The 220,059-nt window shown below is 60.0% G+C and carries 213 protein-coding genes, 1 tRNA gene and 1 pseudogene (1 of these 215 running past the window's edge); 123 read left to right on the top strand and 92 right to left on the bottom strand.

Features of this window, described 5'->3' with window-relative positions:
• Both DA915_RS12205 and DA915_RS12200 read right to left on the bottom strand, forming a co-directional pair.
• A partial coding sequence (locus DA915_RS12205; RefSeq protein WP_107675911.1) for a hypothetical protein occupies positions 1-839 on the bottom strand: 839 nt, incomplete at its 3' end.
• 143 nt (positions 840-982) lie between these two features.
• Positions 983-1,579 (bottom strand): DUF1134 domain-containing protein, encoded by a 597-nt coding sequence (locus DA915_RS12200; RefSeq protein WP_020011624.1) that lies wholly within the window; start codon positions 1,577-1,579, stop codon positions 983-985.
• A gap of 252 nt (positions 1,580-1,831) precedes the next feature.
• Here DA915_RS12200 and chpT point away from each other — a divergent pair, with 252 nt between their 5' ends.
• The 3 genes from chpT (at position 1,832) to DA915_RS12185 (ending at position 4,277) form a co-directional block, all read left to right on the top strand.
• Positions 1,832-2,479, top strand: coding sequence for a histidine phosphotransferase ChpT (gene chpT / locus DA915_RS12195; RefSeq protein WP_004430002.1), 648 nt, complete (start codon positions 1,832-1,834; stop codon positions 2,477-2,479).
• A gap of 86 nt (positions 2,480-2,565) precedes the next feature.
• Entirely contained in the window at positions 2,566-3,093 is a 528-nt protein-coding gene (locus tag DA915_RS12190) for a GNAT family N-acetyltransferase (protein WP_020812026.1), read from the top strand.
• Positions 3,094-3,230: 137 nt separating this feature from the next.
• A complete protein-coding gene (locus tag DA915_RS12185; RefSeq protein WP_192886475.1) occupies positions 3,231-4,277 on the top strand; it encodes an alpha/beta fold hydrolase in 1,047 nt (348 codons plus the stop codon).
• Positions 4,278-4,329: 52 nt separating this feature from the next.
• Here the strand turns inward: DA915_RS12185 and DA915_RS12180 are convergent, their stop codons facing one another.
• Positions 4,330-4,845, bottom strand: coding sequence for a GNAT family N-acetyltransferase (locus DA915_RS12180; RefSeq protein WP_107675910.1), 516 nt, complete (start codon positions 4,843-4,845; stop codon positions 4,330-4,332).
• Between the two features lie 223 nt (positions 4,846-5,068).
• Complete coding sequence (gene ctrA / locus DA915_RS12175) at positions 5,069-5,773, bottom strand: response regulator transcription factor CtrA (protein ID WP_003522926.1); 705 nt, start codon at positions 5,771-5,773, stop codon at positions 5,069-5,071.
• A gap of 480 nt (positions 5,774-6,253) precedes the next feature.
• Between ctrA and DA915_RS12170 the strand changes: the two genes are divergently transcribed.
• Together DA915_RS12170 and DA915_RS12165 are read left to right on the top strand one after the other, a co-directional pair.
• Positions 6,254-6,604 (top strand): flagellar export protein FliJ, encoded by a 351-nt coding sequence (locus tag DA915_RS12170; RefSeq protein WP_003491821.1) that lies wholly within the window; start codon positions 6,254-6,256, stop codon positions 6,602-6,604.
• Positions 6,605-6,891: 287 nt separating this feature from the next.
• Entirely contained in the window at positions 6,892-7,095 is a 204-nt protein-coding gene (locus DA915_RS12165) for a DUF1059 domain-containing protein (protein WP_004430026.1), read from the top strand.
• A 211-nt stretch (positions 7,096-7,306) separates the two neighbouring features.
• Here the strand turns inward: DA915_RS12165 and DA915_RS12160 are convergent, their stop codons facing one another.
• The 4 genes from DA915_RS12160 to cysQ form a co-directional block, all read right to left on the bottom strand.
• Positions 7,307-7,588 (bottom strand): GNAT family N-acetyltransferase, encoded by a 282-nt coding sequence (locus DA915_RS12160; RefSeq protein WP_020812199.1) that lies wholly within the window; start codon positions 7,586-7,588, stop codon positions 7,307-7,309.
• Between the two features lie 222 nt (positions 7,589-7,810).
• Positions 7,811-8,086, bottom strand: a complete 276-nt coding sequence (locus tag DA915_RS12155) for a DUF1153 domain-containing protein (RefSeq protein WP_004430042.1) — start codon at positions 8,084-8,086, stop codon at positions 7,811-7,813.
• Positions 8,087-8,277: 191 nt separating this feature from the next.
• A complete protein-coding gene (locus DA915_RS12150) occupies positions 8,278-9,297 on the bottom strand; it encodes a DUF2793 domain-containing protein (RefSeq protein WP_107675909.1) in 1,020 nt (339 codons plus the stop codon).
• Positions 9,298-9,629: 332 nt separating this feature from the next.
• Positions 9,630-10,418 (bottom strand): 3'(2'),5'-bisphosphate nucleotidase CysQ, encoded by a 789-nt coding sequence (gene cysQ, locus DA915_RS12140; RefSeq protein ID WP_107675907.1) that lies wholly within the window; start codon positions 10,416-10,418, stop codon positions 9,630-9,632.
• A 335-nt stretch (positions 10,419-10,753) separates the two neighbouring features.
• Between cysQ and DA915_RS12135 the strand changes: the two genes are divergently transcribed.
• The 7 genes from DA915_RS12135 (at position 10,754) to DA915_RS12105 (ending at position 17,276) form a co-directional block, all read left to right on the top strand.
• Positions 10,754-11,656 carry a branched-chain amino acid ABC transporter permease gene (locus tag DA915_RS12135; RefSeq protein ID WP_004430050.1) on the top strand — a complete coding sequence of 301 codons (903 nt, stop codon included), beginning with the start codon at positions 10,754-10,756 and terminating at the stop codon, positions 11,654-11,656.
• Between the two features lie 4 nt (positions 11,657-11,660).
• Positions 11,661-13,058 (top strand): high-affinity branched-chain amino acid ABC transporter permease LivM, encoded by a 1,398-nt coding sequence (livM, locus tag DA915_RS12130; protein ID WP_107675906.1) that lies wholly within the window; start codon positions 11,661-11,663, stop codon positions 13,056-13,058.
• Positions 13,058-13,936 carry an ABC transporter ATP-binding protein gene (locus DA915_RS12125; RefSeq protein ID WP_004430053.1) on the top strand — a complete coding sequence of 293 codons (879 nt, stop codon included), beginning with the start codon at positions 13,058-13,060 and terminating at the stop codon, positions 13,934-13,936. The genes livM and DA915_RS12125 overlap by 1 nt, the downstream gene beginning before the upstream one ends.
• Positions 13,936-14,664, top strand: coding sequence for an ABC transporter ATP-binding protein (locus tag DA915_RS12120; RefSeq protein WP_004430059.1), 729 nt, complete (start codon positions 13,936-13,938; stop codon positions 14,662-14,664). Before DA915_RS12125 ends, DA915_RS12120 begins: the two co-directional genes overlap by 1 nt.
• 181 nt (positions 14,665-14,845) lie before the next feature.
• Positions 14,846-15,199: a DUF6867 family protein gene (locus DA915_RS12115; RefSeq protein WP_004430061.1), complete on the top strand. Its 354-nt coding sequence runs from the start codon at positions 14,846-14,848 to the stop codon at positions 15,197-15,199.
• Between the two features lie 119 nt (positions 15,200-15,318).
• Positions 15,319-16,437 carry a branched-chain amino acid ABC transporter substrate-binding protein gene (locus DA915_RS12110; protein ID WP_004430064.1) on the top strand — a complete coding sequence of 373 codons (1,119 nt, stop codon included), beginning with the start codon at positions 15,319-15,321 and terminating at the stop codon, positions 16,435-16,437.
• A gap of 131 nt (positions 16,438-16,568) precedes the next feature.
• Positions 16,569-17,276: a polysaccharide deacetylase family protein gene (locus tag DA915_RS12105; RefSeq protein WP_004430067.1), complete on the top strand. Its 708-nt coding sequence runs from the start codon at positions 16,569-16,571 to the stop codon at positions 17,274-17,276.
• Between the two features lie 26 nt (positions 17,277-17,302).
• Here DA915_RS12105 and DA915_RS12100 read toward each other — a convergent pair whose 3' ends face one another.
• From DA915_RS12100 to DA915_RS12080, 5 genes are all read right to left on the bottom strand, one after another.
• Entirely contained in the window at positions 17,303-17,827 is a 525-nt protein-coding gene (locus DA915_RS12100) for an AAA family ATPase (protein WP_107675905.1), read from the bottom strand.
• Positions 17,828-18,108: 281 nt separating this feature from the next.
• Positions 18,109-19,038 (bottom strand): response regulator, encoded by a 930-nt coding sequence (locus DA915_RS12095; protein ID WP_107675904.1) that lies wholly within the window; start codon positions 19,036-19,038, stop codon positions 18,109-18,111.
• The gene (locus DA915_RS12090) at positions 19,035-22,430 is read right to left on the bottom strand and encodes an ATP-binding protein (RefSeq protein ID WP_107675903.1); all 3,396 of its coding nucleotides are present in this window, start codon (positions 22,428-22,430) and stop codon (positions 19,035-19,037) included. Before DA915_RS12090 ends, DA915_RS12095 begins: the two co-directional genes overlap by 4 nt.
• Before the next feature lie 103 nt (positions 22,431-22,533).
• Complete coding sequence (locus tag DA915_RS12085) at positions 22,534-23,304, bottom strand: SDR family oxidoreductase (RefSeq protein WP_080866400.1); 771 nt, start codon at positions 23,302-23,304, stop codon at positions 22,534-22,536.
• 213 nt (positions 23,305-23,517) lie between these two features.
• Positions 23,518-24,552: a glutamine synthetase beta-grasp domain-containing protein gene (locus DA915_RS12080; RefSeq protein WP_045017676.1), complete on the bottom strand. Its 1,035-nt coding sequence runs from the start codon at positions 24,550-24,552 to the stop codon at positions 23,518-23,520.
• A 481-nt stretch (positions 24,553-25,033) separates the two neighbouring features.
• Here DA915_RS12080 and DA915_RS12075 point away from each other — a divergent pair, with 481 nt between their 5' ends.
• From DA915_RS12075 to DA915_RS11970, 21 genes are all read left to right on the top strand, one after another.
• The gene (locus tag DA915_RS12075; protein WP_003510163.1) at positions 25,034-25,240 is read left to right on the top strand and encodes a DUF2735 domain-containing protein; all 207 of its coding nucleotides are present in this window, start codon (positions 25,034-25,036) and stop codon (positions 25,238-25,240) included.
• A 360-nt stretch (positions 25,241-25,600) separates the two neighbouring features.
• Complete coding sequence (gene urtA / locus DA915_RS12070) at positions 25,601-26,890, top strand: urea ABC transporter substrate-binding protein (protein WP_003510158.1); 1,290 nt, start codon at positions 25,601-25,603, stop codon at positions 26,888-26,890.
• A 276-nt stretch (positions 26,891-27,166) separates the two neighbouring features.
• Entirely contained in the window at positions 27,167-28,780 is a 1,614-nt protein-coding gene (gene urtB, locus DA915_RS12065) for an urea ABC transporter permease subunit UrtB (protein WP_107675902.1), read from the top strand.
• Positions 28,777-29,949, top strand: coding sequence for an urea ABC transporter permease subunit UrtC (gene urtC / locus DA915_RS12060; protein ID WP_080866398.1), 1,173 nt, complete (start codon positions 28,777-28,779; stop codon positions 29,947-29,949). Before urtB ends, urtC begins: the two co-directional genes overlap by 4 nt.
• A 4-nt stretch (positions 29,950-29,953) precedes the next feature.
• Complete coding sequence (urtD, locus tag DA915_RS12055; protein ID WP_060725243.1) at positions 29,954-30,715, top strand: urea ABC transporter ATP-binding protein UrtD; 762 nt, start codon at positions 29,954-29,956, stop codon at positions 30,713-30,715.
• Between the two features lie 208 nt (positions 30,716-30,923).
• Positions 30,924-31,619 carry an urea ABC transporter ATP-binding subunit UrtE gene (urtE, locus tag DA915_RS12045; protein ID WP_003510152.1) on the top strand — a complete coding sequence of 232 codons (696 nt, stop codon included), beginning with the start codon at positions 30,924-30,926 and terminating at the stop codon, positions 31,617-31,619.
• Positions 31,620-31,861: 242 nt separating this feature from the next.
• Positions 31,862-33,115: a PHB depolymerase family esterase gene (locus tag DA915_RS12040; protein WP_060725241.1), complete on the top strand. Its 1,254-nt coding sequence runs from the start codon at positions 31,862-31,864 to the stop codon at positions 33,113-33,115.
• Positions 33,022-33,873 (top strand): urease accessory protein UreD, encoded by an 852-nt coding sequence (locus DA915_RS12035; protein ID WP_003510148.1) that lies wholly within the window; start codon positions 33,022-33,024, stop codon positions 33,871-33,873. The genes DA915_RS12040 and DA915_RS12035 overlap by 94 nt, the downstream gene beginning before the upstream one ends.
• Before the next feature lie 108 nt (positions 33,874-33,981).
• Positions 33,982-34,284 (top strand): urease subunit gamma, encoded by a 303-nt coding sequence (locus tag DA915_RS12030; protein ID WP_003510146.1) that lies wholly within the window; start codon positions 33,982-33,984, stop codon positions 34,282-34,284.
• Positions 34,285-34,293: 9 nt separating this feature from the next.
• A complete protein-coding gene (locus DA915_RS12025) occupies positions 34,294-34,548 on the top strand; it encodes a DUF1272 domain-containing protein (RefSeq protein ID WP_107675901.1) in 255 nt (84 codons plus the stop codon).
• Between the two features lie 19 nt (positions 34,549-34,567).
• Positions 34,568-34,873 (top strand): urease subunit beta, encoded by a 306-nt coding sequence (locus tag DA915_RS12020; protein WP_003510142.1) that lies wholly within the window; start codon positions 34,568-34,570, stop codon positions 34,871-34,873.
• A gap of 1 nt (position 34,874) precedes the next feature.
• A complete protein-coding gene (locus DA915_RS12015; protein ID WP_003510140.1) occupies positions 34,875-35,231 on the top strand; it encodes a GFA family protein in 357 nt (118 codons plus the stop codon).
• 3 nt (positions 35,232-35,234) lie between these two features.
• Positions 35,235-35,657 (top strand): lysozyme inhibitor LprI family protein, encoded by a 423-nt coding sequence (locus DA915_RS12010; protein WP_107675900.1) that lies wholly within the window; start codon positions 35,235-35,237, stop codon positions 35,655-35,657.
• Positions 35,658-35,661: 4 nt separating this feature from the next.
• Complete coding sequence (locus DA915_RS12005; RefSeq protein WP_107675899.1) at positions 35,662-36,306, top strand: Urease operon accessory protein; 645 nt, start codon at positions 35,662-35,664, stop codon at positions 36,304-36,306.
• Between the two features lie 4 nt (positions 36,307-36,310).
• On the top strand, positions 36,311-38,020 hold the full coding sequence (gene ureC / locus DA915_RS12000; RefSeq protein WP_107675898.1) for an urease subunit alpha: 1,710 nt from the start codon (positions 36,311-36,313) through the stop codon (positions 38,018-38,020).
• Between the two features lie 9 nt (positions 38,021-38,029).
• Positions 38,030-38,701: a TIGR02117 family protein gene (locus DA915_RS11995; RefSeq protein ID WP_192886474.1), complete on the top strand. Its 672-nt coding sequence runs from the start codon at positions 38,030-38,032 to the stop codon at positions 38,699-38,701.
• A gap of 143 nt (positions 38,702-38,844) precedes the next feature.
• Complete coding sequence (locus DA915_RS11990; RefSeq protein WP_003510133.1) at positions 38,845-39,381, top strand: peroxiredoxin; 537 nt, start codon at positions 38,845-38,847, stop codon at positions 39,379-39,381.
• 298 nt (positions 39,382-39,679) lie between these two features.
• Positions 39,680-40,165 carry an urease accessory protein UreE gene (gene ureE / locus DA915_RS11985; RefSeq protein ID WP_020011584.1) on the top strand — a complete coding sequence of 162 codons (486 nt, stop codon included), beginning with the start codon at positions 39,680-39,682 and terminating at the stop codon, positions 40,163-40,165.
• A gap of 3 nt (positions 40,166-40,168) precedes the next feature.
• The gene (locus DA915_RS11980) at positions 40,169-40,840 is read left to right on the top strand and encodes an urease accessory protein UreF (protein ID WP_192886473.1); all 672 of its coding nucleotides are present in this window, start codon (positions 40,169-40,171) and stop codon (positions 40,838-40,840) included.
• 148 nt (positions 40,841-40,988) lie between these two features.
• Entirely contained in the window at positions 40,989-41,600 is a 612-nt protein-coding gene (ureG, locus tag DA915_RS11975; RefSeq protein WP_107675897.1) for an urease accessory protein UreG, read from the top strand.
• Positions 41,601-41,603: 3 nt separating this feature from the next.
• Complete coding sequence (locus DA915_RS11970) at positions 41,604-42,428, top strand: MBL fold metallo-hydrolase (RefSeq protein ID WP_107675896.1); 825 nt, start codon at positions 41,604-41,606, stop codon at positions 42,426-42,428.
• A 72-nt stretch (positions 42,429-42,500) separates the two neighbouring features.
• Here DA915_RS11970 and DA915_RS11965 read toward each other — a convergent pair whose 3' ends face one another.
• The 10 genes from DA915_RS11965 to DA915_RS11910 all read right to left on the bottom strand — a co-directional run bounded on the left by DA915_RS11965 (position 42,501) and on the right by DA915_RS11910 (position 55,472).
• Positions 42,501-43,190, bottom strand: a complete 690-nt coding sequence (locus DA915_RS11965) for a Crp/Fnr family transcriptional regulator (RefSeq protein WP_003510124.1) — start codon at positions 43,188-43,190, stop codon at positions 42,501-42,503.
• A 479-nt stretch (positions 43,191-43,669) separates the two neighbouring features.
• Complete coding sequence (locus tag DA915_RS11955; protein ID WP_060725235.1) at positions 43,670-46,990, bottom strand: efflux RND transporter permease subunit; 3,321 nt, start codon at positions 46,988-46,990, stop codon at positions 43,670-43,672.
• 13 nt (positions 46,991-47,003) lie between these two features.
• Positions 47,004-48,197 carry an efflux RND transporter periplasmic adaptor subunit gene (locus DA915_RS11950; RefSeq protein ID WP_003510119.1) on the bottom strand — a complete coding sequence of 398 codons (1,194 nt, stop codon included), beginning with the start codon at positions 48,195-48,197 and terminating at the stop codon, positions 47,004-47,006.
• 361 nt (positions 48,198-48,558) lie between these two features.
• Positions 48,559-49,551, bottom strand: coding sequence for an ABC transporter substrate-binding protein (locus DA915_RS11945; protein WP_107675895.1), 993 nt, complete (start codon positions 49,549-49,551; stop codon positions 48,559-48,561).
• A gap of 21 nt (positions 49,552-49,572) precedes the next feature.
• Positions 49,573-50,445, bottom strand: coding sequence for an ABC transporter permease (locus DA915_RS11940; protein ID WP_107675894.1), 873 nt, complete (start codon positions 50,443-50,445; stop codon positions 49,573-49,575).
• Entirely contained in the window at positions 50,442-51,317 is an 876-nt protein-coding gene (locus DA915_RS11935) for an ABC transporter permease (protein ID WP_107675893.1), read from the bottom strand. Before DA915_RS11935 ends, DA915_RS11940 begins: the two co-directional genes overlap by 4 nt.
• Positions 51,318-51,539: 222 nt before the next feature.
• Positions 51,540-52,334, bottom strand: coding sequence for an ABC transporter ATP-binding protein (locus tag DA915_RS11925; protein WP_020011573.1), 795 nt, complete (start codon positions 52,332-52,334; stop codon positions 51,540-51,542).
• Positions 52,331-52,774, bottom strand: coding sequence for an NUDIX domain-containing protein (locus DA915_RS11920; protein ID WP_060725233.1), 444 nt, complete (start codon positions 52,772-52,774; stop codon positions 52,331-52,333). Before DA915_RS11920 ends, DA915_RS11925 begins: the two co-directional genes overlap by 4 nt.
• On the bottom strand, positions 52,771-54,228 hold the full coding sequence (hydA, locus tag DA915_RS11915; protein WP_060725232.1) for a dihydropyrimidinase: 1,458 nt from the start codon (positions 54,226-54,228) through the stop codon (positions 52,771-52,773). The genes DA915_RS11920 and hydA overlap by 4 nt, the downstream gene beginning before the upstream one ends.
• A complete protein-coding gene (locus DA915_RS11910) occupies positions 54,225-55,472 on the bottom strand; it encodes a Zn-dependent hydrolase (protein ID WP_060725231.1) in 1,248 nt (415 codons plus the stop codon). The genes hydA and DA915_RS11910 overlap by 4 nt, the downstream gene beginning before the upstream one ends.
• A gap of 260 nt (positions 55,473-55,732) precedes the next feature.
• On the opposite strand from DA915_RS11910, the gene rutR reads away from it, so the two are divergent.
• The 3 genes and pseudogenes from rutR (at position 55,733) to DA915_RS11895 (ending at position 57,220) form a co-directional block, all read left to right on the top strand.
• Positions 55,733-56,374, top strand: a complete 642-nt coding sequence (gene rutR, locus DA915_RS11905; protein ID WP_003509395.1) for an HTH-type transcriptional regulator RutR — start codon at positions 55,733-55,735, stop codon at positions 56,372-56,374.
• A 254-nt stretch (positions 56,375-56,628) separates the two neighbouring features.
• A pseudogene (locus DA915_RS11900) lies at positions 56,629-56,952 on the top strand (DUF2325 domain-containing protein); the annotation flags it as partial.
• On the top strand, positions 56,933-57,220 hold the full coding sequence (locus tag DA915_RS11895; protein WP_003509399.1) for a hypothetical protein: 288 nt from the start codon (positions 56,933-56,935) through the stop codon (positions 57,218-57,220). The pseudogene DA915_RS11900 and the gene DA915_RS11895, both read left to right, overlap by 20 nt.
• 9 nt (positions 57,221-57,229) lie before the next feature.
• Here the strand turns inward: DA915_RS11895 and DA915_RS11890 are convergent, their stop codons facing one another.
• The 3 genes from DA915_RS11890 to uppO all read right to left on the bottom strand — a co-directional run bounded on the left by DA915_RS11890 (position 57,230) and on the right by uppO (position 59,572).
• Positions 57,230-57,625: a DUF423 domain-containing protein gene (locus tag DA915_RS11890; protein WP_060725228.1), complete on the bottom strand. Its 396-nt coding sequence runs from the start codon at positions 57,623-57,625 to the stop codon at positions 57,230-57,232.
• Positions 57,622-58,023 (bottom strand): group II truncated hemoglobin, encoded by a 402-nt coding sequence (locus DA915_RS11885; protein ID WP_060725227.1) that lies wholly within the window; start codon positions 58,021-58,023, stop codon positions 57,622-57,624. The genes DA915_RS11890 and DA915_RS11885 overlap by 4 nt, the downstream gene beginning before the upstream one ends.
• Before the next feature lie 133 nt (positions 58,024-58,156).
• Positions 58,157-59,572: a polysaccharide biosynthesis phosphomannomutase UppO gene (gene uppO, locus DA915_RS11880; RefSeq protein WP_107675892.1), complete on the bottom strand. Its 1,416-nt coding sequence runs from the start codon at positions 59,570-59,572 to the stop codon at positions 58,157-58,159.
• A gap of 260 nt (positions 59,573-59,832) precedes the next feature.
• Here uppO and uppM point away from each other — a divergent pair, with 260 nt between their 5' ends.
• Positions 59,833-61,455: a polysaccharide biosynthesis protein UppM gene (gene uppM, locus DA915_RS11870; protein WP_031233873.1), complete on the top strand. Its 1,623-nt coding sequence runs from the start codon at positions 59,833-59,835 to the stop codon at positions 61,453-61,455.
• Between the two features lie 23 nt (positions 61,456-61,478).
• On the opposite strand, the gene DA915_RS28885 is transcribed toward uppM, so the two are convergent.
• Complete coding sequence (locus DA915_RS28885) at positions 61,479-61,688, bottom strand: hypothetical protein (protein WP_003509414.1); 210 nt, start codon at positions 61,686-61,688, stop codon at positions 61,479-61,481.
• A 245-nt stretch (positions 61,689-61,933) separates the two neighbouring features.
• On the opposite strand from DA915_RS28885, the gene uppL reads away from it, so the two are divergent.
• On the top strand, positions 61,934-62,734 hold the full coding sequence (uppL, locus tag DA915_RS11860; RefSeq protein ID WP_031233874.1) for a polysaccharide biosynthesis UDP-hexose transferase UppL: 801 nt from the start codon (positions 61,934-61,936) through the stop codon (positions 62,732-62,734).
• 154 nt (positions 62,735-62,888) lie between these two features.
• Complete coding sequence (locus DA915_RS11855; protein WP_020810238.1) at positions 62,889-63,137, top strand: hypothetical protein; 249 nt, start codon at positions 62,889-62,891, stop codon at positions 63,135-63,137.
• A 22-nt stretch (positions 63,138-63,159) separates the two neighbouring features.
• Here the strand turns inward: DA915_RS11855 and uppJ are convergent, their stop codons facing one another.
• Together uppJ and uppH are read right to left on the bottom strand one after the other, a co-directional pair.
• On the bottom strand, positions 63,160-64,104 hold the full coding sequence (uppJ, locus tag DA915_RS11850) for a polysaccharide biosynthesis UDP-hexose transferase UppJ (protein WP_107675891.1): 945 nt from the start codon (positions 64,102-64,104) through the stop codon (positions 63,160-63,162).
• An 8-nt stretch (positions 64,105-64,112) separates the two neighbouring features.
• Complete coding sequence (gene uppH, locus DA915_RS11845) at positions 64,113-65,024, bottom strand: polysaccharide biosynthesis endo-1,4-beta-xylanase UppH (protein ID WP_305765029.1); 912 nt, start codon at positions 65,022-65,024, stop codon at positions 64,113-64,115.
• 212 nt (positions 65,025-65,236) lie between these two features.
• Between uppH and uppI the strand changes: the two genes are divergently transcribed.
• A complete protein-coding gene (uppI, locus tag DA915_RS11840; protein WP_003509427.1) occupies positions 65,237-66,307 on the top strand; it encodes a polysaccharide biosynthesis UDP-hexose transferase UppI in 1,071 nt (356 codons plus the stop codon).
• 2 nt (positions 66,308-66,309) lie between these two features.
• A complete protein-coding gene (gene uppG / locus DA915_RS11835; RefSeq protein ID WP_060725221.1) occupies positions 66,310-67,383 on the top strand; it encodes a polysaccharide biosynthesis glycosyltransferase UppG in 1,074 nt (357 codons plus the stop codon).
• Between the two features lie 48 nt (positions 67,384-67,431).
• Here the strand turns inward: uppG and DA915_RS11830 are convergent, their stop codons facing one another.
• Positions 67,432-68,502: a hypothetical protein gene (locus DA915_RS11830; RefSeq protein ID WP_060725220.1), complete on the bottom strand. Its 1,071-nt coding sequence runs from the start codon at positions 68,500-68,502 to the stop codon at positions 67,432-67,434.
• A gap of 544 nt (positions 68,503-69,046) precedes the next feature.
• Between DA915_RS11830 and uppW the strand changes: the two genes are divergently transcribed.
• From uppW to DA915_RS11775, 10 genes are all read left to right on the top strand, one after another.
• A complete protein-coding gene (gene uppW, locus DA915_RS11820) occupies positions 69,047-70,405 on the top strand; it encodes a Wzy-type polysaccharide biosynthesis protein UppW (protein WP_003509433.1) in 1,359 nt (452 codons plus the stop codon).
• 174 nt (positions 70,406-70,579) lie between these two features.
• Positions 70,580-71,359, top strand: coding sequence for an ABC transporter ATP-binding protein (locus tag DA915_RS11815; protein WP_060725219.1), 780 nt, complete (start codon positions 70,580-70,582; stop codon positions 71,357-71,359).
• Positions 71,360-71,399: 40 nt separating this feature from the next.
• Entirely contained in the window at positions 71,400-72,170 is a 771-nt protein-coding gene (locus tag DA915_RS11810; RefSeq protein WP_107675889.1) for a transporter substrate-binding domain-containing protein, read from the top strand.
• Positions 72,171-72,192: 22 nt separating this feature from the next.
• Positions 72,193-72,915, top strand: coding sequence for an ABC transporter permease (locus tag DA915_RS11805; RefSeq protein WP_107675888.1), 723 nt, complete (start codon positions 72,193-72,195; stop codon positions 72,913-72,915).
• A 12-nt stretch (positions 72,916-72,927) separates the two neighbouring features.
• A complete protein-coding gene (locus DA915_RS11800; RefSeq protein ID WP_003509452.1) occupies positions 72,928-73,617 on the top strand; it encodes an ABC transporter permease in 690 nt (229 codons plus the stop codon).
• 20 nt (positions 73,618-73,637) lie between these two features.
• Positions 73,638-74,549, top strand: a complete 912-nt coding sequence (locus DA915_RS11795; RefSeq protein ID WP_107675938.1) for a homocysteine S-methyltransferase family protein — start codon at positions 73,638-73,640, stop codon at positions 74,547-74,549.
• Positions 74,550-74,690: 141 nt separating this feature from the next.
• Entirely contained in the window at positions 74,691-75,263 is a 573-nt protein-coding gene (locus DA915_RS11790; protein ID WP_107675887.1) for an NADPH-dependent FMN reductase, read from the top strand.
• Positions 75,264-75,265: 2 nt separating this feature from the next.
• The gene (locus DA915_RS11785) at positions 75,266-76,468 is read left to right on the top strand and encodes an MFS transporter (RefSeq protein WP_107675886.1); all 1,203 of its coding nucleotides are present in this window, start codon (positions 75,266-75,268) and stop codon (positions 76,466-76,468) included.
• Positions 76,469-76,820: 352 nt separating this feature from the next.
• Positions 76,821-78,767, top strand: a complete 1,947-nt coding sequence (locus DA915_RS11780) for a methyl-accepting chemotaxis protein (RefSeq protein WP_107675937.1) — start codon at positions 76,821-76,823, stop codon at positions 78,765-78,767.
• A 205-nt stretch (positions 78,768-78,972) separates the two neighbouring features.
• Positions 78,973-80,025: a type I restriction endonuclease gene (locus DA915_RS11775; RefSeq protein WP_192886471.1), complete on the top strand. Its 1,053-nt coding sequence runs from the start codon at positions 78,973-78,975 to the stop codon at positions 80,023-80,025.
• Between the two features lie 227 nt (positions 80,026-80,252).
• Here the strand turns inward: DA915_RS11775 and DA915_RS11770 are convergent.
• A tRNA-Arg gene (locus DA915_RS11770) sits at positions 80,253-80,329 on the bottom strand.
• 520 nt (positions 80,330-80,849) lie between these two features.
• Between DA915_RS11770 and DA915_RS11765 the strand changes: the two genes are divergently transcribed.
• The gene (locus tag DA915_RS11765) at positions 80,850-81,356 is read left to right on the top strand and encodes a MarR family winged helix-turn-helix transcriptional regulator (protein ID WP_020809385.1); all 507 of its coding nucleotides are present in this window, start codon (positions 80,850-80,852) and stop codon (positions 81,354-81,356) included.
• Between the two features lie 253 nt (positions 81,357-81,609).
• Positions 81,610-81,873, top strand: coding sequence for a hypothetical protein (locus DA915_RS11760; protein WP_107675885.1), 264 nt, complete (start codon positions 81,610-81,612; stop codon positions 81,871-81,873).
• 55 nt (positions 81,874-81,928) lie between these two features.
• Here DA915_RS11760 and DA915_RS11755 read toward each other — a convergent pair whose 3' ends face one another.
• Both DA915_RS11755 and DA915_RS11750 read right to left on the bottom strand, forming a co-directional pair.
• The gene (locus DA915_RS11755; protein WP_107675884.1) at positions 81,929-82,405 is read right to left on the bottom strand and encodes a hypothetical protein; all 477 of its coding nucleotides are present in this window, start codon (positions 82,403-82,405) and stop codon (positions 81,929-81,931) included.
• Between the two features lie 71 nt (positions 82,406-82,476).
• Positions 82,477-83,481, bottom strand: a complete 1,005-nt coding sequence (locus DA915_RS11750; protein WP_107675883.1) for a LysR family transcriptional regulator — start codon at positions 83,479-83,481, stop codon at positions 82,477-82,479.
• A 255-nt stretch (positions 83,482-83,736) separates the two neighbouring features.
• Between DA915_RS11750 and chvE the strand changes: the two genes are divergently transcribed.
• The 4 genes from chvE (at position 83,737) to araD1 (ending at position 88,738) form a co-directional block, all read left to right on the top strand.
• The gene (gene chvE / locus DA915_RS11740; RefSeq protein ID WP_107675882.1) at positions 83,737-84,801 is read left to right on the top strand and encodes a sugar ABC transporter substrate-binding protein ChvE; all 1,065 of its coding nucleotides are present in this window, start codon (positions 83,737-83,739) and stop codon (positions 84,799-84,801) included.
• 90 nt (positions 84,802-84,891) lie between these two features.
• Positions 84,892-86,430, top strand: coding sequence for a sugar ABC transporter ATP-binding protein GguA (gguA, locus tag DA915_RS11735; protein WP_107675881.1), 1,539 nt, complete (start codon positions 84,892-84,894; stop codon positions 86,428-86,430).
• Positions 86,427-87,623: a sugar ABC transporter permease GguB gene (gene gguB, locus DA915_RS11730; RefSeq protein ID WP_020809403.1), complete on the top strand. Its 1,197-nt coding sequence runs from the start codon at positions 86,427-86,429 to the stop codon at positions 87,621-87,623. The genes gguA and gguB overlap by 4 nt, the downstream gene beginning before the upstream one ends.
• Positions 87,624-87,742: 119 nt before the next feature.
• Positions 87,743-88,738, top strand: a complete 996-nt coding sequence (gene araD1, locus DA915_RS11725) for a 2-keto-3-deoxy-L-arabinonate dehydratase AraD1 (RefSeq protein WP_192886470.1) — start codon at positions 87,743-87,745, stop codon at positions 88,736-88,738.
• Between the two features lie 178 nt (positions 88,739-88,916).
• On the opposite strand, the gene DA915_RS11720 is transcribed toward araD1, so the two are convergent.
• The 7 genes from DA915_RS11720 to DA915_RS11690 all read right to left on the bottom strand — a co-directional run bounded on the left by DA915_RS11720 (position 88,917) and on the right by DA915_RS11690 (position 94,431).
• The gene (locus tag DA915_RS11720; protein WP_080866367.1) at positions 88,917-89,570 is read right to left on the bottom strand and encodes a histidine phosphatase family protein; all 654 of its coding nucleotides are present in this window, start codon (positions 89,568-89,570) and stop codon (positions 88,917-88,919) included.
• A 27-nt stretch (positions 89,571-89,597) separates the two neighbouring features.
• Positions 89,598-90,008, bottom strand: a complete 411-nt coding sequence (locus DA915_RS11715) for a VOC family protein (protein ID WP_080866366.1) — start codon at positions 90,006-90,008, stop codon at positions 89,598-89,600.
• Between the two features lie 48 nt (positions 90,009-90,056).
• Positions 90,057-90,521 (bottom strand): GNAT family N-acetyltransferase, encoded by a 465-nt coding sequence (locus DA915_RS11710; RefSeq protein WP_020011468.1) that lies wholly within the window; start codon positions 90,519-90,521, stop codon positions 90,057-90,059.
• A gap of 117 nt (positions 90,522-90,638) precedes the next feature.
• The gene (locus DA915_RS11705) at positions 90,639-91,235 is read right to left on the bottom strand and encodes a bifunctional 2-polyprenyl-6-hydroxyphenol methylase/3-demethylubiquinol 3-O-methyltransferase UbiG (protein ID WP_107675935.1); all 597 of its coding nucleotides are present in this window, start codon (positions 91,233-91,235) and stop codon (positions 90,639-90,641) included.
• A gap of 4 nt (positions 91,236-91,239) precedes the next feature.
• Complete coding sequence (locus tag DA915_RS11700) at positions 91,240-92,055, bottom strand: transglutaminase family protein (RefSeq protein WP_107675879.1); 816 nt, start codon at positions 92,053-92,055, stop codon at positions 91,240-91,242.
• A 21-nt stretch (positions 92,056-92,076) separates the two neighbouring features.
• The gene (locus DA915_RS11695; protein WP_003509488.1) at positions 92,077-93,018 is read right to left on the bottom strand and encodes an alpha-E domain-containing protein; all 942 of its coding nucleotides are present in this window, start codon (positions 93,016-93,018) and stop codon (positions 92,077-92,079) included.
• 3 nt (positions 93,019-93,021) lie between these two features.
• Positions 93,022-94,431 carry a circularly permuted type 2 ATP-grasp protein gene (locus tag DA915_RS11690; protein ID WP_020809408.1) on the bottom strand — a complete coding sequence of 470 codons (1,410 nt, stop codon included), beginning with the start codon at positions 94,429-94,431 and terminating at the stop codon, positions 93,022-93,024.
• A gap of 430 nt (positions 94,432-94,861) precedes the next feature.
• Here DA915_RS11690 and DA915_RS11685 point away from each other — a divergent pair, with 430 nt between their 5' ends.
• From DA915_RS11685 to DA915_RS11670, 4 genes are all read left to right on the top strand, one after another.
• Positions 94,862-95,758 carry a DMT family transporter gene (locus tag DA915_RS11685; protein ID WP_107675878.1) on the top strand — a complete coding sequence of 299 codons (897 nt, stop codon included), beginning with the start codon at positions 94,862-94,864 and terminating at the stop codon, positions 95,756-95,758.
• Between the two features lie 78 nt (positions 95,759-95,836).
• Positions 95,837-96,454, top strand: coding sequence for a L,D-transpeptidase (locus tag DA915_RS11680; protein WP_003509494.1), 618 nt, complete (start codon positions 95,837-95,839; stop codon positions 96,452-96,454).
• Positions 96,455-96,695: 241 nt separating this feature from the next.
• Complete coding sequence (locus DA915_RS11675) at positions 96,696-97,085, top strand: DoxX family protein (protein WP_192886469.1); 390 nt, start codon at positions 96,696-96,698, stop codon at positions 97,083-97,085.
• A 163-nt stretch (positions 97,086-97,248) separates the two neighbouring features.
• Positions 97,249-98,157 carry a DMT family transporter gene (locus DA915_RS11670; protein WP_107675876.1) on the top strand — a complete coding sequence of 303 codons (909 nt, stop codon included), beginning with the start codon at positions 97,249-97,251 and terminating at the stop codon, positions 98,155-98,157.
• A 214-nt stretch (positions 98,158-98,371) separates the two neighbouring features.
• Here the strand turns inward: DA915_RS11670 and DA915_RS11660 are convergent, their stop codons facing one another.
• Entirely contained in the window at positions 98,372-99,844 is a 1,473-nt protein-coding gene (locus DA915_RS11660) for a DEAD/DEAH box helicase (RefSeq protein WP_020809411.1), read from the bottom strand.
• A 505-nt stretch (positions 99,845-100,349) separates the two neighbouring features.
• Between DA915_RS11660 and DA915_RS11650 the strand changes: the two genes are divergently transcribed.
• Positions 100,350-104,024 (top strand): response regulator, encoded by a 3,675-nt coding sequence (locus DA915_RS11650; protein WP_192886468.1) that lies wholly within the window; start codon positions 100,350-100,352, stop codon positions 104,022-104,024.
• Positions 104,025-104,055: 31 nt separating this feature from the next.
• Here DA915_RS11650 and mnmD read toward each other — a convergent pair whose 3' ends face one another.
• The gene (gene mnmD, locus DA915_RS11645) at positions 104,056-104,811 is read right to left on the bottom strand and encodes a tRNA (5-methylaminomethyl-2-thiouridine)(34)-methyltransferase MnmD (protein WP_107675873.1); all 756 of its coding nucleotides are present in this window, start codon (positions 104,809-104,811) and stop codon (positions 104,056-104,058) included.
• Between mnmD and DA915_RS11640 the strand changes: the two genes are divergently transcribed.
• The 9 genes from DA915_RS11640 (at position 104,810) to DA915_RS11600 (ending at position 110,758) form a co-directional block, all read left to right on the top strand.
• Positions 104,810-106,018: an FAD-binding oxidoreductase gene (locus DA915_RS11640; RefSeq protein WP_192886467.1), complete on the top strand. Its 1,209-nt coding sequence runs from the start codon at positions 104,810-104,812 to the stop codon at positions 106,016-106,018. The two genes, mnmD and DA915_RS11640, sit on opposite strands and share 2 nt — an antisense overlap.
• Positions 106,019-106,114: 96 nt before the next feature.
• Positions 106,115-106,822 (top strand): DUF1045 domain-containing protein, encoded by a 708-nt coding sequence (locus DA915_RS11635; RefSeq protein WP_080866361.1) that lies wholly within the window; start codon positions 106,115-106,117, stop codon positions 106,820-106,822.
• A gap of 203 nt (positions 106,823-107,025) precedes the next feature.
• Entirely contained in the window at positions 107,026-107,949 is a 924-nt protein-coding gene (gene puuE / locus DA915_RS11630) for an allantoinase PuuE (RefSeq protein WP_107675872.1), read from the top strand.
• Positions 107,949-108,446 carry a 2-oxo-4-hydroxy-4-carboxy-5-ureidoimidazoline decarboxylase gene (uraD, locus tag DA915_RS11625; protein ID WP_107675871.1) on the top strand — a complete coding sequence of 166 codons (498 nt, stop codon included), beginning with the start codon at positions 107,949-107,951 and terminating at the stop codon, positions 108,444-108,446. Before puuE ends, uraD begins: the two co-directional genes overlap by 1 nt.
• 53 nt (positions 108,447-108,499) lie before the next feature.
• Positions 108,500-108,793, top strand: coding sequence for a nucleotidyltransferase family protein (locus DA915_RS11620; RefSeq protein ID WP_099086215.1), 294 nt, complete (start codon positions 108,500-108,502; stop codon positions 108,791-108,793).
• The gene (locus tag DA915_RS11615) at positions 108,790-109,152 is read left to right on the top strand and encodes a DUF86 domain-containing protein (protein WP_099085988.1); all 363 of its coding nucleotides are present in this window, start codon (positions 108,790-108,792) and stop codon (positions 109,150-109,152) included. Before DA915_RS11620 ends, DA915_RS11615 begins: the two co-directional genes overlap by 4 nt.
• Before the next feature lie 3 nt (positions 109,153-109,155).
• On the top strand, positions 109,156-109,656 hold the full coding sequence (locus DA915_RS11610) for an ureidoglycolate lyase (protein ID WP_107675870.1): 501 nt from the start codon (positions 109,156-109,158) through the stop codon (positions 109,654-109,656).
• Positions 109,653-110,009, top strand: a complete 357-nt coding sequence (uraH, locus tag DA915_RS11605) for a hydroxyisourate hydrolase (protein ID WP_107675869.1) — start codon at positions 109,653-109,655, stop codon at positions 110,007-110,009. Before DA915_RS11610 ends, uraH begins: the two co-directional genes overlap by 4 nt.
• Positions 110,010-110,014: 5 nt before the next feature.
• Positions 110,015-110,758, top strand: a complete 744-nt coding sequence (locus DA915_RS11600) for a metallophosphoesterase (protein ID WP_107675868.1) — start codon at positions 110,015-110,017, stop codon at positions 110,756-110,758.
• Between the two features lie 3 nt (positions 110,759-110,761).
• Here DA915_RS11600 and DA915_RS11595 read toward each other — a convergent pair whose 3' ends face one another.
• Positions 110,762-112,030, bottom strand: a complete 1,269-nt coding sequence (locus DA915_RS11595; protein ID WP_192886476.1) for a D-alanyl-D-alanine carboxypeptidase — start codon at positions 112,028-112,030, stop codon at positions 110,762-110,764.
• A 190-nt stretch (positions 112,031-112,220) separates the two neighbouring features.
• On the opposite strand from DA915_RS11595, the gene DA915_RS11590 reads away from it, so the two are divergent.
• Both DA915_RS11590 and DA915_RS11585 read left to right on the top strand, forming a co-directional pair.
• Positions 112,221-112,805, top strand: a complete 585-nt coding sequence (locus tag DA915_RS11590) for a TetR/AcrR family transcriptional regulator (protein ID WP_107675866.1) — start codon at positions 112,221-112,223, stop codon at positions 112,803-112,805.
• On the top strand, positions 112,802-113,146 hold the full coding sequence (locus DA915_RS11585) for a multidrug efflux SMR transporter (protein WP_003509523.1): 345 nt from the start codon (positions 112,802-112,804) through the stop codon (positions 113,144-113,146). The genes DA915_RS11590 and DA915_RS11585 overlap by 4 nt, the downstream gene beginning before the upstream one ends.
• Positions 113,147-113,339: 193 nt before the next feature.
• Here the strand turns inward: DA915_RS11585 and DA915_RS11580 are convergent, their stop codons facing one another.
• The 4 genes from DA915_RS11580 to puuD all read right to left on the bottom strand — a co-directional run bounded on the left by DA915_RS11580 (position 113,340) and on the right by puuD (position 117,947).
• Entirely contained in the window at positions 113,340-114,473 is a 1,134-nt protein-coding gene (locus DA915_RS11580; RefSeq protein WP_162687087.1) for an alpha-hydroxy acid oxidase, read from the bottom strand.
• Between the two features lie 79 nt (positions 114,474-114,552).
• Complete coding sequence (locus DA915_RS11575; RefSeq protein WP_107675933.1) at positions 114,553-115,272, bottom strand: sulfite exporter TauE/SafE family protein; 720 nt, start codon at positions 115,270-115,272, stop codon at positions 114,553-114,555.
• 105 nt (positions 115,273-115,377) lie between these two features.
• Complete coding sequence (gene guaD / locus DA915_RS11570) at positions 115,378-116,688, bottom strand: guanine deaminase (RefSeq protein WP_107675864.1); 1,311 nt, start codon at positions 116,686-116,688, stop codon at positions 115,378-115,380.
• Complete coding sequence (puuD, locus tag DA915_RS11565; RefSeq protein ID WP_107675863.1) at positions 116,685-117,947, bottom strand: urate hydroxylase PuuD; 1,263 nt, start codon at positions 117,945-117,947, stop codon at positions 116,685-116,687. The genes guaD and puuD overlap by 4 nt, the downstream gene beginning before the upstream one ends.
• 503 nt (positions 117,948-118,450) lie before the next feature.
• Here puuD and DA915_RS11560 point away from each other — a divergent pair.
• A complete protein-coding gene (locus DA915_RS11560; protein ID WP_003510346.1) occupies positions 118,451-118,789 on the top strand; it encodes a hypothetical protein in 339 nt (112 codons plus the stop codon).
• Here the strand turns inward: DA915_RS11560 and DA915_RS11555 are convergent.
• The 5 genes from DA915_RS11555 to DA915_RS11535 all read right to left on the bottom strand — a co-directional run bounded on the left by DA915_RS11555 (position 118,765) and on the right by DA915_RS11535 (position 125,527).
• Positions 118,765-119,694 carry a LysR substrate-binding domain-containing protein gene (locus DA915_RS11555; protein WP_107675862.1) on the bottom strand — a complete coding sequence of 310 codons (930 nt, stop codon included), beginning with the start codon at positions 119,692-119,694 and terminating at the stop codon, positions 118,765-118,767. The two genes, DA915_RS11560 and DA915_RS11555, sit on opposite strands and share 25 nt — an antisense overlap.
• A 237-nt stretch (positions 119,695-119,931) precedes the next feature.
• Positions 119,932-120,786 carry a xanthine dehydrogenase accessory protein XdhC gene (gene xdhC, locus DA915_RS11550; protein ID WP_192886466.1) on the bottom strand — a complete coding sequence of 285 codons (855 nt, stop codon included), beginning with the start codon at positions 120,784-120,786 and terminating at the stop codon, positions 119,932-119,934.
• A gap of 14 nt (positions 120,787-120,800) precedes the next feature.
• Entirely contained in the window at positions 120,801-123,140 is a 2,340-nt protein-coding gene (gene xdhB, locus DA915_RS11545) for a xanthine dehydrogenase molybdopterin binding subunit (RefSeq protein WP_192886465.1), read from the bottom strand.
• Positions 123,141-123,143: 3 nt separating this feature from the next.
• Positions 123,144-124,613 carry a xanthine dehydrogenase small subunit gene (gene xdhA / locus DA915_RS11540; RefSeq protein WP_107675860.1) on the bottom strand — a complete coding sequence of 490 codons (1,470 nt, stop codon included), beginning with the start codon at positions 124,611-124,613 and terminating at the stop codon, positions 123,144-123,146.
• 137 nt (positions 124,614-124,750) lie between these two features.
• Positions 124,751-125,527 (bottom strand): 3-hydroxybutyrate dehydrogenase, encoded by a 777-nt coding sequence (locus tag DA915_RS11535; RefSeq protein WP_003510356.1) that lies wholly within the window; start codon positions 125,525-125,527, stop codon positions 124,751-124,753.
• 220 nt (positions 125,528-125,747) lie between these two features.
• On the opposite strand from DA915_RS11535, the gene DA915_RS11525 reads away from it, so the two are divergent.
• The 4 genes from DA915_RS11525 (at position 125,748) to sbmA (ending at position 130,517) form a co-directional block, all read left to right on the top strand.
• Positions 125,748-126,809 (top strand): LLM class flavin-dependent oxidoreductase, encoded by a 1,062-nt coding sequence (locus DA915_RS11525; RefSeq protein WP_003510358.1) that lies wholly within the window; start codon positions 125,748-125,750, stop codon positions 126,807-126,809.
• A gap of 53 nt (positions 126,810-126,862) precedes the next feature.
• On the top strand, positions 126,863-127,615 hold the full coding sequence (gene map / locus DA915_RS11520) for a type I methionyl aminopeptidase (RefSeq protein WP_003510360.1): 753 nt from the start codon (positions 126,863-126,865) through the stop codon (positions 127,613-127,615).
• 259 nt (positions 127,616-127,874) lie between these two features.
• Entirely contained in the window at positions 127,875-129,065 is a 1,191-nt protein-coding gene (locus tag DA915_RS11515; RefSeq protein WP_107675859.1) for an MFS transporter, read from the top strand.
• A gap of 183 nt (positions 129,066-129,248) precedes the next feature.
• Positions 129,249-130,517, top strand: coding sequence for a peptide antibiotic transporter SbmA (sbmA, locus tag DA915_RS11510; protein WP_060727457.1), 1,269 nt, complete (start codon positions 129,249-129,251; stop codon positions 130,515-130,517).
• 84 nt (positions 130,518-130,601) lie between these two features.
• Here the strand turns inward: sbmA and DA915_RS11505 are convergent, their stop codons facing one another.
• Positions 130,602-131,585 carry a polysaccharide deacetylase family protein gene (locus tag DA915_RS11505; protein WP_107675858.1) on the bottom strand — a complete coding sequence of 328 codons (984 nt, stop codon included), beginning with the start codon at positions 131,583-131,585 and terminating at the stop codon, positions 130,602-130,604.
• Positions 131,586-131,734: 149 nt separating this feature from the next.
• Between DA915_RS11505 and DA915_RS11500 the strand changes: the two genes are divergently transcribed.
• From DA915_RS11500 to DA915_RS11480, 5 genes are all read left to right on the top strand, one after another.
• Positions 131,735-132,319, top strand: coding sequence for an NnrU family protein (locus DA915_RS11500; protein ID WP_060725187.1), 585 nt, complete (start codon positions 131,735-131,737; stop codon positions 132,317-132,319).
• 155 nt (positions 132,320-132,474) lie between these two features.
• On the top strand, positions 132,475-133,146 hold the full coding sequence (locus tag DA915_RS11495; protein WP_003510369.1) for a tetratricopeptide repeat protein: 672 nt from the start codon (positions 132,475-132,477) through the stop codon (positions 133,144-133,146).
• A gap of 133 nt (positions 133,147-133,279) precedes the next feature.
• Positions 133,280-134,710: a ribosome biogenesis GTPase Der gene (gene der / locus DA915_RS11490; RefSeq protein WP_107675857.1), complete on the top strand. Its 1,431-nt coding sequence runs from the start codon at positions 133,280-133,282 to the stop codon at positions 134,708-134,710.
• Between the two features lie 202 nt (positions 134,711-134,912).
• Positions 134,913-135,521, top strand: a complete 609-nt coding sequence (locus DA915_RS11485; protein WP_107675856.1) for a DUF2026 family protein — start codon at positions 134,913-134,915, stop codon at positions 135,519-135,521.
• 120 nt (positions 135,522-135,641) lie between these two features.
• Positions 135,642-136,253, top strand: coding sequence for a hypothetical protein (locus DA915_RS11480; protein WP_162722784.1), 612 nt, complete (start codon positions 135,642-135,644; stop codon positions 136,251-136,253).
• A 192-nt stretch (positions 136,254-136,445) separates the two neighbouring features.
• Here DA915_RS11480 and DA915_RS11475 read toward each other — a convergent pair whose 3' ends face one another.
• On the bottom strand, positions 136,446-137,495 hold the full coding sequence (locus DA915_RS11475) for a bifunctional monoglucosyl/glucuronosyl diacylglycerol synthase (protein ID WP_107675930.1): 1,050 nt from the start codon (positions 137,493-137,495) through the stop codon (positions 136,446-136,448).
• Between the two features lie 197 nt (positions 137,496-137,692).
• Complete coding sequence (locus tag DA915_RS11470; protein ID WP_192886464.1) at positions 137,693-138,613, bottom strand: sugar kinase; 921 nt, start codon at positions 138,611-138,613, stop codon at positions 137,693-137,695.
• Positions 138,614-138,766: 153 nt separating this feature from the next.
• Here DA915_RS11470 and DA915_RS11465 point away from each other — a divergent pair, with 153 nt between their 5' ends.
• Together DA915_RS11465 and aac(6') are read left to right on the top strand one after the other, a co-directional pair.
• The gene (locus tag DA915_RS11465; RefSeq protein ID WP_107675855.1) at positions 138,767-140,431 is read left to right on the top strand and encodes an alpha-glucosidase family protein; all 1,665 of its coding nucleotides are present in this window, start codon (positions 138,767-138,769) and stop codon (positions 140,429-140,431) included.
• Complete coding sequence (gene aac(6') / locus DA915_RS11460; RefSeq protein WP_004430089.1) at positions 140,428-140,880, top strand: aminoglycoside 6'-N-acetyltransferase; 453 nt, start codon at positions 140,428-140,430, stop codon at positions 140,878-140,880. The genes DA915_RS11465 and aac(6') overlap by 4 nt, the downstream gene beginning before the upstream one ends.
• A 191-nt stretch (positions 140,881-141,071) precedes the next feature.
• Here the strand turns inward: aac(6') and ade are convergent, their stop codons facing one another.
• Complete coding sequence (gene ade / locus DA915_RS11455) at positions 141,072-142,766, bottom strand: adenine deaminase (protein WP_107675854.1); 1,695 nt, start codon at positions 142,764-142,766, stop codon at positions 141,072-141,074.
• A gap of 277 nt (positions 142,767-143,043) precedes the next feature.
• On the opposite strand from ade, the gene DA915_RS11450 reads away from it, so the two are divergent.
• Complete coding sequence (locus DA915_RS11450; RefSeq protein ID WP_107675853.1) at positions 143,044-143,988, top strand: HD-GYP domain-containing protein; 945 nt, start codon at positions 143,044-143,046, stop codon at positions 143,986-143,988.
• Here DA915_RS11450 and DA915_RS11445 read toward each other — a convergent pair.
• A complete protein-coding gene (locus DA915_RS11445; RefSeq protein WP_162695560.1) occupies positions 143,985-144,497 on the bottom strand; it encodes a GNAT family N-acetyltransferase in 513 nt (170 codons plus the stop codon). The genes DA915_RS11450 and DA915_RS11445 overlap by 4 nt on opposite strands.
• Positions 144,494-146,683, bottom strand: a complete 2,190-nt coding sequence (locus DA915_RS11440; protein WP_107675852.1) for an anthranilate synthase — start codon at positions 146,681-146,683, stop codon at positions 144,494-144,496. Before DA915_RS11440 ends, DA915_RS11445 begins: the two co-directional genes overlap by 4 nt.
• Before the next feature lie 282 nt (positions 146,684-146,965).
• Between DA915_RS11440 and DA915_RS11435 the strand changes: the two genes are divergently transcribed.
• Positions 146,966-147,910, top strand: coding sequence for an extensin family protein (locus DA915_RS11435; RefSeq protein ID WP_107675851.1), 945 nt, complete (start codon positions 146,966-146,968; stop codon positions 147,908-147,910).
• A gap of 56 nt (positions 147,911-147,966) precedes the next feature.
• Here the strand turns inward: DA915_RS11435 and DA915_RS11430 are convergent, their stop codons facing one another.
• Positions 147,967-150,207 (bottom strand): TonB-dependent hemoglobin/transferrin/lactoferrin family receptor, encoded by a 2,241-nt coding sequence (locus tag DA915_RS11430; protein WP_107675850.1) that lies wholly within the window; start codon positions 150,205-150,207, stop codon positions 147,967-147,969.
• Between the two features lie 342 nt (positions 150,208-150,549).
• Here DA915_RS11430 and DA915_RS11425 point away from each other — a divergent pair, with 342 nt between their 5' ends.
• Together DA915_RS11425 and DA915_RS11420 are read left to right on the top strand one after the other, a co-directional pair.
• On the top strand, positions 150,550-151,071 hold the full coding sequence (locus DA915_RS11425; protein WP_107675849.1) for a TIGR00645 family protein: 522 nt from the start codon (positions 150,550-150,552) through the stop codon (positions 151,069-151,071).
• A 100-nt stretch (positions 151,072-151,171) separates the two neighbouring features.
• Positions 151,172-151,888 carry a LuxR C-terminal-related transcriptional regulator gene (locus tag DA915_RS11420; RefSeq protein WP_107675848.1) on the top strand — a complete coding sequence of 239 codons (717 nt, stop codon included), beginning with the start codon at positions 151,172-151,174 and terminating at the stop codon, positions 151,886-151,888.
• Positions 151,889-151,919: 31 nt separating this feature from the next.
• Here DA915_RS11420 and DA915_RS11415 read toward each other — a convergent pair whose 3' ends face one another.
• The 4 genes from DA915_RS11415 to DA915_RS28880 all read right to left on the bottom strand — a co-directional run bounded on the left by DA915_RS11415 (position 151,920) and on the right by DA915_RS28880 (position 154,832).
• On the bottom strand, positions 151,920-153,077 hold the full coding sequence (locus DA915_RS11415) for a DUF2333 family protein (protein WP_004430117.1): 1,158 nt from the start codon (positions 153,075-153,077) through the stop codon (positions 151,920-151,922).
• Positions 153,078-153,315: 238 nt separating this feature from the next.
• Positions 153,316-153,768 (bottom strand): pseudoazurin, encoded by a 453-nt coding sequence (locus DA915_RS11410; RefSeq protein WP_004430118.1) that lies wholly within the window; start codon positions 153,766-153,768, stop codon positions 153,316-153,318.
• 113 nt (positions 153,769-153,881) lie between these two features.
• Complete coding sequence (locus tag DA915_RS11405) at positions 153,882-154,463, bottom strand: thymidine kinase (RefSeq protein ID WP_004430120.1); 582 nt, start codon at positions 154,461-154,463, stop codon at positions 153,882-153,884.
• 42 nt (positions 154,464-154,505) lie between these two features.
• Positions 154,506-154,832, bottom strand: coding sequence for a hypothetical protein (locus DA915_RS28880; protein ID WP_192886477.1), 327 nt, complete (start codon positions 154,830-154,832; stop codon positions 154,506-154,508).
• On the opposite strand from DA915_RS28880, the gene DA915_RS11400 reads away from it, so the two are divergent.
• The 4 genes from DA915_RS11400 to DA915_RS11380 all read left to right on the top strand — a co-directional run bounded on the left by DA915_RS11400 (position 154,780) and on the right by DA915_RS11380 (position 158,774).
• Entirely contained in the window at positions 154,780-155,733 is a 954-nt protein-coding gene (locus DA915_RS11400; RefSeq protein ID WP_004430127.1) for a choline ABC transporter substrate-binding protein, read from the top strand. The genes DA915_RS28880 and DA915_RS11400 overlap by 53 nt on opposite strands.
• A 285-nt stretch (positions 155,734-156,018) precedes the next feature.
• Positions 156,019-156,870, top strand: a complete 852-nt coding sequence (gene choW / locus DA915_RS11395; protein WP_060727470.1) for a choline ABC transporter permease subunit — start codon at positions 156,019-156,021, stop codon at positions 156,868-156,870.
• Positions 156,867-157,913, top strand: a complete 1,047-nt coding sequence (gene choV / locus DA915_RS11390; protein WP_004430131.1) for a choline ABC transporter ATP-binding protein — start codon at positions 156,867-156,869, stop codon at positions 157,911-157,913. Before choW ends, choV begins: the two co-directional genes overlap by 4 nt.
• A gap of 540 nt (positions 157,914-158,453) precedes the next feature.
• On the top strand, positions 158,454-158,774 hold the full coding sequence (locus tag DA915_RS11380; protein WP_003524068.1) for a helix-turn-helix transcriptional regulator: 321 nt from the start codon (positions 158,454-158,456) through the stop codon (positions 158,772-158,774).
• A 131-nt stretch (positions 158,775-158,905) separates the two neighbouring features.
• On the opposite strand, the gene DA915_RS11375 is transcribed toward DA915_RS11380, so the two are convergent.
• A complete protein-coding gene (locus DA915_RS11375) occupies positions 158,906-160,081 on the bottom strand; it encodes a DUF3095 domain-containing protein (RefSeq protein WP_107675847.1) in 1,176 nt (391 codons plus the stop codon).
• 283 nt (positions 160,082-160,364) lie between these two features.
• On the opposite strand from DA915_RS11375, the gene DA915_RS11370 reads away from it, so the two are divergent.
• The 4 genes from DA915_RS11370 (at position 160,365) to queF (ending at position 163,482) form a co-directional block, all read left to right on the top strand.
• Positions 160,365-161,471 carry a branched-chain amino acid ABC transporter substrate-binding protein gene (locus DA915_RS11370; RefSeq protein ID WP_004430140.1) on the top strand — a complete coding sequence of 369 codons (1,107 nt, stop codon included), beginning with the start codon at positions 160,365-160,367 and terminating at the stop codon, positions 161,469-161,471.
• A gap of 69 nt (positions 161,472-161,540) precedes the next feature.
• Positions 161,541-161,942, top strand: a complete 402-nt coding sequence (locus tag DA915_RS11365; RefSeq protein WP_107675846.1) for a glyoxalase superfamily protein — start codon at positions 161,541-161,543, stop codon at positions 161,940-161,942.
• A gap of 155 nt (positions 161,943-162,097) precedes the next feature.
• Positions 162,098-163,000: a cation diffusion facilitator family transporter gene (locus DA915_RS11360; protein ID WP_107675927.1), complete on the top strand. Its 903-nt coding sequence runs from the start codon at positions 162,098-162,100 to the stop codon at positions 162,998-163,000.
• A 17-nt stretch (positions 163,001-163,017) separates the two neighbouring features.
• Positions 163,018-163,482 carry a preQ(1) synthase gene (gene queF / locus DA915_RS11355; protein ID WP_004430149.1) on the top strand — a complete coding sequence of 155 codons (465 nt, stop codon included), beginning with the start codon at positions 163,018-163,020 and terminating at the stop codon, positions 163,480-163,482.
• Positions 163,483-163,507: 25 nt separating this feature from the next.
• On the opposite strand, the gene DA915_RS11350 is transcribed toward queF, so the two are convergent.
• Positions 163,508-164,254 (bottom strand): DUF2076 domain-containing protein, encoded by a 747-nt coding sequence (locus DA915_RS11350; RefSeq protein ID WP_107675845.1) that lies wholly within the window; start codon positions 164,252-164,254, stop codon positions 163,508-163,510.
• A 100-nt stretch (positions 164,255-164,354) separates the two neighbouring features.
• Positions 164,355-164,945, bottom strand: a complete 591-nt coding sequence (locus DA915_RS11345) for a HupE/UreJ family protein (protein ID WP_107675844.1) — start codon at positions 164,943-164,945, stop codon at positions 164,355-164,357.
• A gap of 235 nt (positions 164,946-165,180) precedes the next feature.
• Here DA915_RS11345 and DA915_RS11340 point away from each other — a divergent pair, with 235 nt between their 5' ends.
• Positions 165,181-165,762 (top strand): ATP-dependent Clp protease proteolytic subunit, encoded by a 582-nt coding sequence (locus DA915_RS11340; protein ID WP_003523060.1) that lies wholly within the window; start codon positions 165,181-165,183, stop codon positions 165,760-165,762.
• A gap of 71 nt (positions 165,763-165,833) precedes the next feature.
• Here the strand turns inward: DA915_RS11340 and DA915_RS11335 are convergent, their stop codons facing one another.
• On the bottom strand, positions 165,834-166,091 hold the full coding sequence (locus DA915_RS11335) for a pentapeptide MXKDX repeat protein (protein WP_107675843.1): 258 nt from the start codon (positions 166,089-166,091) through the stop codon (positions 165,834-165,836).
• Positions 166,092-166,309: 218 nt separating this feature from the next.
• Between DA915_RS11335 and DA915_RS11330 the strand changes: the two genes are divergently transcribed.
• Both DA915_RS11330 and DA915_RS11325 read left to right on the top strand, forming a co-directional pair.
• On the top strand, positions 166,310-166,825 hold the full coding sequence (locus DA915_RS11330; RefSeq protein ID WP_162687104.1) for a sigma-70 family RNA polymerase sigma factor: 516 nt from the start codon (positions 166,310-166,312) through the stop codon (positions 166,823-166,825).
• Positions 166,822-167,466: an NrsF family protein gene (locus DA915_RS11325; RefSeq protein WP_107675842.1), complete on the top strand. Its 645-nt coding sequence runs from the start codon at positions 166,822-166,824 to the stop codon at positions 167,464-167,466. The genes DA915_RS11330 and DA915_RS11325 overlap by 4 nt, the downstream gene beginning before the upstream one ends.
• A gap of 72 nt (positions 167,467-167,538) precedes the next feature.
• Here the strand turns inward: DA915_RS11325 and DA915_RS11320 are convergent, their stop codons facing one another.
• On the bottom strand, positions 167,539-168,621 hold the full coding sequence (locus DA915_RS11320; RefSeq protein WP_107675841.1) for an esterase-like activity of phytase family protein: 1,083 nt from the start codon (positions 168,619-168,621) through the stop codon (positions 167,539-167,541).
• 274 nt (positions 168,622-168,895) lie between these two features.
• Between DA915_RS11320 and DA915_RS11315 the strand changes: the two genes are divergently transcribed.
• Positions 168,896-170,074, top strand: coding sequence for a benzoate/H(+) symporter BenE family transporter (locus tag DA915_RS11315; RefSeq protein ID WP_004430167.1), 1,179 nt, complete (start codon positions 168,896-168,898; stop codon positions 170,072-170,074).
• Positions 170,075-170,428: 354 nt separating this feature from the next.
• Positions 170,429-172,138 (top strand): 2-isopropylmalate synthase, encoded by a 1,710-nt coding sequence (gene leuA, locus DA915_RS11310; protein WP_107675840.1) that lies wholly within the window; start codon positions 170,429-170,431, stop codon positions 172,136-172,138.
• A gap of 208 nt (positions 172,139-172,346) precedes the next feature.
• On the opposite strand, the gene DA915_RS11305 is transcribed toward leuA, so the two are convergent.
• Positions 172,347-173,297 (bottom strand): metallophosphoesterase, encoded by a 951-nt coding sequence (locus DA915_RS11305; RefSeq protein WP_004430171.1) that lies wholly within the window; start codon positions 173,295-173,297, stop codon positions 172,347-172,349.
• 66 nt (positions 173,298-173,363) lie between these two features.
• Between DA915_RS11305 and DA915_RS11300 the strand changes: the two genes are divergently transcribed.
• Positions 173,364-173,855, top strand: coding sequence for an NUDIX domain-containing protein (locus DA915_RS11300; protein WP_107675839.1), 492 nt, complete (start codon positions 173,364-173,366; stop codon positions 173,853-173,855).
• Positions 173,856-173,867: 12 nt separating this feature from the next.
• Here DA915_RS11300 and DA915_RS11295 read toward each other — a convergent pair whose 3' ends face one another.
• Positions 173,868-174,860, bottom strand: a complete 993-nt coding sequence (locus tag DA915_RS11295) for a glutathione S-transferase family protein (RefSeq protein WP_107675925.1) — start codon at positions 174,858-174,860, stop codon at positions 173,868-173,870.
• A gap of 296 nt (positions 174,861-175,156) precedes the next feature.
• Between DA915_RS11295 and DA915_RS11290 the strand changes: the two genes are divergently transcribed.
• Together DA915_RS11290 and DA915_RS11285 are read left to right on the top strand one after the other, a co-directional pair.
• Positions 175,157-175,726, top strand: coding sequence for a GNAT family N-acetyltransferase (locus DA915_RS11290; RefSeq protein ID WP_020808572.1), 570 nt, complete (start codon positions 175,157-175,159; stop codon positions 175,724-175,726).
• 304 nt (positions 175,727-176,030) lie between these two features.
• Positions 176,031-177,344, top strand: coding sequence for an MFS transporter (locus tag DA915_RS11285; protein ID WP_107675838.1), 1,314 nt, complete (start codon positions 176,031-176,033; stop codon positions 177,342-177,344).
• 58 nt (positions 177,345-177,402) lie between these two features.
• On the opposite strand, the gene DA915_RS11280 is transcribed toward DA915_RS11285, so the two are convergent.
• A complete protein-coding gene (locus tag DA915_RS11280; RefSeq protein ID WP_004430178.1) occupies positions 177,403-178,368 on the bottom strand; it encodes an MBL fold metallo-hydrolase in 966 nt (321 codons plus the stop codon).
• An 86-nt stretch (positions 178,369-178,454) separates the two neighbouring features.
• On the opposite strand from DA915_RS11280, the gene DA915_RS11275 reads away from it, so the two are divergent.
• Positions 178,455-179,408, top strand: coding sequence for a LysR substrate-binding domain-containing protein (locus DA915_RS11275; protein ID WP_020808569.1), 954 nt, complete (start codon positions 178,455-178,457; stop codon positions 179,406-179,408).
• Between the two features lie 14 nt (positions 179,409-179,422).
• On the opposite strand, the gene DA915_RS11270 is transcribed toward DA915_RS11275, so the two are convergent.
• From DA915_RS11270 to DA915_RS11250, 5 genes are all read right to left on the bottom strand, one after another.
• A complete protein-coding gene (locus DA915_RS11270; RefSeq protein ID WP_107675837.1) occupies positions 179,423-179,836 on the bottom strand; it encodes a GNAT family N-acetyltransferase in 414 nt (137 codons plus the stop codon).
• An 88-nt stretch (positions 179,837-179,924) separates the two neighbouring features.
• Positions 179,925-182,009, bottom strand: coding sequence for a hypothetical protein (locus DA915_RS11265; protein WP_060727440.1), 2,085 nt, complete (start codon positions 182,007-182,009; stop codon positions 179,925-179,927).
• A gap of 1 nt (position 182,010) precedes the next feature.
• The gene (locus DA915_RS11260) at positions 182,011-184,821 is read right to left on the bottom strand and encodes a DUF4159 domain-containing protein (RefSeq protein ID WP_107675836.1); all 2,811 of its coding nucleotides are present in this window, start codon (positions 184,819-184,821) and stop codon (positions 182,011-182,013) included.
• Positions 184,818-185,732 (bottom strand): DUF58 domain-containing protein, encoded by a 915-nt coding sequence (locus DA915_RS11255; protein WP_107675835.1) that lies wholly within the window; start codon positions 185,730-185,732, stop codon positions 184,818-184,820. The genes DA915_RS11260 and DA915_RS11255 overlap by 4 nt, the downstream gene beginning before the upstream one ends.
• Positions 185,733-185,757: 25 nt before the next feature.
• Positions 185,758-186,768, bottom strand: a complete 1,011-nt coding sequence (locus tag DA915_RS11250; protein WP_004430195.1) for a MoxR family ATPase — start codon at positions 186,766-186,768, stop codon at positions 185,758-185,760.
• 174 nt (positions 186,769-186,942) lie between these two features.
• Here DA915_RS11250 and DA915_RS11245 point away from each other — a divergent pair, with 174 nt between their 5' ends.
• Genes DA915_RS11245 through DA915_RS11235 form a run of 3 tightly spaced genes read left to right on the top strand, consistent with a single transcriptional unit; the run spans position 186,943 to position 189,460 of the window.
• Positions 186,943-187,572: a DUF1285 domain-containing protein gene (locus tag DA915_RS11245; RefSeq protein WP_099086010.1), complete on the top strand. Its 630-nt coding sequence runs from the start codon at positions 186,943-186,945 to the stop codon at positions 187,570-187,572.
• Positions 187,569-188,207 (top strand): CoA pyrophosphatase, encoded by a 639-nt coding sequence (locus tag DA915_RS11240; protein ID WP_004430201.1) that lies wholly within the window; start codon positions 187,569-187,571, stop codon positions 188,205-188,207. Before DA915_RS11245 ends, DA915_RS11240 begins: the two co-directional genes overlap by 4 nt.
• Complete coding sequence (locus DA915_RS11235) at positions 188,204-189,460, top strand: CCA tRNA nucleotidyltransferase (RefSeq protein WP_107675834.1); 1,257 nt, start codon at positions 188,204-188,206, stop codon at positions 189,458-189,460. Before DA915_RS11240 ends, DA915_RS11235 begins: the two co-directional genes overlap by 4 nt.
• A 26-nt stretch (positions 189,461-189,486) precedes the next feature.
• Here the strand turns inward: DA915_RS11235 and DA915_RS11230 are convergent, their stop codons facing one another.
• From DA915_RS11230 to hemF, 3 genes are all read right to left on the bottom strand, one after another.
• Positions 189,487-189,672, bottom strand: a complete 186-nt coding sequence (locus tag DA915_RS11230; RefSeq protein WP_003523091.1) for a DUF1059 domain-containing protein — start codon at positions 189,670-189,672, stop codon at positions 189,487-189,489.
• A gap of 132 nt (positions 189,673-189,804) precedes the next feature.
• Positions 189,805-190,074 (bottom strand): hypothetical protein, encoded by a 270-nt coding sequence (locus tag DA915_RS11225; protein ID WP_004430213.1) that lies wholly within the window; start codon positions 190,072-190,074, stop codon positions 189,805-189,807.
• A gap of 122 nt (positions 190,075-190,196) precedes the next feature.
• Entirely contained in the window at positions 190,197-191,108 is a 912-nt protein-coding gene (gene hemF, locus DA915_RS11220) for an oxygen-dependent coproporphyrinogen oxidase (protein WP_004430216.1), read from the bottom strand.
• A gap of 130 nt (positions 191,109-191,238) precedes the next feature.
• Here hemF and DA915_RS11215 point away from each other — a divergent pair, with 130 nt between their 5' ends.
• Complete coding sequence (locus DA915_RS11215; protein WP_004430221.1) at positions 191,239-191,514, top strand: hypothetical protein; 276 nt, start codon at positions 191,239-191,241, stop codon at positions 191,512-191,514.
• Position 191,515: 1 nt separating this feature from the next.
• On the opposite strand, the gene DA915_RS11210 is transcribed toward DA915_RS11215, so the two are convergent.
• Both DA915_RS11210 and DA915_RS11205 read right to left on the bottom strand, forming a co-directional pair.
• Positions 191,516-193,168 carry a Na/Pi cotransporter family protein gene (locus DA915_RS11210; protein ID WP_065695266.1) on the bottom strand — a complete coding sequence of 551 codons (1,653 nt, stop codon included), beginning with the start codon at positions 193,166-193,168 and terminating at the stop codon, positions 191,516-191,518.
• A gap of 172 nt (positions 193,169-193,340) precedes the next feature.
• Positions 193,341-193,802 carry a tRNA (cytidine(34)-2'-O)-methyltransferase gene (locus DA915_RS11205; protein WP_004430229.1) on the bottom strand — a complete coding sequence of 154 codons (462 nt, stop codon included), beginning with the start codon at positions 193,800-193,802 and terminating at the stop codon, positions 193,341-193,343.
• A gap of 235 nt (positions 193,803-194,037) precedes the next feature.
• On the opposite strand from DA915_RS11205, the gene DA915_RS11200 reads away from it, so the two are divergent.
• The 4 genes from DA915_RS11200 (at position 194,038) to DA915_RS11185 (ending at position 199,733) form a co-directional block, all read left to right on the top strand.
• Positions 194,038-194,913, top strand: a complete 876-nt coding sequence (locus DA915_RS11200) for a phosphodiesterase (protein WP_107675833.1) — start codon at positions 194,038-194,040, stop codon at positions 194,911-194,913.
• Positions 194,914-195,293: 380 nt separating this feature from the next.
• Complete coding sequence (locus DA915_RS11195; RefSeq protein ID WP_020808684.1) at positions 195,294-197,144, top strand: ABC transporter ATP-binding protein; 1,851 nt, start codon at positions 195,294-195,296, stop codon at positions 197,142-197,144.
• Positions 197,145-197,308: 164 nt separating this feature from the next.
• On the top strand, positions 197,309-197,740 hold the full coding sequence (locus tag DA915_RS11190; RefSeq protein WP_099086015.1) for a GNAT family N-acetyltransferase: 432 nt from the start codon (positions 197,309-197,311) through the stop codon (positions 197,738-197,740).
• Positions 197,741-197,789: 49 nt separating this feature from the next.
• On the top strand, positions 197,790-199,733 hold the full coding sequence (locus DA915_RS11185) for an ABC transporter ATP-binding protein (protein ID WP_371412711.1): 1,944 nt from the start codon (positions 197,790-197,792) through the stop codon (positions 199,731-199,733).
• A gap of 9 nt (positions 199,734-199,742) precedes the next feature.
• Here the strand turns inward: DA915_RS11185 and DA915_RS11180 are convergent, their stop codons facing one another.
• Entirely contained in the window at positions 199,743-200,675 is a 933-nt protein-coding gene (locus DA915_RS11180; protein ID WP_107675832.1) for an endonuclease/exonuclease/phosphatase family protein, read from the bottom strand.
• Between the two features lie 309 nt (positions 200,676-200,984).
• Between DA915_RS11180 and petA the strand changes: the two genes are divergently transcribed.
• The 5 genes from petA (at position 200,985) to DA915_RS11155 (ending at position 204,882) form a co-directional block, all read left to right on the top strand.
• Positions 200,985-201,563, top strand: a complete 579-nt coding sequence (gene petA / locus DA915_RS11175) for a ubiquinol-cytochrome c reductase iron-sulfur subunit (RefSeq protein ID WP_035212667.1) — start codon at positions 200,985-200,987, stop codon at positions 201,561-201,563.
• A gap of 14 nt (positions 201,564-201,577) precedes the next feature.
• Positions 201,578-202,861, top strand: coding sequence for a cytochrome b N-terminal domain-containing protein (locus DA915_RS11170; protein ID WP_004430245.1), 1,284 nt, complete (start codon positions 201,578-201,580; stop codon positions 202,859-202,861).
• 22 nt (positions 202,862-202,883) lie between these two features.
• A complete protein-coding gene (locus DA915_RS11165) occupies positions 202,884-203,771 on the top strand; it encodes a cytochrome c1 (protein WP_004430247.1) in 888 nt (295 codons plus the stop codon).
• An 83-nt stretch (positions 203,772-203,854) separates the two neighbouring features.
• Positions 203,855-204,247, top strand: coding sequence for a GFA family protein (locus DA915_RS11160; RefSeq protein ID WP_107675831.1), 393 nt, complete (start codon positions 203,855-203,857; stop codon positions 204,245-204,247).
• A 92-nt stretch (positions 204,248-204,339) separates the two neighbouring features.
• Entirely contained in the window at positions 204,340-204,882 is a 543-nt protein-coding gene (locus tag DA915_RS11155) for an adenine phosphoribosyltransferase (RefSeq protein WP_003494623.1), read from the top strand.
• Positions 204,883-204,923: 41 nt separating this feature from the next.
• Here the strand turns inward: DA915_RS11155 and DA915_RS11150 are convergent, their stop codons facing one another.
• The 4 genes from DA915_RS11150 to ychF all read right to left on the bottom strand — a co-directional run bounded on the left by DA915_RS11150 (position 204,924) and on the right by ychF (position 207,937).
• Positions 204,924-205,532, bottom strand: a complete 609-nt coding sequence (locus DA915_RS11150) for a bifunctional 2-polyprenyl-6-hydroxyphenol methylase/3-demethylubiquinol 3-O-methyltransferase UbiG (protein ID WP_107675830.1) — start codon at positions 205,530-205,532, stop codon at positions 204,924-204,926.
• A gap of 63 nt (positions 205,533-205,595) precedes the next feature.
• The gene (locus DA915_RS11145; protein WP_004430258.1) at positions 205,596-206,063 is read right to left on the bottom strand and encodes a MaoC family dehydratase; all 468 of its coding nucleotides are present in this window, start codon (positions 206,061-206,063) and stop codon (positions 205,596-205,598) included.
• Positions 206,060-206,533 carry a MaoC family dehydratase gene (locus DA915_RS11140; protein WP_004430261.1) on the bottom strand — a complete coding sequence of 158 codons (474 nt, stop codon included), beginning with the start codon at positions 206,531-206,533 and terminating at the stop codon, positions 206,060-206,062. The genes DA915_RS11145 and DA915_RS11140 overlap by 4 nt, the downstream gene beginning before the upstream one ends.
• 300 nt (positions 206,534-206,833) lie before the next feature.
• A complete protein-coding gene (ychF, locus tag DA915_RS11135) occupies positions 206,834-207,937 on the bottom strand; it encodes a redox-regulated ATPase YchF (RefSeq protein ID WP_004430264.1) in 1,104 nt (367 codons plus the stop codon).
• A 240-nt stretch (positions 207,938-208,177) separates the two neighbouring features.
• On the opposite strand from ychF, the gene clpS reads away from it, so the two are divergent.
• Positions 208,178-208,489: an ATP-dependent Clp protease adapter ClpS gene (gene clpS / locus DA915_RS11130; protein ID WP_026363868.1), complete on the top strand. Its 312-nt coding sequence runs from the start codon at positions 208,178-208,180 to the stop codon at positions 208,487-208,489.
• A 3-nt stretch (positions 208,490-208,492) separates the two neighbouring features.
• On the opposite strand, the gene DA915_RS11125 is transcribed toward clpS, so the two are convergent.
• The 5 genes from DA915_RS11125 to DA915_RS11105 form a co-directional block, all read right to left on the bottom strand.
• Positions 208,493-208,945, bottom strand: coding sequence for a GNAT family N-acetyltransferase (locus DA915_RS11125; protein ID WP_020809881.1), 453 nt, complete (start codon positions 208,943-208,945; stop codon positions 208,493-208,495).
• A 7-nt stretch (positions 208,946-208,952) separates the two neighbouring features.
• Positions 208,953-209,669, bottom strand: coding sequence for an aminoacyl-tRNA hydrolase (pth, locus tag DA915_RS11120; RefSeq protein ID WP_020011362.1), 717 nt, complete (start codon positions 209,667-209,669; stop codon positions 208,953-208,955).
• 105 nt (positions 209,670-209,774) lie between these two features.
• Positions 209,775-210,488 carry an ABC transporter substrate-binding protein gene (locus tag DA915_RS11115; RefSeq protein WP_004430279.1) on the bottom strand — a complete coding sequence of 238 codons (714 nt, stop codon included), beginning with the start codon at positions 210,486-210,488 and terminating at the stop codon, positions 209,775-209,777.
• A gap of 17 nt (positions 210,489-210,505) precedes the next feature.
• Positions 210,506-212,893 carry an EAL domain-containing protein gene (locus tag DA915_RS11110; protein ID WP_107675829.1) on the bottom strand — a complete coding sequence of 796 codons (2,388 nt, stop codon included), beginning with the start codon at positions 212,891-212,893 and terminating at the stop codon, positions 210,506-210,508.
• A 298-nt stretch (positions 212,894-213,191) separates the two neighbouring features.
• Positions 213,192-213,800, bottom strand: a complete 609-nt coding sequence (locus tag DA915_RS11105; protein ID WP_004430287.1) for a 50S ribosomal protein L25/general stress protein Ctc — start codon at positions 213,798-213,800, stop codon at positions 213,192-213,194.
• Between the two features lie 305 nt (positions 213,801-214,105).
• Here DA915_RS11105 and DA915_RS11100 point away from each other — a divergent pair, with 305 nt between their 5' ends.
• The 3 genes from DA915_RS11100 (at position 214,106) to adh (ending at position 218,946) form a co-directional block, all read left to right on the top strand.
• Positions 214,106-216,190, top strand: coding sequence for a bifunctional diguanylate cyclase/phosphodiesterase (locus DA915_RS11100; protein WP_107675828.1), 2,085 nt, complete (start codon positions 214,106-214,108; stop codon positions 216,188-216,190).
• A gap of 105 nt (positions 216,191-216,295) precedes the next feature.
• The gene (locus DA915_RS11095) at positions 216,296-217,255 is read left to right on the top strand and encodes a helix-turn-helix domain-containing protein (protein WP_060725261.1); all 960 of its coding nucleotides are present in this window, start codon (positions 216,296-216,298) and stop codon (positions 217,253-217,255) included.
• A gap of 173 nt (positions 217,256-217,428) precedes the next feature.
• Positions 217,429-218,946 carry an aldehyde dehydrogenase gene (gene adh / locus DA915_RS11090; RefSeq protein ID WP_060727437.1) on the top strand — a complete coding sequence of 506 codons (1,518 nt, stop codon included), beginning with the start codon at positions 217,429-217,431 and terminating at the stop codon, positions 218,944-218,946.
• Positions 218,947-219,086: 140 nt separating this feature from the next.
• Here the strand turns inward: adh and DA915_RS11085 are convergent, their stop codons facing one another.
• A protein-coding gene (locus DA915_RS11085) for a methyl-accepting chemotaxis protein (protein ID WP_060725150.1) crosses the window boundary here: on the bottom strand, positions 219,087-220,059 show its end. The gene runs 1,292 nt beyond the window's last position; only the last 973 of its 2,265 coding nucleotides appear in the window; its start codon lies beyond the right edge, outside the window — the gene reads right to left on this strand; the stop codon is at positions 219,087-219,089.

Raw genomic sequence — 220,059 nt, 5'->3', positions numbered from 1 at the left:
GGGTTTACCGCCGTTTCCACCGGCACGGCCGGGTTCGGCAGGCGGATGATCATATCGTTGGCGCGGCCGCCGGTTGCGGCAAGCTGTTCCTTGAGACGGGCGGCTTCCTGGTTGCGCAGCGTCAGCATCGTGTCGAGATCGGCGTTTTTCGCCATGAGCGTAGCGACCTGTTCCTCCAGCCGGGTGACCTTGCGGCTTTCGCGGGCAACCGCCGTCATGGCTTCCTTGTTACGGGCTGCCACGTCCTGCAGTTCACGGGTTGCCGTTTCGCCTTCCTTGCGGAAGCGCGTGGCGCTCTGCTTGGCCTGTTCTGCCTCCAGATCGCGGGTGGCGGCGAGGATTTTCGAGTCATCCAGTTCGCGCGTCAGATTGGTCAGGCGGGCGGTGAGATCGGACATCTGGCTGGCGCGCTCGTTGGCGGCCTGCTCATGTTGTGCGAGGTTCGCCTGTATGATGCCGGCGCGTTCTTCGCTGGCATCAAGCGCTGCGCGCAATTCGCCGATTTCCAGCGTCAGCTCCTCGATTTTCAGGGAGAAGCTGCGGTTCTGCTCGCCAAGGCGATAGGCATCGCTGGAAGCGGCTTCGTTGGCGAGGCGCAGCGAGGTGTTCTTTTCCCGTTCCGTATCCAGTTCCTGGCGGACCTTGGCGTTTTCGGCGGCGTAGAGCGCACGCGCCATGTCCTTCTGGGCGCGGACTTCCTGCGGGCTGATCGGCATCGTCGCGCGTATGCGGTTTTCCGTATAGGCGACGATGCGGCGATGGATCGCGGGTGCGATCAGCAGGGCCAGCAGGGTTGCGGTGAGAAAACCCAATCCGAAGAGAATGGCATATTCGATCACGCGGGACAGTCTCCGAAACTCAGATACGCGCGCATTCGGAAAGAGGGGCGCGAAAGCACGTTACGCTATTATTGCAACCGTGGGGAGGGGTGTCGCACCGTCAAAACCGGCCCGTTATTTCCTCCCGCCCCGGCTTTAGCGAATCAGAAGGGGTTCCAGGTCGGCTGCTGGGTGAGCTTCAGGTAGCCGACATTGATGCCGAGGCGCGCGCCGATGCCGGTGCGGATCGGCGCGAGGGTCACGTCGCTGCTCTTCAGATAGGTCATGCCGACGCCGGCGACGATGAAGGCGGAGCCGCTCACACCGCCATAGCGGCGGTAAAGCGCATCGACGGAGGGCAGGTTGTAGACCAGCATCATGGCGCGGGTGCCCTGGCCGCCGTAATCGAGGCCGAGCGACGGGCCCTGCCAGAAGACCGGGTGCTGGCCGGCATTCTTGGTGTAAAGCGTGCCTTCGCCATAGGTGAGGCCCGCGACGAAAGCGCCGGAGCCTTCCTGCCCGAGAATGTAACCGTTCGGAAGACCGTATTGCTGGAAGGCGCGCTCCACCACCTTGGCAAGGCCGCCGGTGGTTTCACCGAAGAATCCGTGGCCTGCATCCACGACTTCCTGGAACGAATATTGATCGCTGTTCTGGGCCGAGGCCGGTGCGACCCACATCAAGAGGCTCGCAAGGAGCGCGACAATCTTTCCCAGTCCGAGGCGTGCAATGGTGCGGGTTTTCGTAAGGCGCATCGTCATGTCCGTCCGTCTGTTTCGTTAGCGCATAAGCCCGAAAATCCGAATCGGTTTTCGAAAGGGCCGGTCGCGCAGAGTCAAAGTTCTACAGCATGTTTCGCGCATCCTTGCGGATACACGGGGCTCCAGTGTGGCCTGTTAAGGCATTTGGCATTTTGAAACCATCCTATTAACAATCGGTTTACCAAATATGGTGTCATTATGGCTTAACAATTTCCACACCGTCCGCGCCTCCCTTGCGCAGGAGAGAATTTTATGACCAGCAAACTCAATATCACGCTGTCCGGTCCCGATCTGGCGGCTCTTCTGTGCAGTCGTGTGTGCCATGACGTTATTTCTCCTGTCGGCGCCATCAATAACGGCCTCGAACTTCTGGACGAGGGCGGCACGGATGACGATGCGCTCGATCTCATCCGCACGTCAGCCCTTAACGCATCCGTGCGGCTGAAGTTCGCCCGCCTTGCTTTCGGTGCTTCCGGCTCCGCCGGCGCGTCGATCGACACCGGCGAGGCCGAAAAAGCCGCCCAGGATTTCGCCGCCGCCGAAAAGAAGGCGGAAGTGAGCTGGAACGGCCCGCGCGCCATCGTTGCGAAGAATCGTGTCAAACTTCTGCTCAACCTCTTCCTCGTGTCTTACGGCGCCATTCCGCGCGGAGGCAATGTGGATGTGCTGCTGGAAAGCCCTGACGGCGACGCCAGGTTCGAAATCACCGTCAAGGGCCGGATGATGCGCGTGCCGGCCAAGTTCGTGGAAATTTACGAAGGCAGGCTGGAAGAGGCGGTCGACGCCCATTCCGTCCAGCCCTATTACACGCTGCTTCTGGCCGAAGAGGCCAATATGGCGGTGGAATACAAGGTGCATGACGATCGCATCGTGTTTACGGCGAAGACGATTACGGAGTGATCGTTTCGATGCGACAGTGACGCCATCAGGGGTCGGGCCGGCTTTTGCCAGTGCCCGGCCTTTTTCTTTTCAGAGGAGGAGGTCTCATGATCCGTGTCGAAACCGCGCGTCTCCTGCTGCGGCCGCATGCCATCGAGGACGAAGCACGTTATTGCGCCTTCTGGAGCGCGGATGTTCATCCGATCCCGGGCGTGAGCTCGATCGCGCCGCTCGATCCCGAACTCGCTTTCGCGCGGCTTCTGCGTTTCATCGGCCACTGGTCCGTCTTCGGTTTCGGCCCCTTCGTTGTGGAGGAAACCGCCACGGGACGAATCGTCGGCGAGGTGGGGCTGGCCCATATGCGCCGTGGACATGGCGCGGATTTCGACACCGCGCCGGAGGCCATGTGGAAGATCGACAGGAATCTGACCGGCAAGGGTGTGGCCAGCGAAGCGGTACAGGCCGCCCTTGGCTGGTTTGATGCCAAGGGCATATCGAACCGGATCGTCTGCATGATCGATCCGCTGAATGCGCCGTCGCTCGCGATCGCCGCCCGTTTCGGCTTCTGTCCTTTCCGGGAAACGACCTTCCGCGACAGTCCCGTGCGGCTTTTCGAGCGGATCGCGGATATCTAGCGCTCGGCATAACAGGAAGCGTTTGCGAGCGAGTCGCTGTCTCGATTGCGTTTCAGGACGACCTGAAACCTGTTTGAGGTCTCGGCAGGCGGCGGTTTGAACCAAGGGTTGGTCCATATCAACTCCTGGAGCATCCCATGCGCTATTTCATTCTGGCGATACTCGTCATCTTTTCCACTGCTCAGGCCGCAAGGGCGGAAAGCGGTATCGGCTTTAAACAGATCGAATTGCCGGATGAGGGGGGCGCGAGAACGCTTGCCGTTTCATTATGGTACCCGGCCGCGCCCTCGGGCAAAAGCGAGATCGTCGGCGAAAATGCCGCCTTTTACGGTCTTGAGGTTCAACCGGATGCCTCTTTTCTTAAGGATTCTCGTCCGCTCGTGCTGCTGTCGCACGGTTTTGGCGGCAGCTGGCGCGATCTGAACTGGATTGCCGGCGAGCTTGTTCGGGAAGGTTATGTCGTGGCCGCTCCGGATCACGGCGGCGAATCATTTACCGAAGAAAATGCGACCGAGATCGTTCCATTGTGGGAACGGCCGCGCGATATCAGCAGAACGCTGACGGCCTTGCTTGGCGATGATCGATTCGCCGGCAGGATCGATGGGACGCGCATCGCGGTTATCGGCCATTCCCTCGGCGGCTGGACCGCGATGGAACTGGTTGGCGCGCGATACAGCGCCGATCTTGCCCTGAAGGATTGCAGCGCAGAGAAGCGCCCGCCGCAATGCAAGGCTCCCCGGCTGCTCGCCAAAGTCGGGGTTGTTGGTGACGGCAAGGCCGATCCGCGGCTTTCGATGGATTTGAAGGATACCCGCATCCGCGCCGCCATCGCGCTGGATCTCGGGCCGGCCGCCGGTTTCCTGCCGGAAACGCTGCAGGCCGTCAGCGTACCGGTTCTGGTTCTGGCGGCAGGTGTGGAGACACCAGAGATCGCCGCCATCAAGGCCGATTCCGAATACATCGCCCGGCATTTGCCAAAGGCGACGACGGTTTATCGGGACATACCGGATGCCAGCCATTTCAGCTTCATGCAGATTTGTAAGCCGAACGGCGAAAAGATCGTGGAGGAACTTTCACCGGGAGAAGGTTTCGTCTGCCGGGATGGCGGCGGCAGGGACCGCGTGGCCATCCATGCGCAGATCGCGGAGGCAATCCTCGGCTTTCTGAAAGTGGAAATGCGCTAAGTTGGATTTTCGGGACGCCTCGCGACCGTAATGGCCGCAAGGCGTCCCTCTTTCAAACGGGGTTTACCTGATAGTGCCGATAAACGAGGTCTTCGGGATCGGAACGAGGTGCTGCCGGATCGAGCCTTCCGCCGATTCGTTCGGCGACGGCCGCTGATTTGCGGTTTTGCGGCGAGATGTAGCTGACAAGCGTGGGCAGGTTCAGGGTTTCAAAGGCCCAGTCGCGCAGCGCCGAGGCGGCTTCAGCGGCATAACCGCGCCCCTCATGGCCCTCGTAAAGCAGCCAGCCCAGTTCCTTTTCCGGAAACAGCGGACCGTGATTGATGCCGACCTGGCCGATACATTCCCCCGTTTTGCCAAGCTCGATCATTAGCGCGCCATGGCCGAAAAAGTACCAGTTGGCCAGATCGTGGCAGAACACGCCCCATGTTGAGGGCAGGTCGTATGGTCCGCCGACACCGATGGAGCGCGGCGACGTCATGAAGTTCCGATAGGCGGGGAAATGCGCCATGGTCAGCGGGCGCAGCGTCAGGCGATCCGTCTTGAGGGTTGGGATGGCGTGGTTCATGTACCGGCGTCCTTTGGCGATGCGTGGCCAGGTCTTTCTCTCCTCATTGCTCTTGTCACAGGAATCCGGTCGACGCGCGTCTGCGCGGCGGAAAGTCCTTTCAACCCAAGGACTTGGGCTGGCTGGATTCCTGTGACAAGCACAGCAATGAGGGAGAGAAATCGCAACAAAAAACCCGCCGTTTCCAGCGGGTCTTTTAAAAACTGTCCTGTTCCGGATTGGATCAGGCGGTTTCGAGGAATTCCGTGGCGCCGTCAGGCTCGCGCAGAACATAGCCGCGGCCCCAGACGGTTTCGATGTAGTTTGCGCCGCCGGCGGCGTTTGCGAGCTTCTTGCGCAGCTTGCAGATGAAGACGTCGATGATCTTCAGTTCCGGTTCGTCCATGCCGCCATAGAGGTGGTTCAGGAACATTTCCTTGGTCAGCGTCGTGCCCTTGCGCAGCGAAAGCAGCTCAAGCATCTGATATTCCTTGCCGGTCAGGTGAACGCGCTGGCCGCCCACTTCAACCGTCTTGGCATCGAGATTGACGATAAGCTCGCCGGTGGCGATGACCGACTGCGCATGGCCCTTGGAACGGCGGACGATGGCATGAATGCGGGCAACAAGCTCGTCCTTGTGGAACGGCTTCGTCATGTAATCGTCTGCGCCGAAGCCGAGGCCGCGAACCTTATCCTCGATGCCGGCCATGCCGGACAGGATGAGGATCGGCGTCTTGACCTTGGAGAGGCGAAGCGTTCTCAGAACCTCGTAACCCGACATGTCGGGCAGGTTGAGGTCGAGAAGAATAATATCGTAATCGTAGAGCTTGCCGAGGTCCACGCCTTCCTCGCCGAGGTCGGTCGTGTAGACGTTAAAGCTTTCCGACTTGAGCATCAGTTCAATGCTCTGCGCTGTCGCGCTGTCGTCTTCAATAAGTAGAACCCGCATAATTATCCCCTTTGCCGCCCGCGAACCGGTAAATCATTGCCTCGCGCGATGCGGATCCAGACGTTGCCTGATTTGCAGGCTGCCACCAAATGGTTAACAAATTCTAATTGCCTTTGGCAAGGTGTATCGAATTTATTAAGCAAAGAAGGCATTTCGCTGTTTTTGCACGTGAATCCACCATCGCCAAAATTGAAGCTCAACGTGAGGATTTCCCGCTAAGTGATTCAATCGACTCTTACATCGTCTGGCCCGTTTTTTTGGACCTGGCATTTACCGACCCTTAAATGATCGTGTTTATCATTAACGATGCCCGTAAACGAAAGGTTAACGACGGCGGTTTTTTATTAACGTCGGGTAACTTTTGGGAATCATTCCGGGACAGGGGTCAACCCTTACGGAAAAACGGGCGGGTTAAACGGGCCGGTCAGGGGGGCATAGTGCCTTTTTGATCCGGGTCTCGCTATCCATGGAGTATTGCGTATGAAGTCGCGTGACAGCCTGGTTCGCCTGAAGGAATTTCAGGTCAATGAAAAACGCCGGCAGCTTAACCAGCTGCAGCAGATGATGTCCGAGTTTGAGCGGATGGCAAAGGAACTGGTGCATCAGATCTCTCTGGAAGAGAGCAAGTCGGGCATTACCGATCCAACACATTTCGCCTATCCGACCTTCGCCAAGGCCGCGCGCCAGCGGGCGGATAATCTTCAGGTCTCGATCCGGGAGCTGAAGGCCCAGCAGGAGGCCGCCGAGGCTTCGCTGGAAGAGGTGCAGGCCGAATATGAAAAGGCCGCCGCACTGGAAAACCGCGACGGAGCCATCCGCGCCCGCGCCTGACCACAGGCGCAAAAGCTGACGAATGATCGTCCTCATTGACGGCTGCCGGTGGATCAGGAGGCGGCTTTCAATGACGGGACGCCGTGCATTTTTTTAAAAGGCCGCTCCTTAAGGGCGGCCTTTTGTCTTGCGGCGTCGCCGGTGTTTCCCGCTGGGACGATCAGGCCCGATTTCGATTGTCCGGAAGTGGGGAAAGGCGTATTTTACGGGGGTTCCGACCGTGAGCCGGAGGCTTTTACGCGCACGCGCCCCGTGCAGGCGCGGGCGGCTATTGCAGGGAGGAAAAAATGGCCCGCCAATATATCGATTGCCGTGAATTCCCCAGTGACAGCAGATGCACCGTTGCCATTTCCGCCGATTCTCAAGAAGAGCTTATGGAAGCGGCCGTGCAACATGCCGTGGCGGTGCATGGCGCAGAGGATACGCTGGAATTCCGTGAAGAAGTCCGCCGGAGCATGCATGCCGGGACGCCGCCGTTGAAGGTGGCGTGATTGCTGGCACACCTGAAAATCTCTCCGCCGTCATGCCGGACTTGATCCGGCATCCAGCCGACGCGCGCCTGCGCAACGAGAAGTGTCTTTTCAGCTCAATGACTTGAGCTTGCTGGACCCCGGCTCAAGGCCGGGGTGACGGAGTGTGGATGCTCCGTTTTGGCCAAAACACCCGTAGATAGCTGCCATAACGCTCTTTATGTCTACCCTTTTACCCCTGGATCACATCCGCCCATTCGGCATGGCGCAATGTCTGGGCCTTGAAGAAGGGGCAGAGCGGAATGATCTTCCAGCCGCCCTTGCGGGCTTCGTCGATCGCATGGGCGGCGAGCGCCTGGCCGACACCCTTGCCGCGCAGCGCATCGGGCACACCGGTATGGTCGATGATGATGAGGGAAGGGGAGGTGCGCGAATAGGTCATCTCCGCCTTGTGGCCGTCGATGGTCGCCGAATATTCGCCGCGCGATCCGGTTTCGGTGGTCTTGATGTCCATGGTCTCTGCCTCCGCATTGCTGTTCGTTTTCGCCACTCTAACGGCTTGCGCCTGAATTGAAACAGCGCGATAGCGAACGCAGCGGACACAAACCGGCGACAATCACCGGCTCTGTCGGGCAGTTTTCAGGAGAAATCCGAAATCAAACCGAAAGCCCCGTCGATGATCCGGCGGGGCGTTCTGGAATTCGGTTTGGGGCGCGTTACCGCGCCGGCGCACTGTTTAGTGGCGATATTGCTGAATGCGCGTGGTGCGCAGACCGGCGAGGCCATGATCGGAGATCGAGGACTGCCAGGACAGGAATTCTTCAACGGTGAGCGTATAACGCTCGCAGGCTTCCTCGAGGCTCAGCAGTCCTCCGCGTACCGCGGCAACCACCTCCGCCTTTCTGCGAATGACCCAGCGACGGGTATTGGCAGGCGGAAGATCCGCAATCGTCAGAGGGCTGCCATCGGGGCCGATGACATATTTAACTCGTGGGCGTATCATTTCGGTCATTGGACACTCTATACAAACTCAAGACCATATGACGGGAACTCTATCCCGGTACCTTTAAAAATTGCCTAAGCAGCTCGTGACAATTTATTAAGAATTTGAACGGTTTCGCCTGATTTGTTCGAGTCGCCTTATTTTGCCGGGAAAAAATTTTTCCAAAAATCGCAATTTTTCTCTCTCATCGGTTGTTTCCGTCAGAGTGCCGCAAGCGAAAGGCACGTTTTCCCGTTGCCCTGGGTAAATTCCGCCGTTCCCTCATGCTGCAGCCGCAGGCGGTCGCCGGCATCGAGCGGAAGGATCGATGTTGCCGACTGCTGTGTGCCTGAGGTCGATGCATTTCCTGTCATGCCGAAACTGGCCGCCGCACCGTTGATGAAAAGCGTCACCCGGTGGCCGGAGGAGGAGGCCACGGCGAGCGACAATGCTGCCAGATAAAGGCCCTTTGCCGGAACGACGAGTTCACGCCCGCCGGTTCCCAAGGTTTCCCCGAGCGCAAATCCGCCCTCGGCGATGAAGAGCACGGAAAAACCCGCCGCCGAGCCAGAGGGCATGCCGGCGACGGCAAGCGGACGGTTGGGCATCGAGACCCGGCCATCGCCGCTGCACAGAAGCGCCGTGTGCCAGGAGGTGCCATCCACACTGGTCTTGATCGAAAACCCGTCATGGCCGGCAAGGCCCATTTCCGCCCGGCCGCTCCAGCCGGACTGGAACAGCAGCGTGGCGGTATCGGCCTTTGCCGCCTTGTTGATCGTCATGCGGTGGCTGCCGTCTTCCTCGGCATGGGTAAAGAGGCTGGCGGGGGAGGCGAGCGCCAGCCGGTTGGTGTCATCGGCCTCCGCGCCGATCCCCAGCCGCTCCTGCCGGCCGGTGGCCGGCAGCGGCAGGTCGCGCCAGCTCCCGTCCTGCAGCAGGCGATATTTGCTCTCGGTCGCAAACCATGCCGTCCAGCCCGGCTGCGGTACTATAAAGAGCCACGCGCCATCCTGCCGGAACGCGAGCCTGCCGCCCTTGCCGACCCAATCGCCGGTGGCGCCCGGCGTCAGCAGGAAACAATCGCCCTCGGCCGCATTCTCGGGCGGGGCGGCAACGGCAGCCTTGATGGTGAGCTGCACGATTGCATCCAGCCTTTGCAGGGCTTCGTTGTGGGTGACGTGTTTTTGGGCCTGTGAGGGCAGGATGTAAGGAAGCCGAAGTCTCGCCGTCTGTTCCGTCATGATGTGCCTTCCGCGTTGTGGTGTTTCCTTGCGGGGCATTGTGACGGGGGGACGTGGGGTGGGGATGAGTGGGGATGGATTATTTTGTTGGGCCTTGGTGGGCGCGGCTTACCCCCCTCTGCCCTGCCGGGCATCTCCCCCTCAAGGGGGGAGATCGACTCGCGGGCAGGCTTCGCCCATCTCAGCATTTGCGAATGAAGTGGTGGTAGTGCCTCCGGCTGATCTCCGCCCTTGAGGGGGAGATGCCCGGCAGGGCAGAGGGGGGGAGCCTCATACGCCGAAGCGGAGATCGATCCGCGCTTTGCAAGAGCCGAGGAAACGCCGAGCGCCTGTTACCCCGCGTGTTCCACCGCCATCGCCCCCTCGGCAATGAAGTCCGGATTGGCCAGCGCATCCTCGCCATCGCCCCTCACCGCATAGACAAGGGGCCTGCCCTCGCAATCGAGCGTCCTGCCGCCTGCGGCGCGCAGCACGGCGTCGCCGGCGGCCGTGTCCCACATCATGGTACGGCTGAAGCGGGGGTAGATATCGGCAGCGCCTTCCGCCAGCATGCAGAATTTCAGCGAGGAGCCGACGGAAATGCAGTCTTTCAGCCCGTGCTCGGCCACGAAGGCTTCCGTTTTCGCCGTGCAATGCGAGCGGCTGATCAGCGCCACGGGCGAAGCGCCGCGCTGACGCGCCCGGATGGGGTGGCGCGAAAGGATTGCGCCTTCGCCTGATATTGCGAGCTTTTCGGCGGTGTTTTCCTCACCCGTCCACGCCTGTCCACGGCAGGGGGCGTAAACGACGCCGGCCACCGGAACACCATTGCGGATGAGCGCGATATTGACGGTGAAATCGTCCTTGCCGGCAATGAATTCCTTGGTGCCGTCAAGCGGATCGACGAGAAAGAATTCCGCACCGGTTTCCGGCAGGATGCCGTTTGAGACAGCCTCTTCGGCCACCACGGGGATGTCTGGAAAATGGAGGACCAGCGCCGCAAGGATGATCACCTCGGCACGCTGGTCGGCCTCGGTCACGGGCGAACAGTCGTCCTTGTATGACACATGTGGGCCGGCGCGATGGACCGCCATGATGGCCTGCCCGGCGTCCAGCGCCGCTTTCGTCAATATGTCGATCATCTCTTTGCCAATTGTATCCCGTCTGCGGGATATCGCCGTTCCGATATTCGCTACTCCTTTGCCCGCTGCCCGTCAAATAATGGCATTGGACAATGCTAAAATAAGCATCCAACCGTCATTTTTTCAGCACTTCCTGCCAAAATCATGGCTCTTTTGACCGGGAAAGCGGCAGTCCATGTGGAAATTCCAAATTTTGTGCAGGATCGCCCGTTTTTGACTTCACATTTTTAACGAACACGATATGCATTTTGAGGGTGGGGGTCTGCCTGAAAGGCTTCCCCTATAATTAACATAACGAGGCGTGACCCATTCGAGGTCGTGCCCGGGGGAAAGACATGGAGTATTTTATCCAGCAGCTCATCAACGGGCTGACTCTTGGATCGATCTACGGCCTCATCGCTATCGGCTATACGATGGTTTACGGCATCATCGGCATGATCAACTTCGCCCATGGCGATATTTTCATGCTTGGCGGCTTCGCCGCGCTGATCGTTTTCCTGATCGTGACATCTTTTGTCGCCGGCATTCCGGTGGCGCTTCTTCTGCTTCTGATGATGGTCGTCGCCATGCTGATGACCGGCCTGTGGAACTGGGTGATCGAGCGCGTCGCCTACCGCCCGCTCAGAGGTTCGTTCCGTCTTGCACCGCTGATCACTGCCATCGGCATGTCGATCGCGCTGTCCAATTTCATCCAGGTCACCCAGGGTCCGCGCAACAAGCCGATCCCGTCCATGGTGACGGAAAGCTATCATTTCGGCGCCATTACCGTCTCGCTGAAGCAGCTGATCATCATGGTCGTCACCTCGGTGCTGCTCTTCGCCTTCTGGTATATCGTCAACAAGACCCCGCTCGGCCGGGCGCAGCGCGCCACCGAACAGGACCGCAAGATGGCCGCATTGCTCGGCGTTGATGTCGACAAGACCATCTCCATCACCTTCATCATGGGTGCGGCGCTGGCTGCGGTCGCGGGCACCATGTATCTGATGTATTATGGCGTTGCCTCGTTCAGCGACGGCTTCATTCCCGGCGTCAAGGCGTTTACCGCGGCCGTTCTCGGCGGCATCGGCTCGCTTCCGGGCGCTGTTCTTGGCGGTCTGCTGATCGGTCTCATTGAATCGCTGTGGTCGGCCTATTTCTCCATCGCCTACAAGGATGTCGCGGCATTCGGCATTCTGGCTTTCGTGCTGATCTTCAAGCCGACCGGTATTCTCGGTCGTCCGGAAGTCGAGAAGGTGTGATCCCATGACCAATATCGCTTCCGAAAACGCCGCTTCCAGCCCGAGCCTGATGGCGGCGGCTGTGAAGGAGGGCCTGATTGCGGGCCTCATCTCGTTCGGCATGTTCATTCTTTATGTCGGCATCGTCACCTATCAGGATATCAACAACCAGCTGATCTGGGGCACCCGCTGGGGGCTTCTGGCGATCTTCGTCGGCATTGCCGCTGTCGGCCGCTTTCTCGTGGTCGGCTTCATCAAGCCGTCGCTGGACCGCCGCCGGCTTGCCAAGGCGAAAAGTGGCATTCTGGAAATCTCCGAGGAAAAAGGATTTTTCCACAAGCACTTCCTGAAGCTGGCGCTCGTCCTGCTGCTGCTTTATCCGGTTATCGCCGTGCAATTGTTCGGCTTTCAGGGCTCGCTGAAATTCGTCGACAATTTCGGCATCCAGATCCTGATCTATGTGATGCTGGCCTGGGGCCTGAACATCGTCGTCGGCCTCGCCGGCCTGCTCGATCTCGGTTATGTGGCCTTTTACGCGGTCGGCGCCTATTCCTACGCGCTGCTGTCAAGCCATTTCGGCCTGTCCTTCTGGGTGCTTTTGCCGGTGGCGGGCATTCTCGCCGGCTTCTGGGGCATCATTCTCGGTTTCCCGGTTCTGCGCCTTCGCGGCGACTATCTGGCGATCGTCACGCTGGCCTTCGGTGAGATCATCCGCCTCGTGCTTTTGAACTGGACGGCCGTCACCAAGGGCACCTTCGGCATTTCCGGCATCGCCAAGGCTTCGGTCTTCGGCATCTGGTCCTTCGATGTCGCCGCGCCGAACAATTTCGCCAAGGCCTTCGGCCTGTCGATGTCGTCGGCCTATTACAAGATCTTCCTGTTCTACGTGATCCTGCTTCTGTGCATGCTGACGGCTTACGTCACCATCAAGCTGCGCCGCATGCCGATCGGCCGTGCATGGGAAGCGCTGCGCGAGGACGAAATCGCCTGCCGTTCGCTCGGCATCGACACCGTCATCACCAAGCTCACCGCCTTTGCCACGGGCGCGATGTTCGGCGGTTTCGCCGGTTCGTTCTTCGCCGCGCGGCAGGGTTTCGTTTCGCCGGAAAGCTTCGTGTTCCTGGAATCGGCCGTCATCCTCGCCATCGTCGTACTTGGCGGCATGGGCTCGCTGACAGGTATCGCCATTGCGGCGCTCGTCATGGTCGGCGGCACCGAGCTTCTGCGCGAGATGGAGTTCCTGAAGCATGTCTTCGGGCCTGACTTCACACCGGAACTTTACCGCATGCTGCTCTTCGGTCTCGCCATGGTCATCGTCATGCTGTTCAAGCCGCGCGGTTTCGTCGGCTCGCGTGAACCCACGGCCTTCCTTAAAGAACGCAAGGCCGTCTCCGGCAGCTTTACCAAGGAAGGTCACGGTTGATGGCTTCCGGAATGACGAACATGACACCAAACACCACTGGCGATACGATCCTCAAGGTCGAACACCTCTCGATGCGCTTCGGCGGCCTGATGGCCATCAACGACTTCTCCTTCGAGGCGAAGCGCGGCGAGATCACGGCGCTGATCGGCCCCAACGGTGCGGGCAAGACCACGGTCTTCAACTGCATCACCGGCTTCTACAAGCCGACGATGGGCATGATCACCATGCGCCAGCAGAGTGGCGAGGCGCATCTTCTCGAGCGCCTGCCGGATTTCGAGATCACCAAGAAGGCCAAGGTGGCGCGCACCTTCCAGAACATCCGCCTGTTTTCGGGTCTGACGGTTCTGGAAAACCTGCTGGTGGCGCAGCACAATGCGCTGATGAAGGCCTCGGGTTACACCATTCTCGGCCTTCTCGGCCTGCCCGCTTACCGGCGGGCGGTGGACGACTCGATCGAAAAGGCCAAATACTGGCTGGACAAGGCCGATCTGACCGACCGCGCCGACGATCCGGCCGGCGATCTGCCCTATGGCGCGCAGCGCCGTCTGGAAATCGCCCGCGCCATGTGCACGGGGCCGGAGCTTCTGTGCCTCGATGAGCCGGCCGCCGGTCTCAATCCGAAGGAATCGCTGGCGCTCAATGCGCTGCTGCGCGGCATCCGCGATGAAGGCACGTCGCTGCTTCTTATCGAGCACGACATGTCCGTGGTCATGCAGATTTCCGACCATGTCGTGGTTCTGGAATATGGCCAGAAGATTTCCGACGGTTCGCCGGACCATGTGAAGAACGACCCGAAGGTCATCGCCGCCTATCTGGGTGTCGAGGATGATGAAGTGGAAGACGTGATTGCGGAAGAACTCGACGGAGGAGCGGCCTGATGCCCGGTGAATCGCTTCTCAAAGTCCAGGGTGTCGAAACCTATTATGGCAATATCCGGGCTCTGGCCGGTGTTGATGTCGAGGTCAACAAGGGTGAGATCGTCAGCCTGATCGGCGCCAATGGCGCCGGCAAGTCGACGCTGATGATGACCATCTGCGGCAGCCCGCAGGCGCGCGCCGGTCAGGTGATCTTCGACGGTGAGGACATTACCCATCTGCCGACGCATCTCATCGCCCGCAAGCGCATCGCCCAGTCGCCGGAAGGCCGCCGGATTTTCCCGCGCATGACGGTGCTGGAAAACCTGCAGATGGGCGCCAATCTCGATAATCTCAAGCATTTCAAAGAGGACGTCGAGAAGATCTTCACGATGTTCCCGCGTCTGAAAGAGCGCCAGAGCCAGCGCGGCGGCACGCTTTCCGGCGGCGAGCAGCAGATGCTCTCCATCGGCCGCGCGCTGATGGCGCGGCCGAAGCTGCTGCTTCTCGACGAGCCGTCGCTCGGTCTTGCACCGCTGATCGTCAAGGGCATTTTCGAGGCGATCAAGAAACTCAACCAGGAAGAGGGGCTGACCGTCTTCCTCGTGGAGCAGAACGCCTTTGCCGCGCTGAAGCTTTCCGACCGCGCTTATGTGATGGTCAACGGCAAGGTGACGATGAGTGGTTCGGGCAGGGAACTGCTCGCCGATCCGCAGGTGCGCGCCGCCTATCTCGAAGGCGGACGGCACTGAAAGATTTTACTTGCGCCGGAAATCTTGCGGCGCAAGACTGCAAACGGCGGCCTGCCGTCCTTTCGGCCAAACCTTAAGGATCCCTGGCGGGGCGTAAACAATAAAATGCCCGGCGGGAAACGACGGGACGACAGACAAGGCAGGGCCAGGGCGTTTCCGCCCGGCACTGATGGGGAAAGAGATGCAGGGCCTTTTTTTCGAAACCGATAACGGCGTGCGTTATGTTCTGCGCGCACTGGTTGTTCTCTTGGGTTTCTGGACGGCGTGGCGCACGGGCAGATCGGTGGCCGATGGCTGGGGCGGTTATACGCGGGTGGTGATCTATACGCTCGCACTGGGGCTCGTCATGCGGTTTCTGCATTACGCGCTCTTCAACGGGCCGTTCATCAACGGCTTCTATTACGTGTTTGACGTCGTTCTTCTTCTGGTCTTTTCCAGCATCGGTTTCCGCATGCGCAGGACGAGCCAGATGGTCAATAATTACTATTGGCTCTACGACCGGACGTCGGCATTTTCCTACAAGAAGAAAGATTGACAGGCGGATTTTTCCGGCTGCACAATGCTCGTCAGAGTGGAACGGTTTCCTGTTCAGTGAAGGTGGGTACTGAACAGGTCCTTGCAATCAACCCATCCAAAGGAACTGGGAGTAAAGTAATGAAGAAGTCTCTTCTTTCCGCTGTTGCGCTGACCGCCATGGTCGCGTTTGGCGGTTCGGCCTGGGCCGATGTCGTGATCGCTGTCGGCGCACCGCTGACCGGCCCGAATGCTGCTTTTGGCGCTCAGATCCAGAAGGGTGCCGAACAGGCTGCGAAAGACATCAATGCCGCCGGCGGCATCAATGGCGAGCAGATCAAGATCGTGCTGGGCGACGACGTATCCGACCCCAAGCAGGGTATTTCGGTTGCCAACAAATTCGTTGCTGACGGCGTGAAATTCGTTGTCGGTCACTTCAACTCCGGCGTTTCCATTCCGGCCTCTGAAGTTTACGCTGAAAACGGCATTCTCGAAATCACGCCTGCCGCAACCAACCCTGTTTTCACCGAACGCGGCCTGTGGAACACTTTCCGCACCTGCGGCCGTGACGACCAGCAGGGCGGCATTGCCGGCAAGTACCTGGCCGACCACTTCAAGGACGCCAAGGTCGCCATCATTCACGACAAGACACCTTATGGTCAGGGCCTTGCCGATGAAACCAAGAAGGCTGCCAATGCCGCCGGCGTGACTGAGGTCATGTATGAAGGCGTCAACGTCGGCGACAAGGACTTCTCGGCGCTGATCTCCAAGATGAAGGAAGCCGGCGTTTCCATCATCTACTGGGGCGGCCTGCACACCGAAGCCGGTCTCATCATCCGCCAGGCGGCTGACCAGGGCCTGAAGGCGAAGCTCGTTTCGGGCGACGGTATCGTCTCGAACGAACTTGCTTCCATCGCCGGCGACGCCGTTGAAGGCACGCTCAACACCTTCGGCCCCGATCCGACGCTGCGCCCGGAAAACAAGGAGCTGGTAGAGAAGTTCAAGGCTGCTGGCTTCAACCCGGAAGCCTACACGCTCTACTCCTACGCCGCTATGCAGGCGATTGCCGGTGCGGCGAAGGCTGCCGGTTCCGTGGAGCCGGAAAAGGTTGCCGAGGCCCTGAAGTCCGGCACCTTCCCGACCGCGCTTGGCGACATCTCCTTCGACGAGAAGGGCGACCCGAAGCTTCCCGGCTACGTCATGTACGAATGGAAGAAGGGGCCGGACGGCAAGTTCACCTACATCCAGCAGGGCAGCTAAGCTCTTCTGTGACTTCCTATCGAAGCCCGGCAGCGATGCCGGGCTTTTTCTTTTTGTGGTCCGGCTTGCCATACTGGAGACAACAAGGCGGGAAACAAAGCCTCTCGGGAAAACTGCAATGAGGGGTAGCAATGACGATAAAGCGAACCGTGTCTCTATTCCTTGTTCTTGCTGGGCTGGCGGCGGTGCTGATAGGCGTGCATTTCTTCAGCAAATCCCGAACGACGCAATTATTTGGTGGCATCATCGCAAGGGTCGAAACGGAAAGGCCGGTGGTGGCGCTGACCTTCGACGATGGGCCGTCGGTGCGTTTTACGCCTGATGTCCTGACGATCCTGAGGGAGCGCGGGGTAAAAGCGACTTTCTTTTTGACCGGTAAGGAGACCGAAGAAAACCTGCCGCAGGCGCGCATGATCGTGAGCGAGGGGCATCAGCTCGGCAACCATAGCTATACGCATTCCAACATGATGTTCATGGGGCCGGCGCGGATCAGGGAGGAGATCGAGCGCACCGATGCGGCTATTCGCGCTGCGGGCTACGAAGGCGAGATCATGTTCCGGCCGCCCTATGGCAAGAAGCTGCTCACCTTGCCCTGGTATCTTTCACGGCATGACCGGAAGACCATCATGTGGGATGTCGAACCGGAATCGTTTCCCGATGTCGCCGACGATGCGGCCGCCCTCGCCAGTCACGTCATCGAGCAAACGAGAAACGGCTCGATCATCATCATGCATGTCATGTATCGAAGCCGCGAGGTATCCCGGCAGGCCTTGCCCCTGATCATAGACGGCCTTCGTCAACGCGGGTTTGAGTTTGTCACCGTTGCGCAATTGCTCTGATATCGCCGAGGCCGAACCTGTCGCTGTCAGCCAATCCGCGCCAGGATAAAGTCGGCACGTTCCTCGATGCCTGATTTTGGCAGCACGACACTATCGTAGCCAAGCGTTTCATAGTCCCGGACAAGACGTTCATACTCCTCGACCGCCGCGTCGAAACCATGCCGGCGCTCATCGTCGCCGCGATAGATTTCAGGCCAGGGCGGGGTGAGGAAAACCAGACGGTTATAGCGGTGCGTGTTTTTCAGCGTATCGATGAAGCCATCGCCGCCGACATGGCGTAGCGCAGAAGCGGCGTCGATCAGGCCGCGGTCGAAAAAGACGAGGCCTTCCGCCGGCGCCTTTTGCCGGTCTTCCAGCGCCATGGCGATCGCCCGGCGGGCGAAAGCCTCGATGTCGATCCAGGGCAGGGCGGTGCCGTTATTGCGGGTTTCTTCAATGACGATGCGGCGGCCGGGTTCTTCGACGCTGGCGAAACCGCGTCGGGCAAGTTCGGCAAGAAGGGTGGATTTGCCGCCGCCGGAGCAGCCGGAGAGGATGATGAAACGGTCCATGGGGTTTCCTGTGTTGGAGTTCAGGTGGATCGGGAGGTGATTTTTGGGAGGCGGGGGTTGAGGCTTGTTTCTTCTCCCCGAGAGGGAGAAGGTGGCCCGAAGGGTCGGATGAGGGGGCAAGCTCTCCGGATATCGCTACCCTAGCCCCCTCATCCCGCTGCCGCGGCCTTCTCCCCGGCGGGGAGAAGAAACAAGCGGCACTCGCTCGGTCAATAAATTGGTGTTCTGCGCTCACGCGGAAAATATATGTTTTTTGAACCTGGCCGCACGAAATGCAGCCGTCAGCCCTGATGCAGAATATGCGCCGCCTTGACGGCCGCCGAAGCGCGGTTTTCGACGCCGAGTTTGACGTAGATCTGTTCCAGATGTTTGTTCACGGTTCTGGCGGAAAGGCCGAGAATATCGCCGATATCGCGGTTGGATTTTCCTTTGGCGATCCATAGCAGCACTTCCGATTCCCGTGTCGTCAGGGTGAAATGTTCTTTCAGCAAATGGTCGTCCGATTTCTCGTTGGCGGCAGTCAGACGGAACAGATGTTCGTCCGGCCCCATGGCGCCGAGGAAGGAGAGTTGCAGGGCGGGACGCCCGGCCTGTGTGATTGTCAGCGGCGTGTCGCGCGCGGTATCCGCCGTCGCCCGGTTGCCCAGCCAGCCGGCAATATGGCTGACGACGATCTCCAGCCCGTCATCGCGGCCGGTGGCGGCGTTGACCAGCCGGGTTGCCTGCGGGGTCGACCAGTGGATCGCGCCGTTGGCGCGCACGGCAAGCAGGTGCCGCCCGGCAGCATCCAGCGCCACGCGGGCGCTCTGGGCCGAGCGGGCATTGGTAAGGTGAACACGGATACGGGCGCGCAGCTCATCGATGTTGATCGGCTTGGTCAGATAATCGACACCGCCGGATTCGAGCGCTCGCACCACATGTTCGGTCTCCGTCAGCCCGGTCATGAAGATGACAGGCACCTGCGCCACGGCGGCATTGGCTTTCAGGCGGCGGCAGGTTTCGAAACCGTCCATAGCAGGCATGACGGCATCGAGCAGGATGATATCGGGCGTGATGCGTTCGGCGATGTTGAGTGCGGCCTGACCCGAGGTGGCGATCAGCGCTGAAAAGCCTGACTGTTCCAGCGCATCGGTCAAGAAACCAAGCGCCTCCGGGCTGTCATCCACCAGCAATACGATGTCTCTCGGCAGTGCTGCGCCTGGCCCGCTCATGCCTTGCCGTCTCCCCTGTCGCTATCTGAAAACCGCTTGAGAAAATGCGCGTAACCGGCCAGATCGAAAGCCTGCACATAGGTGCCGAGCTCTTGCGTGAAAGGCAGGTTATCCGTGTTGCGGGCAAGATCGGCGAGTTTCGCCTCTATGCCGCGTATGTAACCTATTTCGCCGAGCCGTTGCAAATCTTGAATATGGATCGCGCCCGGATGGACGATCTGCGCCGGGGGCGGAGGTGCGGGTGCCGGCGGCAGGTCCGTATCGTAAATCCATTTCAGACCGAGATGCACGGCGAGCCTGTCGCACAGATGGCGGATATCGACCGGTTTGGCGATGGCGTCGTTGTGGTTATCTTCGCCCGCACCCGCAACGGTTCCGTCACCGATATTGGCCGAGAGCATGATGAGCGGGGCGATCTGGCCGGCTTCGCGCAGTTTCGTCACGAGCTGCCAGCCGGTCATGCCGGGCATAGAGATATCGATGAGGAAAAGGTCGGGCTTCACACCTTCGATCAGCGTCAGGCATTCCGGTCCGCTCTGGGCGGTCAGCACTACGAAATCCAGCGGCGAGAGCACCTGCCGCATCAGCTCACGATGGTCTTCGTTGTCATCAACCACGACGATGGTGCGGCGTGGGCCGGAATAGGAGCGGATGGTCTTTTCCGGCGCAGGCGCGGTGCTTGGCCGGTGCACGGCGGAGAGCATCAAGCGGACGCGGAAGGTGGAGCCTTGATCCTTCTCGCTCGAAACGGAAATCTCACCGCCCAGCGTATTGGTCAGAAGCCTTGTGATTGTCAGCCCCAGGCCGAGGCCCGGCATGGGGCGCACGCTTTCGGCCTCGCCACGCTGGAAAGGCTCGTAGATGCGGGCAAGGTCTTTTTCGGCAATACCGCGCCCGGTATCCGACACCGTGAAGCTCGCCACCTGGCTGCGATAGGCGACATCGAAGGTGACGCTGCCCTCATCGGTGAACTTGATGGCGTTGGAGAGCAGGTTGACGAGAATCTGGCGCAGACGCTTTTCATCCGTGCGCACATATTGCGGCAGGGAATGGGCGCGTTCATGCCGGAATTCCAGACCCTTGGCCTGCGCCTGCGGGCGGAACATATCGACGATCTGGTCGAGGAAATCCTGAATGTTGATCTCGTTGGAATAGACCTGCAGGCGGCCGGCCTCGATCTTGGAAATATCGAGAAGCCCGTCGATCAGGCCCGACAGATGGTCGGCGGAACGGCGGATGACCTTGATGGCCGATTGGCGCGGCGCGGGAATGGTCTCGTCGCGTTCCAAGATCTGGGCGTAGCCTAACACGGCATTGAGCGGCGTGCGCAATTCGTGGCTGAGGCCGACCACGTAACGGCTCTTGGCCCGGTTGGCGGCCTCAGCCGTTTCCTTGGCGTCCTGAAGGGCGGCGTCGGTTTTCTTGTGGGCGGCGATTTCCTTCAAGAGCAGCGTGTTCTGGCGCGAGGATTCCTCTTCCGCCACCACCCGGCTGTCATGGGCAAGAACGAGGAACCAGCAGACGATCCCGGCGATGACGGCAAAGACGAAAAACACGATGAGGATGGTGCGGTTCACCACGTCAGCCGTTGTCGGCGAGGCGGTGCCGACCTGATGGGCGATGAGCGCCAATATGCCGCCGATGGCGGTGACGGCAATCGCCGCCGCCATGCCGTAACGCCCCAGACGGGTGGCGAGCTTTGCCACCAGTTGCCTCGGCAGGAAGGTCTTTGCGACCGTCGCGACCTGATAGTTGAGCTTGGCCTTCGGCTTGCACATGTCATGGCAGCGGCTGTCCAGCGAGCAGCAGAGCGAACAGATCGGTGCCGCATAGGCCGGGCACCACGCCATGTCCTCCGGTTCGAACGGGTGTTCGCAGATCGAGCAGGTGATGGCGCTCAGCTCGCGCCATTTCTGGCGCGGTTTGCGGGCCAGATAGAACTTGCCCTTGGTGCCCCAGGCGATCAGCGGCGAGGCGATGAAGGCGACGATCAGCGTTAGATAGGGCGCAAGCGAGGCGGCGAGCGCGCCGAAGGTGCCGAAATGCGCCATCAGCGCAATGGTGGCCGAAAGCGCCATGGAGCCGACGCCGACCGGATTGATATCGTAGAGATGGGCGCGCTTGAACTCGATGCCGGGCGGGGCGAGGCCAAGTGGCTTGTTGATGAAAAGATCGGCCGAGATGGTGCAGAGCCAGGCCATGGCGATGATGGAGAAGATGCCGAGCGTTTCTTCCAGCAGGCGGTAGATGCCGAGTTCCATCAACAGCAGCGCGATCGCCACGTTGAAGACCAGCCAGACGACGCGGCCGGGATGGCTGTGGGTGAGGCGGGAGAAGAAGTTGGACCAGGCGAGTGAACCCGCATAGGCGTTCATGACGTTGATCTTCAGCTGCGACACGACCACGAAGGCGACCATCAACAGCATGGCGGCCGTCTCGTTGGGGATCATGTAACCGAAGGCGGTCAGATACATCTGCGCCGGATCGGCGGCACGATCCACCGAGACGCCGGAGCTGAAGGTCAAGACCACGAGGAAGGAGCCGGCCAGCAGCTTCGGCACGCCAACGACGACCCAGCCGGCCCCGGCCAGAAAGACCGCGATGCGGTGGCGAAGGCGGCTCTGGCCTTCGGCGGGCAGAAAGCGCAGGAAATCCACCTGTTCGCCGATCTGCGACATCAGAGCGAGAATGACGGCGGACGCCGCGCCGAATTCCACCAGATTGAAGGGGGCAAGTGTGCCCGGCGGGCCGGAGGCATGACGAATGCCGGAAAAGGCTCTCCAGAGATCGTATTTTTCCCAATCCATCAGGGCGATGAAGATGAAGGGCAGCACGTTCAGCACGATCCAGAAGGGCTGGGTGATGATCTGGAAACGGCTGATGAGGCGCACACCGTGGGTGACGAGTGGAATGACCATGACGGCGGAGATGATGTAGCCGATCCACAGGGGAATGCCGAGCGCCAGTTCCAGCGCGCCGGACATGATCGACGCCTCGATGGCGAAGAGCATGAAGGTGAAGGCGGCGTAGATCAGCGAGGTGATGGTGGAGCCGATGTAACCGAAGCTTGCGCCGCGCGTTAGAAGATCGATATCGACGCCGTGGCGGATGGCGTAACGGCTGATCGGCAGGCCGACGGCGAGCATGGCGATGGCGGCGACGATGATGGCATAGAAGGCGTTGGTGGTGCCGTAGGACAGCGTGATGGCGCCGCCGATGGCTTCCAGCGCCAGAAACGAAATCGCGCCGATGGCGGTGTGGGAAATGCGGTTGGACGAAAACTGCCGGGCGCTTTTGGCGGTGAAGCGCAGCGCATAATCTTCCAGCGTCTGGTTGGCGACCCAGCGGTTATATTCGCGCCTGACGGGGATGATGCGTTGCCGTGCGGCCATGCTTACGATCCAGCCCCTTTCCGCAACGGATGTTCCGTCATGCCTCCCGCCGCCAGAGGCCCGGTTTTGCCGGAACAATGTGGCCGCGGGTGGGGGAGGCGTCTCACAGTCGCACCGACATGCCGCCATCCACCGTCAGCACATGGCCGTTGACGAAGGAGGCAGCGTCGCTGGCCAGAAACAGGGCCGCACCGGCGATTTCATCCGGCCTGCCCCAGCGCTCCAGCGGCACACGCAACTTGGCGAAGGCGACCATCTCAGGGTTTTCGGCAAGAGCGGCATTGGTTTCCGTGGCGAACATGCCCGGCGCAATGGCGTTGCTGGTGATGCCGCGCGCGCCATATTCCACGGCGATGGCGCGCATCAGCCCGGTCAGGCCCTGTTTGGCGACGGGGTAGATCGCATCACCCGGCCGGACGATGTGGCCGAGAATGGAGGTGATGGTGATGATGCGGCCGTAACCATTGGCATTCATGGCTTGCGCAGCATCCCGCGACAGCGAGACGGAGGAGGTGAGGTCGGTGCGGATCAGCTCCAGCACGTCGTCGTCGCTGAATTCGGCAAGCGGGCGGCGGTCACGCGCGCCGACATTGTTGACGAGAATATCGAGATGGCCGAATTCGTCCATGATGCGGCGGACAAGTGCGCTTCCGGCGGCCGTATCGGCGATGTCGAAGGCCGCGTAGTCGGCTTTTCCGCCGGCGTTGCGAAGGGTGTCTGCCGCCTCTTCCAGCGTCTCGGCATTGCGGCCGGTCAGCCACACATGGGCGCCAGCCTCGGCAAAAGCCTTGGCGATTTCGAAACCGAGACCACGGCCACTGCCGGTAATGACGGCAATGCGGTTTTCGAGAGAGAATTTGCGGAGAATGCCCATCGCTCACTTTCTTGCTTTAGAGCATCGGACCGAAAGCTGTGTCGCGGTTTTCGGAAAATCCGATGCAGTTGCTCGAAGCCACGCAACATTTCTGAATTTGCGCATAAGAAAGTCTATGTCGCGCACGGTGATGGCGAAAGGTCACCGGTCCGGCCGTTCGGTGGACACAAAAATGGCGTCGCCCGGCTCGGGGCGACGCCATGTCTTGGATTATCAGGCAGCAGCCGACTTTGCGAGCGGCACTTCTGCGATCGTCTTCAGAACGACGGAAGCGATCTGGTAGGGGCAGCCCTGCGAGTTCGGACGACGGTCTTCGAGGTAACCACGGTAACCGTTGTTGACGAAGGAATGCGGAACGCGGATCGAGGCGCCACGGTCGGCAACGCCGTAGGAGAACTTGTTCCACGGAGCGGTTTCGTGCTTGCCGGTCAGGCGCAGATGGTTGTCCGGACCGTAAACGTCGATGTGCTCCTGCCAGTTCTTGGCGAAAGCGGCCATGAGGGCTTCGAAATATTCCTTGCCGCCAACTTCACGCAGGAACTTGGTGGAGAAGTTGCAATGCATGCCCGAACCGTTCCAGTCGGTGTCGCCGAGCGGCTTGCAATGGAACTCGACGTCGATGCCGTACTGTTCGCAAAGGCGAACCAGCAGGTAACGGGCGATCCAGATCTGGTCGGCGGCGCGCTTGGAGCCCTTGCCGAATACCTGGAATTCCCACTGGCCCTTGGCCACTTCGGCGTTGATGCCTTCGTGGTTGATGCCGGCTTCGAGGCAGAGGTCGAGATGCTCTTCAACGATTTCGCGGGCAACCGAACCGACGTTCTTGAAGCCGACGCCGGTATAATACGGACCCTGCGGAGCCGGGTAGCCCTGCTCGGGGAAGCCGAGCGGACGGCCGTCCTGGTAGAAGAAATATTCCTGCTCGAAACCGAACCATGCGTCTTCGTCGTCGAGGATGGTCGCGCGGCTGTTCGATGCATGCGGGGTGACGCCGTCAGGCATCATGACTTCGCACATGACGAGTACGCCGTTGGTGCGGGCCGGATCGGGATAGATCGCAACGGGCTTCAGCACGCAATCCGACGAGTGGCCTTCGGCCTGCTGGGTGGACGAGCCATCAAAACCCCAAAGCGGCAGCTGCTCGAGCGTCGGGAATTCGTCGAATTCCTTGACCTGTGTCTTGCCGCGCAGGTTAGGGACCGGCTTGTATCCGTCCAGCCAGATGTACTCGAGTTTGAACTTAGTCATTACGAACCTCTCATAGGTAACAATGCGAAGCCTTGAGGCCTCCCGTGGCTTTGACCACCGGAAGCGCATTCGCGTTCAAGGGCTGACGGGTTAGATGCATGCCGCGTGCCAGATTGGCGATATCGGGCGAATTCTTCGAAAAATCTTTCAGGGGCCCTGTCATGCAGGGGCTGCGGTATCACCTCGGTCCGCTTCTGCTGCACTGCGGCAAGCAAATTCACCCCTCATGTTTCATCATTGAATCCTGATAGATAGCCGACGTCTTGCGGGGAAATGCCCTGCTGCGGTGCAATGATTTCAATTGCGCGCGAGGGATCGGCATTTGCCCCAAAAACCGGCGCTTTCGGAATGGTTTTTCTTGTAGATGAGGCGATTAATGCCTATATTTTTCGCAACGTGATTTTTTTTTAATCAAACGGAGCGAATCCGGCGCTTGCGGGTTTGCTCCATACAAAAAGTGCTTCGATGCAAACAAAGTGAGATGATCGAAATGGCAACTGGCATTCATCGCGAGACGGCAACGATCTATCAATTCCCGGTCGGCGGGCGCGCGGGTCTTTCGAAGTTCCGCAGCAGCGGCCTGAACGACCTTGAGCGCCAGGCGCAGGAACCGCATATCGACTTCGGTTCCTGGTATCACGATGATGCGATCCGCGACGAAGAGCGGAACGACAAGCCGCATTCCTGATCTGGCTTCTTGTGAAGTTTTACCGATTGCGGTGGGCCTAGCCACGTTTGCGTCTTCAACTCTTCAGGCCCACTCTGCGTCATCCTCGGGCTTGACCCGAGGATCCACGATGGGAGCGCCTATGGATCCTCGCCTCAAGGGCGAGGATGACGTCGAATAGGCGGGACGGTCGAACATAAAAGCCGGCGGATGTTTAGACCGAGCTTTCTCCCAAATCTCCTTCCCTGCATCTTTCGCCACCCCGCCTACGTCAATTGACGTATACGGTTTCGCGTCCGCGAGATCGATAGTCCCTCCCAGCAGCGGCCGCAGATGCCGCTGAGCCTCGACGAGAGGCCAACAAGGAGAGGGGTTCTTCCGATGATGTTCCGCAAGACGCTTAGTGCCGCGCTGCTTGGCGCGATCCTGTCCACCACCGCCTTCCACGGCGCGTTTGCAGCTGATGACACGATCAAGGTCGGCGTGCTGCATTCGCTTTCCGGTACCATGGCGATTTCAGAGACGACGCTGAAGGACGCCATGCTGATGCTCATCGACGAGCAGAACAAGAAGGGCGGCGTTCTCGGCAAGAAGCTCGAAGCCGTCGTGGTCGATCCGGCCTCCGACTGGCCGCTGTTTGCCGAAAAAGCCCGCCAGCTGATTTCGCAGGACAAGGTCGCCGCCGTTTTCGGCTGCTGGACGTCTTCCTCGCGCAAATCAGTGCTGCCGGTTTTCGAGGAACTGAATTCGATCCTGTTCTACCCGGTTCAGTACGAGGGTGAAGAATCCTCGCGCAACATCTTCTATACGGGTGCGGCACCGAACCAGCAGGCCATTCCGGCCGTCGATTATCTCGCCAGCACCGAAGGTGTGGAGCGCTGGGTTCTGGCCGGCACGGACTATGTCTACCCGCAGACCACCAACAAGATCCTGAAGGCCTACCTGATGTCGAAGGGCGTCAAGGAAGAGGACATCATGATCAACTACACGCCGTTCGGTCATTCCGACTGGCAGACGATCGTCTCCGACATCAAGAAGTTCGGCTCGGCCGGCAAGAAGACCGCCGTGGTCTCCACCATCAACGGCGACGCAAACGTGCCCTTCTACAAAGAACTGGCGAACCAGGGCATCAAGGCGGAAGACATTCCGGTCGTCGCCTTCTCTGTTGGCGAAGAAGAGCTTGCCGGTCTCGATACCGCACCGCTCGTCGGCCACCTTGCCGCCTGGAACTACTTCCAGTCTGTCGATGCTCCGGTCAATGCCGAGTTCATCAAGACCTGGCATGCGTTTACGAAAAACGACAAGCGCGTGACCAACGACCCGATGGAAGCTGCCTATATCGGCTTCAACGCCTGGGTAAAGGCCGTGGAATCCGCCGGTACGACCGATACGGACAAGGTTCTGGACTCGATCATCGGCGTTTCGGTGCCGAACCTTTCGGGCGGTTACTCCACCGTCATGCCGAACCATCACATCACCAAGCCGGTGCTGATCGGCGAAATCCAGGCCGATGGGCAGTTTGAGATCGTGCAGCAGACACCGCAGGTGGTGGGTGATGAATGGTCGGATTACCTGCCGGACTCGAAGGATCTGATCTCGGATTGGAGGAAGCCGATGTCTTGCGGCAACTTCAATGTGGCCAGTGGCAAGTGCGGCGGCAAGGGTAGCTGATAGCGACGGTTGGTTGCCGCCCCCTTTGTTGGGGGGCGGTGACTCTAATAGTTAAAAACTGAACAAGCATGCCCCCCTCTGCCCTGCCGGGCATCTCCCCCACAGGTGGGGAGATCGACTCGCGGCAAGGTCTCGCCCTTCTCATCGGTTGAGATAGAGCGATGCAGGCGCGCCTTGCCGATCTCCCCACCTGTGGGGGAGATGCCCGGCAGGGCAGAGGGGGGGGGCGGCACCCACAGACGGCGCTTTTATCGGAAACGCTCCAAGGAACCCGACATGACGATCCGATCTTTTCTCGGAGCCATCTTTCTCTGGCTCACCCTCGGGATCGCGGCGCAATCCTTCGCGCAAAGCGATCCGAAGGCGCTGATCGACCAGCTCGGCACGGCGGACTTCAAACAGGCCGAAACGCTGATCGGGCAGATCGCCGCCACCGGCGACGCGCGGGTCGTGCCGGCGCTCGAGGCTTTCGCGGCGGGTGATCTTTACGTGCGCAAGACCGATAATCTGGTGTTCATGACGAAACCGACAGGGTCGAGCTTCACGTTGATCGATCCGCTGAGCGGCGAAAGCGCCGGTGAAGCCCCCAAGGCCGCTGTCTCCAAGATCAAGATCAACAACAATCTTCGCCGCGTCATCCGTGCCGCTCTCGGCGGTCTGACCCTGCTAAGCCCGGAAAAATCCGTGCGGCTTTCGGCGGCTGATGCCGTCTTGAAAGCGCCGAGCGCGGAAAATCTCGAATTGCTGGAAGCGGCCATATCAAAGGAAACCGATAATGAGGTGCGGACCCGGATGGAGGAGGCGCGGGCCGTCTCGCTGCTCTCCTCCGACCGCCCCCTCGAGGTAAAGAAAGAAGCGATCGCCACCATCAAGAACCTTGGTGGCCGCGATGCCATCAGCATCCTCATGGCGGCGTCCTCGTCGGTGGATCAGAGCCTGAAGCCGGATATCGACAACGCCATTGCGAGCATCGAAAGCGCGCTCGCCTTCTGGGATTACGCACAGAATGTATGGTACGGCCTGTCGCTCAGCTCCGTACTGCTGCTCGCGGCCATCGGCCTTGCTATCACCTTCGGCGTGATGGGCATCATCAACATGGCCCATGGCGAGATGGTGATGATCGGCGCCTATTCCACCTTCATGGTGCAGGAGGTGATCCGCAGCCATTTCCCCGGCCTGTTCGACTGGTCGCTCGCCATCGCACTGCCAGCTGCTTTTTTGGTGACGGCCTTCGTCGGGCTCATCATGGAGCGTGGCGTCATCCGCTTCCTTTACGGGCGGCCGCTGGAAACGCTGCTGGCCACCTGGGGCATTTCACTCATCCTGCAACAGGGCGTGCGCTCCATCTTCGGCCCGACCAACCGGGAAGTCGGCAGCCCCGGCTGGATGTCCGGCTCCTTCAGCGTCGGTTATCTCAATTTCACCTGGAACCGGGTCTGGATTGTCTGTTTCTCGCTCTCGGTCTTCTTCGCGCTGCTGGTGCTTTTGAAGCGCTCCTCCTTCGGGTTGCAGATGCGCGCCGTGACCCAGAACCGCCGCATGGCCTCTTCCATGGGCATCCGCACACCCTGGGTGGATGCCTTCACCTTCGCGCTCGGTTCGGGTGTTGCAGGACTTGCCGGCGTGGCGCTGTCGCAGATCGACAATGTCTCGCCCAATCTCGGCCAGAGCTACATCATCGACAGTTTCATGGTCGTGGTGTTCGGCGGGGTCGGCAATCTCTGGGGAACGTTGGTCGGGGCGCTGACGCTCGGCGTGCTCAACAAGTTCCTTGAGCCGACGGTGGGCGCCGTTCTCGGCAAGATTCTCGTGCTTGTTCTCATCATCCTGTTCATCCAGAAGCGGCCGCGTGGTCTCTTCGCACTCAAGGGAAGGGCGATCGAAGCATGATTACCGGTTTCCTCCTGCGCGCGCTCGATCGCCGCATTTCCATCGCCATCGGCATCATTCTGGCCATCGCCGTGCTGGTGCCCGCCTCCAACCTGCTTTTACCAGCCGACAGCGCGTTCCGCATCCCGACCTACATCATGTCGATGCTGGGCAAATATCTCTCCTATGCGCTGCTTGCGCTGGCGCTTGATCTTGTCTGGGGTTATTGCGGCATTCTCTCGCTCGGCCATGCCGCCTTCTTCGCGCTCGGCGGTTATGCCATGGGCATGTATCTGATGCGGCAGATCGGCACGCGCGGGGTCTATGGCCATCCCGTGCTGCCTGACTTCATGGTCTTCCTCAACTGGAAGGAACTGCCGTGGTTCTGGCACGGCTTCGACATGTTCTGGTTTGCGGCGTTGATGGTGCTGGTGGTGCCGGGCCTGCTCGCCTTCGTGTTCGGCTGGTTCGCCTTCCGCTCGCGCGTCAATGGTGTTTATCTCTCGATCATCACCCAGGCCATGACCTATGCCCTGTTGCTCGCCTTCTTCCGCAACGATATGGGTTTTGGCGGCAATAATGGGTTGACCGATTTCAAGGACATCCTCGGCTTTTCCGTGCAGGCGGATGGCACCCGTGCCGTGCTGTTTGCCATGACGGCGGTGATGTTGGCGCTTTCGCTGCTGGTCGCATCGGGCATCGTCAATTCCAAATTCGGCAAGGTGCTGGTGGGCGTGCGCGATGCCGAAAGCCGGGTGCGCTTCCTTGGGTTTAGGGTGGAGAACATCAAGCTCTTCACCTTCGTCGTGTCAGCCATGATGGCGGGCATTGCCGGGGCGCTGTTCGTGCCGCAGGTGGGCATCATCAACCCCGGCGAATTCTCCCCCGCCAACTCCATCGAAGTGGTGGTGTGGACGGCGGTGGGCGGACGCGGCACGCTGATCGGGCCGATCATCGGTGCTGTTCTGGTCAATGGCGGCAAGAGCTATTTCACCGGCGCTTTTCCCGAATTCTGGCTGTTTGCGCTGGGCGGTCTCTTCATCGCGGTAACGCTCTTCTTCCCGAAGGGCATTGTCGGCACCGTGCAGCATTATCTCGTCGGACGCCGCGAAAAGCGGGTCGCGCGGGCGGCAGGCGCTGCCCAGCAGCCCGGCAACGACAGCGCGGTTGCGCAACAGGCGGCGGAGTAAGCCCATGAACACGGTTTCCGAAAACAGAACCAAAAGCCTGCTTTATCTTGATGGCGTTTCCGTTTCTTTCGATGGTTTCAAGGCGCTCAACTCGCTCTCCTTCGTGGTGGAGCCCGGTGAACTCCGCGCCATCATCGGCCCGAATGGTGCGGGCAAGACGACGATGATGGATATCATCACCGGCAAGACGCGGCCGGACACGGGCAGGGTGCTGTTTGAAGACAGTATCGATCTCACGAAAAAGGATGAGGCGGATATCGCCCAGCTCGGCATCGGGCGGAAGTTCCAGAAGCCGACGGTGTTCGAAAGCCATACCGTCTGGGACAATCTGGAACTGGCGCTGAACCGCAAGCGCGGCGTCTTCGCCACGCTGTTCTATCGGCTGACGGAGGAGGACAAGGCGCGCATCGAGGAAATCCTCGCCACCGTGCGTCTCGGCCACCGCCGCGGCGATCTCGCCGCCAACCTTTCGCATGGCCAGAAACAGTGGCTTGAGATCGGCATGCTGCTGGCGCAGGAACCGAAACTGCTGCTGGTGGACGAGCCTGTCGCCGGCATGACGGATGCGGAAACGGCGGAAACCGCCGTGCTTTTGAAGGAGATCGCGAAGACCCGTTCGGTTGTCGTGGTGGAGCACGATATGGGCTTCATCCGCGAACTGGGCGTGAAGGTGACGTGTCTTGCCGAAGGCTCGGTGCTGGCCGAAGGGTCGATCGATTTTGTGTCCAGCGATCCGAAGGTGATCGAGAATTATCTGGGGCGGTGATGGTGGTGTTTGCGGCGTTACCCCCCTCTGCCCTGCCGGGCATCTCCCCCTCAAGGGGGGAGATCGGCAAGCGGCTAACACCCCGCCTCATGACCAGTAGGCGATGGGACGAGCGGGAACGGCATCTGATCTCCCCCCTTGAGGGGGAGATGCCCGGCAGGGCAGAGGGGGGTAACGCCGCCCACCATACCGCCAATGGAGTTTTATCATGCTGACAGTCGAAAACATCAACCTCCACTATGGCGCGGCGCAGGCCCTGCGCGGCGTGTCGCTGAAAGCGGAGATGGGCAAGATCACCTGTGTTCTCGGCCGCAACGGCGTCGGCAAAAGCTCACTCTTGCGTGCCGTCACCGGCCAGCAGGCCACCAGCGCCGGCACCATCCGTTTCGGCGATGCGGCGCTCGACGGGCTCGCACCTTACCAGCGGGCTAAGCGCGGGGTGGGTTACGTGCCGCAGGGACGGGAAATCTTTCCGCTGCTCAGCGTGCAGGAAAATCTGGAGAGCGGTTATGCGCCGCTGCCGCGCAGGGAGCGTTTCATCCCGGACGATATTTTCAGCCTGTTTCCAGTGTTGCAAACCATGCTGTCGCGGCGCGGCGGCGATCTCTCGGGCGGCCAGCAGCAGCAGCTTGCGATTGGCCGGGCGCTGGTGACGCGGCCGAAAATCCTTGTTCTCGACGAACCGACCGAGGGCATTCAGCCGTCGATCATCAAGGATATCGGCCGGGCGATCAAATATCTGCGCGACTCCACCGGCATGGCGATCCTGCTGGTCGAGCAATATCTGGATTTCTGCCGCGAGCTTGCCGATTACGTCTACATCATGGACCGCGGTGAAATCGTGCATGAGGGGCTGGCCGAAACGCTGGATACGCCGGAAGCGCGGCGGCATCTGACAGTGTAACGTTGAGCACGCCGATCACGGCATAAAAACGGCCGATTAATATTTTGAAAGTCTATGCGCCTGTGCATGGCTTTCATGCGTAATTTTAGCGTTTCATTAAGTAAAAGCCTATGGTATTGGGCGCATGAAATGCTGCATGCGAGACACAGAAGAAGTCTATTCGCACGCCGCGACTGTTGATCCCTTACATTTCCTGCACGCTCGACGTATCGTCGGTAAACTGTGCCAATAAAGGCGTGTCAATGATTCAAGACTTTGCAGTGGGCCGGGCTTCCCGGTTGGTGCGTTCCGCACGCAGCCTGTTCCTCGGGCTGGTGATCAGCGCAAGCGCAGGGGCCGCAGCGTCGGCATCGACCTGCGGTCAGGGTATTGTTCCCGGCATGGAACCGGGTCGGCACGACTTTTCCATTCTCTCCAACGGTGAAAAACGCGACGGCGTCTATTTTGTTCCATCGGCCTATGATGGAAATAAGCCGCTGCCGGTCGTGTTCGATTTCCATGGCTCCAACAGCAATCCGCATGGTCAGCTGAACCGCAGCGGCTGGGACAAGCTTGCCGAACGTGACGGTCTCATGGTCGTGGCGCTGGCCGGCAGCCTGAGCGGCGAATTGCCGGGCACCCATGCCTGGAATGTTCCCGGCGTCACCAAGCGGCCGGGCGGGCTCGATGAAGTCGGTTTCATCCGCGATGCCATCACCATGGTGAAGGGCAAGTTCTGCGTGGATGAGGAGCGTTTTTATGGCTCCGGTTATTCCGGCGGCGGGCGCATGCTGTCGCAATTCATCTGCAGCGGCAACGCGGATTTTAACGCTGCCGGCTTCGTTGCTTCGCTCCGCGCGGGTTATCCGCTGGAGACGGAAGGCAAGTGGGGACCGGATGCGGCAAGCTGCCAGCCTGTGCGGCCAATGTCGATCATCGCCTTTGCCGGGCTGAAAGACCCCGCCAATCCCTATCAGGGCGGCGGCAAGTCCTATTGGCAATATGGCGGCGAAACGGCGTTGAAGCGCTGGGCCGAAATGGATGGCTGCAAGGGCGCTGCCAAAAGCAAGGTGGGCGAAAGCTTCACCGTCAATTCCTATGATGTCTGCAAGGCTGGCGCACGCATCCAGTCCTATGTCATCAACGACTGGGACCACGCCTGGCCGCGCGCCACCATGAAGGCCGAGGTTCTGGCCGCTAACGCCGTCGTCACCCGCAAGCCGGGCGGCGAGCAGACACCGAAGGCGGAACCGGCCGTGGAGCGCAAGATGCCCACAGGCGAAGTGACGCGCACGGTTGATGCGGCCGAAAGAATGTGGGATTTCTTCCGCAATACGGAAGGGCAACTTGTCGTGGATGCCGTCGTCAAGAAGGATTGCGGCGCCAAGACCTCGTCCGCTTCCGCAACCGTTTCGGAGACCGCGTGCAGCAGCAACAGCAAGCCATCGGCCCTTCCGGTCGCCAAGACGCTCAACCTGTCCGGCAGCAACGCGCCCGTGGCAGAGGACGCATTGTAACCAAGGCTGTTGAAGGCCGCAGCCGGCTGGATGAACTGTTTCAGGAAGGCTGCGCGAAAATCCGCCTGCCGGAAACTTTTTCGAATGAAGCCGAAGCCATTCTCATCAATTCCTCTGGCGGTCTGACCGGCGGAGACGAAATCGAATGGCAGGCCACGGCCGGTGCCGGCACCTCGCTTGTTGTGACCACGCAGGCCTGCGAAAAGGTCTATAAGGCATCATCAGGCACCGCCGCCGTGACCGCCCGCGTTTCCGCCGGGCCGGGTGCGAAGCTGCATTGGCTGCCGCAGGAGACCATCCTCTTCGACCGTGCTTCCTTGACCCGCCGGCTGGAAGCCGATCTCGACCAATCCTCCGAATTCATCGCTGTCGAAGCCGTGCTGCTCGGCCGTAAGGCCATGGGCGAGGCGATGACGCATGGTCTCTTTCGTGACCGCTGGCGTATTCGCCATGGGGGCAGGCTGGTGCATGCGGAAGAACTTGTGCTTCAGGGCGAGGTGGCGGCGCTGACGGCGAAACCGGCGGTTCTGGCTGGTCAGGTCGCCTTTGCCACGCTTCTTTATATCGGGCCGCTGGCTGAGGCGCTTCTGCCTAAAATCCGGGCTATTGCCGGTGAAAGCGGCGGCGCCAGCGAATGGCAGGGCAAGCTTGTCGTTCGCGTCTCTGCCGAAGATGGTTTCTCCTTGAGAAAATTGCTTTTTCCGATCATTTCGCTCTTGCGAAACGGCGCGCCAGTGCCGAAAGTCTGGAATCTGTAAACCCTTAAGGTTGCCCCGCGACAGGCGTCCTTCGGGGTCTGTCAACACGTCGGATCTGCCTGCCGCAATCGCGCTGTTTGCGGGCAGGCGCCAAGCTGCGGGACCACGATGAACCTTAGCCCAAGAGAAAAAGACAAGCTGCTGATTTCCATGGCCGCCATGGTGGCGCGCCGCCGGCTGGAACGCGGCGTGAAGCTCAACTATCCCGAAGCGATTGCGCTGATTACCGATTTCGTGGTCGAGGGCGCCCGCGATGGTCGCGCTGTGGCCGACCTGATGGAAGCCGGCGCGCATGTCATTACCCGCGATCAGGTGATGGATGGTATCGCCGAGATGATCCATGATGTGCAGGTGGAAGCGACCTTTCCTGACGGCACCAAGCTGGTGACCGTTCACGAACCGATCCGTTGAGGGGTTGATATGGCGCTGGAACTTCGGCCCAATTGCGAATGCTGCGACCGTGATCTTGCGCCCGATAACAGGGATGCGATGATCTGCTCGTTCGAATGCACTTTCTGCGTCGACTGCGTGACCGGCGTGCTTGATGGCGCCTGTCCGAATTGCGACGGCGAGCTGGTTCGCAGGCCCGTTCGTCCGGCGGCCAGGCTCATCAACAACCCGGCATCGACGAAGCGGGTGCTGAAAGCGGAAGGCTGCGCGGCCACGGCCGTGTGAGAAAGACAAGGGGAGCACCATGAAACCAGGCGAAATCATTGCCGCAGAAGGCACCATCGAACTCAATGCCGGCCAGCCGACCGTGACGATCGAGGTGGCCAATTCGGGCGACCGGCCGGTGCAGGTGGGCAGCCATTATCATTTCTTCGAGACCAATGCGGGTCTCATCTTCGACCGCGACAGGGCGCGCGGCATGCGTCTCGATATTCCCGCGGGCACGGCGGTTCGTTTCGAACCCGGCCAGAAGCGGGAAGTGACGCTGGTGCCGCTTTCCGGCAAGCGTGAGGTTTATGGTTTCCGTCAACAGGTCATGGGGAGGTTATGAAATGGCGACGGCGCATTATCACGGAAGCTGCCAGTGCGGCAGCGTCAGCTTCGAGGTCGATGCCGATCTCGATCACACTGTTGTCTGCAATTGCTCGCGCTGCAAGCGTCTTGGCTCCACGCTCGCTTTCGCGCCGCGTGACAAGTTCACGCTGCTTTCCGGCGAGGACAAGCTGGCGGAATATCTCTTCAACAAACACAAGATCCATCATCTCTTCTGCTCCACCTGCGGCATCGAGAGCTTTGCTTATGCCGACGGGCCGGATGGAACGCCGATGGTGGCTGTCAATGCCAATTGTCTCGATGGTGTTGATCCCCGGGCGCTGAAGCCGCAGGCTTTCGATGGCGCGGCGGCCTGAGCGATGGAGATGAGCCGAAACAACGTCTTCATGGCGGCCGTGCTTCTCAGCGCGACCGCCGGATTTTCCACGCCGGCCGCAGCGCAGAGCGAGCCGGACTGCAAGGCGCCGCAGACGCAGGCGGACATGACCATCTGCGCCGGCAAGGATTACGAAAAGGCCGACAAGCAGTTGAACGCCGAATATCAGAAGCTGCGCAAGCTGCTCGCGGAGCGCGACAAGACAGCCGATGCGGACGGCAAGGGTGCAACCGACGCTCTGGTGGCTGCCCAGCGCGCCTGGGTGGCGTTTCGTGACTCCAATTGCGCACTTTCAGGCTTTCAGGCGCGCGGTGGCTCGATGGAACCGATGCTGATTTCCTCCTGCCTCGCCGATATGAGCGGCAAGCGGGCGGAAGAACTGCGTCAGCTGTCGGAAGGTTTCTGAACGCATGGGGCGGCGGATCACGATCGTCGGAAACGGGGAACTGCCGCCGGGCGTGGCTGATTTCATCGACCGTTCCCACATCGTCATCCGCTTCAATGATTGCCGGTCGCTGGGGCTGGGTGGTACGCGCACCGATGTGGTGGCCGTGTGCAACACCGGGCGGCCGGGCCTCGAAATGACCGAGGGAACCGAATGGCGCGAGAGTGACGGTGTGCGGCAGGCCGCTGCCATCTGGTCCGTGCGGGATCCCGCAAAATTTTCCGAAATGGAACCGGACATACGCGCACGCTGGCCCGAACTGACCGATTTCTGCGCCGATTACACCGAAAGCTTTGCCGCCATCGCCCGCGAGACCGGCAAGAGCCACATCGTCATTCCGCGCGGCGTGCATGAAAGGCTCGATGTTGCGCTCGAAGCCTATGCGCCCGCGCCCTATGTCTGCCCCAGCACAGGCCTTGTCACCATCGCCCATGTTCTTGAGAACGTGAGCGGCGATGGTGACGAAGTGGCGATTGTCGGCTTCGGCCATCAGGGCTGGAGCGGCCATCCATTTGCTGCCGAACAACAGCTGGTAGAAGCCCTTGCGGGCGAGGGCCAGCTCACACGAATTTCTCCCACATCGATTTTCTCCGCGTCCGAAGGAGCCTGAGCCCATGCCTTACAAGATTTCCCGCGCCGCCTATGCCGGCATGTTCGGCCCGACCGTGGGCGACAAGGTGCGCCTTGCCGATACCGAACTCTTCATCGAGATCGAGAAGGACCACACCACCTATGGCGAGGAAGTGAAATTCGGCGGCGGCAAGGTCATTCGCGACGGCATGGGCCAGAGTCAGGCGACGCGGGCCGAAGGGGCGGTCGATACCGTCATCACCAATGTGGTGATCGTCGACCATAGCGGCATCTACAAGGCGGATGTGGGCCTGAAGAACGGCCGCATTCACGCCATCGGCAAGGCGGGCAACCCCGATACGCAGCCGGGCGTGACGATCATCGTCGGCCCCTCGACGGAGGCGATTGCCGGTGAAGGCAAGATCCTGACCGCCGGCGGCATGGATGCGCATATTCACTTCATCTGCCCGCAGCAGATCGAAGAAGCACTGATGAGCGGTGTGACCTGCATGCTTGGCGGCGGCTCCGGCCCGGCGCACGGCACGCTCGCCACCACCTGCACCGGCGCATGGCATATCGAGCGCATGATCGAGAGCTTCGATGCCTTCCCGATGAATCTCGCGCTCGCCGGCAAGGGCAATGCCTCGCTGCCAGCGCCTCTGGAAGAGATGATCCTTGCCGGCGCTTCCTCGCTGAAATTGCATGAGGACTGGGGCACGACGCCTGCCGCCATCGACAATTGCCTGACGGTGGCCGATGAATACGACGTGCAGGTGATGATCCACACCGATACGCTGAACGAAAGCGGTTTCGTGGAGGATACTGTTGCCGCCATCAGAGGTCGCACCATCCATGCCTTCCATACAGAAGGTGCGGGCGGCGGCCATGCGCCTGATATCATCAAGGTCTGCGGCAACCCGAACGTCATTCCGTCTTCCACCAATCCGACGCGGCCCTATACCGTCAATACGCTGGCGGAGCATCTCGACATGCTGATGGTGTGCCACCACCTGTCGCCGTCCATCCCTGAAGACATTGCCTTTGCCGAAAGCCGCATCCGCAAGGAAACGATTGCGGCGGAGGATATTCTCCACGATATCGGCGCGTTTTCGATCATTTCGTCCGACAGTCAGGCCATGGGCCGTGTCGGCGAGGTGGCGATCCGTACCTGGCAGACAGCCGACAAGATGAAGCGCCAGCGCGGCCGCCTCAAGGAAGAGGTGGGCGAAAACGATAATTTCCGCGTCCGCCGTTACATCGCCAAATATACCATCAACCCGGCCATCGCCCAGGGCGTCAGCCATGAGATCGGCTCCATCGAAGTCGGCAAGCGCGCCGATCTGGTGTTGTGGAACCCGGCCTTTTTCGGCGTGAAGCCGGAGATGGTGCTGCTCGGCGGTTCGATTGCCGCAGCCCCGATGGGCGATCCGAACGCCTCCATTCCCACACCGCAGCCGATGCATTACCGGCCGATGTTTGCCGCCTATGGCAAGCTGCGCACCAATTCCTCGGTCACATTCGTGTCGCAGGCGTCGCTGGATGCCGGCCTTGCCCAGCGTCTCGGCGTGGCGAAAAAGCTGCTGCCGGTGAAGAATGTACGCGGCGGCATTTCCAAGGCGTCGATGATCCATAATTCGCTGACGCCGCATATCGAGGTCGATCCGGAAACCTATGAGGTGAGGGCGGATGGCGAGCTTTTGACCTGCGAGCCGGCCACGGTGCTGCCGATGGCGCAGCGTTATTTCCTGTTTTAACGGCATTTCATGGTGAGATTTATCACAAGGTGGATTGGCGGCGGCACGCTGCTGATCCTCCTGCTCCTTCTGCTCGGCACTGTCCTGCCGCGCCCGTTTTTCGCCGATGAGGTGAGCGGGGGCGTGAAAGACCGCGAAATCCTGCTGTTATCCAACCCGATCCACACCGATATTGCGTTGCCGATCGATGACGATCTGCGGCGGGTCTTTTCCGAATTGCAGGAGGACGGCATTGCCGTCAATCACCCGGCGGCCGCTTATCTGGTGTTCGGCTGGGGCGGCCGGTCGTTTTATACCGAGACACCCACCTGGGCCGATCTGAAGCCCATGCCGGTCTTGCGCTCGCTGACGCTTGACCAGTCGGTCATGCATGTGGATGTGACGGGAGATTTTCCCGCCGATCTTGCCGGGGTAAAGCGCCTTCGCATTTCCGAAGCCGGGTATCAGCGCCTCGTGGCGGCCATTCGTGCCAGCTTTTCGCGCGACAATGGCAAGGTGCGGCTGATACCGGGGGTCGCTTATGGCCTGACGGATGCGTTTTTCGAGGCGAATGGCCGGTTCAACGCCCTTGTCGGCTGCAATACATGGTCGGCTGCCATGTTGCGTGAGGCCGGCATTCGCACCGGCTGGTGGACACCATTGCCGCCGTTTCTGCGCTGGTCGGTGGCGCTGCATGATTGATCCTCGCAAGCCGTGGTTTTCCTCTGACAAAGCCTATTTTTATGCTGCACCGCAGCGCGTCTTGCGTTATGGAAACGGCAAAAGAATTATGCAGGGATCGATCCCAAGTGATCCCTGTAAAACGCCAGAACAGGAGACAAGACATGCTCGGCAAAAAAGTGCCCGCCGTTACCTTCCGCACGCGCGTTCGTGATGAGGCCGTTGGTGGCCCGAACCCCTTCCGTTGGCAGGACATGACCTCCGACGATTATTTCAAGGGCAAGAAGGTCGTTCTGTTTTCGCTGCCCGGCGCTTTCACGCCGACATGCTCGACCTACCAGCTCCCCGATTTCGAAAAGCTGGCGCCGGAATTCCGGGCGCTCGGCGTTGATGAAATCTATTGCCTGTCGGTCAACGATGCCTTCGTCATGAATGCCTGGGCGAAGGGCCAGAACCTCGAAAACGTCAAGGTCATTCCTGACGGTTCGGGCGAGTTCACCCGCAAGATGGGCATGCTGGTCGCCAAGGACAATCTCGGTTTCGGCATGCGCTCCTGGCGTTACGCCGCCGTCGTCAATGATGGCGTCGTCGAGCAGTGGTTCGAGGAAGAGGGCTATCAGGACAATTGCGAATCCGACCCCTATGGCGTTTCCGCGCCGCAGAACATTCTGGAAAACCTCAAGAGCCGCGCTGCGGCCTGATTGTGGGTTTGCGCAGGCCCGGCAGCGATGTCGTGTCTTCGGGCTATCGGCAGGAGGCGAAAATCTCTCCTCCGTCATCCTCGCCGTTGAGGCGAGGATCCATAAGCGCCCGAGGCGTGGATCCTCGGGTCAAGCCCGAGGATGACGTCGAAGGCGGAGAAAGGTTTACGCTTGGCCCGGCAGCAATGCCGGGCTTTGTCGTTCTGGCGGCCATGTGTCCCGAAATCGTGCCTTGAAATCCCCCCGTCTATCCGTCAAAAATCGTAACCCCAAGACTGTTTCTGAAACGGATCATCCCATGCTGCGCGTCACCTCCTATCATCCGGCCGGAACCCCTGCCGACGAACCTTCCGGTTATGTCACTCTGGCGCATGACCAGCGGCATCTTCGCCGCAAGCTGCTGCATCTGCAGAATGACGAGATGGTGATGCTGGACCTGAAGGAAGCGGTGCTTTTTGCCCATGGCGATCTTCTCGTGGTGGAAAACGGCGACCTGATCGAGGTCCGCGCGGCTGACGAAAAGCTCTTCGAAATCAAGGCGAAGGATCGCCTTCACCTGATCGAGCTTGCCTGGCATCTGGGCAACCGGCATCTTTCCGCGCAGATCGAGGAGGAGCGTATTCTCATCCTGCGTGACCACGTCATCCGCGCGATGCTGGAAGGTCTTGGCGCCACCGTGCGTGATGTCGAAGAGCCTTTCCAGCCGGCGCGCGGCGCTTATCATGCCCATGGCGGGCATTCCCACGGCCATGATCACGGCCACCACCATCACGATCACGGCTGAGCCGTGAGCGAAGATCGCGGCGTTGCCGCGCTGCTGCGGCTCATGGCCTGGATGTCGCCTGCCTTTCCGGTTGGCGGTTTTTCCTATTCCGGTGGACTTGAAAAGGCGGTGGAGGATCGGCGTGTCGGGGATGCGGCGGCTCTGCGCGACTGGCTCGAAACGCTTCTGCGCTGCGGCAGCCTGTGGAACGATGCGGTGTTTCTGGCACATGCCTGGCGCAATGCCGAGGACGCCGCCGTCTTGAGCGAAACGGCCGATCTGGCGCGGGCGCTTGCCGGTTCGGCGGAGCGATACCGCGAGACGGTGCTTCTGGGCGATGCCTTCGTTGCCGCCGCCGGCGCCTGGCCGCATGCGGTTCTGGACGTGTTGCCCAAAGACGTTCCCTATCCCATCGCTGTCGGGGCAGTCGCCGCCGGTCATGCGGTGCCGCTCAGGGACACGATTGCCGCCTTTTTGCATGCCGGCGTCTCGCAGATCGTGTCGGCGGGCATCCGCCTCGGGGTCGCGGGACAGAAGGATGGCGTCGCCATTCTGGCTGCAAGTGAAGCGATCATCGCGGAGATGGCGGCGCGGGCGATGCAGTCCACGCTCGACGATCTCGGCAGTGAGACGATCATCGCTGACACGGCGGCCATGCGGCATGAAACGCAGGGCACCCGGCTTTTCCGGTCCTGAAGAGCGAGCTGGCGCCACGAGTTTCTTCTCCCCGCCGGGGAGAAGAAACAAGCGGCACGATCCTTGCATATCTTGAAGCGTCCGGCTGGCGGACTATGGTGAAACAATACCAAAGCATATCGAAGGGAACAGAGTGGTGAAATCGGGCATGAAATCGGGCAATGGCCCGCTGCGCGTCGGTATTGGCGGGCCGGTCGGTTCGGGCAAGACGGCGCTGACGGAAAAGCTCTGCAAGGCGATGAGCGCCGATTATTCCGTCGCCGTCGTCACCAACGATATCTATACCAAGGAAGATGCCGAGGCGCTGGTGCGCATGCAGGCGCTGCCTTCCGAGCGTATCGTCGGCGTGGAAACGGGCGGTTGCCCGCATACGGCCATCCGCGAGGATGCGACGATCAATCTGCAGGCGATTGCCGGGCTTAATGCGCGCTTTCCCGATCTCGACGTGGTCTTCATCGAATCCGGCGGCGACAATCTCGCCGCGACCTTTTCGCCCGACCTTGCCGATATCACCATCTATGTCATCTCCGTCTGTCAGGGCGAGGAAATTCCGCGCAAGGGCGGGCCGGGCATCACCCGCTCGGACCTGCTGGTCATCAACAAGAAGGACCTAGCGCCCTATGTCGGGGCCGATCTGAGCGTCATGGACAGCGATGCGACCCGCATGCGCAACGCCATGCCTTTCGTCTTCACCGATATGAAGCGCGGCGATGGCGTGGAGCGCATCGTCGGTTTCCTGAAAGAGCAGGGCGGTCTCTGAAATATGGCAATGTCCCGCCGGTTCGGCGCTTACGAGGTTTCCCGTTTTGTCGACGGTGTCTACAAGGCGCCGGTCGGGCATCTCATCCACCGTCAGGGTGCCGAAGCGCTGGCCGCTGCCCTTGCCGGCCATCAGGGCGAAACGGTGGATATGGACGTCAACTGCTTCGCATTGTCCGGGCCTGACGGCATCTGGCTGATCGATGCCGGTTGCGGCACTGCCTGGGGTGCTGCCTATGGCCATGCCCGCGCGGCGATGGTAGCCGCCGGTATTCAGCCGGCCGATGTAGGGCGTGTCATCCTCACCCATATTCATGGCGATCATGCGCTTGGCCTCATCGATGGCGACCGGCCTTATTTTCCCAATGCCGATATCTGGGTGCCCGAGGCCGATCTCGGATTTTTCAGCAGTGCGGAGGCGCGCAAGACCCTGCCGCCGGCCCGGCACGGCGGCTTCGATCTTGCCGCGCGGCTGCTCGACATTTGTGGCCCGATGTTGCGGCCGATCCCGACAGGCAGGATTGCCGAGGACGTGGAAGCCATCGCCATGCCCGGCCATACACCGGGACATGCCGGTTACCTGATCGGCAATGGTGATGAGCGGATGTTATTATGGGGCGATGTTCTGCATGTGAGCGACTTGCAGGTGAAGGACCCCGGTGTCGGTTTCGTCTACGATATCGATTCTGCGCTTGCTTACCAAACACGCCTTGAGGCGCTGGCCGAGGCCGCCGATCACGGCTGGCTGGTTTCCGGTGGTCATCTCGGCGGATTTTTCCGTGTCGAGCGGCAGGGTGACAGCTTCCGCTTTGTGTCGCAGCCGGACTGATTTTTCGATTTCGGACATGCAGAAGGGCGGAATACCCTAAGGCATCCCGCCCTTCGTCCTCTCCCGGTGTCTTCAGATCTGCTTCAGCGCCGCAACATCATTGACCTGCACGATGCGGCCGCGCACGGTGACGCCAGCTTTTTTCAGTGCCGAGAAGGCGCGTGAGAGCGCTTCCGGTGCAAGGCCAAGCTTGCCGGCAAGCAGGCTTTTCTGGAACGGCAGCCGCAGCGAAAAGGATGTGGCGTCGCGCGGTCCCTGATTGATGAGGTAATGGGCGACACGCTGCGGCGCTGTCTGCAACCGGTCATTGGCGATGCAGTCCATGGTGGCCAGCAGGCTGTTGGACAGGCAGCGCATGACGGCCTTGGCGATTGCCGGTTCCTGATCGATCAGGCTGCGGATTCTTGTGAGTTCGAACCGCGCCACGGTGCAGCTTTCCGCCGCCTGCGCGCTGTAACGATAGGTATCGCTGCCGAAAATCAGGCATTCGTTGAAGGTATCGCCGGGCCCGCTGACGCGCACATCCGCCTCGCGCCCGTGCCTGTCCAGCCGGTAAAGCCTGATGTAACCCGACAGCACGCAGTAGAAATGCTGCGCGGCCTCGCCTTCCTTGAAGAGCACATGGCGGGCGTTCACATTGGTGATGGTCGCCGCTTCCATCAGCTTCAGCGCCGCTGCATCATCCGCTATCCCGATCAAGGGCGCGCGCAGCAGAATGTTCCTGTCCCTGTTGCTCAGCTTCACGGTCTTGTTCACGTCCATTCGGCTCCCGCTCAAACCTTTTGCCGGGCTGTCCGAAGCGATACGAAACCGGGGAAGTTCCTTCTCCCTCACGCCTATCTGCACAGAACTCATCGCATTATCCCTCGACCGGCAATTCCCGATGCGAGGGAGATTAGCAGTTCACCTGGAAAGCGAATTGATTTCGATCAAACAGGATTTGAGTTGTCATTTGGGACAGCGGGAATGCGGCGAGGCCATTCCTGCTCAAGAATGTGAGGAGGAATATGGAGCGAGCGAGTGCCACATATTTCTTCTCCCCGCCGGGGAGAAGGTCGCGGCAGCGGGATGAGGGGGCAAGGGTCGAGATATTCGGCAACGTTGCCCCCTCATCCGACCCTTCGGGCCACCTTCTCCCCCTCGGCGAGAAGAAACAAGCGGCGGCGCTTTGCCCTTAAACGTCCACCCAAAAAGAAACGCCGGGCAGATGGCCCGGCGTCTCAATCGTTACGCTGCAAACTTCACTCCGCAGCAAGCGGCGGCAGCCGCAATATATTGCTACCCTTGTCACCGGCTTTGTCGCCGCTGCCCTTTTCCATGCCGGCCACCCGTGCCTCCAGCGAGGAGAGAGCCAGGCTGTTTTCGCGGGCGATCTCCGAGAGTTTCTCGTTGGAGAGCGCTTCTTCCTCCTCTTCCTTCTTGCCGACGAAGCGGCCGAAGAGGTGGGCGAGCAGGCGCGACAGGTCGTCCATGATCAGGAAGAAGGCCGGGACCACGATCAGGGACAGCACCGTCGAAACGATGATGCCGCCGATCACCGCAATCGCCATCGGCGCGCGGAACGAACCGCCTTCGCCGACGCCGAGCGCCGAGGGCAACATGCCCGCGGACATGGCGATGGAGGTCATGATGATCGGGCGGGCGCGCTTGCGGCCGGCCTCCACCATGGCATGCACCCGTTCCATGCCGTGTCGGCGCATTTCGATGGCGAAATCCACCAGCAGGATGGCGTTCTTCGTCACGATGCCCATCAGCATCAGGATGCCGATGAGAACGGGCATGGAGAGCGCGTTCTGCGTGATGATGAGTGCGACGGCCACGCCGCCGATCGCAAGCGGCAGCGAGAACAGGATGGTGAAGGGCTGGATGACATCCTTGAACAGCAGGATGAGCACGACCAGCACCAGCATCAGGCCAAGCAGCATGGCGTTTACGAAGCCCTGCTGCATTTCGCCCTGCACCTTGGCGTCGCCGCTTTCGGCAAGGCGAACACTTGCCGGCAGGTCGGTTTCCGAGACGATGCGCTTGAACTCAGCCGTCGAGGTATCGAGCGCCGTGCCGAACGGGACGTCGGAGCCGATGGAGACCACGCGGTTGCGGTCGTTGCGCTTGATCGAGCTTGGACCTTCCGAATAGTCGATATCGGCAACGCTATAGAGCGGCACCAGCGACCCGGAGGCGGTCTTGATCTTCAGCGCGCGGATGGTGGCGAGATCACGACGTGTATCGAGCGAGGCCTGCACGCGGATCGGGATCTGCCGGTCATCAAGCGAAATCTTCGTCAGCTGGGCGTCGATATCACCGATGGTGGCGACACGCACCGTCTGCGAAATCTGCTGCGGCGTGATGCCGAGGCGGGCGATTTCGTCCTTGCGCGGGCGGATCTGCAGTTCGGGGCGGGGCAATGCACCTTCCGAGCTGACATTGGCAAGGATGGGCGAGGCGCGCAGGCGGCTTTCGAGAATGCCGACGGCGTCGTTCAGGTCCTTCTCATTGGTGGAGAGGAAGTTGAAGGAGAGTTCGCGTTCCGCACGGTCGTTCAGCTTGATGATGCGGACATCCGGAATGCCGCGAACCTGCGCGAAAATATCCCGTTCCACATCCCATTGCGGACGTACGCGGCCCTTTTCCTCCACCTTCGGCAGATATTGGCCGATGAGCGGAATGGAGCCGAGCCCCTTGTTGACCACCAGCTTGAGCAGCGAATGGTCGATATGCTGCAGAATGACGTTAACGGTGGCGCGGCGAAGCTCCAGGTCCCCCTTGGGCGACGCGCCGCCAAGGATGAAGACGCTTTCCACGCCGTTGATGTCCCGCAGCGCGTGATAGATCTGCGTCGTCGTCCGGTCTGTCTCGTCAAGCGTCGCATTGGGCGGCAGTTCCACCGAAAGCGTTACGCGTGAGGCGTCGTCCGGCGGCAGGAAGCTACCGGGTACCTGGCTCAACAGCATGACGGAGGCGACGAGGAAGGCGATCGCGCCGAGCAGCGTCAGATACCGCGCCCACCATTTGCGGGTGGTGGCGGTCACCATGCGCGTATAGGCCTTCATCAGCCGGCTGTCATTGTCGTGGTGATCGTCCATCGCGTCTTCGGCGCGCATCAGATAGGCCGCCATCAGCGGCGTGATGAGACGGGCGACCGCGAGCGAGAAGAATACCGAGAAGGCGACCGTCAGACCGAACTGGATGAAGTACTGGCCCGGAATGCCCGGCATGAACGAGACAGGCACGAAGACGGCAATGATGGTGAAGCTGGTGGCGATGACGGCGAGGCCGATTTCGTCCGCCGCTTCCAGTGCCGCGCGATAGGGCGTCTTGCCCATCTTGATGTGGCGGGCAATGTTCTCAATTTCCACGATGGCGTCGTCCACGAGAATACCCGTGGCGAGCGTGAGCGCGAGGAAGCTGACGAGGTTGAGCGAGAAGCCCATGATATCCATGATCCAGAAGGTCGGGATCGCGGAGAGCGGCAGCGCCACGGCGGCAATCAGGGTTGCGCGCCAGTTGCGGAGGAAGAGCAGGACCACGATGACGGCGAGGATCGCGCCTTCGATCAAAGTGTCGAGCGCCGCCTTGTAGTTGCCATAGGTGAAATAGACGGCGTCATCGACCATTTCGATCGAGACATCAGGGTGGTTCTTGCGCACCTGATCGAGGCTTGCCGCCACGGTTTCGGCGACCGAGACCTCGCTGGCGCCCTTGGAGCGGAACACCGCGAAGGTGACGGCGGGGTTGCCGTTGAACCGCGAGAAGGACTTCTGCTCCTCATAGGTGTCTGTGACCGTGCCGAGCTCGGAAAGCTTGACGAAACGGCCGTTGGAAAGCGCAATCGTGGTGTTGGCAAGCTGGCTCACATCGCGTGTGTCGCCGAGCGTGCGGATGGTCTGCTCGTTGCCGCCAACCTGGCCGCGGCCGGAGCCGAGGTCGATATTGGTGCCGCGCAGCTGGCTGTTCACCTCGGTTGCGGTGATGCCATAGGCGTCGAGCTTTTCGGGGCTCAGCGAAACGCGCACCTCGCGGTCGGCGCCGCCGTAACGGTCGACCTTGCCGATGCCGGACTGGCCCTGCAGCGAGCGCTTGATCGTGTCATCCACGAACCAGGACAGTTCTTCCAGCGTCATGTTCGGTGAGGAGACGGCAAAGGTCTGGATCGCCTGTCCCTCGACGTCGATCTTGCTGACGACGGGCACTTCGATATCGGAAGGCAGATCGCTGCGGATCTTGTCGATGGCGTCCTTGGTGTCCTGAACCGCTTCTTCCGTCGGCTTTTCGATGCGGAAGACAACTGTCGTCGTCGACTGGCCGTCGACCACGGTGGACTGGATTTCGTCGACGCCGCTGATGGCGGCGACGGCGTCTTCGATCTCCTTCGTCACCTGCATTTCCAGCTCGGAGGGCGAAGCACCGCTCTGGGTCACGGTGACGGCCACGACGGGAACGTCGATGTTCGGAAAACGGGTGATCGGCAGGGTGTTGAACGCCTGCATGCCGAGGATCATCAAAAGCGCGAAGCCAAGCAGCGGCGCAATCGGGTTACGGATTGACCATGCGGAGAAGTTCATTTCATTCCCTCAGTCAGTTGGACACAGCCGCAGGGGCTTCCACCGGTCTTATCCGGTCACCATCACGCACGAATGCTCCAGCTTTCTCGACAACCTTGTCTCCAGCAGCAAGACCGCTGACAATCTCGATAAAACCGCCGTCTTCAATGCCGGTCTCGATCTTCACCTGCTTGACGATATCGCCTTCCACCTTGCGGGTGGTCGAGCCTTCACGCCCGGAGGTGACGGCCGACAGCGGCAAAGCGAGCGCATTCGTCTCCTCGACGATGATCGCCGCGCTGGCATACATGCCCGAGCGCGCCGGGCTGTTTTCGGGCAGAACGACATGCACGGAACCGAGGCGCGTCGTCGGATCGACGGTGGGCGAAACGAGGCGCACCTTGCCCTCTATTTTCTCAGCTCCGCCGGCAACCGTCAAATAGGCTTTCTGGCCGACCTTCACCTTCTGGATATCGGTCTCGGACAGATCGGCGACGAGTTCGATCGCGCCGTCCTTGATGACGGTGAAAAGCGGGTTTCCGGCGCCGCTGGCAATCGCGCCGACCTTGGCGTTCTTGGCCGAGACGATACCGGTGACCGGGGTTTTTACACCGGTGCGCGTCAGCTTCAGATCAATGTCGGCGATCTGGGCGTCAACCACCTTGATGTCGGCCTCGCCGGCGGAAACGGCCTGGCGGGCGGCGTTGAGCTTGGCGGCGGCCACTTCGGCCTGTGCCTGGGTCTGTTCCACCTGCGAAACCGAACCGGAGCCGCTCTGGCCGAGCTTTGCGGCGCGGTCGCGCTGGCGGTTCGCGTCGCTTGCGCTCGCTTCGGCTTCCAGCACCTGCGCCTTGGCCTGGGCGACGGCAGCTTCTGCCTTTGCCTTGTTGGCTTCCAGCTGGCTTTTCTGCAGGATGAGGCTGTCGGAAGAAAGCACGGCCAGAACCGCATTCGCTTCCACCCTGTCGCCGATATCAACGTTCAGCGTGTCGATCGACAGGCCATCGACCAGCGGCTGGACGTAGATTTCGTCCACGGGGCGGATCGTGCCTGTCGCGATGATACGGTCCACGAGATCGCGTTTTGCGGCATGTGCGACGACGATGGAAGGCAGGTTCTGCTGTTTGACCGGTGCCTGCGCCTCTCCCTCGGCTGCTGCGGAAAGGGGGAGCGCCGTTGCGGAAAGAAGAAGGAATACAAAGCGGTTAAACGTGACTTTATGCTGCATGTGTCTTGGCTCGCGCAATATTCGATCGCATGTCCTGCAGCCTAGCGGCATATATTAGAAGGTCATGCGATAGCGAATGTGAAACAAGGGATCACAATACTTCCTTTTCGATCCTCCCGATTCAAACGCCCCTCAACGCGAATCTCAAGCACCTTTGCCGAGTGCTTTCTTTACAAGATCAAATTTGGCAGTCTTGTGGGCGGGACTGTAATTCTTGTTGTCGTACAAATCAATCCGCATAGCCGCGATGGTTGATATACATTTTTGTATGGGCCGGGATATTGTAATTCATCAAAAGGGTTACCAGTGAAAAAAACGCGCGGACGGTGCCGCGCGTTCCATGCATCCAGGGTAAATTCGACTACTTCAGCGCCGCATCGGTGATTTCGGTGGTGTAGGCGCCTGATGGTTCCTTGGTGATGACAGGATCGGAGCCGCCGCCGAGCAGCGTCTTGACGGTACGTTCGTAATCCGCCTTGTCCAGCGCGCCCTTCGAGCCGGCCGTCAGCTTGGCGACCTCGCCCATCATGCGCTTCTGGTGCTTTTCGGTCTGAGCGCCCGAAGCATCGTTTTCAAGAACGATATCGGCGGCATCGTCTGGGTTTTCTTCCGCCCATTTCCAGCCCTTCATGGAAGCGCGGACAAATTTGACCATGTCTTCCTTGAATTTGGCGTCCTTGAGCTTGTCTTCGAGAACGTAAAGCCCGTCCTCCAGCGTTGCCACGCCTTCCGCCTCGTATTTGAAGGTGACGAGTTCCTCCGGCTTGATGCCGGCATCGATGACCTGCCAATACTCATTATAGGTCATGGTGGAAATGCAGGCGGCCTGTTTCTGCAGCAGTGGATCGACGTTGAAACCCTGCTTGAGGACGGTAACGCCATCCGCGCCGCCGGTGGTCGGGATTTTCAGGTGCGCCATCCACGACAGGAACGGATATTCGTTGCCGAAGAACCAGACGCCGAGCGTCTTGCCCTTGAAATCTTCCGGCTTGGTGATGCCGGTTTCCTTGAGGCAGGTCAGCATCATGCCGGAGGTCTTGAACGGCTGGGCGATGTTGACGAGCGGAACACCCTTTTCGCGGGTGGCAAGTGCCGAGGGCATCCAGTCGACGATGACATCCGCGCCGCCGCCGGCCAGAACCTGCGCCGGCGCAATATCAGGGCCGCCGGGCTTGATATCGACATCGAGGCCTTCGGCTTCATAAAATCCCTTGTCCTTGGCGACGTAATAACCGGCAAATTGCGCCTGGGTCACCCATTTCAGCTGCAGGGTGATCTTGTCGGCGGCCTCAGCCCCGAATGCGGTCAGAAGTGACGCGCCGGCAAGAAGCATGGATGCAAGTTTCATTTTCATCGCTGTTCCCTTTTTCGTTATTTACGTTCGTCCCCCACGGACGGACGGATGCCAGAAGGTGACGGCACGCTCCGCGAGCGCCACCAGACCGTAAAAGCCGGAGCCTGCAAGCGCGGCGACCGCGATTTCGGCCCAGACCATATCGACATTGCTGCGGCCCATTTCCGCCGAGATGCGGAAACCCATGCCGACGATAGGCGTGCCGAAGAATTCGGCGACGATGGCGCCGATCAGCGCCAGCGTGGAGTTGATCTTCAGCGCATTGAAGATGAAAGGCCAGGCGGCGGGCAGGCGCAGTTTTATCAACGTCTGCCCCCAGCCGGCGGCATAGGTGCGCATCAGGTCGCGTTCCATGTGGCTGGAAGCGGCAAGCCCCTGAACCGTGTTCACCAGCATGGGGAAGAAAGTCATGATGACGACGACGGCCACTTTCGACTGCCAGTCGAAACCGAACCACATGACCATGATCGGCGCGATGCCGACAACAGGCAGAGCGGAGACGAAATTGCCGATCGGCAGCAGCCCACGCTGGAGGAAGGGAGACCGGTCGATGAGGATGGCGACGATGAAGCCAAGACCGCAGCCGAGCACATAACCTGTCAGCACCGATTTGAGGAAGGTCTGGCGGAAATCGGCCCAGAGGATCGGCAGGGATGTGAGAAGGCGGGCAAGAATGGCGCTCGGTGCCGGCAAGAGGATTGGCGGCACGGCAAAACCGCGCACCACGCCTTCCCACAAGGCGAGAATGGCCAGCCCGAAGAGGAGTGGCACTGCCATGCGGCTCATGCGCTTTGCCGCCGGTGACGAGAAGCTGTGGCGCACCAGCCATTCGTTGAAGGCCCAGGCGGCAAGCCAGAACAGGATCGCGCCAAAAAACCAGAAGGGATTCGTCATGGCCGCGCTCCCATTCTTTTGAGGACGGCAGCGTGGGCAATGCCGATGATCGACACCAGAATGGCGGCGACACCGGCGGCCATGAACAGCGCCGCCCATATCTGCACCGTCTGGCCGTAATAGGAGCCGGAGAGCAGCCGCGCACCGAGACCGGCGACGGCCCCTGTCGGCAATTCGCCGACGATGGCGCCGACCAGTGCAATGGCGATGGCGATCTTCAGCGAGGTGAAGAGATAGGGAAGCGCCGAGGGCCAGCGCAGCTTCCAGAAGATCTGCGCCGGTGAGGCATTATAGGTGTGCATCAGGTCGAGCTGGAGGGTTTCCGGGCTTCTGAGGCCCTTCACCATGCCGACGACGATGGGGAAGAAGGAGAGATATGTGGAAATCAGCGCCTTGGGCAACAGCCCGGAAATGCCGATGGAATTCAGGACGACGATGATCATCGGCGCGATGGCGAGGATCGGGATGGTCTGGCTGGCGATGATCCACGGCATGACGGAGCGGTCCATGGCGCGGTTATGAATGATCGCGACGGCCAAGAGGATGCCGAGGACAGCACCGATGGCGAAACCCAGCAGGGTGGCGGAGAGCGTGACGCCGGCGTGGTAGATCAGGCTGCGCTTGGAGGTGATGGCCTTGTTGACGGTGGTGTCCCAGAGTTCCGCGACGATCTGGTGCGGGGCGGGAAGGACCGGACGTTCCTGCGCGAAGGTTTGCGGCAGGAGTTCGGAGAAGCTTGGCGTTTGACCGGCGCGGGTGGCCTGGTCGCGGGCAAAGGGCATGTTGAGGTAGATGACGGCGAGGTGCCAGAGGATGAGGATGGCGAGGAGGACGGTGAGGATGGGGAGGATGCGGTGGCGGAGGAGGGTCATTGGGGAGCCCTCTGTGGGTGGGATTTACGCTTACTCCGTGGGTGCGGCTTATCCCCCTCTGCCCTGCCGGGCATCTCCCCCTCAAGGGGGGAGATCGACTCGCGGTTGGGTCTCAACCATCTCAATGTTTGCGAATGAAGCGGTGATCGCGCCTCCTGCCGATCTCCCTCCTTGAGGGGGAGATGCCCGGCAGGGCAGAGGGGGGTAATGCTGGCGCTGACCTCACCCCTCATAGCCATGCCCCGCCTTCAACCCTTCACGCACGCGGTGCGCAATCGCCAGAAACTCTGGCGTCTCCCTGATCTCCAGCGGCCTTTCCCGCGGCAGGGTGGATTCGATCACGTCAGTCACTCTCCCCGGCCGAGGCGACATGACGACGATTTTCGTCGAGAGATAGACCGCTTCGGGAATGGAGTGGGTGACGAAACAGATGGTCTTGCCGGTCCTGTCCCACAGCTTCAGCAGCTGTTCGTTCAGGTGATCGCGGACGATCTCATCCAGCGCCCCGAAAGGCTCGTCCATCAGCAGCAGGTCGGCATCGAAGGCGAGCGCGCGGGCGATGGAGGCGCGCTGCTGCATGCCGCCCGAGAGCTGCCAGGGGTATTTCTTGCCGAAACCGTTGAGGTTGACGAGATCGAGCGTGCGGTCGATGCGCTCGCGCTGTTCCGCCTTGCCATAGCCCATGATTTCAAGCGGAAGGGCGATGTTCTTTTCGATGCTGCGCCATGGATAAAGCGCGGCGGCCTGAAAGACATAGCCATAGGAGCGGTCCTTGCGGGCGTTTTCCGGTGTCGTGCCGTTGACGGTGATCTCGCCGGATGTGTGTTTTTCAAGATCGGCGATGACCCGCAGGAAAGTGGTCTTGCCGCAGCCGGAAGGGCCGATGAAGGAGACGAAATCGCCCTTTCCCACATCCAGATCGACATCGGACAATGCATGGACCGGGCCATCCCCCGTTTCGAAGGTGAGGCCCAGTTTTCTGGCGGAAACGACGGAATAGGGAGAGGCCTGGTTCATCTTGGCTGTTTGTCGCTTTCCGTGAGCACCGCGCGCGCCAGCGGCAGCATTTGGGTTTCCGTAAGCCTGGCGATCATCACGCCGGGGTGGCGGTCGAGATCGAGCCAGCGCACTTCCTCTATCTCCGCTTGCGGTGTGACATCGGCATAAAGCCTTGCGATGAAGGCATGGGCGACGACATCGGCACCGGTTTCATTGGCGGCTTCCTCGCGAAAGACGCCCTCGTAACGCACGGCATTTTCGGGAAGAGTCAGGCCGATTTCCTCGGCAAGTTCGCGGTGAAGCGCCTGTTCCGGCGTTTCGCCAGGATCGATCTTGCCGCCCGGCTGCATGAACTGCGTGGTGCCGCGCTTGCGCACGACAAGCATCTGCCGCCGCTCGTTGAGGAGAACGGCTGCGGCGATGACGATTTCGCGTTTCGGCTCAGCGCTCACGGTCATACACCCGATGCCGGAATGCCGCTGCGTTCCACCTTGCGCGGCGAAACGAGCTCCTTCCAGGTGGAAAGCGCCCGGCTGACGGCTGGATAAGCGTCGCGGGCAATGAACTGGCCGTGGCCCGGCTGTGTTTCGATGGTGGCCTCCTCGATGCTGACGAGGCCGCGCGACAGGGTGTAGCGCGGCAGGCCTTTGACCTTCCGCCCTTCGAATACGTTGTAATCGATGGCCGATTGCTGGCTTGCCGCGCTGATGGTCTTTTCCAGCTGCGGATCCCAGACGACGATATCCGCATCGCTGCCGACGAGGATCGCGCCCTTTTTCGGATAGATGTTGAGGATCTTGGCGATGTTGGTGGAGGTGACGGCGACGAATTCGTTCATCGTCAGGCGGCCGGTGGTTACGCCATGGGTCCAGAGCAGCGGCATGCGATCTTCCAGCCCGCCGGTGCCGTTCGGTATCTTGCGGAAATCGCCGAGGCCGAAGCGTTTCTGCTCGGTGGTGAAGGCGCAATGGTCGGTCGCCACGCATTGCAGCGAACCGGAAGCAAGACCCGCCCAGAGGCTGTCCTGATGCTGCCGGTTGCGGAAGGGCGGCGACATCACGCGGCGGGCGGCGTGATCCCAGTCGGGGTTGGCATATTCGCTTTCATCGAGGATCAGATGCTGGATCAGCGGTTCGCCATAGACCCGCATGCCGTTCTGGCGGGCGCGGCGGATCGCTTCATGCGCCTGCTCGCAGGAGGTGTGGACGACATAAAGCGGCGCACCGGCCATATCGGCAATGATGATGGCGCGGTTGGTGGCCTCGCCCTCCACCGAGGGCGGGCGGGAATAGGCATGCGCCTCCGGTCCGACATTGCCTTCCGCCATCAGCTTTTCCTGCATCTGTGCGACGATATCGCCGTTCTCCGCATGCACGAAAGGAATGGCGCCAAGCTCGGCGCAGCGCGAGAAGGAGGCGAACATCTCGTCGTCATTCACCATCAGCGCGCCTTTGTAGGCCATGAAGTGTTTGAAGGAGTTTATGCCCTTTTCCCGGACCACCGTCTTCATTTCGTCGAAGACCTGCTCGCCCCACCAGGTGACGGCCATGTGGAAGGAGTAATCGCAATTGGCGCGGGTCGCCTTGTTGTCCCATCGCGCCAGCGCGTCCAGAAGCGACTGGCCGGGCTCGGGCAGGCAGAAATCCACCACCATGGTTGTGCCGCCGGCAAGGGCCGCCCGCGTGCCGCTCTCGAAATCATCGGCGGAATAGGTGCCCATGAAGGGCATTTCCAGATGCACATGCGGATCGATGCCGCCGGGCATGACGTAACATCCCGTGGCATCGAGCACCGTGCCGCCGGTCAGATCGGGCCCGATCTCGGTGATCCTGCCGCCTTCGATCTTCACATCGGCCTTGTAGGTGAGGTCGGCGGTGACGATGATGCCGTTCTTGATGATGGTGGCGGTCATTGTACGATCTCCGCAGTCTCCAGCACCGCATGCAGCAGCACATCGCAGCCGGCGGCTGCCCATTCCGGCGAAATCTCCTCCGCCTCGTTGTGGGAAAGCCCGTCCACGCAGGGGCAGAAGATCATGGTGGAGGGGGCGACCCTTGCCGTCCAGCACGCATCGTGGCCGGCGCCGGAGATGATATCCATGTGGCTGTAGCCCAGTCTTTCGGCGGCGGCGCGCACGCGGCCGACCAGAACGGCGTCGAAAGTGACGGGATCGAAATGGCCGATGGCTTCGATCGAGCAGCCGACGCCGAGTTCTTCGGCGATTGCGGGCACCTCGCGTTCGAAGATGGCGCGCATGCTGTCGAGTTTCGCCTGTGAGGGCGTTCTAAGGTCGATGGTGAAGACCACCTTGCCGGGCAGCACGTTGCGGGAATTGGGCGTGAAGATCATCTGGCCGACGCCGGCGACAGCGCCCGGCTGGTGGGCCATCGCCACTTCCTGCACCTTTTCGAGGATGCGGGCGGCAGCTAGGCCGGCATTGACGCGCATCGCCATCGGCGTCGAGCCGGTATGCGCCTCCTTGCCGGTCAGTGTCACTTCCAGCCACCACAGGCCCTGACCATGGGTGACGACACCGATCTGTTTGCCTTCCGCTTCGAGGATAGGCCCCTGTTCAATATGATATTCGAAATAGGCGTGCATCCTGCGTGCGCCCACCTCTTCTTCGCCCAGCCAGCCGATGCGTTTCAGTTCGTTGCCATAGGTCTTGCCGTCGGTATCGGTGCGGCTATAGGCGTAATCGAGATCGTGAATGCCGGCAAAGACGCCGGAGGCCAGCATGGCGGGCGCGAAGCGCGCGCCTTCCTCATTGGACCAGTTGGTGACGACGATCGGGTGTTTGGTCTTGATATTGAGGTCGTTCAGGCTGCGCACCACTTCCAGCCCGGCCAGCACGCCGAGCACGCCGTCGAACTTGCCGCCGGTCGGCTGGGTGTCGAGATGGCTGCCGATATAGACCGGCAAAGCCTCCGGGTCCTCACCGGGGCGCGTGGCGAACATGGTTCCCATGCGGTCGACGCCCATCGTCAGGCCCGCCGCCTCGCACCAGCGCTGGAACAGGCGGCGGCCTTCCGCATCCTCATCCGTCAGCGTGCGGCGATTATTGCCGCCGGCGATGCCGGGGCCGATTTTCGCCATGTCCATCAGACTGTCCCACAGACGGTCGCCATTGACCGTCAAGTTTTTACCCGCCGTCATGCAGTGTCGTCCTCACCTGTTTTGTTTTTATCGAAGCAAAGCTTGTGCCGTTCCCTTTTTTGCCGGTTAAGATAACAGCCATTGCCTTGTGATGGCGATGGGGGATAAATTGACCGGCTGGTAAACATTGCAAATTCGCCATGGCGTCAGCAAGGGATTTTCGTGACGAATCGCACTAATTTTGCCTAAACTGTACGCGGCGATTATTTTTTAAGCATACTGTAACGGCAATTGCATTGAAAAGAAACAGAGAGCTGAGAATGGCCATACCGCGAGCAGCGAAAACACAGAAGCGGACCCGCATTCAGGAAGAAAAGCAGGAAGCGATTCTTGAAGCCGCGCTCAGTGTTTTTTCCACGAACGGGTTTCGCGGTTCCACCATCGACCAGATTGCCGAGGCCGCCGGCATGTCGAAACCGAACGTGCTTTATTATTTCCGCACCAAGGAGGCGATGCATCGCGCGCTGATCGAGCGGGTGCTGGATACATGGCTCGACCCGCTCAGGGCTTTCGACGCCAAGGGCAATCCCGAAAGCGAGATCCGCTCCTATATTCGCCGCAAACTGGAAATGTCGCGCGATTTTCCGCGTGAGAGCCGCCTGTTCGCCAATGAGATCCTGCAGGGCGCGCCGCATATCGAGGACGAGCTGAAAGGACCGCTGAAACAACTGGTGGATGAGAAGGCTGAGGTCATCCGCGCCTGGGTGAAGGCCGGACGGATGGCCAAATGTGATCCCTACCACCTGATTTTCTCGATCTGGTCGACCACGCAGCATTATGCGGATTTTGATGTGCAGGTGCGGGCGGTGCTGGGTGACAAGAATGGCGGCGAAGGCCGTTTCGAAGATGCGGCCCGGCATCTGGAGCAGCTTTTCATGGGCGGATTGCGGATAAACGGCTGAACGGGACCGTTCTCGCGAATATGTGATCGATTCTTTATGTCAAAACATGAGGAAAATTATCACCTTTATACTTTACTCCAAAACTCATCTTTATTATGGTGCCGGCATCCCGAACGTCCGGGGCATTGAAAAATCAACCGGCAGGTGAGGGAATGGCACGCAAGGAAAAGAAGAAGGCCGAACGCGGCGGCAAGCAGGGCAAGGGCGCGCCACAGACCGAAAAGGACGTGGCCGAACAGCAGCTTTCCGGGCCGAAAAGCTTTCTTTATGTCGGCGGCCGTGACTGTCAGGTTGCGCATCTTCGCCAGATCGCCAGCAATTTCGGTGCGGAACTCATTCATCATGATGGCGGCCTGCGCGAGGCCGTCTCCCGCATCGATACCGTCCTTCCCTCCGTCGACTGCGTTTTCTGCCCGATCGACTGTATCAGCCACGATGCGTGTCTGCGGGTGAAGTCGGGTTGCAAGAAATTCGGCAAGACGTTCATTCCGCTGCGCAATGGCAGCAAATCCAGTCTGGAGCGGGCGCTGCAGACGATGAATGAACGGACCTCCAGCGATGAGCGACGAGCGCAGTAATTTCCACGATGAAGATCCCGCGGTAGCAGAAGCCTGCCGTGTGGAACTGCACAAGATGGCCGAGCAGGCCGGCGACGCCGTCCTGACGGACATCTATGAAATCGTCGGTGAACGGGAAAGACGCAACCGTGTTGCCAGAAGCGGCGGCAATGTTGTGACCTTTCCCCATCTGCGCACCCGCCAGCCGGGTGAAACACCGTCCTTCGAGATCGGCGCGGCGGCTGAAGAGGGCCGCAATATTCTATCGTTTCGCTGGAAGCGGCGTTAGGGCTGAAAGCTAGCCCTTCGGCTTCAGAAACGCTCCCGCGCAGAGTACCAGCCACCCGACGATCATGCCGAGGCCGCCCGTTGGTGCAGCGTAGGGAAACAGGCTGTGGCCGGAAAAATGCCTGACAACGAGATCGCCGACAAAGATCGCCGTGCCGAGGCCGAGGATCAGGCCCGCCGGAATGGCGGTTCTGATGCGACCCGCACCGATATGCAGCGCCACCAGAACCGGCGCATGGGCCAGCGCCATCGCCGAGGCATTGCCGAGCATATAGGTTTCGCCGGTATGGGTGGCTGCGGCTGCAAGCATGACCCCGGCCGCGCCCAGCAGGCCGCCCAGCAACAGAATGAAGGCCCGCAATCTTTCACGGGGAACGCTTGCGATGGTCGCGCTCTGCGTGGTCATTGGCTGTCTGCCTCCTGGTTCTGCATGTGAAAGGCCAGCCGTTCCACCGGCGTCCAGATGATCTCGCGCAGCTTCACGTTCTCGATGGTTTCGTCCATGGCGCGGCGGAAGCAGAGCAGCCATTCATCCCGCTCGGCGGGGCCGATGGGGGCGACGAAATGGCGTCGCCGCAACATCGGATGGCCGTGTTTCTCGACATAGACGGGCGGTCCGCCAAGATATCCCGTCAGATAATCGTAGAACTTCGCCTCGCTGCCGGAGAGATCGGCAGGGTGGATGGCGCGGCAGCGCGCTGCCTCCGGCAGGGTATCCATCAATTCGTAGAAGCGCCGGGTGAGCGCCCTGACGGTCGCATCGCCACCGATCGCTTCATAAAGGGTAATGGTCTCGCCGCTCATAATCCGCCTCTTGTGGCCCTCCGGTCCTTATCGCTCCGCAGAGCCGGAAGAGCAACAGGGCACTGGCGGGGTGCGACATTTGCGACAGGTCAAAGAGGACAGATGCCGGGCAAGCCCGGCATCATGCAAAACATCATCCGAAATTACGGATGAGATCGAGCCCCTTGTTCAGAAGCGTTTCGGCCTCATCCTGATTGGCGGCCTCGACGTAGCAGCGCATTTCCGGAGCATTTCCGGAAGGGCGGAAGTGGATGGTGCTGCCGTCGGTGAGCGCCACGCGCAGGCCGTCAATGTCGCTCAGCGCTTTGACGGAGCCGACCGGGGCGAGGAAGGCGTCGAGATTGGTCCGCGAGGCGCGCAGATGCGTCATCAGGGCGGCGCTCTTTTCCTGCGCGAAATTTTCCAGACGGTCGGCGGCAGCGACCGGCAGCTTATAGGCGGCGGCGATCTGCGACAGCGGCTTTTTCTGTTCTGCCGAGAGAAGCAGCACGGCGAGGATCGGCAGGAAGCTGTCCCGCGTTGGCAGCGGCGAAAGCGGCCTGCCGTTGAGTGTGAAGGCGGAGGCCGTGAGCAGGCCGCCATTGGCCTCGAAGCCCATGACGCCGTTCCTGCCGGCGGCGAGCGCCTCAGTCATGCCGGCGATGACGAAGGGGGAGCCGACTTTGGTGCGGATAACGTCGAAGGAGCCGCTTGCCTCGATGCCCGAATTGGAGGTGACGGGGGTGACGACCACGCCGGCGCCTAGGAAGTTGGCGGTGATCAGGCCAATGAGGTCGCCGCGCAGCGGCACGCCGTTTTCATCGGTCAGCAGCGGACGGTCGCCGTCGCCATCGGCGGAAACGATGGCATCGAGACCATGCTCCGGCGACCATTTCTTGAGAAGGGCCAGCGTTTCCGTCGAGACCGCTTCGGTATCGACGGGGATGAAGGTTTCGGAGCGGCCGAGCGGAACGACATCAGCGCCATAATGGGCAAGGACGTCGACAAAGAGATCGCGCGCCACGGTGCTGTGCTGGTAAACACCGATCTTGAGGCCGGAGAGCGCCTTTTCCGGCAGCAGCGCAATGTTGCGCTCGTAGAAAAGTTCGGCTGCGGTGCCGGAATGGTCCTCCGCCGTCGCCGCCTCGTCGCTTACGCCCTCCGCTTCGATTTCGGCAGCGAGAGCGGCAATCGCCGTCTCGTCCTGCTTGTCGATTTCGCCGTCCGGGCGGTAGAACTTGATGCCGTTGCGGTCGGCCGGGATATGCGAGCCTGTTATCATCAGCGCGCCTGCCTTCAGCGACATGCCGTAAAGCGCAAGCGCCGGTGTCGGCACCGCACCGCAATCGAACGGGGTCAGGCCGGCTTTTTTCAGCGCAGCGATGCAGGTGGCGGAAACATCCGGGCTCGAATCACGGAAATCGCGGCCGACGAGAATGGGATCACCCGCCTTTGCCTGGCCCGATGTGAGAAGATGCCTTGCAAATGCCGTGGCATAAACGGCCGAGGCCTTTCCTTTCAGATCGACAGAGAGGCCGCGAAGGCCGCTCGTTCCAAATTTCAGGCTCATGCCAAACTCCGTTTCGATAAAATCTTTTGAGGGTCAAATGGATAATGTAAAAATATAACGCCTGAAAGAACCGTATCGATCCATTCAAGTCAATCATCCCTTTCATGGCGGCCGCGAATAGGCGATGATGGCGGGGAATTATGCGGGTAACCTAAAATTCACCCGTCATATTTAAACTTGTCTGTCGATAGCGGCTCTGGCGACGATGAGAACCATGTGTTGCCGGCCTTTTTTGTGGTTCGTTCGAGTTGGATTGGCTGATGTACAGGCTTCAAAAGGCGGGACATAAGCAGGCACGTCCGCTCGATGAAAAAACGGCGCCCGCCGCGAAACCCCATGGTTCCCTGCTGGACGATCTGGTGGATGAGGATGAGGTTTTCGAGCGCACGGTGCTGAAGGAGCATCTTGAGCCGAAACCGGCGGCGACTGCTGCCGAGCCGGCTCCGGCCGAGACGCCGGTGAAGACGGCTTCGCCGAGCGGCAGTCTGGCGGCTGCGCTGCCCGGTCTGAAACATATCGACAGGATCGGTGTGGATGACGTCATCCTCTGGCTTCGCAAAGGCATCATCTGGATCGTGCTGGCGATTGTTCTCTGCGTCGCCGGCGCACTCACCTACGCCTATATGACGCCGCCGCGCTACAAGGCCTATACGGATATCGTCGTTAATCCCTCCAATCTGAATGTCGTCAATGACGGGGTGTTTTCACCCAACCAGCAGCGCGACACGCAGATCCTCGAGGTGGAAAGCAAGCTGCGCACCATCACCTCACGCAACGTGCTGGCGCGGGTGGTGGATGAACTGAAGCTCGATCAGGACCGTGAATTCATAACGCCACCGCTGCTTGCCCGGTTGAAGGCGATGTTCTCTTCCGCGCCTGACGATGGCGACAACCGGGTCGGTGCGCTTCGTTCGCTCGGCGACCGGGTGGCGGCGGAACGCGACCCGCGTTCCTTTGTCGTGACGCTTTCGGTCTGGACCAATGATGCGGAAAAATCCGTGACGGTTTCCAAGGCCATCGTGAAGGCCTTCGAAAGCGAGTTGTTCCAGACGACCTCGGATAGCAGCCAGCGCGTCGTCGACGATCTCAAGAAGCGGCTCGAGGAAATGCGCGAGAATGTGACCATCGCCGAAAAGCGCGTGGCCGATTTCCGCCGCGAGAACGGCCTGCAGGAAAATAATGGCCAGCTCGTCAGCAATCTCGCATCCGGCGAGCTGAATGCGCAGGTGCTTGCGACCCAGCAGCGCCTCATTCAGGAAGAATCGCGTCTCAAGCAGATGGAGGCGGCGATTGCCCAGAACCGCACCCAGAGCGACGCCATCTTCGACAGCCAGACCATGAACACCATCCGCGCCCAATACAGCACCCTGCAGCAGCAGATCGGCGCGATGACGCTGACCTATGGCGCCCGCCATCCGCGTCTTGCAACCGCGGGTGCGGAGCGGGCGATGCTGGAACGCGGCATGGCGGACGAGGCGCGGCGCATCCTGCAGGCGGCCAAGATCAATGTCGCCGAAGCGCGCTCCTCGCTGGATGCGCTGAGGCTGAAGGCAGTGGCGGAACGCGCCAATGTCTTTACCGACAATGACGCGCAGGTGCGGTTGCGTGATCTTGATCGCGACGCCCGCTCGGCGGCGGCGATCTACGAGACCTATCTGACCCGCTCGCGCCAGCTGGCCGAACAGCAGTCGATCGATTCCACCAATGTGCGGGTGATTTCGCAGCCGGTCGCACCCAATTCCAGAAGCTGGCCGCCCGGCAAGCTGACCTTCCTGATTGCCGGTGGCGTCGGGGGCCTGTTCCTCGGTCTCGGAATTGCCGTGGCTCTCGGCCTCTGGGGTTATCTGCGCCGGGACGATCATGCGGAAGCCGTGGCGCGTTAAGCCGTAAGGCGGCTCGTGCCGAGTTATTCTTCCGAGATAAGACCGTCATAAACTTCGAGCAGGGCCGCGGCGATGGCAGCACCCAGCGCATTGCCGGCGTCGCGAATGCCGGCCTCGTCACCGTCGCGAACCGAAATCGCAAGATCGGAGGCCTCGTTGGCCACGATTTCTTTTGCCCGTTCTATCGCCCAGAGGCCGAAATCGCCGCGATTGTCGATCGAGATTGTTTCCATGGCCGGAGCCCTTCCGTGGTTTGATTTCCGCGTCCCTTAACCCATCGGCTGGAAAACCGGAATAGGCAGAAAATGTGGCGCACAACCTTCAGGCGTGTAAAATGCCTGCCGCATACGGGGATTTATAAAAATATTAATGATAGTTCTTCGTAGTGTTTGAAGCCTTATACCCTATGCATAAGCGTGAATATAACAATGAAACGATGCCTATATTGGACACCGGACAGATCATGACAGGGAGAGAGATGCCGGATGCGGAGGGGACTGGTCAGGTCTGGCCGGTTATTCCGCTTGCGGCGTTACCCATCACTGACGCGACCATCGATGAAACGGCGCGGGATTTCATCCTGCGTGCGACGACGGCGCGCGCCGCCGGTGCAAGACCGTTTTATTCGACGTCGGCTAATGGCCAGGTCATTGCGCTCTGCCATCACGATCGGGAATTTGACGCCATGCTGCGGCAGGCGGACCAGATCCACGCCGATGGCATGTCGCTGGTTATCTTCTCCCGCAAATTCTGCCCCAGGGCATTGAGGGAACGGGTCGCGACGACTGATCTCGTCCATGCGGTGGCGAAGCGCGCCGAAGAGACGGGCAGCCGGTTTTATTTCCTCGGCGGCTCCGAAGAGGTGAACCGTGCGGCGGTCGAGGAAATGCAGAGACTTTATCCGCGCCTCGTCTTTTCCGGGCGGCGCAACGGTTATTTCAGCCGGGCCGAGGAAGAGACGATCCTCGCGGATATCGCCGCGTCCGGGACCGATATTCTCTGGGTTGGTTTCGGCATACCGCTGGAGCAGCGTTTCGTTTCGCGCAACTTGGACAGGCTTTCCGGCATCGCTGTCATCAAGACCTGCGGCGGCCTTTTCGATTTCATCGCCGGCAAGAACAGCCGGGCGCCGCAATGGATGCAGGACATGGGGCTGGAATGGCTCTACCGGGCGATGCTTGAGCCGAAGCGTCTTGGAAAACGTTACCTGCTGACCAATCCGATTGCGATATATTCGCTGCTGAAGTACCGCTTCGGGGCGTCCGGGCAAAATCGCTAGAGCATTGCGCCTCTCCCGCCCGATAATTTGAGATTTCTCTAACATATTGAATCGATGCGCTTCGCCGCCGAAACCCGTTGCAACTGCGAACGGGTGCGCTACACTGCACAAATATTACAAATTTATTCGAATCAGAGATATTTTGAGGCCACCAATGGTGATTACATCCATTTCTCTTTTCATATATGGAATTGGCACCGTTACCTCTCTCGCCATGACCTATATCGAAGGCGCCCGCCGAGACAAGAATTGGGATTTTTATCGGGTAACCGGCATTGTCCTTTGTTTCTTCTGGCCGGTGCTGGTGCCGCTCCTCGTTCTCGCGGCGGCCTTTTCGTCGTTCGGTTTGCAGAAACGGCTCATAAATACAGTCTCGCTCGGCAGGGAAAAGACCCTGAGCTAACCATGGCTGGAGCGATTGGACTTCAGGTCTTCTTCGCCGGCGCCTTGTAAGGCGTCAGCGTGATGCCGAGGCTTGCCATCACCCGGCCGATGGACATTAGCGGCGGATGGGTGGCGGGCAGCAGTGCGCCGGTTTTCAACCCGGCGGAAACGGCGCGCACCAGCGACAGGCACAGGCTGACGGCGTTTTTGGCGGCAAGCTGCAGTCCGCCTTTCAGGCCGGGGCGGCGGGCGCGGTCGATGCTGTAATTGATGATGCCGGTGCGAAGCGAGCGCTCCATGATCCAGCGCGGCGCCATGCGGCTTTCCGGCACATATTCGATAATGACGGCTTGCGCATTCCAGGCGAATCTAAAACCGGCCTTGCGGCAGCGGGTAAAGAAGTCCATGTCGCCGCCGCCGAGGAAGTTGAACTGCACGTCGAATTCCGGTTTCGGCAGGGTTTCGAACACCCGCCGGGAGATCAGGCAATTGCCCGATCCGTGGATTTGCTCGACCCGGCCGGTCGGCGCTTCGATGGAGCCGAACAGCGGATGCGATAAAACCGCCTTCGAAGCCGGGGCGTCGAATTCGCGGTTGACCGGTCCGCCGACGATATCGACTCCGAAGGACTTTGCCGCCGAAACCATTTCGGCAAGCCATTGGGGGGAGGCGGCCTCGTCGTCATCGATCATCAGCAACCACTCAGCCGAAGGATAAGTCTGCCGGGCGGTACGGAAGGCCGTGTTGATGGCGTAACAATTGCCCTGCGTCGGTTCCATCAGCGCCTGACCGGCCATGCCGCTCTCGGTGAAAAAGGCGCGCGCGACGGCAAGACCCTGCTGGCCTGCGCCATCATTATCGACAACGACGACGGCGAAGGGAAAATCGACCTTCTGGGCTGCGAGCGATGCGAGCGTCTTTTTCAGGCCTTCCGGCCGGCGGAAACTCGGAATGCACACCACCGCTTCCGGCATGATCTCGGACATGGAAACTCCTAAATTCCGGCAAGTGCGGCGGCGGAAAAAACGACGGCCCTGAGGCTCTGGCGCGGGCGGTTGAGGAGGGTATCGGCAAGCGCCGAAAAGGCCTCGCGGTAGCGGCGGGCGCGAAAGGCCTGCGCCACGGTATAAGCATTCATGTGGTTTTCGGACTTGCGGCGAAGCCGTCGCAGTTCCTGCGGGGAGACGGCTGCGATGATGGCAGGATCGGAAAACACGGCTTCGATGGCCGGTTCACAATCCCGGAAGGTCAAAAGCCTGTTCATCATCACGCTCGTCCTGTGCACCCGGTAGTCGAGCACATGGCGGCCGGGCAGATAGGCAAAACGGCCGGCGGCGGCGAGCCTGCACCAGCCGTACCAGTCTTCCGCATAACGCAAGGTCTCGTCGAAACCGCCAAAGTCCTGAAAGATGCGGGTCCTGACCAGCATGATGCCGCCGTTGACGATGAAGTTTCCGCCGAGCAGCGGCTGGAGAATAAAACCGTCAGGCTTTTCCCGGCGGCGAATGAGATTGCGCCGGCCGATCTTGACGCCGTTTTCATCGATGCGCTCGTAATCGCCATAGACGGCGACGACATCCTGCCCGGAAATGCCGGCGCAAAGCGCTGCGATGGCGCCCGGTTTCAGACGGTCGTCGGCATCGAGAAACATCGTCCATTCGCCGCGCGCCTGCGACAGGCCGAAATTGCGCACGGCGGAAACGCCCTGTCTTCCCTGCGGCCGGGCCAGAAGTTTCACGCGCGGATCGGAAAAACCTTCCACCTTTTGCGCGGTGGTGTCGGTGGAGCCGTCATCGACAACAAGCACTTCGCGGATGGTCTCGCCCTGCAGCAACACGCTTTCGATCGCTTCCACGATGTAACGCTCGCCATTGCGAACGGGAATGACAATCGAAACGGAGACCAAGCTTTTCAACTCCATGAGGGGCGGCCCAAGCATTCTCACAGTGAAGTTACTACCGCATTAAGCCGGGCTCACCAATTATGACGTGGTATAGCGTCGGTTAACCTTGCAAATCTTTAATATCCTTTTGGCATGATTGGAATGTTATGTTTTGAGAATGAAAGCGCGGTGCGTCCTTCCGGACGCCGATGCGCCGGGGTTGCGGAGGCGGGTTGATGCGGATCGGGCGGCGGAATTTTCTGGGTGGTGCGGCAAGCGCTGGCCTGCTGCATGCCGTGGCCGGCCCGGCCTTTGCCGCGCAGAAGAAAGCCACGATCAAAACCGCCCCATATGGCGCGGCCGTCTATCTGCCTGACCTCACCGCCGATAGCCGCATCGGCGAGGCGGTGGTGAAATATTGCTCGCGCATCACTCCTGTCACCGAAATGAAATGGGAGGTTCTGCGGCCTTCGGCTGAAGCGTTCGATTTCACCGCTGCGGATGCAATCGCCAACTTCGCGCGTCAGCACAAGCTTTCCATGCATGGCCATCCGCTGATCTGGTATGCCTCCAACGCGCCCTGGCTTGCGAGCATCGGCGGCGGCATGAAGGTCGAAAAGCTGATGGAGACCCATATCGTTACCGTGATGGAGCGATACAAGGACGTGATCCACAGCTGGGACGTGGTCAACGAACCGATCCCCGACGTGCCGGGCAATGTGCGTGCGCGGCGTGATGCCTGGTATTATGGCGCGGGGCCTGATGCCATCAAGAAGGCTTTCGAGATCGCCCATGCGGTCGATCCGAAGGCGCAGCTCGTGCTCAACGAATATGACGTCGAATTTGCCGCCGAGAAATCGCCGGCCAAACGCGCCGCTTTCCGCAATCTCATCCTCGAACTGCTCGAAAAGGGCGCGCCGATCAACGCGATCGGCCTCCAGGGGCATTTGCGCGGCGGCTGGCCGATCGCCAAGGACGAGCTTGCCGCCTTCACGACGGAAATGCGCAGTTACGGTCTTGCCGTTCTGGTGACGGAACTTGACGTGATGGACCAGACGCTGCCGGCGCCGGAGGCCGAGCGCGACATGCTGATCACCGGCCAGGTCCGCGAGTTTCTGGAAGCAGCTTCTGCAGGCGGCCCGCTTTCCTCCATCACCACATGGGGCATTTCGGATCAATATAGCTGGATCCGCTGGGCCTATCCGCGCCGCGACGGCACCGCCAACCGGCCGCTGCCGCTCGACTGGAGTTTCAACGAAAAACCCATGATGGCCGTCATCAATGAATTCCGGAACCGTGGTGCATGACTATGAATGCTGAAATGCCGCTTCCTCCCGTGCAAAAGGCGCTGCAAATCAACCTCCATCCCTTCGATGCTCCGCATGCGGCCCTGACCCTGCCGCATCAACTCAGGGTCTGGGGCGGACAGGTGGATCGCATTCTCCTGACCGTCGATACGGGCCAGGTGGGGGCAGGCCGCTACAAGGGCAACGGTTTTGATGCGGCGCGCCAGCGTCTCTTCGACATGCTGGAGGAAATGCAGACCAACTATCCGCATCTGCATGTGGATATCGTCGATTACAGCGATGCGGCGCGCAGCGCGGTGACGCAGACCTTCTTTTCCCGCTCACCCATTCCCTATCCCGCCAAGGCTTTCGACGGCGGGCCTTTCCATGTCTATTTCCATGGTATCAAACGCGCCAATGCCCGTTATGTGCTGCATATGGACAGCGACATGATGTTCGGCGGCGGCAGCCAGAGCTGGTTCGCCGAGGCGATCGCGCTGCAGAAGGCCAATCCGGATGCGCTGTGCATCACGCCCTTTTCGGGGCCGCCGACGGTGCGCGGCGATCTCGATATTTCCCGCCATGTCGGCATGCCCGGCGTGAAGAACATCCCTGAGCCGCGCAAGTTGCCGTCACGCATTCCCACCTGGCGTTTCGCCACCGTGTCCACCCGTCTTTTCTTGATCGACATGGATCGTTTTGCGAAGCGGATCGGTTCGCTGGAGTTGCTGCGGCCCGATGTCAAACGGCGCATCCGCTCCTATGCCTATAACCAGCAGCCGGTCTCCATGCCCGCCGAGGAAGTGCTGAGCACCAACATGATGCGCAGCGGCGTCCACCGGCTCGATTTTCTCGGCACGGGCAAGGGCATGTATTCGCTGCATCCGCCCTATCGCTCGCCGGAATTTTATGCGGCACTCGCGTCCATCGTCGAGCGCATCGAAAAGGGCGATATTCCCGAGGGACAGCTCGGCGATTTCGATATCAACGGGTCGATGGTGGACTGGACCAGCGCGCTGGCTGCCAAGACGCGCTCCAAACGTTATGCGAAAGCGCTGCGCCATCTCATCTCGGCCAACGTCGGGCGGTTCAGCTAGGCTTGAGGGTGCCCAGTCGGCGCTCCGTCCCGTTGCCGGGTGGAGGCCTCAGTAGTCTGTTATGAGCTTGCTCCAGCTTTCCGAGCACAGCCCGCCAATATAGATATCGCCGGCCAGCGCCTTTTCCCTCAGCTCGTCATCCCGGGTCGCCATGCAGAAATAACCGTCATGGCGGAAGCTCATGTGGTTCTGGCGGTAAAGCGCGTTGATGAGAAACGGCTGCGACATGCCGGTGACATGGGCATAGTTCTCGTCATCGAAATGGCGGAACAGGGTGTTGAGCACATCGTTTTCGCAGCCGGCATCGCAGACGAGATTGAGCACATAGGCCGTTCGTCCCCGCTGGCCGAAAAACAGCGCGGCGCCCATGGCATGGCCTTCGGCATTCTCGATCATCACGCCCTTCAGTTCACCGAGGCTTTCATTGGCCCTGCTCATCTCTATCAGCCAGTGGAATTCCTCGTGAGACCATTCCGGGCGAATGGAAAAACGCTCGATCATGGTGAGCGCCCTGCGGCGGAAGGTTTCGTAGTCAACGGTTTTTACCGTGGCGCCGGCCGCCTCCTGCGGTCTCAGACCCTTTTTCCAGCGTCTGAGGATTCCATCCACAAAACCGAGCGTGGTCAGGGCAAGTGTGGTTTTGGCCAGTTTGGAACGGCGCGGCATGCGCAGGGCAATGGTGCAGAAGGGCTTGAGCGCCTTGTGCCATTGCAGGCTTTCAATCGGCAACATGTTGCCCCCGGTCGCCACCCAGTGATCGGCGCTAACGGGTGAAGCCGTGTCCGAGAACAGCATGTCGTGTTTGGATGCCCGCATGCCCCGAGACAGGCGCGCCGCGCCGAGCGCACCCTGTTTCCCATCAGATGCGAAGGCGCAGAGCAGCCTTGCGGTAATGGTTTTCCCGTTCGCGACGAAACGCATGGGCACGGCGAGGATGACGCTTGTGACCCTGTTCTCCCCGGCGTCATAGACAACGCTGCCGTTCTCCGGGCTGAAGGCGGGACTGCCGAAAAACAGTTTCTCGATATAGGAGCGGAAATTGAAGTTCCGTTCTTGCCCGTTCTTCTTGAAAGCGCTGTTGAGCACGGCCTCGACTGCGGGAACGTCGTCCCTGCGCATGGGGCGAACACCGGAGACACCTGGCTGAACCGGGCGTTGTGGCGACTGCCCACTATCGCCATCGCCCATATTGGTGTGTATCGGAACGTCCACCCTCGGCCTCCAGCTTTCGCGCATTGATGAAATCAACCATAGGAAGCGTATATTTGAATGTATTAATATAGATATAAAACCGGCAATCCACTTGGTCCGGAAATGTTCGTATTAAGATAAAATGTTATTATATCAGCCTGTTACTTTGCTGACCCTGCCTCATTTGAGGTTAATAAAATATACTTAGTTAAGCAACCGAAGGATGAAATATGGACCAATTTTCGCGGACGCTTTTTTGGGTTTTGAAGTTTAACTTTTGGAAATGACTGTCTTGTCCTTTGCCTCCTGCTTTCGGTTTCCTGAGAAAAAAGCGGACGATCGCGGTGCTATTTGCCCGTGCATCACGGATAACTAAAAAATAGGATTTGCGGGGGATATTCGTATTATCGAATATGAGAAGCACGAGTTCTAATGCGGGTGGCTTCAGGAAAGAGGGAGAGAAAAACCCCTTATGGATGCAGCGCATGAAGAACAGCGGCGGGGCTATTGGCGGGACGCGTTGTTTTACGTGACTTTCCTGTATTTCACGGTCGGCTTTTCGCCCTATATCTCGCTCTCATCGACCTATCAGGGCTCTGCCATGGCGGCCGGGTCCAACCTGCTCAACCAGTTGACGGCGATCATCCTGTTTTTCAGTTTCCTGGCCTTCATGGCGAAGGAGCGGTCGTTTTCCATCCTCTTCATGCCGCGCCTGCTGATGGCGGCGATTTTCGGCTGGTTTGTCCTGACTTCGGTGGCGGGCGAAGCGCCGCTGTTTTCGCTCAGGCGGCTTGTCATGTGCGCCATTATCTGTGTGCTTGCCGGCGGTTTCCTGCAATTGCCGCGCACGGAGCGGCATTTCACGACGCTGCTCGCCACATGCGCGCTGATCATATTGTTCCTGTGCTATTTCGGAATCACCGTGTTGCCCTCGCGCTCGATCCACCAGGCAAGCGATGCGCTGGAACCGCTTCTGGCGGGAGACTGGCGCGGGGTTTTCCGCCACAAGAACGAGGCCGCCTCGGTCATGGCGGTGTTGATCATCGTCGGCATTTATCTCAGCAAGCGCTGGTCTTTCATCGGCGGGCTGTCGGTGCTGTTGCTGTCGCTGGTCTTTCTGGTCAAGTCCGGCGGCAAGACCGCGCTTGGGCTGATGCCGATCATCATTGCGACAGGCTGGTTCATCCTGCGCTGGCCCCGCTGGCGCTACCCGGTCGTAACCCTGTTTCTGGCGGTCTTCGCGCTGGTGACCGTCGGCACCACGGTTGATCCCGTCTTTTCGCAGATGCTGACGAAGCTGGGGCTTGATGCCAGCTTTACCGGCAGAAGGGATATCTGGACCGTCGCCATCGACTATATCAGGCAAAGCCCGCTCCTCGGATATGGCTATCAGGCCTTCTGGCGCAGCGACACCCTGATGTCGAGTTTTACCGAGAACAATACCTGGGCGACGACCGCGCCGGATTCGCACAATGGTTATTTCGACCTTCTGCTGGCCGGCGGCGTGCCGGGTCTGATGCTGGTGATGGTGTGGATCTATCTCCTGCCGCTGCAGTATCTCGGCAAAATGAATGACGCCACGCGCAACAGTCCGCTGACGCGGCTTTATGTCGGTGTATGGCTTTACGTGCTGCTCTACGGCTTTCTGGAAACGCTGTTTTTCCTCAGCACCGGGTTCGTCTGGTTCTTCCTCATCGTGGCGGTGATGGGCCTGCATCTGCAGGCCAATGCCAGCCTCGTGGAGGACGAGGCGGAGGGGGAACCGGACAGAACTGGGGCGGCCCCGATACCCCAACGGCGGCAGGTTTCCCCGGTTGTTCGTTCCAGGTGATATTTTGAAATGATTTTTCGTTGCGAATATGTAAAAGAGCCGATTGTTGCGCGCGTCTGCAGCTATTTTCGCTAAACATGCGCGGCTCAAGTCTTTGTTATTGTGCAAGTCGCATCGCAACCCCCGGGGGTATCGACGCGGCGGCACTAAAAAACGGATCGGCTAGGTCAATCGATGGCAGATACAGGCGCCTGCGCGCTCGAAGCGGATGACATCCACAAGAGCTTCGGCACGCATGAAGTTTTGAAGGGCGTTTCGTTGCAGGCCCATAAGGGCGATGTCATCTCGATCATCGGGTCTTCCGGTTCCGGCAAAAGCACCTTTCTGCGCTGCATGAATTTTCTCGAAACGCCGGATCGCGGCCGTGTCATCATCAATGGCGAGGAAATCGCCACAAAAACCGGCCGCGACGGCAAGGCCGTGCCGAAAAGCTGGCGGCAGGTGGAAAAATTGCGCACCGGTCTCGGCATGGTGTTCCAGAATTTCAATCTCTGGGCCCATCGCACCGTTCTGGAAAACGTCATCGAGGCGCCCGTTCATGTTCTCGGCGTCAAGCGGCAGGAGGCGGTTGAAAAGGCCGAAGCCCTGCTGAACAAGGTCGGGCTCTACGACAAGAAAAACGCCTATCCGGCATTCCTGTCCGGCGGACAGCAGCAGCGCGCCGCCATTGCGCGTGCTCTCTGCATGGAACCGGCGGTGATGCTGTTCGACGAGCCCACCTCGGCGCTTGATCCGGAACTGGTGGGAGAGGTTCTGAAGGTCATCCGAGATCTGGCCGAGGAAGGCCGCACTATGCTGCTCGTCACCCACGAGATGCGCTTTGCGCGCGATGTGTCCTCCCAGGTCGTGTTTCTGCATCAGGGCCGGGTGGAGGAGGCAGGCCCGCCGGCGCAGGTGTTCGGCAACCCCACGAGCGCCCGTTGCCGGGAATTCACCGGCGCGCTGGCCAATTGACCCTTTTGCCTGACAGTCCGTTTTAACAGGAGAGACTTGAATGAAATTCTTCGCCACGCTGCTTGCCGGAACGGCATTCGCGGTTTCCGCCTTCACAGCCAGCGCCGACGTGCGTTTCGGCATCATGAACGAAGCCTATCCGCCCTTCTTCGCCAAGGATGCCAGCGGCAAGTGGCAGGGCTGGGAAATCGACCTCATGGACGCCGTCTGCGCGGAAATGAAGGAAAAATGTTCGATCGTGGAACTGTCCTGGGATGGCCTCATCCCGGCGCTGCAGACGAAGAAATTCGACGTCATCTGGTCCTCCATGTCGAACACGGAAGAGCGTCAGAAGATCATCGATTTCACCGATAAATATTACAACACGCCGAGCAAGCTGATCGGCGCCAAGGGCGAAAAGGCGGGTGCGACGGCCGAGGACGTCAAGGGCAAGACCATCGGCATTCAGGTGGCGACGATCCAGTCCGAATATTACAAGAAGTACTTCGCCGGTGTCGCCGATGAGAAGACCTACCAGACGCTGGACGAGGCGTTTCAGGATCTCGGGGCCGGCCGCATCGATTATGTCTTCGGCGATTCCATCGTCCTCGACGCTTTCGTGAAGAGCGATGCGGGCAAGGATTGCTGCGCCGACATGGGCGATGTCGCCGACGACAAGGAAATCCTCGGTCTCGGCGTTTCGGGCGGCCTGCGCAAGGAAGACACCGAACTCAAGGCCAAGCTGAATGCGGCAATCGCCGCCGTACGCGCCAGCGGCAAATATGACGAGATCAGCAAGAAGTACTTCAGCTTCAATATTTACGGGCAGTAATTCGATCTGATCGGTCACGCATATGGCAAGCCTTGAAACCACGTTGCAACTTCTGTCTCCCTATCCTCCGGGATGGGGCGGCACCCTGTTGAAGGGTGCGGCATCGACGCTTGCCATTTCCGCCGGCGCCTATCTGATCGGCCTTGCCATCGGCATGGCCGGGGCGCTCGGCAAGCTTTCGGGCAACAGGCCGCTTGGCCTGCTGCTCAACCTCTACACCACCGCGATCCGCGCGGTTCCCGAGCTGATCCTCATCGTCGGGCTTTATTATGCCGGTACTGACGGTCTCAACCGGCTGCTGCTGCTGGCTGGCATGCCGCCGCTGGAGGTCAACGGTTTCGTTGCCGCCGTTGCGGTTCTGGGTTTCGTGCAGGGCGCCTATATGACCGAGGTGCTGCGCGGTGCGATTCTTGCCATTCCGAGCGGGCAGATCGAGGCGGCGCGCGCCTTCGGCATGTCACCCGCCTTGCGGTTCCGCCGGGTGGTCTTGCCGGCGCTTTTGCCCAACGCCTTGCCGGGGCTTGGCAATCTCTGGCTTGCGGTGACCAAGGACAGCGCATTGGTGGCGGTCGTCGGTTATCAGGAGCTGGCGCTCGCGACGCGGCTGGCCGGGGCCAGCACCAAGCAATATTTCCTGTTCTTCCTTGCCGCCGCCCTGCTTTACCTTGCCATCACGCTCGTTTCGAACCTCGTTTTTTCGCTGGTCGAACGCCGCGTGCGGCGCGGCCAGCCGGCCCTGGCCTGAGGAGGGGACGGCATGGATTTTTCATGGGTCGCGAAATATTGGCCGCTTCTTCTTTCGGGTGCATGGCAGACGGTGGCGCTGCTCGTCATCTCCGTCAGCATCGGGTTTCTTCTGGCCATCGGGCTCGCCTTCGCACAGGTGAGCGGCGGGCGGATGACGAAAATCCTGGCGCGGGCCTATTGCACCTTCTTCCGGGGCACGCCGCTGCTCATCCAGCTCTGGCTGCTTTATTACGGCGTCGGCTCGCTTCTGCCGATGATCCCCGGCATCAGGCAAAGCTTCATGTGGCCGGTGCTGCGTGAAGGGTTCTTCTTCGCGGCCGTCAGCTTCACGCTGAATTATGCAGCTTATGAGGCGGAAGTTCTGCGCGGCGCGCTGCTGGCCGTGCCGAAAGGCGAGCTGGAGGCGGGCAGGGCTTTCGGCATGGGCCGTTTCACCCTCATTCGCCGCATCTGGCTGCCGCGCGCCATCCGCATTGCGCTGCCGACCATTGCCGGCGAGGTGGTGATGCAGCTGAAGGCGACGCCGCTTGCTTTCACCGTGACTGTCATGGATCTCTACGCCGTCGCCTACAAGGTGCGGCAGGACACGCTGCTCGTCTATGAGCCGCTGATCGTCGTCACCGTCTTTTATCTCATTCTCACCGCCATCATCGCCCGCTGTTTCGGTCTTATCGAACAGCAGGTGCCGGTCCGGCGATAAACATTCAGGGAGTTATGACCGTGAGCACAATCCGTATCCTCGACGGCGGCATGAGCCGCGAATTGCAGCGGCTCGGCGCCGTGCTGAAACAGCCGGAATGGTCTGCGCTGGCGCTTATCGACGCGCCTGAGATCGTGCGGCAGGTGCACCAGGAATTCATCGAAGCCGGTGCCGATGTCGTCACCACCAATTCTTATGCTCTGGTGCCCTTCCACATCGGCGAAGAGCGTTTCCAGAAGGACGGCGCATCGCTGATCGCCCTTTCCGGCAAGCTGGCGCGCGAAGCGGTGGATGCCTCCGGCCGCAAGGTGCTGGTGGCGGGTTCGCTGCCGCCGATCTTCGGTTCCTATGAGCCGCAGAATTTCGATGCGGGCCGGGTGCAGGCCTATCTGACGGTGCTGGTCGACAATCTCGCGCCTCATGTCGACGTCTGGCTCGGCGAGACGCTCAGCCTGATCGCCGAGGGCGAGGCGGTGCGTGAAGCCGTTGCCGCGACTGGCAAACCGTTCTGGATTTCCTTCACGCTCAATGATGATGCGGCTGCGACCGGCGGCGAGCCTGCGCTTCGCTCCGGTGAAACGGTCAAGGCGGCCGCCGAATGGGCGGCGCAATCGGGCGCGGCCGCCCTTCTGTTCAATTGCAGCAAGCCGGAAGTCATGAAAGCCGCGGTTGAGACGGCCGCCGCTGTCTTCGCGGAAAAGGGTGTGTCACTGGAAATCGGCGTTTATGCCAATGCCTTTGAAGGCGAGCAGGGTGATTCCGCCGCCAATGAAGGGCTGCATGACACGCGCGCCGATCTGACTGACGATGTCTATTCCCGTTTTGCCTGCTCCTGGGCGGATGCAGGCGCGACCATGATCGGCGGCTGCTGCGGTATTGGTGCTGCGCATATCCACAAGGTTGCGACAGCGTTGCGGCGCGCGGCCGCCTGAAACGCCCGGCGTCGCATTTAACGCCACCATCATAAATCAAAGCGGCAGATTCAAAACCTGCCGCTTTTTTTGTACGCGGCTATTGACCTCAACTATAGTTGAGGAATTATCAGGACATGGAACACTGTTGAAGGACGTTCCATGAGCGATGATACACTTTCCATACGGATCATATTTGGCAGCGCCCGCAACCCGCGCTTCTGCGATGTTGTCGGCCAATGGCTGCTTGACCAGCTGAAGGCTCTGCCGGGACTGGAGCTGGCGGTCATCGACCCGCGCGAACTCGATCTGCCGCAGGACCACGCGCCCGAGCGCGCCTCGGTGCGGCAGCTTCGGCAAAGCCTTGATGGCGCCGATGCCTTCATCGTCGTCACTCCGGAATATAACCGCAGTTATCCCGGCGCGCTGAAGGTGCTGATCGATTCCGCCTATGACGAATGGGGCGCCAAGCCGGTGGCCTTCGTGTCCTATGGCGGGATTTCCGGCGGCCTGCGCGCCACCGAGCAGCTTCGCCCCGTTTTTGCGGAACTGCATGCGGTGACGATCCGCGATGTCGTCAGCTTCTCCAATCCCTGGGATCGTGTCGATGCCGCCGGCCAGTTCGACGCCGGTGCGGCGGCGGCAGGCGCGCTGGAGACGATGATGAGCAAGCTTGGCTGGTGGGCGCGGGCGCTGAAACAGGCGCGGTCCGCAACACCCTACAAGGGGGCGTGAGAATGACCGAAAAATCCTTCGCGTTGAAAGTGACGCTCCTGTTCGTCGCCACGCTCACCATCATGGCCGGAACCACGGTTGCACCTTCGCTGCCGGCCATAGAGCAGACTTTCCTGTCGACGCCGCATGTGGATATCATGAGCCGCATGGTGCTGACATTGCCCTCGGTTTTCGTGGCTTTCTGCGCGCCCATTGCAGGTGTGCTGGCGGATCGCTTCGGCCGCAAGCGGCTGCTGCTCGGCGCTATCCTGCTTTACAGCCTTTCCGGCATGTCCGGCCTTTTTGCCGAAAGTCTTGCCGGCCTGCTCGTCGGGCGTGCCTTTCTCGGTCTGGCGATCGGCGCCATCATGACGATCGGCACGGCGCTGGTGGGCGATTATTTCGAGGGTCCGGCGCGGGAGCGCTATCTCGGCCTGCAACAGGCCTTTACCCAGATCGGCGGCGTGGTTTTTGTGGTGGCGGGCGGTTTGCTGGCGGATCTGCACTGGCGCGCGCCCTTCGCGGTCTATGCCGTCGCCCTGCTCATTCTGCCGGCGGCCGTGTTTTTTCTGACGGAGCCGGTGAGGAACGATGGTGGGATCAAAGCCGGTGGCGAACAGGAGTTTGCGGTCAACTGGCTGCTGGTGGGTGTACTGGCGCTGGCAGTATTTCTCGTCAATGCCCTGTTCTACACCATCCCCTCGCAGCTGCCGTTTTTCCTGGGGGAGCTTGGGGTGTTTTCCGGCAGCATTGCGGGATACGCCATCGGCATTTTCAATCTGGCCGGGGCGTTGGCGGCGCTCAATTTCGGGCGATTGCGGGCAAGGGTCAGCGTGACCGCCATCATTGCCGCCGGGCTGGTGTCGATGGCGGCGGGTTTTGCGCTGCTTGCCATGGCCGAGGGGCTGGTTGCCATGCTGTCATCGCTTGCGGTGGTGGGGTTTGGCCTCGGTGTGGTGATGCCGGGCATCATGTCCACGACCATCATGCTGGCGCCGCTCAGCCTGCGCGGGCGTATCGCCGGCATCGTCACTGCTTCGATGTTTCTCGGGCATTTCATCTCGCCGCTGGCAAGCCAGCCGTGGATTGCCCGGTTCGGTTTTGCCGCCGCCTATCGCGACATCGCCATGATATTCGCCGCCATGGCCGGGCTTGCCCTTGTCGCCCTGATCTTCCAGCGGCGGAGCGACGCACGAAGATCGCGTTCTTTTGCGTCGGGCCGTTGATGCGGTTGCTGCCGGTGGTTGTGAAGGAATTGTAAAGTTTTTGACTATAATCATTTTTCTGAAAATAAACGGAAGGCGCGCCGGCGAAGAACCGGTTGATTCCATTCCCTTCCTCGAAATTAGGCGTGGCGTTTCCGTTTTGCTTGCGGAACCGCCGTGCCATCCGGGGCGGCGGCCTGTCCGTATTTGAAGGGACAGGCGGCATTCCCGGCGCATGCATGAAGCAGGTGAGGTGAGAGCCGATGATACGGCTAGCGGAGCTTCGATGATCGAGGCGCTCGACGTGCATGTCAATCTCACCGAACACCTCCGGCACGGGGAAGGAGCGGTTTTTCATGCCTTGAGGTTCTCCGTGTCCTTTCTTCAAAACGCCAGTATCCGCACCAAAATCCTGTCGCTCATTCTCCCTCTCTGTATCGTCGGCCTTGGCGCCACCGCCTTTATGGCAAGCCGTTACAAGGAATCGGACACGGCTTATTCGGATTTCATCGCCAACGACAATGCCGCGCTGGTGGAGCTTGCCCGTGCCAACCGCAATCTTTCGGCGGTGGCCTACGGCGCCTATCAGATCATGGCTTATGATGTGAATGGGGCCGAGATAAAGGTCGCCAAGCAGACCTACAATGAAAGCAAGGCGTTCCTCATGAAGCGCCTTAACATTGTGAAGGCTGTTTTCCCTGAGGAGGCTGCTTCCATGGATGCCTTCATTACGCAGGCGCAAGCCATAACCGAGATGACGGACAAGGCTGTCGAACTTGGGATGGCCAACCGCAATGCGGAATCCGCTGCACAGCTGCTCAAGGCGGATACATCCATTCAGGCGACGTCGAATGCCATAACAGCGCTGGTGGACAAGCTTGCCAAGGGCATCGTCAAGGGCAGTGATGACCTGACGGACAAGACTAATTCGACCATTCTGATCTCGCTGGTGGTTGTCGGGATCGTTTTCCTCGCCGGCATCATTCTCGCACTTTTCGTGGCGTCTCGCGGCATCACGACGCCGATTGCCCGCCTGCGCGCGCGTATGGTGTCGCTTGCCGGTGGCGAGACGGCGGCGGAAATCGACGGCACGAACCGTAAGGATGAAGTGGGCCAGATGGCGGTCGCGGTTCAGGTGTTCCGCGAAAACGCCATCGAGCGCATTCGCCTCGAACAGGAAACCGAAGCCAATCGCAGCCTCTCGGAGAAAGACCGGATCGAGCGCGAGCAGCAGAAGGCAACGGAGGCGGCCGATGTCAAATTCGCCGTCGACAATCTCGCAGCCGGCCTCTCGAAGCTTTCGGAAGGCGATGTTTCCTATCGCATCGGCCAGCCTTTCACCGCGACGCTGGATGGCGTTCGCAACGATTTCAACACGTCCGCCGAAAAGCTGCAGGCGGCATTGACCAAGGTGGCGCAGAACGCCAGCGGCATCGGTGCGGGCGCGGACGAGATCAAGTCTGCCGCCGATGATCTGGCCAAGCGCACCGAGCAGCAGGCCGCAGCCGTGGAGGAAACAGCCGCTGCGCTTGAAGAAATCACCACGACGGTCAGGGATTCCACCAAACGCGCGCAGGAGGCGGGCCAGATCGTCAGCCGCGCCAAGGCGGGCGCCGAACAATCCGGCCAGGTGGTGCGCCGCGCCGTGGTCGCCATGGAGCAGATCGCCAAATCGGCCAATGAGATCAGCAACATCATCGGCGTGATCGACGAGATCGCCTTCCAGACCAACCTGCTTGCGCTGAATGCCGGTGTGGAAGCCGCCCGTGCGGGCGAGGCCGGCAAGGGCTTTGCCGTGGTGGCGCAGGAGGTGCGTGAGCTTGCCCAGCGCTCCGCCAACGCGGCGAAAGAGATCAAGGCCCTGATCACCACATCAAACGACCAGGTGCAGCAGGGCGTGCAGCTGGTCGGCGACACCGGAAAGGCGCTGGAGACCATCGTTTCCGAAGTGCAGGAAATCAACCGGCACGTCGTCTCCATCGTGGAGGCTGCGCAGGAACAATCCTCCGGCCTGCAGCAGATCAATACGGCGGTCAACCAGATGGACCAGGACACGCAGAAAAATGCGGCGATGGTGGAAGAAACCAATGCCGCGAGCCACAGCCTGGCCAAGGAAGTGGCGTCACTCAACCAGCTGCTCTCGCAGTTCAGGTTAGCCGACGGCGCTTATCAGCAAAAAAGCCAGCCTGCTCCGGTTCGTAGCGCCGGCGGCAACGACAAATACGTGGCATCCCCCGTCCGCGCGCTAGGCCGCAAGATCGCCTCGGCGTTTTCGGGCAATGCCGCTGTCGATACAAAGGGCGACTGGCAGGAGTTCTGAGGGGGATTGGCTTTGCGCATGAGCTGCGGCGGGGAGACATCCCCGCCGATGATCAGAAAACATGCTGCACAATCGAAAATCGTTTGCGTTAAATCATCACTCCCCTCACGGGATTAAGCAAATCGTCAAATTGAGGACAATCCTAGATTGACGTAATCGAACTGTTCGGCAACTCTGTCTTGATTATGGCACGACAGGGGGACATATGAGCACGATCGAAGAGAGTTTGCGCGCAATCGCTGAACGCGTGAAATCATATTCCAGCACCATGGCAACAGAGGAAGCTGTCAAGACGGCTGTTGTCCTGCCTTTCTTACGCTCACTCGGCTACGATGTGTTCGATCCTTCTGAAGTCGTTCCAGAGTTCACTGCTGATGCCGTTGGAAAGAAGGGCGAGAAGGTCGACTACGCGATCAAAATTGAGAATGAAGTCCGCATTTTGATTGAATGCAAACCCATTTCGGTGGCACTGGATAAAAAGCACCTTGATCAGCTATATCGCTACTTCAGCGTGACAAATGCGAAGTTTGCGATTCTAACGAATGGTCGAACTTTCAATTTTTATACTGACCTCGAGGCGCCCAATAAATTGGACACCAGGCCGTTTTTTGTGTTCGACGTCACGGATTTCAATTCCGGTATCGTGAACGAGTTACGCAAATTCGAAAAATCCTCTTTCGATGTGGATGCGATCCTCGCGACAGCCGAACGCCTAAAATATACGTCTGGAATAAAACAGGTGATATCGAAGCTGATCGAAGAACCCTCAGAGGAGTTTGTGCGGATCGCCTCTGCTGGCGTCTACGATGGCCGCATGATCGCCCAGGTGCGCGAAATGCTGACCGGTGTAGTCCGGACTGCTTTTCGGGAAGTCATCATGGACACAGTGAAAAGTCGCCTTTCGAGTGCGCTCGCGGACACTGAAGAGGTTATCGAAAAGATTGATGCTCCCGTAGAAGACGAACCTGAAATCGTCACCACTGAGGAAGAGCGCGAAGGCTATATGATCGTCAAGGCAATCGTGCGGGATACCATAAGCTCGACCCGTGTGGTTATGCGAGACCAGAAATCCTATTGTGGCATCCTGATCGACAACAACAATCGAAAACCTCTGGCACGCCTGCATTTCAATCGGTCCATCAAATACATCGGTCTTTTTGACGGTGAAGCGGAAGAGCGGTTAATTATCGACAGTCTGGATCAGATTTACGATCATTCTGATAGGCTTAGGGCTACGGCGAAAAGATATATCGAGTGAAGCCAGTTTGCTCCCGAGAATGCTGTCGAGAGCGCCTCTCATCGAAGGAACTAAAACCGCAGCATAACCGGCGTTGCCAAACAAGAGTCGTCCCAAGTCTGGGACGACCTTCCCGCAGATCGCGACGATTTCAGGCGGAAGATTCATTTCCGCGCAGACCGTTCGAGCCAAAACCAGTATATAAAGCTCATTATCGAGCCATACTCATGGGATGGCGCAGAAGAAAATGGCGCACCCGACAGGATTCGAACCTGTGACCTTTGGAATCGGAATCCAACACTCTATCCAGCTGAGCTACGGGTGCAGCAGTCACGCTTGAATCGCGTGCAGCGGTTGGTTCATACCCCAGCTTTGTTTCCGCATCAATGTCTAAAAATCAAAGATTTGCGAAAGGTTGCCTGTTTTCGGGCGGGGCCGGGCGTGGGGCCCTGTTGTGAGGTCGTCGCACGCTTTTTCGTGACGGCGAGGCGATGCGTTGTTTGACGTATTGTATTTTTGCCGGAATAGGTTTTCCCTTATAAGTAGTATATTATTGCCGGGCCGAACCGCTCTCTTGTCCCATTATCGAAATGGTGGCCGGATTGCGGCAATGTCCTTCAAACACGGCGCAGGAGGCGATTTTAGCCCCTCAAAATTGGCGGGTAAATAGTCATACTTTTTTTTGTTGCTCGCGGCGATCCGGAGTCCGTGGTTGCTTCACTGGCGATTAACTGTCAAATTATTATACAATATTAGTATCATCTACATTTATTTGGGATACAGTTTCGCAACGTTGTCGGTTATGATTTCGGCAAGGTAAAGGAACGAATCAGGCGGGGGATCGGATGGCTTTGCGATTGGCACACAGCAACGGGCCGCGAACGGAAAAGGCCGAAAGCGGCAGCGCGGAAGCGGCGCACCTCACGGCGATCGACTATGGGTTGCTGACGACTGCGATCAGCTATCACTTGCGGCACTCGCAACTTGCCGTGGCAAATGGCTTTGCCGATGTGCTGGCCGAGCAGGGATTGCGGCCCGCCGATTTTTCCGTGCTCGTCATCGTCGGCGGTAATCCGGGCCTCAAACAGAGCGATGTGGCTGAAGCGCTCGGCATACAGCGGGCCAATTTCGTCGCGATCGTCGATAGCATGGAAGAGAAGGGGCTGCTTGTCCGCCGCAAATCGGAAGAGGACAGGCGCGTTCATTTCCTCGACATGACGGAGGAAGGCAGCAGCCTTCTCGACCGGCTTTCCAATACCTGGCGGGACCGTGAGGAAAAGCTGATCGACCGGATCGGCGGCAAGAAGGCGCGCGATCAGCTTCTGGCTCTGCTCGGACGCCTGCGCGACTGACCGTCGAAGAGAGCCTTGGGCAGTCCGGGTGCTGGGCGGCCGCAGGGTGCGGCCTGATGTTCCCGTCTTTCCATGGTTTGCGATATCGGCAACCATCTTCCCGCGCTGGTCTTTCACGTCAGCCTGATCGGCAGCGGGCCGAATTGCGTTGCAATTCTCCCGCGAAACCGCCAAGACGCATAAGCATCTTCACGTCTTGTGGCGTGAAGGCGCAATCATGCGATCGACTGGAAAGGCCCGGGACGGGAACGCCATGCTGAATATCGATACGAGTCATCCGCTTTATCGCCCCCTGTGGGTCCGGTTGCTCATTGTCGGCTTTTGCGCCGCATGGGCCGTCATCGAATTCGTCAATCGCGAGTTTTTCTGGGGAACTATCGTTGCCGGCGTCGGGGCTTATGCGGCCTATGAATTGCTGCTGAAGTTCAAACCCGCAAGCGATGCCGACAAGGGCGGGAATGGCACGGATGAGCCCGCCGCCGAAAGCACGCCCACCGATAAGAACGATGCGGGCTGAAGCGCCGCTCATCTTCCGTTTTATATATTTTCCGAGATAAGGCGACCCGGCATTTTCAGCGGAAATGCTCGCGCGTTCGCAACATCCGGATCGCCTGGTCGATCAGGAGATTGGCCGCCGTCATGCGCAGCGTCGCATTGTGCCGGAATTGCGGCTTCACCCGGTCGGGATGATTGAGGCGGGCAAAAGCGCGCCGCTTTTCCGCAAGCGTTGCGGCCGTGTCGGTTTCGTGGATCGCCAGTTCCGCGGAGACATCGGCAAGCGAGGTCTTTTCGAGATGAGCCGGCATTGCTTCCGGCTCGGGCTCCGGTTGAGGTTCCGGCGGTGGTGCGGGCTCAGCCATGAAGGCGAGATAGGCATCGAGATTGCCGTTCGCCGGTGGCGGCGTTTCAATATGCGTATCGATGACAAAGCCCGAGCTGAAACCGGCAATGCGGTGACTGGCGGGCGGTGGCGGTTCCACGCCTTCCTCTTCTTTTTCCTGTTTCAGCCTTTCGACGACCGATTGGAAAACGGATTGTCCGAAGAGCATGCGGCTGTTCCCTCGCCGGTCTGACTATCCGGCCTTTATGGATCATGAAGGTGGTGTCTGGCTTGCCGCCCTCACGGGCCGGTCAGCTTGCGGCTCTCATCCAGAACCAGATCGTAGAGCAGGCGGGCGCTGGGCGGCAAAACCCGGCCCTTGGTGGTGATGATGCTGTAGGGCTTCACGACGAGTTCGAAATCCGTCGGCAATATGCGGGTTCGACCGATATCCGCTTGCTGGCCGGCAACGAATTCGGCCATGTCCTGGGCGATCGGCGCAATCGCATCGGTGTTGCAGATGAGGGCGAGCGTCAAAAGCATGGAGGGCGTGTTGATAATGTTGCGCGGCATGGCGACGCCGTGCGTGAGGAAGACATCCTCCATGGTTCTGCGCAGAAGCGCGCCGGGCGGCTGGAAGACCCAGTCGTAACCGGAGAGATCCTGCAGGGTCACGGGCTCGCCCCGAAGCAGGGGATGGCCTTCACGCACGACAAGACAGGCGCGCTCGATGCCGATTTCATGGATGGAGAAGAGACCGGGATCGAAATCATCGGGAATGCGGCCGATGATGAAATCGTGGCGGGCGGCCAGCAGTTCACGCGCCAGCACGTTGCTGCTTTCCACCTGCACGTTGATTTCAATGCCGGGATAGGTGTCCATGGCGCGCCTTATGGCGGGAACCACGAGGCTGATGGCAGGCGCGGTGACGGCGCCGATATAGACCGAGCCGCCGCTGCCTGACTTCATCTGGTTGAGCTCGCGGCTCGCCTCGCGCAGTTCCAGCAGGATGGTGCGTGCGCGGCGCGCCAGCGCCTCGCCGAATTTCGTCAGCACCACGCCGCGCGAGGCCCGCTGACAAAGGGGTGATTTGACGATTGCCTCCATTTCCGAGAGCATGCGCGAGGCTGCGGGCTGCGTCATGTTCATGGCGGCTGCCGCTGCGCTGACCTGCCCGTGCTCTTCGATCATGACAAGCATGCGCAGGTGGCTCATCTTCAAACCGGCCCGCAGCAAAGGGTTGTCTTCAAAGACGAAAACTGCGTCCGTTGTTTGCGCCTGCTCATACACTTTTTGGTTGTTCATTCGCGGTTCTATACCCCTCATCGGTTTTTGTATCGATTTAATATATCATAATTGATATATGGAAACTGATTTATTCTATTTGACAGTTATATGGATTCAGAACAATTTGCGGAATGCCGGGGAGGAGCGGCAGCTGTTCCATTTCGCAATTGCGAAATCGGGGTGAGCGCAACGCGGCTTCTTCCTCTGACGGCATGAATTTCATGGTGCATCGCAACATGCGGGCTCCAGAGAAGGGCTCAAGGGAGAGAGTTAATGAAGTCCATTATTTCGCTGATGGCGGCTTGTGCCATCGGTGCTGCTTCTTTCGCAGTGCCGGCTTTTGCACAGGACAAGGGTTCCGTTGGTATCGCCATGCCGACCAAGTCGTCCGCACGCTGGATCGACGACGGCAACAACATCGTGAAGCAGCTTCAGGAAGCCGGTTACACGACCGACCTGCAGTATGCCGATGACGATATTCCGAACCAGCTTTCCCAGATCGAAAACATGGTCACCAAGGGCGTCAAGGTCCTCGTGATCGCATCGATCGACGGCACGACGCTGTCGGACGTCCTGAAGCAGGCTGGCGAGCAGGGCATCAAGGTCATCGCTTATGACCGCCTGATCCGTAACAGCGGCGACGTCAGCTACTACGCAACCTTCGACAACTTCCAGGTTGGCGTTCAGCAGGCAACTTCGATCACCGACAAGCTTGGCCTGAAGGACGGCAAGGGCCCGTTCAACATCGAGCTGTTCGGCGGCTCTCCTGACGACAACAACGCGTTCTTCTTCTATGACGGCGCAATGTCGGTTCTCCAGCCTTACATCGACAGCGGCAAGCTCGTCGTGAAGTCCGGCCAGACCGGCATGGACAAGGTCGGTACGCTGCGTTGGGATCCGGCAACGGCCCAGGCCCGCATGGACAACCTTCTTTCCGCTTATTACACCGACGCCAAGGTTGACGCTGTTCTGTCGCCTTACGACGGTCTCTCCATCGGCATCATCTCCTCGCTGAAGGGCGTGGGTTATGGCACGAAGGACCAGCCGCTGCCGGTCGTTTCCGGTCAGGACGCTGAAGTTCCGTCGGTCAAGTCGATCATTGCAGGCGAACAGTATTCCACCATCTTCAAGGACACCCGCGAACTCGCCAAGGTGACCGTGAACATGGTCAACGCTGTTCTGCAGGGCAAGGAGCCGGAAGTGAACGACACCAAGACCTATGAAAATGGCGTCAAGGTCGTTCCGTCCTACCTCCTGAAGCCGGTTGCCGTTACCAAGGAGAACTACAAGCAGGTTCTCGTCGATGGCGGTTACTACAAGGAAGACCAGCTGAAATAAGCTGAAGACACATGCGGGGATGACTTGGCGTCATCCCCGTTTTTCCATAAAAATAAAAACGCCGGAATTAATCGGGCGCTGGATTGCGATATGGCCAATACCATTCTCGAAATGCGGAACATCACCAAGACGTTTCCGGGCGTGAAAGCGCTTGAGAACGTCAACCTCAAGGTTAAGGAGGGTGAGATCCACGCACTCGTCGGTGAGAACGGCGCGGGGAAGTCGACCTTGATGAAGGTCCTTTCCGGTGTTTACCCCGCCGGCACCTATGAGGGCGAAATCCACTATGAAGGCGCAGTGCGGAATTTTCGCGCCATCAACGACAGTGAAGATATTGGTATCATCATCATTCACCAGGAGCTGGCGCTCGTGCCGCTTCTGTCGATTGCGGAAAACATCTTCCTTGGCAATGAGGTCGCTTCGAACGGCGTCATCAGCTGGCAGCAGACCTTCAACCGTACCCGCGAACTTCTAAAGAAGGTGGGTCTGAAGGAATCGCCGGAGACGCTGATCACCGATATCGGCGTTGGCAAGCAGCAGCTGGTCGAAATCGCCAAGGCGCTGTCGAAGAGCGTGAAGCTGCTCATCCTCGATGAGCCGACGGCTTCGCTCAACGAAAGCGATTCCGAGGCGTTGCTGAACCTGTTGATGGAATTCCGCAAGCAGGGCATGACCTCGATCATCATCACCCACAAGCTCAACGAAGTGCGCAAGGTGGCCGACCAGATCACCGTGCTGCGCGACGGCATGACGGTGAAGACGCTCGACTGTCACGAGGAAGAGATCAGCGAGGATGTCATCATCCGCAACATGGTGGGGCGCGATCTTGAAGATCGTTATCCGCCGCGCGAAGTGCCGATCGGCGAGACCATTCTCGAAGTCAAGAACTGGAACGCCTATCACCAGCAGCATCGCGACCGCCAGGTTCTGCATGATATCAACGTCACCGTGCGCAAGGGCGAAGTCGTCGGCATCGCCGGTCTGATGGGGGCAGGGCGCACCGAATTTGCGATGAGCGTGTTCGGCAAGTCCTATGGCCACAAGATCAGCGGCGAAGTGCTGATCGACGGCAAGCCCGTTGACGTCAGCACCGTGCGCAAGGCGATCGATGCCGGTCTTGCCTATGTGACGGAAGACCGCAAGCATCTCGGTCTCGTGCTCAACGACAACATCCTGCACAATACCACGCTCGCCAATCTGGCCGGCGTATCGAATGCCAGCATCATCGACGACATCAAGGAAATGAAGGTGGCGAGCGATTTCCGCACGCGCCTGCGCATCCGCTCGTCGGGCATCTTCCAGGAAACGGTCAATCTTTCGGGCGGCAACCAGCAGAAGGTTGTGCTCTCCAAGTGGCTGTTCTCCAATCCTGACGTGCTGATCCTCGATGAACCGACCCGCGGTATCGATGTCGGCGCGAAATACGAAATCTACACCATCATCAACCAGCTCGCTGCCGACGGCAAAGGCGTTCTGATGATCTCATCGGAAATGCCCGAACTGCTCGGCAATTGCGACCGCATCTACGTCATGAACGAAGGCCGCATCGTCGCTGAATTGCCGAAGGGAGAGGCGAGCCAGGAAAGCATCATGCGCGCTATCATGCGCTCATGGGAGAAGAACTCATGAGTTCGGCAAACACCACAAACGAAGAAAGCAACGTCATCTCGGTCGGGTCGTATATTCGCTCCAATATCCGCGAATACGGCATGCTGATCGCGCTCGTCGCTATCATGGTTTTCTTCCAGTTCTACACCGGCGGCATCCTGTTCCGCCCTGTGAACCTGACCAACCTCATCCTGCAGAACTCGTTCATCGTCATCATGGCGCTTGGCATGCTGCTTGTCATCGTGGCCGGGCATATCGACCTTTCGGTCGGCTCCATCGTCGCCTTCGTCGGTGCGATCGCGGCCATATTGACCGTGCAATGGGGCATGAACCCATTTCTTGCGGCGCTGATTTGTCTCGTCATCGGCGGTATCATCGGTGCTGCCCAGGGTTACTGGATCGCCTATCACCGCATTCCGTCCTTCATCGTGACGCTGGCGGGCATGCTGGTGTTCCGCGGCCTGACGCTGTTCGTGCTGGGTGGCAAGAACATTGGCCCGTTCCCCACCGATTTCCAGATCATCAGCACCGGCTTCCTGCCTGATATCGGTGGTATCGAAGGTCTGAACACCACCTCGATGATCCTGACATTGCTGATTACGGTCGTGCTGTTCTATCTGGCCTGGCGCCGTCGCGTGGTGAACGTGAAGCATGGCATCGACGTCGAGCCGTTCGGTTTCTTCATTGTGCAGAATCTGCTGATCTCAGGTGCTATCCTGTTCCTGGGTTACCAGCTGTCCACCTATCGCGGCCTGCCGAACGTTCTGATCGTGATGCTGGTTCTGATTGCGCTCTACAGCTTCGTGACGCGCCGCACGACCATTGGCCGCCGCGTCTACGCCATGGGCGGCAATGAAAAGGCGACCAAACTTTCCGGTATCAACACCGAACGCCTGAGCTTCCTGACCTTCGTCAACATGGGCGTGCTGGCCGGTCTTGCCGGCATGATCATCGCGACACGCCTCAATTCGGCAACGCCGAAGGCTGGCGTGGGCTTCGAGCTCGACGTTATCGCGGCCTGCTTCATCGGCGGTGCTTCGGCTTCCGGCGGCGTTGGCAAGATCACCGGTGCGGTCATCGGCGCGTTCATCATGGGCGTCATGAACAACGGCATGTCGATTGTCGGCCTCGGCATCGATTTCCAGCAGATGGTCAAGGGCCTCGTGCTGCTCGCCGCCGTGTTCTTCGACGTCTACAACAAGAACAAGGGCTGATCGGCCCCAACCCTATCGCAGTCAAAAAAGTGGCCGGTTTCCGGCCACTTTCATAAGATGCAGGCGTTATGCGCCGCGTAGAAGAGACAAGGCGCTTTGCGCCGGAGGAAGGAAATCCCGTGCTCATTTCACAGATCAAAGATGCCAGTGGCAAAATCACCGTAGCGGTTCGCGAAGAGGGCGGGCAGGCGCACGCCGTAAAAGGTGCGGAGTCGGTTTACGCACTCGCCATGGAAGCCGCCAATGGCGGCCAGAGCCTTGCCGATGTCATTTCCGCCCATGGTCTGGGCGATGCTGTCGATCTCGAAAAGGCCTATGCCGAAGGTCGCTTCCTGCCGCCGATCACCCATCCCGATCCGGCGCACCTGCATCTGACCGGTACTGGCCTTACCCATCTCGGTTCGGCTGCGACCCGCGACAGCATGCACAAGAAGACCACGGAAGCCGCCGAGGAAAGCCTGACGGATTCCATGAAGATGTTCCGCATGGGTCTCGAAAACGGCAAGCCCAAGGCCGGCGAAAAGGGCGTTCAGCCCGAGTGGTTCTACAAGGGCAACGGCCATGTGGCGGCGGCACCGGGCGCGGCACTCACCTCTCCGTCCTTCGCGCTTGATGGCGGCGAAGAGCCGGAAATGGCCGGCATCTACGTGATTTCCGACAAGGGTGAAGCGGTGCGCATCGGCTTTGCCGTCTCGAACGAGTTTTCCGATCACGTCACCGAGCGGATCAACTATCTCTACCTCGCCCATTCCAAGCTGCGCCCGGCAAGCTTCGGCCCGGAAATCCGCGTCGGTGCTCCGCCATCGGATATTCGCGGCACCTCGCGCATCCGCCGCGGCGACAAGGTGATTTTCGAAAAGCCGTTCGTTTCGGGTGAGGACAACATGTCCCACACCTTCGCGAACCTTGAATATCACCACTTCAAATACGGCCTGTTCCGTGCACCGGGCGATGTGCATGTGCACATGTTCGGCACCGCGACGCTCTCCTTTGCCGAAGGCGTCAAGCCGGAAGCGGGTGATGTCTTCGAAATCGAGGCCGCCGGTTTCGGCTTGCCGCTGAAGAACCCGCTGGCCGTTGATGCGGAAGAAGAGATCACTGTTCGGCAGATTTGATCTGCGCGTTACGTGAAGTTGGTCGAGGGGGCGCCTTGCTCTCCCTCGGCGTCATCCTTGGGCTTGACCCGAGGATCCACATCCGATCGATTTTACGCGACGTGGATAGATCCTCGGGTCAAGCCCGAAGATGACGCTTGATGAGAGCTTTTTTATAGCATTATCCCGTTCGCAACTTTCAAGCGCTTGCCTTAGCCGAACTCCCACAGCTTGCCTTCAGGTGCGAAACATCCGCTAAAGCAACAACGGAGCGACTTTGCCAGTAGTCGTCTTGTCTTAGGTGCGTAATGCAGCCAGAACGCGCCGGAAAGCTGGCATAGCCGACGCTTTCTATTGGCATCTTGATCCATGCCGCGATGACGAAGGTAAGAGCGAAGCCATGGGTAACGATGACCTGCGTGGGGCATGGCCGCGATATAATGGTGTTTACAGAGCGATACACTCTTTCCGCCACCTCACGTCTCGTTTCGCCATCAGCAATTCCGCCGCGGTGATCCATCCGGTTGTGCTCAGGGGCGGGTATTTGACGGGCGTCGAGCCATTCCTGTGGCATGCCGCCGGCCGAACCGTAGCTGATTTCCCGTAGGTCAGGTGTGGTTTCAAAAGGGCGCTTGAGGTGTTCAGCAAGGATTGCCGCAGTCTGGGAGGCCCGGAGAAGATCGGAACTGAAGATTTCGATTGAGGCGCTGTCGATCAAGGCCACAAGTCTGGCGGCTGTCGCTTCCGCATCGGCCCTGCCCTTGGGTGTCAGTTCGGTATCATACCAGCCCCCGACCTTGTTCTCGACATGGTGGACGGACTGAGTGTGCGTGACGACAAAAATGTTCTTCATAGCGCTTCTTCCGCGTATTAGTTGGGCTCACCCAATCCCCCATAGCTTGCCTTCACCCACCTCCACCGAATTGCCCGCGGGATCGCGGATGTAGACGGAATAGCTGTCATTCGGCCAGCGGTGATAGTGCTCGACGGGAATTCCAAGCGCTTCGAAACGAGCCTTCCAGCCGTCCACTTCCGACTTGTCCTTCGCGTAAAAACAGAAATGGCCTTGCCCCACCGCACCGTGGCGGGGGATCGGATTGTCGGGGTCGGCCCGGCGGGATTGCTGGGGGTCGAAGATCAGCAGCATCTGCTGCCCGCATCTGAAGAAGATGAATTGCCCGGGCAGCCTGCGCACCACCTCCAGCCCGAAGACATCCCGATAAAAGGCCTCGGCGGCATCGAGATCATCGGCGTAAATCGCGGTTTCCATAAGGGCGGCTGGTGGGCGCATGGTTTCCTCCGGTAGTCCATGGGCTGTCCGGCGCGGGGACAGACGGCTTTAAATTTTCGCGCTGTAGGTCAGCACCGTCAGGTCGTGTTTGCCGACACCACGTTCCAGAACGGTCCAGCCGCAACCGGTGTAATAAGTTTCCAGATCGCGCTGGCAGCAGAGATAGCTGGTCTCGTGGCCGAGTTCGGCGGCCCTTTGTGTTGCCGCCTGCATGAGCGCCCGGGCCACGCCTGAGCGCCGGCGATCTTCCTCCACCCAAAGGGCGGCGACCCAGGGAAGATATTGCGGCCGCTCTTCCAGATCGCAATGGATGAGGAAGGCGGAGCCGACATAGTCGTCGCCGTCATGGGCAACGAAACCGGTGGGCAGCGTATGGGGGTTGGTCATGTCTTTCAGGTGTTCGGCGACGTCGCCCACCTGAAGACCGCTATCCTGCCACCATGCCGTCCAGACCCGCTCGGCGATGACGGGTCCATGCGACTGGCAGTCGCGATAGTCGGAAATGCTGTACAAGGCCGTCTCCCGGCCGGCTTTCCTCCCGCGGGCGGAAGCCGGATCATGCTTTCAAATCGATGCGGAGATTAAACCGGGTAGGAAGGGGTTTCGCAACCGCCAACTTGTCGCGCCGGATCAGGATTTCGTTGCAGTCACATGCAGCCATGCGGTCGGGAGATTGTCGTAACCGCTGCCCTGCCGCGCCTCGATCTCCACCGCCGTCCAGTCAAACTGTCCGTAAACGTCTTTCAGCCAAGGCTTCGAAGGATAATTGTAATAACGGCCGAACATGTCGCGTCCTTCCGTCTCTCCCGCCTTGAAGCTGGCATAAAAAACGCCGCCCTGTTTCAGCGCCGTGTGGATACGGCCGATAATGCCCGGCAGGGCGGGACGGGGCACATGCAGCAGGCAGGCATTGGCCCAGACACCGTCATATCGCTCACGCTCATCGATATTCTCGAACAGCAATGTCCTGACGGAAATGCCGAGCCGGGTTTCCGCCGCTTTCGCGATGTCAGGCGTTCCATCGGTGGGATGAACGTCGAAACCGGCGGCCAGCATGAATTCGCTGTCCTGACCACCGCCGCATCCCAGTTCGAGAATGCTTGCGCCCTCTGGCAAGCGCGCCAGAAATGTCTCCAGATACGGGCGGTCCGCCGCCTGTCCCCGTGATGTATAGGCTGCGGCATTATCAGTATAAAAGCCGATTGTATCGTCGTCCTTGCCGGCCATCATTTCAGCTCTGTGACTGGCTCTGCGACTGCTGCACGGTGACCGAAACGCTCAGCGTCTCGCCCGCCGGGCCGATGCGCATTCCTGATATCGGCGCGCAGTCGCGGTAGCAGAGACCGGATGCGATGCGCACATAACGGTCGTCGGGGCAGATATTGTTGGCGGCGTCGAAGCCCACCCAGCCCAGCCCCTGAAGATGCACCTCGGCCCAGGCGTGGGTGGCGGTCTGTTCCTCCACCTCTTCCATCATCAGATAACCGGAAATATAACGCGCGGGCAGGCCCATCAGCCGGGCGGCGGAAATCAGGATATGGGCATGGTCCTGGCAGACGCCCTTGCCCGCTTCCAGCGCCGTTTCCGCCGTGGTTTCGATGTCGGTCGAGCCGGGAACATAGTCCACCTTGTCGTGAATATTCTCCATGAGGTTATGCAGGCGGGCAAGCTCGGTTTCGCCCACGCTCACCTTCACCAGTTCGCGCACAAGCTTTCCCGGTTTCGTGCGCGGTGTTTCCCGCAGGAACAGCCAGAGCGGTGCATTGCCGATGTGGTGCCCGACAACGCCGGCCTTGTCCTGCGTGCTCACCGTGCCGCTTGCCACGACCTTCACCCGCTTTTGCGGGCCTTCGGTTTCCACCAGCGCGACACGGTTGCTGAAATGGTCGTCATAGGTCACTTCGACGGTGGCGCCATCGACAGAGACATCCCAGTCCTCCACCGTCTGGCTCGGGCCGGTCTGCGGTGTCAGGCGCAGCCGCTGCAATGCATAGGGCATCGGCTCGTCATAGACATATTCCGTCGTATGGGTGATTTTCAGACGCATAAGCTGTTCCCGTCCACGCGCTTATTGATAGAAGCGGTAGCCTTCCGTGATTTCCTGTCCCAATTGTCCGTTGCGGTTGACAAATCTCTCCAGAAATTCGTGCAAGCCCTCATCCATCACCCGGCCGATGGTGGTCGTGCGCAGGCTGTCGCGAATGCTCTCGGCCGTGTCATGCGCCTTGTGCCTCTCGCTGTAGTCCTCGGCGATGTAGTTGAGGTTGCTGGCGATCTTTTCATAACAATAGGCAAGCGAGCGCGGCATGCGGCCGTTGAGAATGAGGAAGTCGGCAATATTGGACGGCTTGTATTCCGCATCATAGACCCAGCCATAGGAGCGGTGGGCCGAGACCGAGCGCAGGATGGATTCCCACTGCGCATTGTCGAGCGACGACCCCACATGCGCCACCGCCGGCAGCAGCACGTAATATTTGACATCGAGAATGCGGGCGGTGTTGTCGGCGCGCTCGATGAAGGTGCCGATGCGGGAGAAATTATAGAGATCGTTGCGCAGCATCGAACCGTGGAAAGCGCCGCGCACCAGACCGGCGCGATGTTTGATGACGTCGATGGTCTGCGGCAGCTCGGCGTGGCTGAGCTTGCGGCCGAGGATGTTTTTCAGCTCGATCCAGAATTCGTTGGTGGCTTCCCATGTCTCGCGCGTCAGCGCCGTGCGTACCATGCGGGCATTGTTGCGGCCCGCCTCGATGCAGGACATGACGCTGGAGGGGTTGGCCTTGTCCCGCAACAGATAATCGATCGCATTCGCCGCCGTTACCTTCTCGCGCGTTTCGAGAAATTCGTCGTGCACGCCGGCGCTTTGCAACACGCCGTCCCAGTCCTCATCGCCGCTGCCGCTGCGCGTCAATGAAACGCGCAGGCCCGCATCGATAAGCCGGGCGATGTTTTCAGCGCGCTCGATATACCGGAACATCCAGTAGAGCCCGTTTGCCGTTCTGCCCAGCATGGCTTAATCCTCCAGTACCCATGTATCCTTGGTGCCGCCGCCCTGGCTGGAATTGACCACGAGTGAGCCCTGCTTGAGGGCAACACGGGTCAGGCCGCCGGGAATGATCTGCACCTTATCCGAGACAAGCACATAGGGACGCAGATCGACATGGCGCGGCGCGATGCCGTTTTTCACCATGATCGGCACGGTGGAGAGCGAAAGTGTCGGCTGCGCAATATAGTTCGAGGGGCGGGCTTTCAGCTTTTCGGCAAAAAGCGCCCGTTCCTTTTTCGATGCGGTGGGGCCGACAAGCATGCCGTAACCGCCCGAACCGTGGACCTCCTTGACGACGAGATCGGCAAGGTTGTCGAGAACGTATTTCAGGCTGTCCGGCTCCGAACAGCGCCAGGTCGGCACGTTTTCGAGAAGCGGCTTGCGGCCGGTATAGAACTCGACGATCTCGGGCATGTAGGAATAGATCGCCTTGTCATCGGAAATGCCGGTGCCGGGCGCATTGGCAATGGTGATGTTGCCGGCGCGATAGACATCCATGATGCCCGGCACGCCGAGCGCCGAATCCGGCCGGAAGGTCAGCGGATCGAGGAAATCATCATCGACGCGGCGGTAGAGCACGTCGATCGCTTCGTAGCCGCGCGTGGTGCGCATCTTGACCTTGCCGTCCATGACGCGCAGGTCGGAGCCTTCCACCAGTTCCACGCCCATCATGTCGGCGAGGAAGGAGTGCTCGTAATAGGCGGAATTATAGATGCCGGGCGTCAGCACCGCGACGCGCGGCTTGCCGGAACAGCCGGGCGGTGCGAGCGAAGCGAGCGACTGGCGCAGCAGATAGGGGTAATCCTCCACCCGGCGCACGCGGTTTTCGTGGAAGAGTTCCGGGAACATCTGCATCATCGTCTCGCGGTTTTCCAGCATGTAGCTGACACCGGAGGGGGTGCGGGCATTGTCTTCCAGAACGTAGAACTGGTCTTCGCCGGTGCGGACAATGTCAGTGCCGACAATATGGGTGTAGACGCCGCCGGGCGGAGTGAAGCCGATCATTTCCGGCAGGAAGGCTTCGTTTTTCTCGATGATTTCGCGGGGAATGCGCCCGGCGCGGATGATTTCCTGCTTATGGTAGATATCGTCGAGGAAAGCATTGAGGGCGAGAACGCGCTGTTCGATGCCCTGGGCCAGTTTGCGCCACTCGCGGCCGGAGATGATGCGCGGGATGATATCGAAGGGGATCAGTTTTTCTGAACTATCGGCATGGCCATAGACTGCGAAAGTAATACCGGTTTTCCGAAAGATGTTTTCCGCGTCTTTTGATTTCTGGATCAGGTGAGCCCTGTCCTGTCGGCTGTACCACTCGTTATAGTTTTCATATGGGCTTCGCGGCGTGTCGTCCGCATTTATCATTTCGTCAAATGCCAACTTCGATGTCCCCTTTTTTGCCATATGAATACAACGCCAAATGCAATGCAAGAACTATGCAGGCCTCCCCGAGAAGATTTTTTACCGCCCTAGAGTTTTAAAAAAGAAGCGTTTTTTCGGTTTCAGCCTATAAATGCGGCATCGGCAAATTGGTTGCGCGGTGACGAGGGGTGTAATGGCGTGGTGGCGCTGTGTGCGCCGTGGGCGAATGCATAAATTTTGTTCGTTCGCTTTCGGTTGATGAATATCCGGCGTCACATCAGAAAATCTGAAAGATGCGATCACGAAAACGCCTTTGACCTTGGGTCGGGATGCGGATACCGCCATGCTGATACCCGGTTCGATCATTCGCCGGTTTGCGTGAAGCCGCAGAAATATCAATTCGCCGCCTGTCCCGGTTACGGCATCATGCGGCACAGTGGATGTTCCCATGTCGCTCGACCGTCTGGCTCCGGCCATCTTCGTCTTTCTCTGGTCGACCGGCTGGGTCACCGCCAAATATGCGGTCTATTATACCGGGCCGCTGACCTTTCTCTGTCTGCGCTATCTTCTGGCGGGAGCGCTGCTGTGGGCGATCTGCCGCTTTTCCTCCATCCAGTGGCCGCAGCGGCGCGTCGACCTTTTCCGGGCGATCTTGTCCGGTGTCTTCCTGCACGGTCTTTATCTCGGCATGATCTGGTGGGCGATCGGGCAGGGCGTGCCGGCGGCGATCGGCGGCATCATCGCCGGTCTGCAGCCGCTGATGACGGCGGTGGCTGCCCGCTACATGATCGGCGAGAAAATCTCGCCCTTGCAGCGCGCGGGCCTATTGCTTGGATTTGTGGGCATCGCCATTGCCGTGCTGCCGAAGGTCATGGCGACGGGCGCATTCGGCCTCTCCGTGCCGCTTTACGCCGTGGCGGTGAATGTGCTGGGCATGACGTCGGTTACCTATGGCACCCTCTACCAGAAGAAATATGTCCATGGCGGAAACATCATGGCGGTGGCAACGCTGCAATATGTCGGTGCGCTGTTTGTCACCGTTCCCTTCGCGCTTTTGCTGGAGGATGGACATGTGGACTGGAGCCTCGGCCTTGCTGCCACGCTCGCCTGGTCCGTGGGTGCGATCTCCATTGGCGCCGTGGCGCTGCTTCTTTATCTGATCCGGCGCGGGCAGGTCTCGCGGGCCGCTTCGCTGATCTATCTCGTGCCGCCGCTTGCGGCCGTGGAAGCCGCGCTGCTTTTCGGCGAAACACTGACACCAGCCATGATTGCCGGCACTGTTTTGGCGGTGACGGGGGTCTATCTCGCCAACCGCAAACCTGCCGCAACGGTTGTTGTACGTTAATTACTACAACCGCATATTAGGGGTTTGTTAACCATAAAATTATACCTCTCGTTAATCCAAAGATTTGGCGGGGGTTACATGTCTATTTCACGTCGTGGTGTTCTGTTCGGATTGCCGCTGTTTCTGGCCGGCTGCGCCAATACGGGTATTGGCCAGCAAAGGCTGAATTATGGGGCAAAGCCGGAAGAGAAATTCCCGCTTCCCGCCATGCATCTCGATAAGGTCAAGCCGGAGCTCCGCCGGCAGGAAGTCACTTACGACACCAGACACCCGGCCGGAACGGTTGTGGTGGATACGCCGGCGCGGCGGCTCTATTACGTTCTGGGCGATGGTCGCGCCATGCGCTACGGCGTCGGTGTCGGTCGTCAGGGCCTTGCGCTGAAGGGCGATGCCTATATCGGCCGCAAGGCGGAATGGCCGTCCTGGACGCCGACCGCCAATATGATGCGCCGTGATCCGCGCAATCTGAAATTCGCCGCCGGCATGCCCGGTGGCCCCAGCAATCCGCTCGGCGCACGCGCGCTCTACCTCTATCGCGGCGGCAACGACACCATGTTCCGTCTGCATGGCACCAACCAGCCGCAATCCATCGGCCACGCCATGTCGAGCGGCTGCATCCGCATGCTGAACCACGATATCATCGATCTCTACAGCCGCGTGCCGGTGGGTTCGAAGGTCGTCGTCTTGCAGGCGTGACGTAAAGGCGGATTTTTCCGCCTTTTCCACGCAAGAAAATGCCTGTACCCTTGAGTTGATTTTTTCGGCGGAAGGCCAATTTTATGCTGGAAAATCAACCATGTGTAGAATGCCTCCCTTTAGGTATTTAAGGGAGTTCTGCTATATCGGAAACGTGATTTCCGGTGTTCGAGACGTGTATCCATAAAGGCTTAAATGCGCTGTATCGAGCGCGGCATCACTTCAACGGGGACACATGACCATGGCAACTTTCGACTCTCTCTCCCGCTATCGCCCGCAGGCACTCGGGGCGCTGCGCATCATGACGGCGCTGCTTTTCATTGCGCATGGAACGCAGAAGCTGTTCGGTTTTCCGGCATCGCAGATGGATGGCTCCCTGCCGACGATGCTGCTGGTGGCGGCGCTTCTGGAACTCATCGGCGGCGTTCTCGTGCTGATCGGTCTGTTCACGCGCCCGGTCGCCTTCATCCTGTCGGGCCAGATGGCGGTTGCCTATTTCATGGCGCACGCGCCGAGCAACTTCTTCCCGGCCCTGAACGGTGGTGATGCCGCCATCCTGTTCTGCTTCATCTTCCTCTATCTGTTTGTTGCCGGTCCGGGTGCTTTCTCGGTGGATGAGCGCCGGGCCTGATCTGCCCGAACTGTCATCGATCTCTTTTGCCGAAGCTCCGCATGGTCACGCCGTGCGGAGCTTCTTTTTTTGAAAAGGATTGAAACTTCGGCCGCGGCCGAAGCATCGAAGCTTGTTTTCGGGTTAGAACGCGCCATCCTGAACGCAGTAGGAAAATCGATCCGTGACCCCTCAGAACACCATCACCCGCGAATTGCTGCTTCTCGCCCTGCTGTCCACGCTGTGGGCTGCATCCTACACTTTCATCAAGATCGGGGTGGTGACGATACCGCCCATCACCTTCATCGCATTGCGCACGCTGATTGCCGGTCTGCTGCTCTACGTGGTGATCCGGTTGCGCGGGCTGCGCCTGCCCACGGATTTTGCGACGTGGCGGCTGTTCTTCATTCAGGCCTGTATCAACAGCGTTCTGCCCTTCACGCTGATTGCCTGGGCGGAGCAGAGCATCGATGCCGGTCTCGCCGTCATTCTCAATGCGACGACGCCGATCTTCACCTTTCTTCTCACAGCGCTTGTGATCCGGCACGAGCCGGTCAGCGGGCGCAAGCTGTTTGGCACCATCGCCGGCATGACGGGCGTGTGCCTCATCATCGGTGTCGAAGCCTTAAGCGGTGCGGGGGAGGCGATATGGAGCCAGCTCGCCGTGCTGACGGCAGCTTTTTCCTATGCCTGCGCGGCCATTTTCAGTAAAAATTTCAAAGGGCTTGATCCGGTCATGCCGGCCGCCGGTTCACTCATCTGCGGTGCTGTCCTGCTATTGCCCGTGAGCCTGATCGTTGACCGACCCTGGACGTTGTCGCCTTCGGCGGCGTCACTGACCGCACTGGTGTGCCTCAGCGTCTTTTCGACCGCGCTCGCCTTCATGATCTATTTCCGGCTGATGCAGACGCTTGGTTCGGTCGGCACCACCTCGCAGGCCTATCTCAGGGTGCCGGTCGGCGTCGCCATCGGCATGGCGTTTCTGGGGGAGATGCCGACGCCTGCCATGTGGGTCGGTCTTGTCTGCGTCATTGCCGGTGTGCTGGCCATGACCCTGCCGTCAAGGCGTCGTCGGGTCGTGCAGGGTGGGTGAGGGGGAAACAAAGCCCCGTTAGCCGGGTGGCTTCTGCATGCGCTCCCTCATTCCTGTGCTTGTCACAGGGATCCAGCCAGCCCAAGGCCTTGGGCTGGCTGGATCCCTGTGACAAGCACAGGGATGAGGCCTATAGACATTAGGTCGAGACCGGACTTCTCCGCCTTACAGACGAAAAAGCCGGGCGAAAGCCCGGCTTAACGATTAACGTCTCTTAGCGGTTGCGGCCGCGATTGCCGTTGCCGGAAGCGCGCTTTTCCTGGCCGTTGCCGCCGGCAGGGGCGTGGCGGTTGGCGCCGCTGCCGCCGGGCTTGCGGGCCGGGCGGCGTTGTTTGCGCGGGCCGGCCGGGCGGCCTGCATCGCCTTCCGCCGTCTTGACGCGCTTGAAGTCGGAGGTGACTTCCAGATCGTTGTCGGCATCGCGCGGTGCATGGTGGCGCGACGGGCGGGATTCGCCATTGTGACGTCCGCCTTCACGCGGGCCGCGCTGCTGGCCACCATTGTTGTTGCGGCCGCCGCGGTTGTTGTTGGGGCGCGTCGGGCTGGCGAGACCGGCCGGACGTTCGCCGGATGCGACCGGAATATCGATCTTCATCAGCTTTTCGATGTCATGCAGCAGACGGGTTTCGTCCGGTGCGCAAAATGCGATGGCGATGCCGTCGCGGCCGGCGCGGGCGGTACGGCCGATGCGGTGGACATAGGCGTCAGGCACTTCCGGCAGGTCATAGTTGAAGACATGCGTCACGGCCGGAATGTCGATGCCGCGGGCAGCGACGTCGGTTGCGACCAGTACCTTGATCTCACCATCCTTGAAGCCCTTCAGTGCCCGCTCGCGCTGGCCCTGGCTCTTGTTGCCGTGGATGGAGGCGACCTTGAAGCCGATATGTTCGAGATGCTTGTAGAGCTTCTCGGCGCCGTGCTTTGTGCGCAGGAACACGATGGCGCGGCCATCAGGGTTCTCGTTGAGCGACTTCTTCAGGAGATCGGTCTTGTCGTTCTTGCCGGCGACGAAATGCACGTACTGCTCGACCTTGTCGGCAGCCTTGCCCGGAGGCGTCACTTCGACCTTGACCGGATCGGTCAGGTAGTTATGCGACAGATCGGCGATCGCCTTCGGCATGGTGGCCGAGAACAGAAGCGTCTGGCGCTTGGCCGGGACCATCTTGGAAATCTTGCGCAGGTCGTGGATGAAGCCGAGATCGAGCATCTGGTCCGCTTCATCAAGCACCAGATAGGTGACCTTGGAGAGCGAGATGGCGTTGCGGGCGATGAGATCAAGCAGGCGGCCGGGGGTCGCCACCAGAATATCCGTGCCCTTTTCGAGCTGGAGCTGCTGCTTGTTGATCGATGCGCCGCCGACCACCTGGTTGATGCGCAGCGGCGTCTTCTTCACGAAGGAGCGCAGGTTTTCACCGATCTGGTTCACCAGCTCGCGCGTCGGGGCGAGGATGAGGGTGCGGCAGGTGCGGTTTGCCGGGCGGTCCGCCTGCTTCATCAGCATTTCGATGATGGGCAGGCCGAAAGCGGCGGTCTTGCCGGTGCCGGTCTGTGCGAGGCCGATCAGGTCGCGGCCTTCGAGCAGCAGCGGAATGGCCTTTGCCTGAATGGGAGTAGGGGTCGTATAGCCAAGCTGGGTAACGCTGGCCACGATCTTTTCGGAGAGGCCGAGTTCGCTAAAACTGGTCAATATAATGCCTTTCGGGGCGCCAAAACAAACTCATCCGGAGCAGGGCTGCTGTCCGGTGGTCTCGGCGTCAAGAACCCCGCGTGAATTGGGAACTTGTGGGTTGGAATAACTTTCTGCGCATCAGTGCGGCACATGCCGTCTTCTGTATTCTTTGCGCTTTTCCTTCATGCGGGCCAGATTCCTTTTTTAAGGAAGTTTTTCTGGTCATACGCTGCAGCTCACGCGGCTGCCAAAGGTGAAAGCTTGAGGGGCATGTGGGCGTTTTGTGCGTCAAAGTCAAGCAATAGTTTTGTAACACGGCCGCAGGAGGGCGCATGGCAGCCATGCATCTCGGTGGCCGGCGAATACCGTGACGGCACAGGCGCAGGCGAAGAATTATGGTTAAAAAAGGGTAACGGCACCGTCGGATACATAGCAAAGATCGATTTTCTCACATAACGTTTTTGCGACGGCGTCCAGAACTATTTGATTCGACAAGAATGGACTGCAGGGTGTGGAGTATCGATTGACCGAAGGCTGCGGGTTGCTGGAAAAGGCTTGCAGGGCCGTGGCCGCCCTGGACCTGCCCGCGTGCATCAAGGACAGCGAGCTGCGCTATGTCGCGGTCAACGCCGCCTATGGCCGGGTCATGGGACGCCCGACCGGGGCATTCAAAGGATACACCAGCCTTTCCCTTTCCGCCGATATTCGCGATGCCGAGCGGGAGGACAGGGAGCGCCGCTCGCTGGTCTTCGCCACGGATGAGATGATCGCCTGCCATGGCGCGGATTCGTCCGGGCCATATACGCTTCGTTGCGAACGTTTCACCGGTGACGATGGCAATCTGTTCCTGTTCGAAGTGTTCGAGGACATGCCGTCCGCCGTCGTGGAGATTTTTCCTGACGCCGGCAGCGCTTCGGACCTGCTGTTTGACAGCGGCGTGATCGATCTCGTTGATGCGGGTATCGTCATTTATGACCGCGAAAACCGGCTGGTCTACTGCAACGCCCGGTTCAGGGAGTTCTACAGCGCCCTCGGTGTCGAACTGAAGGCCGGCGTCCCGCTCGAGACGCTGATGAGGGCCATTTATTTTTCGAGCGGCTACCGCGATGCGAAAGAAGACGATCCGGCATTCGAAGGGTGGATGCAGGAGCAGTTGCGGGAGTTTTCCCTGCCATATCTCGAAAGGGTGGAGCAGTTTGCCGATGGCCGCTGGGTGCGCATGGTCAACAAGCGGCTGGAAAACGGCATGCTGGTGGGGCTGCGGGTGGATGTCACCGAGTTCAAGGCGCATGAGACGCTTCTGAGCACGCAGATCCGCGAGACCTGGCTTCTGCGCGCCGCACTGGAGCAATTGCCGGTCGGCGTGTTCCTGAGGGATCAGGACAGGCGGCTGACCTTTGCCAATGCGGCCTATGAGAAATATCTGGGCGGCAGCCTCGCCGACCATATCGGCAAGACCGAATGCGAGATGTTTCCGGAGGAAGGCCTGCAGTTCCAGCGGGAAAACGAGCATATTCTGCGAACCGGAGAGGCCGTTGAAAAGACGGGAAGCGTTCCGCTTTCGGATGGCAGGGTCGTTCCCGTCATCACAAGGCTCGGCCGGGTGGCGACGCCTGACGATGAATATTATCTGGTGGGCTCGGTCACCGATGCCAGCCTGTTGCAGGACCGGGAAAAGGCGCTGATCGCGGCGCAGGCCGAGGCTGAGGCGCTGCACCGCCAGCTCGAAGCGGTTCTCCATGCCCTGCCGGTGGGCGTGCTGCTGCTCAGCGCCGATCTCGTCATCGAATATGTCAATCCGTTCTTCTATGAGGTCTGGGGCGAGATCGGCGGCGAGAAGTCGCTGGTCGGCAAAAGTTATCGCGAATTCATGGAGATGAATTTCGACAGCGGCCTTTATGACTATGGCGACAGACCTTTCGATGAGGTCTATGGCGAGCGGGTGCAGCGGCTTCTGCAGGAGGAGGTCTTTGCGCCACGTGAGGTGCGCAGCAAAAGCGGCAAGGTCACAGTCATTTCGAAAACCCGGCTCGAAGGCGGGAAAATCCTCAGCACCTATGCCGATGTCACCGATGTGCGCATGCGCGATGTTGAGATCAGCAAGGCAAAGGCCGAACTGGAGCGGGTCGGCGAATATATGCAGGGCGCCACGCGCGCCATGGCGCAGGGGCTGGTGCTGGTCGAGCAGGGCACGATCATCATGTCCAACGAGGCGATGGCGCGCATGTTCGACGTGCCGCCGCATCTCCTGGAAAAGGGCTGCAACTGGTCGGGTTTCTTCGCCCATTGCGCCGGGCGCGGGGATTTCGGCACGGCTGACGAAGCGGCCGGGACGCTTGCCGCCTGGAGGGAGAATATCGCCGCCAACCGGCCGTTTTCCTGGCTGATCCATGTCGCCGGCAAAAGCTGGCTCAATCTGGAAGCCACCAACAGTTCCGGCAATTACTGGCTCATCATCGTCACCGATGTGACCGAGATGAAGCTGCGTGAAGAGGAGTTGCAGCGGCTGCTGTCGCGCGCGGAGGCGGCCGATCGGGCCAAATCGGAATTCCTGGCCAATATGAGCCATGAAATCCGCACGCCGATGAATGGCGTTCTCGGCATGGCGGAGCTTCTGGCCAAGTCCAATCTCGATACGCGGCAGAAGACTTTTACCGATATCATCGTCAAGTCAGGCAACGCGCTTCTGACGATCATCAACGATATTCTCGATTTCTCGAAGATCGAGGCCGGGCAGATGAGGCTGCGCAGCGTGCCTTTCGATCCGGCTGAGGCGGTCGAGGATGTGGTGTCCCTCCTGTCCTCGGCGGCGCTGGAAAAGGACATCGAGCTGATCGTCCGTATCGATGCTTCGGTTTTCGGCAAGGTCATCGGCGATGCCGGGCGCTTTCGCCAGATCGTGACCAATATCGTTGGAAACGCCGTCAAGTTTACGGAAACGGGGCATGTGCTGGTCGAGCTTTCGGCGCGGTCGGCGGAAGCGTCCGAGGCCATCCTGTCGCTGCGCGTCGAAGACAGCGGCATTGGCATTCCGGCCGACAAGCTCGAAACCATCTTCGACAAGTTCAGCCAGGTCGATGGCTCCGCGACGCGCCGGCACGAGGGAACGGGGCTGGGCCTGGCGATCACGGTCGGCCTCGTCGGTCTGTTTGATGGCGCGATCAATGTCGTCAGCGGCGTCGGCAAGGGATCGACCTTCGAGGTCAATATTCCGTTTCAGGTGATCGAGAGACAGCGCGAGCTTCCGCTTCTTTCCGTGGCGATCGACGATATCCGTGTGCTCGTGATCGACGATAACGATGTCAATCGCCGCATATTGACGGAGCAGCTGAGAAGCTGGGGCGTAGACGGCCATGCGGTGGAAGACGGGCCTTCCGGCATCGCCGTGCTGCAGGAGGCAGCCTCGCTCGGATTTTCCCTCGACGCCATCATTCTCGATTATCATATGCCCGTCATGAATGGGCTGGATGTGGTGGAGCGCATCCGGGCGGATGCGCGCTTTGACGACATCGCCATTGTTTTCCTGACCTCCATGGATGTCGTCGGTGACGAGACGCTCTTTACCGATCTCAACGTGCAGGCGCATCTGATGAAGCCGGCGCGGGCGCGGCTCCTGCGCTCCACTCTGTTCGATGTGGTGCGGGATGTGCGGCTGAAACGCGCCCGGCAGGCTCCGTCCCCGCGCGAGGCAGGCCACGGCGAGGGCGCCATCCGGCCGGAAAACGGCGCCGTCGAAAGGAAACAGCGGGCTGATATATCACCGGCGGTGCCGACGCGGCATCGGCCCAGCCTTGTCGATGTGCTGGTGGCCGAGGACAATGACGTCAACCAGATTGTTTTCACCCAGATATTGCAGCAGGCGGGTCTGCGCTTTCTGATCGTCGGTAATGGTAAGAAAGCCGTACAGGCGTGGCAGGAGAATAATCCCGCCATCATCCTGATGGATGTCTCGATGCCGGTCATGAACGGGCATCAGGCGACGCAGGCCATCCGCGCCGCCGAACGGATGGCCGCCGATGGCAGGCATGTGCCGATCATCGGCGTTACCGCCCATACGCAGGAGGCGGATCGAGAACTATGCCTGGAGGCGGGCATGGATGATTATCTGTCGAAGCCCATCAGCCCGGAAACGCTTGAAGACAAGATCGCGCAATGGCTGGGCGAAAACATGCCGCGCCGCGACGCGCCGGGCGTCTGAGTTTCCAACTGGAACATGGTTCTGCCTGGCGTCAGTCGGAGGGTTTGGTGCCGCAGAGCATCTCGCGCTTCCCGGCAAATCCTTTCCGGCGTTCCAGCTCAAAACCGGCCGCGATGAGGTTGCGGCGAACGAAGCCGGCGGCGGCATAGGTGGCGAATGTGCCTCCCGGCGCCGTCTTAGCGAAAAGCGCCTGCATGATCTCCAGCGACCACATGTCCGGATTGCGCGCGGGCGCGAAACCATCGAGAAACCAGGCGTCGAAACTTTCCGCGCTGCCGGAAATGCCGGCGAGCGCCTCGCCGCAGACCACCGTCAGCTGCGTTTCCTCATCCAGCTGGATTTCGACCCGGCCTTTCGGCTCGGCAGGCCAGAGCGCGGTGAGCGCCTTGCGTTCGGCATCCACTTCCGGCCAGCGGGAAAGCGCCCGGTCGATTTCCTCCGCCTTCATCGGGTAGAGTTCGAAGGAGATGAAATGCAGCCTGGAGCGGCCGTTGCGGGCCTCTTTCCATTGGCGCCATGTCTCGCAGAGGTTAAGCCCGGTGCCGAAGCCGAGTTCGCCGATGCGGAAGACACCCTCCCGTTCGAGCCAGCGCTTCGGCAGGCCGTTTCCGGACAGGAAGACATGGCCGCATTCCAGCCTGCCGTCCGTCTGGCAATAAAAATGGTCGTCAAAGGCCAGTGAATAGGGCATATCCCCGTCACGCCAGTCGAGCGCGGTGGGGGTTTCTCCGGTTGCTGCGCCGGTTTCTGGGCCAGTATCTGTGAAAGTGTCGTTGGAATGTTTCATGGCTAAAGCCGATAATCCCGGTTTCGAACAGGGTCAATCGCCAAGATTGCCGGCTTCCATGCCGCTCCTCATCATCGGCGGCGGTATTATGGGGCTGTGGGCCGCCGTCAAGGCGGAAAGGCTCGGCATCGAGACGTTGCTGGTGGAGGCGGATCGCCCCGGCGGCGGCGCCAGCGGCGGGCTGCTGGGCGCGTTGATGCCGCATATGCCGGATCGCTGGTCGGACAAGAAGCAGTTCCAGTTCGATGCCCTCGTTGCGCTGGACAAAGAGATCGCCGGGCTGGAAGCGGAGACCGGGCTTTCGGCCGGCTACCGCCGCTCAGGCCGGATCATTCCACTGCCGAAGCCGCATCTGCGCGCCATTGCCGAGCGGCATGAACTGGATGCGCTGGAGAACTGGGTGTCGGGTGAGCGCCGGTTCCATTGGCATGTCGGCGACAGCCCTTCGGTTGCGGGCTGGGTGGATGACGCGGCGGGTGAGGCGGGTTTCGTGTTCGATACGCTGGCGGCGCGGGTCTCGCCGCGTGCGATGATCGCCCTTCTTTCGGCTTTTCTTGGCAAGACGCGGCATGTGCGGCTGGCGCAGGGTTGCCGCGTCCTTTCGCTTGACGCTGAAGCCGGGCGGGCGGTGCTGTCGTCGGGTGACGAGGTTGCTTTCGGCCATGTCATCGTTGCCAACGGACATGATTCTTTCCCCTTGATCCGCGATGCTCTCGGTCTGGAGGCGGGCGTTACGCTCGGGCAGGCGGTGAAGGGACAGGCAGCGCTTCTCGACGCGGCGGCCGACCCGGCGATGCCGGTCGTGTTTCTGAACGGTCTTTATATCGTGCCGCATGAAGACGGCACCGTTGCGATCGGCAGTACCAGCGAAGATTGTTTTTCCGATCCCTTAAGTACCGATGAAAAGCTCGAAAAACTGCTTGCCGACGCGTCTGCCGTTGTTCCCTCGCTTGCCGACGCGCCGGTGCTGGAACGCTGGGCGGGGCTGCGCCCGAAGGCGGTGGGGAGGGACCCGATGGTGGGGGTGCTCCCCGGCCATCCGAAGCTCGTTGCGCTGACCGGTGGCTTCAAGGTCAGCTTCGGTCTTGCGCATTTTCTTGCCGATGCGGCATTGCAAACCGTGTGCGGTCACACACCTGTCATCCCCTCAGGCTTTCGCCTTCAAGAACACGTGAGTATTGCCGTCGCGGACTTTAGAAAGTTCTGATCAGGCCGCCCACGTCGTTAATCTGTCACGCAAATCACTTATCTGCTGGCCTGCAAAGAGGCCGGTTTGTCCGCATTTGCGGCGAGGTGACAGCGCATGCGATACGCCATTCATTTCACGCCTTCCCCCAATGACCCCCTGACGCAGGCGGCCGCCGCGTGGTTGGGGCGCGATGTCTATTCCGGTCAGGCGGTGGAGCCGCCCGGCACGATCGACCTCGGCATGCAGGAGATTTCCTACCATACGGCCCTGCCGCGCCGGTATGGTTTCCATGGCACGATCAAGGCTCCTTTCCGCCTTGCCGAAGGCCATTCCGAAGCAGCGCTTTTGCGGGACCTGATGTATTTTTCCGGCAGGCAGGATCCTTTCACGTTGCCACAACTGGTGGTGGCAAGGCACGATAATGTCTTCAGTCTTGTTCCCGAGCGTCCCTGCGAAGTGCTGCATTTTTTTGCCGCCCGCGTGGTGCAGGAATTCGACCGCTACCGTGCGCCGCTTTCCGAGGCGGAAATCGAGCGGGCGGATCCGGACCGGCTTTCGGCCTCACAGCTCACCAATCTGCATCGCTGGGGCAGCCCGCATGTGATGGACGAGTTCCGGTTCCAGATGTCGCTGACGGGCGGTGTGGAAGCTTCCAGCAGCCAGAGGATAGAACGGGCCGTGCGCAAGGTTTTCGAGCCGTTGCTGACCCGGTCCCTGCAATTCTCCAGCCTTGCGCTTTTCATCGAGGATGAACCGGGGGCGCCTTTCCGCGTACACTCGCTTCACCCCATGGGCCGCGTTTCCGCCCGCAAGATTGCCTGAAGAGCACATCGCCGCAATCGTATACAAAAAAGCATCGGAATGTCGGCAAGATTGATCTCGACATTCCGGATGCGGATGCTACCGTTCGGATATCGCATATCTGAAGCGTGTGTTGTGCCCTTTCCGGGTCGTCGCGTTTTGGAGGTCTGTTTTATGTCTCCCTAATCGGTTTCCGCTTTGGGAGAGATGTTCTGGGTGGCTGCATGATTTCCGAAAATTACTCCCGCAATCTGGTGGGCTACGGCCGCAATGTTCCCGATCCGAAATGGCCGGGCGGTGCGCGCATCGCCGTGCAGTTCGTCATCAATTACGAGGAGGGCGGCGAGAGCTGCATTCTCGACAATGACAAGGCGTCGGAATCGCTGCTATCGGAAATCGTCGGTGCGCAGCCCTGGCCGGGTCAGCGCAACCTGAACATGGAATCGATCTATGAATATGGCTCGCGCGCCGGCTTCTGGCGGCTGTGGCGCATGTTCACCGGTCTCGGCGTCACCACCACCGTTTATGGCGTGACGGCCGCCATGGCCCGCAACCCCGAAGCCGTTGCGGCGATGAAGGAAGCGGGATGGGAAATCGCCAGCCACGGTTACCGCTGGCTGGAATACAAGGATTTTTCCGAAGAGGAAGAGCGCAAGCATATAGTCGAAGCCGTGCGTCTGCACACGGAGGTTACCGGCGAGCGTCCCTATGGCATGTATCAGGGCAAGCCCTCGGACAACACGCTGCGCCTTGTCATGGAAGAGGGCGGTTTCCTCTATTCGTCGGACTCCTATGCCGACGATCTGCCCTATTGGGTGAAGGGCGCGAAGGACGAGCCTTTCCTGATCATTCCCTATACGCTTGAAACCAACGATATGCGTTTCGCCACGCCGCAGGGCTTCAATTCCGGCGACCAGTTCTTCACCTATCTGAAAGATGCTTTCGACGTGCTTTATCAGGAAGGTATTGAAGGCGCGCCGAAGATGATGAGCGTCGGCCTTCATTGCCGTCTTGTCGGCCGTCCTGGCCGCGCGGCAGCTCTTCGCCGTTTCATCGAATATGTGCTCGGCCACGAGAAAGTGTGGATCCCGCAGCGCATCGAGATCGCCCGTCACTGGCACGAACATCATAAGCCGGAGGCGCTCTGATGGTGACGCGTGAGGAATTTGTCGCCCGCTTCGGCGGCGTGTTTGAACATTCGTCCTTCATCGCCGAACGGGCCTACGATGCCGGCGGAGCGGGCCTGGAACTGACGGCGAAGGCGGTTCATGCTGCGCTTTCTGCGCAGTTTCGCGCCGCTTCCGAGGCGGAAAGGCTCGGCGTGTTGCGGGCGCATCCCGATCTGGCCGGCAAGCTGGCGATCGCGGGCGAGTTGACTGCCGACAGCCGCAACGAACAGGCCGGTGCGGGGCTGGACCGTCTTACCCCGGAAGAACATGCCCGTTTTACCGAATTGAACAGCGCCTATACCGAAAAATTCGGCTTTCCCTTCATCATCGCGGTCAAGGGGCTGAACAGGCAGGATATTCTCTCGGCATTCGAGACACGTGTCGGCAACGGCGAGGCCGAAGAATTTGAGACTGCGACGGCGCAGGTGGAAAAGATCGCCTGGCTGCGTCTTTCCGCGATGCTGCCGGAAGGCTGAATTGGCGAGTTGGGGTCGTTCTGCTAGAATCGCGCTGACTGGAGATGGAGATCATGAGACCTTCCGAGGTGCTGGAAAAGAACAGGGAAGCGATCCGCGAAGCGACGAAGCGCTTCAACGCGGCAAACCCGCGCGTGTTCGGCTCCGTCGCTCGCGGCGAGGACCGGCCGGACAGCGATCTCGACATTCTGGTGGATGCGCTGCCGGGCTCCACATTGCTTAGCCTTGGCGGTTTGCAGGATGAGTTGGAGCAGATGATGCTCGGTACTAAAATCCATCTTCTGACGCCCGGGGATTTTCCCGAACGTGTGAGAGGCAGGGTGCTCTCCGAGGCAAAACCCATATGAGCGGGGACCGCCGGTTGGATCACCTCGCCGATATGGAGCGCGCGGCAACCTCCGCCGTGGGCTTCGTTGCCGGAATGAAGAAGGATGAATTCTTTTCCGATGTGCGAACACAGCATGCAATCGGGATGTGCCTCATTGTCATCGGTGAGGCCGCGGTTCGACTGATTGAAACCGCCCCGGATTTCGTTGTCGAACATTCGGATTTCCCGTGGCATGCAGTGCGTGGATTGCGAAACCGCATTGCACATGGCTACTTTACCCTGGACACGGAAATCATCTGGGAAACCGCAAAAACGACAATCCCCGATCTGCTCGCCAAACTTGAAGCGATGCGCAACTGGCATGCCCAAGGTGAATGACATTTGACTGATCTTCTCGACATAAAACCTCTCACAAAAGAGGCGTTCGCATCCTTCGGCGATGTGATCGAAACAACACCCTCTTCCATGCGGCACATCAATGGCGGCCAGACGGAGCGGCACCATGCGCTTGCAGTACCGGAGGCGGCAGGTGAGGGCGCGCGTGTCATCCTCAATATTTTCCGCGGGCAGCCGCGGGCCTTTCCGCACAAAATTGAAATGATGGAGCGGCATCCGCTCGGCAGTCAGAGTTTTTCGCCGCTTTCTGGTCGGCCCTTCCTCGTGGTCGTTGCCGGTGACGATGGCGGTAGACCCGGCCGGCCGCAGGTGTTTCTGGCGCGGGGCGATCAGGGCGTGAATTACCGCCGCAATGTCTGGCACTATCCGCTGATGCCGTTGCAGGCGGTTTCGGATTTTCTGGTTGCCGACCGCGAGGGGCCGGGCAACAATCTGGAAGAGTATTTTTTCGATGAGCCCTATATGATCGCGGAGCCCAGCCTATGACCGGTTTGACAACCCATGTCCTCGATGCCACCCATGGCACACCCGCCGAAGGGCTGACGATCGAGCTTTACCGGCTCTCCGGTGATCGCCGCGAGAAGCTGAAGACGGTGAAGACCAATAGCGACGGCCGTGTCGATGGCGGGCCGCTGCTTGTCGGCGACAGTTTCAAGGCCGGCGAATATGAACTGGTTTTCCATGCCGGTGATTATCTGCGCGGCAAGGGCATCGCGCTTCCGGAGCCGGCCTTTCTCGATATTATCCCGATCCGTTTCGGTATTGCCGATGAGAGCGGCCATTACCATGTGCCGCTTTTGCTTTCGCCCTATAGCTATTCCACCTATCGAGGAAGCTGATCGCCATGATCTTTGCCGCCATTGCCGATATTCACGGAAACTGCGCCGCACTCGAAGCCGTGCTGGAGGATATCGCCAGGCTTGGCATCAAGGACATCGTCAATCTCGGTGATTGTTTCAGCGGTCCGCTGGAAGCGGGATTTACCGGCGATGTGCTTGTTGGCAACTGGATACCCAGCATTCGCGGCAATCATGATCGTGAGCTGATCGAGCGCGCGCCGGAGGAGATGGGGAGCTGGGAACGACCCGCGCATGCGCAGCTGAGCCCAGCCCATATGGACTGGCTGCAAACGCTGCCGTTCAGCATGGTGTTCAAGGACGTCGCCTATTGCTGCCACGGCTCACCGCGCGGCGATCTGGAATATTGGCTCGAGACGCTTTCGCCGGAAGGCGTTCTGAAATTGCGGCCGCTCGCCGAAATCGAAGCCATGGCTGATGGTATCACCCAGCCGCTGATGCTGTGCGGCCACACGCATATTCCCCGTGCCGTGCAGCTTTCCGATGGCCGGCTGATCGTCAATCCCGGCAGCGTCGGCTGCCCCGGCTGGAAGGACGACGCGCCTTTCGACCATCACGTCGAGGCCGGTCATCCGCTCGCCACCTATGCCGTGCTGGAAGAGACCGGGCGCGGTTGGCAGGTCTATTTCCGGAATATCCGTTACGACAATCTGGCCATGTCCGAAATGGCGCGGGTCAACGGCATTCCCTATCTGGCTGATGCACTGGAGAACGGCTGGCTGAGGCGGTAGGCGTCACCCCTCGCTGGTCATCACCACGCAGGCGTAGGATTGCGCCTTCAGTTCCTTGCAGGCGGATACGGCCGAAGACTGGTCTTCGAAGCCGGTGAAGCGGGCGCGGTAGAGCGTCGCCGATCCGCTCTGCACGGCTTCGGTATAGGGGGCGATCCCGGCATAGCTGCCGATGTTGGAACGGGCATTGGCGAGCAGCGAGCGTGCGGCGGCTTCGCTGTCGGTTGCGGCAATCTGCACTTCCCAGCGGCTTCTCTGGCCCGTGGGCTGGCCAATGGCAGCGGCGGGGGCGGGTTTCGGAATGGCGGAGACCTGGATCATGTCGGCCATCTGGTTGTTGGCCGTGGCGATCTGCATGGCGACCGGGTCGGAGCGGCGTTCGGCGAACATGGGGAGCGGCACGGCTGCGGGCGGCACATCGAAGGTGCGGCTGACACTGGCGCTGGCGACGAGCTGTTCGGTGTTGCGGCTTCTCGATGCCTGTGGCACGGCCTTGTCTAGAAGGGCGGCCATCTGCGCATCGCGACTGCGCGCGGTCTTGCCGCCCAGCACGACGCCGACGACGCGGCGGCCATTGTGATTGATGGCGCTGACGAGGTTGAAGCCTGATGCATTGGTATAACCGGTCTTGATGCCGTCCATGCCCTGATAACGATACATCAGATTGTTGTGGCCACGGATGCGTTTTCCCCGGAAACTGAAGGATTCCATGGCGAAGAGGCCATATTCCTTGGGAAAGTCGCGCTGCAGCGCAAGGCCGAGCTTGGCCATGTCGCGCGCGGTCGTCACCTGCGATTTGCTGGGCAGGCCGGAGGCGTTGCGGAACACCGTCTTCGTCATGCCGCGCTGGCGGGCCTTGCGGGTCATCATCTCGGCGAACCGCGCCTCGGAGCCGCCGAGGTGGTCGCCCATGCCTTCGGCCATGTCATTGGCGGATTTGACGATCATGCCATAAACGGCTTCGCGCACGGTGAAGGTCTTGCCCTGTCGCACATAGAGCTTCGAGGGGATAACGGCTGCACCATTCTTGGACATCGTTATCTTCTGGTCCCAGCGAAGCCGCCCGGCGTGCAGCGCCTCGAAGGTCATGTAAAGCGTCATCATCTTGGTGAGTGATGCCGGGTGGTTCAGCACATCGGCATTTCGGGCGGCCAGAACCTTGCCGGTATTGGCGTCCATGATGAAATGGGCATAGCCGGCCTGCGCAGGCGATGCCTGCAATGAGAGGATCGCGCAAAAGAAGGTGAGTGCGAAAACCCATGCACCCGCCATTCCCCGTTTGACCGTTCCCGACATGATCCACCCCTTTTTGTTCGATCGCCGCGATGGACGAAGTTTTACTGACACTTTCCGGCAACAAAACCGCTAAAACTTTAGAGATCGTTTTCATGCTTAATTAAGTATGAATTTCAACCCGATGGCTGCCCTCACAATTTTCTTGAAAAGAAACCAACCATCCGGTATGTTTATTGTCATGACAAATGCACATGAACGCAAGAAGCAGCCTGAGATCGTGCGCCGCAATCTTCTCGATTGCGCGGCGAAACTTGCTGCTGATCAGGGTGTTGCGGCGCTTTCCGTGCAGGCGGTGGCGGACGCGGCGGGAGTGACCAAAGGTGGGCTGTTCCATCATTTTCCTTCCAAGCAGGCACTGCTGGAAGCTGTCATGGCGGACCTTCTGGCGGCATTGGACGCGGAAATCGATGTGCTCGTCTCACAGGATTGTGAAGCTTATGGATGCTTCACGCGGGCCTATGTGAACGCGGTTTTCGCCGATCGAGACCGGGATTCGGGCAGACAGTGGGCTGCACTATCGGTGTCGATGGTCGGTGAACCGTCGCTCAGGCGCATGTGGACCGGCTGGTTCGAGGGGCGCCTTGCCCGTCATAAAGAAACGGATGACGGGGTGGTACTGGAGATGGTGCGGCTTGCGGCTGATGGCATCTGGTTTGCCGATCTTCTGGCCGATGACGGCAGGGCAGGTGGCGACAGGGCGGCTCTCAAGGCCCGGATGATCGCCCAGACGAAAAGGGAAACGGAACGATGAACGCGGCAATCTTCACCTATGGGGCGCTCGTCGCGGCCATTGTCTGCGAGGTCATCGCCACCTCTTTCCTGCAGCAGTCGCAGCAATTCACCCGGTTGCTGCCGACAGTGCTGATGGCGCTGTTTTACGGTGCGGCCTTTTATCTGCTGTCATTCACGCTGAGGGCGCTGCCGGTCGGTGTGGCCTATGCGATCTGGAGCGGGCTCGGCATCGTGCTGATTTCCGGCATCGGATATTTTGTTTTCCGCCAGACGCTTGATCTCGCCGCCGTGGTCGGCCTCGGCTTCATCATCACCGGCGTGGTGATTGTGAATGTGTTTTCGAAGACGGTGGGGCATTGAGGGTGGTTATTTGCATGTGGGATTGGTGACAGAGGGCGATATACATACTCCGTCACCCCGGACTTGATCCGGGGTCCAGTGCGGTCAAGTCCTTGATCGCGAAAGGCTGATTTCTCACGGCGCAGACGCGCCGTGGCTGGATGCCGGATCAAGTCCGGCATGACGGAAGAGAGACTACCGCCCTCTGTCACCATCACGCCAGAATACTGCGATCCACATCCGTAATCAGCCGCTTGCCGCAAAGCGCCATGCTGACATCCATCTCCTTGCGGATGATCTCGAGCGCTGTCGTCACGCCCTGTTTGCCATCGGCACCGAGGCCATAAAGGAAAGGCCGGCCGATATAGGTGCCCCTGGCGCCGAGCGCGACCGCTTTCAGCACATCCTGACCCGAGCGGATGCCGCCATCAATATGCACCTCGACCTTATCGCCGACGGCGTCGACGATCTTCGGCAGCATCGCGATGGAGGAGTGCGCGCCGTCGAGCTGGCGGCCGCCATGGTTGGAGACGATGATGGCGTCGGCGCCGGTATCGAGAGAGGCGCGCGCATCTTCCTCGTCAAGAATGCCCTTGAGGATCAGCTTGCCGCCCCAGCGCTGCTTGATCCACTCGACATCCTTCCAGGACAGGCGCGGATCGAATTGTTCGGCCGTCCAGGAGGAGAGCGATGACAGGTCGGAGACATTCTTGGCGTGGCCGACGATGTTGCCGAAGCTGCGGCGCTTGGTGCGCAGCATGTCCATGCACCATTTCGGCCGCGTCGCCATCTGCCAGATATGTTTCGGGGTGAATTTCGGCGGGGCGGACAGGCCGTTGCGCAAATCCTTGTGGCGCTGGCCAAGTACTTGCAGGTCGAGGGTCAACACCAGCGCCGAGCATCCGGCGGCCTTGGCGCGGTCGATCAGATTGTTGACGAAATCCCGGTCTTTCATCACGTAAAGCTGGAACCAGAACGGTTTCGAGGTGACGGAGGCGACATCCTCGATGGAGCAGATGCTCATGGTGGAGAGCGTGAAGGGCACGCCGAACTCCTCCGCAGCCTTGGCGGCCAGCATTTCACCATCGGCATGCTGCATGCCGGTGAGGCCGGTGGGGGAGAGCGCTACCGGCATGGACACCTTCTGGCCGACCATTTCGGTTGCCAGCGACCGGTCGGTCATATCAACCAGCACGCGCTGGCGCAGCTTTATCTTCGAAAAATCATCCTCATTGGCGCGGTAGGTGCCTTCCGTCCAAGCGCCGCTATCGGCGTAGTCGAAAAACATTTTTGGCACACGGCGCTGAGCCTGTTGCTTCAGGTCCGCTATGGTCAGGATTTTGCCCATGGATAAAGCCTTCACATTTGAATGATGGCTTCACATAACATGAATGGGATGGCTGCAACATCAAAATCGACGGAGTTGATCACCAGAAAGCCCGCAAAAACAGTTCGGCTCCCAATAAAAGCAGGCAGATGAGGAACCAGCGCCGGAATGTCGCAGGGCTGACGATGTTGCGGATCTTCTGGCCGAGCCACATGCCGAGAAGCGCCGGCAGGATGGCGAGCGCGGACAGTGACAGATGCTCGACGTGGAAGGCGCCCTGCGAGGCGAGGCCTGTGGCGAGTGCGACGGTGGAAACAGTGAAGGAAAGGCCGAGCGCCTGCACGAGATCGTCGCGGCTGAAGCCGAGCGACTGGATATAGGGCACGGCGGGAACAACAAAAATGCCGGTGCCGCCGGTCAGCAGGCCTGTCGCCAGTCCAATGGTCGGGGAGAGCTTCGGCTCTAGCCTCGCAGAAATGGCAAAGGGCTTTGCGAAGAGGCTGTAGGCCGCGTACGCCGCAAGGCACAGGCCGAGCGCCGAGGTGGCCCACATGCCGGTGCCTGCCGTCATCAGCCGGATACCGATCAGCGTGCCGGCGGCGATGGCGATCATCATCGGCCACAGCCGCGCCACGATAGCCCTGAAGTCCGGGCCGGCCAGCAATTGCCAGATATTGGTGATGAAGGAGGGCAGGATGAGCAGGCCCGCTGCGACCACCGGCGGCATGAAGAGGCCGAGTACGCCCATGGCCACGGTCGGCAGCCCCATGCCGGTCACGCCCTTGACGATACCAGCGACAATGAATGTCGCGAAAACCATGATCATGGTGGTTGTCTCAAAATCCGGCACGGCGCACTCCAGAAGTCATTCGCATTTTGGCCGGTATAAAGGAGGCTGAGGCCGAATGTTTCGGCCTCAGCCGAACTATGCAAGCGTGCTTTTCATCGCCTTGCCGGCCACATAGGTCTCGACGACGGTGCGGTCGTCGCCCATGGTCAGCATCAGGAACAGTTCTTCGGTCAGGCTTTTCACCACTTCCATCTTCAGCGCCATGGCGGGGGTTGATGAGGCGTTGAGCACCGTGATGTCGGCATCTGTGCCGGTTTCCAGCGTGCCGATGCGGTCGACCATGGAAAGCGCCTCGGCATTGCCGCGCGTCATCAAATACCAGCTTTCCAGCGGGTTCAGACGCTCGCCCAGCAATTGCTGGATCTTGTAGGCCTCATCCATGGTGCGCAGCATGGAATAGCTCGATCCGCCACCGATATCGGTCGCAACCGCGATCCGCACCGGCTTTTCGCGACGCTGCAGCTTTTTCATCGGGAAGAGGCCGGAGCCGATGAACAGGTTCGAGGTGGGGCAATGCACGGCCACCGCGCCGGTTTCCGACAGCACATCCGCCTCGCGCTCGGAAAGGTGGATGGCGTGGCCGAGCAGGGTCTTGTTGCCCATCAGGCCGTAGCGCATGTAGATGTCTGTGTAATCGGTCGCTTCCGGGTAGAGCTCGCAGGTATATTTGATCTCGTCCAGATTTTCCGAGAGATGCGTCTGGATGAAGAGATAGGGAAATTCCTGTGCCAGCGCCTGTGCGGCTTCCATCTGCTTCGGGGTAGAGGTGATGGCGAAGCGGGGCGTGATGGCGACGTGGTTGCGGCCCTTGCCGTGCCAGTCGGCGATGACAGCCCGCGTCTCGTCGTAGGAGGTCTCCGGCGTGTCGAGCAGGCCCTGCGGGGCGTTGCGGTCCATCATTACCTTACCGCCCACCATCAGCATGTCGCGCTTCATGGCTTCCGCAAAGAAGGCGTCGGCGGAGGTCTTGTGCACAGAGCAATAGGCGGCGGCCGTGGTGGTGCCGTGGCGCAGAAGCTCGTCGTAAAAATGCGTGGCAATGCGCTGGGCATGCGCGCTTTCTACGAAGCGGCATTCTTCCGGGAAAGTATAAGTGTTCAGCCATTCCAGCAGATTGGCGGCATAGGAGCCGATGACCTGCATCTGCGGGAAATGCAGGTGCATGTCGATGAGGCCGGGCACGAGGAGATGCGGCCGGTGGTCCTTTTCCTCGATATCTTCGGGGGCTTTCTTGTGGATATCCGCGTATTCGCCGATGGCGGCGATCTTGCCATCCTCGATCAGCAGGCCGCCATCTTCGATATAGAGATAGCTTTGCGTATCGTCGATCGAAAGCGGCGCGCGGCGGAAGCTCAGCAGGCGGCCACGCAGCAGAACCATGCTCATTCAGTCTTTCCTTCGGCTTTTCCTGTCCCGGACACCGCGCTTTCATACCAGGCGGTCAGCACCTTGCGCTCATCCGGGGTGATGGCGGTGATGTTGCCGGGAGGCATGGCATGGCTCCGCCCGGCTTGCAAATAGATTTCACGCGCGTGGGCGGCGATCTGTTCGTCGGTTTCGAGCTTCACGGATTTGGGTGTGAAGGGCACGCCTTCCCACACCGGCTCGGCCGCATGGCACATGGAACAGCGGCCCTGAACCACATCACGCGCCTTGGCGAAATGGGCGTCGGCGACGAATTGCTGCTGCATCGGCGAAAGCGTGGCGGCCTTCTGTTCCTCCTCGCCGGTCAGCACCTTCGGCACGGTGGAAAGCCACATGATGACGATGAAGATGAGGGCGGTCGCAAGCCAGGTCCATGTCGGCTTGCCCTTGCGGGCATGGGTGGTGTTGAACCAGTGGCGGATGGTGACGCCCATCAGGAAGACGAGTGCCGCGATGATCCAGTTGAACTGCGTGGCAAAAGCCAGCGGATAATGGTTCGACAACATGAAGAAGATGACGGGCAGCGTCAGGTAGTTGTTGTGCAGCGAGCGCTGTTTGGCGATGCGACCGTATTTCGGGTCCGGCGTGCGCCCGGCGATCAGGTCGGCCACGACGATCTTCTGGTTGGGAATGATGATGAAGAACACATTCGCCGACATGATGGTGGCGGTAAATGCGCCGAGATGCAGGAAGGCGGCGCGGCCGGTGAAGACCTGTGTGTAGCCCCAGGCCATCGCCACCAGCGCGACATAGAGCACGATCATCAGGCCCCAGGTATTGTTGCCGAGCGGAGATTTGCACAGGAAATCGTAAAACAGCCAGCCGATGGCAAGCGAGGCAAGCGACAGACAGATGGCCTGGAACTGGGTGAGCGCCAGCACCGAATGGTCGATGAGGAACAGGTCGGCGCCGCCGTAATAAACGATGCAGAGCATGGCGAAGCCGGAAAGCCAGGTGGCGTAGCTTTCCCATTTGAACCACGTCAGGTGCTCGGGCATCTGGGCGGGGGCGACCAGATATTTCTGGATGTGATAAAAACCGCCGCCATGTACCTGCCATTCCTCGCCATAGGCCCCCGGCGGCAGATGCGGCCGTTTGACCAGCCCGAGATCGAGCGCGATGAAATAAAAGGATGAGCCGATCCAGGCGATGGCGGTGATGACGTGGAGCCAGCGGACGGCAAAAGCCATCCATTCCCACGCAATGGCGTATTCGTACATTCGGTTCCCCTGATCCTTGTGCAGCGCACCTTGCGAGAAATTTGACCGTTAGGAAAGTGAAAAGCAAAGGTTGGAACATGATTGTTCACAATCCGATGCCTTTGTGTCCGCAATCTCGTTTCGGTTCGCCCATGCACGCGGGGTGGCCCGGTAAAGTTGCAGCCGCTCATTCCTGTCGCAGTTTGTGCTTAGCTGGCTAACGCGACTCAGCTATTGTCCTTTGTGCAGTCTGCTGATGTGCTAAAATATAAGGCTGCGGAGCCCTCGGGCGCGCCTCGTCGGAAATCCATTCCGGTTTTACGCCGATGCGCAGGGTTTCAATGACATGTTTCGCTGGCGGTTCTTCCGAAAGCGGGCGCTGCGAACCCTGGGTGGGGCAGATCAGGGGGCAGGTATCGCAGTTCCCGGTGCCGTTGTGTCCGGGTGGGTGTTGATGTGAAATTTGAATAAAGGGACGCAATGATCTTCCGGCGGCCGCCGTTGTTTCAACGGAGACCATGCCGATGCGCCTTGTTCTGACGGTCCTCTTCCTGCTTTTGGCATTCAGCGCCACCGCGCTTGCGCATGAATCCCACAAGGGGTTCAAATATGAAAGCTACTGCTGCAATGGTGACGCCGAAACCGGCGACTGCCAGATGATTCCCACGCGAAGCGTTCGTGTGACGCCTGACGGTTACGAGGTCTCGCTCGCACCCGGCGATCACCGCATGGTCACGCGACGCCACGTTTTCAGCTGGTCGCAGCGCGAGGCAAGACGATCCGAGGATGGCGAATATCATCTCTGCCTGTTTCCGGATGAGGATACGCCGCGCTGTTTCTATGCGCCGGACATGGGGTTTTGAGGCGGTTGTTGCTGCCGGCTTTCCTCGATCCGCTTCAGTATCCAGTCACGAAACAGCCTGATCTTGCGGATGTTCCTGCGGTTTTCAGGATAGACCAGCCAGTAGTTCTTGCCTTCACTGCTGAGGTGCTCGAAGGGTTGATAAAGGCGGCCGAGGGCAATCTCATCGGCATAGAGTTCAGGGGTGAGCATGGCCACGCCCTGGCTGGCGATTGCCGCGGCGGCTTCGAAGGCCTGCACATTGAGGCGGCTGCGCGGATAACGGTCAAGGCCCGGATTTTCGACGCCCACTTCCTGAAACCACTGGCTCCACCAGATATCGCCGGGGTCGATGATGCGCAGGCGCAGCAGGTCTTCCGGTTTGTGCAACCCGCCGATGCTTTCGGCGAGGCCGGGATGCAGCATCGGCGTATAAACGCCGCGCAGCAATTGATGGTAGATCAGCCCTTTGCCGTTGTCTTTGCTCCAGCGAATGGCGACATCGCAATCGGACTGGGAAAAATCGATCAATGCGCTTGATGTATCGAGCCGCACCGCGATCGAGGGATGTTCGAGCTGGAAAGCACCCAGATGCCGGGAAAGCCAGCGTGAGGCGAAGGTGGCCGTGGAATGGATGGTCAAGGTGGCGTCGGGCGTGTCGCGCACGCTGTCGACGGCCTCTTGTAAGGTATTGAAGGCTTCCGCAACTTTCGGCGCCAGTTTCTGCCCGGCCTCGGTCAGCACAACCTGCCGCGCCTTTCTGATGAAGAGCGGCTCGCCAACATTCTCCTCCAGCAGTTTCACCTGATAGCTGACCGCCGTCTGCGTCATGCCCAGTTCCTCACCGGCCTTGGTGAAGCTCAGATGCCTTGCTGCGGCTTCGAACACGCGCAGGGCATTCAGGGGGAACTGGCGGGACATTTTCATGGATAAGTTCTCTTTATGCCATCTGCCAAAGGTTTCATTGGTTTTTATTCGGAAAACAGAGCATTTTTAGCTCAATTCATCAACTGAGCTTCTGACATTTTTGAATGGAGACGAACATGCGCACAGCACTTTTGCGCGCGTGGTCCCGCCTGCGTGCGGGTCTGCGGACAGCGGAACGGTTTACCCTTGAAAGCCTGGCACCAGACAATCTGGCGGATGAAAGCCTGCCGGATGGGCTCAAGCGTGATCTTGGTCTTGAGGATGGCCGCGTTGATTTTCGTTGCGACGGGTTTCGGCAGCGGAAAATGCTTGCAGTAACTCGGCTGCCACAAGGGCCGCTATGATTGCAGGCCGCTTGTCCCTGACGCTGTTACCGCCGATGGGCAGGATGAGTTTTGTAAGCCGGGACAGCGGCTCTCCCTCCCGCTCCAGCCAATGGGCGAAGGTGGCGCGTTTGGTCTTCGAGCCGATCATGCCGACATAGGCGAGGTCGTCGCGAACAAGCGCCTCCTTCGCGATGAGGAAATCAAGGGCGTGATCGTGGGTGACGATGATGGCCGCCCCGTTTGCCGGGATTTTCGCGACGAGCGCCTCCGGCATGGGGGTCAACACGGATGCGACGTTCACTGGAAGATCGTGCAGCTCGTTTTCACGGGTTTCCACGATTGTCAGGGTCAAGGGCAGGAGCGACAGAGCCTGCGCCAGTGCCTTGCCAACATGGCCCGCCCCGAAAATGAAGATGGCGGGCTGTTGCTCGGCCTCGCCCTTCAGCCTTGCCTCGAGCGCTGCCGCGAGTTCCACTGTTACGCGCCGGAACCGGAGCAGGGTGCGCCCGCCGCAGCATTGGCCGATTTCCGGGCCGAGCGGAATATCCATACGGTCTTCGGCGGCACCGCTCCTCAACATCGCGCGGGCGTGGTCTATCGCCATATATTCAAACTGCCCGCCGCCGATGGTTTCCCACATGCCGTCTTGCGAGACCAGCATGAAGGTGCCAGCCTCACGCGGCGATGAGCCTTTCACAGCCTCGATTTCCACGAGGATTGCGGGGACAAGGCGGGCGAGGAACGCGGGCAGGGGGATATCAGGCATTGGCGCTGGCCCCCTCACACCTTCTTCAGCCGTTCCACCGCCATCAGCACCCGTTCGGGCGTTGCCGGCGCGTCAAGCCGCGGGCAGACCTTGTAATCGGCGACGGAGGCGACGGCCATGGAGAGCGCTTCGAGAACCGAGATCGCCAGCATGAAGGGCGGTTCGCCCACGGCCTTGGAGCGGCCGATGGTGGGTTCGGCATTTTCCGACCATTCCGCCAGCTTGACGTTAAAGCTCTTCGGCCGGTCGGAGGCGAGCGGGATCTTGTAGGTCGAGGGAGCGTGGGTGCGCAGCCGCCCCTTGCCGTCCCACCATAATTCCTCGGTCGTCAGCCAGCCCATGCCCTGCACGAAGGCGCCTTCTATCTGGCCGATATCAATGGCCGGGTTCAGCGACTTGCCGACATCGTGGAGAATATCGGCGCGTTCCATCATATATTCGCCGGTCAGCGTATCGATCGACACTTCCGAGCATGCCGCGCCATAGGCGAAATAATAAAACGGCGTACCGCGACCGGCGGCGCGATCCCAGTGGATTTTCGGGGTCTTGTAAAAACCGGCGGCGGAAAGCTGCACCCGGGCGAAGTAGGCCTTTTTGATGAAGTCGTTGAAGGCGATTTCCTCAAGCCCGATCCGCACCCGGTTCGGCAGGAAGACGACTTCTTCTTCCGGCACGTTCCAGTTCTCGGCGGCGAATTTGACGAGCCGCTCGCGAATCTGGCGGGCGGCGTCATAGGCCGCCATGCCGTTGAGATCGGAGCCGGAGGAGGCGGCGGTGGCTGAGGTATTCGGCACCTTGCCCGTAGTCGTCGCTGTTATCTTCACCCGGCCGATATCCACCTGGAAGGCATCGGCCACCACCTGCGCCACCTTGGTATAAAGGCCCTGGCCCATTTCCGTTCCGCCATGGTTCAGGTGGATCGAACCGTCATTGTAGATATGCACCAAGGCACCCGCCTGATTGAAGGCGGTCATGGTGAAGGAGATGCCGAATTTGACAGGGGTGAGCGCGATGCCCTTGCGGATGATCGGGCTCGTCCTGTTGAACTCGACGATTGCCTGCCGGCGCGCACGGTATTCGCTGGAAGCTTCCAGTTCCTCGACGATGCGGGCGATGATGTTGTCTTCGACCTCCTGATGATAGGGCGTCGTGGTGCGCTCGGAGCCGGTCTCTCCGTAGAAATTCAGCTTGCGGACATCGAGCGGGTCCTTGCCGACGGCATAGGCGATTTCCTCGATGAAACGTTCAGCCCCGAGCATGCCCTGCGGACCGCCGAAACCGCGAAAGGCGGTGTTGGAAACCGTATGGGTTTTCAGCGGCCGAGAGGTGAGGTGTACATGCGGATAGAAATAGCTGGAGTCGGCATGGAAGAGCGCGCGGTCGGTTACCGGGCCTGACAGATCGGAGGAAAAACCGCAGCGCGCCGCATAGGTGGCGTCAACGGCGTGGATGCGGCCTTCCTCATCGAAGCCCAGCTCGTAATCGACGCGGAAATCATGGCGCTTGCCGGTCGCCGTCATGTCCTCGTCGCGATCGGGGCGGATTTTAACGGCTCGGTTCAGCCTCTTGGCGGCAATGGCGCAGAGGGCGGCAAACTGGTTGCCCTGCGTTTCCTTGCCTCCGAAGCCACCGCCCATGCGGCGCACCTGCACCGTGACGGCGTTGGACGGCACCTGAAGCATATGGCTGACGATGTGCTGGATTTCGCTGGGATGCTGGGTGGAGCTCCACAGCGTTACCTCGTCATCCTCACCGGGCACGGCCATGGCAATGTGGCTTTCGAGATAAAAATGCTCCTGCCCGCCGATCCGCATCGTGCCGGTGAGGCGGCGGGGCGCCACATCCATTTCCAGCCTGGCATCGCCGCGCGTCAGCGTCATCGGATCGATGACGAGCGCGCCGCCATTTTCAATCGCCGTGTCGATATCGGTGAAATGCGGCAGGTCCTTATAGGTGATTTTCGCCTTGCGGGCGGCCTTTCTGGCGATATCGCGGGTTTCGGCGAAGACCGCGAAAATCGGCTGGCCGTGGAACTCCACCTTTGTTTCGGCCAGCAGCGGTTCGTCGTGACGGCCGCCGGAGGAGATGTCGTTTTCGCCGGGCACATCCTTGCCAACCATCACCCAGAGCACGCCCGGTGTGGCTTCTACCTCTGACAGGTCCATGGAGACGATTTCAGCATGCGCGCGGTCGGAAAGGCCGAGCGCGCCGTGAACGAGGCCGGCGGGTTCGGGAATATCATCGATATATTCGGCGCTGCCGGTCACATGCTTATGCGCGGAATCGTGCCGGAGCGAGGCATGCATCGGGCCGTCGATTTCGGTCTTCGTCTTGTCGAAGCTTGTGGTGTCCATGGTTCAAGCCTCCTCCAAAGTGAAGCGTGTTAGTTCCTGCTTCTCCCCTGAAGTCTCAAGGAAAAACCGCGTCAGCAGGTTCTTGGCCGTCAGTTGCCGATATTCGGCAGTCGCACGCCAGTCCGTCAGTGGCGTGAAATCCTCATCCAGCGCATCGCGCGCCGCATCGATCGTTTCCTGCGACCACTCTTTGCCGAGAAGTGCTGCCTCCAGATGCGCGGCCCGTTTCGGCGTGCCGGCCATACCGCCAAAGGCGATGCGGATATCTTCGACCGCGCCATCGGCGTCAAGCGTCAGGTTGAAGGCGGCGCACAGCGCGGAAATATCCTCGTCGCGCCGCTTGGAAATCTTGTAGACGGCGTAACGGCTTTCCGGCTTCCGGAACGGAATGAAGAGTTTTTCGACGAATTCGCCGCTCAGCCGGTCCTGTTTGCCGTAGTCGATGAAATAGCTTTCCAGCGGCATGCTGCGGTTGCCGGAAGACGAGCGCAGGGTGAGCGTCGTGCCGAGTGCGATCAAGGCGGGGGGCGTGTCGCCAATGGGCGAACCGTTGGCGATATTGCCGCCGATGGTGCCCATATTGCGCACCTGCTCGCCGCCGAGCCGATCGAACAGCCGGGCAAGCGGCGGAAAATGTTCTGCAATGGTCTTGAAGGCCTGGCTGTAGGTGACGCCGGCACCGAGCGTGATGCCGTTCTCATCCACAGCGATGGTCTGCAGATCCCCGAGATTGTTGATGAAGATGACAGGGTTCAGCGCCCGCATCTGCTTCGTCACCCATAGGCCGACATCGGTGCAGCCGGCAACGATCGTCGCTTTCGGCTCGGCAGCGTAAATCTCGGTCAGATCGGAAAGCGTTGCCGGAATGATGGTGCGATCCTCGCCTCTGACGACGGTGATCGTCTCGTTTTCGCGGATCGCCCAGAGCCTTGCCATGATATCGGTGCGGTCGCGCTGCAGCGGGTCGAACAGCGCGCTTGGGCGCGCAGTGGCGATCTTTTCAGCGGCTTTTACAATCGGCTCATAGCCCGTGCATCGACAGAGATTGCCTTGCAGGGCCTTTTCGATATCGGCGCGGCCGGGGTTTTCGCTGGTAAGCCACAGGCCATAAAGCGACATGATGAAACCCGGCGTGCAGAAACCGCATTGCGAGCCGTGAAAATCCACCATGGCCTGCTGCACGGGGTGCAGCGTGCCGTCGCGGGCGGCCAGATGCTCAACGGTCACGATATGGGTGCCGTGCAGCGAGCCCAGAAAGCGGATGCAGGCGTTGACGCTTTCATAACGCAGAGAACCATCAAGCAGCCGCCCGACCAGCACCGTGCAGGCGCCGCAGTCACCTTCCGCGCAGCCTTCCTTGGTCCCGGTCAACCGCTTGCTGATGCGGAGGTAATCGAGAAGCGTGTCCGTCGGTCCGAAATCCTTCAACGAAACCGTTTCGTTGTTGAGGATGAAGCTGATCGCGTCCTTCATGCAATGCCCTGCTGTTTTGACCGGCTGCCGAGCCGGTTTCTTGTGATTATCTTGACGTATCTATGCACGCTCTTGCGCGCATATCGATTTCCGTTTTGGCAATTCATTGTTTCCATAACGGAAAGAAAATCTGGCAATTATTGCGCCGTCCAGCCGCCATCCACGGAAATATGGGTGCCGGTGATGTTGCTTGCGGCGTCGCTGGCCAGAAATATGGCGGCGGCGGCCACGTCATCGACGGTGACGAACTGCTTGGTCGCCTGCAGCTCCAGCATCACGTCGTTCTTCACCGCTTCTTCGCTGATGCCGCGCACCTTGGCCATCTCAGGTATCTGCTTTTCGACGAGCGGCGTGAGTACATAACCGGGACAGATGGCGTTGACGGTAACCCCGGTCTGGGCAAGCTCAAGCGCTGCCGTCTTCGTCAGGCCCATGATACCGTGTTTGGCCGCCACATAGGCCGATTTGAACGGTGAGGCGACGAGACCGTGGGCCGAGGAAATGTTGATGATGCGGCCCTTGCCGGCCTTCTTCATCAGCGGTATCGCGGCGCGCATGGTATGGAAGGAACTGGTCAGATTGATGGCGATGATCCAGTCCCATTTTTCCGTCGGAAACTCCTCGATGGGCGCGATATGCTGGATGCCGGCATTGTTGACGAGCACATCCACCGAGCCGAGTTTTTCGTGCGAGGACTGGATGAGGTCGGCGATCTCGTCCGGTTTCGTCATATCCGCGGGGTGGTAAAGCACACGCCCGCCGCTTTCGGCTTCCAGCAACAGCCGCAGTTTTTCGATCTCGTCTTCGTCGCCGAAGCCGTTCAGTACGATATTGGCGCCCTCCCGCGCAAATCTCTGCGCGATGGCAAGACCGATACCGCTTGTAGAGCCTGTCACGATAACTGTCCGATGCATGCTTTCCCCTTTTTGCATTACTTCGCACATGTTTAAGCAGCGTATGCCCAAAGGGGGCGGGCTGGCAATCGCGATTTCGGGTGAGGGTGACAGAGGGGTGAATCCGGCCGCGCCCATCCATTTTTTCGAAGCTAAGCATCCAGATTTTGCGCCAGATTTTGCATTTGCCTGCGGGGGCGTCGGCCCCTATCTCTGAGGCAAGCAAACAGAGGTATTGTTTATGGAACTCGGTCTTTACACATTCGCGGATGTCAATCCCAACCCCGCCGATGGTCGCGGGCCGGAAGGCGCGCGCCGTCTCAAACATCTGCTGGAGGAAATCGAGCTTGCCGATCAGGTCGGGCTCGATGTTTTTGGCCTCGGGGAACATCACCGTCCGGATTATGTCGTGTCCTCGCCCTCAACAGTGCTGGCGGCAGCCGCCGTGAAGACGAAGAACATTCGCCTGACGAGCGCCGTTTCGGTGCTGAGTTCGGATGATCCGGTGCGGGTGTTCCAACAATTCTCAACCGTCGATCTCCTGTCGAACGGCCGGGCCGAGATTATGGCCGGGCGTGGTTCCTTCATCGAATCCTATCCGCTGTTCGGTTACGATCTCGAAGATTACGACGTGCTCTTCGCTGAAAAGCTCGATCTGCTTTTGGCGCTGCGCGAACAGGAAATCATCACCTGGTCCGGCACCAAACACCCGGCCATCAACGGGCGCGGCGTTTATCCGCGTCCGTTGCAGGAGCGTCTGCCGGTGTGGATCGCCGTCGGCGGCACGCCGCAATCGGTGGCGCGGGCTGGCGCGATGGGCCTGCCGGTGGCGCTTGCCATCATCGGCGGTGAATATCGTCGCTTTGCGCCGCTGTTTGATCTTTACCATGAGGCTGCGCGCAGGGCGGGTCAGGAAAAGACCAAGCTGCGCACCAGCATCAACGTGCATGGTTTCATTGCCGACACCACCGACAAGGCGGCCGACCAGTTTTACGGCCCGCAGGCGGAGGTGATGAACCGCATCGGTCGCGAACGCGGCTGGGGGCCGACGAACCGTGCCCATTTCGATGCGGCGCGCGGACCGGAGGGCAATCTCTTCCTCGGCGAACCGGAGCTGGTGGCGGAAAAGATCATCAAGGCGCATGGCGTGTTCAGGAATGATCGCTTCCTGCTGCAGATGGCCATCGGCCTGATGCCGCACGACCAGATCATGCGCGGCATCGAGCTTTATGGTACGAAAGTCGCCCCGATCGTCAGAAAAGAATTGACGGGGAGCGCCGATCCGGTGAAAGCCACGGCCTGATTATTACAAGGCGGGCGCTTTCAGACCCGCCAGACAGAACGACGGACAGAGACATGGTCATTTCCACCGAAGAAGAACTGGTTCTGCTGAAGGATATCGGTCGCCTTTGCGCCGTGGCCATGCAGACCATGGCGGACGCGCTGGAACCCGGCATCACCACGGCCGAGCTGGATGCTATCGGCCGCAAGGTGCTGGAGGATAATGGCGCGCAATCCGCGCCGGAGTTCTGCTACAAGTTCCCCGGGGCAACCTGCATCAGCGTCAACGAGGAAGTGGCCCACGGCATTCCGGGACCGCGTATCATCAAGGCGGGTGACCTCGTCAATATCGATGTCTCGGCCGTGAAGAACGGTTTCTTCGGCGATACCGGTTCGTCTTTTGCCGTGCCGCCGGTGAAGAAGGAAATCGAGCGCCTCTGCCGCGATGGCAAACGCGCCATGTGGACGGGTCTTCAGCAGGTGAAGACCGGCAGGCCGTTTGCCGATATCGGCAATGCCATTGGCGCTTTCGCGAAAAAGAACCGCTATACGCTGATCACCAATCTGGCGAGCCACGGCATCGGCCGCTCGCTGCATGAGGAGCCGAAGGAGCTGGCGACCTGGCCGGACAAGGACGAGCGCCGCATCATGCAGGAAGGCATGGTGTTCACCGTCGAGCCCTTCCTGTCGACGGGAGCTTATTGGGCCGAGGATGGCGATGACGATCCATGGACGCTCTATAGCGATCCGAGCGCGCCGACTGTGCAGTATGAACATACGGTCGTGGCGACGAAGAACGGGCCGCTGGTGCTGACGCTGGCCGAGTGAGGGTGGGGCTGTCGGGTTTCCATCTCCTCATCCCTGTGCTTGTCACAGGGATCCAGCCAGCCCAAGTCCTTGGGCTGAAAAGAGTCCTCTCGTCGCGCCGACGCGCGTCGGCTGGATTCCTGCGACAAGCACAGAAATGAGGGCTGGAGGGCGCGGCGCCGTATCCTTCACCTGAGGTCTCGCACCGATAACGACCGCTTATGGCGCCGATCAAAATAACTCGCTTGTCCCTTATCTGCCCCGTTGCGATAAGCCATGCATGACCATCGACAAGCCACTTTCCGCCAAACATCTGACCGCACTCGGATTTTCCGGGGCGCTGATGATGGCCTCCGCCATGGGTTTCGGCCGTTTTTCCTTCACGCCCATCCTGCCCGGCATGATGGCGGATGTTCCGCTTTCGGCGGGCGATGCGGGGATCGTGGCTGCTGGCAACTTCGCCGGTTATCTGGCGGGTGCGGTTCTGGCCGCCTATTCATGGGGGTCGGGGCGGGAGCGGCTGGTGGCCCTTTGCGGCCTCTTTTCCACCGCTGCGCTGCTTCTTGCCATGGCCGCTTTCAGTTCCGTCGCGGCTTTCACCGTCATCCGGTTTCTTGCCGGTGTCGCCAGTGCAATGACCATGATCTTCACCTCGCAAATCGTTATCGGCCACGCCATGAAGGCGGGCAGGGACACGATCCAGGCGCTGCATTATGGCGGCGTCGGCGCGGGTATCGCAATTTCTTCGCTTGCGGTCTATCTGATCGGCGTCGTTTTTGACGGCGGTGGTTCCTCGTGGAGAGAGGAATGGATTGCGGGCGCGGTCTTTTCCTTCGTCACATTTCTTCTCGTCTTTCGCGTGCTTCCCGCTGGCCCGCCGCGGCATGCATCCGCGGTGGCGGAGCCGCCGCTTCGCTGGACACGGCCGCTGGTTCTGACGACGCTCGCCTACGGGCTTTTCGGCTTCGGTTATGTCATCACCGCCACCTTCATCGTGGCGATAGCGCGCATGTCCGCCGCCGGTGCTTTCGTTGAGTTTCTCGCCTGGTTCATCACCGGCTGCGCCGCCGCGATTTCTCTTTTCCTCTGGAAACCGGTGCTGAAATCGCAGGGGCTGAAACGCGCTTTCGTGATCGTGCTCGCGCTGGAAGCCGTCGGTGTCTTCGCTTCCGTGATGCTGCCGCCCGTGCCGGGTGTTCTCGCCGGCGGCCTGCTTCTCGGACTGACCTTTATGGTCATCACCGCCTATGGCCTGCAGCTCGGCCGGGAATTTGCCGGGCCGAGCCCGCGCCGCGCCTTTGCGCTGATGACGGCCGCTTTCGGCACGGGCCAGATTGTCGGGCCGCTTGCCGCCGGCTGGATTGCTGAGGTGACGGGAAGTTTTACCGCGCCCAGCATTCTCGCTTCGGCCGTGCTCGTCGTCAGCATTCTCCTGATGCTGCCGGTGCTCGCCACGGAGCGGCGGAGCTAGGCCGCGGGCCGTCTTTTCCTGCCTTTAATCTGGTGTTTCCCTTGGGGATTGTCCGCCGCGCACGCCTTACATCTTGTTAAGGTCAGCGCTTCTTCATTGCTGTGCACAAATTTCTGCCCTAGGTTCGGGCCATCTAGTGCTTCGCCAATAATGGCTGATTTCAAACGCGCGTGAGTTCGAAACGTGTTTCATTCCTTCTTTCCCAAACCGAAAATCTTCTTCACGTCGGCCATTATCTGGGCTTTTTTCGCCATTCTTGGATGGTACTTCATCGTTGAAGGGTTAGGTCGGTCTTGGGGCTATGTGATGCCTGAACAGGAACCCTACGATCTCAGCTACTTCCTGGTCCCGGCGAATCTGTTCTTTTACGGCTATCTCGCCTTGTGCCTGGCGGCGTTCGGCGGCGTGTGGACCGTTATCGCCAAGGATCATCCCTGGAAATACTGGTCCATCTGGGGATCGTTGCTGATTATCGCGGTGACCTATTTCGGCGTTCAGATTTCCGTCGTGATCAACAATTTCCGGCGGCCTTTCGGCGATCTTCTGCAAAATGCCCTTTCGAAACAGCCGGGTATCGAGGTCTGGGATTTCTACAGTCTTCAAATCGTCTTCGCCAAGATCGCTTTTCTCAGCATGGCCGTTTCGATCCTGACGGATTTCTTCACCAGCCATTATATCTTCCGCTGGCGAACCGCGATGAACGACTTCTACATGTCGAAATGGGAAAAGCTGCGTCACATCGAAGGTGCGTCCCAGCGCGTTCAGGAAGATACGATGCGGTTCTCCTCGACGCTCGAAGGGTTGGGCATCACGCTGATCAATTCGGTGATGACGCTCGTTGTGTTCCTGCCGATCCTGTTTGCGCTGTCGTCCTATGTCTCTGAATTGCCGATCCTCGGCGAAGTGCCGCATGCGCTGTTCTGGCTGGCGATTGTCTGGTCGGTGTTCGGTACGGTGCTTCTGGCGACGGTCGGCATCAAACTGCCCGGCCTGAACTTCCGCAACCAGCGTGTGGAAGCGGCTTACCGCAAGGAGCTCGTCTATGGCGAGGACCACGCCGACCGCGCTCAGCCGCCGACAGTCAAGGAACTCTACTCCAATGTGCGGAAGAATTATTTCCGCATGTACTGGCACTATCTCTATTTCAACGTCGCACGATATTTCTACATTCAGGCCGATGCGGTGTTCCTGCTTCTGATGCTCGTTCCGACCATCGTGGCGGGCAAGATCACCTATGGTATCTACCAGCAGATCGCCACGGCCTTCGGTCAGGTCAGCAATTCGTTCCAGTATCTCGTCAATTCCTGGACGACGATCATCGAGCTGCTTTCAATCCACAAGCGTCTTGTGGCCTTTGAGGCTGCGATTGACGACAAGCCCCTGCCGGATATCGATGAGCGTTATCTGAAGCGGGAAGCGGAAGCCGGTGAACTGGCGGCCAACAAGCCCTGAGTAAGAAAAGGCGGCCCCTCGGCCGCCTTTTGCACCTGTTGCTTCGGTCCAAGGAAGAAGCCCGAGGATGATCCGCGGTCGAGTTTAACCTTCGGTCTTCTGCTTCTTGCGCGCCTCGATCACCGGCATGGCTTCGGCATAGCTCACACAGGCGACATCGGTCTTGTGGCAGACCTCGCGCAGCAGCCGCTCATAGGCATTCCAATAGGCGCCGCCATTCATCTTCACGAAGTGAAAGCCCATCTGCAGGGGAATGCGCTCGCCATTATACTGCCTGTCAAAAGCGGTGCGGAAGGCGGCATAGGCGCGCTCCTCGAATTCCTTCGAACGATCCGGCGTCTCGGTGCCGATGGAGTGGCGGATGAAGAGATTGTAGTCCATGGCGATGATCGGGCGGTTGCCCGGTCCTTCGGGAACGAGGGGCAGGCCGAAATGTTCGATGCCTTCGCGCTCCACCGGCCATTCCGGCCCCTTGGTGATGCTGGTGGCGTCATAAACGAAGCCGTGTTTTTTCTGCGCGGCGGTCAGCGCCGGGCCCTGTGAGAGATAGGGCGCACGGAAACCGTTGATGTTCTTGACCATCTCGCGCCAGCCTTCGGGCTCTTCGCCCTTCTTGCCGATCATCTGCCAGGCGTTTTCCAGGGTGCTGGTGAAGGTGGTGAATTCGCCGTCCCATTGTTCCGCGGTCCACTGGCCGCCATCGAAATGGCCGCAGGTGTGGTTGCCGATCTCGTGACCTTCGCGATAGGCGGCCCAGATGTTTCTAAGCCTTGTCTCCACCTCTTCCGGCGACTGGCCGAAACCGACATTGGAACGGCCGGCCTTCTGGCCGGGACCCTGATAGGTCTTGGCGCTGGTCTTCCTGTCCATCACCAGCGTGCAGGCGAGGAAATAGGTGAAATGCGCGCCGACCTCCTTCGCCGTCGCCCGGCTTCTTTCCCACAGCGTATTGTCGCCCGCACCGTCGAAGGACACGATGACGAGCTGCTTCGGCTTCTGCGCCTCTTCGGCAAAGGCGGGAAGGGCGGCGAGAAACGACAGGGAAAAAGCGGTAAATGGGCGAAACATCAGTTATCCGTCATATGAAACACCGTGGCCTTTTGCGGGTGGAATAAGGCGAAGCTTTGAATAGTCTGGCGTTTTCATGACTTTCGGCCTAATTCCTGTTCTCACTTGCGGTGATAGGGCCGCTTCGTTCCACCGGGGGACCGTGTTCCATGCTTTTTCTCGCACTCTGTCTTGCCTTGTTCCTGCTGACGCATCTTTTGAAGGTCGTCGCACCGCAATTTCGCGCCCGTATGATCGCGACGATGGGCGAAGGCCCTTTCAAGGGCGTCTATTCCGTTGTCAGCCTCGTCACGCTCGGCCTTGTCATCTATGCCTTCGGCGAAGCAAGGCAGGAGACGGGCATGTTGTGGTATCCGCCGGTCTGGATGAGCCATATCGCCGTGACCCTGATGCTGCCCGCGATGATCTGTCTTATCGCCAGCCTCATACCGGCTGGCCACATTGCGACGAAGACCAAGCATCCGATGGTCCTTTCCGTCAAGATCTGGGCGCTCGCCCATCTTCTGGCCAATGGCGAGACGTCTTCGATCCTCCTCTTCGCATCGTTTCTCGCCTGGGGCGTGGTGATGCGGATTTCGCTCAAGCGCCGGGAACGCGCGGGTGAAAAAGTGGTCCGAGACTTCGTTTCAAGCCGCTATGATCTGGTGGCCGTTGTCGGCGGCATCGTTCTGTGGGGTGCTTTCATCCTGAAACTGCACGAATGGTTGATCGGCGTTCAGCCCATCGCCATGTAGGAAATCAACGTTTCCCCCTTACATATCAGGCAAAATAGGCTAGAAGGCCGACCATGACCCGGTTGGCCTGACTTTCGCTGACCCGGGTAAGCGGCTTGGTATGTCCGCGAACGGATGGATCGGCGACGATCTCCGCGCGGGTAACGGAGAATTTGATGGCAAACGAAAATGATACCTTTATCCGCGAAGTGAACGAGCAGATCCGTTCCGAGCAGCTGTCGCGCTTCTGGGGCCGTTACGGTATCGTGGTCGTCGGCGCCGCCATTCTCGTGGTTGTGGGCGCCGCCGGCGCCGGTATCTACGAATACTGGAACACCAGCCGCGCTTCCAACTCCGGCGACCAGTTCCTCGTGGCGCTGAAACTTGCCTCGGAAAACAAGACGGATGAGGCGCTGAAGGCCTTCGCCGATCTCGAAACCTCCGGTCACGGCAATTACCCTGTTCTGGCGAAGTTCCGCTCGGCCACGCTGCTTTCGCAGAAGGGCGATGCTGCCGGCGCCATCGCCGCCTTCACCGCCATCGGCAACGACACCTCCGCACCGCAGGTCTTCCGCGATACCGCCAAGGTGCGTGCGGCATGGCTGCTGGTGGATAACGGCACCTATGACCAGGTCGTCGCCCTTGCGGAGCCCTTGAGCACCGATGGCCAGACCATGCGTGCGTCTGCCCGCGAGGCTCTGGGTCTTGCCGCCTATAAGGCTGGCGATTTCGCCAAGGCCAAACAATGGTTCGAGCAGATCATCAGCGACACGCAGGCGCCGCGCAACGTGACGAACCGCGCGCAGATCATGCTCGACAACATCACCGCTTCGGGCAAGGCTGCTTAAAGCGGCTGCGCCACGCAAGATCGCTCCGGCATTTCTTCGCATTGCCAAAGCGATCCAACTCTTTATTTTACGCATGTCTTTTGCCCAAAACAGGTAACGTTTTGGGCAGACTTGCTCTAGGGAACCAAGATCAATGAGCTTCACCGTCGCCATAGTCGGGCGCCCCAATGTCGGCAAGTCCACGCTTTTCAACCGTCTGGTCGGAAAGAAACTGGCGTTGGTGGACGACACGCCGGGTGTCACCCGTGACCGCCGCCCCGGCGAGGCGAAGCTGGTCGACCTGCGTTTCACCATCATCGATACCGCCGGTCTGGAGCAATCCGGGCCGGAAACGCTTCAGGGCCGCATGTGGGCACAGACCGAAGCGGCGATTGACGAAGCCGATGTGACGCTGTTTGTCGTGGACGCCAAGGCGGGCCTGACACCGGCTGACGAGACGCTGGCCGAAATGCTGCGCCGTCGCGGCAAGCCGGTGGTGCTGGTGGCCAACAAGTCGGAAGCGCGCGGCTCCGATGCCGGTTTCTACGACGCCTTCACGCTGGGTCTCGGTGACCCTTGCCCGATCTCGGCCGAACACGGCCAGGGCATGATCGACCTGCGTGACGCCATTGTCGGGGCAATTGGCGAAGACGCCGCTTTCCCGCCTGAGGTGGATGAGGCGGAGACGGATATCGTTCTGCCACGCGGCGAGCCGGGCAGCGAGGACGAAGAAGATGAAGAGCCGGTTTATGATGAGACCAAGCCGCTGCGCGTCGCCATCATTGGCCGGCCGAATGCAGGCAAGTCGACGCTCATCAACCGTTTCCTCGGTGAAGACCGCCTGTTGACCGGCCCGGAAGCCGGCATTACCCGCGACAGCATCTCGGTCGAATGGGACTGGCGCGGCCGCACCATCAAGATGTTCGATACGGCCGGCATGCGCCGCAAGGCCAAGGTGACGGAGAAACTGGAAAAGCTCTCGGTCGCGGATTCGCTGCGTTCCATCCGCTTTGCGGAAACCGTCGTCATCGTGTTCGACAGCACCATCCCGTTCGAAAAGCAGGATCTGCAGCTGGTTGACCTCGTCATCCGCGAAGGCCGCGCCGCTGTGCTTGCCTTCAACAAGTGGGATCTGGTCGAAGACCCGCAGGCCTATCTGGCCGATCTGCGCGAAAAGACCGAGCGGCTTCTGCCGCAGGCGCGCGGCATCCGCGCCGTGCCGATTTCCGGCCAGACGGGCTATGGCCTCGACCGGCTGATGCAGAATATCATCGATACCGACAAGATCTGGAACCGCCGCATCTCGACCGCCAAGCTGAACCGCTGGCTGGATTCGCAGACGACGCAGCATCCGCCGCCGGCCGTTTCCGGCCGCCGCCTGAAGCTGAAATATATGACGCAGGTAAAGGCCCGCCCGCCGGCCTTCATGATTTCCTGCACGAGGCCGGAAGCCATTCCCGAGAGCTATACGCGTTACCTCGTCAACGGTCTGCGCAAGGATTTCGACATGCCGGGCGTACCGATCCGGGTGCATTATCGCGGGTCGGACAATCCGTTCGAGAGCAAGGCGAAGAAGAGGCGGTAATCTGACGCGCGGCGTCGCGGCGCATTTCTTCTCCCCGTGGGGGAGAAGGTGGCCCGAAGGGTCGGATGAGGGGGAACCCTCTCCGTATACTGCCAGCCTAGCCCCCTCATCCCACTGCCGCGACCTTCTCCCCGGCGGGGAGAAGAAACAAGGGGCACCAGCTCGCTCCAATTTCACTGTCCGGTTTTGAAGAGTAAAAACCATGTTGATCAAGCAGACCGACTATTTCAGGATTTACCGGGTCATCAACAGCCTGCTCCTCAGCCAGAATGCCGATCCTGCTTCGGCCTCCATGTATTTCAGCACCTTCGGCGCGTTCATTCTGCAGCAGCATTACAAGGTGAAGGCGGTGCCGAAGGGCGGGCTCGCGGCCTATAATCTCGGCGGAACGGTTTTGCTGTTCGCCGATCATCGCGAAGACGGTTATGTGACTGGCGCGGGCGAGAATTTCCACTGCTGGGTGGAGGCGGATGGATGGGCGATCGATTTCATGGCGCCCGCTTTTTCGCAAGGGGCCGATACGCTTGCGGTACCGGCAAAGATGTTCCAGCGGCCGCTCTCGGCCATGGCGGCCTCCATCAACGATCTCGGGCAATCCGGCGATTTCTTTTACCGCTCCGAGCCGGAAGCCACGGCCAAGCGCTTCGCCGACTGGCACAAACAGGCGATGATCGGCGATATGGCGAGCGTTGCCGCCAGCTGGTTCCGCAAATCGCCCAAACAGATGGCGGCGTCGCTCTCGGTAACCGATCGGGATGGTAAGCCGCGGACCGTACTGCTGTCCGGCCAAACGCTTGCCGGAGCGTGGTGAAGGCAGGTTACGCGGTACGGCGTCGATCCCGAAGGTTTGGTAGGGAAAGGCCTTTTGATTTATAAGGGCGCCGGTGCTACGCAGACTGAGCTGCAACAGGGACGGGATCGACGTGCTCCTATGGCCGATGACACCATTTCTATAAGCTTCACGCCCGACCCGAAACATGTCCCTTCCTATGTCTACGGCTATCAAAATCAGGCTTATGAAAATTACAGCATGATTTTCGACAAGTCCTGGGCTCGCCATTTTTCCTCAGCGCGAGTCAAGCTGTCGATATTTGCGGGGCTGGCTGCGGCTTTCATCTATTCCATAAGCCTGCCGTGGTTTCCGGGCGTCTGGCCGGTGGTCGGTTATTGGGTGTTCGCCCCCGCACCGATCGTGGCTCTCGCCATCTGGTTTATTATCTGGCAGGGCGCGAGACGGGAGGCGAAATCCTATTATGAGGTTCTCGCTCACTGGAATATCGCCCACGAGCGAATGTATTCGCCTCACACCCAGGTCGAGATCGGGCCTCAGGGCTACAAGCAGGTCACACGGCTGGACACCGTGCAGCTGAGCTGGGCGCGCTATCATCTCGCAATCACGCCACCGGATAGTCTGGTGCTGGTTTTCCATGGGACGGTGGTCGTGATACCCAGCAGTGCCTTGCCGATCGCGCCAAAGGATGTTGTCGAGAAGATCAATCACTGGTGCACAGCCCAGCAAAAAGAGCTTCTGCCTTTATCCTGAAGCGGCATCTCGAGGGATGTGGCGGGGTATCATCCGCAAAAAGGACGGCCAGCGTGTTCTCGCGGCAGCCGCCTGACGTCAATCAGCAGCCCGACCCCGTTCTAAAGATAACGGCAGTCGCGTCCTGATCGCCTTGTGACATTCCCGCTCGGTTTCGTCCACTGTTCCCAAAGAAAATCTCGGGGATTGCCTTCACGCCAGTTGGGAACGGGATAACTGCGGCAGCGATTTCCCGGCGGCGTGGATGACATTGTCGAGAAATTGCCTTGAAGCCTTTTCCCAGCTGTAGCTTTTGGAGAGCGCCAGCGCCGCCTGTGGCGAACAATGAAGCGCCGCCAGGCAGGCATCGCGAAGATTGTCGTCCAGCGCGCCGGCGGCGGGGTTGCCGCCGAGAATGTCGATCGGTCCGGTAACGGGGAAGGCGGCCACGGGCACGCCGCTTGCCAGCGCTTCCAGAATGGTGTTGCCGAATGTGTCGGTCTTCGAGGGGAAAACGAAGACATCGGCCTGCGCATAGGCGTCGGCTAGGTCCTCACCGGTCTTGACGCCGGTGAACAGCACATCAGGATATTTTTCCTGCAATTCATGGCGGGCCGGGCCGTCACCGATGACGATCTTCGAACCCGGCAGGTCGAGGTCGAGAAATTCCGGCAGGTTCTTCTCCACCGCCACACGTCCCACCGTCATGAAGATCGGCCTCGGCAGGTCGAAAGGCAGCTTTGCCTTCGGGCGGGGATGGAAAAGCTCGGCGTCGATGCCGCGGCTCCAGCGCTTCAGGTTGCGCACGCCGCGCGCTTCCAGCTCGGTCTCAAGGCTCGGGGTGGCCACCATGCAGGTGTTGCCGCCATTGTGGAACCAGCGCACGAAGGCATAAAGCCAGCTTTCCGGGACGGGGAAACGCGCCGCCACATATTCGGGAAAGCGTGTGTGATAGCTGGTGGAAAAACGCATGCGGTTCTTCACGCACCAGCGCCGCGCCATGAAGCCCAGCGGCCCTTCCGTCGCGATATGCACGAAGGAGGGCTGGCTTTTTTCGATCTCCGCCGCCACACGGCGATAGCCGGCGACGGAGAGGCGAATTTCCGGATAGGTGGGGCAGGGGATGCTGTAAAAACTCTGCGGCGTGACCATGCGCACATCCACACCCAGCCGCGCCAGTTCGGTGTTGGTATTTTCTATCGAGCGAACCACGCCGTTGACCTGCGGGTGCCAGGCATCTGTGACAATCGTGATTCTCGTCATGAAACACTGATCCTGCTCATCTGCGCGCGGGCGAATCCCCATTGCCCGGCTTCTGTCCGTATATGCGGCGTGCGTGTTACAGGATCATGTCAGGGCTTTTGACGGCGGGGAAGCGGCTGAGAGGAGGCTCTCCGCCGCGTAGACGCACGTCGGCCGGTTTCCGGTGACAAACACAGGAATGAGGGGCAGAGAGGGGTCTATCCCACCAGCGGAAGCAGATCGGGGCTGATCAGCGCGCCGTGGTGACCGATGACGGTTGCCGCCGCCCTTGCGGCGAAGGTGGCCGCTTCCTCCGGGGAACTGCCGGTCACATAACGGGCGAGGAACGCGCCGTTGAAACTGTCGCCGGCGCTTGTCGTATCCACCACGTCCACGGCCTTTTCCGCCGGGGCGTGGCTGCGGCTGCCGCCGAAATCGAGCGTCGCACCCTTGGCGCCGTCCTTGACCACGATGTTTTCGACGCCGAGTGAACGATAGCGGTCGATGGTCGCTTCAACGGAAGCATCGCCGAAATGGCTCGCCTCGTCATCGAAGCTCGGCATGACAAGCGTGGCGGCGCGCGCACCGTTGGAAATGGTCTCGAGCATGTGGCCCTTGTCTGCCCACAGGCGCGGGCGGATATTGGGGTCGAACACCACCAGCTTGCCCGCCGCCTTGGCGCGGCGCAGTTCCGCCAGAAACGTATCGACATCATGCGCGGAGGCGAGAATGGCGAGCGTGATGCCGGAGAAATAGACAACATCGGCGCTTTCGACCGTTTTGCGCAGATGATCCGCGTCCGCCGCCAGCTGTCTTGCGGCGGCGGCGTTGCGCCAGTAGCTGAAGGTGCGCTCGCCGTCCTTCAGGTTGATGAGGTAAAGGCCGGGTGTGCCACCCTTGATACGGCGGATTTTTTCCGTGCCGATGCCGGCATCGGCAATGAAGGAGAGCATGTCTTCCGAAAGCGGATCGTCGCCGAGTGCGGTGAAATAATCGACCGACCAGTCTTCCGGCAGGCAGGCGCGGGCATACCAGGCGGTATTGAACGTATCGCCCGCAAAACCCTTGCGCAGCAGCCCGTCGCCGGCCTGCGACAGTTCCACCATGCATTCGCCAATCGACAGAAACCGTCCGCCCACGCTGTCATCCTCCCGTTTTTTCCAGCCATGCGGCTTACGACGAGTGCGCGCCGCTGACAAGGGCGGTTTTGGCCGTTTGTGCATGTGCGAAGTTCCGGTTTACGCGGCCGCGTCGGCTTTATATTCTCCGCTCAAACCATCAGGAGATCGCCCATGCCGCTAACCCATGCCCCGGTCCACAAACCCCAAGCGCAATCGGACTGGTGGAAGGGAGCGGTGATCTATCAGGTTTATCCGCGCTCGTTTCAGGATACGACCGGTGACGGCTATGGCGATCTTGCCGGGGTGACGAAACGTCTGCCCTATATCGCCTCGCTCGGTGTCGATGCCATCTGGCTCTCGCCCTTCTTCACCTCGCCCATGGCCGATATGGGTTATGACGTTTCCGATTATTGCAATGTCGATCCGATGTTCGGCACGCTTGCCGATTTCGACGCCCTGATGACCGAGGCGCACCGGCTGGGCTTGAAGGTCATCATCGATCAGGTCATTTCGCACACGTCAGATCAGCATCCCTGGTTCGTGGACAGCCGTGCCAGCCGCACCAACAGCAAGGCCGACTGGTATGTCTGGGCCAATCCCAAGCCGGATGGCACGGCGCCGACAAACTGGCTTTCCGTGTTCGGCGGACCGGCCTGGGAATGGGACGGCGTGCGCAAGCAATATTACATGCACAGCTTCCTCGCCTCGCAGCCGGACCTGAATTTTCACAATCCCGAGGTTCAGGATGCTCTTCTCGAAACCGTGCGCTTCTGGCTGGATCGCGGCGTGGACGGTTTCCGGCTCGATACCGTCAACCACTATTTCCACGACAAGCTTTTGCGCGACAACCCGCCGCTTTTCGACGAGGAAAGTTTTGGTCTCGATGCGTCCGACGTCAATCCCTATGGCATGCAGGATCATCTTTACGACAAGACCCGGCCGGAAAACGTGGCTTTCCTGAAGCGCTTCCGCGCGCTGCTCGATGAATATGAGGGCCGTGCAACGGTGGGTGAGGTGGGTGACGGGGCTCGGTCGCTGAAAACCGTGGCGGCCTATACATCCGGCAACGACAAGCTCAACATGTGCTACACCTTCGATCTCCTGGGGCCGGATTTCAGCGCCAAACATTTACGCGGTTCGGTCGAGACCTTCGGCAAGGTGGTAACGGATGGCTGGGTCTGCTGGGCCTTTTCCAACCATGACGTGGTGCGACACCTCAGCCGGTTTTCCGAAGGCGCTGAAGAACAGACACGGGTTGCGAAGCTCGCCATCTGTGTCCTCGCCAGCCTGCGCGGCTCCATCTGCCTTTATCAGGGCGAGGAGCTGGGTTTGACCGAGGCCGAACTTGCCTTCGAGGATTTGCGCGATCCCTACGGCATCCGCTTCTGGCCCGCCTTCAAGGGCCGTGACGGGTGCCGCACGCCGATGGTGTGGGAGACCGGCAAGCCGAATGCCGGTTTTTCAAGCGCTGAAAAGCCCTGGTTGCCGGTGCCCTATGTCCATGCCATGCAGGCCGTGGATGCGCAGGAGCGCAAGCCGGATTCGGTTCTGAACCACTATCGTGCGGTTTTGTCTTTCCGCAAAGGTCACGGCGCGCTGCGCGATGGGGACATGCACTTCATCAAGACCAATCTCGATGTGCTGGCCTTCACGCGCCAGAAGGGCGACGAAAAACTGCTGTTCGTTTTCAACCTGACGCGCGAGGCCCTGGAATTTCCGATACCGAAAGGCATGCGGGTCACGGATATCCTGCCGATGCCGGGTTTCGCGCCGCTGTTCGATGCGGGGATTGTCAAGCTCGATGGGCTGGATGTGTTTTGCGGGACAGTTGTATGAGCGGTCCATTCGTCATCGGAAACGCTGCCGACTATCGGGATGACTGGTGTCTTTTGCGACACCGCCTGTGGCCGGATACCACGCCTGACGAACATAGGGCGGAGTTGCAGGACGTCTCCGACGCCGGGGCTGGATTTATTGTCCACGATCCGGCGGGAGCGGCCATTGGTTTTGCCGAGGTCAGTCTGCGGCGGGATTACGTCAACGGCTGCGACACGTCGCCCGTGGCGTTTCTCGAGGGAATTTATGTCGAGGAGACGTTTCGCAGACAGGGCGTTGCCGCAGCGCTCGTGGCCGAAGTAACCCGCTGGGCCATCAGCCAGGGCGTCACCGAACTCGCATCCGATGCCGATATTGCAAATGTCGATTCCCATCGCATGCATGCGGCGCTGGGATTTGAGGAAACGGAGCGGGTGGTTTATTTCCGCAAGCTTCTGCCTTCGGATTGAGGGGCAGAGGCACAGTAGATGCTTCCCTCATTCCTGTGCTTGTCACAGTAATCTAGCCAGCCCAAGTCGTTGGGCTGAAAAGACTCTCTCGCCGCGCAGACGCGCGTCGACTGGATTCCTGCGACAAGCACAGGAATGAGGCTGGCGTTTCATGCGTGTTTCCCGTCTTCCGCCGAGGCATTTTCCGCCAATCAGATCAGCGCAAACCGATCCACATCCACCATGCCCATATCCGAAATCTTCAAATGCGGAATGACGGGTAGCGGCAGGAAGGCCACTTGCAGGAAGGGTTCTTCCAGCGTCGTGCCGAGCGCATAGGCTGCTTTTCTGAGTGTGTGCAGCGTATCGCGAACGGTCTCATAGGGTTCGAGGCTCATCAGCCCGGCCACGGGCAAAGCGATCTCGCCGGTGACCCTGCCGTCTTCCACCACCACGAAACCGCCCTTGATTTCGCCGAGCCGGTTGGCGGCCAGCGCCATGTCGTCCTCGTTGACGCCGACGACGCAGATATTGTGGCTGTCATGGCCGACGGTGGAGGCGATCGCGCCCTTCTTCAGGCCGAAGCCCTGAACGAAACCATTGGCGTGGTTGCCGTTCCTGCCATGGCGTTCGATGACGGCAACCTTGATGATGTCGTTCTCAAGATCGACGGTGGTCTGGTTGCCATCCGTCGGCAGCTTGTAGCGGCGGTGCTCGGTAATGATCTTGCCGGGAAGCACGCCCATGACCGGGCTTTCGCCCTCCGTGACCGGCACGCCGAAATGGGCCGCCAGCACCGGCCTTGCCTTGACGCTGTCGAGACCGACGGGGGCGACCGGTTTGCGCGTGGCAAACAGGGCGTCATCGACGATCCGGCCGCCGGAAAGCACCATGCTGGCCTTGCAGTTCTGCAGGCTGTCGACGACCACGAGATCGGCGCGCCAGCCCGGTGCAACGAGACCACGATCGCGCAGACCGAAGGCCTTGGCGGCGGAAATCGAGGCGGCGCGGTAGATGGCGAGCGGCTCGACGCCGCTGGCGATCGCCGTGCGGATCATATAGTCGAGATGGCCCTGTTCGGCGATATCGAGCGGGTTGCGATCATCGGTGCAGAGCGCCAGATAGGGCGACAGTCGCTCGGTTATGATTGGCATCAGGGCGTGCAGGTCCTTCGAGACCGAGCCTTCGCGCACCAGAATATGCATGCCCTTGCGGATTTTCTCCAGCGCCTCCGGGGCGCTGGTGCATTCATGTTCGGTGCGGATGCCGGCGGCGAGATAACCGTTCAGCGCCGTTTCGGACAGAAGTGGCGCGTGCCCGTCGATATGCTGGCCCTGGAAGGCCTCGAGCTTTGCCATGCACACCGGGTCCTTGTGGATGACGCCGGGAAAATTCATGAATTCGGCAAGGCCGATGACCTTCGGATGATCGCGGAACGGCAGCAGCTTTTCGATCGGCAGATCGGCGCCTGATGTTTCCAGATGGGTCGCGGGCACGCAGGAGGAGAGCTGCACGCGAATGTCCATGATGGTTTCCATGGCGCTGTCGAGGAAGAACTGAAGCCCTTCCTCCCCGAGAACATTGGCGATCTCGTGCGGGTCGCAGATGGCGGTGGTAACGCCATAGGGCAGAACGCAGCGGTCGAATTCGTGCGGTGTCACCAGTGACGATTCGATGTGGAGATGCGTATCGATGAAACCCGGAACGACGATTTTTCCGGAAATGTCGATTTCCTGTCGGCCCTTGTAGTTCTCGCAGGTGCCGACGATGGTGTCGCCACAGATGGCGATATCCGACGCGACGAGTTCTCCGGTAACGAGGTCGAAGAAGCGTCCGCCCTTGAGAACCATGTCCGCCGGTTCACGGCTCGTACCCTGGTCGATGCGCGTTTCAAGTCTGGAATTCATGCGGGTTTCTTCGGCTCCTGATTTGCGTCGTATGCGATAGTTTTCACTATTTACATTCTAAGGTTGTTTCTTGGTCTATCCGGATTGATTCTTTGAGTTTTAAATATATCCAGAGTAAAAAATTTTCATATTTGTGTTATCTAATCTTTCAAGGCCCAGGTTTAGGCAAGTTGGGAAGGCTTGACTTCACCTTTATAGTTTAGCCGGTTGCGCGCCGACATTTTTTTGAATTGCGGTTTCAGGTTATCATTCCCGGGAAGGAAAATAAAAGCATCTAATGCTCAAACGAATTTCCACCCAGCAACTGACGCTTGGCATGTTTATCGAAGCGGTCGAAGGAACGCTTTCGAACCAGGGATTTTTAAAGCGGCACCGCTTTCTTTTGCGGCATGAGGAATTAATGCGTCAATTGAAATTGAGCGGCGCCGAAAGCATCGTCATCAACACGGCCAAGGGGCACGACACCGAAGGCAGCAAGCGTTCTGCAGCCGTTTCACCGCCATTGTGCAATTGCCCGGAAACCGTGGCTGCCGTTACCCATGCCGTACGCTCGGCCGCCGATACCATTGCCGAAACCTTTGCCTCCGCTGAAGCCGGCGGCAGTGTCTCGCTGAAGGGCATGGCTGCGGCGGCGGGCAAGATTTCCGATGCCGTGCAGTCGAACCCGGCGATTTTCATCGGCGTCACCCGCCTGAAATCGAAAGACGAAACAACGTTTGTGCACTCGGTCTCGGTCAGTGGCCTGATGATTCTTTTCGGTAATTATCTCGGGCTCGACAGGGGAACGGTCAATCTGCTCGGCATCAGCGGGTTGCTGCATGATATCGGCAAGGTGGAAATCCCCTCATCGATCCTCAACAAGGCGGAAGGATTGAGCGCCAGCGAGCGGGAGATCATCAATCTTCACCCGGCATTCGGCCGGGATATATTGTCGCGCAACGCGCAGATGCCATCAATGGTGCTTGATGTCTGCTTCAATCATCATGAGCGGATGGATGGCGGCGGTTATCCGAGTGGCCGTGCGGGCAGCGAGATCAGCCTTTACGCCCGTATCGCGGCGATCTGCGACGTCTATGACGCCGTGACCTCGGTCAGGCCCTACAAGAAGCCATGGACGGCGAATGAAGCGCTGACATGGATGCTGCGCCGGGAGGGGCATTTCGACATGCAGCTTCTGAAAAAGTTTGCCCTGTGTATTTCGGCCTCGCTGCCGAGGGGTTAGCTGCCGAAGATGATCGCCATGTTGAGGCTGTCGATGTGACGCCCGTCGATCAGGACGGCGTCGCGCGCTCGGCCTTCATGCACAAAACCGATCTTTTCATAAAGCGCAATTGCTCTCGCATTGTCCGCATGTACGCTTAGCTCGACACGATGCAGCCCGCATTGACGGGCGGCATCGAGTGTCCGCCGCATCAGCCGCGCGCCAAGTCCCTTGTCACGATAGGCGGGCAGGATGCCCATGCCGAGCGTGCCGCAATGGGCGCGGGTTGCTCTGCTCTGGCGGCGAATATCGCACCAGCCGGCCACCTCGCCATCCGCAATCGCCACGAATTGCGGATGGTCGTTTTCGATCATGTCGAGAACGAAGGCGCGAACCGAATCGAGCGGCGGCGCCTCCAGGAAGCTCAGATATTTCCGCTCGCGCGATACCGCATCGAGAGCACGGTGAAAGCTTTCAACGTGCTCCGCCCGAATGGGTTCGATGCTGATGGCGTCGGTAGCCACCATCATGCCGCCTTCGTCTTCGCCTTGCGGGTCAGATGCACCACGACATTCTCGATCATCCGCATGCCGGCGTCCTGGCCGAGCGTCATGATCGATTCCGGGTGGAACTGAACGGCGGCAACGGGTTCCTTGGCGTGTTCGATGCCCATGATCGTGCCGTCCTCGCTTTCCGCTGTGATGATGAAATCACGCGGCAGGGTGGCGGGGTCGGCGAAGATCGAGTGGTAACGGCCGACGGTCACTTCCTTGCCGAGACCGGAGAAGACGAGGCCGGGTTCCAGCACGCGGATGCGCGAAGGCTTGCCGTGCATCGGCACCGCAAGCTGGCGCAGCTCGCCGCCATAGGCTTCCGCCAGCGCCTGAAGGCCAAGGCAGACGCCGAAGATCGGCAGGTCACGGGCGCGGGCGGCCTTGATCGTCGCCTTGCAGTCGAAATCCGTCGGGCTGCCGGGTCCGGGTGAAAGTACGACCAGATCTGGCTGGAAGCGATCGAACACGTCTGCGGCGACAGGCGTTCTGACGGTCGAGACGGTCGCGCCCGTCTGGCGGAAATAATTCGCCAGCGTGTGCACGAAACTGTCCTCGTGGTCCACAAGCAGGATCTTGACGCCGGTGCCAACCTTGGCGGCATCGCGCTTGGTGGCAGCGGAGTTGGTGCCCTTGGCATCGCGAATGGCTGATATCATGGCGGAGGCCTTGAGTTCGGTTTCTGCTTCTTCTTCCTGCGGATTGGAATCGTTGAGCAGCGTCGCACCGGCGCGCACTTCTGCGATGCCGTCCTTGATGCGGATGGTGCGCAGCGTCAGGCCGGTATTCATGTCGCCGTTGAAGCCGACCATGCCGATCGCGCCGCCATACCAGGCGCGCGGGCTCTTTTCATGGCCTTCGATGAAGCGCATGGCCCACAGCTTTGGCGCACCGGTGACGGTGACGGCCCATGCGTGGCTGAGGAAGCCGTCAAAGGCGTCCATATCGTCGCGCAGGCGGCCCTCGATGTGGTCGACCGTGTGGATGAGGCGCGAATACATCTCGATCTGGCGACGGCCGATGACCTTCACCGAACCCGGCTCGCAGACGCGGCTCTTGTCGTTGCGGTCCACATCCGAGCACATGGTCAGCTCGGATTCGTCCTTTTTCGAGTTGAGCAGTTTCAGGATCTGTTCGCTATCAGCAATCGGGTCGTCACCGCGCTTGATGGTGCCTGAGATCGGGCAGGTCTCGATGCGGCGGCCGGAGACGCGCACGAACATTTCCGGCGAAGCGCCGACCAGATATTCCTGATGGCCGAGATTGATGAAGAAGGAATAGGGCGAGGGATTGATCGCCTTCAGACGGCGCGAAATCGCTGATGGATTGCTTTCGCAGCGTTCCATGAACTTCTGGCCGGGAACGACCTCGAACAGATCGCCGCGGCGGAAGCTTTCCTTGGCCTTCACGACAAGTTCGGAATATTCGCCGGGACGGTGATCGCCCTTGGGCGGGATCGTATCGGTGGTCTTGAACGGCTCGGGTGTGATTTCGGAGGACTTGCCGTCCGTCGTCACGCCGGCCTTTTCGAAATCGTAACGGTCGATCCAGGCCTTGGCGGAATAATGGTCAACGACGAGGATTTCATCGGGCAGGAACAGCACCATGTCGCGCTGGTCTTCGGGCCGCGCCAGCGACAGCTTGATGGCGTCGAACTGGAAAGCGAGATCGTAACCGAAAGCGCCGAACAGGCCGATTGCCGAATCCGCATTCGAATAGAAAAGGTCGACGATGGCGCGCAGCGCAGTGAAGACGGTCGGGATTTTCGAACGTTCTTCCTCGGTGAAGACGCGGTCCGGCTCGTTGACGGTGAGATCGAGGCGGCGCGTGGTGGAAGCGCCAAGCGTGAGATCGGGCGTCGCCTTCAGCTTTTCGGTGATGAAGCCAAGCAGCACTTCGCCACGGCCATTATAGGCCTCGATCCACATCTTGCGGCCAAAACAGGAGATACCGAGCGGCGGATCGATGATGGCCGTATCCCAGCGGGTGTAACGGCCGGGATATTCATAGTTGGACGAGAAGACCGCGCCGCGATGGGAATCAAGCTTTTCGATATAATTATCGATGGCGTTGGCATAGTCGGCGGGCCGGCGTTTTCGGCTGACCTTGATGCCGCCTTTCGTCTCGTAGGTTTCCGCTCCGTCATCCTGAATGATCGTTACCATTTCTTTCGTACTTCCTGTTGTTCAGGCCCGATGACAGGCGGCAAAATAACAAAAAAGCCGCCTGAAAATTCGGGCGGCTTGGACTTTGTCTGAAGACATGACTGGTCAAGGCCGCGAAAAGCTGCCCCACCACCAGTTAGCAATGTTCTTAGACACGATATTCATGGGAAAATTGTTAGCGTGCACGATCCGCCTTGGCAAGCGGATTTCGGCAAGGGAGTGAACCTTACCGGCCGCCGCTGCGTTGCTCTCCTGCCGAAACGGTCAGGAGTGCCCCGAAAAATGCTTCATCGTCTGTGTCTTCTGGTAGCCACCCTCGCATTGATTTCCGCCTCTGAACCGCCGGCGCAGGTACCGGTGCCGCAGCCAAAACCGGGCGAGGGGCAATCCTCCACCCCCTCGGAAAAACCATCGGACGAGACGCCGCAAAGCCCGGCGGAAGCGCCGAAACCGGCCCCTAAACCGCAGCGCCCGGAAGAGCAGAAACCGGACGCGAAGCCGCAGGCTTCGGAGGAGCAGAAAACGGATGATGAAAAGACACCCGCAGATAAAGGTTCCGATGACGCCAGAAAGGAAGGCGAGGGCAAGGACGACGGGGAGCGTAAGAAGCCCGGTGACGAGGCGGCCAAACCCGACGAGAAACCACCGGAGCCGGTGAAACCGGAAGATCCGGCCGCACTTCAGGCATGCCTTGGCGCGTTGAAGGAGATCGGCGCTGAGTTCAAGCAGCTTGAGCCGATCCGCGATGCGGAGCAGGGGTGCGGCATCGAAGCGCCTCTCGAGCTTTCCGTGGTCCTGCCCGGCATCAAGCTGGAACCATCGGGAACCATGCGTTGCGAAACCGCGCTTGCGCTTTCCCGCTGGACCAAGGAGATGATGTTGCCGGCGGCGGCTCTCGCTTTGCCGGAGAAAAAGGTGACGGCCATTGCCAATGCCTCGACCTATATCTGCCGCAACCGCAACAGCGCGGAAAACGGCAAGATTTCCGAACATGCCAAGGGCAATGCCGTGGATATTTCCACCATTTCCTTCGACAAGGGTGAGCCGCTGGTGATGAAGCCGCGGGTCGAGGACGGGACGCCGGAAGGCGCTTTCCAGCGCACGATTACGGCCGCCGCCTGCCTGTTCTTCCGCACGGTTCTTTCGCCCGGCAGCGACGCGACCCATCAGGATCACCTGCATCTCGACGTGCTGGAACGCAAGGGCAGCTATCTCTATTGCCGCTGACAAAAAAGGGGCGACCCGAAGGCCGCCCCGACTGGAGATGATATTTCCGCCCGGATTTAGAATTTCTGGGTCAGGGAGATTTTGAAGGTGCGGCCTGCTTCCGTATAGAAATCGACCGGCTGGTTGACGGTGCTGACGGAATTCGGGTTCACGTCGCGGACGCCGACCCCATTCCAGTATTTCCTGTCAAACAGGTTGTAGATACCGGCCTGGATGCGCAGGCCCTTGGTCTGTTCCGGCTCCCACCAGCCGGTCAGGTTGAAGACGCCGTAGCCGGGGGCATCGAAGGTGTTGGCCACCCTGTCGTCACGCATGCCGGACGAGAAGACGCCGGTCAGTTCCGTACCCCAGACATCCTGCGCATAACCGACGCCGAGGACGGACTTGAACGGCGCGACCGTGCGAATGAACTCGTTGGTATCGGTGTCCTTGCCATAGGCGTAGGCAAGCGAGGCATGGGCGAAGAAGCCGTTTGCGAGATCCTTGCGGACCTTGGCTTCGACACCGGAGATTTCGACATTGTTACGGTTGCGATAGGTGAAGAGCGATCCGTTGCCCCTGCCGCCGAAGCCGGGGAACAGGGTGGTCGAGGTCGTGTATTGCTCGATGAAGTTCTTGTACTTGTTGTGGAACAGCGTCAGGCTTCCCGTCAGGTCGCCGGAGGCATAGTTCGCGCCGATTTCGAAACCATTGCTGGTCTCGGGGTTGAGGGCGGAATTGCCGACAACGGCGTAACCGGAGCTGATGTTGGAGAAGTTCAGATACAGTTCGTTGATCGTCGGGGCACGATAGGCCATCGACCATTGTGCGAAGAGCTGCAGTTCCGGCGTGACGTCGTAAGTTGCAAGAAGCTTCGGCGAGAAGCGCGAGCCGCTGTTGCCGCTCGGCAGGCCGAAGGTTCTGTAGCCGCCATTGCTGGAAACCGAACCGTCAGGGTCGTAGTCGTAGGAATCGAAGCGCAGGCCAGGGGTAAGACGGAAGCCGTTGCCGAAGGCGATTTCGTCATCGAGATAAAGGCCGAGGCTCTTGCCGCTCACGTCAGGCATGTCCGATTGCGAAGACGAGGTCGATCCGGCCGTATTGGCGAACAGTTCCTGGCTGAAATCGGTCGTCATGGCGTTGCCGCCGAAGCGGACCGTGTGCTGCACGCCGCCAAGCTCGAAACCGGATTCGAGGCCGCCGACGATGCCGAATGCGCTATTGCGCATGCTGTCTTCGCGAATATAGAGCGAATTGTTGGTCAGGCGGTCGCCCGCGCCGGACTCCTTGGAAAGGCGCGTCCAGTAAAGCGAGAGATTGGCGGCGTCGATCACGCCGTCGGTCGAGGGCGCCTCGTATTCATAATCGAGCGATACGCGGTCACGCTCGGTGTCCTCGTAGCCCCGGTAGTCGCCGATTCGGTAGGTCGATCCCGATACGCTGACGCCCTGCAGGGTCTTCATGTCGCTGCGGTCTCTCAGCGAATAACGCTCGGCCGTCAGTCCGATGCGGTGACCGCCTTCAAGATCCTGGCGGATCTTGAACATCAGGTTGCTTTCATAGGTATCGGCGGGGTTGGGCTTGGTGCGGCGCGTTCCGTAGACGTCGGCCGTACCCTTGTTGTCCGTCTCGTTGCCGCGCTTGTAGGAACCCTGGAACAGGACCGAGGTGTTCTCGATCTTCTTGGCGACGGCGATCGATCCGCCGACACTTCTGTCTTCGCTGTCATAGGTGGTCTTGGCCACGCCACCCCAGTCCCTGCCTTCGCCGATCAGGTCTTCCGGCTCGAGCGTGCGCAGCACGAGCGCGCCGCCGAGAGCACCGGAGCCGATGCGGCTGGAATCGGCGCCGCGCACCACATCAACAGTCGAAAGCGAGGAAAAATCGAAGCTCGAATTCGTATCACTGAGAGTGGTGGTGGCCTGGCCCTGGCGGGCGAAATTGTTGAAGTAGGGAACAGGAATATTATCGATCAAAGTGACGACGCGCGCGCCGCCGAGGCCGCGAATGAACAATCCGCCGGGCCTGCCGGGCTTGGCATCCACGTAATCGACGCCCGGTTCCGTGCTATTGCCGAGGTCCTTGATGCTGGCGATGTCCTTCTTGCGGATGTCTTCCGCTGTGGTCTGGCTTGCCAGCGGCGTGTCGGCGACGGCATTGGCGCTTTTGACACGCTTGCCCTTGACCACGATCTTTTCAAGCGTGGTGGTGCCGTCCGCCTGCGAAGCGGCATCCTGTGCCCGTGCGGGGCCGGCAAGCGGCAGGAGAGAGATGGCAGTGCACAGAAGCAACGCAGACTGCGTGCGCGAAATGGACATGAAGTACCCCCAGGTAGGCGCGCGAATGGGCCACGGCGCGCGAAAGCACGCCGCGTTTGCCGCCGCGGCTGAAACTGTTTTGATTGTTACGGGCGAGCCGATAAGCGAGGACTAAAAAACATGATGATAACTGTCAACATATTATATATGACTTTTTACATCATGTTTTAAAGCATAACGGTATGTTGCAAAAATACGACGCTTATCCTCAGCGGAGTCCGGCTGGTGAATGGGTGCGAAAACGCCGCGATACGGTCAAAGTCCCGACATTGCCGCTTGCTAGGATATTCGCAGCCAGTTTACATGGCGAAACAATAAACAGATTATTAATCGGATACGGAAATGAAGTCTCTTGAACTGCTCGTCGAGCGGATCATTCTCTCCAGCCGCTGGCTGCTTGTGGTCTTTTATCTCGGGCTCGTCGCGGCGCTCGCGGTCTATGCATTTTCCTTCATGCTCAAGTTTCTGAAGGTTGCAAAAAACGTCTTCACTTACGACGAAGCGGATATGATCCTTGCCATGCTCGGGCTGATCGATGCGGCGCTGGTCGCCAGCCTGATCGTCATGGTGATGATCTCCGGTTATGAGAACTTCGTCAGCCGCTTCGACGAGGCGGATGCGGAGGTTTCGTTTCTGGGCAAGCTCGACTCGGGCAGCCTCAAAATCAAGGTCGCGTCGTCGATCGTGGCGATTTCATCGATCCACCTGCTGCAGATATTCCTCAACGCCAGCCAGTATACGGACAGCCAGCTGATGTGGTTCACCATCATTCATCTGGCTTTTGTCGTCTCGGCGGTCATGCTCGGTTTCCTCGAAAAACTGATGGCAAAGCCGAAGGACAAATCCGAAAAGCCAGTGCTTTGATCAGGATGGTCCAGCCGATATGAAGGTCGCAACCCCGTCCTGGCCATGCCGCATGTTTCTCGCTCCGGGCAGCGCGTCCCGGCGCGGCGAGGGCGCGTGAATGGCGAAGACGGAGCGTCAGGCCAGACTTTGTGACGATCTGTCGGCTGCGGCCGACAAATCCCAATGGCTGGAGGCGCTGCGGGAGGTGATGCGCGCCTTCGGTTACGCTTATGTGACCCTGCTGCGGTTACCCGGCGGCCAGAATGTTTATGCCTTGCCCACGGTCGTTGAAAGCAGCCTGCCGATCTGGGTTGTGAATGCGATGACCAAGGAAGGCGCACTTGGGGATTGTCCCGTCATCAAGCGCGGCGCGTCATCGATGATGCCGCAATATTGGTCGCTGCAGGACCCGGATATTGCCGGTGGACCGCTGCTGCATGCGGCGGCCTCGCTAAGCAGCATGGGCATTACCTCCGGTCTCATGGTGCCGGTGCACGGCATGTACGGCAACCGCCATCTGATGAATTTCGCAGGCGATCGCGATGTCCTGCCGCAAGCCTCGCTGAACGAGCTGAGCATGATCGTGCTGCATGCGCTGGAGGTTTATGACCGCCTTTGTCGCGCCAATTCCAGGGGTCCCTCGCCACTGACGAAACGGGAACTCGACGTCGTGCGCTGGACGGCGCAGGGAAAGACCTCCGTGGAGATCGCCGAGCTTCTCTCCATCTCGGAACATACCGTCAATGCCTATATGAACAACGCCATCCGCAAGCTCGATTGCGTCAACCGCACCCAGCTCGTGGCCAAGGCCATACGCCTTGGCCTGATAGACTGATCGAACCTGTCGTCCGGGGGAGGCCTCTGCCTTACCGGTCGAGAACCGAGCGAAGCTCGACGAGATTCGAGCGCACCCGCAAAACGTAAAATCCCATGGTGGCGAGGTGCGACGGCATGATCCAGCCGCTTTCCTCACCATTGGAAATGATCGCCGGCTGGATGCGCAGCGCCGCGCGGGTTTGCAACAGCGTGTCGTTCCACAGGTTGGTCAGGTTACGCTCGCGGATGACTTGCGCGAAGTCCGATCCGGCGGCGGAAAGCACGCCGTAATAACCATAGAGCTGGCCATAAGCGAACCAGAAGCGGTCGTCGGCGCGGGTGTCGAACCAGCCGCCATTATAGTTTTCCGAACGCTCGCGCAGGATCGCCGATGTCGAACCGATGTCGCCGGCGATACGGTCGATGAACTGGATCAGGTTGTCGGCGCGGGTATCGAAGACCGCCTTGCAGGCCGTGAGTTCGCCGTTGAAGGCCTGGAAGCTGCGGATGGCGGCGCGGTAATAGCTGGGGGTCGGCGTCTTCGGGCCGAAGGGATCGAGGCCGAAATACCAGGAATATTCGCTGAACTGCATGTTGCCGCGCGCTTCCTGGAGATTGTTATTGATGCCGGAGGTTCCGCGCACGCGGCCGAGCGTATCCACCAGTTCAACAGAGGTGCGGCGCACGGCCTGGTTTACACCGCGCTGGAACGAGGCCTTGTTGTCCAGAAACGGCGTGCTGTCCCAGTCCATGCCGAAGAGGCCGAGACGATAGAGCAGCATGGAGGAAATCCAGGCGTTCTGGTTGACGTTGAAATCGGTGAGATCGGCGGCGGCGTCGACGATGGCCGAACGCTGGCAAACAGGCGCGGATGTGTTCGCGGCGGCACCCGTTGCGCCGGCGGGCGAAGTCGGGCTGGCGGCCGGCAATTCCTGTCCGGGCGGCACGGTACGTTCGGCAAGCTTGTAACGGGAAATGTAATCCGGATCGAAATTGCTCCAGACCTGCGTTTGCCAGACGAAATATCCGTAAAAGCCGGCAAGCAGGATGAGAACCAGAGCGATCGGGCCCTTGATGATCCAGTTGCGGCCTTGATACCAGCCATGGGCGGCCATGAAGGGCCACAAAAGCCAGGCGACGAGAAGACCGGCGGCCCTGCCGATGGCGCTGAAGGCTGCCTGAATCCAGGCGGTGATCCGGTCGATCATGTCGTCATAGTCTCCTCTGCCCGTGGGGCTGGACGCCGGAAGAAAGAGCCTCGGTCCGGCCGCACCCTTCGGCGCTTCGTATAAACCGCGGTCATTTACTGTCTTCCAGATATGTCCCGGTCAACCGGGATACAACATGATTGCGAAACTTTTCTCAACCTGCGGTCCGCGCCGGCCGTTATGGCTTTCCACACCGATTGTGGAACAACGGCCGCCGCGGAACCGAAGGGATATGCGGTTAGAGGCCGAGCTTGGCGATCTCGTCATTCAGCCGGTCGCGCGCCTTTTTCGGCAGTTTGCCGTTCTTGACGGCGTCCAGATTGGCCGGTGCCGCATCGCCAACGACGACGAGCGCGATCATGCCCATGCCGAGATGCGGTGTGCATTTGACGACGTAGGCGCCTTCCTTCTCGACAGTCACCTTCACCGTCTCGTTCATCTTGCCCTTGAAGTCGGCGACACCCTCAGGGATCATGTCCTTCACGGCTGCCGCATCATGACCCTTGTCGACCGGGACGAAGGTGATGACGTCGCCGACGGCGGCCTTGACGGTCGCGGGTTCGAAGACCATCGCCTGGCCGTCGCTGCCCTTGTTGAGCATCTTCACTTCGATTTCGGCAGAAAGGGCGGGAAAGGCGAAAAGACCTGCGAGAATGGCGAGGCCGGCGAATTTGGCAGTTCTGTTCTGCATAATTTTGCTCCTGAGAGAAAGCACATCCACGCGAATGTGTCGCTGTCGTCTTAGCCCGGGAGCAGGGCAGCCATCTTTGCGGAAAATCAAATGCGGCAACCGGACGCAGATGCTCACTCGCCCTTGAACGTCTCCACCCAGTGGCGGCGGCAGAAGGAAACGTATTTCTCGTTGCCGCCGACATCGATCTGTGCGCCTTCCGTCACGACCTTTCCTTCATTGTCGAAGCGGGCCACCATCGTTGCCTTGCGGCCGCAATGGCAGATGGTGCGGATTTCGCGAAGCTCGTCGGCAATGGCGAGGAGTTCTTTCGAGGCCGGAAAAAGCTTTCCCTGGAAATCCGTGCGCAGGCCGTAGGTCATGACCGGAATGTTCAGTTGGTCGACAATCTCGGCAAGCTGCCAGACATGGTGTTCGGAGAGGAAATTGGCCTCATCGACGAAAACGCAGGCGACCGGCCCTTCGGCATTGTGGGCCGATACCTCGGCGAACAGGTCGGTATTTTCATCGAAGGTCAGGGCGTCGGAGGAGAGGCCGATGCGCGAGGCAACGCGGCCGACGCCCGCCCGGTCGTCAAAGGCCGCCGTGAAGATCAGCGTGCGCATGCCGCGTTCGTGATAATTATAGGACGCCTGCAGCAGCATGGTCGATTTGCCGGCATTCATCGTTGAATAATTGAAATAGAGTTTTGCCATTATCCACTCCCGGAGCACCCGCGTATGAATGCCCCAACCTCTTCAATCGGCACACCATGCCTCACAAACCGGTCCCGGTTCTCCAGCCGATGTTGCATCCTGCGTCTTTTGACGAGGAAGACGCGGATTGAAAAGTATGGCCGTGGGAAAAACACAGATTTCTAAGGCCTGCCCTTTTTCGACATGGCACCGCTGAATACCGACATTTTCACCATTTTGTCGCAAACGGTGGGCCAAAGCACGCAAATGCACGCGAGTTGATTGTGTCCGGCAGATATTGATAATGGCAAGGGAACGAAAAAACAGGGAGCAAGCGATGTTTGCAAATAGAAGTCGCTGTCTGGTCTTGGCCGCAGCAATCTCCTCCATGACGTTCAGCGCGGCCAGCGCCGCCGAACCGGCAAGTTGCGGCACAGTGCGTTTTTCCGATGTGGGCTGGACCGACATCACCGCCACAACGGCGACCGCCACCGTCCTTCTGAAAAGCCTTGGCTATGAAACCGACGTCAAGCTTCTCTCCGTCCCCGTTACCTACACGTCCCTAAAAAACAAGGACATCGACGTCTTCCTCGGCAACTGGATGCCGACCATGGAAGGCGATATTGCGCCTTATCGCGAAGACAAGTCTGTCGAGACGCTTCGGGAAAACCTGACCGGCGCCAAATACACGCTGGCGACCAATGCCAAAGGCGCCGAACTCGGCATCAAGGATTTCAAGGATATCGCCGCCCACAGTGCTGATCTCGGCGGCAAGATCTATGGCATCGAACCCGGCAATGACGGCAACCGCCTGATTCTCGACATGGTGGCCAAGGACAGTTTCGGACTGAAATCATTCGAGGTGGTCGAATCGTCCGAGCAGGGCATGCTCTCCCAGGTGGCGCGTGCGGAAAAATCCGGCGAGCCGATCGTCTTTCTCGGCTGGGAACCGCATCCGATGAATGCGAATTTCAAGCTGACCTATCTGACCGGCGGCGACGAGGTCTTTGGCCCCAACCTCGGCGGCGCGACGATCCATACCAATGTCCGCAAGGGTTACGTCGAGGAATGCCCGAATGTCGGCGCTTTCCTCAAGAACCTGCAATTTTCCCTGCCCATGGAAAACGAGATCATGGGCAAGATCCTGAATGACGGCCTTGAGGGCGAGGCGGCTGCAACCGCCTGGCTGAAGGCCAACCCGGCGGCGATCGAACCCTGGCTCGCCAACGTCAAGACCAAGGACGGCAGCGCCGACGCCCTGCCCACCGTAAAGAAGGCTCTCGGCCTTTAAACCGCAAGACTATGCATGACTGCATCCGGCCTGCATGGCAGGCCGGATCAGCGGGAAATAACGATGCCCATGCATGACCTTGCCTGTGAATTTTCAGACATTGAAGGTCATGTGCCAGCACCGCGTCCGGCAGTTCCGCTGCCGGCCGTCATTTCTGCATTGGAGCAATTCCGGTAAAACGGGATGACGATGCTCCATTTCTTTGTTGTCTGCGCAATTCCGGACGCAAAACCGCTACGCACTTTTGCTGGAATTGTTTTAGTTCACGAAAGGTCTTTTCTTACCGTGGAATGGCTCAGCGCTCCTGAAAACCGCCTGCCCGTCGGCCGATATGCCAAGGAGGCCATTGACTGGCTGACCGGCAATCTCGCTTTTTTCTTCGATTGGCTTTCCTTCATTTTCCAAAGCGTCATCAACGCCCTGCTTTATGTACTGCAGGCGCCGCATCCGCTGGTCATCGTCGCGATCTTGACGGCGCTTTCGGCCTGGACGCGCCGCTCCGTCGGCATGCCCATCTTCACCGCGCTCGGGCTGCTGCTCATCATCAATCTCGGCTATTGGAAAGCGACGACGGAAACGCTGGCGCTGGTCATCGCCGCCAGCGCCGTGTGCATGATCATCGGCATACCGCTCGGCATATTGGCGGCCCGGCGCAAGTGGATCTATGCCGGCATGCGCCCGGCGCTGGATCTGATGCAGACCATCCCCACTTTCGTCTATCTCATTCCGGCGCTGGTGCTGTTCGGTCTCGGCATGGTTCCGGGCCTCATCGCCACCGTCATCTTCGCCATTCCGGCTCCCGTGCGCCTCACCCGCCTCGGCATCGTCTCGACGCCGCCGTCGCTGGTCGAGGCGGCCGTCGCCTTTGGTGCGACGCCTTCGCAAGTATTGCGCAAGGTGGAGCTTCCCTTCGCCGCACCGCAGATCATGGCCGGCCTCACCCAGACGATCATGCTGTCGCTGTCGATGGTGGTCATTTCCGCGCTGGTGGGCGCCAATGGTCTCGGGGTGCCTGTCGTGCGCGCCTTGAACACCGTCAATATCGCCATGGGCTTCGAAGCGGGACTGTGCATCGTCATCCTGGCGATCGTTCTCGACCGGCTTTTCCGCCTTCCCGGCGCGGAGGATGATCTATGAGTGACGCCATCATCTTCGGAAATGTCGATATCGTTTTCGGCGACCGGCCCGATGCGGCGCTGCCGCTGATCGACAAGGGCAGCACGCGGGACGAGATCAATACCGAAACCGGACTGGTTCTCGGTGTCGCCAATGCCTCGCTCTCGGTCAGCGAAGGCGAGATACTCGTGCTGATGGGGCTTTCCGGCTCCGGCAAATCGACCCTGCTCAGGGCCGTCAACGGGCTTGCGCCCGTGGTGCGCGGCAATGTCGGCGTGAAGACCAAGTCCGGCTATGTCGATCCCTATCGCTGCCCGGCGAAATCGCTGCGCGATCTGCGCATGCACACGGTTTCCATGGTCTTCCAGCAGTTCGGTCTTCTGCCCTGGCGCAATGTGGCTGACAATGTCGGCTTCGGGCTTGAGCTTTCCGGCGTGCCGGAAGCCGAGCGCAAGCGCATGGTGGCCGAGCAGCTGGAACTGGTCAATCTCTCCGCCTGGGCCGACCGCAAGGTGGGAGAGCTTTCCGGCGGCATGCAGCAGCGTGTGGGGCTGGCGAGAGCGTTTGCCACCGGCGCGCCGATCCTGTTGATGGACGAGCCGTTCTCGGCGCTTGACCCCCTCATCAGAAGCCGCCTGCAGGACGAGCTTCTGGAATTCCAGAGCCGGCTGAAGAAAACTATCCTCTTCGTCAGCCACGATCTGGACGAGGCCTTCCGTATCGGCAACCGTATCGCCATGATGGAAGGCGGACGCATCATCCAGTGCGGAACGCCGCAGCAGATCGTCAAGCAGCCGGCCACGCAATATGTCGCGGATTTCGTGCAGAACATGAACCCGATTTCCATGCTGACTGCTGCCGATGTGATGAAGCGGGGCGTGGACGAACGCAACGGCCAGATGAACGTCGCCGCCACCGCCCGTCCATCATCGCCGCTGATCGATATTCTCGATGCGCTGTCAAAAAATTCCGGAGCGATCGGCGTCGTCGACAATGGCGCGATCATAGGTACGATTTCCGCAGATGAAGTCGTGGCAGGGCTGACGCGTCACCGCAAAAAATAGTGATTCGCTCGTCTGAAGAAAGAAAGGGCCTTCATGGAGGGCCCTTTTTCTGTTTCTACAAGATCTTTGCAGTGCAAGTTATACCTTCACACGGTAGCAAAGAATATTTTTGATATCACAAGTTATGCATGAAAATAATTACTAATGAAAATCATATTGCAAACTTAGAGAAAATTGCGCAAAGTTAATCTAGATTTTTTAGCTCGCTGCTAAATTTAAGGTGGTAATAGATTGTCACCCCAAAATCCGGCGCCGGGTGTTAAGATTGAAGCGCTCAACTTTTGATCGTTTATTGCTTATAAATACTGCTGCTAATACATGTTTTTATCCTTAGACTGTGAAAAAACGAGCAAAAAGCTGATAATTTTATCACAATATCTTAAGTAAATAACCGATGAAGAATAGTCTTTGAAAGGGACACGATATAAGCAAGATTTAGGTATATACAACGTATCAACCGAATTATAAAAACACCTTTTGGAACACCTATAATAGCCACCATGACCGTCTTTTTCGACTGTCATCAGGAGACTTGAGCGTATGGATAACCAATCTCTGTCGGAACATAGCATCGCCGCTGCAGACTTGCTCTCAGCCATGGCGAATCCAAAGCGCCTGATGATCTTGTGCACGCTGGTGGATACGGAAGTGCCGGTTGGTGTTCTCGCTTCACAGGTTGGTCTCAGCCAGTCCGCTCTCTCGCAGCATCTTTCGAAGTTGCGTGCTCAGCGACTAGTGAAGACACGACGCGATGCGCAGACCATCTACTATTCCAGCAACTCCGAATCCGTGAAAAAAATCCTCGCCTCCCTCGAGGAAATTTATTGCCAGGCGCAGAAGAGCAGCAAGACCGCAGCCTGATCCCACGGCCGTGTTAAGGTCCGGCAGCATCACTCCATTGAAACCGGCGCACGACGCCGGTTTTTTCTTTTCGTCGGCTTTCGCTGTAGTGCATCCCTGCACGGGATTGAGGGCTGGTATCGGCGTGGTATTCAGCCCGTCGCAGCAGATTGTATCTGCTGCTTGAGGCGGCTTGCCGCAGCCGCATATCCGCCGTCCGCGCCATCCACGAAATGCATATGGTCCCTGGAAAGCGGAGACGGCACGATACAGGTCATCAAGGCGGCATCCTGTTCGTGCAGGCCGTAATAACAGCTTCCCGATAGGCGACCCTGTTCGAGCCGCGTGCGAATTTTTTCGAGCCGTGAGGCGTCGATATCCACCGTCATCTTCAGTCCGTCATCGAATTTTCTGAAATCAGTATTGCTTGCGACCGAGCGCCGATAGCGCACCGCATTGAACGGTCCGAACGACAGCCCCGTCACGCTGAGAAGATTGACGAGCAGGGACTCGCCGAGAATGCGAAACGAGCGGCGCATCTTGCCCCAGACATCGTGATAGGCAGCCCCGGCCCGGGCTTCCAGACCGAGACCCTCACCCACGAAACCGAGTTTTGGGCCATCCTCCGGCACGGGGTGGCCGTGTCTTGCATCCTGCTCGGCGAGATCGACGAGATCGATGACCAGCTGGCGGAATGCAGACATGTCCCGCGACGGCCCCGGCACGGCAATGATCGATACCACCTTGCCGCGGGTGGCGGGGATGGGGTTCCAGCGACAGGAAAGTCCCGTCAGGTCCGGGCGCTCGCCTGCTTCGGCTGCGGGCAGGGCATATTGTCCCTCCTTCATCCGGGCTTCCGCCCAGCTGTTGCCGCCCCCCGAAAACATGGCGTAGGAAACATCCTCGCTTGCCTGAAAGCGGGCGACGCGAATATCGAAACCATTCTTGCGGATATCTTCGACGGGGACCAGGGCCACGCGCATGGCAAGATCGAGGTCATCCTTCACCCAGCGCTGCACATTCGAAAGTGCTGCGCGCGCCACAGGCAGCCCCTGGGGCGGCACGGCAACGGCGGCGCCGTCGCCGCCGAAAACGAAGGGCAGGTCGTGACGTCCGAGACTGTTCGAAACGCCTGAAATGACCGCCGCACCCGCCATGTTGACGGCCTTGTATCGGCCGGTGCCGACTGCTGCGGTCGAATCAATGATATCGGCGATGGCCAGCCCCCATCCCGGCGGCAGGGCGCGATAAAGCGCCGGGTCGGCCACGTCTTCAAAATGCCGGAAGACGGGAAGGCCCGCCAGAAATTCTTCATCTGCTGCGATCATGGCGTATTATCCTCCAGCGGCGGCCAAACGCCAAGCGTTTACGGAAGGTCGATTTGTCCGTTCAGACGGCGCAATCACGGCCGATCCGGCGAATGATTTACCGCTAATAGACCTAATCCAGCAAAGTGACTTGCATAAATCATCAAACCTTCCGTATGAGTTGAGTGGAAGGCTCGGAATTCAAAAATGGAACGAGTTTTCGCCGGGAGGCGTCCGATAGTTTCATTCGGTCGGCGCCCATGGCGCTCACCGGGTCCGCGACCCCCTTTAAGGAGACACCAGGATGAAACTGAAGACATTGACCAGCGTGACGCTCGCAGCGTCCTTCGCATTCGCACCCCTTGCTCATGCCGAAATCATCATCGGCCTGATTGCGCCGCTCACCGGTCCTGTCGCCGCCTATGGCGACCAGGTCAAGAACGGCGCCCAGACGGCAGTCAATGAAATCAACAAAAAGGGCGGCATCCTCGGCGAACAGGTCGTGCTGAAGCTCGCTGATGATGGCGGCGAGCCCAAGCAGGGCGTTTCCGCTGCCAACCAGCTTGTTGCCGAAGGCATCCACTTCGTCGTCGGTCCGGTGACGTCGGGCGTCGCCATTCCGGCGTCGGATGTCTTTGCCGAAAACGGCGTGCTGATGGTGACGCCGACGGCGACCGCGCCGGGCCTGACCAACCGCGGCCTTGCCAACGTCTTCCGCACCTGCGGCCGTGACGACCAGCAGGCCGAGGTTGCGGCGAAATACGTTCTTTCCAACCTCAAGGACAAGAAGATCGCCATCATTCACGACAAGGGCGCTTACGGCAAAGGTCTGGCAGACTCCTTCAAGGCGACGCTGAATGCCGGTGGCGTGACCGAAGTTCTCTATGATGCGCTGACACCAGGCGAAAAGGATCTCGGCGCGCTGACGGCTCGTCTGAAGTCCGACAATGCCGACATCGTCTATTTCGGCGGTTACCACCCGGAAGCAGGTCTTCTGGTACGTCAGCTGAAGGACATCGGCTCCAAGGCTGCCGTTATCGGCGGTGACGGCCTGTCGAACAGCGAGTTCTGGAACATCGGTTCGCAGGCTGGCGAAGGCACGATCTTCACCAACGCTTCCGACGCGCTGAAGAACGACGACTCCAAGGCTGCTGCCGAAGCGCTGAAGGCTGCCAACATTCCGGCGGAAGCCTTCACGCTCAACGCATACGCTGCTGTTGAAGTCCTGAAGGCCGGCATCGAGAAAGCCGGAAGCGCCAAGGATTCCGAAGCGGTCGCCACGGCCCTGAAGAGCGGCGACGCTTTCCCGACGGCAATCGGCAAGGTCACCTATGGCGAGAACGGCGACCTGACGTCGCAGGCCTTCTCGCTGTTCAAGTGGCAGGACGGCAAGATCGTCGCAGCCGAATAAGCTGACTGTACCGGCCGCACCTGTTGCGGCCGGTTTCATTTTATGGGTCCGAAAAGAGGTTGAGGCAGCATGGGTGATGCCGGGACACAAAACGCTGGAGACATCAACTTCGAGCGGATATTCCCGATCGTCAGGATATTCGACGAAGCCAAGGCGCGGGAGTTCTATGTCGATTTTCTCGGTTTCGAGGTCGATTGGGAACACGGCTTCGGCGATAATTTCCCGCTCTACATGCAGGTTTCACGGGCCGGAATGGGCCTTCATCTCAGCGGTCATCACGGTGATGCGACGCCGGGCTCCAACATTTTCGCTACCATGCGCGGCGTTCACTCCTATCAACAGGAACTGGCGGCGAAGGATTATCGCTTCCTGAAACCGGGTGTTGAAGAACTGCCCTGGGGCGATGTGATGGAAGTGACCGATCCATTCGGCAACCGCATTCGTTTCTGCGAGCAGAAGAGCGAAGAGTGATGCTTTTGGCGTGAGCGCAATGCCCTTGACCTTGTGCTCCGTTTGAACGATAGAACGCTCAAATAGCGAACCGCGCGCACGGAGACCCCGTGCGCGCGGTTCGTGCGTTTTGGCAGTCGGTCATGCAATTCGTTCGCATCCGCACGGGGGCAAAAATGAACAGTGAAGGCAATGCGCTGGTAAGGAAGCTCGCATTCTGGAGCATTCCGCTTTCTTTCGGTGTGCTGGGCCTCAAACTCGTGGCCTGGTGGGTCACGGGCTCGGTCGCGCTTTTATCTGACGGTCTGGAATCGACCGTCAATGTGGTCGCGGCCTTCATCGCCTATTTCGTCATTCGCTATGCGCAGAAGCCCGCGGATGACGACCACCAGTTCGGCCACCACAAGGCGGAGTATATTTCTGCCGTCGTGGAGGGTGTGCTGATCGTGGTTGCCGCGCTCCTGATCGTACAGGAGGCCTGGGGTGCTCTTTTCAATCCGAGGCTGCCGGAAGCGCCGGTTCTCGGTCTGGTCATCAATGCGGCCGCAGGCGTCATCAACGCCATATGGGCGACAATCCTGATCCGTGTCGGCAAGAAATATGCCTCACCAGCGCTCGCGGCTGACGGCCATCATATCATGTCTGACGTCGTGACCTCGGCGGGCGTTCTCGTCGGCCTCGTTCTGGCGCTTTTGACGGGTTACGCCATTCTCGATCCGCTGCTCGCCATTCTGGTGGCCATCAACATCCTCTTCCAGGGCTCGAAAGTCATTCTGCATTCGCTTGGCGGCTTGATGGACCGTGCGGTGGAGCCGGAGGAGGACGAGGCGATCAAGAAGGCGATCGCGGAAAATTCCGGCGGCGTCATCGGCGTGCATGATCTTAGAACCCGCCGCGCCGGTTCGGCCGCCTTCATCGATTTTCACGTCGTCGTTCCCGCCGTCATGACGGTGCGGGAGGCGCATGATATTTGCGACCGCCTTGAAGATGCCATAAGGGACGTCATACCGGGCGCCAGCCTTGCCATTCACGTCGAGCCGGAAGGCGAAAAGGCGCATGGCGTCAAAGTGATTGTTTAAATAAACAGGAGTTTTCCATGTCCGTGACGGATGTTTCCGGCCTGTCGCAGCTGGGCACGAAGGTCGATACGCCAGAGAGCCCGGAAAAGGCCGTTCTCGAAAAAGTGCCGAACGGCAATGCCGGCACCGATTATGTCGTGCGCTTCACCGCGCCCGAATTCACCTCGCTTTGCCCGATGACCGGCCAGCCGGATTTCGCCCATATCGTCATCGATTACATTCCGGGCGATTTCCTGGTGGAATCGAAGTCTCTGAAGCTGTTTTTGCAGTCCTTCCGCAACCACGGCGCATTCCACGAGGATTGCTCGGTCTATATCGCCAAGCGGCTGGTAGAACTGCTGCAGCCGAAATGGCTGCGCATTGGTGCTTACTGGTATCCGCGCGGCGGCATTCCGATCGACGTGTTCTGGCAGACCGGACCGGCGCCTGAAGGCGTGTGGCTGCCGGATCAGGGCGTTGCCACCTATCGCGGCCGCGGCTGATCCGGCTGTTTATGTGATGCAAGGTTCAGGCGAACGAACCGTCGTCGCCTGAATCAACATCCGCATCATCGGCGCTGTCGTCGTAATCGGCCTGCTGGATATCGTCATCGTCGTTATTCTGCGGGTTGGCGCTGTCGCCGTAATAGTTGTTGATGACGGTTTCCTCGACAGGTGCGTTACCCGCGGCATTGCCGCCGCCGAAGGGCGAACCAAGGCCAAGCGACGACATGTGGCTGCCGAAAATGCCGCTCAGCGAATTGGCTAGCAGCATGCCGCCCGCCACACCGGCAGCGGTGCCGAGCGCGCCCTGCAGAAACCCACCGCCTGAACGTCCGCCTGCGGCGGCCTGGCTCCATGGGCCACCGGGCTGCTGCTGATTGGCTGCCGCTCCCCAAGGGCCGGCCGTCTGGCCGGCGGTATCGTTGCGCCATGAGCTCGGCGCGGCCGCAGGGGCCGGTGCCGGTGCGGGTGGTTGCGGCTGGCCGGTGCCGAAGATGGAGCTGAGGAAACCGCCCTGCGCCGCCGCCTGAGGGGCGCTATTACCGCTTTCCAGTGCGTGGATGCGGTCTTCGAGCTGTTTGATATGGGCTGCCGCCGCTTCCAGACCTTTTTCCTGAACGATCACCGCCTGGGCGAGATAATAGGGGGCTGCGGGTTGATCGCGCACGGCGTCTGCGATCAAAGTTTCCGCCTCGCGGTCACGCGGGGTGGCGGATGCGGTTTTGGTCCTGTCGAACAGGGCCTTGAGAAGCTGGCTTTCTTCCGGTGACATATGCTGCCTCCTTACCGTGAAGCGTAAATCCACGATAAGGAGGTAGGCCAGAATTCAGGCTTTTCAAAGCGGTCCAAATTTTAAATTTCGGTAATGATCTTCAGCCACCAAAGGCGAGCGAGAGACCCGCAATCGCCGTCAGCGCGCCGACGGTGCGGCTTGCGGCTGAGCCGAAACGGGCAATGCCGAGGCCGAGCGCGATGCCGGCCGCATGCAGGATGGCGGTGGCGATCATGAAGCCGATGCCGAATTGAAGCGCGCCGGCGCTGCCGAGTTCACCGCCATGGGCATGGCCGTGGAAAAGCGCGAAAGCGCCGACAACGGCCGCTGCCGCTGCCGTGGGAAGCCTCGCCGCCATCGCAACCAGCAGGCCAAGGCCGATGACGGAGGCAAGAATGGCGGGTTCGACGAAGGGAAGGTCGATGCCGTAAACCGCCATCAGGAAGCCTGCGGCCATGGTGCCGACGAAAGCGGCGGGCACGATCCACAGCGCCTTGTGGTCGTTTCGGGCAAAGGCGATCTGCGAGGCCCAGATGCCGACGGCCACCATCGCCAGAATGTGGTCCGCGCCGAAAAACGGGTGGGAGACGCCGGCCATGAAGGAACCGTGTTCTTCCGGGTTCAGATGGGCGAAAGCGGGCAGGGTGGTGAGGCCGAGCGCGGCGGCGGCGAGGCTTAGTCTTTTCAGCATGGTTCCCTCTTGAAATTGTTGCCGTCAGCGGCGGGATCTTGGGCTTCCCGCGGCGGGCGGCGCTGCAATGAGGCGCTGACGATATCGCGAAGGCTAAGAGGCTGTCCATGCGTCATCTGCCGGGGGTGGTGTTTATTGTTGGCGGGCAAACCTTGCCTTTTTCTCTCATTGCCTTACGTAACAAGTCGCACTATGTCCGAAGGGCATGCACGAATTTTGCTGGAGAGAGCCGTTGATGAACGAAGACGAAGACGACAAGAGCAAGGAACTGCCGATCGGCAAGGAAACGGAAGCGAATCTTTTCAAGTCGCGTTCGATCTTCATCTATGGCGGCATCACGCAGGAACTGGCGCAGAAGGTCTGCACGCAGCTCGTGGCTCTTGCCGCCGCCAGTGACGACGACATTCGCGTTTACGTCAATTCGCCGGGCGGTCATGTCGAATCGGGTGATTCCATCCACGACATGATCAAGTTCATCAAGCCGAAGGTCTACATCATCGGCACGGGCTGGGTCGCCTCCGCCGGTGCGCTGATTTACGTCTCGGTGCCGAAGGAACGCCGCCTTTGCCTGCCGAACACCCGCTTCCTGCTGCACCAACCCTCCGGCGGCACGCGCGGCATGGCATCCGACATCGAAATCCAGGCCCGCGAAATCATCAAGATGAACCAGCGCCTGATCAAGATCTTCTCCAAGGCCACCGGCCAGAGCGAAGAAAAGATCGCCAAGGACATCGATCGCGATTACTGGCTCGGCGCGGAAGAGGCCAAGGATTACGGCCTCGTCGGCAAGATCGTCGAAAGCCAGTCGGAACTCTGAGTTTTCGATTTTCATTTGAGAAAGCCCGCATCGGTCAAAACCGGTGCGGGCTTTTTTCGTTCAGGCCGGCCTTACTTCATCATGTCGCAGGCCTTCATCATGTCGGCCTTTTTCATCTTGTCCATTTCCATACCGGTCTTGTCCATGCAGTCCTTCTTGCTGGCCATGGACATGCCATCCTTTTTCATGGTCTCGGCCTTCATGGCGTCGCTATGCATGGTGTCCTTCTTCATCGTATCGGTTTTCATGCTGTCGGCATGGGCGATGCCTGCGAAGGAAAGAGCGGAGAACAGGGAAGCGGCGGCAATGGCGGTAAGAATGCGGGTCATGAAGGGTCTCCTCTGGACGTCGTTGCATGTCCGCCGGCATTGTGCCGGGGCTCACGATTGTCCATTCGGGCGCGACCCGCCGCCCGTTACATCTTCACGCGCTTGTGACGACAAGTTCGGGCGAGATTTTTTTAAAGCCACTATGTAACAATATCCTGCCGACTGCGAATAACCCGATAGTGACGATGACAGGCAGCCCTTCGGAAGAGACATTAAAAATGCTGATGCTGCGTTCCCTCGATGGGGACGAAGGCGCCTACCGGCATTTGCTTCATGCCCTGAGGCGGCTGCTGATCGCCTATTTCGGCCGGCGCATGGCGGCCGCCTCCAGAGGCGATGTCGAAGATCTTGTGCAGGAAACCCTGTTGTCGCTTCACGCCAAGCGGGAGACCTATGACCGTGCAAGACCGTTCACGGCGTGGTTCTTCTCGATAGCGCGCTACAAGCTCATCGATCATTATCGGGGCAGGGGCGCCCGAATGCTGGCGGAAGTCGAACTCGATGAGACGCTGGAGGCGGAACCCTCCGTCGATGCGGTCATGGCCCGCATGGATGTGGAGCGGCTGCTCGACGACCTGCCGGAGCGGCAACGCGATCTCATTCGAAGAGTGAAACTCGAAGGCCAGTCAATTGCCGAAGCGGCGGAAAAATCCGGCCAGACCGAGCTTGCGGCAAGGGTCGGCATTCACAGAACGCTGAAAGTCCTGGCGGCGAAGTTGCGGGGGGACAGGTGAGGAAAACGGAAGACATCATCGAACAACTGGCGGGTGATCTGAAACCTGTCCCCGCTTTCGCGCTGGAGCGCAGGCTGGCATTCGCGGCATTGCCCGCGCTCGGCCTTTCGCTCGTGCTGATGGTCGTCATTCTGGGGCTTCGCGTCGACATGAGCGAGGCCATGACCGAGCCGGGTTTCTGGGTCAAATCCGCCTATAATGCCCTACTGGCCCTCATTGCATTTTTTGCCGTCATGCGCCTTGCGCGGCCGGAAGGCGAGAGGGGTTGCCTGTTTGTGTGGCTTGCGCTGATTTTTGCCGCCATGGCGCTGATTGCGCTCGTCCAGCTTGGATTTGCCGTGCCCGGCACCTACAGCACCCTCATTCTCGGATCATCGGCGCTGCATTGCCCGTTTCTGATCGTTGCTTTCGCGCTGCCGCTGTTTCTGGCGAATTTCGCGGTTCTCAGGCGGTCGGCCCCCGCTGATCCCACGCTTGCGGGTTTTGCCGCCGGTATCGCCGCGGGTGCGGCCGGAGCATGGGTCTATTCGTGGTTCTGCACCGAAAACGGCATGGCTTTCGTGTTGATCTGGTATTCCCTGGGCATTCTGTTGGCCGGTATCATTGGCGCTTTCGCCGGTTCACGTCTGCTCCGCTGGTAAAGCAGGTATCCCTCTCGGTTGCCGATGCCGGCCCGGACATTGTCCAGAGCCGGCATTCTGTTCCGGTGGATTTCACTGACCCAGATTGGCGGGAATTGCGAATGCCGCAAACTGGGTGAACTGCTTGCCCGTGTTGAAATTGTCGTCGGAGGCGATGACAAAAAGCTGCTTGCCATCCACCACAGGGCCGAAGGCGAAGCTCTCGATATTGTCGATATCCAGGCCGAAATCGCCTTCGTTGATTTCAAACCAGGGTGATTTGGACACGGCGGCCACGGATGCCGGATCGATCTTGTCCTTGCCGAGAATATTGTCGGCGCGGGACATGTCGGCGATGAAGAAGCGGATGTGGTTGCCGACGCCGGAGGCAAAATTGCGCTCGACCGCGACAAAACGGCCATCCGGCAGGGCCGCGATGGCGGAAAGGCCGTTGTCGTTATATTTCGGCTCGGCGGCTGTTGGTGTCTTCGAGATTGCCTCGGTGACATAGACGTGCTCGGCGACCGGCTTCAGCGTCGCCGTGTCGATGACGAGGATGCGGGCCGGGCTGCCCGCCTGCGGCGTCGCCTTGGGGCCGTCCTGGGTGAGAGCGTTTTCGGTGGCGGCGATCAGCCGGCCGGGCATCAGGGCCAGGCCTTCAAAAGCGAGGTTGTTCTGAACGCCCTTGGTCTTCGCATCGTTGACGAGATAGGCGTCCGGCAGTTCCAGCCGCTTCACATTGCCGCCGTCGATATCCGAGACGTAAAGCGCCGGCTGGTTCTTCAGGTCGCGTTCGGAGGACCAACAGAGCTTGCCGCCCTTGCGGTCGAGCGCGATGCCTTCCGCATCGATGCTCTTTGGCGCAAAAGCCGCGCCGGTCTCGTCTTTCAGTTCATGGGTGGCGGCGATGTTGAGCGTGGCGGCGCCTTCCGTTACGGCCAGTTCCAGCTCGTAATAACGGGCCGGACCTTTTTCCACGCGATCATCGGAAATTGCAAAATAACGGCCCGTTTCGCTGTCAAAGGCGAGATCGGAAATGCCGCCGAAGGTAACGCCATTGATGGAGAGGCCCGAGGGAATGACGATCTGGCCAAGGAAGGCCGGCGCAGGCGGGGTCTGGGCAGCGGCGGGAAGAGCCGCGAAACAGCAGGCGGCAATAGTGACGATGCGGAGCATGGCGAGGGTCCCTGTTGTGGCGGATGACCTGTTGTGATGCGGGCAGGATTAGCGCCTCGCCGCTAAACTTTGATGACGTTTTCCATGTCGCCGTACCTGAAGTCTGGTGGCCCATCTTGCCAAGCCGCGTCTTTTTTGATCCTGAATATAACCACGCTTCATCCAAGGCGTGTCGCCATCCCCGGATTCGCGCATCACGCTTCAATTTTTCTGCCTGTCGCCAATGCAGACCGCTGCGGTTGTTTGCGACAGGCCGCAGGCCGCAGAGTGCTTCATGCTGAAAGATTTTTCCGTCCAGAGCCTGTTCATGGGCTGCCTTACCGCCTTTGTCGGCTTTGCCAGCTCCTTCGCTGTTGTGTTGCAGGGGCTGAAAGCCGTCGGTGCGACGGATTTCGAAGCGGCGTCGGCGCTGATGGCGCTTTCGGTGGCGATGGGGCTTTGCGCCATCGCTCTTTCCGTCACAACCCGGCTTCCCATCAGCATCGCGTGGTCGACGCCGGGCGCCGCGCTGCTTGCCACCACCGGCGTCATTGAGGGTGGCTTTCCGGCAGCCGTTGGCGGGTTCGTCATCTGCGCCATTTTGATCATCATCGCAGGCCTGTTCAGGCCACTTGGAAAGGCGGTTGCCTCCATTCCCGCGCCGCTTGCCAATGCCATGCTGTCAGGCGTCATCATCGGCCTGTGTTTCGCGCCGATCAAGGCAATCGGCTTCAACCCGGCGCTCGGATTACCCATCATCCTTGCCTGGATCGTTGTTGGTGCCTTTAAACGGCTGTTCGCCGTGCCCGCGGCCCTTGCCGCCTTCGTGCTTGTCATGATCTTCGGTGTCGATATTCCCGAGGGCGCGCTCGATAGCGTGGCGCAATCGCTGACACCGCCGATTGAGTGGGTAACGCCCGTCTTCAGCCTGCACGCCGTCGTCTCCATCGCGCTGCCGCTCTTCATCGTCACCATGGCTTCGCAGAATATTCCCGGCATCGCGGTGCTGAAGGTCAATCACTACGACCCGCAGCCCGGACCACTTTTTGCAGCGACCGGCTTTTTCTCGCTGCTTTCCGCGCCCTTTGGCGGCCATGCAGTCAATCTTGCCGCAATCACGGCTGCGATGTGCGCGGGCGAGGATGCCCATCCTGATCCAAAGCGGCGTTACTGGGCGGCGATCATCGCCGGCGTCGGCTATATCATCTTCGGCCTGTTGGCCGGCGTGGTCACGGCCTTCGTGGCGCTGGCGCCGCCCATCCTCATTCAGGCGGTGGCGGGGCTGGCACTGGTCGGCGCCTTTTCCGGTTCCGCAGTGGCGGCCTTCAAGGAGCCGGAAACCCGCGAGGCGGCGGCCATCACTTTCCTCATCACGGCCTCCGGCCTCTCCTTCGGCGGCGTTTCCGGTGCCTTCTGGGGGCTGATCGGCGGCGGGCTGATGATGGCGTTGCAGCGGGTGGTAAAGCGTGGTTAGGCAGAAAGGCTTGAGAGCGGCAGGCAGGGAAAATAACCAGCGCGCAGCACAAGATCACTTGTCAGACCGCCAGCCGCTGTTTATACACGACGCCATGAGCAACAGCATCGCAACCATTTACGGCATGAGCGCGCAGATTTCTGCGAAGGCCTCGCCGTGCGGTGCACTCTCGCTTCTTAGCCTCGACCTTACACGCGGTTGCCGGGTCCAGTGAGGAGCGCCCGGCGGCCGAAAGCCCGCTGGCGCAAACGCTCCTCATCTCGAAATCTCATTTTATACTGGATTTAGGCTCTAAAGGGCCGTGCATCCGCCGATGGCGCAAGACGCCCGCGGACTGCGCAAGGAGGAAGCGAAATGGACGGCAAGATCACCAATATTTCCAAGGGCATGTCGGACGCGAGCGTGAAGTATCGCCCTTACCCGACCATCAATATTCCTGACCGTACCTGGCCGGGCAAGACTATCGACAAGGCGCCGATCTGGTGTTCGGTGGACCTGCGTGACGGCAACCAGTCGCTGGTCAACCCCATGGGTCACGACCGCAAGGCCCGCATGTTCAAGCTGCTGCTCGAAATGGGCTTCAAGGAAATCGAGATCGGTTTTCCTTCCGCCTCGCAGACGGACTTCGATTTTGCCCGCTGGTGCGTGGAAGAAGGCAATGTACCTGACGATGTTTCCCTGCAGGTGCTGGTGCAGTGCCGCCCGGAACTGATCACCCGTACCTTCGAGGCGCTGCAGGGCGCCAACAAGCCGATCATCCATTTCTACAATTCCACCTCGGAATTGCAGCGCCGCGTGGTGTTCGGCAAGGATGTGCACGGCATCAAGCAGATTGCTGTCGATGCCGCCAAGATGATCACCGACATGGCCGCCAAGGCCGGCGGAGGTTTCCGCTTCGAATATTCGCCTGAGAGCTTTACCGGCACCGAGCTGGAAGTGGCGCTGGAAATCTGCAACGCCGTGGTCGAGGTGGTGAAGCCGACGGCGGACAACAAGCTGATCCTGAACCTGCCCTCGACGGTGGAAATGGCGACACCGAACATCTATGCCGACCAGATCGAATGGATGTGCCGCAATATCGACAACCGCGAAAACGTCATCATTTCGCTGCATCCGCATAACGACCGCGGCACGGGCATTGCCGCGACCGAGCTGGCTCTGATGGCCGGTGCGGATCGCGTCGAAGGCACGCTGTTCGGCAACGGCGAGCGCACCGGCAACGTCGACGTCGTGACGTTGGCGCTGAACATGTATACGCAGGGCGTCGACCCCGAGCTGGATTGCCGCGATATCGAACGCATCAAGGCGGTCTATGAATATTCCAACGAAATGACGATCCCCGAGCGCCATCCTTATGTGGGCGAACTGGTCTACACGGCGTTTTCCGGCTCGCATCAGGATGCGATCAACAAGGGCATGAAGGCGATCAAGGTCGCCAATCACCCCGTCTGGGAAGTGCCCTATCTGCCGATCGACCCGAAGGATGTCGGCCGCTCCTATGAGGCGATCATCCGCATCAACTCGCAATCCGGCAAGGGCGGCATCGCCTATATTCTCCAGCAGGATTACGGCATCAACCTGCCGCGCAACCTGCAGGTGGAGTTCCGCGAGGATATCCAGCGCATCACCGATGAAGAGGGTGTGGAACTGCCGGCCAAGCGCATCTATGAGCGCTTTATGGAGCGTTATGTGACGCAGCCGAATGCGCGCATCAAGTTCGTTGATCACCACACCTATCCGGCCGGCGATTTCAAGGGCGTGCGCATTGTGGCCGCCGAGATCACCGATAATGGCGAGGTGAAGCGCATCGAGGGCAAGGGAACCGGTCCGATCGACGGGTTCATCAATGCGCTGTCGGTTTATCTCGGCATCGATCTCTCTGTGAATGATTATTCCGAGCATTCGTTGCAGCATGGCTCCAACGCATCTGCCATCGCTTATGTCGAGATGGAGCATCCGGGCGGCAAGCTGTTCGGGGCAGGCGTCAACACCAATATTGTTGGCGCGTCGCTGGAAGCGATCGTGTCGGCGGCCAACCGGGTGCTGGAAGAGCGGGCTAAGTAAGTGGGGTTTGAGGGTGGGGTTTACCCCCCTCTGCCCTGCCGGGCATCTCCCCCTCAAGGGGGAGATCGGCAAGACGCTTTCCCGCAGCTTCATTCTCGGGCTTTGATATGGGCAAGACCTAGCCTCAGGTCGATCTCCCCCCTTGAGGGGGAGATGCCCGGCAGGGCAGAGGGGGGTAGAGCCCTCCTCCGCTCCACGCCCGCGGGCTTTATTCCCTCGGTAGAGAAAATCCCAACGGCCGCCCGTTTTCATAAAACACCCGCACATCTTCCAGCGCCACACCCGTCGCCGTCTCATCGAGGCTGTGGCGTTCGCAGGCGACATTCCACGTGCCGGGCCCACCGGAAATGTGGAAGAGATTATAGGCCGCGCGCGGTTTTTCACCGCCCGGTCCCTGGCTGGCCGAGGAAATGCCGACGACCGGGATGTGGTCTTCCCCGTGGTGGGTGTTCAACCAGTAAACCGTGTTGAGATGGGTATGACCGTGCAGCACGAGTTCCGCACCGCCGACGCCGAGTGCGGCCGCGAAACGGCGAATGCCGATCATGCGTTTGTGGGTGGGAGAAGCGCCGCGGATGGGCGGATGATGGATCATCACCACGCGGAACAGCCCCTGTTCACCGGCTTTTTTTAAGAGTTCCGCCGTGGCGCGGGCCTGCCGGTTGCCGAAATAACCGGTGGCCGAAAAGGGCGGCGTTGCAATCGAGGTGGAGCAGCCGATCAGCGCCACGGGGCCGCGCACGCGCATATAGGGGAAAATCTTGCGGTCGTCGTCCCATTCCGCCGGGTCGCCATCGCCACGCACGTATGGATACCAGGCCTGCATGGCCTTGTCGTGCGCGCCGGAAACATAGGCGTCGTGATTGCCTGGCACTACCGAGGTTCTCTCAGGGTCGCCCACTTCCTCAAGCCAGTCGGCGGCGGCGCGGATTTCGATGCCCGTCGCAAGATTGACGAGATCGCCGGTAATAGCCAGATGATCCGGTGATTTTGCCTCGAGATCGTCGAGCAGCTTTTCCAGCGTATCGGTGAAGAGATGCTTGCGGCGGTTGCGGTGCCAGTTGACGAAACCGGTAATCCGTTTCGATGCAAGTTCTCGGAAAGTGAGTTTTGGCAGTGGCCCTAAATGGACGTCTGAAATATGGGCAAGTTTGAACATGGCGGCAGAGATAACCTATGATATGCCGCGCGTCCAATGAAAGCCGGCAGGCGGGGAGAAACCAGGGTGAATGACGAAACAACCGGGCGGCAGGCCCGTCCGTTCCATATGCGTGTCTTCATCCGCTTTCTGCATTTCGTTTTTCTGTTCACGCGCGGCGCAACTCTTGGTGTGCGTGCGGCTTGCTACGATAAAAAGGGCAGGATTTTTCTCGTGCGGCACACCTATCTTCCGGGCTGGTATCTGCCGGGCGGCGGGGTGGAGCGCGGCGAAACCCTGCTCGCGGCGCTGCACAAGGAAATCCGCGAGGAAGGCAATCTCGAAGCGGCCTCAAAGCCGGAGCTTTTCCACGTTTACCTTAATCTGGAAGGCAGCAATCGCGATCATGTCGCGCTTTATCGGCTTGATGTCACCCAGACCAAACCGAAAAAGCCGGATCATGAGATTGCCGAGAGCGGCTTTTTCGATCTTTCAAATCTGCCCGAAGGGGTGACGGCGGCAACCCGCCGCCGCCTTGCCGAACTTGCCGGCGAAGCGGCGATTGCCGACTACTGGTAGCGGCGTATTTCGTCAGACCAGCGTCTCGCGTCCATGCGCCATGGTCAGGTCCAGCTCCGGACCGACGGGCACGATGCCGGTCGGATTGATGGTGCGGTGGCTGCGGTAATAATGTTCCTTGATGTGGCGCATGTCGACCGTGTCAGGCAGGCCCGGTGTCTGGTAAAGATCGCGCAGGTAACCCGTCAGGTGCGGATAGTCGTGGATGCGGCGGATATTGCACTTGAAATGGCCGACATAAACGGGATCGAACCGCACCAGAGTGGTGAACAGACGCCAGTCCGCTTCCGTCTGCTCCGCGCCGAACAGGAAACGGCGGTCCTTCAGGCGATCTTCCAGCATATCGAGCGTTTCGAAGACCTTCACGGCATTCTGCTGATAGGCGTCCTGTGTCGTGGCGAAGCCGGCCTTGTAGACGCCGTTATTGACGGTGTCATAGATCACGTCGTTCAGCGCATCGATCTCGGCGCGCAACGCTTCGGGATAATAATCCTCCTGCGAGCCGGTGAGATCATTGAAGGCGGAGTTGAACATGCGGATGATTTCCGCCGATTCATTGGAAACGATGGTGCCGCGCTTTTTGTCCCAGAGCACCGGCACGGTGACGCGCCCGGAATATTTGGGGTCCGCTTTGGTATAGACCTGCCAGAGCGTGGAGGAGCCGAACAGGTGATCCTCGGTCGCGCCCGGCGTGCGTTCGCCCTGCGGCTTGAATTCCCAGCCGTTTCCCAGCATCAGCGGATCAACGACGGAGACCGAGATCAGGTCGTCCAGCTTTTTCAGCTTGCGGAAGATCAGGGTGCGATGCGCCCAGGGGCAGGCGAAGGAGACATAGAGGTGGTAACGATCTTTCTCCGCCTCGAAACCGCCTTCTCCGGAAGGGCCGGGTGCGCCATCCACTGTGATCCAGTTGCGGAATTGCGAGGCGCTGCGCTTGAAATGCCCCTTGGTTTCCTTGGTGTCGTACCAGACGTCCTTCCACACACCTTCCACCAGCATGCCCATGATGATCTCCTTGATTGTTTCCTTGGCGGCGATACTACCCGTTTCGCTCAATCCCGCGAACCCGCAAGGCATTGAACAATGCGTTTCCGGTCCCGCACAGGCTGAAAGGAGGAGCGTCGAGATTTGTTCTGGACGGGGGGTGATTTTCCTGATAATTGCGATTTTCACAAATCTGAGGAAATTGCAGGCTATGATCGAACCACGGATGCTCCGACGACGCTGACGCTCCTGAACGCCCTTACCGGCGCAGCCGTCATCTATTGTCGCATCCGCATTCTGGAAGTTTCGGTCTCTTCATGTCCAAGCACGATCTTGTCTACCTCACCGAGGACGCGTCGCACGACGCCATCATCGAAGTCATCAACGAAGAAGCATTTGGTCCCGGCCGGCACACCCGTGCGGCGGCGCGCATCCGTGAGCAGGGTCCGCATGACCGGTCGCTGTCCTTCGTCTGCGCTGATGATGGTGAGACGATCGCTTCGGTGCGCATGACGCCCGTCCTGGCCGGCGGGGTGAAGGGCCATATGCTTGGCCCGCTTGCGGTTCGGCCTTCGCACAAAAACAAGGGCATCGGCCGGGAACTCGTCCGGATCGCCATTGCGGCCGCAAGGCGGAAGGGCTCCGAGGCCGTCATCCTGATCGGCGATCCGCCCTATTACATGCCGCTCGGTTTTGAGAAGGTCGCTTATGCGGCGCTCGATTTTCCGGGACCGGTTGATCCGAACCGGGTGCTGGTGGTGCCGCTTGGCGACGACGTTCATCAGCGGTTGAAGGGCAAGATCGGCTGGCGCAACTGCGAGGCCGTGATGCCTGCCGCAGCTGCGGAAGATGAGGGTTTTGAGGAGCCTCTTCGGGTTTACGGCTGAGGGTCTTTCTGCAAGGCAGCTTTGCCTTTTCTCGCCAGCGCTTCTGTCTTCCCTCATTCCTGTGCTTGTCACAGGAATCCAGCCGACGCGCGTCTGCGCGGCGAGAGGACTCTTTTCAGCCCAAGGACTTGGGCTGGCTGGATCCCTGTGACAAGCACAGGGATGAGGGCGGAGGCGCAGGGGTTCGCTTATCGTTGCGCCGAGCATTTCGTTCCAACCGTGCGCACCCCTCCACAGAATTCAATTTCGTTTCCTCCCCCCATGCGATAGCAAGTGAAAGTCGATTTCTGCAGAGGGACGGGGCATGACGGCAATCACCATGAACGATGCGCTGGAGCGCGCGGGCGCAGGCGCCTATCAGCGCAGGCTGATGGGCATTTTCGGCCTCGTCTGGGCGGCGGATGCCATGCAGGTTCTGGCCGTCGGCTTCACCGCCGCCTCGATTGCCGCAACCTTTGGCCTGACGGTGCCGCAGGCGCTGCAGACCGGCACGGCGTTCTTTTTCGGCATGCTTCTCGGCGCTGCCGGTTTCGGGCGGCTGGCGGATCGTTACGGGCGTCGCCGGGTGCTGATCGTCACCGTGGCCTGTGATGCGCTGTTCGGTGTGCTTTCGATATTCTCGCCTGATTTCACCATTCTGCTCGTTCTGCGCTTTCTTACCGGGGCTGCCGTGGGCGGCACGCTGCCGGTGGATTATGCGATGATGGCGGAATTCCTGCCCGCCAAAAATCGCGGGCGCTGGCTGGTCTTTCTGGAAGGCTTCTGGGCTGTCGGGACACTGATCGTGGCGCTGGCCGCTTGGGGCGCCAGCCTTGCCGGCGTCGCTGATGCCTGGCGTTACATTTTTGCCGTGACGGCCTTTCCGGCCGTCCTCGGTCTCGGCCTGCGCTTTCTGGTGCCGGAATCGCCGCTTTACCTCTTGCGCAGCGGTCGGTCAGAGGAAGCAAAGGCTGTCGTCAACCGCATGCTGGTGACGAATGGCCGCGCGCCGCTCGATGCCGGAACCGGGCTTTTCCAGCCTGACGTGGCCAAGGGGCAGGGGATATTTTCACCCGCACTCCGGCAGCGCAGCATCATGATCCTTGCCATCTGGTTCCTTGTCTCCGTCTCCTATTACGGTGTCTTCACCTGGATGCCGGCGAAACTGGCCGGAGACGGTTTCGGCTTCGTGCGCGGTTACGGTTTTCTGGTGCTCGTGGCGCTGGCGCAGATCCCCGGTTATGCGCTTGCCGCCTATGGCGTTGAAAAATGGGGCCGCAAGCCGACACTGATCGGCTTCTGCCTGCTCTCCGCGCTCGGATGCCTGCTCTTCACGCTCGCTTCGGCCGGCGCAATGATTGCCGCTTCACTGCTTATTATGAGCTTTGCGCTGCTCGGCACCTGGGGAGCGCTTTATGCCTATACGCCGGAGCTTTATCCAACCGAATCCCGGGCGACCGGCATGGGGGCCGCGGGCGCCATGGCGCGGCTTGGCGGCCTGCTTGCGCCGTCTCTGCTTGGTTATGCCATTGCGCAGGGTTTTGGTGTCGCAATCGGCATTTTTGCCGGGCTGCTGGTGCTGGCCGCCATTGCGGCCACGATGATCAATGCGGAAACGCGGCAGGTAGCGCTGACCTGATTGCCGCTCAGGGGTGATGGCCTGATCCGATCCACGATCAGGCCATTCCGTTCTGCAGTTAAAGCGTCGTGTAATTGACCGGAAGCCAATCATAGTTCGTGCTGTCGGTGCGCACATGGCCTATGCCGGGGAAGGCGATATGGGCGCCTGCCACCAGATATTTGCCTTCCACCGCCTGCCGGAATGCCAGATCGCGGGCGGCGACGGCAGCCTTCTGGTCGACGTCAAATTCGATCGCGACATCAGGTTCATCGAACTGGAGGATATCGCCATGGGTGATATCGCCCCAGAAGACGATTTTCTGGCCGTCGCTTTCCAGAACGATGCCGCTGTGGCCCGGCGTATGGCCGGCATAAAGGATCGAGCCGAGGCCGGGAACCGGCGCGGCACTATCACCGAATGTCTCGAACTTGCCGGCATCGATATAGGGCTGGATGCTTTCCTTCGCTTCGGCATAACCCTTCTTCAGCGCTTCGGGCGCCGCCTTGGCCTTTGCCTCATCAAGCCAGAAAGCGGCTTCGCGCTTGTTGACGTGCAGGGTCGCATTGGCAAAGACGCGTTTGCCATCCGCAGACAGCCCGCCGGAGTGGTCGGTATGGATATGGGTGAGGATAACATCGTCTATCTCCCCCGCCTTGTAGCCTGAGGCCTCGATATTGGCGACGAGCCGGCCGAGGCTCGGGCCGAGATAGGTGCCGGTGCCGGCATCAATCAGCACCAGCCTGTCGCCGGTGTTGACGAGAAACGCGTTGACCGAGGTGGGCGTTTCTTCCGGCAGGAAGGCATCCTGCAGCACCTTTGTCGCATGTTCCGGTGTGGTGTTGGTGTAGATTTTGGCAAGCGGCAGCGCGATGACGCCGTCCGAAAGCGCGGTGACTTCCACCTTGCCGACCATCAGCCGGTAAAAGCCGGGTGCCTGTGTGGCGGCGAGCGGCGCCTTGGCGAAGGCGAGGGAGGGTGCAACGAAGGGGGCGGCGATGATGGCGCTGGCGGCGCCTTTGAGAAGTGAGCGACGTGACGGCATTGAGGGCTCCTGGGTTGGGGAACGTCTTGAAACTTTCCGTACTCCAGCTAAGTGTAGAGAGGTCAGTAATCAAATCGATGTGACTTATGCAAACTATCGATCATTTCAATCTCCGTTCTTTCGACCTCAATCTTCTCATTGCCTTCGATGCGATGATGGAGGAGATGAATGTCACGCGCGCTGCACGCCGGCTGAAAATCCAGCAGCCGGCCATGAGCCATAATCTCTCCACCCTGCGGACCCTGTTTCAGGACGAGCTTTTCATCCGCGTGGGGCAGGAGATGAAGCCGACGGCGCGGGCGCTCAATCTGGCCGGGCCGGTGAGACAGGCGCTCAGGCAGGCGCAGGCGGCGGTGCTGACGGCGGATGTGTTCGATCCGGCAACGGAGCGCCGCACATTCCGGCTGGGCATGTCGAGCGAGGTGGAACTGTTGCTTTTGCCGGATCTGACGGCGCGGCTGCGGGAGATTGCGCCCGGTATCCGTATTCTCGCCCGCAACGGGCAGGAGCAGGAAATCACGGCGATGCTGGATACGGGTGTGATCGACATGGCTGTCGGATGCACCTATTCGAAAGAGCAGCGCCACCATTGCGAACCGCTCTATTCTTCCAGCGTATTCTGCTGTTTCAACCCAGCTTTACTCGATCTGCCCAATCCCGTGGGACTGGACGCCTACGTGGCGGCCAAACATGCGGTCATATCGCAGACGGACAGCCTGCACGGCTGCATCAAGGATGCGCTGGAGCTGAGCGGATTGGAAATCGACGTCGTTGCCGCCGCGCCGGATTTTCTTTCGGTACTGGCAACGGCGCGATCCTCGGCGGTGCTGGCCACCGTGTCCTCGCGTATCGCGCTGCGTTATGCGCCGTTGCTGGGGCTGGAAATAAGCCCGGTGCCGGTGGCGTTGAATTTCCCACCCGTCGCCATGGTCTGGGCCCTGCAGACCGACGCGGATGCCGGGGCCGTGTGGCTTCGCCAGCAGATTCGCGAGGCTATGGGCCGGACGGTGGATGGTGAGGTATCGGGGATCGCGGCTTAGCAGCTTTATGCAATTTAGAACCGCTTCTCCAGCCAGGTGATCGACTGGCCGCTGGAAAGGGGGCCAAGCGAGCCGATTTTGGTGAAGCCGTAGCGTTCATAGGTTCTCAGGGCATCCGGGTTCATCGTGTCTATATAGGCGCCCATGCAGCCGCGTTTTCTGGCTTCTTCCTCGGCCATTGCAAGCAGCTTGGGGCCCGTGCCCTGACCGCGCATGGTTTCCGGTATGAAAAGAAGCTGCACGTAAAGCCAGCCGCGGGCGGTATGGCCAACCAGACCGCCGGTAACAATGTATTCGTCGTCACGGATGGTGATGATGAGTTCGCGTTTGTCGCTTTCGCCGAAACGGGCGAGATTATAGGCCACCAGCGGATCGCGGATGGCCTTTTCGGCTTCTGGATCCGCGACGTCGCTCAAAATGAAATTCATGGTTTCTCTCCAGACGCCGGGGTGGCGACCGCTTTCGATTTCCAATCGGAGACGGGAAAGCCCGGCGCTGCGCCGGGCCGAAACGCCCTTACCGGCCCTCACGCCACCAGAGCGCGGAGAAGGCGAGCAGCAGGGCGGCAAGCCCGGCAAAACCGGCAAAGAGCGGCAGGGTGTTGACGCCTTTCAGCACCGTCTCGTCGGTCATGCGTATCAGCATGCGATCCTCATCGGCAACCCTGATATCGCCGCGGACGGGCAATATATCGGGCAGCGCGATACGGCCGGAATTATCGGCGACACGGTGCACGCTGCCCTTGGTGGCGTCTGCCAGCGGTTTCAGCGTTTCGGTCGTCGAAATCATCGCCTTGAATTCCGGTGCATCCACCGCGCCGACATGGACGAGGGTGGTGAAATCGCCGTTCTTGATTTCGAACAGGCCGGTTTCATCCATGCGGCGCTCGATCCTGTAAAGACCGGGCTCGGCGCTGGTGAAGGCCATGTTTTCCGTTTTGCCGGAAGGGAAACGCACGCTCGCCTGACCGGGATCGTCGCCAATGGTCTGGCGGGTGATCTGCAGGGTGCGGCCGTTGGCGCGCGCCGTCAGCGCCTCTTCTTCAAGCTCCGGCTCCTTCATCAGCCAGTGGGCGATGCGGCGGTAAAGCGCCACATGCGGGCCACCACCTTCGTAACCGCGCGCCCACAGCCAGCCCTGATCCGACAGCAGCATGGCGACACGGCCTTCGCCCTGCCGGTTCAGCACCAGCAGCGGGTCCTGTCCGTCGCCCAGCATCACGGTCTGGCCCTGCGGCGGGTCGACACTGATGGTGCGGAACCAGCGGCCCCATTGCGGCGGCTCGTTGCCCGAGCCTTCCAGCCCGCGGGTGACGGGGTGTTTCTTGCCCGCCTCCGAAAGACGGGGGTAAAAAGCGGCCTGATGCACCTGACCCGTCGGCTGCGCCGGCAGCACGGAGGCTAAAGGCGTCATGGCGATCGAATCCTGACCGGCATGTTCCGGCCCGGCGGCGATCAAAAGCGCGCCGCCCTTTTCGACATATTGGGCGATGTAGTCGTAATAAAGGATCGGCAGCACGCCGCGATGCTGGTAGCGGTCGAAGATGATGAGGTCGAAATCATTGATCTTCTCGACGAACAGTTCGCGGGTCGGGAAGGCGATCAGCGAGAGTTCGTTGATGGGCGTGCCGTCCTGTTTTTCGGGCGGGCGCAGAATGGTGAAATGCACCAGATCGACCGAGGCGTCGGATTTCAGGAGGTTGCGCCAGGCGCGTTCACCGGCATGGGGTTCGCCGGAAACGAGCAGCACGCGCAGGTTCTGTCGTATGCCTTCGATGAGGTGAACGGCGCGATTATTGGCGGCCGTTACTTCGCCCGGAAGCTCGGCGACGGAAAACTCCATGACATTGTTGCCGCCGCGCGGAACCTTGAAGCTGAACGGCGTCGGCTGGCCGGGCGTGGCCTGCAGCGTGGCGATTTCTTCGCCATTCATCTTCACGGTCACTTCCGCGGAACCGCCGCCGGCGGGGCGGCCGTCATCGAAGACGCGCAGTGTCAGCTGCTGCTCTTCATTGACGATGCCGAAGCGCGGAGCGCGGACTATTTCGATACGGCGGTCGAACTCATCGGCCTTGCCGGTGATCAGCCCATGCACCGGCGCGCGGAAGCCCAGCGCCTGTTCGGCATTGGGCAAAGCGTTGGGAATATCGTGAATCTGGCCGTCGCTGAGGAAGATCGCGCCGCCGACGCGGGACGGCGAGACATCCGAGACGGCGGAGGAAAGCGCCGAGAAAAGCTGTGTCGAGGGGGAATCGCTCTCACCATTGTCGCGGACTTCAACAATACGCGGTTCGATGCGCGGGAAGCGCGAGAGCCGGTCTTTCAGCGTCTCCAGCGCCGTATCGGTCATCTGCGGCCGGTCCTGTACGTCCTGGCTCTGCGAGCGGTCGACGATGACGGGGACGATGGTGGAGAGCGGCTCGCGCTCCTCCTGCGTCAGGAGCGGATTGGCGATGGCGGCAAGCAGCGCGGCGAGCGCCAGCCCGCGCAGCCATGCGCCGCGCACGCCGCGCCACAGGCCGATGAAGGAAAGGGCGAGGGCTGCGATCGCCAGAATGGCGATTACGATCCACGGCAGGAAGGGGGCGAAGGTCAATGTCATGTCACTGCCCCAACCGTTCGAGAAGTGCGGGAACGTGGACCTGATCGGCCTTGTAGTTGCCGGTCAGCATATACATCATGATGTTGACGCCGGAGCGGAAGGCGTGTTCGCGCTGCATCTCGTCCGGCGGCACGGTGGGCAGAATCGGCGCGCCCTGCGCATCGACGGCCCATGCGCCGGCAAAATCATTGCCCGTGATCATGATCGGCGTCACGCCATCGCCGGAGGAGGAAAGGCCCGACGTGGTCTTGGCCGCGCCCTGCCGCGATTCCACCCAGAGCGGCGAGCCGTTGTAACGGCCGGGGAAATTGGTGAGCAGGTAGAAGGAGCGCGTCAGAACATGGTCTTCCGGCACGGGCTCCAAGGGCGGAATGTCGATATTGGCGAGGATCGCCTGCAGGCGTTCGCCGTTAGGGCTGGTCGCGCCGGTGTCGAGCGAAGAGAACTGGTCGCGCGTATCGAACAGTACGGTGCCGCCGGCGCGCATGTAGGCGTCGATACGCGAGATGGCGGCGCTTGAGGGCATCGGTGCCGTGGCGGAAACCGGCCAGTAGATGATGGGATAGAAGGACAATTCATCCTTGGAAATATCGAGACCGACCGGCTGGCCGGGCTCCAGCGTCGTGCGCCAGGTCAGGAATTCGCTGAGACCCTGCAGGCCCTGCTCGGAAATGCGGTCGACATCGTCTTCGCCGGTGCGGACATAGGCGAGATGCGTGGTGTCCAGCCGTTCGAAGATCTGCTCGTCGCCGGGTTTCGGATCGTCGGCGCGCGCGTCCGTTGGCGACATGGTGGCAAAGGCGCCAAGCGCCAGAAGCAGGGTGGCGGCGGTGGCGCTGCGGGCTTTTGGCAGGCGGGCGAATGCGCCGTTCATGAAGAGCACGATCAGGCTATCGGCAATCAGCATCAGGAAGGCGGCGATGAAGAGGGCGGGGCGCAGGGATTTTGCCGTTTCGCCGATCAGCGCTTCGCTTGACGTGCTGATACCGGCGGCCGACGTGTCGAGGGGGCGCAGCGTCGCACCAGCGGCTAAGAGATTGAGAGCCACGAAACCATCCTCTGTGCCGTAAAGGCCGGGGGGATTGTCGAAACCGGTGCGGGGCGGCTGGCCGGCGCGCATTTCGAGCGGCCGGGCAGTGCCGATTTCGGCCGACAGTGCGCCTTCGGCCGTGAGCAGCCGGAAGGGCGGCAGGGCGGCCGCCGGGGCATTGGCGTTGGCGGAAGCGCCTCCCGCCTTCGACAATTGCACGATACGGCGCAGCATATCGACGAAATGGCCTGAGATCGGCAGGTCGGACCAGCTCGCCTCGGCGCTGACATGGAAGAGCACGATGCGGCCTGCCTCGACGTTACGGGTGGTGACGAGCGGCGTGCCATCGGCAAGGCTGGCCCAGGTGCGCTCAGCCAGATCCGGTGTCGGTTCGGCCAGAACCTGGCGTTTGACGAGAATGCCATCGGCCTTCGGCATACCGGCGAAGGCGCCAAAACTCGGGAAATCGGCAAGCGGCTGCGGCTCGGCCCAGGAGAGCGCGCCGCCGAGCGCACGTTCGCCCTGCCTGAGTGTTACCGGCACCAGCGGATCGTCGGCTGGGGCCGCGGCAAGGCGCGGTCCGGCAAAACGGATCAGCGTGCCGCCGCCGGCCAGCCACCGTTGCATCGGCTCATAGGTTTCCTGCGGCAGGCGGCCGATATCAGCCATGACGATGACGGAGGGGTTGGATTGCAGGATTTCCGGGATCGCCTGCGCCAGATCGGCCTGCCGCTGCGGAATGAGATCGGCAAAAGGCTGCAGGGCGCGGCTGATGTAATAAAGCGGCTGCAGCAGCGGCTGGAAATCATTGCCGGTTTCGCCGGCCAGCAGCGCCACGCGGCGGCGGCGGAAGCCGTCATCGAGAAGATGCACCGCACCCGCCGTCGAGACACCTTCGATGGAAAGGCGGGCGAAATCGTTGCGCAGTTCGAAGGGCGCTTCCACCGTCGCCGTCGTCTCGGCCTCGCCGGGCGCGAAGCTGGCGGTGCCATTGGCGAGAATGCGGCCCTGGCTGTCCTGCGCATTCACGGTCAGCCGCGCGGCTTCGGCGGTATCCAGCCGTGAAAGCGTGACGCTCATGGAATCGGCATTGTTGGTGGCGCCTGATATGGCGGTGATCGCCTTGCCGTCGCCCTTCACGATGCGGAATTCGGCGGGCGAGAGGCTGGCAAGCGTTCTCAGCGCGCTTTCATCCTGCGCACTCTGCACGCCATCGGTGATATAGGCGAGCGTGCCGGGGGGCGTACCGTTCAGCGCTTCGGTGATGGCCTCAGCCGTGCGGATACGATCGGGAACCAGCGGCTTCGGCTTGGCTGCGGCGAGCTTGTCCAGCGCCACGGCTGTCGTTCCCGGCACGGCGTCATGTTCGGCGTCGGCGGTGAAAACGATGGAAACCGGGCGTTCAGCCCGTTCGGCATCTCCGATCAGAGCTTGCGCGGTTGCCACGCGCCGCTCCCAGTCGGGCGCGGAGGCCCAGCTATTATCGACCACGAGCACCAGGGGGCCGCTGCCGGCGATGCTGCTGTTGCGCGGGTTCACGACCGGGTCCGCCAAGGCAAAAATCACGGCGGCGGCGAGCGCCATGCGCAGAAGGGTCAGCCACCACGGGCTTTTCGACGGCGTTTCCTCGCGTTTCAGCACCGTCGCCAGAATCTTCAGCGGCGGAAAGACTTCCGCCTTGGGGCGCGGCGGTGTGAGCCGCAGCAGCCACCAGATGGCGGGCAGCGCCAGAAGGCCGAAGAGGATGTAGGGGCTGGTAAACACGAAAGGCAATGCGCTCATCGATGGCCACCGCCTTGCGCGGGCGCGCCGGAAAGATACATGTGAACAGCGACGAGCGCCTCGGAAGCGAGGTGATCGGTGCGGTGGAACACGAAGTTCCAGCCGAGACGGCGCAGCGATGAGGACAAGGCCTCGCGCCTTGCGAGATAGGCGCGGGTGTAGTCCTCGCGAATGGTTTCGGCGCGGCCGGACACGAGTTTTTCGCCGGTTTCCGGATCAGTGAATTCGGTGCGGCCGGAATAGGGGAAGGTTTCCTCGGCCGGATCGGCGATTTCCACCACATGGCCACGTAAGCCCCGCCGCGCGAGCGGCGAAATCCGCTCCATCACATTTTTCGCATCATCGAGAAAATCGCCGATGAGGACGATATCGCTCGCGCCGCGGATCATGCCCGTTTCCGGCATGCCCGTGGTCAGCGGCGCATGCATGATGGCGGCGGCCAGTCGTTCGGCGGCATTTCTGGCCGAGACCGGCTCCATGATGCCGGGGCAGCCGATGCGCTCGCCCGAGCGCGCAAGGATTTCCGCAAGCGCCAGCATCAGCACCAGCGCCCGGCTTTCCTTGGAAACGGAGCCGAGGGTGGATTTGAACATCATCGACGGCGACATGTCGGCCCAGAGCCAGATGGTGTGGGCGGCTTCCCATTCCCGGTCACGCACATAGGTATGATCGTCGCGGGCCGAGCGTCGCCAGTCGATGCGCAACAGGCTCTCGCCTTCGGCATAGGGGCGGAATTGCCAGAAATTCTCACCGATGCCGCGCTTGCGGCGGCCGTGCCAGCCGGCGGTGACGGTGTTGGCGATGCGTTTTGCCTCGACCATGCAGTCCGGCACCAGTGCGGCGCGCTGGCGCGCACGCGCCAGAACTTCGCTACCCGGCGTCTTGTCTACGATCTGGCCGATGGATGCCACATGCAGTCCTTTCGCGAACGTGCGTTCAGTTCTTCGCCTGCTCCACGAGGGCTGCGATGACATCGCGCACCGACATGCCTTCGGCGCGGGCCGCAAACGTCAGCGCCATGCGGTGTTCCAGCACCGGCTCGGCGAGCGCATAGACATCGTCCAGCGACGGTGCGAGTCTGCCTTCATAGAGCGCACGGGCGCGGGCGGTGAGCATCAGCGACTGTCCTGCGCGCGGGCCCGGGCCCCAGACAACGTGTTTGTCGGTCAATTTGTTGCCATGGCCGGGGCGGGCGGAACGGACGAGCGAAAGGATCGCGTCCACGACCTTGTCGCTGACCGGCATCTGGCGGATGAGGGCCTGAACTTCCATCAGGCGTTCGGCATCGATCACGCCGCGTGCTTCGCCAGAGGCGGTGCCTGTCGTATCGAGCAGGATCTGGCGCTCCGCGGCAAGTTCGGGATAACCGACATCCACCTGAAGCAGGAAGCGGTCGAGCTGGGCTTCGGGCAGCGGATAGGTGCCTTCCTGTTCCAGCGGGTTCTGGGTGGCCAGGACGTGGAACGGCTTCGGCAGCTCATAGGTCTGGCCGGCCATGGTGATGTGATATTCCTGCATGGCCTGCAGAAGAGCGGACTGTGTGCGCGGGCTGGCGCGGTTGATTTCATCGGCCATCAGCAATTGCGCGAAAACCGGGCCCTTGATGAAACGGAAGGAACGGCGGCCGTTTTCGTCCTGATCCATGACTTCGGAGCCGAGAATATCCGACGGCATGAGATCAGGCGTGAACTGGATGCGGTTGGCGTCGAGGCCGAGCACGGTGCCGAGCGTGGTGACGAGCTTGGTCTTGGCGAGGCCGGGAACACCGACGAGCAATGCGTGGCCGCCGGAGAGGATGGCGAGAAGCGTGTTCTGCACCACTTTTTCCTGGCCGAAAATGACCTTGGAGACTTCCGTGCGGATGGCCGCAATGTCGGAAAGCGCCTTTTCGGCCGAGGCGACGATGGCCTTTTCATCGAGGGTTTCGCCGGTATTCATCACGCCCATGTCGCTCTCCTCATACCTTCGCCGCTGTCACAGTCGCATCCCGGTTTGCTGGCCGCTGGCCGGGACGGATTTTGCGCTGCATATAGCTTATTGCTCTCTTGGCCGCTGACAAGCGCCATTCGAATGACTATGTCGTGACTTAGTATTTCCTTATCGGCAAAGCGAGACTCGAATATGGCAGCGGAGACGATAAATTCGGCAGGTGATGCGGCGGGGCTGGCGGCGATGATTTCCCGCGCCGCCGAACAGACTGGCGATGCCAAACGCGGGCCGGCCCCGGTGGAACGCTGGAATCCGCCCTTTTGCGGCGATCTCGACATGGAAATCCGCGCCGACGGCACATGGTTCTACCTCGGCACGCCCATTGGTAGGGCGCCGCTGGTGCGGCTGTTTTCCACCGTTCTGCGCAAGGATGAGGACGGCAAAACCTATCTCGTAACTCCTGTGGAAAAAGTCGGCATCCGGGTCGTCGATGCGCCTTTCGTCGCCGTCGAAATGAAGGTGACCGCGGGTGAGAAGGATGGCGAGCCGCTACTCACCTTCCGCACCAATGTCGGTGATGTGGTGGAGGCGGGGCCGGAGTATCCGCTGCGGTTTGAAATTTTCGGTGAGAACCGCGAATTGAAACCCTATCTTCTGGTGCGCGGCCGGCTGGAAGCGCTGATCTCGCGGGCGGTGATGTATGATCTCGTCGCGCTCGGTGAAGTGATCGACGTTGATGGTATCGACATGTTCGCCGTACGCTCGGGCGGGATCGTCTTTCCGGTGATGCCCGCCAATGAACTGGAACGGCTTTCGCAATGACTATGACGACAACGGGCCTCAAGGCTTTTACCGCTAGCGATTTCCGCCGCCGGGTGCTGCAGGAAGGCGAGGGCGTGGCCGAGCGCGAAAATGGCGACCATGTGCTCAATCCGGGCGTGGTTCTCTCTGGGAACGGCATCAGGCTGAAGGATGCCGCCGTGCTGGTGCCCGTTATCGATGACGGCAACGATGCGCGGGTGATCTTCACCCAGCGCACCTCCACTTTGCGCAAACATTCCGGCCAGATTTCCTTTCCGGGCGGCGGCATCGATGCCGAAGACCGCACGCCGGAGGAGGCGGCCCTGCGCGAAACGGAAGAGGAAATCGGCCTTTCCAGGTCTTTCGTGGAAACGGTGGGGCGCCTGCCGGACTATATTTCCGGGACGGGTTTTCGCATCAAGCCGGTGCTGTCGGTCGTCCGTCCCGGTTTTGACCTGACGCTTAATCCAACGGAAGTGGATGAGGTTTTCGAGGTGCCGCTATCCTTCCTGATGGACCCGGCCAATCACGGGCGCGGCAGCCGCATCTTTCAGGGGAAGGAGCGGTTTTTCTATGAAATGCCCTATGGCGAACGCTACATTTGGGGCATTACGGCGGGCATCGTCAGGACGATTTACGAGAGGTTTTATTCATGAGCAGCCTTGCCGGGCGGGACTGGTTCGAAAAACCGGCGCTGAAGCGCATCTTTGCGCTTCTGAATGCCGATGGCGGCGAGGTGCGGATCGTCGGCGGCGCGGTGCGCAATGCGCTGATGGACCTGCCGGTCGTCGATGTCGACCTGGCGACGACGCTCACCCCTGACGTGGTGGTGGCGCGGGCGAAGGCTGCGGGGATCAAGGCGGTTCCAACCGGCATCGAGCACGGCACGGTAACGCTGGTGATCGATGGCGAAGGTTTCGAGGTAACGACGCTGCGTCGTGATGTCGAGACCAATGGGCGTCATGCACAGGTGGCTTTCGGCACCGACTGGCAGACCGACGCCGAGCGGCGCGATCTCACCATCAATGCTCTTTATGCCGATGAAAAAGGCGAGATCATCGATCTTATCGATGGGCTACCCGATATCGAAACCGGAACCGTGCGCTTCATCGGCGATGCGGCGATGCGGATTTCGGAAGATTACCTGCGGATTCTGCGCTTTTTCCGCTTTTTCGCCCACTACGGCTCCGGCCGTCCTGATGCGGACGGTCTCAGAGCAAGTGCGCGGGCCAAGGACAAGCTGGGTACCCTTTCGGCCGAACGGGTATGGAGCGAGCTGAAAAAGCTGCTTTCCGCGCGCGATCCCTCCCGCGCTCTTTTATGGATGCGGCAATCGGGTGTGCTGACGGAAATTCTTCCCGAGACCGAGAAATGGGGTATCGACGCCATTCACGGGCTGGTGGCGACGGAACAGGCTCTTGGCTGGGCGGTGGACCCGATGCTGCGGCTTTCCGCCATCCTGCCGCCCGATAGGGACAGGCTGGTCGCCCTTGCCGCGCGCCTCCGGCTGTCAAAGGCCGAAGCTGCCTATCTTACCCATTGGGCTTCGGCACCGGCGGCTGACCCCGAACTGAAGGAGACGGCGCTTGACCGGCTGCTTTACCGTCAGGGTGTCGAAGGTGTGAAGACACGGCTGAAGCTTGCGCTTGCCGCCGCCCGTGCCGATGTTTCGGCTGGCGACACGGCCATGCAGAAGGTGGCGCGGCTTTCGACCCTGCTGGCGCGGGCGGAAAAATTCCACAGGCCCGGATTCCCCCTGAGCGGCGTGGATGTGATGGCGGCAGGCGTCGAGGCTGGCCCGAAGGTGGGCGAAGTGCTGAAAAGCCTTGAGGAAAAGTGGATCGACGTCAATTTCTCCCTTGACCGGGCAGCGCTGACCGCCCGGCTGAAGGATATGCTGGAAAATTGAAGTCGCAGCAACGAAGGCGTTGCGGCTTACGCCGCATTCGCTTCGTCGCGGATGCGGGATTTGATGTTCTCGATCATGTTTTCGCGGATGACGGTTTCGCCGTGGGCCGAGCGCATGTGCTCCACCGTGCGGCGGACGACTTCAGCGTCGTCATCTGCGCGCGTATGCCAGGCACAGCCGGGCACGAGCGTTCCGCATTCAAAAAGTCTCATGGTATTGCCTCCCTGTTTCAGCGAAGGACAGCATTGAAGTGACATGCTGTCCTTCGGTCATGAAACGAAAGTTCGCCGCTTATGTTCCAGAGCAGCGTCCTTCAACCCTGTTCGGGCCCCTATTCGGGCCCCCTATTCGGGCATTGCCCAGCACTGGAACACAGAGGATGTGCCAGCTGCCGGAATTTTTGTACGAGGCATTTCGTCATTGGCTGCCCGCCGTGCCGTTTTTTGTCCGGCAAGGGAGCGTTTCACCTGTTCGACATAAAAGGAATGCGGCAGTTCACGATCACCCGTGGCACGCATTTCCGCTGCCAGGCGGTCGATCAGATCAGGGGTATCGATGGAATGCAGCGCTTCCTCGACGGAAGCAGAGATAGGCATGCTGTTCGAAGTAATCATGACGATAGCTCCTCCAGTACGTCTGCGGGAGGAGACTACCACTGCCTTGATTTTTCCATAAGTCCTAATTTGCGCTATTTGCGACAAAATGGCTGATGAGCGTCAAATTTGCGTGAGGTTTTTTAAGGCCAGCGCACCACCGGCGGCAGCGAAGACAGAATCGATTCGACATTGCCGCCCGTCTTCAGGCCGAAGATCGTGCCGCGGTCATAAAGCAGGTTGAATTCCACATAACGGCCGCGGCGGATAAGCTGCTCGTCGCGGTCCTCTTCCGTCCAGTTCTGGTTGAAATTGGCGCGGACGATTTTCGGATAAACGAGATTGAAGGCGCGGCCGACATCCTGCACGAAGGTGAAATTGGCGTCCCAGCCGCCTTTTTCCTCATCAGGGTGCAGCCAGTCGAAAAAGATGCCGCCGGTGCCGCGTGGTTCATTGCGGTGCTTCAGGAAGAAATACTCGTCGCACCACGTTTTGTATCGCGGGTAATCGGCAACCGGATGGCGGTTGCAGGTGATTTCGAAGGCGCGGTGGAAAAGCTGGGTGTCCGGGTCCTGTTCCGTCCGCCGACGACCGAGAACCGGTGTCAGGTCCGCGCCGCCGCCGAACCAGTGGCTGGTGGTGACGACCATGCGGGTATTCATATGTACCGCGGGCACATTGGGATTGACCGGATGGGCGATGAGGGAGAGGCCGGAGGCCCAGAAGCGCGGGTCTTCTTCCGCACCCGGTATCTGCTTGCGGAACTCGGGCGAAAACTCGCCATGGACGGTGGAGGTGTGCACGCCGACCTTCTCGAAGACGCGGCCTTCCATCATCGACATCTTGCCGCCGCCGCCTTCGCCATTGTCGCGCAGCCAGTCTTTCTGCACGAAACGGCCGGGCTCCTGATCGGAAAGAGGGCCGGTAAGATCGTTTTCCAGGGTTTCGAAGGAGGCGACGATGGTGTCGCGCAGATGCTGGAACCAGGCTTCGGCTGTGGCCTTCTTGTCTTCGATGTCCTCGGGCAAGCCCTTCGGCAAGATTGGCCGTTCCATATCTTCTTTCTCCTGCGGTGAAGTCTGTTCCCGCCGCCTCTAGCAGGTGTTTGCGCCGCGCACAAATACGACTCGCCAAGGCGGCGCGCCGACACTATCTTTATCGATGTAGGTGCCAGAGGTGAATATCATGACGAAATTTGCCGGACCGCCGCCCCTTGATGGGCTGAAGCGCAGGATCGCCAATCATCGCAAGGAACGCGAAAGCGCCGGCGGTGAACAAAAGCGTGACGGCATGTTCGTGCGCCAGACCTTCTGTCTCGGCCGCGAGGAAGCCCGCGCCAAGGCGCGCGAATGGTTCGACAGCTTTCCCAAAGCGGCCTATTGGACGGAAGTGGAAAGCTGGCGGCAGCTTGAAGGCGACCGCATCGAATTCACCATGCGGCGGCTTCCCTCGGCCGATTGAGTTAGGCGCGGGGTTCGGCGTAACGCAGGCGGCTTTCGATCAGCACACCGCTTTCATCCAGAATGGGATGCGCCACCGAAACGATATGGGCGTTGATGCGCTTCAAATCCCGCAGCATGTCGAGATGCAGCGAGCTGGTCTGCATGCTTTCCGTCAGCCCGTCGCGCAGCCGCTCCAGATGCCGGTTGGAGGACTGTTTTTCGAGGCGGCGTATATCCACCTTGCTTTCCATCAGCCGGCGGGCGAGATCGAAATCGCCGGTCACCAGAATGCTCTGGGCGGCGCGCAGGTTCTCGATGGTCATGTCGAACAGGGTTTTCAGCTCCTCATAACCGTCATCGGAAAATTTGAAGCTGTTCAGCACCTTCTTGCGGATCTGCTCGCAGATGCCCTTTTCGATGATATCGCCGATATGTTCGAGATTGATCGCGTAATCGATGATGGCGATCGAACGGCGGGCTTCCTCGTCGGAAAGCCCCTTGCGCCCCAGTTGCGACAGATAGACCTTCACCTCCTGCTGGCGGCGGTCGACCTTTTTTTCGAGCAGGGAGACTTCCTGAAGCGGCGCCAGATCATTGTGCTTGAAGGCGTTTTCGGCGCGGATCAGCATCCGCTCGATGCTGTCGCCGACGCTCAGGACCTCACGGGTAGCATTGGCAAGCGCGACAACCGGCATATCCAGCGCCTGCTGGTCGAGGAAATTCGGGCCGTCTTCAGCCTTGGGATCGCCCGGCACCAGTTTCGCCATCAGGTCGGATATCAGGCCGGAGAAGGGCCAGGCCAGCGCCGCCAGAATGACGTTGAAGATGAGGTGGGCATCAACAGGCAATTTCGTGGGCGAAAGCGGCAATTGCTGCAGGAGTTCCGCGCCATAGGAGGCGAGCGGCATGGCAATGAGGCAGCCGATGGTGCGCACGACAAGATTGCCGATGGTAATGCGCCGCGCCGAGGCGGGGCCGGAAAGCGTGGCGATAACAGGCGGAATGGCGCCTCCGAGATTGGCGCCGAGAATGAGAACGATGATGAGGCCGGTGGAAAGCGTGCCGGTGGCCGCCAGCGACAGGATGAGCACCACGACCGCGAGGCTGGAAGAGGAGACGAAGGCGAGCACGGCGGAGAAGATCAGCGCGACGGGCCATGCTCCATCAAGGAGCCCGATAAAGACGCCGAGCGCCGGCGAGGCCCGCATCGGTTCGGTCGCGCCGCTTAAAAGATGCAGCGACAGAAGCATCAGGCCGATGCCGATCAGCGCTGTCCCGCCACCCTGTCTGGCGTTGGAACTGCCCTTTTTCAGTACGATGCCGGCAAGGATCAGCAGCGGCGACAGCCATTCCACCCCGGCCGCCACGATCCATGCGGTAACGGCGGTGCCGACATTGGCGCCGAGCAGCACCACCTGCGCCATGCGCGGCTTGATGAGGTCACGCTCGGCAAAGGAGGCGACGGTGAGCGCGGTCGCCGTCGAGCTTTGCAGCGCTACCGTCGCAAAAAATCCGGAAAAGAAGGAACGTGGACCGTTCTGGGTGCCGGTGGCCAGCACGCTTCGCAGTTTCATGCCGAAAGCGCGGGTAACGCCGTCCTTGACCTGGGACAGACCGAACAGCAGCAGTGCGACTGCGCCGAGAAGGTTGACGATGACAATGGTGGATTGCATGCGACGTCTCCTCACACCCGCCGGGGCATGGTTCCGGCGAGGGCGATTTTTATTGTCCGGCTAAAGAGTATAGGAGCCTCAACGCCCCCGGTACAGGCCGGGTTGCGACAGTTTTGAAGTAAAAACGGTCAAATTTTGTATTTGCCCGAAAAATTGGCGTTAAAGATGGCGCTTACGCCCATGCCGTCTGGCGCAAAGCCTCGCCGGTGATCATCGCCGCCGACATGGCGACGTTGATGGAGCGCTGTCCCGCCACCATCGGGATGATGATTCGCTCATCCGCCTTTTCATGCACATGGTCCGGTACGCCAGCACTTTCACGGCCGAAAAGCAGGATATCATCCGTGCGATAGGTGATATCAGTATAGGGCAGGGCGGCCTTGGTGGAGGCGAGGACGAGCCGGCGGCCGGTGGTTGCCCGCCATTCCTCGAAACGGTCCCAGCTGACATGGCGCGTGAGCGCCGCCGCCGCGATGTAGTCCATGCCCGCCCGTTTCAGATTGCGGTCGGAAATATCGAAACCGGCCGGCTCGATGATGTCCACGCCGAGGCCGAGACACGCGGCCAGCCGCAGGATGGTGCCGGTATTGCCGGGAATATCGGGCTGGTAAAGGGCGATCCTGATTTCGGGCATGGACTTCTCACTGCGGTTGGAGTGTCCGTCCGATTATCACGGGCACGGGGCGGGCGACAGGTGCGCTGGGGAAAAGGCCCTTCCAGACGTTGTTCCCGAGCGGATATTCATTCGCGTGACACACAGCGCAGCTACCCATTCACCAACACATTGTCAGGTCTGTCCGGACGATCATGAATGGTCGGGACAGGCCATTTCGAGCCGGATTTTCTGCACGCGACAACAGGAGGATTCCATGTCCGAACGGGTGAATTTCGTCCATCTGACCGATCTGCATGTGGGTAATCCGCAGGTGCAGGATGATGATCTTTATTCCGAGACCTCGGCCACGCTTTCCGCGACGCTCGCGCAGATCAAGGCGCTGGTGCCGCCGCCTGAATTCATCGTTGTCAGCGGTGATTTGACCAATCGGGGCGATGCCGGCAGCTATGAAGAACTCAAGCGCCTGATGGCGCAAGCCGAACTGGATGTGCCGGTGCTCTTCGCGCTCGGTAATCACGATCGTCGTGATGGGTTTTATCCGGTCATGCTCGGCCGCCACGAGAATCTGGATGAACCTTACGATCATGCGGAAGTCATTGCCGGCATCCACATCATCGTCATGGACACCAGCGTTCCCGGCAAGGTCGGCGGGGCTTTCGAGCCCGGGCAGATCGAATGGCTTGAGGATGAACTCGAAAACCACCCCGAACTGCCGAAGCTGCTGGTGATGCACCATGCGCCGGCGCTTGATTTTGACCGTCCCGATGCGGAGTGGGAATCCCTCTCCTTTGACGATACCGAGATTCTGGACGAGCTGCTGTTCGAGCATGATGTCGTCGGTATTCTGGCGGGCCACATCCATTACGACCGCATGTCGCACTGGCAGGGCATTCCCGTCGTGGTCGGCATCGGCCAGCATTTCGCCACCGACCCGCTATGGCTGCATGAGGGCGTGCGCATGGTGTCCGGCGCGTCTTTCGCCATGGGCACGATAAGGGATACGGGCCTCACCGTCACTTTTGCGCCCCAGCCCAGCGATCGCCGGGAATTGAAGCGTCATACGCAGGCCGGAATGGCCGAGCTGATTGCGGACTATGAAAGCGGCGAAGCGCAGGACGCAGCCGAATAAGGCGACGTCGGCATCGTTTAACGGGCGGAGACCTTGCGGGTCATCTCCGTCCGTTCGCCATATTGGATGCACTTGCGTGTTTTCTCGCGTATTCGGTGTCTTTCCGGCTGGTCATTGCTTATTTTTTGCGCTACAAGGCCATGTCTTCAACACCAGCCAAGGGAGGTTTTCATGCCAAATGACATTCGTATTCGCCTCCAGGCCCCAGTAGTGCCGCTGCTGGCCTAGGTGTTACTTTGCGGCTTGGCCGCGTTTCCCATATTTCGACTCACCATGTGGCTGTTGCGGCCATGTTCAAAGACTTTTCCGTTCCGTCGTGAGCCATATTTGTGTCCGCTCACCATGTCACGATGGAGCGATTGATTGCCGGAGCTTGGCCTATGTTTGGCTGGTTTGAAAAACGCCTCGATCCCTTTCCCGCTTCGGCGCCCTCTGTGGCGCCAAGGAAGCTTTTGCCGTTCCTGTGGCACTATGTGAAGCCCGCATGGCCGTGGCTGCTGCTGCTTGGCCTGATGTCCATGGGCATCGCCATCGCCGAAGCCATGCTCTATAAATTCCTCGGCAGTATCGTCGACTGGCTTTCCACGGCCAATCGCGAGACTTTTTTTGCCGATGAGGGCTGGCATCTGATCGTCATGGCCGGGCTGGTGCTATTCCTGCTGCCGCTGATGGGCGCGATCCATACCATGACGATGCACCAGACGCTTGCCGGCAATTTCGGCATGATCGCGCGCTGGAAGATGCATCGTTTCCTGCTGCGCCACTCCATGAACTTCTTCGCCAACGAGTTTGCCGGCCGGGTTTCGACCAAGGTGATGCAGACGGCGCTGGCGATCCGCGAAGTGGCGCTGAAGGTGATCGACGTGTTCGTCTACGCGATCAGCTTCGTCGTTTCGATGCTGTTTATGGTTGCGGCGGCGGACTGGCGGCTGGTCATTCCGCTGCTGGTCTGGCTCGGCATCTATATGGGAATTCTTGCTTATTTCGTGCCGAAACTCGGCCGGCTGGCGCAGGAACAGGCCGATGCGCGCTCGATGATGACGGGACGGATCGTCGACAGCTACACCAACATCTCGACGATCAAGCTGTTTTCCCATGCGGGCCGCGAGGAAAGATATGCGCGTGAGGGCATGAACGTGTTTCTTGGAACCGTTCACCGCCAGATGCGCAAGATTTCCGGCTTCAACATCCTGATCGACCTCAACAATGCGGTCGTGCTGTTTTCCACTGCAACGCTCGGTCTTTATTTCTGGATGCAGGGTTCGGTCACGGCCGGTTCGGTTGCCATCGCCATCAGCCTTGCCATGCGCGTCAACGGCATGTCGCAGTGGATCATGTGGGAAGTCACCTCGCTGTTCGAAAATATCGGCACGGTCTATGACGGCATGTCGATGATGACGAAGCCGCACGATATCGTCGATGTTCCCAAGGCGCCTGAGCTTGCCGCCCCGCAGGGCGCCATCCGTTACGACAACGTCCGCTTCCACTACGGCAAGAACAAGGGCGTGATCGACGGGCTGACGCTCGATATCAAGCCGGGCGAGAAGGTCGGTCTGGTCGGGCGCTCGGGTGCGGGCAAGACGACGCTGATGAACCTGCTTCTGCGCTTCTACGATCTGGAAGGCGGCAGGATCACCATCGACGGCCAGGACATCTCGAAGGTGTCGCAGGACAGCCTGCGCGAGCTGATCGGGGTGGTGACGCAGGATACCTCGCTGCTGCACCGCTCGATCCGCGACAACATCGCCTACGGCCACCCCGAGGCCACCGACGAACAGGTGATTGCGGCGGCGAAGCGGGCAAATGCCTGGGACTTCATCGAGACGCTTGTCGACATGCACGGTCGTCAGGGCCTCGATGCCCAGGTGGGTGAACGTGGTGTCAAGCTCTCCGGCGGTCAGCGCCAGCGTATCGCGATCGCCCGCGTCTTCCTCAAGAATGCGCCGATCCTGGTGCTGGACGAGGCGACATCGGCGCTCGACTCCGAAGTCGAGGCGGCGATCCAGGAGAACCTGTTCTCGCTGATGGAAGGCAAGACGGTGATTGCGATCGCCCACCGCCTTTCGACGCTGACCGAGATGGACCGGCTCATCATTCTCGACAAGGGCCGGATCGTGGAAGCGGGCAGCCATGCGGAACTGGCGGCAATGGGCGGCATTTATGCCGACCTGTGGCGGCGCCAGTCCGGCGGCTTCATCGCCGACCATGAGGCGGAAGTGGCCGCGGAGTGAGGAAAAGCGAGAGGGCGGGGAACATTCCCCGCCCTTTGTCAAAGGTCTGCCGTCATGCCGGCCTTGGCCGCATCCAGCCACGGTGCGTCTGCGCCGTGGGAAAGTGGTCCTCTACGATCAAGGACCGATCGTGTCGGACTCCGAAACCGGGTAAGGGCATGCGAATGGAGCTAACATCACCGCAAGAACCCACCCCTTCCGAGTATACGACCGAGTGGCGTGGCACGTTCGAGAATGCTGAAGTCAATGCCCTTCACGCGGAATGCTTTGAGCATCGAATCTTCGCTGATGATTGGTGGTCACAGGTCAATCGCTTCAGTCTCGGCTGGGTATGTACCCGCCATTTGGGGAAGCTCGTCGGGTTCGTTAACATCGCATGGGATGGCGGGGTTCACGCATTTGTTCTCGACACCATGGTGTCGTCTGCTTTCCAACGCCAGGGCATTGCAAAGGCGCTGATAGGGGAGGCGGTTGATCGGGCGAAAGATACCGCCTGCGAGTGGCTCCATGTGGATTTTGACCCGCATCTCCGGCAATTTTACTTCGACGCCTGCGGATTCCGCCCTACGGACGCTGGGCTCATCGCCCTGAAATAGCAACATCGCCTGGCGTCCGTTTTCACTCCCGCCCTTTTCCATTTCGCGAATGTTACCGAAATATAATCTCTTCCCGCAGCCTCCGCGGCTGTTCCCGCTCCGGGAATCCGCCTATATCCGCATCATGGTTATTACCCGCATCTTCGAGTTTTTCGAGAACTGGATAAAGCCCTTCGCCCGCAAGGACGATTTGCGGCCGCCTGAAAGCACGTTCGCCTTCATCTGGTTCTATATCTCGCAGGCCAAGGCGCCGTTTTTCGCCATGCTGGTGCTGGGCGGGCTGACGGCGGCCATCGAGGCGGCGCTTTTCTGGTTCGTCGGACGTCTCGTCGATATTCTCGCCACCGTGAAGCCGGAAGAGGGTTGGGCAGGGCTGCTTGCGGCCCATGGCGGCGAACTGGTCGGCATGCTGGTACTGATCGGCATCGTGCGTTTTATCGTCACCATGGTGACGGCGTTGGTGGACCAGCAGATCATCACGCCCGGCTTTTACAATCTGGTGCGCTGGCAATCCTATATGCACGTGGCGCGGCAATCGCTGACCTTCTTCCAGAATGATTTTTCAGGCCGCATCGTCACCAAGGTCTGGTCGGGCGGGCAGGCGGCGGGCGATCTCGTCACTTCGCTGATGGAAAGCGTCTGGTTCGTCGGCATTTATTCGGTCTCCATGCTGTTCCTGATCGGTGGGCTGGACTGGCGGCTTGCGGTCGTCGTCCTCGTCTGGGTGGCGATCTTCTCGCTGCTGGCGCGTTATTTCGTGCCGCGCATCCGCTACCATTCCAAAGAAACGGCGGAAGCCGCCTCCATGCTTTCCGGCCGCATGGTGGATGCCTATAGCAATATCCAGACGCTCCGGCTGTTCGGGCGCGACGATGCCAATGACCGCTACATGCGGCAGGGCTTCGATATTTTCCAGCATGCGACCATGACGTTCACGCGCTTCATCACCGGCGTGCGGGCTTCCATGGCGCTGCTGTCTGGCGTGATGATCACTTCCATGGCGGCGCTCTGCATCGATCTGTGGCTTTCCGGCAGGATCAGTTCGGGTGCGGTCGCCTTCACGCTGGCGCTGGTGCTGCGCCTCAACTTCCTGCTCGGACGGTTGATGACGCAGTTCAACGGCATCATGCGCAATTTCGGCACGGTGCAGAATGCCGCCGAGCTGATTTCGCAGCCGATTGGTCTCGTCGATAGGCCTGACGCGAAGGCGCTGGAGGTCAAGAAGCCGAGCATCCGCTTCGAAAATGTCAGCTTCCATTACGGGCGGGCGAATGGCGTAATCGACCATCTTAATCTCGATATCAGGGCGGGTGAAAAGGTGGGCATCGTCGGGCGCTCCGGCGCTGGAAAATCCACCCTCGTCAATCTCATCCTGCGTTTCTACGATGTCGAAAAAGGCCGTATCCTGATCGACGGTCAGGATATCGCCGGGGTGACACAGGAATCGCTGCGCGCCCATATCGGCATGGTCACGCAGGATACGTCGCTGCTGCACCGTTCTATCAGAGACAACATCATGTTCGGCCGCACCGACGCGACCGAAGCGCAATTGCAGGAGGCGACGCGCCGCGCCAAGGCGGACGACTTCATCGCAAGGCTCGAGGATCAACGTGGGCGCAAAGGGTTCGACGCGCATGTGGGCGAACGCGGCGTGAAACTTTCCGGCGGCCAGCGCCAGCGCATCGCCATTGCCCGCGTGATGCTGAAGGACGCGCCGATCCTCGTGCTCGACGAGGCGACTTCGGCCCTCGATTCGGAGGTGGAAGCGGCGATCCAGAGCAATCTGGATGAGCTGATGCAGGGCAAGACGGTTCTGGCCATCGCCCACCGCCTGTCGACCATTGCTGCTCTCGACCGACTGATCGTGATGGATCAGGGGCGCATCGTGGAACAGGGCAGCCATTCCGATCTGGTCACGCAGGGCGGTCTTTATTCGGAACTCTGGGCGCGGCAGTCGGGTGGTTTTCTCGCTGCGGACGAGGCGGCGCAGTAAGGCCTTCGACTATTTCCCGATCATGAAATCCGCCATCAGGCCATAATGATTGGAACCGAGGCTATCGGGCAGGCGGGTGATTTTCATGAGCGTTGCCGGTTCGCGGGCGAAGATGTGGTCGATGGCGATGCCGAAGCGACCGGCCTCCGTCGGCCATGTGGCGGGTTCGAAGGTGGCTTTCTTCAGGTCGTTGGCGGCGAGAAAGGCGCGCATATCGGGCGCTATGCTGGACGAGTTGAAATCTCCGGCGAGAATGAGCAGGCCGGTGACGCGAAAGAGGATTTCGCTGACTTCATCCAGTTCATCGCGATGATAATCGTCGAAATAGGGCTTGGTGATGTGGCCTGCGGCGAGCGTCAGTTCCGTGCCGTCGAGGTCGATATGGGCGATGGCAAACCGGTCGCGACGCAGATCGCTGAGACTGTGGAAACGGCCTTCCTGCAATGGTCTTTTTGACAGGATGACCAGATCGCATCCGGATGTGCCTGTGTAACAGCCCAGCCTGTGCGGGTAGGTTTGCTGCAGACGGGGCAGAACCGATTGCAATGCCGCCGCCTCGAAGAGATAGACGGCATCCGCGCCCGATTCGAGAATTTTGTCGGCAATCGCATCCGCATTGGCGGCATTGTCCATCAAGACGTTGAAGGATAGCAGCCGAAACGGCTTTGCATCAGGCGCAGCGGTGGCGGATGTGGAAAATTCCGTCAGCATCGCCACGGCATGGATGGCGAGCGCCAGCGACCAGACCACAAGCAGAGCCGAAACCGCATCGCGCGTCAGCCAGAAGACTAGGCATGACAGCAGGATACAGGCGAGCGCGATGTGAAGCTGGAAACTGGTGACGAAGGCGAGAAGCCAGAAATCGGTGATGTAGCGCAGGCTGGCGATAAACAGAACGGCAGCCACTGCCGTGGAGACCATGCAAGAGAGCTTCGCCGTCATCCGAATCCCTGCTTTCCGAGCTCTCCCTTGAAGTCTCCTAACATGGGGCATGGATGCGCACAATGTTGCCCGCCTGCCAAGGGCGGCGAAAAAATGCGAGCCAAATCGGCCCCCTCCGGCAGAATTACGGCAGCTTTGTGTGCTTTGCTCTTGCCAAGTCGGTCAATATTTTGCGATCAAACAGAGTGACGCGGTTTCTTAATGCCGCAGTTGTGTCCAGGACGATGGGACGGAGTTTGTCCTGGATCAAATCATAGCGGGAGGACTCATGCGATTTACGGCAAAAACAGCGCAGAGGATGGTGTAGCGGTGAGCGAGCACGTAACCAATCACGACGCTTCGGGTGAACCGACCCGTCGCGATTTTCTTTACCTAGTGACGGGAATGGCGGGCGCCGTCGGTGCCGCCGCAGTTGCATGGCCTTTTATTGACCAGATGCGTCCCGATGCATCGACGCTGGCGCTCGCCTCCATCGAGGTGGATGTCACGGCGGTCGAGCCGGGCATGTCGCTCACCGTCAAATGGCGCGGCAAGCCGATTTTCATCCGCAACCGCACGGAAAAGGAAATCGAGGAAGCCAAGGCCGTCGCTCTCGGCGATCTGAAGGATCCCGTGGCGCGCAATGCCAATGTTGCCCCCGATGCGCAGGCGACGGATATCGACCGTTCCGCCGGCGAGGGTAAGGAAAACTGGATCGTCATGATCGGTTCCTGCACCCATCTCGGTTGCGTTCCGCTCGGCCAGGCCGGCGATTTCGGCGGGTGGTTCTGTCCCTGCCATGGCTCGCACTACGATACGGCGGGCCGCATACGTAAGGGTCCGGCGCCGGAAAACCTCGCCATCCCGACATTTGCATTCACATCCGATACCGTGATCAAGATCGGATAAGGGGACAGTTATTCATGAGTGGTCATTCCAGTTATCAGCCGTCCACCGGCATCGAAAGGTGGATCGATTCGCGGCTTCCCTTGCCGCGCTTGATCTATGACAGCTTCGTTGCCTATCCTGTCCCGCGTAACCTGAACTACGCCTACACCTTCGGCGCGATGCTTTCCGTGATGCTGATCGTTCAGATCCTCACCGGTGTCGTGCTGGCCATGCATTATGCGGCCGAAACGACGGTTGCCTTCAATTCCGTCGAAAAGATCATGCGTGACGTCAACCACGGCTGGCTGCTGCGCTACATGCATGCCAATGGCGCGTCGTTCTTCTTCATCGCAGTTTACCTGCACATTGCCCGCGGCCTTTATTACGGCTCCTACAAGGCGCCGCGCGAAATCCTCTGGATTCTCGGCTGTGTGATCTATCTCCTGATGATGGCGACGGGCTTCATGGGCTACGTTCTGCCCTGGGGCCAGATGTCCTTCTGGGGCGCGACCGTCATCACCGGCTTCTTCACGGCTTTCCCGCTCGTGGGTGAATGGATCCAGCAGTTCCTGCTCGGCGGCTTTGCCGTGGATAATCCGACGCTGAACCGCTTCTTCGCGCTGCATTACCTGCTGCCCTTCATGATCGCGGGTGTCGTCGTCCTGCACATCTGGGCGCTGCATGTGACCGGCCAGACCAACCCGACCGGTGTGGAAGTGAAGAGCAAGACCGACACGGTTCCCTTCACGCCCTATGCGACGCTCAAGGATGCGCTCGGCGTTTCGGTGTTCCTCATCGCTTATGCGTGGTTCATCTTCTATATGCCGAACTTCCTCGGCCACCCTGATAACTACATCATGGCGGACCCGCTGAAGACGCCGGCGCATATCGTGCCGGAATGGTATTATCTGCCGTTCTACGCCATGCTGCGCGCCATCACCTTCAACATCTGGATCATCGATTCCAAGCTCGGCGGCGTTCTCGTCATGTTCGGCGCGATCATCGTGCTGTTCTTCCTGCCCTGGCTCGATACGTCGAAGGTTCGTTCCGCCGTCTATCGTCCCTGGTACAAGATGTTCTTCTGGCTGTTCGTGGTGAATGCCATCATGCTCGGCTGGCTGGGCTCGCGCCCGGCGGAAGGCATCTACGTCATCATGTCGCAGATCGGCACGCTTTATTACTTCGGTTTCTTCCTCGTCATCATGCCGATCCTCGGTCTGGTCGAAACGCCGCGGCGTATTCCGAATTCGATTACCGAGGCCGTTCTTGCAAAGAACGCCGCCAAGACGGGTGCCGCGCCTGCGGCCACAGAAGTCTGAGCGCGAAGGAAGGATGACGACAATGAAGAAGCTTGTAACAAGCATCGCGCTTTTCGCCGCCATCGGCTGTTCCGTCACCGTCGCTTCGGCGGCGGAGGAGAGCCATGATCTCGCCACCAAGACGGAACATGCGATTGCCGGGGGCCACTTCCCGGTGATCAAGCCCGAAGAGCAGAGCTGGTCCTTTGCCGGACCCTTCGGCAAATATGACAAGGGCCAGCTGCAGCGCGGCCTGAAGGTCTATAAGGAAGTCTGCTCCGCCTGTCATTCCATGAGCCTCGTTTCCTTCCGCACGCTGGGGGATCTCGGTTATTCGGACGAGCAGGTGAAGGCTTTCGCCGCGGAATATGAAGTCCAGGACGGTCCGAACGCCGACGGCGAAATGTATAATCGCAAGGCCGTGCCATCAGATCATTTCCCTTCGCCGTTCCCGAACCATGAGGCGGCCGCTGCCGCCAATGGTGGCGCTGCGCCGCCCGACATGTCGCTGCTCGCCAAGGCGCGCGGGGTGGAGCGCGGCTTCCCGCAATTCGTCATCGACATGATCCCGATCATCGGTGGTTATCAGGAAGGCGGCCCGGACTATATCCACGCGCTGCTGACCGGATATCAGGATCCGCCGGCCGGTGTTGAAGTGTCGGAAGGCACGCATTTCAACCCGTATTTCGTCAGCGCGGCGTCGCTGAAGATGGCGCCGCCGATCAGTGCCGATCAGGTGACCTATGACGATGGCGCGCCGCAGACCGTGGACCAATATTCCAAGGATGTCTCCGCCTTCCTGATGTGGGCCGCAGAGCCGCATCTGGAACAGCGCAAGCGCACCGGTTTCATGGTCATGGTGTTCCTGTTCATCTTCACGGCGCTGATCTATCTCACCAAGAAATCGGTCTACGCCAACAAGGAACATTGATAGGTATTCAGATGCCTGCCAATCATCGGCCCCCGCGGTCTTCCGCGGGGGCCTTTTCATGTGTTCAGGGGAGATGGTGGGAAATGACAAAAATTCGCAGCGGCGGTTGCCTGTGTGGCTCCATCCGTTTTGAAGTGACGGGCGAGCCCGGCAATCCACACACCTGCTCCTGCGATATCTGCCAGCGGCATTCCGGCGCCCCCAGCCTTGCCTGGGTGGAGTTCGAGAGGGATGCGGTGACATGGACGGGACAGGGCGGCGCGCCCTCGACTTTCCGATCCTCCGACTATTCCAGCCGGGCTTTCTGCCCGGTCTGCGGCAGCACGCTCGGCGCCATTGATGACGCACCGACCGTCGCGCTGGTCTCGGGAAGCTTCGATGACAGAGATGATGAGGCGTTGCGGCCCCTGTCGCATTCCTTCGAGGATGTCTGCCCGGCCTGGGCGCGGATCAAGGGAATGTCACCCGCGGATTGAGCGCCGGTCCTTTTTAGTTGGTCCGCAGCCGTCAAGTTGATAGGGTAGTCCGAACCTTCTGATCCACTTCCCTTGTCTTAACTGGAAATACCATGACCGTTATCGCTTCGGAGCTTTCCGCTGCCATCCGTTCCATTCCCGACTATCCGAAGCCGGGCATCATCTTCAGGGACATCACGACACTGCTCGGTAATCCACGGGCTTTCCGCCGCGCGGTGGACGAACTCGTGCAGCCCTATGCGGGAACGAAGATCGACAAGATTGCCGGCATGGAAGCACGCGGCTTCATTCTGGGCGGGGCGGTGGCGCATCAGCTGTCGGCCGGTTTCGTGCCGATCCGCAAGAAGGGCAAGCTGCCGCACACCACCGTCCGTGTCGCCTACAGCCTTGAATACGGCGTCGACGAAATGGAAATGCATGTGGACGCGGTACAGCCGGGCGAAAAGGTCATTCTGGTTGACGACCTGATTGCCACCGGCGGCACCGCTGAAGGCGCGGTCAAGCTTTTGCGGCAGATGGGTGCGGAGATCGTTTCCGCCTGCTTCGTCATTGATCTGCCTGATCTCGGAGGCCGCAAGAAGCTGGAAGACCTTGGTGTCGAGGTCAGGACGCTGGTGGAATTTTCCGGCCATTAAGGTGAAAGACTGATCAGGGCTGCTGCGGCAGCCCGCTCTTTTCATCCCGTCTTCCGTAAGGCAATCCAAGTCCAGCGGACGCCCAGAGCGCGGTTTCCTGCCTTAATGGAGGCGACTTCTGCCTGGCGGATCAGCGTGAAACCGAGACGGGCGGCTTCGCCTGTCGTTTCCGCCGGTGAAATGGCAAAGGCGCGGCGACCTTCGGGGGCGGGGCCGTGGCGCAGCGACATGATCAGCAAGCCGCCCGTCGCCGTCATTTCCGCAAGTCTCTCCATCGCGGCTTGCCTTGCCTCGTAGTCGACGTGGTGCCAGACGCCGCACAGGACGACCAGATCGAAGACGCCCCGCAGACGGGCCTTTGCGAGGCCGGGCAAGCTGTCATCCAGCCACGTAATCTTGTCCGATGGATGTAATTGCATGCCGGGTTCGCGAAGCTCGCTGACGGGCTCGACTGCCAGAACATCGTGACCCTGCGCTGCGAACCATGCGGCGTCGCGGCCGGTGCCGCTGCCGATATCTGCGATCCGGCACGGTGTCGACGGCAGCAGGTCGATGACGGGCGTGTAAATCTCCCGGCAGTCGAGATTATCGAATCTGGAAATCAGCTCCGGCGTTGCCGCCTCGGCATAACCCTTGAGAATATCATCCATATTGACCTGCCCGCCGTGATGCCTGCTTTGAAGCTATCGCGGCGGGGTGATATGGGCCAGCCCCTATTCGAACTCCAGCACCCCGCTGCGGAAGGTCAGCACCGTGTCTCCAGACTGGTTCACGCCCTCATTGAAGGTCGTGTTCAACCAGATGCCGGCCCTTGATTCCAATGGGCGGGTGTCGAGCAGGGTGACGAAGTAGGTGACATCGTCTCCGGCGAAGACCGGTTTTTTCCATTTGAGTTCGCGAAAGCCGGGGGAGGGGCCGAGTTTTGGCGGCTCCAGGCCCTGTTGCTTCAACCTTTTTACCTCTTTCATCCAGTGAGAGAGAAAACATTTCATCCAGCCTGCACCGGTGTGCCAGCCGGAAGCACAAAGCCCACCGAAAACGCTGTTCTTGGCTGCTTCGGCATCGAGGTGAAAAGGCTGCGGATCGAAATCGCGGGCGAAGCGAATAATGTCTTCGGCGGAAAAATGCAGCGTATCGAGGGTGACGCGTTCGCCGATCGGGGAAAGTTCTGCCAGTTTCATGCCGTAACGCCTCCATTGCCGCGCATCAGGAACATGACGGTGTTTTCCCCGTGCGACACCAGAACGCCGCGCTGGTTATAAAGCTCGTGGCGTAATTTCACGAGGCCGATGCCGGGGCGCGAAGCGGAAGGGCGCTGCTCCAGCACGATGGATTTTCCCGAAAGCGTATCACCAGCCAGAACCGGTTTCTTCCAGTCGACGTAGTCGATGCCGGGGCTGCCCTGTGAGGTCGAGTCCGAGATATAGCTGTCGGCCATCATCCGCATCAGCAGGCTGCAGGTGTGCCAGCCGGAAGCCGCGAGCCCGCCGAGAATGCTCTGGCGCCCGGCTTCTTCGGACAGGTGCATGGGTTGGGGATCGAATTCACTGGCGAAAGCAACGATCTGCTCTGCGGAAATCGATTGCGGTCCAAGGGGAAATTCCTGCCCTACGGGAAAATCCTCATAGGCATAAGTCGCGACCGGCGTCATGGCGTCCTCCCTTCGCACAGTCAAGGTCGGCGCATCTAAGATGATTTTTCCCTTTACGTAAAGGTCAAATCTAGGGTGCGATCATATTCGTGAAGAGGCGTTTGGGCGAGCGGGTGCGCCTTTCACCTTCTCCCCGAGGGGGAGAAGGTCGCGGCAGCGGGATGAGGGGGCAAGGGTCGTGATATCCGGAGAGCTTGCCCCCTCATCCGACCCTTCTGGCCAACTTCTCCCCGGCGGGGAGAAGAAACAAGCCGCGATGTCCGGGCGACTACGCCCCGACCGTCCCCATTTCAACCCAGATCAGGTATTAAAGCGGAAGTGGATGACGTCGCCATCCTGAACCACATATTCCTTGCCTTCATCGCGGGCCTTGCCGGCTTCCTTCGCGCCGACTTCGCCCTTGAAGGCGACATAGTCGTTGTAAGCGATGGTATTGGCGCGGATGAAGCCGCGTTCGAAATCGGAGTGGATGACGCCGGCGGCCTGCGGGGCCTTGGTGCCGCGCTCGATGGTCCAGGCGCGGCATTCCTTCGGGCCAACGGTGAAATAGGTAATGAGGTCAAGCAGCTTGTAGCCGGCGCGGATCAGACGGTCGAGGCCCGCTTCTTCGAGGCCGAGGGCGGAGAGGAATTCCTTCGACTCTTCATCGGGAAGCTGTGCGACTTCGGATTCGATCGCCGCGGAGATGACGACGGATTCTGCGCCCTGGGCTTTCGCCATTTCGGCAACGGCCTTGGTGTGTTCGTTGCCGTCGACGGCGTCGCTTTCCGCGACGTTACAGACGTAGAGAACCGGGTGCGCAGTCAGGAGGTTGAGGCCCTGAAGGATGCGCAGTTCTTCGGCATCGAGCGTGGAGAGCAGGGTGCGGACCGGCTTGCCTTCGTTCAGAAGCTTCAGCGAAGCTTCCATCAGCGGCAGCTGCGCCAGCGATTCCTTGTCCTTGCCGGTGGCGCGCTTGCGGGTCTGTTCCGTGCGGCGCTCAAGGCTTTCGAGATCGGAGAGCATCAGCTCGGTCTCGATGGTTTCGGCATCGGCCACGGGGTTGATGCGGCCTTCGACGTGGGTGATGTCATCATCCTCGAAGCAGCGCAGAACGTGAACCACGGCGTCCACTTCGCGGATATTGGCGAGGAACTGGTTGCCGAGGCCTTCGCCCTTCGATGCACCGCGTACCAGGCCGGCGATGTCGACGAAGGAGATGCGGGTAGGGATGATTTCCTTCGAGCCGGCAATGTCGGCGAGGATTTTCATGCGCGCATCCGGAACCGCCACTTCGCCGGTATTCGGCTCGATGGTGCAGAAGGGATAGTTGGCGGCTTGTGCCGCTGCCGTTTTCGTCAGCGCGTTGAAGAGAGTGGACTTGCCGACATTTGGCAATCCAACGATACCGCATTTGAAGCCCATGGCTTGAAACCTGTCCGTTTGAAAGAATTCGTTGAGGAGCCTTTTGCGGAAAGGGCAGGGCAAGGTCAAGCCCGCGCGCCGATTTGGGTGGGCAAAGCCCCTTTAATGGTGAGGAATTTCGGGCAGGCTTGCCGATGGCGTGGTTGCGGCGCAATATAAGCGGGTCAAGCGATCGATCTTTCGTCATCAACGGGGTTTCCCATGAACAACCGCGATGAGCGACAGGCACGAGCGGCCATGATGAGTGACAGTCCTGTCGATCTCAAGCCAAAACCGAAAGTCAAACCAAAGCTGGAGCGGCCGAAGCTCTACAAGGTCATTCTGCTGAATGACGACTATACGCCGCGCGATTTCGTAACCGTGGTCCTGAAGGCGATCTTCCGTATGAGCGAGGAGACCGGCCACCGGGTGATGATGACGGCGCATCGCTTCGGCAGCGCGGTTGTCGTCGTCTGCGAACGCGATATTGCCGAGACCAAGGCCAAGGAAGCGACCGATCTCGGCAAGGAAGCGGGATTTCCGCTGATGTTCACCACCGAGCCCGAGGAGTGAGCGTTAATCCTGCCTTATCTGGAAACCCGTCTTGTTCTGCACGAAGCCGCAGCTTTCATAAAATGCATGGACCTCCGGGCGCTGCCGGCCGGTCAGCAGCATCACCTTGTAGCAATTCGCCGCAAAAGCGACCTCGACGGCATGGCGCACGACCGCCCGGCCATATCCGCGGCCGCGACGGGTTTCCAGCGTCACCACGTTTTCGACAAGGGCATAGGGACGGGCGGCGCGCGTCAGGTTCGGAACAATCTGCAGCGTGGCGGTGGCGACCGCTTCTCCGCCTTCGGTCGCAAGAAACACGGTCAGGCCCGGCTGGGCGAGCATGGTCGCGAAAGCCGTATCTGCTTCTTCTGTCGTCATTTCCGGATCGGACGGATTGAGCGCCCGGTAAAGTTCAAGCAGTCCAGCCAGATCGCCGGCTTGGGCTTCGCGCAGGACGATGGTCTCCGAAGACATTCGTGATCTAGTCCTTCTTGCCGAACATACGCTTCAACATTTCGGCCATCGGGCCGGTTTCCGGCAGTTTTTTCGGCTGGGCGCTGTTGCGTGCCTGATGGATATGGGATTGCGCGGCGGGTTTGGCTGCCTTGGCCGGTTTCTCGGCTTCCGGCTTACTGCCCGTGGCGAGCGCCAGCTTGTTCATCAGCTGTGAATCCTCTGCTTTCACCAGCATTGCGGCGTTGTCAGCAATGGCGTCCAGAAGCGGATCGAGCCAGACGCGGTCGGCCTTGGCGAAGTCTCCGAGGACGTGACCGTGCACCCGCTCCTTGTCACCGGGATGGCCGACGCCGAGGCGCAGGCGGCGGTATTCCTTGCCGCAATGGGCGTCGAGCGATTTCAGGCCGTTGTGGCCGCCATGACCGCCGCCAGTCTTGATGCGGGCGCGGCCGGCCGGCAAATCAAGTTCATCATGAATGGCGATGATGTCTGCGGGTGCAAGCTTGAAGAAGCGCATGGCTTCGCCGACGGATTCACCCGAAAGGTTCATGTAGGTCAGCGGCTTCATCAGCAGGACCTTTTCGCCACCGATCTCGCCTTCGGAAATCTCCGCCTTGAATTTCTTCGACCAGGGCGCAAAAGAAGGCAGGCGCTGCAGCGCATCGACGGCCATGAAGCCGATATTGTGGCGGTTTCCCGCATATTGCGCGCCGGGATTGCCGAGTCCTGCGATGATCTTCATGGGGCATGTCCGCATGTTGCCAGATGATGCTGTTGTCACCACCCCGAAATCCGCCGGCTGTCAATCTTTTTATGGATTTAGGGCTTTTTATGCAGTTTGGATGGGTCAGGGGCTGACGAGATTGTAGCGGTCGAATATCCGCTGCTGCGTTCCATCGGCGATCAGCCGGTCCAGCCGGGCCTGTAATTTTGCGATGACCTCGTCGGGCACGCTTTTGTTGCAGGCAAGCCCAAGCTGTTGCCGCGTAAACGTTATCACCTCCCTGAACGTATCGGCGGGCAGGCTCTTGAAAGTGCTTTCAGACATGGGCATCAGGTCGATGCGGCCGGCTTCCAGCTTGTGAAGCGTGATCTCGAAATCCGCACCGACATCCACCTGCGGGAAACCGAGCTTTTGCAGCAGCGCTTCGGTGTAGTCGCCACGCTGGGTTCCCACCCGATATTTCCTGGCCTCATCAAGACTGGAGGCTTCGACATTCGCCTTGCGGCGCGCCACGAGGATATTGCGGTCGATATGGATCGGCGTGACCCATTTGAATTGCTTTTCCCGCTCCGGTGTTCTCGCAGCGGCAAAGACGCAATGCATGGCCTGTGTGCTGGCCAACGCAATGGCTCGCGCCCAGGGCATGACGGCGACCTCGTAACTGGTGCCGGTATCCTCGAGCACGATCTTGAGCTGGTCGAAATAGACGCCGCGCACGCTGCCGTCGCTCGCCTGCAGATTATAGGGTGGGTAGACCTCGGTCGTCAGGAAGAGCTTGGCCGCGCTGGCCGGAGCGGCGAGAGCAAGAAAGATCAGGCAAAAGCGGATCAATCCCATTGCGGCCCCCTGCCGGTTCACGCTTGCCGCGCCGCAATGCGGCTTTTCCCGGACGCGATGTCGAGGGAGGTGATCAGCCTTTCGACCGGCTGCGGGCGTGCGAAGAAATAACCCTGCCCGAAATCCGCGCCTATATCGGTCAGAAGTTCCTTCTGCTCTTCCGTCTCGACGCCCTCTGCAATGACGACGCAATTCATCTTGTGCGAGATGGCCGCGATGCCTTCGACCAGCATGCGGTTTCGCTGCCTGATTTCCATCGTGTCATCACAGATCGAGCGGGTGAAGGACTGGTCGATCTTGACGATATCGACCGGGAAACGGCTGAGATAGCTGAGCGAGGAATAACCCGTGCCGAAGTCATCCAGCGCGATGCGGCAACCGAGCTGATGGATGGCATTGAGGATCGCCCGGATTTGCGGATCGTCTTTCATGATGACGGCTTCGGTGATCTCGACGACCAGTCGTCTGGGAAGAATGCCGTGGCGGTGCAGAACACCGGCGATGCGCGTCGGCAATCCCGGTTCGAATTGCAGCGGCGAGAAATTCACGGCCACATAGGTCTGTTCCATGCCCGGCAGGCGCGACAGTCTGGCGAGATTGGCGATCGACTGATCGAGAATGACATTGCCGATGCGCTGGATGGTGCCGTTTTCTTCCGCGAGGCTGACAATGGCGGCCGGAGAAAGCAGGCCCTTGTCCGGGTGGTTGAGACGCAGCAGCGCCTCGAAACCAGCCGTCTGGCCGGTTGAGAGATCTTGAATCGGCTGGAAATAGGCTTCGAACCAGTCCTCGGAAAGCGCCTGCGAGATATCCCGCTCCAGTTCTGCATGTTCCCGGGCCCGGTCCATTATCGAGCTGTCGAAGACCTGCGAGCCGTTCTTGCCCGTCCGCTTGCGGGTATACATCGCCATGTCGGCATTCTGCAGAAGCTCTGACGCGCTGGAGGCGTGCAGGGGATAGACCGCCATGCCGATGCTGGCACTGAGACGTATGCTGTTGTTCTCGATCTCGAAGGGCGTATCCAACATGGTGCAGATACGCTCGCAGAATTGCAGGGCGCGCTCTTCCACCTTGTCGCCGGCCAGAAGAATGGCAAATTCGTCACCGCCAAGACGCGATGCGCTGTCCAGCGGCGTCAGCAGTGGCTCGAGCTTCAGCGTGAATTGTTTGAGAACAGCGTCGCCTGCGGCATGGCCAAGATTGTCGTTGATCGCCTTGAACCGGTCGAGGTCGATGAAGAGGCAGGCGAGTTCGCTGCCGTTGCGATCCGCATCGCGGATCTGCAGATCGAGAATGGCCTCGAAGCCCTGACGGTTGAAGAGGCCGGTCAGATGGTCGGAAATGGCCTGCTGGCGATTGCGCTTTTCCGACTGGCGCAGTTCGGTCACGTCGGTCATGACGCAGAGGCATGTGCTCTGATGCGCAGCATCGCCGGAATCAAGGGCCTTTTCGAGGATGAGTGCGTCCATGACGCTGCCATCCATGCAATGGAAACGCACGGTGATGCCGCTATGCGAGGTATCGGGCAAGGGGTGCGCCGTCTTGCGCTGCTGAAACAGAAGCCGGTCATCGGGGTGGATGAGATCGGCAAAATTCAGCCCGAGTATCCGGGTACGGTCGTAGCCCGTCGCCTGCACCCAATAGTCACTGACGGCGGCGATGCGGTCGTGCCTGTCGAGGGAGAACAGCATGGCGGGTGTACGGTTGTAGATTTCCGTCTTTCGCTCGTGCGCGTTCTTGATCTCCAGCTCTTCCTTTTCGAGCTGTGTCTGCATTTCGTTGAAGCTTTTCGCCAGCCGGCCGATTTCGTCCTTCGAGCGCCAGTCGACGTGATGGCGCGAACCGAGACGCCGCGTTGCCTCTATCGCGGCCGCCAGCCGCATCAGCGGGCGGATGACCATGAAGCGGTTGCCGGCGACGGCGGCAAGAACGATGGCGAGGACGGCGAGGATGAAAATCGTGATGAAGGCCAGTTCGTTGCGGCTGAGAGAGGTCAGAAGGCTGATATCGTCATAATAGACCGTGAGCTGCCCGACCGTGACGGAGCCTTTCGTGGTCTTGTAGGTCACCTCACGCGTCGTCGAGGCGGCATCCTGAATGATGTCGCTGCCGGCGGTCTGGACGATATCGAGCTGGCCGGATGTATCCTTGACCTCGACCATGCGGATCACGGGGTCGGAAACGAGGGTGCCGGTAATCTGGTTTATGGTGTCGTCATCAAGGTCCCACAGGGGGCGGGCAAGCGCCTGTGCATTGGTCGACAGCAGAATTTCAAGGTGGTTACGCTGGCTGCGAATGGCTTCGTGGTAGGAAAGCGTCAGCAAAAGCGTGAAGAGCGGGGCGACCACTGTAAGAAGTGCGCCGGAAACAATCGCGATAAAGCGACTTTCGACGGAATGAGCCATGTTCGATTGCAGCTACCCTTTGCCCCAGACTTGCTGCGCCCGCTTCGTCCATCCGGAGAGGTTTTGCGAAGGTTTTCGGCAAGAGCCTGTTTTCCCATCCCATTTCCTCAGCCCGGCCGGTGTTCCACGACAGCGCAAGGGTATCGTTTCATGGAAGTGTTAATCGACGCTGAAACGGGTTCCGTATCATGCGTGGGCGGCAAGCTTTCTGGTTTTAAAGTTCATAAAAACTAAAAGGCCCGTTCCGAAAACGGAACGGGCCTCATTCTTCAAAGCTATCGGGCCTTGCGGCCGCCGATTATTCCTCGGAAGCTTCTTCAGTCGTTTCTTCTGCGACGCCGCCAGCCGGAGCAACGATCGTTGCGATCGTGAAGTCACGGTCGGCAATAACCGGCGTGATGTTCTTCGGCAGCTTCACATTCGAAATGTGAACGTTGTCGCCGATCTTCAGACCAGCGAGATCAACGGTGATGAATTCCGGAATGTCGTTGGCCGGGCAGTGGAATTCCACCGTGTGACGAACGATGTTCAGAACGCCGCCGATCTTGATGTCCGACTTTTCTTCGTTGACGAAGTGAACCGGAACTTCAACGTTGACGAGCGTGTTGCCCGAAACGCGCAGGAAGTCGACGTGCATGGTGAAGTCGCGGACCGGATCAAGCTGGTAATCCTTCGGGAGAACCTTGATCTTCTTGCCGTCGACGTCGATGATCGCAACCGTCGTCATGAAACCGCCAGCATGGATACGCTTGGTGACTTCGTTGGTCGACAGGGCGATGGAAATGGGGGCCTGCTTGTCACCATAGATGACAGCGGGAATCAAACCGTTGCGGCGAAGTTCACGAGAGGACCCCTTACCAACTCGTTCGCGCGCCTCGGCCTTGAGCTCATACGATTCTTTGCTCATGGCAATTCCTTTCGAGGTTATATGGAGAGTTCATGCCGAACGAAGCGGCCTGAACCGGAGAGGCCAAGGGCCATCCCGCCCGCGTTGCCTCCAAGGGTGTCTACACGGGTGCGGGCGCTATAATACAAACGGAAGCCAAAGACAAGAGTGGCCCCGTTTTCACGGGTGCCGCTTTATAATTTTATTAGTATTCACTAATTCATCCGTGTGTTGCAACTTTTAATATATGCTTATCCATCCACATAAACCGGGTGAAAACTTGGCGAATGATATGGCTGCGCAGAATTCCAATTGCGTAGATGACAATGCTCAAAGTTCTCCAGTGCCTCACCATCGATCACGACTATCGATACACCGTCGCAGCGGTCTTCGTCTGCATGCTGGGTAGTTTCGTTTCGATGCGCCTTTTTTCAAAAGCACGTCTGGCAACGGGGGTGCAGAAGGTCAACTGGCTGTTTCTGGCGGGCGTCAATGGCGGGGCGGCGATATGGACCACCCATTTCGTGGCGATGCTGGGCTATGTCGCCGCGGGTGATGTAGGATACGATCCCTATTTGACCGGGCTATCGCTTCTGATCGCCATTACCACAACGACTGCCGGCTTCGGCATTTCCGCCTATGGCGGGCGCAGCGTGCTGGTGGAAGCTGGCGGCATGATCCTCGGCCTCGGCATTGCGGCCATGCATTACACCGGCATGGCGGCCTATAATGTTCAGGGCATGATTTTCTGGGATCAGGCCTATGTCATCGCCTCGCTGGTGCTAGGGGCGGTGTTCGGCGCCATTGCGGTCAATCGCATTGCCCGGCCTCTCAACCGTTTCTGCCAATATAGCGCGGTGGCGTTTCTCATCCTCGCCATTGCCTCGATGCATTATACCGGCATGGCCTCGATGTCCTTCGCGTTTGACCCGCGCATCATCATTCCGGAAAATCTGCTGCCGCCGGCCATCATGGGCGGAGGCGCCATTGCGGTGACGCTGCTGCTTCTGGCGCTCGGGCTTTCCACCTATGTCATCGACGCCCAGTCCACCCAGCAGGCGGTTGCCCGCTATCGCCATCTCTCGCTGCACGATCCGCTGACGGGCATTCCCAACCGGGCGGCATTCATCGAACATCTCAATCGTCGCACGCGCCATGTCTCGCTGGGCGCGCATACCGCGCTTCTGTCAATCGATCTCGACCGTTTCAAGGAAATCAATGACGTGCATGGCCATGCGGCGGGCGACGCCGTGCTGCGCGCCATCGCCGACCGCGCGAGTTCCGTGCTGAAAGCCGGGGAGTTCCTGGCGCGCATGGGCGGCGATGAATTCGTGGCGATGACCCATTCCTATTATACCCGCGCCGATGGCGCGGAGTTCGCCCAGCGATTGATCGAGCAGATCAGCAAGCCGGTGGAATGGAACGGGCAGACATTTTCGGTCGGTGCAAGTGTCGGCATATCGGTTCGCAATACCGGCTCCATCGATGCCGATACGCTGATGGCCCAGGCTGACGTCGCCATGTACCGGGCAAAAAGCGGTACTTCCGATACGATCTGCTTTTACGACAAATCCATGGACGAGGCCGCGCGTGAGCGTAACGTGCTTGCCGTCGCCATGCGCAGCGGCCTCGCCAATAACGAGTTCGAGCTTTATTACCAGCAGCAGAACGACACCAAAAGCGGCAGCATTGTTGGTTTCGAAGCGCTTTTGCGCTGGAACCATCCGGAACGCGGCATGGTCTCCCCGACCGAATTCATTCCGATCGCGGAACAGACCGGCTTTATCGTCGAACTGGGCGAATGGGTTCTGCGAGAAGCCTGCGTGCAGGCCGCTCAGTGGAAAAAATCGCTTGCCATCGCCGTAAACGTCGCGCCGCAGCAGCTTGCGGATAATGATTTCCCTGACAAGGTTGAGAAAATTATTGCCGAGACGGGGCTTGCGCCGGAAAGGCTCGAGCTGGAAATCACCGAAGGCAGCATTATCGCCGACCATCGCCACGCGCTCCTTACCATTCGCAAACTCAAGTCGCTCGGCGTCAAGATCGCGATGGACGACTACGGCACGGGTTATTCCTCGCTTTCGACCCTGCAGAGTTTCCCCTTCGACAAGATCAAGATCGACCGCGCCTTCATTGATGGCCTGTCGACCAACGTGCAGTCGGAGGCGATCGTTCGCTCGACGCTCATTCTGGCGCACAGCCTCAATATTCCGGTGCTTGCGGAAGGGGTCGAGACGAAGGCCCATATCGAGTTCCTGCGGCGCGAAGGCTGCCTGCAGGTGCAGGGCTTCTTCTTCGGCAAGCCCGGACCGTTGACCTCCATCGCCAATCTCGTGGACGATACGTTTCTCTCGGCCGAGGATGAAACGGAAGCGAGCGCCGGCCGGCGTTATTTCAAGGCGGTCCGATAGTCTGGCGCAGCCCGCGGTTGCGCCCGGCAATGGTGGTCGCGAAATTTTTTGTTGAAACGTGAACGCTTCCAGCGCACCATCGTCGAAAAGCTTTGGGAGGAGCGTATGCCGACAGACATCGCCCATGCGGAACGCGTGTATGAAACCGCGCGCCACCGTTCCGCCGCCGCAAGTTCTCCGATTGTCGCCTCCTGGCGTCGTTGCATGGTCAAACATCATCTTGCACCGGAGGAAAACCGCAAGCCGATCTTTCTCAGCGAGTATGAATTCCGCCGCGCCCGTGAAAGTGCGGCCGGCCTGATTGCCGAAAGCACGGATGAACTTGACCGCATTTTCCAAAGTGTCGGCAAATCCGGCTGCTGCCTGCTTTTGACCGATGCGCAGGGTGTTGCGCTGGAAAGACGCGGTGCGGCCGGCGATGACCGAGAGTTCCGAGCGCTTGGTCTCTGGTCCGGCGCTGTCTGGAGTGAGGCGAGCGTGGGTACCAATGGTATCGGCACGGCGCTCGTCGATGAGCGTTCGGTGGTGGTTTATCGCGACCAGCATTTCTTCACGTCGAATACCGAACTCTGCTGCACCACGGCGCCCATTCGTGACCATACCGGCCGGGTGACGGGCGCACTCGATATTTCCACCTGCCGCGATGATATCAACGAGATGACCTTCTCCTTCGTCACCCAGGCGGTGAAGGATGCGGCGCAGCGCATCGAGGGTAATCTTTTCCGTCGCGCCTTTCCGGGCGCGCGCATCGTTGTGGTGCCGAGTGGTTTTGGCGCGGCGCTTTCTTTGCTTGCGGTGGATCAGGACGATCTTGTGCTGGGTGCAACCCGCGCCGCACGCCTTGCGCTGAAGCTCGATGATACCCTGATCGCGCAGGGCCTGCCCGCTGCGGATATTCTGCAGGAGCAGCGCCACGACAGCGGTTCCGACCTTGCGGAAGCGGAACGCTCGGCGCTTCGGCGTGTGTTGTCTCGCACCAACGGCAACGTCACGCAGGCCGCCTCGCTGCTCGGCATCAGCCGCGCCACGCTTCATCGCAAGATGAAGAAATTCGACGTGCATTAAGGTCCAAGCGGTTGCGATCCGGCCAATCATGCCGGATCGAAGCGCCTTTGTCGCAGATGTGAGACAATGTGCGCTGCGGAACAGCGCCGCCCCTCTACCGAACAGCGCCATCTAGGCTCACCTTTCTCCCATGCGGTCCGTCGCGGATCGTTTTCATCAGGGAGGATGAAATCATGAATATTCAGGTTCAGCAGAAAGCGGGCGAAGCGCCCTTCAAGCTGAAATATGGCAATTACATCGGCGGCAAATGGGTGGAGCCGAAATCCGGCCGCTACATGGATAATCTTTCGCCGGTCACGGGCCACAAGATCTGCGAAGTTCCCCGCTCGGATGCCTCTGACATCGAGTTCGCGCTCGACGCAGCACACAAGGCCCGCGACAAATGGGGCAAGACCAGCGTAACGGAACGCTCCAACATCCTGCTCAGGATCGCCCAGCGTATCGAGGACAATCTCGATCTCATCGCGCGGGCCGAAACCTGGGATAACGGCAAGCCGCTGCGCGAGACGACCAATGCGGATATTCCGCTGACGATCGACCATTTCCGTTATTTCGCGGGCTGCATCCGTGCACAGGAAGGCACGATCGGCGAAATCGACAATGACACGGTCGCCTATCACTTCCATGAACCGCTCGGTGTCGTCGGCCAGATCATTCCGTGGAACTTCCCGATCCTGATGGCCGCGTGGAAACTTGCGCCGGCGCTTGCCGCCGGCAATTGCGTGGTGCTGAAGCCGGCCGAACAGACGCCGGCCTCCATTCTTGTCGTGATGGAACTGATCGAAGATCTGTTGCCGCCCGGCGTCCTCAACATCGTCAACGGCACGGGCCTTGAAGCCGGAAAGCCGCTGGCGCAGAGCAACCGCATCGCCAAGATCGCGTTTACCGGCTCCACCTCGGTCGGTAAGGAAATCATGCGTTATGCGGCCGACAACGTCACCAACATCACGCTGGAACTGGGCGGCAAGTCGCCGAACATCTTCTTTGCCGATGTGATGAACGAGGACGATGCCTTCCTCGACAAGGCGCTCGAAGGTTTCGCTTTCTTCGCGCTTAACCAGGGTGAGGTCTGCACATGCCCCTCACGCGCGCTGGTTCATGAATCGATCTATGACCGCTTCATGGAAAAGGCGATCAAACGCGTGCAGGCCATCAGCCAGGACGATCCGCTCAATCCGTCGACCATGCTGGGCGCGCAGGCGTCGCAGGAACAGTTCGACAAGATCATGAGCTATCTGGAGATCGGCAAGAAGGAAGGCGCCAAGGTTCTGACCGGCGGCGACCGCAAGACGCTCACGGGTGATCTGAAGGACGGTTATTACATTCAGCCGACCGTCTTTGAAGGCAACAACAAGATGCGGATTTTCCAGGAGGAAATCTTCGGTCCCGTTGTCTCCGTCACCACCTTCAAGACGGTGGAAGAAGCGCTCGAAATCGCCAATGACACGGTTTACGGTCTGGGCGCGGGCGTGTGGAGCCGCGATACGAACATTGCCTACCGGGCCGGCCGGGGCATCGAGGCGGGCCGTGTGTGGACCAATTGCTATCACGTCTATCCGGCTGGTGCCGCCTTCGGCGGTTACAAGCAGTCGGGCATCGGTCGCGAGACCCACAAGATGATGCTCGATCACTACCAGCAGACCAAGAACCTGCTCGTGTCCTATAGCCCGAACAAGGTCGGCTTCTTCTGAGTTCCTCCCCGGAAGCCGGCGACGGATCATCGCGATCAAGCCGGCGTGTTCCCAGGGGCTTCGGCCCCTGGGAGCCCGGATCGGGTTTTCAGGCAAAATAAAAGGCCGGAGGTTTTGCCTCCGGCCTTTTTCGTTGCGGCTTATGCCGCGTAACGCTGGTCCCGCTGCCGTATGGCGGCGACGGAGAATTGCCCCACCTGTTCCGTCAGGCCGTCCGCCTCGCTGGATAGCGAGAAGGCTGCGGCGGTCGTTTCCTCCACCATGGCCGCATTCTGTTGCGTCACATGGTCGAGTTCGTTGACGGAGGCATTGATTTCGCTGAGGCGGCCGGACTGTTCGCGCGATGCGGTGGCGATTTCACCGATCTGGTCATTGACCGACTGGATGCGCTTCTGGATCTGTTCCAGGCTTTCACCGGTCTTCAGCACCAGCGCCACGCCGCTTTCCACATCGCCCGCAGAGGTGGCGATCAGCGTCGTGATGTCACGGGCGGCGGCTGCCGATTTCTGGGCCAGTTCACGAACTTCCTGCGCCACAACGGCAAAGCCCTTTCCGGCTTCGCCGGCGCGCGCGGCTTCCACGCCGGCATTCAGCGCCAGCAGATTGGTCTGGAAGGCGATCTGGTCGATGACGTCGATGATCTGGCGGATCTTGGCCGACGAGGTCTCGATGCGTTCCATCGCGACGATCGCTTCTTTCACGACAGCCGTGGATTTATGGGCGTCCTGCATCGTGCCCGCCGTCGCCTCGACGGCGACATTGCAGCGCGACAAGGACACATTGACAGCCTGCGTCATGTCTCCCAGTGCGGCGGCCGCTTCCTCAAGGGCTGCGGCCTGGCGTTCCGTGCGCCGCGACAGGTCTTCCGATGCGCTTTTCAGTTCGCCGGAGCCAGAGCGGATGGCGTTTGCGCTTTCGCCAATATTGGAGATCGTCGCTTCCAGGCCCGCCATGGAGTTGTTGAAGTCGACGCGCAGATGATCGAGCGACGGCACAAAGGATTTCTCGATGCGAAGATCGAGCCTGCCGGCCGCAAGATTGGCAAGGCCGGTGGCAAGGGCATCGACGGCTTCTTCCAGCTCCCTGGCGCTTCTTGCCTTTTCCATCTCCCGC

Origin of the sequence: Agrobacterium sp. LAD9, from assembly GCF_003031125.1 — a bacterium.
GTDB lineage: Bacteria > Pseudomonadota > Alphaproteobacteria > Rhizobiales > Rhizobiaceae > Agrobacterium > Agrobacterium radiobacter.
Note: the sequence above shows the minus strand (reverse complement) of the source record. Positions and strands in the feature narration are given on the sequence as shown.

Bases quoted from the DNA above. Each gene is read 5' to 3' on its own strand.
- DA915_RS12200 (WP_020011624.1), bottom strand. From the start codon at position 1,579: ATGACGATGCGCCTTACGAAAACCCGCACCATTGCACGCCTCGGACTG.
- chpT (WP_004430002.1), top strand. From the start codon at position 1,832: ATGACCAGCAAACTCAATATCACGCTGTCCGGTCCCGATCTGGCGGCT.
- DA915_RS12190 (WP_020812026.1), top strand. From the start codon at position 2,566: ATGATCCGTGTCGAAACCGCGCGTCTCCTGCTGCGGCCGCATGCCATC.
- DA915_RS12185 (WP_192886475.1), top strand. From the start codon at position 3,231: ATGCGCTATTTCATTCTGGCGATACTCGTCATCTTTTCCACTGCTCAG.
- DA915_RS12180 (WP_107675910.1), bottom strand. From the start codon at position 4,845: ATGAACCACGCCATCCCAACCCTCAAGACGGATCGCCTGACGCTGCGC.
- ctrA (WP_003522926.1), bottom strand. From the start codon at position 5,773: ATGCGGGTTCTACTTATTGAAGACGACAGCGCGACAGCGCAGAGCATT.
- DA915_RS12170 (WP_003491821.1), top strand. From the start codon at position 6,254: ATGAAGTCGCGTGACAGCCTGGTTCGCCTGAAGGAATTTCAGGTCAAT.
- DA915_RS12165 (WP_004430026.1), top strand. From the start codon at position 6,892: ATGGCCCGCCAATATATCGATTGCCGTGAATTCCCCAGTGACAGCAGA.
- DA915_RS12160 (WP_020812199.1), bottom strand. From the start codon at position 7,588: ATGGACATCAAGACCACCGAAACCGGATCGCGCGGCGAATATTCGGCG.
- DA915_RS12155 (WP_004430042.1), bottom strand. From the start codon at position 8,086: ATGACCGAAATGATACGCCCACGAGTTAAATATGTCATCGGCCCCGAT.
- DA915_RS12150 (WP_107675909.1), bottom strand. From the start codon at position 9,297: ATGACGGAACAGACGGCGAGACTTCGGCTTCCTTACATCCTGCCCTCA.
- cysQ (WP_107675907.1), bottom strand. From the start codon at position 10,418: ATGATCGACATATTGACGAAAGCGGCGCTGGACGCCGGGCAGGCCATC.
- DA915_RS12135 (WP_004430050.1), top strand. From the start codon at position 10,754: ATGGAGTATTTTATCCAGCAGCTCATCAACGGGCTGACTCTTGGATCG.
- livM (WP_107675906.1), top strand. From the start codon at position 11,661: ATGACCAATATCGCTTCCGAAAACGCCGCTTCCAGCCCGAGCCTGATG.
- DA915_RS12125 (WP_004430053.1), top strand. From the start codon at position 13,058: ATGGCTTCCGGAATGACGAACATGACACCAAACACCACTGGCGATACG.
- DA915_RS12120 (WP_004430059.1), top strand. From the start codon at position 13,936: ATGCCCGGTGAATCGCTTCTCAAAGTCCAGGGTGTCGAAACCTATTAT.
- DA915_RS12115 (WP_004430061.1), top strand. From the start codon at position 14,846: ATGCAGGGCCTTTTTTTCGAAACCGATAACGGCGTGCGTTATGTTCTG.
- DA915_RS12110 (WP_004430064.1), top strand. From the start codon at position 15,319: ATGAAGAAGTCTCTTCTTTCCGCTGTTGCGCTGACCGCCATGGTCGCG.
- DA915_RS12105 (WP_004430067.1), top strand. From the start codon at position 16,569: ATGACGATAAAGCGAACCGTGTCTCTATTCCTTGTTCTTGCTGGGCTG.
- DA915_RS12100 (WP_107675905.1), bottom strand. From the start codon at position 17,827: ATGGACCGTTTCATCATCCTCTCCGGCTGCTCCGGCGGCGGCAAATCC.
- DA915_RS12095 (WP_107675904.1), bottom strand. From the start codon at position 19,038: ATGAGCGGGCCAGGCGCAGCACTGCCGAGAGACATCGTATTGCTGGTG.
- DA915_RS12090 (WP_107675903.1), bottom strand. From the start codon at position 22,430: ATGGCCGCACGGCAACGCATCATCCCCGTCAGGCGCGAATATAACCGC.
- DA915_RS12085 (WP_080866400.1), bottom strand. From the start codon at position 23,304: ATGGGCATTCTCCGCAAATTCTCTCTCGAAAACCGCATTGCCGTCATT.
- DA915_RS12080 (WP_045017676.1), bottom strand. From the start codon at position 24,552: ATGACTAAGTTCAAACTCGAGTACATCTGGCTGGACGGATACAAGCCG.
- DA915_RS12075 (WP_003510163.1), top strand. From the start codon at position 25,034: ATGATCGAAATGGCAACTGGCATTCATCGCGAGACGGCAACGATCTAT.
- urtA (WP_003510158.1), top strand. From the start codon at position 25,601: ATGATGTTCCGCAAGACGCTTAGTGCCGCGCTGCTTGGCGCGATCCTG.
- urtB (WP_107675902.1), top strand. From the start codon at position 27,167: ATGACGATCCGATCTTTTCTCGGAGCCATCTTTCTCTGGCTCACCCTC.
- urtC (WP_080866398.1), top strand. From the start codon at position 28,777: ATGATTACCGGTTTCCTCCTGCGCGCGCTCGATCGCCGCATTTCCATC.
- urtD (WP_060725243.1), top strand. From the start codon at position 29,954: ATGAACACGGTTTCCGAAAACAGAACCAAAAGCCTGCTTTATCTTGAT.
- urtE (WP_003510152.1), top strand. From the start codon at position 30,924: ATGCTGACAGTCGAAAACATCAACCTCCACTATGGCGCGGCGCAGGCC.
- DA915_RS12040 (WP_060725241.1), top strand. From the start codon at position 31,862: ATGATTCAAGACTTTGCAGTGGGCCGGGCTTCCCGGTTGGTGCGTTCC.
- DA915_RS12030 (WP_003510146.1), top strand. From the start codon at position 33,982: ATGAACCTTAGCCCAAGAGAAAAAGACAAGCTGCTGATTTCCATGGCC.
- DA915_RS12025 (WP_107675901.1), top strand. From the start codon at position 34,294: ATGGCGCTGGAACTTCGGCCCAATTGCGAATGCTGCGACCGTGATCTT.
- DA915_RS12020 (WP_003510142.1), top strand. From the start codon at position 34,568: ATGAAACCAGGCGAAATCATTGCCGCAGAAGGCACCATCGAACTCAAT.
- DA915_RS12015 (WP_003510140.1), top strand. From the start codon at position 34,875: ATGGCGACGGCGCATTATCACGGAAGCTGCCAGTGCGGCAGCGTCAGC.
- DA915_RS12010 (WP_107675900.1), top strand. From the start codon at position 35,235: ATGGAGATGAGCCGAAACAACGTCTTCATGGCGGCCGTGCTTCTCAGC.
- DA915_RS12005 (WP_107675899.1), top strand. From the start codon at position 35,662: ATGGGGCGGCGGATCACGATCGTCGGAAACGGGGAACTGCCGCCGGGC.
- ureC (WP_107675898.1), top strand. From the start codon at position 36,311: ATGCCTTACAAGATTTCCCGCGCCGCCTATGCCGGCATGTTCGGCCCG.
- DA915_RS11995 (WP_192886474.1), top strand. From the start codon at position 38,030: ATGGTGAGATTTATCACAAGGTGGATTGGCGGCGGCACGCTGCTGATC.
- DA915_RS11990 (WP_003510133.1), top strand. From the start codon at position 38,845: ATGCTCGGCAAAAAAGTGCCCGCCGTTACCTTCCGCACGCGCGTTCGT.
- ureE (WP_020011584.1), top strand. From the start codon at position 39,680: ATGCTGCGCGTCACCTCCTATCATCCGGCCGGAACCCCTGCCGACGAA.
- ureG (WP_107675897.1), top strand. From the start codon at position 40,989: ATGAAATCGGGCAATGGCCCGCTGCGCGTCGGTATTGGCGGGCCGGTC.
- DA915_RS11970 (WP_107675896.1), top strand. From the start codon at position 41,604: ATGGCAATGTCCCGCCGGTTCGGCGCTTACGAGGTTTCCCGTTTTGTC.
- DA915_RS11965 (WP_003510124.1), bottom strand. From the start codon at position 43,190: ATGGACGTGAACAAGACCGTGAAGCTGAGCAACAGGGACAGGAACATT.
- DA915_RS11955 (WP_060725235.1), bottom strand. From the start codon at position 46,990: ATGAACTTCTCCGCATGGTCAATCCGTAACCCGATTGCGCCGCTGCTT.
- DA915_RS11950 (WP_003510119.1), bottom strand. From the start codon at position 48,197: ATGCAGCATAAAGTCACGTTTAACCGCTTTGTATTCCTTCTTCTTTCC.
- DA915_RS11945 (WP_107675895.1), bottom strand. From the start codon at position 49,551: ATGAAAATGAAACTTGCATCCATGCTTCTTGCCGGCGCGTCACTTCTG.
- DA915_RS11940 (WP_107675894.1), bottom strand. From the start codon at position 50,445: ATGACGAATCCCTTCTGGTTTTTTGGCGCGATCCTGTTCTGGCTTGCC.
- DA915_RS11935 (WP_107675893.1), bottom strand. From the start codon at position 51,317: ATGACCCTCCTCCGCCACCGCATCCTCCCCATCCTCACCGTCCTCCTC.
- DA915_RS11925 (WP_020011573.1), bottom strand. From the start codon at position 52,334: ATGAACCAGGCCTCTCCCTATTCCGTCGTTTCCGCCAGAAAACTGGGC.
- DA915_RS11920 (WP_060725233.1), bottom strand. From the start codon at position 52,774: ATGACCGTGAGCGCTGAGCCGAAACGCGAAATCGTCATCGCCGCAGCC.
- hydA (WP_060725232.1), bottom strand. From the start codon at position 54,228: ATGACCGCCACCATCATCAAGAACGGCATCATCGTCACCGCCGACCTC.
- DA915_RS11910 (WP_060725231.1), bottom strand. From the start codon at position 55,472: ATGACGGCGGGTAAAAACTTGACGGTCAATGGCGACCGTCTGTGGGAC.
- rutR (WP_003509395.1), top strand. From the start codon at position 55,733: ATGGCCATACCGCGAGCAGCGAAAACACAGAAGCGGACCCGCATTCAG.
- DA915_RS11895 (WP_003509399.1), top strand. From the start codon at position 56,933: ATGAGCGACGAGCGCAGTAATTTCCACGATGAAGATCCCGCGGTAGCA.
- DA915_RS11890 (WP_060725228.1), bottom strand. From the start codon at position 57,625: ATGACCACGCAGAGCGCGACCATCGCAAGCGTTCCCCGTGAAAGATTG.
- DA915_RS11885 (WP_060725227.1), bottom strand. From the start codon at position 58,023: ATGAGCGGCGAGACCATTACCCTTTATGAAGCGATCGGTGGCGATGCG.
- uppO (WP_107675892.1), bottom strand. From the start codon at position 59,572: ATGAGCCTGAAATTTGGAACGAGCGGCCTTCGCGGCCTCTCTGTCGAT.
- uppM (WP_031233873.1), top strand. From the start codon at position 59,833: ATGTACAGGCTTCAAAAGGCGGGACATAAGCAGGCACGTCCGCTCGAT.
- DA915_RS28885 (WP_003509414.1), bottom strand. From the start codon at position 61,688: ATGGAAACAATCTCGATCGACAATCGCGGCGATTTCGGCCTCTGGGCG.
- uppL (WP_031233874.1), top strand. From the start codon at position 61,934: ATGCCGGATGCGGAGGGGACTGGTCAGGTCTGGCCGGTTATTCCGCTT.
- DA915_RS11855 (WP_020810238.1), top strand. From the start codon at position 62,889: ATGGTGATTACATCCATTTCTCTTTTCATATATGGAATTGGCACCGTT.
- uppJ (WP_107675891.1), bottom strand. From the start codon at position 64,104: ATGTCCGAGATCATGCCGGAAGCGGTGGTGTGCATTCCGAGTTTCCGC.
- uppI (WP_003509427.1), top strand. From the start codon at position 65,237: ATGCGGATCGGGCGGCGGAATTTTCTGGGTGGTGCGGCAAGCGCTGGC.
- uppG (WP_060725221.1), top strand. From the start codon at position 66,310: ATGAATGCTGAAATGCCGCTTCCTCCCGTGCAAAAGGCGCTGCAAATC.
- DA915_RS11830 (WP_060725220.1), bottom strand. From the start codon at position 68,502: ATGCGCAGGGACGACGTTCCCGCAGTCGAGGCCGTGCTCAACAGCGCT.
- uppW (WP_003509433.1), top strand. From the start codon at position 69,047: ATGGATGCAGCGCATGAAGAACAGCGGCGGGGCTATTGGCGGGACGCG.
- DA915_RS11815 (WP_060725219.1), top strand. From the start codon at position 70,580: ATGGCAGATACAGGCGCCTGCGCGCTCGAAGCGGATGACATCCACAAG.
- DA915_RS11810 (WP_107675889.1), top strand. From the start codon at position 71,400: ATGAAATTCTTCGCCACGCTGCTTGCCGGAACGGCATTCGCGGTTTCC.
- DA915_RS11805 (WP_107675888.1), top strand. From the start codon at position 72,193: ATGGCAAGCCTTGAAACCACGTTGCAACTTCTGTCTCCCTATCCTCCG.
- DA915_RS11800 (WP_003509452.1), top strand. From the start codon at position 72,928: ATGGATTTTTCATGGGTCGCGAAATATTGGCCGCTTCTTCTTTCGGGT.
- DA915_RS11790 (WP_107675887.1), top strand. From the start codon at position 74,691: ATGAGCGATGATACACTTTCCATACGGATCATATTTGGCAGCGCCCGC.
- DA915_RS11785 (WP_107675886.1), top strand. From the start codon at position 75,266: ATGACCGAAAAATCCTTCGCGTTGAAAGTGACGCTCCTGTTCGTCGCC.
- DA915_RS11775 (WP_192886471.1), top strand. From the start codon at position 78,973: ATGAGCACGATCGAAGAGAGTTTGCGCGCAATCGCTGAACGCGTGAAA.
- DA915_RS11765 (WP_020809385.1), top strand. From the start codon at position 80,850: ATGGCTTTGCGATTGGCACACAGCAACGGGCCGCGAACGGAAAAGGCC.
- DA915_RS11760 (WP_107675885.1), top strand. From the start codon at position 81,610: ATGCTGAATATCGATACGAGTCATCCGCTTTATCGCCCCCTGTGGGTC.
- DA915_RS11755 (WP_107675884.1), bottom strand. From the start codon at position 82,405: ATGCTCTTCGGACAATCCGTTTTCCAATCGGTCGTCGAAAGGCTGAAA.
- DA915_RS11750 (WP_107675883.1), bottom strand. From the start codon at position 83,481: ATGAACAACCAAAAAGTGTATGAGCAGGCGCAAACAACGGACGCAGTT.
- chvE (WP_107675882.1), top strand. From the start codon at position 83,737: ATGAAGTCCATTATTTCGCTGATGGCGGCTTGTGCCATCGGTGCTGCT.
- gguA (WP_107675881.1), top strand. From the start codon at position 84,892: ATGGCCAATACCATTCTCGAAATGCGGAACATCACCAAGACGTTTCCG.
- gguB (WP_020809403.1), top strand. From the start codon at position 86,427: ATGAGTTCGGCAAACACCACAAACGAAGAAAGCAACGTCATCTCGGTC.
- DA915_RS11720 (WP_080866367.1), bottom strand. From the start codon at position 89,570: ATGAAGAACATTTTTGTCGTCACGCACACTCAGTCCGTCCACCATGTC.
- DA915_RS11715 (WP_080866366.1), bottom strand. From the start codon at position 90,008: ATGCGCCCACCAGCCGCCCTTATGGAAACCGCGATTTACGCCGATGAT.
- DA915_RS11705 (WP_107675935.1), bottom strand. From the start codon at position 91,235: ATGGCCGGCAAGGACGACGATACAATCGGCTTTTATACTGATAATGCC.
- DA915_RS11700 (WP_107675879.1), bottom strand. From the start codon at position 92,055: ATGCGTCTGAAAATCACCCATACGACGGAATATGTCTATGACGAGCCG.
- DA915_RS11695 (WP_003509488.1), bottom strand. From the start codon at position 93,018: ATGCTGGGCAGAACGGCAAACGGGCTCTACTGGATGTTCCGGTATATC.
- DA915_RS11685 (WP_107675878.1), top strand. From the start codon at position 94,862: ATGTCGCTCGACCGTCTGGCTCCGGCCATCTTCGTCTTTCTCTGGTCG.
- DA915_RS11680 (WP_003509494.1), top strand. From the start codon at position 95,837: ATGTCTATTTCACGTCGTGGTGTTCTGTTCGGATTGCCGCTGTTTCTG.
- DA915_RS11675 (WP_192886469.1), top strand. From the start codon at position 96,696: ATGGCAACTTTCGACTCTCTCTCCCGCTATCGCCCGCAGGCACTCGGG.
- DA915_RS11640 (WP_192886467.1), top strand. From the start codon at position 104,810: ATGGCTAAAGCCGATAATCCCGGTTTCGAACAGGGTCAATCGCCAAGA.
- mnmD (WP_107675873.1), bottom strand. From the start codon at position 104,811: ATGAAACATTCCAACGACACTTTCACAGATACTGGCCCAGAAACCGGC.
- DA915_RS11635 (WP_080866361.1), top strand. From the start codon at position 106,115: ATGCGATACGCCATTCATTTCACGCCTTCCCCCAATGACCCCCTGACG.
- puuE (WP_107675872.1), top strand. From the start codon at position 107,026: ATGATTTCCGAAAATTACTCCCGCAATCTGGTGGGCTACGGCCGCAAT.
- uraD (WP_107675871.1), top strand. From the start codon at position 107,949: ATGGTGACGCGTGAGGAATTTGTCGCCCGCTTCGGCGGCGTGTTTGAA.
- DA915_RS11620 (WP_099086215.1), top strand. From the start codon at position 108,500: ATGAGACCTTCCGAGGTGCTGGAAAAGAACAGGGAAGCGATCCGCGAA.
- DA915_RS11615 (WP_099085988.1), top strand. From the start codon at position 108,790: ATGAGCGGGGACCGCCGGTTGGATCACCTCGCCGATATGGAGCGCGCG.
- uraH (WP_107675869.1), top strand. From the start codon at position 109,653: ATGACCGGTTTGACAACCCATGTCCTCGATGCCACCCATGGCACACCC.
- DA915_RS11600 (WP_107675868.1), top strand. From the start codon at position 110,015: ATGATCTTTGCCGCCATTGCCGATATTCACGGAAACTGCGCCGCACTC.
- DA915_RS11595 (WP_192886476.1), bottom strand. From the start codon at position 112,030: ATGGCGGGTGCATGGGTTTTCGCACTCACCTTCTTTTGCGCGATCCTC.
- DA915_RS11590 (WP_107675866.1), top strand. From the start codon at position 112,221: ATGTTTATTGTCATGACAAATGCACATGAACGCAAGAAGCAGCCTGAG.
- DA915_RS11585 (WP_003509523.1), top strand. From the start codon at position 112,802: ATGAACGCGGCAATCTTCACCTATGGGGCGCTCGTCGCGGCCATTGTC.
- DA915_RS11580 (WP_162687087.1), bottom strand. From the start codon at position 114,473: ATGGGCAAAATCCTGACCATAGCGGACCTGAAGCAACAGGCTCAGCGC.
- DA915_RS11575 (WP_107675933.1), bottom strand. From the start codon at position 115,272: ATGGTTTTCGCGACATTCATTGTCGCTGGTATCGTCAAGGGCGTGACC.
- guaD (WP_107675864.1), bottom strand. From the start codon at position 116,688: ATGAGCATGGTTCTGCTGCGTGGCCGCCTGCTGAGCTTCCGCCGCGCG.
- puuD (WP_107675863.1), bottom strand. From the start codon at position 117,947: ATGTACGAATACGCCATTGCGTGGGAATGGATGGCTTTTGCCGTCCGC.
- DA915_RS11560 (WP_003510346.1), top strand. From the start codon at position 118,451: ATGCGCCTTGTTCTGACGGTCCTCTTCCTGCTTTTGGCATTCAGCGCC.
- DA915_RS11555 (WP_107675862.1), bottom strand. From the start codon at position 119,694: ATGAAAATGTCCCGCCAGTTCCCCCTGAATGCCCTGCGCGTGTTCGAA.
- xdhC (WP_192886466.1), bottom strand. From the start codon at position 120,786: ATGCCTGATATCCCCCTGCCCGCGTTCCTCGCCCGCCTTGTCCCCGCA.
- xdhB (WP_192886465.1), bottom strand. From the start codon at position 123,140: ATGGACACCACAAGCTTCGACAAGACGAAGACCGAAATCGACGGCCCG.
- xdhA (WP_107675860.1), bottom strand. From the start codon at position 124,613: ATGAAGGACGCGATCAGCTTCATCCTCAACAACGAAACGGTTTCGTTG.
- DA915_RS11535 (WP_003510356.1), bottom strand. From the start codon at position 125,527: ATGCATCGGACAGTTATCGTGACAGGCTCTACAAGCGGTATCGGTCTT.
- DA915_RS11525 (WP_003510358.1), top strand. From the start codon at position 125,748: ATGGAACTCGGTCTTTACACATTCGCGGATGTCAATCCCAACCCCGCC.
- map (WP_003510360.1), top strand. From the start codon at position 126,863: ATGGTCATTTCCACCGAAGAAGAACTGGTTCTGCTGAAGGATATCGGT.
- DA915_RS11515 (WP_107675859.1), top strand. From the start codon at position 127,875: ATGACCATCGACAAGCCACTTTCCGCCAAACATCTGACCGCACTCGGA.
- DA915_RS11505 (WP_107675858.1), bottom strand. From the start codon at position 131,585: ATGTTTCGCCCATTTACCGCTTTTTCCCTGTCGTTTCTCGCCGCCCTT.
- DA915_RS11500 (WP_060725187.1), top strand. From the start codon at position 131,735: ATGCTTTTTCTCGCACTCTGTCTTGCCTTGTTCCTGCTGACGCATCTT.
- DA915_RS11495 (WP_003510369.1), top strand. From the start codon at position 132,475: ATGGCAAACGAAAATGATACCTTTATCCGCGAAGTGAACGAGCAGATC.
- der (WP_107675857.1), top strand. From the start codon at position 133,280: ATGAGCTTCACCGTCGCCATAGTCGGGCGCCCCAATGTCGGCAAGTCC.
- DA915_RS11485 (WP_107675856.1), top strand. From the start codon at position 134,913: ATGTTGATCAAGCAGACCGACTATTTCAGGATTTACCGGGTCATCAAC.
- DA915_RS11480 (WP_162722784.1), top strand. From the start codon at position 135,642: ATGGCCGATGACACCATTTCTATAAGCTTCACGCCCGACCCGAAACAT.
- DA915_RS11475 (WP_107675930.1), bottom strand. From the start codon at position 137,495: ATGACGAGAATCACGATTGTCACAGATGCCTGGCACCCGCAGGTCAAC.
- DA915_RS11465 (WP_107675855.1), top strand. From the start codon at position 138,767: ATGCCGCTAACCCATGCCCCGGTCCACAAACCCCAAGCGCAATCGGAC.
- ade (WP_107675854.1), bottom strand. From the start codon at position 142,766: ATGAATTCCAGACTTGAAACGCGCATCGACCAGGGTACGAGCCGTGAA.
- DA915_RS11450 (WP_107675853.1), top strand. From the start codon at position 143,044: ATGCTCAAACGAATTTCCACCCAGCAACTGACGCTTGGCATGTTTATC.
- DA915_RS11445 (WP_162695560.1), bottom strand. From the start codon at position 144,497: ATGATGGTGGCTACCGACGCCATCAGCATCGAACCCATTCGGGCGGAG.
- DA915_RS11440 (WP_107675852.1), bottom strand. From the start codon at position 146,683: ATGGTAACGATCATTCAGGATGACGGAGCGGAAACCTACGAGACGAAA.
- DA915_RS11435 (WP_107675851.1), top strand. From the start codon at position 146,966: ATGCTTCATCGTCTGTGTCTTCTGGTAGCCACCCTCGCATTGATTTCC.
- DA915_RS11430 (WP_107675850.1), bottom strand. From the start codon at position 150,207: ATGTCCATTTCGCGCACGCAGTCTGCGTTGCTTCTGTGCACTGCCATC.
- DA915_RS11425 (WP_107675849.1), top strand. From the start codon at position 150,550: ATGAAGTCTCTTGAACTGCTCGTCGAGCGGATCATTCTCTCCAGCCGC.
- DA915_RS11420 (WP_107675848.1), top strand. From the start codon at position 151,172: ATGGCGAAGACGGAGCGTCAGGCCAGACTTTGTGACGATCTGTCGGCT.
- DA915_RS11415 (WP_004430117.1), bottom strand. From the start codon at position 153,077: ATGATCGACCGGATCACCGCCTGGATTCAGGCAGCCTTCAGCGCCATC.
- DA915_RS11410 (WP_004430118.1), bottom strand. From the start codon at position 153,768: ATGCAGAACAGAACTGCCAAATTCGCCGGCCTCGCCATTCTCGCAGGT.
- DA915_RS11405 (WP_004430120.1), bottom strand. From the start codon at position 154,463: ATGGCAAAACTCTATTTCAATTATTCAACGATGAATGCCGGCAAATCG.
- DA915_RS11400 (WP_004430127.1), top strand. From the start codon at position 154,780: ATGTTTGCAAATAGAAGTCGCTGTCTGGTCTTGGCCGCAGCAATCTCC.
- DA915_RS28880 (WP_192886477.1), bottom strand. From the start codon at position 154,832: ATGGAGGAGATTGCTGCGGCCAAGACCAGACAGCGACTTCTATTTGCA.
- choV (WP_004430131.1), top strand. From the start codon at position 156,867: ATGAGTGACGCCATCATCTTCGGAAATGTCGATATCGTTTTCGGCGAC.
- DA915_RS11380 (WP_003524068.1), top strand. From the start codon at position 158,454: ATGGATAACCAATCTCTGTCGGAACATAGCATCGCCGCTGCAGACTTG.
- DA915_RS11375 (WP_107675847.1), bottom strand. From the start codon at position 160,081: ATGATCGCAGCAGATGAAGAATTTCTGGCGGGCCTTCCCGTCTTCCGG.
- DA915_RS11370 (WP_004430140.1), top strand. From the start codon at position 160,365: ATGAAACTGAAGACATTGACCAGCGTGACGCTCGCAGCGTCCTTCGCA.
- DA915_RS11365 (WP_107675846.1), top strand. From the start codon at position 161,541: ATGGGTGATGCCGGGACACAAAACGCTGGAGACATCAACTTCGAGCGG.
- DA915_RS11360 (WP_107675927.1), top strand. From the start codon at position 162,098: ATGAACAGTGAAGGCAATGCGCTGGTAAGGAAGCTCGCATTCTGGAGC.
- queF (WP_004430149.1), top strand. From the start codon at position 163,018: ATGTCCGTGACGGATGTTTCCGGCCTGTCGCAGCTGGGCACGAAGGTC.
- DA915_RS11350 (WP_107675845.1), bottom strand. From the start codon at position 164,254: ATGTCACCGGAAGAAAGCCAGCTTCTCAAGGCCCTGTTCGACAGGACC.
- DA915_RS11345 (WP_107675844.1), bottom strand. From the start codon at position 164,945: ATGCTGAAAAGACTAAGCCTCGCCGCCGCCGCGCTCGGCCTCACCACC.
- DA915_RS11340 (WP_003523060.1), top strand. From the start codon at position 165,181: ATGAACGAAGACGAAGACGACAAGAGCAAGGAACTGCCGATCGGCAAG.
- DA915_RS11335 (WP_107675843.1), bottom strand. From the start codon at position 166,091: ATGACCCGCATTCTTACCGCCATTGCCGCCGCTTCCCTGTTCTCCGCT.
- DA915_RS11330 (WP_162687104.1), top strand. From the start codon at position 166,310: ATGCTGATGCTGCGTTCCCTCGATGGGGACGAAGGCGCCTACCGGCAT.
- DA915_RS11320 (WP_107675841.1), bottom strand. From the start codon at position 168,621: ATGCTCCGCATCGTCACTATTGCCGCCTGCTGTTTCGCGGCTCTTCCC.
- DA915_RS11315 (WP_004430167.1), top strand. From the start codon at position 168,896: ATGCTGAAAGATTTTTCCGTCCAGAGCCTGTTCATGGGCTGCCTTACC.
- leuA (WP_107675840.1), top strand. From the start codon at position 170,429: ATGGACGGCAAGATCACCAATATTTCCAAGGGCATGTCGGACGCGAGC.
- DA915_RS11305 (WP_004430171.1), bottom strand. From the start codon at position 173,297: ATGTTCAAACTTGCCCATATTTCAGACGTCCATTTAGGGCCACTGCCA.
- DA915_RS11295 (WP_107675925.1), bottom strand. From the start codon at position 174,860: ATGGGCATGCTGGTGGAAGGTGTGTGGAAGGACGTCTGGTACGACACC.
- DA915_RS11290 (WP_020808572.1), top strand. From the start codon at position 175,157: ATGTCCAAGCACGATCTTGTCTACCTCACCGAGGACGCGTCGCACGAC.
- DA915_RS11285 (WP_107675838.1), top strand. From the start codon at position 176,031: ATGACGGCAATCACCATGAACGATGCGCTGGAGCGCGCGGGCGCAGGC.
- DA915_RS11280 (WP_004430178.1), bottom strand. From the start codon at position 178,368: ATGCCGTCACGTCGCTCACTTCTCAAAGGCGCCGCCAGCGCCATCATC.
- DA915_RS11275 (WP_020808569.1), top strand. From the start codon at position 178,455: ATGCAAACTATCGATCATTTCAATCTCCGTTCTTTCGACCTCAATCTT.
- DA915_RS11270 (WP_107675837.1), bottom strand. From the start codon at position 179,836: ATGAATTTCATTTTGAGCGACGTCGCGGATCCAGAAGCCGAAAAGGCC.
- DA915_RS11265 (WP_060727440.1), bottom strand. From the start codon at position 182,009: ATGACATTGACCTTCGCCCCCTTCCTGCCGTGGATCGTAATCGCCATT.
- DA915_RS11260 (WP_107675836.1), bottom strand. From the start codon at position 184,821: ATGAGCGCATTGCCTTTCGTGTTTACCAGCCCCTACATCCTCTTCGGC.
- DA915_RS11250 (WP_004430195.1), bottom strand. From the start codon at position 186,768: ATGGGCGTGATGAATACCGGCGAAACCCTCGATGAAAAGGCCATCGTC.
- DA915_RS11245 (WP_099086010.1), top strand. From the start codon at position 186,943: ATGGCAGCGGAGACGATAAATTCGGCAGGTGATGCGGCGGGGCTGGCG.
- DA915_RS11240 (WP_004430201.1), top strand. From the start codon at position 187,569: ATGACTATGACGACAACGGGCCTCAAGGCTTTTACCGCTAGCGATTTC.
- DA915_RS11235 (WP_107675834.1), top strand. From the start codon at position 188,204: ATGAGCAGCCTTGCCGGGCGGGACTGGTTCGAAAAACCGGCGCTGAAG.
- DA915_RS11230 (WP_003523091.1), bottom strand. From the start codon at position 189,672: ATGAGACTTTTTGAATGCGGAACGCTCGTGCCCGGCTGTGCCTGGCAT.
- DA915_RS11225 (WP_004430213.1), bottom strand. From the start codon at position 190,074: ATGATTACTTCGAACAGCATGCCTATCTCTGCTTCCGTCGAGGAAGCG.
- hemF (WP_004430216.1), bottom strand. From the start codon at position 191,108: ATGGAACGGCCAATCTTGCCGAAGGGCTTGCCCGAGGACATCGAAGAC.
- DA915_RS11215 (WP_004430221.1), top strand. From the start codon at position 191,239: ATGACGAAATTTGCCGGACCGCCGCCCCTTGATGGGCTGAAGCGCAGG.
- DA915_RS11210 (WP_065695266.1), bottom strand. From the start codon at position 193,168: ATGCAATCCACCATTGTCATCGTCAACCTTCTCGGCGCAGTCGCACTG.
- DA915_RS11205 (WP_004430229.1), bottom strand. From the start codon at position 193,802: ATGCCCGAAATCAGGATCGCCCTTTACCAGCCCGATATTCCCGGCAAT.
- DA915_RS11200 (WP_107675833.1), top strand. From the start codon at position 194,038: ATGTCCGAACGGGTGAATTTCGTCCATCTGACCGATCTGCATGTGGGT.
- DA915_RS11195 (WP_020808684.1), top strand. From the start codon at position 195,294: ATGTTTGGCTGGTTTGAAAAACGCCTCGATCCCTTTCCCGCTTCGGCG.
- DA915_RS11190 (WP_099086015.1), top strand. From the start codon at position 197,309: ATGGAGCTAACATCACCGCAAGAACCCACCCCTTCCGAGTATACGACC.
- DA915_RS11185 (WP_371412711.1), top strand. From the start codon at position 197,790: ATGTTACCGAAATATAATCTCTTCCCGCAGCCTCCGCGGCTGTTCCCG.
- DA915_RS11180 (WP_107675832.1), bottom strand. From the start codon at position 200,675: ATGACGGCGAAGCTCTCTTGCATGGTCTCCACGGCAGTGGCTGCCGTT.
- DA915_RS11170 (WP_004430245.1), top strand. From the start codon at position 201,578: ATGAGTGGTCATTCCAGTTATCAGCCGTCCACCGGCATCGAAAGGTGG.
- DA915_RS11165 (WP_004430247.1), top strand. From the start codon at position 202,884: ATGAAGAAGCTTGTAACAAGCATCGCGCTTTTCGCCGCCATCGGCTGT.
- DA915_RS11160 (WP_107675831.1), top strand. From the start codon at position 203,855: ATGACAAAAATTCGCAGCGGCGGTTGCCTGTGTGGCTCCATCCGTTTT.
- DA915_RS11155 (WP_003494623.1), top strand. From the start codon at position 204,340: ATGACCGTTATCGCTTCGGAGCTTTCCGCTGCCATCCGTTCCATTCCC.
- DA915_RS11150 (WP_107675830.1), bottom strand. From the start codon at position 205,532: ATGGATGATATTCTCAAGGGTTATGCCGAGGCGGCAACGCCGGAGCTG.
- DA915_RS11145 (WP_004430258.1), bottom strand. From the start codon at position 206,063: ATGAAACTGGCAGAACTTTCCCCGATCGGCGAACGCGTCACCCTCGAT.
- DA915_RS11140 (WP_004430261.1), bottom strand. From the start codon at position 206,533: ATGACGCCGGTCGCGACTTATGCCTATGAGGATTTTCCCGTAGGGCAG.
- ychF (WP_004430264.1), bottom strand. From the start codon at position 207,937: ATGGGCTTCAAATGCGGTATCGTTGGATTGCCAAATGTCGGCAAGTCC.
- clpS (WP_026363868.1), top strand. From the start codon at position 208,178: ATGAGTGACAGTCCTGTCGATCTCAAGCCAAAACCGAAAGTCAAACCA.
- DA915_RS11125 (WP_020809881.1), bottom strand. From the start codon at position 208,945: ATGTCTTCGGAGACCATCGTCCTGCGCGAAGCCCAAGCCGGCGATCTG.
- pth (WP_020011362.1), bottom strand. From the start codon at position 209,669: ATGAAGATCATCGCAGGACTCGGCAATCCCGGCGCGCAATATGCGGGA.
- DA915_RS11115 (WP_004430279.1), bottom strand. From the start codon at position 210,488: ATGGGATTGATCCGCTTTTGCCTGATCTTTCTTGCTCTCGCCGCTCCG.
- DA915_RS11110 (WP_107675829.1), bottom strand. From the start codon at position 212,893: ATGGCTCATTCCGTCGAAAGTCGCTTTATCGCGATTGTTTCCGGCGCA.
- DA915_RS11105 (WP_004430287.1), bottom strand. From the start codon at position 213,800: ATGAGCAAAGAATCGTATGAGCTCAAGGCCGAGGCGCGCGAACGAGTT.
- DA915_RS11100 (WP_107675828.1), top strand. From the start codon at position 214,106: ATGCTCAAAGTTCTCCAGTGCCTCACCATCGATCACGACTATCGATAC.
- DA915_RS11095 (WP_060725261.1), top strand. From the start codon at position 216,296: ATGCCGACAGACATCGCCCATGCGGAACGCGTGTATGAAACCGCGCGC.
- adh (WP_060727437.1), top strand. From the start codon at position 217,429: ATGAATATTCAGGTTCAGCAGAAAGCGGGCGAAGCGCCCTTCAAGCTG.